At 60.0% G+C, this 222,337-nt stretch carries 224 protein-coding genes and 3 tRNA genes (2 of these 227 cut by a window edge); 142 read left to right on the plus strand and 85 right to left on the minus strand.

Annotated elements, in window-relative coordinates; translation table 11 throughout:
- Positions 1–648 carry the 5' portion of a 5-aminolevulinate synthase gene (gene hemA / locus ACIQWS_RS02540; RefSeq protein WP_346306995.1) on the minus strand. Its footprint begins 630 nt before the window's first position, so 648 of the gene's 1,278 nt are visible here — the first part of the coding sequence; the start codon lies at positions 646–648; the stop codon falls past the left edge of the window.
- Between the two features lie 304 nt (positions 649–952).
- Between hemA and galE the strand changes: the two genes are divergently transcribed.
- Both galE and ACIQWS_RS02550 read left to right on the plus strand, forming a co-directional pair.
- Positions 953–1,945, plus strand: coding sequence for a UDP-glucose 4-epimerase GalE (gene galE / locus ACIQWS_RS02545; RefSeq protein WP_223611841.1), 993 nt, complete (start codon positions 953–955; stop codon positions 1,943–1,945).
- Positions 1,946–2,125: 180 nt separating this feature from the next.
- Positions 2,126–2,311, plus strand: a complete 186-nt coding sequence (locus ACIQWS_RS02550; RefSeq protein WP_346306993.1) for a hypothetical protein — start codon at positions 2,126–2,128, stop codon at positions 2,309–2,311.
- A 101-nt stretch (positions 2,312–2,412) separates the two neighbouring features.
- Here ACIQWS_RS02550 and ACIQWS_RS02555 read toward each other — a convergent pair whose 3' ends face one another.
- Positions 2,413–3,030 (minus strand): FMN-dependent NADH-azoreductase, encoded by a 618-nt coding sequence (locus ACIQWS_RS02555; protein ID WP_346306992.1) that lies wholly within the window; start codon positions 3,028–3,030, stop codon positions 2,413–2,415.
- A 114-nt stretch (positions 3,031–3,144) separates the two neighbouring features.
- Between ACIQWS_RS02555 and ACIQWS_RS02560 the strand changes: the two genes are divergently transcribed.
- A complete protein-coding gene (locus ACIQWS_RS02560; protein ID WP_403169916.1) occupies positions 3,145–4,050 on the plus strand; it encodes a LysR family transcriptional regulator in 906 nt (301 codons plus the stop codon).
- Between the two features lie 20 nt (positions 4,051–4,070).
- Here the strand turns inward: ACIQWS_RS02560 and ACIQWS_RS02565 are convergent, their stop codons facing one another.
- Positions 4,071–4,427, minus strand: coding sequence for a DUF4260 domain-containing protein (locus ACIQWS_RS02565; protein WP_346306990.1), 357 nt, complete (start codon positions 4,425–4,427; stop codon positions 4,071–4,073).
- Between the two features lie 220 nt (positions 4,428–4,647).
- Here ACIQWS_RS02565 and ACIQWS_RS02570 point away from each other — a divergent pair, with 220 nt between their 5' ends.
- Together ACIQWS_RS02570 and ACIQWS_RS02575 are read left to right on the plus strand one after the other, a co-directional pair.
- Positions 4,648–5,349: a polysaccharide deacetylase family protein gene (locus tag ACIQWS_RS02570; protein ID WP_403169919.1), complete on the plus strand. Its 702-nt coding sequence runs from the start codon at positions 4,648–4,650 to the stop codon at positions 5,347–5,349.
- Between the two features lie 14 nt (positions 5,350–5,363).
- Positions 5,364–6,350, plus strand: coding sequence for a glycosyltransferase (locus tag ACIQWS_RS02575; RefSeq protein ID WP_403169922.1), 987 nt, complete (start codon positions 5,364–5,366; stop codon positions 6,348–6,350).
- Between the two features lie 86 nt (positions 6,351–6,436).
- Here the strand turns inward: ACIQWS_RS02575 and ACIQWS_RS02580 are convergent.
- Positions 6,437–6,511 (minus strand) — tRNA-Thr (locus ACIQWS_RS02580).
- A gap of 469 nt (positions 6,512–6,980) precedes the next feature.
- Here ACIQWS_RS02580 and murA point away from each other — a divergent pair.
- The 8 genes from murA to yacG all read left to right on the plus strand — a co-directional run bounded on the left by murA (position 6,981) and on the right by yacG (position 12,385).
- A complete protein-coding gene (gene murA, locus ACIQWS_RS02585; RefSeq protein ID WP_346305773.1) occupies positions 6,981–8,270 on the plus strand; it encodes a UDP-N-acetylglucosamine 1-carboxyvinyltransferase in 1,290 nt (429 codons plus the stop codon).
- Positions 8,271–8,405: 135 nt separating this feature from the next.
- Positions 8,406–8,843, plus strand: coding sequence for a DUF2948 family protein (locus ACIQWS_RS02590; RefSeq protein ID WP_403169926.1), 438 nt, complete (start codon positions 8,406–8,408; stop codon positions 8,841–8,843).
- Between the two features lie 21 nt (positions 8,844–8,864).
- Positions 8,865–10,157, plus strand: a complete 1,293-nt coding sequence (gene hisD, locus ACIQWS_RS02595; protein WP_403169929.1) for a histidinol dehydrogenase — start codon at positions 8,865–8,867, stop codon at positions 10,155–10,157.
- Positions 10,158–10,164: 7 nt separating this feature from the next.
- Positions 10,165–10,650, plus strand: coding sequence for a UPF0262 family protein (locus ACIQWS_RS02600; RefSeq protein WP_403169931.1), 486 nt, complete (start codon positions 10,165–10,167; stop codon positions 10,648–10,650).
- Positions 10,647–11,126, plus strand: coding sequence for a low molecular weight phosphatase family protein (locus tag ACIQWS_RS02605; protein ID WP_223611819.1), 480 nt, complete (start codon positions 10,647–10,649; stop codon positions 11,124–11,126). Before ACIQWS_RS02600 ends, ACIQWS_RS02605 begins: the two co-directional genes overlap by 4 nt.
- Before the next feature lie 136 nt (positions 11,127–11,262).
- Positions 11,263–11,481, plus strand: coding sequence for a translation initiation factor IF-1 (gene infA / locus ACIQWS_RS02610; protein ID WP_008122731.1), 219 nt, complete (start codon positions 11,263–11,265; stop codon positions 11,479–11,481).
- A 59-nt stretch (positions 11,482–11,540) separates the two neighbouring features.
- Positions 11,541–12,167: a Maf-like protein gene (locus ACIQWS_RS02615; protein ID WP_403169935.1), complete on the plus strand. Its 627-nt coding sequence runs from the start codon at positions 11,541–11,543 to the stop codon at positions 12,165–12,167.
- Positions 12,168–12,178: 11 nt separating this feature from the next.
- Positions 12,179–12,385 (plus strand): DNA gyrase inhibitor YacG, encoded by a 207-nt coding sequence (gene yacG / locus ACIQWS_RS02620; RefSeq protein ID WP_374042664.1) that lies wholly within the window; start codon positions 12,179–12,181, stop codon positions 12,383–12,385.
- A gap of 20 nt (positions 12,386–12,405) precedes the next feature.
- Here yacG and ACIQWS_RS02625 read toward each other — a convergent pair whose 3' ends face one another.
- Positions 12,406–13,491, minus strand: a complete 1,086-nt coding sequence (locus ACIQWS_RS02625; protein ID WP_403169937.1) for a Gfo/Idh/MocA family protein — start codon at positions 13,489–13,491, stop codon at positions 12,406–12,408.
- 191 nt (positions 13,492–13,682) lie between these two features.
- Between ACIQWS_RS02625 and ACIQWS_RS02630 the strand changes: the two genes are divergently transcribed.
- Positions 13,683–13,758, plus strand: a tRNA-Phe gene (locus ACIQWS_RS02630).
- 105 nt (positions 13,759–13,863) lie between these two features.
- Here ACIQWS_RS02630 and ACIQWS_RS02635 read toward each other — a convergent pair.
- Positions 13,864–14,967, minus strand: coding sequence for a glycosyltransferase domain-containing protein (locus tag ACIQWS_RS02635; protein WP_403169939.1), 1,104 nt, complete (start codon positions 14,965–14,967; stop codon positions 13,864–13,866).
- Positions 14,968–14,986: 19 nt separating this feature from the next.
- On the opposite strand from ACIQWS_RS02635, the gene ACIQWS_RS02640 reads away from it, so the two are divergent.
- Positions 14,987–15,832 (plus strand): MipA/OmpV family protein, encoded by an 846-nt coding sequence (locus tag ACIQWS_RS02640; protein WP_403169942.1) that lies wholly within the window; start codon positions 14,987–14,989, stop codon positions 15,830–15,832.
- A gap of 57 nt (positions 15,833–15,889) precedes the next feature.
- Here the strand turns inward: ACIQWS_RS02640 and ACIQWS_RS02645 are convergent, their stop codons facing one another.
- Complete coding sequence (locus ACIQWS_RS02645; protein WP_223611812.1) at positions 15,890–16,033, minus strand: DUF1127 domain-containing protein; 144 nt, start codon at positions 16,031–16,033, stop codon at positions 15,890–15,892.
- Between the two features lie 189 nt (positions 16,034–16,222).
- On the opposite strand from ACIQWS_RS02645, the gene ACIQWS_RS02650 reads away from it, so the two are divergent.
- The 7 genes from ACIQWS_RS02650 (at position 16,223) to ACIQWS_RS02680 (ending at position 22,109) form a co-directional block, all read left to right on the plus strand.
- Positions 16,223–17,524: an amidase gene (locus tag ACIQWS_RS02650; protein ID WP_403169946.1), complete on the plus strand. Its 1,302-nt coding sequence runs from the start codon at positions 16,223–16,225 to the stop codon at positions 17,522–17,524.
- Positions 17,525–17,677: 153 nt separating this feature from the next.
- Entirely contained in the window at positions 17,678–17,989 is a 312-nt protein-coding gene (locus ACIQWS_RS02655; RefSeq protein ID WP_403169949.1) for a Dabb family protein, read from the plus strand.
- 5 nt (positions 17,990–17,994) lie between these two features.
- Entirely contained in the window at positions 17,995–19,251 is a 1,257-nt protein-coding gene (locus ACIQWS_RS02660; RefSeq protein WP_403169951.1) for a glycerate kinase, read from the plus strand.
- Positions 19,252–19,387: 136 nt separating this feature from the next.
- The gene (locus tag ACIQWS_RS02665; RefSeq protein WP_223611805.1) at positions 19,388–19,606 is read left to right on the plus strand and encodes a hypothetical protein; all 219 of its coding nucleotides are present in this window, start codon (positions 19,388–19,390) and stop codon (positions 19,604–19,606) included.
- A 536-nt stretch (positions 19,607–20,142) separates the two neighbouring features.
- Entirely contained in the window at positions 20,143–20,418 is a 276-nt protein-coding gene (locus tag ACIQWS_RS02670; protein ID WP_403169954.1) for a hypothetical protein, read from the plus strand.
- A gap of 339 nt (positions 20,419–20,757) precedes the next feature.
- Positions 20,758–20,967, plus strand: coding sequence for a hypothetical protein (locus ACIQWS_RS02675; protein WP_403169956.1), 210 nt, complete (start codon positions 20,758–20,760; stop codon positions 20,965–20,967).
- A gap of 122 nt (positions 20,968–21,089) precedes the next feature.
- The gene (locus ACIQWS_RS02680; RefSeq protein WP_346306015.1) at positions 21,090–22,109 is read left to right on the plus strand and encodes an LLM class flavin-dependent oxidoreductase; all 1,020 of its coding nucleotides are present in this window, start codon (positions 21,090–21,092) and stop codon (positions 22,107–22,109) included.
- On the opposite strand, the gene ureG is transcribed toward ACIQWS_RS02680, so the two are convergent.
- The 4 genes from ureG to ureC are packed head-to-tail and all read right to left on the minus strand — an operon-like array spanning position 22,106 to position 25,603.
- Entirely contained in the window at positions 22,106–22,723 is a 618-nt protein-coding gene (gene ureG / locus ACIQWS_RS02685) for an urease accessory protein UreG (protein WP_403169958.1), read from the minus strand. The two genes, ACIQWS_RS02680 and ureG, sit on opposite strands and share 4 nt — an antisense overlap.
- The gene (locus ACIQWS_RS02690; RefSeq protein ID WP_403177398.1) at positions 22,720–23,409 is read right to left on the minus strand and encodes an urease accessory protein UreF; all 690 of its coding nucleotides are present in this window, start codon (positions 23,407–23,409) and stop codon (positions 22,720–22,722) included. The genes ureG and ACIQWS_RS02690 overlap by 4 nt, the downstream gene beginning before the upstream one ends.
- A complete protein-coding gene (ureE, locus tag ACIQWS_RS02695; RefSeq protein WP_346306017.1) occupies positions 23,381–23,878 on the minus strand; it encodes an urease accessory protein UreE in 498 nt (165 codons plus the stop codon). Before ureE ends, ACIQWS_RS02690 begins: the two co-directional genes overlap by 29 nt.
- A gap of 12 nt (positions 23,879–23,890) precedes the next feature.
- Positions 23,891–25,603 (minus strand): urease subunit alpha, encoded by a 1,713-nt coding sequence (gene ureC, locus ACIQWS_RS02700; protein WP_403169961.1) that lies wholly within the window; start codon positions 25,601–25,603, stop codon positions 23,891–23,893.
- Between the two features lie 187 nt (positions 25,604–25,790).
- On the opposite strand from ureC, the gene ACIQWS_RS02705 reads away from it, so the two are divergent.
- Positions 25,791–26,159 (plus strand): hypothetical protein, encoded by a 369-nt coding sequence (locus ACIQWS_RS02705; protein ID WP_403169964.1) that lies wholly within the window; start codon positions 25,791–25,793, stop codon positions 26,157–26,159.
- A gap of 32 nt (positions 26,160–26,191) precedes the next feature.
- On the opposite strand, the gene ACIQWS_RS02710 is transcribed toward ACIQWS_RS02705, so the two are convergent.
- Genes ACIQWS_RS02710 through proC form a run of 4 tightly spaced genes read right to left on the minus strand, consistent with a single transcriptional unit; the run spans position 26,192 to position 28,545 of the window.
- Positions 26,192–26,497, minus strand: coding sequence for an urease subunit beta (locus ACIQWS_RS02710; protein WP_346306020.1), 306 nt, complete (start codon positions 26,495–26,497; stop codon positions 26,192–26,194).
- A gap of 8 nt (positions 26,498–26,505) precedes the next feature.
- A complete protein-coding gene (locus ACIQWS_RS02715) occupies positions 26,506–26,808 on the minus strand; it encodes an urease subunit gamma (RefSeq protein ID WP_105736392.1) in 303 nt (100 codons plus the stop codon).
- Between the two features lie 50 nt (positions 26,809–26,858).
- Positions 26,859–27,692: an urease accessory protein UreD gene (locus ACIQWS_RS02720; RefSeq protein ID WP_403169967.1), complete on the minus strand. Its 834-nt coding sequence runs from the start codon at positions 27,690–27,692 to the stop codon at positions 26,859–26,861.
- A gap of 37 nt (positions 27,693–27,729) precedes the next feature.
- Entirely contained in the window at positions 27,730–28,545 is an 816-nt protein-coding gene (gene proC / locus ACIQWS_RS02725; protein WP_403169969.1) for a pyrroline-5-carboxylate reductase, read from the minus strand.
- Positions 28,546–28,800: 255 nt separating this feature from the next.
- Here proC and ACIQWS_RS02730 point away from each other — a divergent pair, with 255 nt between their 5' ends.
- Positions 28,801–30,915, plus strand: coding sequence for a GumC family protein (locus tag ACIQWS_RS02730; protein WP_403169972.1), 2,115 nt, complete (start codon positions 28,801–28,803; stop codon positions 30,913–30,915).
- An 8-nt stretch (positions 30,916–30,923) separates the two neighbouring features.
- Here the strand turns inward: ACIQWS_RS02730 and ACIQWS_RS02735 are convergent, their stop codons facing one another.
- A complete protein-coding gene (locus tag ACIQWS_RS02735) occupies positions 30,924–32,177 on the minus strand; it encodes a sarcosine oxidase subunit beta family protein (RefSeq protein WP_130268702.1) in 1,254 nt (417 codons plus the stop codon).
- 211 nt (positions 32,178–32,388) lie between these two features.
- On the opposite strand from ACIQWS_RS02735, the gene folD reads away from it, so the two are divergent.
- On the plus strand, positions 32,389–33,288 hold the full coding sequence (gene folD / locus ACIQWS_RS02740) for a bifunctional methylenetetrahydrofolate dehydrogenase/methenyltetrahydrofolate cyclohydrolase FolD (RefSeq protein ID WP_223611778.1): 900 nt from the start codon (positions 32,389–32,391) through the stop codon (positions 33,286–33,288).
- Positions 33,289–33,326: 38 nt separating this feature from the next.
- The gene (locus ACIQWS_RS02745; protein WP_403169976.1) at positions 33,327–34,289 is read left to right on the plus strand and encodes a GlxA family transcriptional regulator; all 963 of its coding nucleotides are present in this window, start codon (positions 33,327–33,329) and stop codon (positions 34,287–34,289) included.
- Here the strand turns inward: ACIQWS_RS02745 and edd are convergent, their stop codons facing one another.
- Genes edd through zwf form a run of 3 tightly spaced genes read right to left on the minus strand, consistent with a single transcriptional unit; the run spans position 34,290 to position 38,289 of the window.
- Positions 34,290–36,107: a phosphogluconate dehydratase gene (edd, locus tag ACIQWS_RS02750; protein WP_403169979.1), complete on the minus strand. Its 1,818-nt coding sequence runs from the start codon at positions 36,105–36,107 to the stop codon at positions 34,290–34,292. It abuts the gene before it with no gap.
- 11 nt (positions 36,108–36,118) lie between these two features.
- Positions 36,119–36,817, minus strand: coding sequence for a 6-phosphogluconolactonase (gene pgl, locus ACIQWS_RS02755; protein ID WP_403169981.1), 699 nt, complete (start codon positions 36,815–36,817; stop codon positions 36,119–36,121).
- 2 nt (positions 36,818–36,819) lie between these two features.
- Positions 36,820–38,289, minus strand: coding sequence for a glucose-6-phosphate dehydrogenase (gene zwf, locus ACIQWS_RS02760; RefSeq protein WP_223611772.1), 1,470 nt, complete (start codon positions 38,287–38,289; stop codon positions 36,820–36,822).
- A gap of 159 nt (positions 38,290–38,448) precedes the next feature.
- Here zwf and ACIQWS_RS02765 point away from each other — a divergent pair, with 159 nt between their 5' ends.
- The 3 genes from ACIQWS_RS02765 (at position 38,449) to ACIQWS_RS02775 (ending at position 41,709) form a co-directional block, all read left to right on the plus strand.
- Positions 38,449–39,924, plus strand: a complete 1,476-nt coding sequence (locus tag ACIQWS_RS02765) for an aldehyde dehydrogenase family protein (protein WP_346306967.1) — start codon at positions 38,449–38,451, stop codon at positions 39,922–39,924.
- Positions 39,925–39,978: 54 nt separating this feature from the next.
- Complete coding sequence (locus ACIQWS_RS02770) at positions 39,979–40,728, plus strand: SDR family oxidoreductase (RefSeq protein WP_346306968.1); 750 nt, start codon at positions 39,979–39,981, stop codon at positions 40,726–40,728.
- 135 nt (positions 40,729–40,863) lie between these two features.
- Positions 40,864–41,709 (plus strand): oxidoreductase, encoded by an 846-nt coding sequence (locus tag ACIQWS_RS02775; RefSeq protein ID WP_403169985.1) that lies wholly within the window; start codon positions 40,864–40,866, stop codon positions 41,707–41,709.
- Between the two features lie 44 nt (positions 41,710–41,753).
- On the opposite strand, the gene ACIQWS_RS02780 is transcribed toward ACIQWS_RS02775, so the two are convergent.
- Positions 41,754–43,358 carry an inorganic phosphate transporter gene (locus ACIQWS_RS02780; RefSeq protein ID WP_223611766.1) on the minus strand — a complete coding sequence of 535 codons (1,605 nt, stop codon included), beginning with the start codon at positions 43,356–43,358 and terminating at the stop codon, positions 41,754–41,756.
- A gap of 131 nt (positions 43,359–43,489) precedes the next feature.
- Between ACIQWS_RS02780 and ACIQWS_RS02785 the strand changes: the two genes are divergently transcribed.
- Positions 43,490–44,614, plus strand: a complete 1,125-nt coding sequence (locus ACIQWS_RS02785; protein WP_346306970.1) for a beta-ketoacyl-ACP synthase III — start codon at positions 43,490–43,492, stop codon at positions 44,612–44,614.
- Positions 44,615–44,747: 133 nt separating this feature from the next.
- On the plus strand, positions 44,748–45,368 hold the full coding sequence (locus ACIQWS_RS02790; RefSeq protein ID WP_403169988.1) for a YiiX/YebB-like N1pC/P60 family cysteine hydrolase: 621 nt from the start codon (positions 44,748–44,750) through the stop codon (positions 45,366–45,368).
- On the opposite strand, the gene ACIQWS_RS02795 is transcribed toward ACIQWS_RS02790, so the two are convergent.
- Complete coding sequence (locus ACIQWS_RS02795; protein WP_403177401.1) at positions 45,353–45,976, minus strand: TetR/AcrR family transcriptional regulator; 624 nt, start codon at positions 45,974–45,976, stop codon at positions 45,353–45,355. The two genes, ACIQWS_RS02790 and ACIQWS_RS02795, sit on opposite strands and share 16 nt — an antisense overlap.
- A gap of 91 nt (positions 45,977–46,067) precedes the next feature.
- Here ACIQWS_RS02795 and ACIQWS_RS02800 point away from each other — a divergent pair, with 91 nt between their 5' ends.
- Positions 46,068–46,859 carry a crotonase/enoyl-CoA hydratase family protein gene (locus tag ACIQWS_RS02800; RefSeq protein ID WP_403169991.1) on the plus strand — a complete coding sequence of 264 codons (792 nt, stop codon included), beginning with the start codon at positions 46,068–46,070 and terminating at the stop codon, positions 46,857–46,859.
- A 2-nt stretch (positions 46,860–46,861) separates the two neighbouring features.
- On the opposite strand, the gene ACIQWS_RS02805 is transcribed toward ACIQWS_RS02800, so the two are convergent.
- The 6 genes from ACIQWS_RS02805 to aceA form a co-directional block, all read right to left on the minus strand.
- Positions 46,862–48,148: an NAD(P)/FAD-dependent oxidoreductase gene (locus ACIQWS_RS02805; RefSeq protein ID WP_403169993.1), complete on the minus strand. Its 1,287-nt coding sequence runs from the start codon at positions 48,146–48,148 to the stop codon at positions 46,862–46,864.
- Between the two features lie 176 nt (positions 48,149–48,324).
- Complete coding sequence (locus ACIQWS_RS02810; protein ID WP_105736357.1) at positions 48,325–49,758, minus strand: glutamine synthetase family protein; 1,434 nt, start codon at positions 49,756–49,758, stop codon at positions 48,325–48,327.
- A gap of 155 nt (positions 49,759–49,913) precedes the next feature.
- Positions 49,914–50,207: an addiction module antidote protein gene (locus ACIQWS_RS02815; protein WP_403169997.1), complete on the minus strand. Its 294-nt coding sequence runs from the start codon at positions 50,205–50,207 to the stop codon at positions 49,914–49,916.
- Positions 50,204–50,506 (minus strand): type II toxin-antitoxin system RelE/ParE family toxin, encoded by a 303-nt coding sequence (locus ACIQWS_RS02820; protein ID WP_346307600.1) that lies wholly within the window; start codon positions 50,504–50,506, stop codon positions 50,204–50,206. Before ACIQWS_RS02820 ends, ACIQWS_RS02815 begins: the two co-directional genes overlap by 4 nt.
- 149 nt (positions 50,507–50,655) lie before the next feature.
- Positions 50,656–50,889, minus strand: coding sequence for a hypothetical protein (locus tag ACIQWS_RS02825; protein WP_027230260.1), 234 nt, complete (start codon positions 50,887–50,889; stop codon positions 50,656–50,658).
- Between the two features lie 129 nt (positions 50,890–51,018).
- Positions 51,019–52,308: an isocitrate lyase gene (gene aceA, locus ACIQWS_RS02830; protein WP_403170000.1), complete on the minus strand. Its 1,290-nt coding sequence runs from the start codon at positions 52,306–52,308 to the stop codon at positions 51,019–51,021.
- A gap of 250 nt (positions 52,309–52,558) precedes the next feature.
- On the opposite strand from aceA, the gene ACIQWS_RS02835 reads away from it, so the two are divergent.
- The 6 genes from ACIQWS_RS02835 (at position 52,559) to ACIQWS_RS02860 (ending at position 59,237) form a co-directional block, all read left to right on the plus strand.
- Complete coding sequence (locus ACIQWS_RS02835; RefSeq protein ID WP_403170003.1) at positions 52,559–53,980, plus strand: short-chain fatty acyl-CoA regulator family protein; 1,422 nt, start codon at positions 52,559–52,561, stop codon at positions 53,978–53,980.
- 96 nt (positions 53,981–54,076) lie between these two features.
- Positions 54,077–55,024, plus strand: coding sequence for a DMT family transporter (locus ACIQWS_RS02840; protein WP_346307603.1), 948 nt, complete (start codon positions 54,077–54,079; stop codon positions 55,022–55,024).
- A gap of 167 nt (positions 55,025–55,191) precedes the next feature.
- Positions 55,192–56,283 carry a polyamine ABC transporter substrate-binding protein gene (locus ACIQWS_RS02845; protein ID WP_346307604.1) on the plus strand — a complete coding sequence of 364 codons (1,092 nt, stop codon included), beginning with the start codon at positions 55,192–55,194 and terminating at the stop codon, positions 56,281–56,283.
- 67 nt (positions 56,284–56,350) lie between these two features.
- On the plus strand, positions 56,351–57,496 hold the full coding sequence (locus ACIQWS_RS02850) for an ABC transporter ATP-binding protein (protein WP_403170006.1): 1,146 nt from the start codon (positions 56,351–56,353) through the stop codon (positions 57,494–57,496).
- A gap of 9 nt (positions 57,497–57,505) precedes the next feature.
- Positions 57,506–58,417 (plus strand): ABC transporter permease subunit, encoded by a 912-nt coding sequence (locus ACIQWS_RS02855; protein ID WP_288192018.1) that lies wholly within the window; start codon positions 57,506–57,508, stop codon positions 58,415–58,417.
- Position 58,418: 1 nt separating this feature from the next.
- Entirely contained in the window at positions 58,419–59,237 is an 819-nt protein-coding gene (locus tag ACIQWS_RS02860; protein ID WP_223611740.1) for an ABC transporter permease, read from the plus strand.
- 12 nt (positions 59,238–59,249) lie between these two features.
- On the opposite strand, the gene ACIQWS_RS02865 is transcribed toward ACIQWS_RS02860, so the two are convergent.
- Positions 59,250–61,193: an AsmA-like C-terminal region-containing protein gene (locus tag ACIQWS_RS02865; protein WP_403170009.1), complete on the minus strand. Its 1,944-nt coding sequence runs from the start codon at positions 61,191–61,193 to the stop codon at positions 59,250–59,252.
- 182 nt (positions 61,194–61,375) lie between these two features.
- Entirely contained in the window at positions 61,376–64,528 is a 3,153-nt protein-coding gene (locus ACIQWS_RS02870; protein ID WP_403170012.1) for a histidine kinase dimerization/phospho-acceptor domain-containing protein, read from the minus strand.
- 290 nt (positions 64,529–64,818) lie between these two features.
- Between ACIQWS_RS02870 and ACIQWS_RS02875 the strand changes: the two genes are divergently transcribed.
- Together ACIQWS_RS02875 and ACIQWS_RS02880 are read left to right on the plus strand one after the other, a co-directional pair.
- The gene (locus tag ACIQWS_RS02875; RefSeq protein ID WP_105736338.1) at positions 64,819–65,274 is read left to right on the plus strand and encodes a phasin; all 456 of its coding nucleotides are present in this window, start codon (positions 64,819–64,821) and stop codon (positions 65,272–65,274) included.
- Between the two features lie 224 nt (positions 65,275–65,498).
- Positions 65,499–65,575: transfer RNA gene (locus ACIQWS_RS02880), tRNA-His, on the plus strand.
- A 58-nt stretch (positions 65,576–65,633) separates the two neighbouring features.
- Here ACIQWS_RS02880 and ACIQWS_RS02885 read toward each other — a convergent pair.
- Positions 65,634–66,068: an acetyltransferase gene (locus tag ACIQWS_RS02885; RefSeq protein WP_403170016.1), complete on the minus strand. Its 435-nt coding sequence runs from the start codon at positions 66,066–66,068 to the stop codon at positions 65,634–65,636.
- A gap of 173 nt (positions 66,069–66,241) precedes the next feature.
- On the opposite strand from ACIQWS_RS02885, the gene ACIQWS_RS02890 reads away from it, so the two are divergent.
- From ACIQWS_RS02890 to ACIQWS_RS02900, 3 genes are read left to right on the plus strand one after another with little or no spacing between them, the layout of a single operon-like run.
- Positions 66,242–66,919 (plus strand): response regulator transcription factor, encoded by a 678-nt coding sequence (locus ACIQWS_RS02890; RefSeq protein WP_223612394.1) that lies wholly within the window; start codon positions 66,242–66,244, stop codon positions 66,917–66,919.
- A complete protein-coding gene (locus ACIQWS_RS02895) occupies positions 66,909–68,294 on the plus strand; it encodes a sensor histidine kinase (RefSeq protein ID WP_403170019.1) in 1,386 nt (461 codons plus the stop codon). The genes ACIQWS_RS02890 and ACIQWS_RS02895 overlap by 11 nt, the downstream gene beginning before the upstream one ends.
- Positions 68,291–69,394 (plus strand): ABC transporter substrate-binding protein, encoded by a 1,104-nt coding sequence (locus ACIQWS_RS02900; protein WP_403170022.1) that lies wholly within the window; start codon positions 68,291–68,293, stop codon positions 69,392–69,394. The genes ACIQWS_RS02895 and ACIQWS_RS02900 overlap by 4 nt, the downstream gene beginning before the upstream one ends.
- Before the next feature lies 1 nt (position 69,395).
- Here ACIQWS_RS02900 and xseA read toward each other — a convergent pair whose 3' ends face one another.
- Positions 69,396–70,979, minus strand: a complete 1,584-nt coding sequence (gene xseA / locus ACIQWS_RS02905; protein ID WP_403170025.1) for an exodeoxyribonuclease VII large subunit — start codon at positions 70,977–70,979, stop codon at positions 69,396–69,398.
- A gap of 83 nt (positions 70,980–71,062) precedes the next feature.
- Here xseA and ACIQWS_RS02910 point away from each other — a divergent pair, with 83 nt between their 5' ends.
- Positions 71,063–71,632, plus strand: coding sequence for a DUF2585 domain-containing protein (locus ACIQWS_RS02910; protein WP_403170028.1), 570 nt, complete (start codon positions 71,063–71,065; stop codon positions 71,630–71,632).
- Positions 71,633–71,636: 4 nt separating this feature from the next.
- Here ACIQWS_RS02910 and ACIQWS_RS02915 read toward each other — a convergent pair whose 3' ends face one another.
- Complete coding sequence (locus ACIQWS_RS02915) at positions 71,637–72,593, minus strand: LysR substrate-binding domain-containing protein (RefSeq protein ID WP_403170030.1); 957 nt, start codon at positions 72,591–72,593, stop codon at positions 71,637–71,639.
- Between the two features lie 206 nt (positions 72,594–72,799).
- Here ACIQWS_RS02915 and ACIQWS_RS02920 point away from each other — a divergent pair, with 206 nt between their 5' ends.
- Positions 72,800–73,087: a DUF1127 domain-containing protein gene (locus ACIQWS_RS02920; RefSeq protein ID WP_223611725.1), complete on the plus strand. Its 288-nt coding sequence runs from the start codon at positions 72,800–72,802 to the stop codon at positions 73,085–73,087.
- Between the two features lie 111 nt (positions 73,088–73,198).
- Here the strand turns inward: ACIQWS_RS02920 and ACIQWS_RS02925 are convergent, their stop codons facing one another.
- The 6 genes from ACIQWS_RS02925 to ACIQWS_RS02950 form a co-directional block, all read right to left on the minus strand.
- Entirely contained in the window at positions 73,199–74,158 is a 960-nt protein-coding gene (locus tag ACIQWS_RS02925) for a DUF937 domain-containing protein (protein WP_403170033.1), read from the minus strand.
- Positions 74,159–74,236: 78 nt separating this feature from the next.
- A complete protein-coding gene (locus tag ACIQWS_RS02930) occupies positions 74,237–75,175 on the minus strand; it encodes a phosphoribosylaminoimidazolesuccinocarboxamide synthase (protein ID WP_403170035.1) in 939 nt (312 codons plus the stop codon).
- A gap of 75 nt (positions 75,176–75,250) precedes the next feature.
- Entirely contained in the window at positions 75,251–75,994 is a 744-nt protein-coding gene (locus ACIQWS_RS02935) for an SDR family oxidoreductase (protein WP_403170038.1), read from the minus strand.
- A gap of 23 nt (positions 75,995–76,017) precedes the next feature.
- Positions 76,018–77,391 (minus strand): glutamate--cysteine ligase, encoded by a 1,374-nt coding sequence (locus tag ACIQWS_RS02940; protein WP_403170040.1) that lies wholly within the window; start codon positions 77,389–77,391, stop codon positions 76,018–76,020.
- Positions 77,392–77,497: 106 nt separating this feature from the next.
- Positions 77,498–78,232 carry a 16S rRNA (uracil(1498)-N(3))-methyltransferase gene (locus ACIQWS_RS02945; RefSeq protein WP_403170043.1) on the minus strand — a complete coding sequence of 245 codons (735 nt, stop codon included), beginning with the start codon at positions 78,230–78,232 and terminating at the stop codon, positions 77,498–77,500.
- A gap of 46 nt (positions 78,233–78,278) precedes the next feature.
- Complete coding sequence (locus ACIQWS_RS02950; RefSeq protein ID WP_223611716.1) at positions 78,279–78,716, minus strand: Lrp/AsnC family transcriptional regulator; 438 nt, start codon at positions 78,714–78,716, stop codon at positions 78,279–78,281.
- Positions 78,717–78,849: 133 nt separating this feature from the next.
- Here ACIQWS_RS02950 and ACIQWS_RS02955 point away from each other — a divergent pair, with 133 nt between their 5' ends.
- Both ACIQWS_RS02955 and ACIQWS_RS02960 read left to right on the plus strand, forming a co-directional pair.
- A complete protein-coding gene (locus ACIQWS_RS02955; RefSeq protein WP_403170047.1) occupies positions 78,850–79,749 on the plus strand; it encodes a DMT family transporter in 900 nt (299 codons plus the stop codon).
- A gap of 86 nt (positions 79,750–79,835) precedes the next feature.
- Positions 79,836–80,363 (plus strand): GNAT family N-acetyltransferase, encoded by a 528-nt coding sequence (locus ACIQWS_RS02960; RefSeq protein WP_403170050.1) that lies wholly within the window; start codon positions 79,836–79,838, stop codon positions 80,361–80,363.
- 15 nt (positions 80,364–80,378) lie between these two features.
- On the opposite strand, the gene ACIQWS_RS02965 is transcribed toward ACIQWS_RS02960, so the two are convergent.
- On the minus strand, positions 80,379–80,984 hold the full coding sequence (locus ACIQWS_RS02965; RefSeq protein WP_403170053.1) for a hypothetical protein: 606 nt from the start codon (positions 80,982–80,984) through the stop codon (positions 80,379–80,381).
- Positions 80,985–81,056: 72 nt separating this feature from the next.
- Here ACIQWS_RS02965 and ACIQWS_RS02970 point away from each other — a divergent pair, with 72 nt between their 5' ends.
- Positions 81,057–81,755, plus strand: a complete 699-nt coding sequence (locus ACIQWS_RS02970) for a type 1 glutamine amidotransferase (RefSeq protein ID WP_403170055.1) — start codon at positions 81,057–81,059, stop codon at positions 81,753–81,755.
- 174 nt (positions 81,756–81,929) lie between these two features.
- Positions 81,930–82,070 (plus strand): hypothetical protein, encoded by a 141-nt coding sequence (locus tag ACIQWS_RS02975; protein ID WP_165401767.1) that lies wholly within the window; start codon positions 81,930–81,932, stop codon positions 82,068–82,070.
- Positions 82,071–82,078: 8 nt separating this feature from the next.
- Here ACIQWS_RS02975 and ACIQWS_RS02980 read toward each other — a convergent pair whose 3' ends face one another.
- Both ACIQWS_RS02980 and ACIQWS_RS02985 read right to left on the minus strand, forming a co-directional pair.
- Complete coding sequence (locus ACIQWS_RS02980) at positions 82,079–82,816, minus strand: metallophosphoesterase (RefSeq protein WP_346307538.1); 738 nt, start codon at positions 82,814–82,816, stop codon at positions 82,079–82,081.
- Positions 82,813–83,595, minus strand: coding sequence for an FCD domain-containing protein (locus ACIQWS_RS02985; RefSeq protein WP_346307537.1), 783 nt, complete (start codon positions 83,593–83,595; stop codon positions 82,813–82,815). Before ACIQWS_RS02985 ends, ACIQWS_RS02980 begins: the two co-directional genes overlap by 4 nt.
- Positions 83,596–83,776: 181 nt before the next feature.
- Here ACIQWS_RS02985 and ACIQWS_RS02990 point away from each other — a divergent pair, with 181 nt between their 5' ends.
- Positions 83,777–85,084 carry a DUF3422 family protein gene (locus ACIQWS_RS02990; protein ID WP_403170059.1) on the plus strand — a complete coding sequence of 436 codons (1,308 nt, stop codon included), beginning with the start codon at positions 83,777–83,779 and terminating at the stop codon, positions 85,082–85,084.
- On the opposite strand, the gene ACIQWS_RS02995 is transcribed toward ACIQWS_RS02990, so the two are convergent.
- Together ACIQWS_RS02995 and tet are read right to left on the minus strand one after the other, a co-directional pair.
- The gene (locus ACIQWS_RS02995) at positions 85,085–85,984 is read right to left on the minus strand and encodes a LysR family transcriptional regulator (RefSeq protein WP_223611704.1); all 900 of its coding nucleotides are present in this window, start codon (positions 85,982–85,984) and stop codon (positions 85,085–85,087) included.
- A 32-nt stretch (positions 85,985–86,016) separates the two neighbouring features.
- Positions 86,017–87,216, minus strand: a complete 1,200-nt coding sequence (tet, locus tag ACIQWS_RS03000) for a Tet(A)/Tet(B)/Tet(C) family tetracycline efflux MFS transporter (RefSeq protein WP_346307535.1) — start codon at positions 87,214–87,216, stop codon at positions 86,017–86,019.
- A 68-nt stretch (positions 87,217–87,284) separates the two neighbouring features.
- Between tet and ACIQWS_RS03005 the strand changes: the two genes are divergently transcribed.
- The 4 genes from ACIQWS_RS03005 (at position 87,285) to glcF (ending at position 92,125) form a co-directional block, all read left to right on the plus strand.
- Positions 87,285–87,926: a TetR/AcrR family transcriptional regulator C-terminal domain-containing protein gene (locus ACIQWS_RS03005; protein ID WP_403170063.1), complete on the plus strand. Its 642-nt coding sequence runs from the start codon at positions 87,285–87,287 to the stop codon at positions 87,924–87,926.
- Positions 87,927–88,043: 117 nt separating this feature from the next.
- Positions 88,044–89,540 (plus strand): FAD-linked oxidase C-terminal domain-containing protein, encoded by a 1,497-nt coding sequence (locus ACIQWS_RS03010; RefSeq protein WP_346307533.1) that lies wholly within the window; start codon positions 88,044–88,046, stop codon positions 89,538–89,540.
- Positions 89,541–89,586: 46 nt separating this feature from the next.
- Complete coding sequence (gene glcE, locus ACIQWS_RS03015; RefSeq protein ID WP_346307532.1) at positions 89,587–90,798, plus strand: glycolate oxidase subunit GlcE; 1,212 nt, start codon at positions 89,587–89,589, stop codon at positions 90,796–90,798.
- Between the two features lies 1 nt (position 90,799).
- On the plus strand, positions 90,800–92,125 hold the full coding sequence (gene glcF, locus ACIQWS_RS03020; protein WP_403170066.1) for a glycolate oxidase subunit GlcF: 1,326 nt from the start codon (positions 90,800–90,802) through the stop codon (positions 92,123–92,125).
- 76 nt (positions 92,126–92,201) lie between these two features.
- Here glcF and ACIQWS_RS03025 read toward each other — a convergent pair whose 3' ends face one another.
- Positions 92,202–92,996: a L,D-transpeptidase gene (locus ACIQWS_RS03025; protein ID WP_403170069.1), complete on the minus strand. Its 795-nt coding sequence runs from the start codon at positions 92,994–92,996 to the stop codon at positions 92,202–92,204.
- Positions 92,997–93,191: 195 nt separating this feature from the next.
- Here ACIQWS_RS03025 and ACIQWS_RS03030 point away from each other — a divergent pair, with 195 nt between their 5' ends.
- The 6 genes from ACIQWS_RS03030 (at position 93,192) to msrA (ending at position 98,645) form a co-directional block, all read left to right on the plus strand.
- Positions 93,192–93,839 carry a DNA-3-methyladenine glycosylase I gene (locus tag ACIQWS_RS03030; RefSeq protein WP_403177408.1) on the plus strand — a complete coding sequence of 216 codons (648 nt, stop codon included), beginning with the start codon at positions 93,192–93,194 and terminating at the stop codon, positions 93,837–93,839.
- A gap of 143 nt (positions 93,840–93,982) precedes the next feature.
- Entirely contained in the window at positions 93,983–95,497 is a 1,515-nt protein-coding gene (gene hisS, locus ACIQWS_RS03035; protein ID WP_403170072.1) for a histidine--tRNA ligase, read from the plus strand.
- 6 nt (positions 95,498–95,503) lie between these two features.
- Positions 95,504–96,634 (plus strand): ATP phosphoribosyltransferase regulatory subunit, encoded by a 1,131-nt coding sequence (locus tag ACIQWS_RS03040; protein ID WP_403170075.1) that lies wholly within the window; start codon positions 95,504–95,506, stop codon positions 96,632–96,634.
- Entirely contained in the window at positions 96,631–97,329 is a 699-nt protein-coding gene (gene hisG / locus ACIQWS_RS03045; RefSeq protein WP_223611694.1) for an ATP phosphoribosyltransferase, read from the plus strand. The genes ACIQWS_RS03040 and hisG overlap by 4 nt, the downstream gene beginning before the upstream one ends.
- 112 nt (positions 97,330–97,441) lie before the next feature.
- On the plus strand, positions 97,442–97,936 hold the full coding sequence (gene msrB, locus ACIQWS_RS03050) for a peptide-methionine (R)-S-oxide reductase MsrB (protein WP_403170079.1): 495 nt from the start codon (positions 97,442–97,444) through the stop codon (positions 97,934–97,936).
- Positions 97,937–97,958: 22 nt separating this feature from the next.
- Positions 97,959–98,645 (plus strand): peptide-methionine (S)-S-oxide reductase MsrA, encoded by a 687-nt coding sequence (msrA, locus tag ACIQWS_RS03055; protein ID WP_223611692.1) that lies wholly within the window; start codon positions 97,959–97,961, stop codon positions 98,643–98,645.
- A 63-nt stretch (positions 98,646–98,708) separates the two neighbouring features.
- On the opposite strand, the gene ACIQWS_RS03060 is transcribed toward msrA, so the two are convergent.
- Both ACIQWS_RS03060 and fumC read right to left on the minus strand, forming a co-directional pair.
- On the minus strand, positions 98,709–99,116 hold the full coding sequence (locus ACIQWS_RS03060) for a DoxX family protein (protein WP_223611691.1): 408 nt from the start codon (positions 99,114–99,116) through the stop codon (positions 98,709–98,711).
- An 84-nt stretch (positions 99,117–99,200) separates the two neighbouring features.
- Complete coding sequence (gene fumC / locus ACIQWS_RS03065) at positions 99,201–100,616, minus strand: class II fumarate hydratase (RefSeq protein WP_403170082.1); 1,416 nt, start codon at positions 100,614–100,616, stop codon at positions 99,201–99,203.
- 159 nt (positions 100,617–100,775) lie between these two features.
- Here fumC and ACIQWS_RS03070 point away from each other — a divergent pair, with 159 nt between their 5' ends.
- The 3 genes from ACIQWS_RS03070 (at position 100,776) to ACIQWS_RS03080 (ending at position 102,393) form a co-directional block, all read left to right on the plus strand.
- Entirely contained in the window at positions 100,776–101,552 is a 777-nt protein-coding gene (locus ACIQWS_RS03070) for a helix-turn-helix domain-containing protein (protein ID WP_346307524.1), read from the plus strand.
- A gap of 69 nt (positions 101,553–101,621) precedes the next feature.
- Positions 101,622–102,029 (plus strand): SRPBCC family protein, encoded by a 408-nt coding sequence (locus ACIQWS_RS03075; protein ID WP_223611688.1) that lies wholly within the window; start codon positions 101,622–101,624, stop codon positions 102,027–102,029.
- Between the two features lie 10 nt (positions 102,030–102,039).
- Entirely contained in the window at positions 102,040–102,393 is a 354-nt protein-coding gene (locus tag ACIQWS_RS03080; protein ID WP_403170087.1) for a VOC family protein, read from the plus strand.
- A gap of 9 nt (positions 102,394–102,402) precedes the next feature.
- On the opposite strand, the gene ACIQWS_RS03085 is transcribed toward ACIQWS_RS03080, so the two are convergent.
- A complete protein-coding gene (locus tag ACIQWS_RS03085) occupies positions 102,403–103,083 on the minus strand; it encodes a glutathione S-transferase family protein (RefSeq protein WP_403170090.1) in 681 nt (226 codons plus the stop codon).
- Between the two features lie 71 nt (positions 103,084–103,154).
- A complete protein-coding gene (locus ACIQWS_RS03090; RefSeq protein WP_288191984.1) occupies positions 103,155–103,715 on the minus strand; it encodes an NADPH-dependent FMN reductase in 561 nt (186 codons plus the stop codon).
- A gap of 92 nt (positions 103,716–103,807) precedes the next feature.
- Here ACIQWS_RS03090 and ACIQWS_RS03095 point away from each other — a divergent pair, with 92 nt between their 5' ends.
- From ACIQWS_RS03095 to ACIQWS_RS03105, 3 genes are all read left to right on the plus strand, one after another.
- Positions 103,808–104,215, plus strand: a complete 408-nt coding sequence (locus ACIQWS_RS03095; RefSeq protein WP_403170093.1) for a winged helix-turn-helix transcriptional regulator — start codon at positions 103,808–103,810, stop codon at positions 104,213–104,215.
- A gap of 73 nt (positions 104,216–104,288) precedes the next feature.
- Positions 104,289–104,543 (plus strand): AbrB/MazE/SpoVT family DNA-binding domain-containing protein, encoded by a 255-nt coding sequence (locus tag ACIQWS_RS03100; protein WP_346307518.1) that lies wholly within the window; start codon positions 104,289–104,291, stop codon positions 104,541–104,543.
- Positions 104,540–104,941: a type II toxin-antitoxin system VapC family toxin gene (locus ACIQWS_RS03105; protein WP_403170096.1), complete on the plus strand. Its 402-nt coding sequence runs from the start codon at positions 104,540–104,542 to the stop codon at positions 104,939–104,941. The genes ACIQWS_RS03100 and ACIQWS_RS03105 overlap by 4 nt, the downstream gene beginning before the upstream one ends.
- Before the next feature lie 110 nt (positions 104,942–105,051).
- On the opposite strand, the gene groL is transcribed toward ACIQWS_RS03105, so the two are convergent.
- The 3 genes from groL to ACIQWS_RS03120 form a co-directional block, all read right to left on the minus strand.
- Positions 105,052–106,698: a chaperonin GroEL gene (gene groL / locus ACIQWS_RS03110; protein ID WP_105736257.1), complete on the minus strand. Its 1,647-nt coding sequence runs from the start codon at positions 106,696–106,698 to the stop codon at positions 105,052–105,054.
- Between the two features lie 65 nt (positions 106,699–106,763).
- On the minus strand, positions 106,764–107,060 hold the full coding sequence (gene groES / locus ACIQWS_RS03115; protein ID WP_105736255.1) for a co-chaperone GroES: 297 nt from the start codon (positions 107,058–107,060) through the stop codon (positions 106,764–106,766).
- A gap of 238 nt (positions 107,061–107,298) precedes the next feature.
- Complete coding sequence (locus ACIQWS_RS03120) at positions 107,299–107,673, minus strand: helix-turn-helix domain-containing protein (protein ID WP_346307516.1); 375 nt, start codon at positions 107,671–107,673, stop codon at positions 107,299–107,301.
- Positions 107,674–107,773: 100 nt separating this feature from the next.
- Between ACIQWS_RS03120 and ACIQWS_RS03125 the strand changes: the two genes are divergently transcribed.
- Positions 107,774–108,787: a zinc-binding alcohol dehydrogenase family protein gene (locus tag ACIQWS_RS03125; RefSeq protein WP_403170099.1), complete on the plus strand. Its 1,014-nt coding sequence runs from the start codon at positions 107,774–107,776 to the stop codon at positions 108,785–108,787.
- 44 nt (positions 108,788–108,831) lie between these two features.
- Here the strand turns inward: ACIQWS_RS03125 and ACIQWS_RS03130 are convergent, their stop codons facing one another.
- The 4 genes from ACIQWS_RS03130 to ACIQWS_RS03145 form a co-directional block, all read right to left on the minus strand.
- Positions 108,832–110,076, minus strand: coding sequence for an MFS transporter (locus tag ACIQWS_RS03130; protein WP_403170102.1), 1,245 nt, complete (start codon positions 110,074–110,076; stop codon positions 108,832–108,834).
- Positions 110,077–110,172: 96 nt separating this feature from the next.
- Entirely contained in the window at positions 110,173–110,469 is a 297-nt protein-coding gene (locus ACIQWS_RS03135) for an ArsR/SmtB family transcription factor (RefSeq protein WP_403170105.1), read from the minus strand.
- A gap of 5 nt (positions 110,470–110,474) precedes the next feature.
- Positions 110,475–111,470: a cation diffusion facilitator family transporter gene (locus ACIQWS_RS03140; protein WP_403170108.1), complete on the minus strand. Its 996-nt coding sequence runs from the start codon at positions 111,468–111,470 to the stop codon at positions 110,475–110,477.
- 134 nt (positions 111,471–111,604) lie between these two features.
- Complete coding sequence (locus ACIQWS_RS03145) at positions 111,605–112,309, minus strand: glutathione S-transferase family protein (RefSeq protein ID WP_403170111.1); 705 nt, start codon at positions 112,307–112,309, stop codon at positions 111,605–111,607.
- Positions 112,310–112,443: 134 nt separating this feature from the next.
- Between ACIQWS_RS03145 and ACIQWS_RS03150 the strand changes: the two genes are divergently transcribed.
- The 7 genes from ACIQWS_RS03150 (at position 112,444) to ACIQWS_RS03180 (ending at position 120,999) form a co-directional block, all read left to right on the plus strand.
- Positions 112,444–112,779: a helix-turn-helix domain-containing protein gene (locus ACIQWS_RS03150; protein WP_288192067.1), complete on the plus strand. Its 336-nt coding sequence runs from the start codon at positions 112,444–112,446 to the stop codon at positions 112,777–112,779.
- Positions 112,780–113,006: 227 nt separating this feature from the next.
- Positions 113,007–113,855 carry a TIGR01459 family HAD-type hydrolase gene (locus ACIQWS_RS03155; protein WP_403177413.1) on the plus strand — a complete coding sequence of 283 codons (849 nt, stop codon included), beginning with the start codon at positions 113,007–113,009 and terminating at the stop codon, positions 113,853–113,855.
- Between the two features lie 12 nt (positions 113,856–113,867).
- On the plus strand, positions 113,868–114,848 hold the full coding sequence (locus tag ACIQWS_RS03160) for a bifunctional riboflavin kinase/FAD synthetase (protein ID WP_403170115.1): 981 nt from the start codon (positions 113,868–113,870) through the stop codon (positions 114,846–114,848).
- A 104-nt stretch (positions 114,849–114,952) separates the two neighbouring features.
- Positions 114,953–115,801, plus strand: a complete 849-nt coding sequence (locus ACIQWS_RS03165) for a MipA/OmpV family protein (protein ID WP_346307509.1) — start codon at positions 114,953–114,955, stop codon at positions 115,799–115,801.
- 282 nt (positions 115,802–116,083) lie between these two features.
- Positions 116,084–119,002, plus strand: a complete 2,919-nt coding sequence (gene ileS, locus ACIQWS_RS03170; RefSeq protein WP_403170119.1) for an isoleucine--tRNA ligase — start codon at positions 116,084–116,086, stop codon at positions 119,000–119,002.
- Positions 119,003–119,193: 191 nt separating this feature from the next.
- Positions 119,194–119,868, plus strand: coding sequence for a hypothetical protein (locus tag ACIQWS_RS03175; protein WP_346307507.1), 675 nt, complete (start codon positions 119,194–119,196; stop codon positions 119,866–119,868).
- A gap of 144 nt (positions 119,869–120,012) precedes the next feature.
- Entirely contained in the window at positions 120,013–120,999 is a 987-nt protein-coding gene (locus ACIQWS_RS03180; RefSeq protein WP_403170121.1) for a DUF4105 domain-containing protein, read from the plus strand.
- Here the strand turns inward: ACIQWS_RS03180 and ACIQWS_RS03185 are convergent.
- The gene (locus ACIQWS_RS03185; protein ID WP_223612392.1) at positions 120,996–121,427 is read right to left on the minus strand and encodes a nucleoside deaminase; all 432 of its coding nucleotides are present in this window, start codon (positions 121,425–121,427) and stop codon (positions 120,996–120,998) included. The genes ACIQWS_RS03180 and ACIQWS_RS03185 overlap by 4 nt on opposite strands.
- Positions 121,428–121,535: 108 nt before the next feature.
- Between ACIQWS_RS03185 and ACIQWS_RS03190 the strand changes: the two genes are divergently transcribed.
- Genes ACIQWS_RS03190 through ACIQWS_RS03210 form a run of 5 tightly spaced genes read left to right on the plus strand, consistent with a single transcriptional unit; the run spans position 121,536 to position 127,723 of the window.
- Positions 121,536–123,395 carry a pseudouridine synthase gene (locus tag ACIQWS_RS03190; protein ID WP_346307505.1) on the plus strand — a complete coding sequence of 620 codons (1,860 nt, stop codon included), beginning with the start codon at positions 121,536–121,538 and terminating at the stop codon, positions 123,393–123,395.
- Between the two features lie 11 nt (positions 123,396–123,406).
- On the plus strand, positions 123,407–123,964 hold the full coding sequence (gene rsmD / locus ACIQWS_RS03195) for a 16S rRNA (guanine(966)-N(2))-methyltransferase RsmD (RefSeq protein ID WP_403177423.1): 558 nt from the start codon (positions 123,407–123,409) through the stop codon (positions 123,962–123,964).
- 56 nt (positions 123,965–124,020) lie between these two features.
- Positions 124,021–125,487 carry a M16 family metallopeptidase gene (locus tag ACIQWS_RS03200; RefSeq protein WP_403170124.1) on the plus strand — a complete coding sequence of 489 codons (1,467 nt, stop codon included), beginning with the start codon at positions 124,021–124,023 and terminating at the stop codon, positions 125,485–125,487.
- A complete protein-coding gene (locus ACIQWS_RS03205) occupies positions 125,484–126,803 on the plus strand; it encodes a pitrilysin family protein (RefSeq protein WP_346307503.1) in 1,320 nt (439 codons plus the stop codon). The genes ACIQWS_RS03200 and ACIQWS_RS03205 overlap by 4 nt, the downstream gene beginning before the upstream one ends.
- 17 nt (positions 126,804–126,820) lie before the next feature.
- Positions 126,821–127,723, plus strand: coding sequence for a patatin-like phospholipase family protein (locus tag ACIQWS_RS03210; protein ID WP_346307502.1), 903 nt, complete (start codon positions 126,821–126,823; stop codon positions 127,721–127,723).
- Between the two features lie 44 nt (positions 127,724–127,767).
- Here ACIQWS_RS03210 and ACIQWS_RS03215 read toward each other — a convergent pair whose 3' ends face one another.
- Positions 127,768–127,938, minus strand: coding sequence for a hypothetical protein (locus ACIQWS_RS03215; RefSeq protein ID WP_346307501.1), 171 nt, complete (start codon positions 127,936–127,938; stop codon positions 127,768–127,770).
- Positions 127,939–128,019: 81 nt separating this feature from the next.
- Positions 128,020–129,840, minus strand: a complete 1,821-nt coding sequence (locus ACIQWS_RS03220; protein WP_403170128.1) for a monovalent cation:proton antiporter-2 (CPA2) family protein — start codon at positions 129,838–129,840, stop codon at positions 128,020–128,022.
- Between the two features lie 143 nt (positions 129,841–129,983).
- Here ACIQWS_RS03220 and ACIQWS_RS03225 point away from each other — a divergent pair, with 143 nt between their 5' ends.
- From ACIQWS_RS03225 to lpxK, 6 genes are read left to right on the plus strand one after another with little or no spacing between them, the layout of a single operon-like run.
- On the plus strand, positions 129,984–131,327 hold the full coding sequence (locus tag ACIQWS_RS03225) for a TldD/PmbA family protein (protein WP_403170131.1): 1,344 nt from the start codon (positions 129,984–129,986) through the stop codon (positions 131,325–131,327).
- On the plus strand, positions 131,314–132,123 hold the full coding sequence (locus ACIQWS_RS03230; RefSeq protein WP_403170134.1) for a 3'(2'),5'-bisphosphate nucleotidase CysQ: 810 nt from the start codon (positions 131,314–131,316) through the stop codon (positions 132,121–132,123). Before ACIQWS_RS03225 ends, ACIQWS_RS03230 begins: the two co-directional genes overlap by 14 nt.
- Before the next feature lie 45 nt (positions 132,124–132,168).
- The gene (locus tag ACIQWS_RS03235) at positions 132,169–132,417 is read left to right on the plus strand and encodes a DUF4170 domain-containing protein (RefSeq protein ID WP_105736221.1); all 249 of its coding nucleotides are present in this window, start codon (positions 132,169–132,171) and stop codon (positions 132,415–132,417) included.
- 30 nt (positions 132,418–132,447) lie between these two features.
- Positions 132,448–133,221 (plus strand): lysophospholipid acyltransferase family protein, encoded by a 774-nt coding sequence (locus ACIQWS_RS03240; RefSeq protein WP_346307885.1) that lies wholly within the window; start codon positions 132,448–132,450, stop codon positions 133,219–133,221.
- On the plus strand, positions 133,218–134,540 hold the full coding sequence (gene waaA / locus ACIQWS_RS03245; protein WP_403170136.1) for a lipid IV(A) 3-deoxy-D-manno-octulosonic acid transferase: 1,323 nt from the start codon (positions 133,218–133,220) through the stop codon (positions 134,538–134,540). Before ACIQWS_RS03240 ends, waaA begins: the two co-directional genes overlap by 4 nt.
- The gene (gene lpxK / locus ACIQWS_RS03250) at positions 134,537–135,568 is read left to right on the plus strand and encodes a tetraacyldisaccharide 4'-kinase (protein WP_403170139.1); all 1,032 of its coding nucleotides are present in this window, start codon (positions 134,537–134,539) and stop codon (positions 135,566–135,568) included. Before waaA ends, lpxK begins: the two co-directional genes overlap by 4 nt.
- Here the strand turns inward: lpxK and ACIQWS_RS03255 are convergent.
- The 3 genes from ACIQWS_RS03255 to mutL all read right to left on the minus strand — a co-directional run bounded on the left by ACIQWS_RS03255 (position 135,563) and on the right by mutL (position 138,184).
- Entirely contained in the window at positions 135,563–136,018 is a 456-nt protein-coding gene (locus ACIQWS_RS03255) for a hypothetical protein (RefSeq protein ID WP_346307888.1), read from the minus strand. The two genes, lpxK and ACIQWS_RS03255, sit on opposite strands and share 6 nt — an antisense overlap.
- Before the next feature lie 3 nt (positions 136,019–136,021).
- Complete coding sequence (locus ACIQWS_RS03260; protein ID WP_403170141.1) at positions 136,022–136,258, minus strand: DUF2093 domain-containing protein; 237 nt, start codon at positions 136,256–136,258, stop codon at positions 136,022–136,024.
- Between the two features lie 66 nt (positions 136,259–136,324).
- Complete coding sequence (gene mutL, locus ACIQWS_RS03265; protein ID WP_403177427.1) at positions 136,325–138,184, minus strand: DNA mismatch repair endonuclease MutL; 1,860 nt, start codon at positions 138,182–138,184, stop codon at positions 136,325–136,327.
- Between the two features lie 140 nt (positions 138,185–138,324).
- Here mutL and ACIQWS_RS03270 point away from each other — a divergent pair, with 140 nt between their 5' ends.
- Positions 138,325–139,515 (plus strand): acyl-CoA dehydrogenase, encoded by a 1,191-nt coding sequence (locus tag ACIQWS_RS03270; RefSeq protein ID WP_403170143.1) that lies wholly within the window; start codon positions 138,325–138,327, stop codon positions 139,513–139,515.
- 2 nt (positions 139,516–139,517) lie between these two features.
- Complete coding sequence (locus ACIQWS_RS03275) at positions 139,518–140,369, plus strand: MBL fold metallo-hydrolase (protein WP_403170146.1); 852 nt, start codon at positions 139,518–139,520, stop codon at positions 140,367–140,369.
- 3 nt (positions 140,370–140,372) lie between these two features.
- On the opposite strand, the gene ACIQWS_RS03280 is transcribed toward ACIQWS_RS03275, so the two are convergent.
- Positions 140,373–141,659: an aminotransferase class I/II-fold pyridoxal phosphate-dependent enzyme gene (locus tag ACIQWS_RS03280; RefSeq protein WP_403170149.1), complete on the minus strand. Its 1,287-nt coding sequence runs from the start codon at positions 141,657–141,659 to the stop codon at positions 140,373–140,375.
- A gap of 81 nt (positions 141,660–141,740) precedes the next feature.
- Complete coding sequence (locus tag ACIQWS_RS03285; protein ID WP_223611647.1) at positions 141,741–142,079, minus strand: TIGR01244 family sulfur transferase; 339 nt, start codon at positions 142,077–142,079, stop codon at positions 141,741–141,743.
- A 347-nt stretch (positions 142,080–142,426) separates the two neighbouring features.
- Here ACIQWS_RS03285 and urtA point away from each other — a divergent pair, with 347 nt between their 5' ends.
- From urtA to ACIQWS_RS03345, 12 genes are all read left to right on the plus strand, one after another.
- Positions 142,427–143,731 (plus strand): urea ABC transporter substrate-binding protein, encoded by a 1,305-nt coding sequence (gene urtA, locus ACIQWS_RS03290; protein ID WP_223611646.1) that lies wholly within the window; start codon positions 142,427–142,429, stop codon positions 143,729–143,731.
- Between the two features lie 116 nt (positions 143,732–143,847).
- Positions 143,848–145,470 carry an urea ABC transporter permease subunit UrtB gene (urtB, locus tag ACIQWS_RS03295; protein ID WP_403170154.1) on the plus strand — a complete coding sequence of 541 codons (1,623 nt, stop codon included), beginning with the start codon at positions 143,848–143,850 and terminating at the stop codon, positions 145,468–145,470.
- A complete protein-coding gene (gene urtC / locus ACIQWS_RS03300; protein ID WP_403170157.1) occupies positions 145,467–146,654 on the plus strand; it encodes an urea ABC transporter permease subunit UrtC in 1,188 nt (395 codons plus the stop codon). The genes urtB and urtC overlap by 4 nt, the downstream gene beginning before the upstream one ends.
- Positions 146,655–146,659: 5 nt before the next feature.
- Positions 146,660–147,406, plus strand: a complete 747-nt coding sequence (gene urtD, locus ACIQWS_RS03305) for an urea ABC transporter ATP-binding protein UrtD (RefSeq protein WP_346306653.1) — start codon at positions 146,660–146,662, stop codon at positions 147,404–147,406.
- Positions 147,407–147,443: 37 nt separating this feature from the next.
- Positions 147,444–148,139 (plus strand): urea ABC transporter ATP-binding subunit UrtE, encoded by a 696-nt coding sequence (urtE, locus tag ACIQWS_RS03310; RefSeq protein WP_223611642.1) that lies wholly within the window; start codon positions 147,444–147,446, stop codon positions 148,137–148,139.
- Positions 148,140–148,204: 65 nt separating this feature from the next.
- The gene (locus ACIQWS_RS03315) at positions 148,205–149,101 is read left to right on the plus strand and encodes a LysR family transcriptional regulator (protein ID WP_223611641.1); all 897 of its coding nucleotides are present in this window, start codon (positions 148,205–148,207) and stop codon (positions 149,099–149,101) included.
- 102 nt (positions 149,102–149,203) lie between these two features.
- Positions 149,204–149,677: a formate dehydrogenase subunit gamma gene (locus ACIQWS_RS03320; protein ID WP_346306654.1), complete on the plus strand. Its 474-nt coding sequence runs from the start codon at positions 149,204–149,206 to the stop codon at positions 149,675–149,677.
- Complete coding sequence (locus tag ACIQWS_RS03325) at positions 149,674–151,230, plus strand: formate dehydrogenase beta subunit (protein ID WP_403170164.1); 1,557 nt, start codon at positions 149,674–149,676, stop codon at positions 151,228–151,230. Before ACIQWS_RS03320 ends, ACIQWS_RS03325 begins: the two co-directional genes overlap by 4 nt.
- Before the next feature lie 9 nt (positions 151,231–151,239).
- The gene (fdhF, locus tag ACIQWS_RS03330; RefSeq protein ID WP_403170167.1) at positions 151,240–154,119 is read left to right on the plus strand and encodes a formate dehydrogenase subunit alpha; all 2,880 of its coding nucleotides are present in this window, start codon (positions 151,240–151,242) and stop codon (positions 154,117–154,119) included.
- 2 nt (positions 154,120–154,121) lie between these two features.
- A complete protein-coding gene (gene fdhD, locus ACIQWS_RS03335) occupies positions 154,122–155,057 on the plus strand; it encodes a formate dehydrogenase accessory sulfurtransferase FdhD (protein WP_403170171.1) in 936 nt (311 codons plus the stop codon).
- Entirely contained in the window at positions 155,050–155,301 is a 252-nt protein-coding gene (locus tag ACIQWS_RS03340; RefSeq protein ID WP_403170174.1) for a formate dehydrogenase subunit delta, read from the plus strand. The genes fdhD and ACIQWS_RS03340 overlap by 8 nt, the downstream gene beginning before the upstream one ends.
- Before the next feature lie 168 nt (positions 155,302–155,469).
- A complete protein-coding gene (locus ACIQWS_RS03345) occupies positions 155,470–157,125 on the plus strand; it encodes an OFA family MFS transporter (protein WP_403170177.1) in 1,656 nt (551 codons plus the stop codon).
- 58 nt (positions 157,126–157,183) lie between these two features.
- Here ACIQWS_RS03345 and ACIQWS_RS03350 read toward each other — a convergent pair whose 3' ends face one another.
- Positions 157,184–157,375: a hypothetical protein gene (locus ACIQWS_RS03350; RefSeq protein WP_403170180.1), complete on the minus strand. Its 192-nt coding sequence runs from the start codon at positions 157,373–157,375 to the stop codon at positions 157,184–157,186.
- A gap of 108 nt (positions 157,376–157,483) precedes the next feature.
- Here ACIQWS_RS03350 and ACIQWS_RS03355 point away from each other — a divergent pair, with 108 nt between their 5' ends.
- The 3 genes from ACIQWS_RS03355 (at position 157,484) to pbpC (ending at position 166,023) form a co-directional block, all read left to right on the plus strand.
- A complete protein-coding gene (locus ACIQWS_RS03355) occupies positions 157,484–158,383 on the plus strand; it encodes a LysR substrate-binding domain-containing protein (RefSeq protein ID WP_346307330.1) in 900 nt (299 codons plus the stop codon).
- A 77-nt stretch (positions 158,384–158,460) separates the two neighbouring features.
- On the plus strand, positions 158,461–163,908 hold the full coding sequence (locus ACIQWS_RS03360) for an MG2 domain-containing protein (protein ID WP_403177432.1): 5,448 nt from the start codon (positions 158,461–158,463) through the stop codon (positions 163,906–163,908).
- A 30-nt stretch (positions 163,909–163,938) separates the two neighbouring features.
- Positions 163,939–166,023 (plus strand): penicillin-binding protein 1C, encoded by a 2,085-nt coding sequence (gene pbpC, locus ACIQWS_RS03365; RefSeq protein ID WP_403170185.1) that lies wholly within the window; start codon positions 163,939–163,941, stop codon positions 166,021–166,023.
- A 48-nt stretch (positions 166,024–166,071) separates the two neighbouring features.
- Here the strand turns inward: pbpC and ACIQWS_RS03370 are convergent, their stop codons facing one another.
- From ACIQWS_RS03370 to ACIQWS_RS03400, 7 genes are all read right to left on the minus strand, one after another.
- Positions 166,072–166,398 carry an RcnB family protein gene (locus tag ACIQWS_RS03370; protein WP_288194877.1) on the minus strand — a complete coding sequence of 109 codons (327 nt, stop codon included), beginning with the start codon at positions 166,396–166,398 and terminating at the stop codon, positions 166,072–166,074.
- Positions 166,399–166,599: 201 nt separating this feature from the next.
- Entirely contained in the window at positions 166,600–167,856 is a 1,257-nt protein-coding gene (locus tag ACIQWS_RS03375) for a D-amino acid dehydrogenase (RefSeq protein ID WP_403170189.1), read from the minus strand.
- A gap of 257 nt (positions 167,857–168,113) precedes the next feature.
- Complete coding sequence (locus ACIQWS_RS03380; RefSeq protein ID WP_091881096.1) at positions 168,114–168,323, minus strand: cold-shock protein; 210 nt, start codon at positions 168,321–168,323, stop codon at positions 168,114–168,116.
- A gap of 363 nt (positions 168,324–168,686) precedes the next feature.
- Positions 168,687–168,953 (minus strand): hypothetical protein, encoded by a 267-nt coding sequence (locus tag ACIQWS_RS03385; protein ID WP_223611629.1) that lies wholly within the window; start codon positions 168,951–168,953, stop codon positions 168,687–168,689.
- Positions 168,954–169,003: 50 nt separating this feature from the next.
- Positions 169,004–169,201: a hypothetical protein gene (locus ACIQWS_RS03390; RefSeq protein WP_346307327.1), complete on the minus strand. Its 198-nt coding sequence runs from the start codon at positions 169,199–169,201 to the stop codon at positions 169,004–169,006.
- Between the two features lie 219 nt (positions 169,202–169,420).
- Positions 169,421–169,561: a hypothetical protein gene (locus ACIQWS_RS03395; RefSeq protein WP_171974043.1), complete on the minus strand. Its 141-nt coding sequence runs from the start codon at positions 169,559–169,561 to the stop codon at positions 169,421–169,423.
- Between the two features lie 46 nt (positions 169,562–169,607).
- Entirely contained in the window at positions 169,608–169,874 is a 267-nt protein-coding gene (locus ACIQWS_RS03400; protein ID WP_271082529.1) for a hypothetical protein, read from the minus strand.
- 345 nt (positions 169,875–170,219) lie between these two features.
- On the opposite strand from ACIQWS_RS03400, the gene ACIQWS_RS03405 reads away from it, so the two are divergent.
- Positions 170,220–170,408, plus strand: coding sequence for a hypothetical protein (locus tag ACIQWS_RS03405; RefSeq protein ID WP_346307326.1), 189 nt, complete (start codon positions 170,220–170,222; stop codon positions 170,406–170,408).
- Between the two features lie 56 nt (positions 170,409–170,464).
- Here ACIQWS_RS03405 and ACIQWS_RS03410 read toward each other — a convergent pair whose 3' ends face one another.
- Positions 170,465–171,394 (minus strand): LysR family transcriptional regulator, encoded by a 930-nt coding sequence (locus ACIQWS_RS03410; protein WP_403170198.1) that lies wholly within the window; start codon positions 171,392–171,394, stop codon positions 170,465–170,467.
- Between the two features lie 119 nt (positions 171,395–171,513).
- On the opposite strand from ACIQWS_RS03410, the gene ACIQWS_RS03415 reads away from it, so the two are divergent.
- From ACIQWS_RS03415 to ACIQWS_RS03425, 3 genes are all read left to right on the plus strand, one after another.
- Entirely contained in the window at positions 171,514–172,113 is a 600-nt protein-coding gene (locus tag ACIQWS_RS03415; RefSeq protein WP_403170201.1) for an NADPH-dependent F420 reductase, read from the plus strand.
- A gap of 274 nt (positions 172,114–172,387) precedes the next feature.
- On the plus strand, positions 172,388–173,851 hold the full coding sequence (locus ACIQWS_RS03420; RefSeq protein WP_223611625.1) for a Ppx/GppA phosphatase family protein: 1,464 nt from the start codon (positions 172,388–172,390) through the stop codon (positions 173,849–173,851).
- Between the two features lie 20 nt (positions 173,852–173,871).
- Entirely contained in the window at positions 173,872–174,579 is a 708-nt protein-coding gene (locus ACIQWS_RS03425) for an RlmE family RNA methyltransferase (protein ID WP_346307323.1), read from the plus strand.
- A gap of 8 nt (positions 174,580–174,587) precedes the next feature.
- On the opposite strand, the gene ACIQWS_RS03430 is transcribed toward ACIQWS_RS03425, so the two are convergent.
- Positions 174,588–175,988: an MFS transporter gene (locus tag ACIQWS_RS03430; RefSeq protein ID WP_346307322.1), complete on the minus strand. Its 1,401-nt coding sequence runs from the start codon at positions 175,986–175,988 to the stop codon at positions 174,588–174,590.
- Between the two features lie 249 nt (positions 175,989–176,237).
- Here ACIQWS_RS03430 and ACIQWS_RS03435 point away from each other — a divergent pair, with 249 nt between their 5' ends.
- The gene (locus tag ACIQWS_RS03435; protein ID WP_403170210.1) at positions 176,238–177,221 is read left to right on the plus strand and encodes an MBL fold metallo-hydrolase; all 984 of its coding nucleotides are present in this window, start codon (positions 176,238–176,240) and stop codon (positions 177,219–177,221) included.
- Here ACIQWS_RS03435 and ACIQWS_RS03440 read toward each other — a convergent pair.
- Positions 177,206–178,525, minus strand: coding sequence for a chloride channel protein (locus ACIQWS_RS03440; RefSeq protein ID WP_403177436.1), 1,320 nt, complete (start codon positions 178,523–178,525; stop codon positions 177,206–177,208). The two genes, ACIQWS_RS03435 and ACIQWS_RS03440, sit on opposite strands and share 16 nt — an antisense overlap.
- Positions 178,526–178,703: 178 nt before the next feature.
- Here ACIQWS_RS03440 and ACIQWS_RS03445 point away from each other — a divergent pair, with 178 nt between their 5' ends.
- From ACIQWS_RS03445 to ACIQWS_RS03455, 3 genes are all read left to right on the plus strand, one after another.
- On the plus strand, positions 178,704–179,123 hold the full coding sequence (locus tag ACIQWS_RS03445; protein WP_403170213.1) for a lysozyme inhibitor LprI family protein: 420 nt from the start codon (positions 178,704–178,706) through the stop codon (positions 179,121–179,123).
- A 176-nt stretch (positions 179,124–179,299) separates the two neighbouring features.
- Positions 179,300–180,805 carry an IMP dehydrogenase gene (guaB, locus tag ACIQWS_RS03450; protein ID WP_223611621.1) on the plus strand — a complete coding sequence of 502 codons (1,506 nt, stop codon included), beginning with the start codon at positions 179,300–179,302 and terminating at the stop codon, positions 180,803–180,805.
- A gap of 16 nt (positions 180,806–180,821) precedes the next feature.
- A complete protein-coding gene (locus ACIQWS_RS03455) occupies positions 180,822–181,361 on the plus strand; it encodes a DinB family protein (protein WP_403170216.1) in 540 nt (179 codons plus the stop codon).
- 20 nt (positions 181,362–181,381) lie between these two features.
- Here the strand turns inward: ACIQWS_RS03455 and ACIQWS_RS03460 are convergent, their stop codons facing one another.
- On the minus strand, positions 181,382–182,440 hold the full coding sequence (locus tag ACIQWS_RS03460; protein ID WP_403170221.1) for an SDR family oxidoreductase: 1,059 nt from the start codon (positions 182,438–182,440) through the stop codon (positions 181,382–181,384).
- A 124-nt stretch (positions 182,441–182,564) separates the two neighbouring features.
- Between ACIQWS_RS03460 and ACIQWS_RS03465 the strand changes: the two genes are divergently transcribed.
- Both ACIQWS_RS03465 and ACIQWS_RS03470 read left to right on the plus strand, forming a co-directional pair.
- A complete protein-coding gene (locus ACIQWS_RS03465) occupies positions 182,565–183,446 on the plus strand; it encodes a LysR family transcriptional regulator (protein ID WP_403170224.1) in 882 nt (293 codons plus the stop codon).
- A gap of 55 nt (positions 183,447–183,501) precedes the next feature.
- Complete coding sequence (locus ACIQWS_RS03470) at positions 183,502–183,927, plus strand: MAPEG family protein (RefSeq protein ID WP_403170227.1); 426 nt, start codon at positions 183,502–183,504, stop codon at positions 183,925–183,927.
- Positions 183,928–183,961: 34 nt separating this feature from the next.
- On the opposite strand, the gene ACIQWS_RS03475 is transcribed toward ACIQWS_RS03470, so the two are convergent.
- Positions 183,962–184,891, minus strand: coding sequence for a LysR substrate-binding domain-containing protein (locus tag ACIQWS_RS03475; protein WP_403170229.1), 930 nt, complete (start codon positions 184,889–184,891; stop codon positions 183,962–183,964).
- A gap of 146 nt (positions 184,892–185,037) precedes the next feature.
- On the opposite strand from ACIQWS_RS03475, the gene katA reads away from it, so the two are divergent.
- From katA to ACIQWS_RS03515, 8 genes are all read left to right on the plus strand, one after another.
- A complete protein-coding gene (gene katA, locus ACIQWS_RS03480) occupies positions 185,038–186,534 on the plus strand; it encodes a catalase KatA (protein ID WP_403170232.1) in 1,497 nt (498 codons plus the stop codon).
- A 115-nt stretch (positions 186,535–186,649) separates the two neighbouring features.
- The gene (locus tag ACIQWS_RS03485; protein ID WP_403170234.1) at positions 186,650–187,939 is read left to right on the plus strand and encodes an RsmB/NOP family class I SAM-dependent RNA methyltransferase; all 1,290 of its coding nucleotides are present in this window, start codon (positions 186,650–186,652) and stop codon (positions 187,937–187,939) included.
- Positions 187,940–187,982: 43 nt separating this feature from the next.
- Positions 187,983–188,441, plus strand: coding sequence for a TspO/MBR family protein (locus ACIQWS_RS03490; protein ID WP_346307312.1), 459 nt, complete (start codon positions 187,983–187,985; stop codon positions 188,439–188,441).
- Position 188,442: 1 nt separating this feature from the next.
- Positions 188,443–189,087, plus strand: a complete 645-nt coding sequence (locus ACIQWS_RS03495) for a 5'-methylthioadenosine/S-adenosylhomocysteine nucleosidase (RefSeq protein WP_403170236.1) — start codon at positions 188,443–188,445, stop codon at positions 189,085–189,087.
- Positions 189,088–189,141: 54 nt separating this feature from the next.
- Entirely contained in the window at positions 189,142–189,402 is a 261-nt protein-coding gene (locus tag ACIQWS_RS03500; RefSeq protein ID WP_403170238.1) for a type II toxin-antitoxin system HicA family toxin, read from the plus strand.
- Positions 189,399–189,728 (plus strand): type II toxin-antitoxin system HicB family antitoxin, encoded by a 330-nt coding sequence (locus tag ACIQWS_RS03505; protein ID WP_403170241.1) that lies wholly within the window; start codon positions 189,399–189,401, stop codon positions 189,726–189,728. Before ACIQWS_RS03500 ends, ACIQWS_RS03505 begins: the two co-directional genes overlap by 4 nt.
- Positions 189,729–189,857: 129 nt before the next feature.
- Positions 189,858–191,420, plus strand: coding sequence for a glutamine-hydrolyzing GMP synthase (gene guaA, locus ACIQWS_RS03510; protein WP_288194770.1), 1,563 nt, complete (start codon positions 189,858–189,860; stop codon positions 191,418–191,420).
- Between the two features lie 85 nt (positions 191,421–191,505).
- Positions 191,506–191,859 (plus strand): hypothetical protein, encoded by a 354-nt coding sequence (locus ACIQWS_RS03515; protein WP_223611609.1) that lies wholly within the window; start codon positions 191,506–191,508, stop codon positions 191,857–191,859.
- Between the two features lie 4 nt (positions 191,860–191,863).
- Here the strand turns inward: ACIQWS_RS03515 and ACIQWS_RS03520 are convergent, their stop codons facing one another.
- A complete protein-coding gene (locus tag ACIQWS_RS03520) occupies positions 191,864–193,489 on the minus strand; it encodes an ATP-binding protein (RefSeq protein WP_403177441.1) in 1,626 nt (541 codons plus the stop codon).
- A gap of 220 nt (positions 193,490–193,709) precedes the next feature.
- Here ACIQWS_RS03520 and ACIQWS_RS03525 point away from each other — a divergent pair, with 220 nt between their 5' ends.
- Positions 193,710–194,372: a response regulator transcription factor gene (locus tag ACIQWS_RS03525; protein ID WP_346307309.1), complete on the plus strand. Its 663-nt coding sequence runs from the start codon at positions 193,710–193,712 to the stop codon at positions 194,370–194,372.
- Positions 194,373–194,394: 22 nt separating this feature from the next.
- On the opposite strand, the gene ACIQWS_RS03530 is transcribed toward ACIQWS_RS03525, so the two are convergent.
- Positions 194,395–195,012 carry a LysE family translocator gene (locus ACIQWS_RS03530; protein ID WP_403177445.1) on the minus strand — a complete coding sequence of 206 codons (618 nt, stop codon included), beginning with the start codon at positions 195,010–195,012 and terminating at the stop codon, positions 194,395–194,397.
- A gap of 345 nt (positions 195,013–195,357) precedes the next feature.
- On the opposite strand from ACIQWS_RS03530, the gene ACIQWS_RS03535 reads away from it, so the two are divergent.
- Complete coding sequence (locus tag ACIQWS_RS03535; RefSeq protein WP_403170246.1) at positions 195,358–198,117, plus strand: autotransporter domain-containing protein; 2,760 nt, start codon at positions 195,358–195,360, stop codon at positions 198,115–198,117.
- Here the strand turns inward: ACIQWS_RS03535 and ACIQWS_RS03540 are convergent.
- Positions 198,100–199,080: an AraC family transcriptional regulator gene (locus ACIQWS_RS03540; RefSeq protein ID WP_346307307.1), complete on the minus strand. Its 981-nt coding sequence runs from the start codon at positions 199,078–199,080 to the stop codon at positions 198,100–198,102. The two genes, ACIQWS_RS03535 and ACIQWS_RS03540, sit on opposite strands and share 18 nt — an antisense overlap.
- Before the next feature lie 123 nt (positions 199,081–199,203).
- Between ACIQWS_RS03540 and ACIQWS_RS03545 the strand changes: the two genes are divergently transcribed.
- Positions 199,204–200,097, plus strand: coding sequence for an SDR family oxidoreductase (locus tag ACIQWS_RS03545; RefSeq protein WP_346307306.1), 894 nt, complete (start codon positions 199,204–199,206; stop codon positions 200,095–200,097).
- A gap of 18 nt (positions 200,098–200,115) precedes the next feature.
- Here ACIQWS_RS03545 and ACIQWS_RS03550 read toward each other — a convergent pair whose 3' ends face one another.
- The gene (locus ACIQWS_RS03550) at positions 200,116–201,105 is read right to left on the minus strand and encodes a zinc-dependent alcohol dehydrogenase family protein (protein ID WP_403170251.1); all 990 of its coding nucleotides are present in this window, start codon (positions 201,103–201,105) and stop codon (positions 200,116–200,118) included.
- Between the two features lie 102 nt (positions 201,106–201,207).
- Here ACIQWS_RS03550 and ACIQWS_RS03555 point away from each other — a divergent pair, with 102 nt between their 5' ends.
- Entirely contained in the window at positions 201,208–202,107 is a 900-nt protein-coding gene (locus tag ACIQWS_RS03555; protein ID WP_403170254.1) for a LysR family transcriptional regulator, read from the plus strand.
- 9 nt (positions 202,108–202,116) lie between these two features.
- Here the strand turns inward: ACIQWS_RS03555 and ACIQWS_RS03560 are convergent, their stop codons facing one another.
- Positions 202,117–202,734: an NAD(P)H-dependent oxidoreductase gene (locus ACIQWS_RS03560; RefSeq protein WP_403170257.1), complete on the minus strand. Its 618-nt coding sequence runs from the start codon at positions 202,732–202,734 to the stop codon at positions 202,117–202,119.
- A 92-nt stretch (positions 202,735–202,826) separates the two neighbouring features.
- Here ACIQWS_RS03560 and ACIQWS_RS03565 point away from each other — a divergent pair, with 92 nt between their 5' ends.
- Both ACIQWS_RS03565 and ACIQWS_RS03570 read left to right on the plus strand, forming a co-directional pair.
- Positions 202,827–203,444, plus strand: a complete 618-nt coding sequence (locus ACIQWS_RS03565) for a TetR/AcrR family transcriptional regulator (RefSeq protein WP_403170259.1) — start codon at positions 202,827–202,829, stop codon at positions 203,442–203,444.
- A 93-nt stretch (positions 203,445–203,537) separates the two neighbouring features.
- Positions 203,538–204,128: a 2'-5' RNA ligase family protein gene (locus ACIQWS_RS03570; protein ID WP_403170261.1), complete on the plus strand. Its 591-nt coding sequence runs from the start codon at positions 203,538–203,540 to the stop codon at positions 204,126–204,128.
- 24 nt (positions 204,129–204,152) lie between these two features.
- Here ACIQWS_RS03570 and ACIQWS_RS03575 read toward each other — a convergent pair whose 3' ends face one another.
- Positions 204,153–205,100: a PLP-dependent cysteine synthase family protein gene (locus ACIQWS_RS03575; RefSeq protein ID WP_403170264.1), complete on the minus strand. Its 948-nt coding sequence runs from the start codon at positions 205,098–205,100 to the stop codon at positions 204,153–204,155.
- 105 nt (positions 205,101–205,205) lie between these two features.
- Between ACIQWS_RS03575 and ACIQWS_RS03580 the strand changes: the two genes are divergently transcribed.
- From ACIQWS_RS03580 to sbmA, 6 genes are all read left to right on the plus strand, one after another.
- Positions 205,206–205,628: a MarR family winged helix-turn-helix transcriptional regulator gene (locus tag ACIQWS_RS03580; protein ID WP_403170266.1), complete on the plus strand. Its 423-nt coding sequence runs from the start codon at positions 205,206–205,208 to the stop codon at positions 205,626–205,628.
- A 247-nt stretch (positions 205,629–205,875) separates the two neighbouring features.
- On the plus strand, positions 205,876–206,550 hold the full coding sequence (locus ACIQWS_RS03585; protein WP_403177449.1) for a response regulator transcription factor: 675 nt from the start codon (positions 205,876–205,878) through the stop codon (positions 206,548–206,550).
- Entirely contained in the window at positions 206,550–207,920 is a 1,371-nt protein-coding gene (locus ACIQWS_RS03590; RefSeq protein WP_403170269.1) for a sensor histidine kinase, read from the plus strand. Before ACIQWS_RS03585 ends, ACIQWS_RS03590 begins: the two co-directional genes overlap by 1 nt.
- A 134-nt stretch (positions 207,921–208,054) precedes the next feature.
- Positions 208,055–208,645: a class I SAM-dependent methyltransferase gene (locus ACIQWS_RS03595; protein WP_223611593.1), complete on the plus strand. Its 591-nt coding sequence runs from the start codon at positions 208,055–208,057 to the stop codon at positions 208,643–208,645.
- Positions 208,646–208,753: 108 nt separating this feature from the next.
- Positions 208,754–209,905 (plus strand): YbfB/YjiJ family MFS transporter, encoded by a 1,152-nt coding sequence (locus ACIQWS_RS03600; RefSeq protein WP_403170272.1) that lies wholly within the window; start codon positions 208,754–208,756, stop codon positions 209,903–209,905.
- Positions 209,906–210,012: 107 nt separating this feature from the next.
- Complete coding sequence (sbmA, locus tag ACIQWS_RS03605) at positions 210,013–211,263, plus strand: peptide antibiotic transporter SbmA (protein WP_346308343.1); 1,251 nt, start codon at positions 210,013–210,015, stop codon at positions 211,261–211,263.
- A 21-nt stretch (positions 211,264–211,284) separates the two neighbouring features.
- Here sbmA and ACIQWS_RS03610 read toward each other — a convergent pair whose 3' ends face one another.
- Positions 211,285–212,328 carry a polysaccharide deacetylase family protein gene (locus ACIQWS_RS03610; RefSeq protein WP_403170275.1) on the minus strand — a complete coding sequence of 348 codons (1,044 nt, stop codon included), beginning with the start codon at positions 212,326–212,328 and terminating at the stop codon, positions 211,285–211,287.
- Positions 212,329–212,475: 147 nt separating this feature from the next.
- Between ACIQWS_RS03610 and ACIQWS_RS03615 the strand changes: the two genes are divergently transcribed.
- The 9 genes from ACIQWS_RS03615 to ACIQWS_RS03655 all read left to right on the plus strand — a co-directional run bounded on the left by ACIQWS_RS03615 (position 212,476) and on the right by ACIQWS_RS03655 (position 220,051).
- Positions 212,476–213,057, plus strand: coding sequence for an NnrU family protein (locus tag ACIQWS_RS03615; protein ID WP_346308341.1), 582 nt, complete (start codon positions 212,476–212,478; stop codon positions 213,055–213,057).
- Positions 213,058–213,209: 152 nt separating this feature from the next.
- Complete coding sequence (locus ACIQWS_RS03620; protein WP_223611588.1) at positions 213,210–213,890, plus strand: tetratricopeptide repeat protein; 681 nt, start codon at positions 213,210–213,212, stop codon at positions 213,888–213,890.
- A 17-nt stretch (positions 213,891–213,907) separates the two neighbouring features.
- Positions 213,908–215,380 carry a ribosome biogenesis GTPase Der gene (gene der, locus ACIQWS_RS03625; RefSeq protein WP_403170282.1) on the plus strand — a complete coding sequence of 491 codons (1,473 nt, stop codon included), beginning with the start codon at positions 213,908–213,910 and terminating at the stop codon, positions 215,378–215,380.
- A 252-nt stretch (positions 215,381–215,632) separates the two neighbouring features.
- A complete protein-coding gene (locus ACIQWS_RS03630; protein WP_403170284.1) occupies positions 215,633–216,748 on the plus strand; it encodes a cell wall hydrolase in 1,116 nt (371 codons plus the stop codon).
- 594 nt (positions 216,749–217,342) lie between these two features.
- Positions 217,343–217,753, plus strand: a complete 411-nt coding sequence (locus tag ACIQWS_RS03635; RefSeq protein ID WP_223611585.1) for an AtpZ/AtpI family protein — start codon at positions 217,343–217,345, stop codon at positions 217,751–217,753.
- 35 nt (positions 217,754–217,788) lie between these two features.
- Positions 217,789–218,541, plus strand: a complete 753-nt coding sequence (locus tag ACIQWS_RS03640; protein ID WP_223611584.1) for a F0F1 ATP synthase subunit A — start codon at positions 217,789–217,791, stop codon at positions 218,539–218,541.
- A 71-nt stretch (positions 218,542–218,612) separates the two neighbouring features.
- Positions 218,613–218,840 (plus strand): F0F1 ATP synthase subunit C, encoded by a 228-nt coding sequence (locus tag ACIQWS_RS03645; RefSeq protein WP_008125314.1) that lies wholly within the window; start codon positions 218,613–218,615, stop codon positions 218,838–218,840.
- Between the two features lie 93 nt (positions 218,841–218,933).
- Positions 218,934–219,560: a F0F1 ATP synthase subunit B gene (locus ACIQWS_RS03650; RefSeq protein ID WP_223611583.1), complete on the plus strand. Its 627-nt coding sequence runs from the start codon at positions 218,934–218,936 to the stop codon at positions 219,558–219,560.
- Between the two features lie 11 nt (positions 219,561–219,571).
- Positions 219,572–220,051, plus strand: a complete 480-nt coding sequence (locus tag ACIQWS_RS03655) for a F0F1 ATP synthase subunit B (RefSeq protein ID WP_223611582.1) — start codon at positions 219,572–219,574, stop codon at positions 220,049–220,051.
- A gap of 68 nt (positions 220,052–220,119) precedes the next feature.
- Here the strand turns inward: ACIQWS_RS03655 and ACIQWS_RS03660 are convergent, their stop codons facing one another.
- Both ACIQWS_RS03660 and ACIQWS_RS03665 read right to left on the minus strand, forming a co-directional pair.
- Positions 220,120–220,779: a ribonuclease HII gene (locus ACIQWS_RS03660; protein WP_346308340.1), complete on the minus strand. Its 660-nt coding sequence runs from the start codon at positions 220,777–220,779 to the stop codon at positions 220,120–220,122.
- Between the two features lie 136 nt (positions 220,780–220,915).
- On the minus strand, positions 220,916–222,067 hold the full coding sequence (locus tag ACIQWS_RS03665) for a PA0069 family radical SAM protein (protein WP_403170290.1): 1,152 nt from the start codon (positions 222,065–222,067) through the stop codon (positions 220,916–220,918).
- Between the two features lie 148 nt (positions 222,068–222,215).
- On the opposite strand from ACIQWS_RS03665, the gene ACIQWS_RS03670 reads away from it, so the two are divergent.
- Positions 222,216–222,337: the beginning of a glycosyl transferase family 2 gene (locus ACIQWS_RS03670; protein ID WP_346308338.1), read on the plus strand. The gene runs 385 nt beyond the window's last position; 122 of the gene's 507 nt are visible here — the first part of the coding sequence; its start codon is at positions 222,216–222,218; its stop codon lies beyond the right edge, outside the window.

Below are 222,337 nucleotides of genomic sequence, written 5' to 3' on the forward strand. Positions count from 1 at the left end.
ATGAACCTCGTCGATATAGGTCATGGCATTGTACTTCTCGGCCAGATCGGCAATGGCCGCGATGGGGGCGATATCGCCGTCCATGGAGTACACCGATTCAAACACGATCAGCTTGGCGCGTTCCTTGCCGGCCGCCTTCAGCAGATCTTCGAGATGTGCCACATCGTTGTGGCGGAAAATTTTCTTTTCAGCGCCGGAGCGGCGCACGCCTTCGATCATCGAGGCATGATTCAACTCGTCGGAGAGGATCAGGCAATTGGGCAGAAGCCGCGCAATCGTCGATATCGATGCCTCGTTCGACACGAAGCCCGAGGTAAAGACCAGACCGGCTTCCTTGTTGTGAAGGTCGGCCAGCTCGTTTTCCAGCTCGACCAGCGGGTGATTGTTGCCGGAGATATTACGGGTGCCGCCTGCACCGGAGCCCATGCGGCTCGACGCATCGTGCATGGCCGCGATAACCGAGGGATGTTGACCCATTCCCAGATAATCGTTCGAGCACCATACGGTGATTTCACGTGTGGAATCGGCAGTACGCCAAAGCGCGCGCGGAAATCTCCCCACGATCCGTTCCAGATTAGCAAAGACCCGATAGCGCTTTTCAGCGTGCAATTGGTCGATCGCGTCTTCGAAAAACCGACGATAGTCCATGAACTGCTCCTGTATCCTGGACTTAGTAGCTTTTTTGCGGGCTAAAATCCATGACGGGAAGGTGGGCAATTTGCCACGCTTGGCAAATGGCTATTCTGCCAGCGGGCCCGGACACTATAACGTCGAAAGAGCGCCGGCGATATGGGGAACGCCGGAAACCCGTTCTGCCCGCTCCCGAGGAGGGATGGTCTGCGATTCTTTCGCCACGTTATTTTTATGATGTATCTTCAACGCTTTGCAGACCCGCCAAAATGCGGCAAGATACCGCAATAGAGCTGTTGGCGTGGTTCAGGGGGGATGGCAGATGACAGTACTCATAACCGGGGGTGCGGGCTATATCGGCAGTCACATGGTCTGGGAATTGCTCGATTCCGGTGAATCCGTCGTGGTCATCGATCGCCTCTCCACCGGGTTTGAATGGGCGGTCCCTGCGGAGGCCAAGCTCATCATTGGCGACATTGCCGACCAGCATCTCGTGCGCGACACGATCGAACGCAATTATGTCGATGCGGTCATCCATTTCGCCGGTTCCGTCGTGGTGCCCGATTCCGTTCGGGATCCGCTGGCCTACTACGAAAACAACACCTCGAAATCCCGCACCTTGATTGAAGCGGTGGTCAAGTCCAACGTGAAGAACTTCATCTTTTCGTCAACGGCCGCTGTGTACGGCGATGGGGGATTGGAGCCCGTTACCGAAGAGACGCCGCTGCTGCCGCAATCGCCCTATGGCGTTTCCAAGCTGATGACGGAATGGATGTTGCGCGACACGGCGGCGGCGCATGATTTCCGGTATACGGCGCTGCGCTATTTCAATGTGGCCGGGGCCGATCCGAAGGGCCGTTCCGGCCAGTCGACACGCGGCGCGACTCATCTGATCAAGGTTGCCTGTGAAACGGCATTGGGGAAGCGGCCTTACATGGAAATTTACGGTCACGACTTTCCGACGCCGGATGGCACCTGCGTGCGTGACTATATTCACGTCAGTGACCTCGTCGCCGCCCATCGGCTGGCATTGGACCGGCTTCGCACCGGGGCCAGCAGCATCGTCGCCAATTGCGGCTATGGCCGGGGTTATTCGGTGCGTGACGTGATTGAAAGCGTCGAGCGCGTTCATGGGAGACCGATTGACGCGCGCCTGACGGATCGGCGGGCGGGCGATGCCGCATCCGTTGTGGCCAACAGCGCACGGGCGCGAAAGGACCTGGGCTGGGAACCCGGTTTTGACAATCTTGATGTGATCGTCGAAACGGCACTGGCGTGGGAAAAGGGTCTTGCCAGCCGCAATTCAGGGCGCTGACTGTCCTGTTTGCGCAGCGCCGCTGCGCGGGATGCCGTTACTTTCGGTCGTTGAATCGGCCATGCGGCGGAGAGACACATTGTTTTAACGTGCGTCATCCTAGAAAAGGGGAACCTTCTTCGCTGGGAAGGTGTTTAGTTCAGGACCTTGAAGACCACGAAGTAGAGTTGGAGTAATGCGATGGACGGCGCCAATCGGACCAACGAAAAACAGCTATCCAAGATTATGCGACGACAAATTTCCCAGTCGTCCTATCGGACCGCTATACGCGCTGCCGGTATCTACAAGGTTGATGATACCGTGCCGGAGAGCCTGCTCGACCAGCTCCGCCGCCTGGACGAAGCCGAATACAAGCAGGCAAAATAGACAGCCCAACGGTACATGGGCATCTCTCGATTAAAATCAGCATCACTGCCAAAGCGGATCAAAGAGGTGGACGCGAATCCACCTCCCGAGAGATCGCTGCGTCAGGCAGCCAGAGCCAGATGGCTGGTCTGTTCCTGAGCCGTGGCGATTGCCTTGGCTTCGGCTTCCGGTCCCATGCCAACGCCTTCGATGCGAATGACTTCGACGTCGGTCATGCCGAGGAAGCCGAGCACGGATTTGAGGTAAGGTGTCGCATGATCCAATGCGGATGCCGGGCCAGCGGAGTAAATTCCGCCGGATGCGATCACCAGATAGACCTTCTTGCCGGTGACAAGACCTTTGGGACCATCTTCACCGTAGCTGAAGGTTTTGCCGGCGCGGGCGATATGGTCGATCCATGATTTCAGCGTTGAAGAAATGCTGAAATTGATGAATCCCGTCGAGATGACGATGCTGTCGGCGGCAAAGAGTTCGTCGACGGCCTGATCCGAAACGGAGACAACCCGCTGCTGTTCGGCGGTGCGTGCCTCCACGGGGGTGTAAATGCCGGCCGTGTAGTCGGCATCAATGTGCGGCAGCGGGTGGCTGGCAAGGTCGCGTGTGACGACGGTGCTGCCCGGTGTTGCCTGCTGCAGCTTACGCGCAAACTCCGTGGCGACCTGGGTCGAGTGGGAAGCCGCGCCGCGTGGGCTCGAGGTAATGAGAAGTATGGACGACATGGTTTTGGTACCTTCCAAAAAGGACAATGAATTGATGTCCGTAATTTGGTGCTCGACATCCATTTAGAAAACTGGGAAAATATCTATCAAACCCATCTATGGATTAGATAGATCATGCAGCCAAATCCAACTCTCGATCAGCTCCAGGTCTTCCTTGCGGTTGCCGATACCGGCAGTTTTTCCGCCGCTGCGCGCCATCTCAACCGGTCTCAGTCGGTTATCAGCTATACGATTGCCAATCTGGAATCGCAGCTGGAGCTGCAGCTGTTTTCCCGCGGCGGAACCCGCGAACCGCGCCTGACGGAGGCGGGTGTCGCCATGCTGCAAGACGCCCGGCGAATGGCATCGGCGCTGCAGGGACTGCGGGCGCGTGCCGAGGGTCTCAAGGCGGGGCTGGAGGCGGAGATAGCGATTGTCGTCGATGTGTCCGTGCCGTCGCCGGTGCTCATATCCGTGCTGAAAGCCTTCCAGGAACAATTCCCGACCGTGAGCCTTCGGCTGCATGTCGGCGCGCTCGGCATGGTATGGGATCTCGTGCAAAAGCGGCAGGCGGATATCGGCATCGGCGGGCCGCCGGTTCAGACCAGCGATGATCTCACGACGATCCGGGTTGGCGAGATGACCATGACACCCGCTGCCGCGCCGGATCATCCCCTGGCCCTGTACAAGGGGCCGGTGCCGCTCTCCTTCATCCGCGATCACGTCCAGCTTGTGGTGACGGACCTTTCCGAACAGACCAAGGGCCGGAACTTTGGCGTTTTCGCATATCGGACGTGGCGGCTGACCGATGTGGGTATCAAGCATGAGCTGATGGTCGCCGGATTGGGCTGGGGCGGCCTGCCCAAGTGGATGATAAAGGACGACGTTGCCGAAGGCCGGTTGGTGGAACTCGACCTTGAACCCTATCCGGAGAGCCACTACTCGCTCTTTGCCCTCCACATGGCCGACCATCCCCTTGGACCCGCCGCAAAATGGTGGGTCGAGCGATTCGCGCGGGAAATGGCCGCATGCGCTTATTGACCGGGGAGAAACCCGGAAAATCAGCTGTTCTTGCCGATGCGCCCGAGATGCGTGTCCTGAAATGCGCTGAAGAATTTCAGGCCGTATCCAAGCGCCCGATCGATGGCGATGTGAAAAATCCAGATCAGGCCGATCGACAGGGCAAGCTTGGAGCCCGACCACCAGCCTAGGGCAAACAGGATGATCGGCACGACGTAGAGATGCGCCGCATTGTAGCATATCGCGCCGATTTTCGGGCTCTTGAGATAGCCGAGCATAGCGATGTCGGGAACAAGCAGCAGGACGATGAACAGCCACCAGCTTGAGCCGAACAGGGCATAACCGGCGATGGCAAGTATCGCCACCATTGTTGCTTCAGCGCGCAGCAGGATGGACATGATGAGCAAAAACTCCGTTGCAGGACGTCAATCTATAGGCCGAATCTTGCCCACGGCAATCCATGCGTCATGTTGAAAATGTTATGTACAGATTCGGAGACAAGCATGCTCGCGGGCGCTAGAATTGGCGGTGCAGCTGTTTCTCGTATATTCGATGGATACCGTCATATGTCATGTCTGAAGTTTCAACCCGGTCCATTTTCATTTGAGTTCGCATAAAATGCCCATACCCATCCTGATGTACCATCAGATCGACAAACCGGCAGGGCGCGGCAGTCCGTTCCGCTATCTGACCGTCGATCCGGCCAACTTCCATCGCCAGATGAAATGGCTCAAACGCATGGGATATGCCGGATTGTCGATGCGGGATTTGCAGCCCTACCTGGCGGGCCAAAAGACCGGCAAGGTGGTGGGTATCACCTTTGACGACGGATTCCGCAACGTCATGACGCATGCGCTGCCGGTGCTGGATGCGCTTGGCTTTACCGCCACGAATTATTTTGTCAGCCGGCAGATCGGCGGCTCCAACATATGGGATGCCGATGTCGGCGTTCCCCATTCCCCCTGCATGTCCCGCGCGGAAATGCTGGAATGGGCGGCGTTGGGGCATGAAGTCGGCGCGCACACGCTCGATCATGTGCACTTGACCGAGGTCAGCCCTGACGAGGCGCGGCGTCAGATTGCCGATGTGCGCCACGAACTGGAAGACATGCTGGGCAGCACGGTGGATGCCTTTTGCTATCCCTACGGCGATTTTTCCGGGGAGGTCAGGCAAATGGTTGAGGAGGCGGGATATACCACCGCAACCACCACCCAGCGCGGCCGGGCGACACCGCAGCATGACATGCTGCTCCTGCCCCGTAAGATCGTTCGCCGGACGGATGGCTGGCTGAACGTCCTGCGCAAATCCGTTACCGGTTGATGATGGGAAATCCTGTGTCCGCAGAAACGGTGAGGGAACGCAGCATCTGCGTCGGGACCATCACCCGCAATCGGCCGCTGATGCTGAAAAACCTCTTCGAATCCTATGCACGGATGCAGGTTCCGGCGGGTACCAGCATCCGTTTTGTCGTGGTCGAGAACAATGACCAGCCAACCCTTTCCGACGTGGTGGAAACGTTCCGGAAACGGCTGCCGCAGTCCACCGTTCAGTACGAAGTTGAGCCGCGTCTCGGCATTGCCTTTGCCCGCAATCGGGTTCTGGACTGTGCGCTCGATGCCGGCGATGACCTTTTGACCTTTGCCGACGATGACGAAACCGTCGAACCGGACTGGCTCGTCCAACTGCTTGCCGAGCGTGATGCCTGTGATTTTGATATCGTCGGGTCCCCGGTTCGGCTCGCGCCGCATGGTCCGGGTGTGACGGTGTGGCAGAAAATGATCTGGTCCGGCATGGACCGCGCCAACCGGAACAGCGAAGCAAAGTACCTGCGCCGGCGCAATGCCGGACAGGGCGACCGGATACGGATTGCCACCGGCAGCTGGATGGGAGATCTGGCATTCTTCCGCCGGACCGGCGTGCGTTTCGACAATGCGCTTGCGCTGGCTGGCGGCGAGGATTGGCGCTTGTGGGCAGATGCGCGCAGGCTGGGTGCCAAGACAGGCTGGACCCCGGCAGCCGTCGCCTATGAAACCGTACCGCAGGACCGGCTGACCTTCGCCTATCAATACCGGCGCAGCCGGGACATCAGCATCATTGAAATGCGCACCAAGCTTAACAAGCACAGGGCCGCAACGCTCCTGCGTTTGCCCGGCTCACTCATTGGCCGCTTGCTGTCGCTTTGTCTCTACCTGATCGCCGTGCCGTTCACGCGGGGAAGAACACTGGTCAAGGCGGCGTCGCGCCTGGGCAGTATCGTCGGCGTCCTGCGGGCATGCATGGGCAGCGAATCAGCCCACTACAAGCGCGTCAGCGGAACATGACCCCTGGTCAGCGATCAGGCGGTATCGTCAAAATGATCTGTGGATAACGTTCGCACACGGGATGTTCGTCTGATCATCGAAAAAACTGGTGCTGCGAGAGAGGATTGAACTCTCGACCTCTCCATTACCAATGGAGTGCTCTACCACTGAGCTACCGCAGCTGATTTGCGAACGCGGCGGACTTCTGCCATATCATTGCTCAAATCGCAAGCAAGCAATTGTAATCTCTTGGGCAAAATATCAGTATTTGCCAAAAGCCCTGTATTTACGTGGATAAATGCCGCGTTGGGGCGCACGGATTTTGAAAGATAACTTATGACATCGCCGTCTTCGAAAAACCCGAATTCCGAGCAAACAAGCCGTGAGAAGCGGCTTTCAGAACAATTGCGGGCGAATCTGGCGCGGCGAAAACAGCAAATACGTTCCCGGCGCTCCGGGGCTGCAGATGATCGGGACGAGGGAATCACCGCTGCAGAACAGACATCCTCCGATACCCCGTCTTCGGAATCTTGACTGGTCGCGTCGCGATCGAAGCATTTCTTGAACCATTCTCTGCGATGGTTTAGATCAACCGGCTCTGCAAAGGGTCTCAACGACAGGACGGGTCTATCCCCGCGAAAGTGACACATTATGGATCGTATCAAGATTGTTGGCGGTAATAAGCTCAATGGCATCATCCCGATTTCCGGTGCCAAGAATGCGGCCCTGCCATTGATGATCGCGTCTCTGCTGACGGATGATACGCTGACGCTCGAAAACGTGCCGCATCTGGCCGATGTGGAGCAGTTGATCCGCATTCTCGGCAATCATGGCGTCGATTACTCGGTCAATGGCCGCCGCGAACGCCAGGACGGCGCCTATTCCCGCACGATCCACTTCACTGCCCGCAATATTGTCGATACCACCGCCCCCTACGAACTCGTGTCCAAGATGCGCGCGAGTTTCTGGGTCATTGGGCCGCTTCTGGCGCGCATGGGTGTTGCAACCGTATCGCTGCCGGGCGGCTGCGCCATCGGCACGCGTCCGGTGGACCTGTTCATCGACGGTCTTCGCGCGCTCGGCGCCGACATCGAGATCGAGAACGGCTATGTCAAGGCCAGCGCCAAGGGCGGCCTCGTCGGCACGCGCTTCACCTTCCCGAAAGTATCGGTCGGCGCCACCCATGTGCTGATGATGGCCGCGACCCTGGCAAAGGGCGAAACCGTCATCGAGAACGCCGCACAGGAACCCGAAGTCGTCAACCTCGCCGATTGCCTCAATGCCATGGGTGCCCGCGTCAGCGGTGCAGGTACGCCCACCATCACCATCGAGGGCGTGACAAGCCTCTCCGGTGCGCGCGTTCGCGTCATTCCGGACCGTATCGAGACCGGCACCTACGCCATGGCCGTTGCCATGACCGGCGGTGACGTGATCCTCGAAGGCGCCGATGCCAGCCTCCTCAGCGCGGCACTGGAGACACTCGGACAGGCCGGCGCGGAAATTTCCGAAACAAATTCCGGTCTGCGTGTTGTGCGCAACGGCCATGGCATCATGCCGGTCGATGTGACAACCCAGCCGTTCCCGGGTTTCCCGACCGATCTGCAGGCACAGTTCATGGGCCTGATGACCAAGGCCAAGGGCACATCCCACATCACCGAAACCATTTTCGAGAACCGCTTCATGCACGTGCAGGAACTGGCGCGCCTTGGCGCCAAAATCTCGCTTTCGGGGCAAACGGCCAAGATCGAAGGCGTGGAACGTTTGAAGGGCGCGCCGGTCATGGCGACGGATTTGCGTGCATCGGTTTCGCTGGTTATTGCCGGTCTGGCCGCCGAAGGCGAAACGACGGTTAACCGCGTTTATCACCTTGATCGCGGCTTCGAGCGTCTGGAAGAAAAACTGTCCCGTTGCGGTGCGGTTGTCGAGCGTATTAGCGACTGATTCCCGGCTGTTTTTTCTGCTGGCGCACTTTCTCCGCGCAGCAGAATTCCATTTGCCTGAACTTTCCTCTAACAGGGAAGGGAGCATGGCGTGTTTTGCGCGCCATGGTCCTGAAAAGTTATGCAAAGGGTAGACATGGACACTCTCAAACTCATCGCGCTTGATGAGGAAGATCTGCAAATCCTTTCTGCGCATCTGCAGGATTCGGTGCTGAAAATAGCCGATATCGATTATCTGCCGGCCGAAAGCCGTCTGGTGCTGGCTGTCAACCGGTTTGTCTGGGAATTGGCCGCCGATGGCAAACGCCACCGCAGTTTTGAACGCCGGCGCACGGCGCTGCATTTCGCCCGGGTGAAAAGCCTCAAGGCAACCGGCATCGACCGTCGTTTCAAGGACGACGTGCTTTCCCTGCTGGCGATCCGCTTCATCGTTGGCGATGCGCCTTCAGGCGTGATCGAGCTGACATTTGCTGCCAACAGGGCGTTGCGGCTCGAGGTGGAAGCCATCGAGGGCCAGCTGACCGATCTCGGACCCGCATGGGAAACCGATTTCAAGCCGGAACACGAAGCCTGACGGGCAAGAGGAGCAGTTATTGTGGTTTTGGTGTTGAGGCAGTCCGATCCCGATTTTGAATCCCGGTTTTCCGCGTTTCTTCTGACCAAGCGCGAAGTGTCGGAGGATGTGGATCGCGTGGTTGCCGATATTATTCATCGGGTTCGCACCGAAGGCGATGCGGCGCTTATCGAGTATTCGCAGCGTTTTGACCGTATCGACCTTGTGCAGCATGGCATTGCCATCACACCAGCCGAAATCGATGCGGCGATGGCGGCAGCGCCGCTGGAAACCGTCGAGGCGCTCAAGCTCGCCCGCAACCGCATTCATTCCCACCATCAGCGGCAGATGCCGCAGGACGACCGCTACACCGATGCACTGGGTGTGGAACTCGGGTCGCGCTGGACGGCGGTGGAATCGGTTGGGCTTTACGTGCCGGGCGGCACGGCCAGTTATCCGAGTTCGGTCCTCATGAACGCTGTCCCGGCCCAGGTTGCCGGCGTCGAGCGCATCGTCATGGTTGTGCCGTCTCCGGACGGAAAGCTCAATCCGCTGGTTCTCGTGGCCGCACGCCTTGCCGGCGTTTCCGAGATTTACCGGGTGGGCGGTGCACAGGCAATCGCCGCGCTGGCCTATGGCACGCAAACCATAGCACCGGTGTCGAAGATTGTTGGTCCGGGCAATGCCTATGTGGCCGCTGCCAAGCGCCGCGTTTTCGGCACAGTCGGTATCGATATGATCGCAGGTCCGTCGGAGGTTCTCATTCTGGCCGACAGCGACAACGACCCGGACTGGATCGCTGCCGATCTTCTGGCCCAGGCCGAGCACGATACGGCGTCGCAGTCGATCCTGATCACCGACGACGAGGCATTCGGCAATGCTGTTATCGCCGCCGTCGAGCGCCAACTGGCAAGACTGCCCCGGACGGAAACCGCAAGCGCCAGCTGGCGCGATTATGGCGCGGTCATTCAGGTTCAGGATTTGCAGTCTGCACTGCCGCTGGTCAACCGTATCGCAGCCGAGCATCTGGAAATCGCGACCGCTGATCCGGAAGCCCTGCTGGCGGGCGTGCGTAACGCCGGGGCTATTTTCCTTGGCCGCTATACGCCCGAGGTGATCGGCGACTATGTCGGCGGCTCCAACCATGTCCTGCCGACAGCGCGGTCGGCCCGGTTCTCTTCCGGCCTTTCGGTGCTTGACTATGTCAAGCGAACGTCCATCCTGAAGCTGGGTGTGGAACAGTTGCGCGCTCTGGGGCCGGCGGCGATAGAACTCGCGCGCGCCGAAGGTCTTGATGCGCACGGCAATTCCGTCGCCATCCGGTTGAACCTATAGGGTGACAATGACAGCAACGGGCAATACCGATGCGCGATTGATCGATGTGGAGCTGGACGAGACCATCGGCCGCTCCACGCCCGATGTCGAGCATGAGCGCGCCGTTGCCATCTTTGATCTCATTGAGGAAAACAGCTTCCGTCCTGTCAATGACGATGGGATGGGCCCCTATCGCCTGAGACTGTCACTGATCGAGTCGCGTCTCGTCTTTGCCATTTCGCGCGAGGCCGGCGATGATGTGGTCACCCATATTCTGTCGCTGACGCCATTGCGCAAGGTGGTGAAGGATTACTTCATGATCTGCGAGAGCTATTACGAGGCCATCCGCTCATCCAGTCCCAGCAAGATCGAAGCCATCGATATGGGGAGGCGGGGGCTGCACAATGAAGGATCGCAAGCGCTGATGGATCGCCTGAACGGCAAGATCGAGGTGGATTTCGATACCGCCCGCCGCCTCTTTACCCTGGTGTGTGTGCTGCATTGGCGGGGATGAGCGGACCAGTGGGCGCCGAACCCGACAAGCTCCCGGACGGGCAGGAGCCTGCCAAACGGAGCATGCCCGGTGCGGTGCTGTTCATCTGCGGCATGAACTCCATCCGTTCGCCCATTGCCGAAACGCTGGCCCGCAGCCTGCTGCCGCCCCGGGTCTATGTTGCCTCGGCCGGTGTCGAAAAAGGCGAACCGGACCCATTCGTCGATGCCGTGCTGGAAGAACTCGGGTTGAAGCGCATTTCCCTGCATCCGCGCACCTTCGAAGAGCTTGAGGACGACTATTTCGACCTGATCATCACGCTGTCGCCCAAGGCCCATCACATGGCGCTGGAGCTGACGCGAACGACATCGGTCCATGTGGAATATTGGCCTACACCCGATCCGACGCTGGTGCGCGGGCGCCGTGACCAGATCATGGAGGCCTACCGCGACGTGCGCGACAACCTCAAACACCATATTCAAGCGCGTTTCGGCTAGGCAATTCGAACCTTTGTCAGCCCGTGCACAATTGCATTGAACTCCCTTGTTCACAAATGCCGCGCAATACTATAGGTTCCGCCCAAAATTGCGGTCGAGTGTGACCGCAAATTCCTTTCTGGAGATAGAACTACGCATGGCGAAAGAAGAAGTACTAGAGTTTCCCGGTCTCGTGACGGAGCTGCTGCCCAACGCGATGTTCCGGGTCAAGCTTGAAAACGATCATGAAATCATTGCTCACACGGCCGGCCGTATGCGCAAGAACCGCATCCGCGTTCTGGCGGGTGACAAGGTCCTTGTCGAGATGACCCCATACGATCTGACCAAGGGTCGCATTACCTACCGCTTCAAATAACAGTCCTCCCGGCTTCGGCCTGACTTGTCCGCAGGACACGAATTTCCAGGAATGCGTTCATGAGCGATCAACACAAACTGGTTCTGGCATCCGGCTCGCCGCGCCGTCTGGCGCTACTGGGTCAGATCGGCCTGGAGCCCGATCGCCTGTTGCCCGCCGACGTGGACGAAACGCCTTTGCGTGCCGAGCACCCGCGTTCGCTCGCACGCCGTCTGTCGCGCCTCAAGGCCGAAAAGGTGGCAGACGAGTTGAAAGGTGACGCGGACCTTGGCAAGTCCTACATCATCGCTGCCGATACCGTAGTGGCGGTTGGCCGCCGCATTCTGCCCAAGGCTGAAATTCTCGACGACGCAACCAGTTGCCTGCGCCTTTTGTCCGGCCGTTCGCACCGCGTTTTCACCGGTCTTTGCCTTGTCACGCCGAAGGGCAAGATCCGTCAGGATCTGATCGAAACCCGGGTGCGCTTCAAGCGTCTTTCGCGCGAGGAGCTGGAGAGCTATCTTGCATCGGGTGAATGGCGCGGAAAAGCCGGTGGCTACGCCATTCAGGGACTTGCGGGCGGTTTTGTGGTCAAGCTTGTCGGCTCCTACAGCAATGTGGTCGGCCTGCCGCTTTACGAGACAGCCGGTCTCCTGCATGGCGAGGGTTATCCCGTCTATGCCAACTGGCAATCATCGGCACACTAGGTCTTGGACTGATGGACGAAAACAACAGCGCGGCGAAGGTAACGCCATTGCGGCCGACACGGCCATGCCCGGAATGCAAACGGCCGTCACAGCGGGAGCACTATCCCTTCTGCTCGAGCCGCTGCCGCAACGTCGATCTCAATCGCTGGCTGACGGGTGCCTATGTTCTTCCGGCGGTTGAAAGCGCCGACGACAGCGAAGACGACACCGAACGCTGAACGCACCGCCGTGAAACGTTTCAGAGCTTGATCACACGCGGTGTGGCGGGCTGTGCCAGCACGATATTGATCGCACGCAACACATGGATGCTGTCGCTCAGGGGCATGGTCCTTGCGCTTGTTTCACCCTTGCGCATGGCGTCCATCACCGCCATGGCTTCAAACTGCCGGCCATTGCCTTCAAACGGATAGTCTTCGCTCCTGCGCCCGGGGACCGGCAGGCGATCAAGCAGCCTGCCAAGCAGGCCTCCCGACCGTTTCAGCGGGCCGAAGGGTGTCGCGACCAGGAAGGGCCGGTACATCGTCAGCCGCTGCGCCTTGTCAAACGGGGCATCCAGCCGCAGCGTGCCCTGCGTTCCCTCGATGACGCAATGATTCGCGCCGTTGCGATCAAAACCGCAGGACAGGATCGCGTCGGCCCCATCATAGTGCAGCGCTATTTCCGAGCTCATATCCACGCCATTCGGCGCGGCATGCCACAGGCCGGATACTTTTTGCGGCTGGCCGAGAAAATGCATCGCCAGGGAGACGCCGTGGATGCCGAGATCCAGCGTAGCACCGCCGCCGAGGGACCGATTGAACAGCCGGTTTTCCGGGGTGTAGTCCTCGGCATGGGCGAGTTCCGCGGTGATTCGGCGAATCGTTCCGATCTCGCCCGCATCGATTTTCGCTTTGGCCGCCACGACAGCCGGCAGGAAGCGGGTCTCCATGGCTTCCATGGCAAAGACCTTGATCCGGGCTGCTTCGCGCTGGATGACCGAGGCTTCCGTGTGGGATGGCGCAATGGGCTTTTCCGTGAGGATGGCCTTGCCGGAGCGCACGGCCTTCAGGGCCTGCGCCAGATGGATGGAATTGGGTGTGGCGATATAGACGGCATCGACCGCCGGGTCCGCCAGCAGGGAATCAAGATCGCCATAGGCACACTTGCTGCCAAATGCATCGCGAAACTGTTCGGCATCGGCGAGCGAGCGGGAATGATTGGCGGCGATGAAGGCCTGCGGAACAAACGCAAGATCGGCGGCAAATCGCTGAGCGATCTCGCCGCTGCCGATGATTCCCCAGCCAAAAGCACTGCTCCTGGCAGCTTTGTCCCCCGTTTCATCCATGAAATGCGAATCCTGTCTCTTTGGATAATAAACAACGCATCAATGCATGCTGTTTGCAAGAGGCAGAAAAACGGCAAAAAATTCGTCAGTTGATGCTGGACAGGGGGATTTTTAGTGTTATAACCCACCCGCTTCTGACGGAAAATCAACGCTGTCAGAAAGGCTTGCCGGATAACGGAAATGCCTGAAGTGCCCAGATAGCTCAGTTGGTAGAGCAGCGGATTGAAAATCCGCGTGTCCGTGGTTCGAATCCGCGTCTGGGCACCACTTCTTTCTCAATAAGACCAATAGTTTGCTTGATAGCCACGGCGGATATCCGCCGCTTTCATATTGCGTCGTGGTGCAGCAGGCATCAGGGCCATAGAATGGCAATCACTTATACGATCGGCCTTCGCTTATGCCGTAATGCAAGTAATGTTCACGCGGATTTACCGCGGCAGCAGCGACGTCCTGATTGAGTTCCAGATACCTGTTATCTTCGAAGTCTCGCGGCAGCCTTTGGCTGTTCAAAACAGTTGGCCATTCCATCATTTCGTTTTCGTGCGGCGATCCGAGGATTGGCGATACCTGCAAGCCATGACGCCATTGTATGAAATTGAAGGAGAGCTGGTCGCGTTTCGAGAACTTCAGCACTTCCTCATACCACGCATTCATTGCGGCAACGACCCGCCGCTCATTGTGCTTGCGCAGCAGCAGCGTTCCGACATTCAAACCATTGGTCTGCGGATAACCTAGCTCTCGATAGCGTGCCATTTGCTGCTCGACGATGGATTTTCTGTCATATCCGATATCAACGACAACCCTGGCCTCCTCGTAGGCACAATCTCTCTCAGGATGAACAAACGCCTGCATCATATCTTTCGAGGCCGCAAACTCGTCGAATATGGTCGAGACCGGCTTCTTCAGTTTCACCGTATTGTCGAGATAGAGACTGTATTTGTGGTTGGGGAAATACAGATGCGGTCGAATCTTATAGCCTTTGGATGTCCGGTGCGGATCGAGCGATGAGGCGGGCACGTAAATAACCCGCCAAAAATCTGAGGACAGTTTCGGGTCATCTGTGAAGCAGACGAAATCTGTATTCTCTGGCCGGTCGTACTCAAAGTCTGCGAAACGTTCGGAATACCCAAAAAGGCAAGTATAGACAACGCGCCGCTTATTTTCACGTCGAACTGCACGGAGAAATACTATTCGAAGCTTCGAGAGTGACACCATAATCGTCACTAAATCAGCGGTTGTAAAAAGGCAATACACTCGCAGGCCCGCCGCAGCGATTGCGTCGTTTGCGGGAAGGGCGCGTGTCCCTGTGGATTGTCTCTGGTTTAAAATTGATTCACTGCGTATATCGATTTTTCTGTCGTTTCCGTTCAGAAGGTGACTTATATCATTCAAGCGCCTATTTTCTCTGATGAGAATGGCGCTGGCATTGGCCAGGGAAATGAATTTTGCTGGTGGGGCAATCCTGGATGATTGCAAATCGGGACAACCGTTTGAGATGATGTATCGGAGTATAAGGCAATTTGCCGCCGCACTGGCGTGCGCTGGTCTTGTGACCGCCACCGCCCACAGTGCCTTTGCGGCAGATTCTGACCCGATTGCCAGCGACGGCAAACCCGTCAATCCGGCGCGCTGGATCGTGACGGTTGGCGCCAGCGTCGAATATGGCAGCAAGTTTGAAGGTGCACGCGCCAACGGCTTCGGTTTCATGCCGTCCTTCGATATCCGGCGTGGCGATGAGCCCGAGGGCATGAGTGCGCCCGACGACAATATCGACTATACGCTGCTGACCCTCGGCGGGCTGGAGATCGGCCCTGTCATCGGTTTCCGGTCCGGTCGTTCCCATTCGGATGATCGGGGCTTTGTCGGCCTGCGCCATGTGTCATGGACCGTGGATGGCGGCGTGTTCGCGCAGTTCTGGCCGATCCAGGATCGTTTGCGCGTGCGCGCCGAGGTGAGGCAGGCTTTCAATAATTCCGAGGGGCTCGTCGCCGATCTCTCGGCTGACGTATTCCAGCGCTATAATAAATTTCTGTTCTCTGTCGGGCCCCGCCTGTCGCTTGCCGACAGCACCTATATGCGCAACACCTTCGGTGTGACGGAAGAGGAATCGCACAACAACCACCGCGTCGAGCCGTACACGCCCGGTGGCGGGGTCAAATCATACGGGGTTGTCGCCGCCACCACCTACTCATTCTCCGATGCGTGGAGTGTGCAGGTGTTCGGCCGGTATGACCGGCTGGCGGGCGATGCGGAGGATAGTCCGATTGTGCCGAAACTCGGGTCCAAGGACCAGAAGGCAATCGGCGTGACCTGGAATTACTCGTTCGGCGTCGGTCACTGAAGCAGGCCGATAACGGCCTGCTCGATTAAGTCCATATAAATGCAGCTGTTGAAAGGCTCAGTCGCAGGCCTGCCACGCGACGCGGCGGATGTCCGAGCGGGCGATTCCCAGATCGGCGAGATTGCGATCTGTGCACAATCTCAATTCATACAGGTTCTGACGATACTGGCGCCACTTTTGGATATGGTTGCGAAGGCTCATTTGGTATTCCCCTTATTTTTGACCAACCTCCCGGGGAAAATAGTGCGACGCGTCCGGCCACATGAAAATTGCCAATGTTGCATGGCAGCAATGAGCATGCTGCATAGCAATATAACCGGCAATCCGAACCTCCTTTTGAATTTTCAGCAGGCGGCGTTATAGACAATGCAGTTCATGTGGGAGGGGAGGATGCCTTTGTCTCAATCGGCCGGATCTGTGCGTGATAAACTGGAGCAAAGCCTTGCAGCCATCGCTGCTGCAGACGGGCATGCCTTCGTCAAGCTCTATGCCGCCACCGCCCGTGCGGAGGCGGACGCCTCGGACCGGCGGATGCGCGAGGGGACCAGCCTTGGCGGCCTCGATGGTCGGATCGTTTCGATCAAGGATCTGTTCGATGTGGCTGGCGAACCGACGCTCGCTGGCTCGCGCATGCGCCAGCGTGCGCCTGCCCCGGTCAAGGATGCGGTGATCGTCGAGCGTTTGCGGCGCTCCGGTGCTGTCATTGTCGGCAAGACCATCATGACCGAGTTTGCCTTCACTGCCGTTGGCCTCAATCCGCACTATCCCATCGCCGGAAATGCCTGCGACAGCCGCCGCATTGCTGGCGGATCGTCGACCGGCGCCGGGGTTTCTGTCGCCGATGGCACGAGTGAGATTTCCATAGGGTCGGACACGGGCGGGTCCATCCGCATTCCCGCGGCGCTGAATGGTGTTGCCGGTTTCAAGCCCACGGCAAAGCGCATTCCCCTGCAGGGTGCTTTTCCCTTGGCGCCAAGTCTTGACTCCGTTGGTCCCTTGGCGCGCTCGGTCGCCGATTGCGCCGTGGCGGATGCGGTGATGGCGGGCGAGGCCCCGGATGTCCCTGAACCCCTGTCCCTTACCGGCCTGCGCGTCGGCCTGCCGCAGGGGGAGGTTCTCTCCGCAATGGAACCGGTTATCGCTCGGGCATTCGAGGAAAGCCTGCAGCGATGCGAAAAAGCCGGAGCGATCCTGGTGGAATGCACGCTGGATGAACTGGTCGATGAAATGGCTGAGGCGACGTCGGTCGGCTCCATTGCCGGGATCGAAGGCAGCCGGGTCCATGCGGACTGGCTGAATGAGACCGGGCTTGATGTGGATCAGCGCGTTCAAAAGCCGCTGCTGCGCCGCCTGGGCGTTTCGGAAGCCGACTACATCGGCGTGATGCAAAAGCGGCAGGCGCTGGTGCGAAAAATGGACCGGTATATTGCCGCCTATGATCTCCTGGCTCTGCCGACGGTGCCGATGACGGCTCCGCTGATCGCTGACGTAAGCGAGAACGAGGAATTCTACAAACGCACGGAAGGCCTCTTGTTGCGCAACCCGCAGATTGCCAACCAGTTCGATTTGACCGCGATCAGCATTCCCATGCCGGGCCTGGCATTGCCCGGAGGGCTGATGCTGTTTGCCCGGCATGGCGCGGATCGTCGCCTGTTGTCGATGGCCATGTCGGTGGAACGATTGTTCGGTTAGGTTCAGTCCAGAGAAATTTGCGCAGGAGGCGGAAATAGCGCTCGCAATTTTCGGCAATCCCGTCAGGATACGCGTCGATTGATCCGAGATAATGCCAGGCCTTGCTGTTTCACCGCACAATCGGGCCGCCAACAACCAGTGAAAGTCTCTTCCGTGATACGCCATTGTGTTTTTATTCGTTTTCGCGGTGAAGTCGCCGCCGCTACCCGCCAGGACATATACAACGATCTTGCAAAGCTTTGTGGAAAACTGCCCGGCGTCCTGTCCTTTCATGCCGGTGCCAATGTCAGTCCGGAAACCGGCATGGACAAAGGCTTCAGCGAAGGCTTCATCATCGATTTCGCCGATGCGGATGCGCGTGACACCTACCTTGACGACGCCGGGCACAGGGCTATCGGCGGGCGCATTGTTGCCGCCGCTGCCGACGGCGTTCAGGGTGTTTTTGTCTTTGATCTGGATATGTGACGCGCATGCAGGATAAGGAATTTTTCAAAAAGCTGTTTGAAGCCGCCGTCGCCGCCGCTGATCCGCAGCGCACAATTGCCGCGCATCTGCCGGAAAAGCCCAAGGGCCGGACCATTGTGATTGGTGCGGGCAAGGGATCGGCGCAGATGGCAAGCGCCTTTGAAAAGGCCTGGGATGGCCCGCTGGAAGGCGTGGTGGTCACCCGTTACGGCTTTGGGGTTGCGTGCGAGCGCATCGAAATCATCGAAGCGTCGCATCCCGTGCCGGATGCGGCGGGTCTTGTTGCCTCGAAGCGGCTGCTCGAAACCGTTTCGGGCCTGACCAGCGATGATCTGGTGGTCGCGCTGATCTCAGGCGGCGGGTCGGCCTTGCTGCCATCGCCGCCGGAAGGCATGACCCTCGATGACGAGATCGCTGTCAACAGGGCGCTGCTCGCTTCGGGCGCGCCGATTTCCGCGATGAACGCCGTGCGCAAACATCTCTCCACGATCAAGGGTGGAAGGTTGGCTGCCGCCGCCTATCCCGCCCGCGTCTTTTCATTGATCGTGTCCGATATACCCGGCGACAATCCGGCGTTTGTTGCATCAGGTCCGACCGTTGCCGACGCCATAACCCGCGAGGATGCCCTGCGGATCGTCGAGCGCTACAGTCTCGCTCTGCCAGCGGCAGCCCTGAAACACCTGCAGTCGGCAGCAGCCGACGCGCCCAAGCCGTCAGATGCGGTATTCGCGTCGCATGAGCACCGGGTCATTGCCTCCGCTGCCGTTTCGCTGGAAGCGTCGGCCGATGCCGCCCGTTCACTTGGCGTGGAGGCGGTCGTGTTGTCCGATGCCATTGAAGGCGAGGCGCGCGAGGTGGCGCACATGCATTCGGCGCTGGCCAAGCAGGTGCTGGCCAAAAATCAGCCGTTTGTCAAACCCGTGGTCCTGCTTTCCGGCGGTGAAACCACGGTGACCGTGCGGGGAAAAGGCAAGGGCGGCCGCAACAGCGAGTTCCTGCTGTCCCTGGCGCTCGATATCGACGGATATGACGGTATCAGCGCCTTTGCGGCGGACACCGACGGGATCGATGGCTCGGAGGACAATGCCGGGGCCTTTGCCGACAGCGGCAGCATCGCGCGGCTTTTGGCGAAAGGGCTCGACGCATCCGCCTTTCTCAACGGCAATGATGCCTGGTCGGCGTTCAATGCCATCGGCGATCTCTTCGTCCCGGGACCAACCGGCACCAATGTCAATGACCTCAGGGCGATCCTCATTCGCTAGGGAACGCCTGCCCGGTTTTCAAGGACCGGGCCCGCGCTTTATTTGACGCTCGATGGCTTGGATTGGGTGGTCAAGCGGGCGCGATTGTCCTAAGTGTCGCTTGGGCGGCTCTTTCATGCAAACAAAGGAATGTCGAATGCGCATTGCATTACCCTTGGCTGTCTTGTCTCTTCTGGCCCTTGCGGCCTGCAGCACAAGCACGAGTACCAGCACGAGCAACAGTCCGAAAGCAGCAGCGGATGCCCTGTCGCCGGCGAAGGACACGCATTTTGTTCCGCCTCCCAAGTCCCTGACCCAGAAGGCCGTTCCGTCAAAAGTTCCCGAGACACCGGGCGCGCAGAACGCGGTGCAGTAAAACCTGGATACACCTGCAAAGACTTGAATGTTTTTCAAAACACCGGCCCGCGAGATCAAACTCCGGCCGGTGTTTTCGTCTGGCGTGTTGCTTGAGGGAAGTGTGGGAAGCCCTGAAACAACAAAACCCACCGCGGGAGGAGGTGCGGTGGGTTTCGTTGGTTATGGAAGGCCTTCTGGGAGGAGAAGAGGCCAACCGTTTCGACAGAGCCGGGAGGAGGTGACGCTGTCGAAAATTCCTGATCCAACAATAACTCCATTGATGTGATTTAATACAGATAATATTGCATAGCAGCAATGCGCCTGGTGCAATGCAGCAAAGAAGCGTTCAATTATCACCTGGCCATCACGCCGAGTTGAGCGCGCGAACGGAACTTTCGGGCATCCTGATTCGTTAATGCTTCGTAAAGAGGCCGATGATGAAAGCATCGGACCTCCGCAATCGAGGCCGAGAAGATGCGTAAAATATCTGCGTCAGTCCTTATGGTAGCAATGATAGCGTCGGCATTCTCAATCCAGCCGGCAGGAGCCTTCAGCATGAAGGGGCAGGCCGCAGCGCCGTCCGAGGCCAATGAGATCTACAACAAAAAGTTTGAGCGGGCCGCCTTGCTGGAAGCCAAAGCCTATATTTGCGGAACCGACAGTGCGGCAAGTTTTGCCGCGATGAAAGCCGGAATGGCCGAAACCGGATTGCCGGAAGATATCGCCGTCGAAGTGGTTTCAGACCTTGCTTCCGGCCTGATCGACAAGGCAGTGAAGTCGGGATCAAAAGAAATATGCGGAAAACCACGAGTGCAAATTTCCCGGCTCTGACCGATAAATTTGGGGCCGGAAAAAATAAATGAATGCATTCATGATGTTGTTCGTAAGTAATTACAATTTTATGTAAATTTAAATCAAGGTAAGAAGCTATTTCTAAAAGTTGTGATCATTGCAGGGCTTTTCAAGCGGTGAATTTTGCTAATAATACCGTGAGAAAACTTTCAATATAAACTGCAAGAACAATTAACTACTGAGGAAAATATCCATCAATTGTGCCGTAGAGTTTGTTGATCGTGCGGTCTGCAACGTGGATTTTTATCTGCAATAGTGTGAATGCTTCAAAGAAAAGAAAAAATGGTAGTGCCGCTGGTGGGATCTGGAGAGAATAGCATGAACAAAAGAGTTCAGACGCTGAAAGTATTGAAAACAGAACTCTCGAAACTGTGCGCTATTGCCGATGGTGAAGGCTTTGAAATGATCGCCTATTTCATTGAAACGGCTATCCGTGAGTCCGATGAGCAATTGTCCCAGGAAACACGTGCGCTTGTTGGAATGGAATTGCGTGCCGACGCTGCCGGTCTGCGGGTCCTGAAGAACTGAATACTGGTCCAATTCAGGGTGCTGGGATTCATTATCTTCCGTTGAACATGGCTTCAAATTTTGTGAATCATGAATCGGTTGGCGCGCATTGTGTGCGATGATTGCGCGCCTATATGAAGGCAATGACCCCACTTTCCGTCCTCGACCTTTCACCGGTTCCCGTTGGCAGCACGCCAGGGCAATCCCTCCGCAATTCGCTGGATCTGGCCCAGCATGCCGAACGCCTTGGCTACAACCGATTGTGGCTTGCCGAGCATCACAACATGCGCGGCATTGCGAGTGCGGCGACAGCCGTCGTCATCGCGCATGTGGCTGCCGGCACGTCGACCATTCGCCTCGGCGCCGGCGGTATCATGCTGCCGAACCATGCGCCGCTGATGGTCGCCGAGGCTTTCGGCACGCTCGCGGCGCTGCACCCCGGCCGCATTGATCTCGGCGTTGGCCGCGCGCCCGGCACAGATCAGATCACCGCCCATGCCCTGCGCCGTAATCTTGAGCAGGACATCAACGGTTTTCCGCAGGATGTGGTGGAACTGATGGGCTATTTCCGCGAACCGGAACCCGGCCAGAAAGTCCAGGCCGTACCGGGTGCGGGCCTCGATGTTCCGGTCTGGATTTTGGGTTCGAGCCTGTTTGGCGCCCAGCTGGCGGCAGCCCTCGGGCTGCCCTATGCCTTCGCCTCGCATTTTGCCCCGGCCGAGATGGAACGGGCAGTGGAGATTTACCGTGCGCGTTTCGAACCGTCCGAACATCTGGAAAAGCCCTATGTGATGCTGGGGCTGAACGTTTTTGCAGCGGCAACGGATGATGAAGCACACTTGTTGAAAAGCTCGCAGCAGCAGGCATTCGTCAATCTGCGTACGGGCATGCCGGGGCCCTTGCCCGCGCCTGTCGAAGGCTATGAGGAAACACTCGACCTGCACGCGCGGGCGATTTTGCGCCAGTCGCTGTCGTGCACGGTCGCTGGCTCACCGTTGACCGTCAAGGCGGGTGTCGAAGAGTTCATCCGGCGCACAGGCGCCGATGAAATCATGGCGACGGGCCACATATTCGATCACAAGGCGCGGATTCGGTCCTATGAAATTCTCGCCGAGGTCATGATCGCAGGGCAGCAGGCCGAGCCTGCACGGGCCAGCGGCTAAGGCCGCAGACCCCCTGCGGTCTCAATGAATGCGATGACCTCGTCAAGCCCGTTGCGCCGCAGCATGTCGGTGAAAACATAGGGCTTGACCCCGCGCTGCAGCTTCGTGTCGGCATCCATGACATCAAGATCGGCACCGACATAGGGTGCCAGATCCTTTTTGTTGATGATCAGGAGGTCGGAGCGGGTGATGCCGGGGCCGCCCTTGCGCGGTATTTTTTCGCCCTGGCAGACCGAGATGACATAGATCGTCAGATCGGCGAGATCGGGCGAGAATGTTGCGGCCAGATTGTCGCCGCCGGATTCGATGAAGACGATATCGAGGTCCGGATGGCGCTTGTTCATCTCGGCAATCGCCTGCAGATTGATCGTGGCATCTTCTCGAATAGCCGTGTGCGGGCAGCCGCCGGTCTCCACACCCATGATCCGGTCTTCGGGCAGGGCCTGCAGGCGGCTGAGGATCAGTGCATCTTCCTTGGTATAGATGTCATTGGTCACGACGGCGACGGAGTAGCGGTCGCGCATCGCTTTGCACAACATTTCGGTGACTGTGGTCTTGCCGGAGCCAACGGGGCCGCCAATCCCGACGCGAAGCGGTCCATTCTGTGAGATCATGAGCGGAAAACCCTCGAATATTGTGTTTCATGCTGCATCGCCATGATGTCCGACAGGATCGCTGCCGATCCCAAATCATCGAGGCTTGAGGCGGCGGCGCGTTGCGCAACCGCCAGGATCGGCTGTTCCAGTGCCGCCATCAGCGCGACTCCGTGGCTTTGGCCAAGCGGAACAAGCCGCACCGCACCCTGAATAAGGTTGGAAATGACCGCATGCAGAAAGGCGGCCAGCCCTGGCTGCAGCGCCACGCCATTGCCGGCAGCGGCAATGGCAACCGCAACGGGGTAGGGCATTTCGCTGCTCGTGCCCGATTGGTCTGCACCCCAGTGCGCGATGGCTTGCAGGAAAGCGCTGCCTTGCAGCATGGTTTCCATGTGCCGTTCCCTTGATCCGGCCATGGCCTCGCCGAGGGTTGCAATGGGCTGGCAATCCCCGCCCGCCTGCGCCTCATGCCAGCTGGCGGTAAACAGCACGGCGTCGTTCCAGACGGAGCCGTGATGCAGGAGGTCGATCAGCCAGGCATGCAGCGTATCCTTGTCGCGGATCAGTCCGTCATGGATCGCCCGTTCAATGCCATGGCTGTAGGAAAAGGCGCCAACGGGAAAGGCCGGGGACAGCCAGGTCATGAGCCGCAGCAGCGCGGTGTTTGCGGTAAAATCAGTCATGGGAATGATGGTGATGCCCATGATCATGATGCGCATGATCGTGGTGATCGTGACCATGGCCACTGTGATAGGCGCCGCGCAGCGGATGGAATGGGGCGACAATCTCGGTTACCTTGGCTCCAAGACCTTCCAGCATGGCCTTGATCACATGGTCGCGCAGGATAACGATGCGGTCTTCTTCCAGCTGTGCCGGCAAATGGCGGTTGCCCAGATGCCAGGCCAGTTCCGACAGGTGCTGCCGGTTGCGCGGCGTCACTTCGTAGAGGACTTCCTCGGCGGCGATAATCTCCGCCATCCTTCCATCGTCGAGGACAAGGACGTCGCCATGGGTGAAGGCGATTGGATCGGGCAGGTCGATCAGGATCTGCTCGCCCCGTTGCAGGGTTAGGACCTTGCGGCGCAGATGCCTCTCGTCATGCGCCAGGACGATATGGTCGAAGGGCGTGCCGCTGTAGTGACCGGCATGCGCATGGCCTGTGACGCGTTTCATGGTTCATTCTCCTCAGAACAGGAAATAGCGCTGCGCCATGGGCAGCACTGTCGCCGGTTCGCATGTCAGAAGTTCGCCGTCGGCGCGCACTTCATAGGTTTCAGGGTCAACTTCCACGTGCGGCGTGGCGTCATTATGGATCATCGATGCCTTTGAAATGCCGCCACGGGTGTTCTCGACGCCGATCAAGCGCTTGTCCGTTCCAAGCGACTGGCGCAGGCCTGCCTCAATCGATGCCTTGCTGACAAAGACAACGGAGGAATTGGAGACATTCTTGCCGAAGGTGCCGAACATGGGGCGGTAATGCACCGGCTGCGGCGTCGGGATGGATGCATTGGGGTCGCCCATCGGAGCGGCGGCGATGGAGCCGCCCAGCAGCACCATGTCGGGTTTGACGCCGAAGAAGGCCGGGTTCCACAGAACGAGATCAGCACGCTTGCCCACCTCGATCGATCCGATATGCCGGGACACACCCTGCGCAATCGCCGGATTGATCGTGTATTTGGCAATATAACGTTTCACGCGGAAATTATCGTTGTCGCCGGTTTCCTGCGGCAGACTGCCGCGCTGACGCTTCATCTTGTCGGCGGTCTGCCATGTGCGGATCAGAACTTCGCCGACGCGGCCCATGGCCTGGCTGTCCGACGAGATGATCGAAAAGGCGCCGATATCGTGCAGGATATCTTCGGCCGCAATGGTTTCCTTGCGGATGCGGCTTTCGGCGAACGCCACGTCTTCGGGGATCGACGACGACAGGTGATGGCAGACCATCAGCATGTCGAGATGTTCGGCAATGGTGTTCTTCGTGTAAGGCCGTGTCGGATTCGTCGACGAGGGAATGACATTGGGCAGGCCGCAGATCTTGATGATGTCAGGCGCATGCCCGCCGCCTGCGCCTTCCGTGTGAAAAGCATGGATCGTACGCCCCTTGAACGCGGCAACCGTATCCTCGACAAACCCGCTCTCGTTGAGCGTGTCCGTATGGATCATCACCTGAATGTCGAACCGGTCGGCAACAGTGAGGCAATTGTCGATGGCGGCCGGCGTGGTGCCCCAATCCTCATGCAGTTTCAGCGAGCAGGCGCCGCCGAGGATCATCTCCTCCAGCGCTTTCGGCTGCGAGGCATTGCCCTTGCCCGATAGTCCGAGGTTCATCGGAATGGAATCGAAGGCCTGGATCATCCGTGCCAGATGCCATGGGCCCGGCGTGCAGGTGGTCGCCAGCGTGCCGTGTGCCGGGCCGGTACCGCCGCCGAACATGGTGGTCACGCCCGACATCAGCGCTTCGTCGATCTGCTGCGGGCAGATGAAGTGGATATGCGCGTCCATGCCGCCGGCCGTGAGAATCTTGCCTTCCCCGGCGATGATTTCCGTGCCCGGACCGATGATGATGGTAACGCCCGGCTGCGTGTCGGGATTACCGGCCTTGCCGATGGCGGCAATCAGCCCGTCCTTGAGCCCGACATCCGCCTTGTAGATGCCGGTATGGTCGACGATCAGGGCATTGGTGATGACAGTGTCGACGGCGCCGTCAGCCCGGGCAACCTGGCTCTGTCCCATGCCGTCGCGAATGACCTTGCCGCCGCCGAATTTCACCTCTTCGCCATGGATGGTGAAATCCTTTTCCACTTCAATGAACAGCTCCGTGTCGGCAAGGCGCACCTTGTCGCCGGTTGTCGGGCCGAACATGCGGGCATAGGCGGAGTGGGAGATTTTAGCGGGCATGATGGTTCCCTCCTGGGCTGTAGGTCTGGCACGGTACGCGCACGGCGGTGGGAAACCGGAGCCACATTCCGGCCACGATATCGCCCCGGAATGACCCGATAACTGACCGCTTGAGATCGAATTCCGCAGGTGAACTGCGCCCGTCGTCAAAAGATGATCGTTCGCCAATCACGTGAAAGGAAAAACGATGCGAAAGATGATGATCCTGGCCATGTGTGCCGCTTTCCCGCTCGCCACGTCCGCCGCCTATGCGCAGACTGCGGCACCAGCCACGCCGCAACCGGCCAGCAAGGCCCCGGCGCAATCCGGAACGGTGCCGGTCACGACGATCAACATTGTTGATATCAACGAATTGCCGGAGAGCACAAAAACCCAGGTCAACGATGCCGTGGCCAAGCGCTCCGACAAGGACATGCAGCAGCTGCGCACCTCGATCGATGCATCGCCGCAAGTCTCCGCAGCCCTGAAGGAAAAGGGCCTGACGTCGGCGGCGGTGGTTGTCGCGAGCCTCGATGCCAAGGGCCTTTTGACCCTTGTCACCAAAAAGCCGAGCTGACCGCGCGACAGAGCATTGGGGAAGCTGGTAGGTCAAAGCTTTCCCATGATCTTTTGCTGGAACCCGTAGACGGTCCTGTTTCCGCCAAGCGGCACGAGCGTCACGTCGCGCTCCTGTCCCGGCTCGAACCGCACCGCGGTTCCCGCCGCGATATCCAGCCGCATGCCGCGTGCCTGAGCACGGTCGAATATCAGCGCATTGTTGGTTTCGAAGAAATGATAGTGCGAGCCGACCTGCACGGGACGATCGCCGGTGTTTGCAACCTTTAGTGTTACAGTGGTTGCGCCGGCGTTCAGTTCGATCTCGCCTGCGGAAGGAATGATTTCACCCGGGATCATGGTGTCTCCTAACGGATCGGTTCGTGAACGGTGACGAGCTTGGTGCCGTCGGGGAACGTGGCTTCCACCTGAATGTCGTGGATCATCTCGGGGATGCCTTCCATCACCTGGGCACGGGTGATGACGTGGGCCCCGGCTTCCATAAGTTCGGCAACCGAGCGGCCGTCGCGCGCGCCCTCCACGACAAAATCCGTAATGAGCGCAATGGCTTCCGGATGATTGAGCTTGACGCCGCGTTCAAGGCGGCGGCGGGCGACCATTGCCGCCATGGCAATCAGGAGCTTGTCTTTTTCACGGAGTGTCAGGTTCATTTTGTCCTCTTGGCCATCCCATGTTTGTTCCGTGCACCGCGGCCCAGGTCCTAGATTGACCAGACTTTAGGCACGCCTGCCTTTTGATTCAGCAGTTCGATCAGCGGTATCAGCCGTTTCCGCAGGGAATAGGCATCCCCATCCACCAGCCTCGCAAGAAGCTTGCCAGACCAGGCGGAAGCGCCGCCTTTTTCACCGATTATTTTTCGCGCCGGCTCCAGATGCCGCTCCGCATCATGGTCGAGCAGCAGGATGGTGGCCATTGTCCGCATTCCGCCGAGCAGGGCAGGCCGGGCAAGCATGGCTGCCGTATCGGGACCAATCGCAAAGTCTTCGGCGTGAACCAGCCTGTCCTGCAGGTAGATGCGCCAACGGTCGCGGAAGGTACAGGTCTGGACGTCCTCGCCCATCGCCTTGCGGCCGAACACCACCGGCTCGATGATCAGCGCGCGGCCCGTTCCGGCCAGCCGCGCCGTCAGCGTTCGCTTCAGAGCCGAGCGCTCGAACAGGATCGTCTCCTGCGGCAGCCAGGCGAGACTGGCGTTCTCGCCAACCGACAGCGTGGTTTCCACCTGGGCAACAGAAAACGAGGCTTTGTAGATACGCTCGCAAGCCTGCGTGGTGATCTGCGCATGGCAGTCATTGCCCGCATCGAACTGCCAGTGCATGTCGTCGCCGCCGGTGAGGCCGCCGGATGTGTTGATCATCACGGCTTCCAGCGCCGCATCGTCCCGGTCCGGCAGCCGGATTTTCGCGCAGCCTTCCTGATAGAGCGTCGCAATGCGCGTACGCCCGTTGACGGGTTTCACAGCCAGCCGGGCGTGCCCGTAGGCGCGCTGCGGCCTGGTTTCTGGTATCAGGTCAAGGCACGGGTGAACGTTCATACCGCAAGGCTAGCGCAGCCCAGCGGGGTGGGAAAGCTCAAACTTTCCCAAGTTCGATGGCGCGCTGGTGCGCCGCATGCACGGCCTCGGTCAGAAGGTTCTTCAGCCGGTCCTCGCCCATCAGCACCTTCAGCGCCGCAGCGGTGGTGCCGTTGGGGCTGGTCACCTGTTCGCGCAGCGTCGTCGGGGTGTCGGCACTGGCCGCAGCCAGCGCACCGGCACCATAAACGGTCTGCATGGCGAGAAGACCGGCGATCTCCCGCGTCAGTCCGGCGGCCACACCGGCCTCGGTCAGGCCTTCGATGAAATGGAACACATAGGCCGGCCCGGAACCCGAAACGGCCGTCACCGCATCGATCAGGCTTTCATCGTCAACGGAGGCGACGGCACCGCTGGTTTTCAGCAGCCTATCGACAAATGCCGCATCGTCGTCACCGACATGGGAATTGCGGAAGGTGACGATCATGCCCTTGCCGATTGCCGCCGGGGTGTTGGGGATCGTGCGAATGATCGCGGTCTTGTCGCCCAGATGCTTCTCGAAAAAGTTTACCGTAATGCCGGCAGCCACGCTCACGAATGTCGCGTGCCCGGCAAAGCGCCGGTAGGCGGGCAGGACGTCGCCCATCACCTGCGGCTTGACCGCAACAAGGATCACCCGCGGCTGAAGACTGGCGGCAAGCGATGCGGCGCCCGCGACGGCGTTGACCCCGAGTGTCGCTGCCCGATCCCGCAAGGCATCGGTCGGCTCGACGACATGGACCTGTCCCGGCTGCAATATGCCGGCATCCAGCCAGCCCTTGAGCATGGCGAAACCCATATTGCCGCAACCAACCAGAACCACGCTGTCAACCATTTGTCTTCTCCCAAATCATGTGGCCGCACTTTGATCCGGTCCTAAGCGCCGGGTCAACTGGGCAACCCTGCGGCCGGTGCACCGATCATTGAAATAATGGGAGACACCGCGCCGCCGCAGGGCATCTTCGGATAAATTCCCCGGTGTTTCACCAATGATTAACGATTTATTTCCCATAGAACTTTAGGTTGGGTTAACCGTAAGCCATGCTTCGGGGGTAAGGTATTGAACGGTTCTTATGGAGTGCGGACAGGAATGGGTGATCGGGACAACGGGATAGACAAGCGGCCACGACGCTCGCTGCTCTCGTTTGCCAGCCAGCCGGAAACGGCGGGCAGCGCGCCCGCACGCGTGGCGCCTGCAACACCCCCGCAAGCACCCCGCCGCGAAGACGATCTGGAACATTATCAGCGGATGCGGGCGCTGCGTCTGGCGGCCAGCAGCGAAATCACGCAGCTCCCCGCGCCGGCGCCCGATAATGCCCTCACGGATGAAGAGGCCGAGCAGATCGCCATCGATCGCATGCGTGCCGACATGGCGGCCATCAAGGCCGAACTCAACCGCCGGATCGACGATAACGCATCCGCCGCGCCGGTTTCGGCGACGGTTGCTGTTGATGCACCCGTTGCACCGGCGACAAGCCCCGTTGAGCCCGTTGCGGACAATCATGTCGCGATGAAACGGTTCATCGAGCCGTCCAACGCCCTCAATCGCGTCGTTAATTCCAAAAAACTGATTATCGCGACGACCCTGATCGGCACTTTGCTTGGTGCCGGCTATGCGATGACAATGCCGAAGCTCTACCCGTCAACCGCCGAACTGCTGGTCGACCCGAGCAACATCCCGTTGAGCGGGACGGCGCCTGTGCCCGGTCAGCTGCCGACCGAGGCATCCCTGGCCATTGCAGAGAGCCAATTGCGCGCCATCCGCTCGAACCGCGTGCTTTCCCAGGTGATCGACCGGACGGGTCTCGCCAAAGATCCGGAATTCAATGGCAATCTGAAGGACAAGGGCTGGCTTGCTGCCGTTCGCGAGCTTTTCTCGACCGACAGCACACCGGACACAGCGTCACGGGAAGCATTGCTCGTGCGCAATCTCTCCGACAATCTCACCGTGGAGCGGAGCGCGCAGAATTTTGTCTTCAATATCACCGTCAAATCCAGCGATCCGCAGAAATCCGCGCGCCTTGCCAATACTCTGTCCGATGTCTTCATCGAGGAGCAGCGCAATCCGTCACCGGGTGCGGCAGCAGCGGCCCCGCTTGCCGGGCGGCTGAATGAGCTGCGCAGTGCTGCGGAAGATGCCGAGAACGCGGCGCAGAAATTCAGGATCGACAACAATCTCGCCGATGCCCAGGGCGGACCGGCCGACGATGTTGCAAAGGCGGGCGATGCGCTCGCCGCCGCCCGCGATCAGACAATAAAGCTCAACGCGCAGGCTGCCGCCATTCAAGGCGCGTCGGTGGACAGCGTTCTCGGCAACACGGTGCCGGATGCGTTGGGATCCGACGCGATTGCAGCGTTGCGTTCGCAATATTCGGTTCTCAAGCAGCAGGCCGATACGCTGGCGATCAAGCTTGGACCGCGCCATCCGCTGCTCATACAGGCGCGGTCTGAAGTCGAGGCAATCCGCAAGGACGTACGCAGCGAATTGAGCCGGATGGCGGCCTCGGCGCAGGCTGAACTCAAGCGTTCGGTGCAGCGGGAGCAGGATCTGGCAAACCAGCTTGCGCAGCTCAAATCGCGCACGGCCGGAACAAGCGGGGACATGAGCCGGCTGCGAGCACTGGAGCAGGATGCCGCAACAAAGCGCGCGGCCTATGATGCGTATGCGCAGCGCGGCCAGGCAAGCGCGCAAAACGCCGATATGAGCGGCACCAGTATCCGGGTTGTTTCGCCAGCGCAGCCATCCGCCGAGCCCGCAGGGCCGTCACGCGGTGTTCCCGTGATTGGCGGCATGCTGGCTGGTCTGCTTGCCGGACTGGGTGTCGCAATGCTGCGCGGGTGGGGTGCCCGCAACCGACATGAGCCTTCACCAGCCGGTGCCGGAAATGACGGTCCGTTTGATCCGCCGTCGGGCGGAAAGCGGACGGAACATGGTACGGACAACACGGTTGCAGCGCCCGCCGAGTCACGCCTGGGTGCTGCCATCAAGCAGGCCCAAACGCGCAATTCCGCTTCCGATGCGGCGGAAATGGCCGATGAAGATGCGGCATGGGCCGAGGATCAGGTCGCGGTTGCGCAGCTTCTCTACGAATATGCCGACATGCATTTCGCCCCGCGCCATCATGACAACTCCAACATCGAGGACATGCTCGCAGATATTGCCGAGATTCGCGATGTGTTGCGCCAGCGCGCCGCCGGAGACTAAAGCCGCGTTCAGTGCAGGCGCGGCGTCGGCCCCATGCCTTTATCGTCGATGACATAGCCCCTGTAGAACCGGTCAAGCGTGAACGGCGCCGACAACGGATGCGGCTCGTCCTTGGCGATGGTCCAGGCGAAGCATTTGCCGGAGATCGGCGTTGCCTTGAAGCCGCCATAACACCAGCCGGTGTTGAGATACATGCCCGGCAATGGACCGGTGGTGATGATGGGGGAGCCGTCCATGGACATGTCCATGATTCCGCCCCAGGAGCGCAGCAGCTTGACGCGGGCCAGCGCCGGCATGAGGGCGACGAACTCGCTCATCACATCTTCTACCACGGGCAGGTTGCCGCGCTGCGCATAGGAGTTGTAGCCGTCGATATCGCCGCCGAAAACCAACCCGCCCTTGTCCGACTGGCTGAAATAGAGATGGCCGCCGCCGAAGGTCGCAACCGTATCAACGACGGGCTTGAGCGCTTCCGAAACAAAGGCCTGCAGGACATGCGATTCCAGCGGCAGCCGATCGACACCTGCCCGGCGCATCAGCTCGCTGGTGTGTCCGGCGACGGCACAGGCGGTCTTTTTCGCATTGATCGGACCGCGTGTGGTCATGACGCCGGTGACCTTGTCGCCGTCCTTGATGAAGCTGGTGACTTCGCAATTCTCGATGATATCAACACCGAGCTGGTCGGCCGCACGGGCATAGGCCCACACCACCGCGTCGTGGCGCGCGGTTCCCGCGCTGCGCTGCATCAGGCCGCCAATGATCGGAAACCGCGCCGATGCACTGGTGTCGAGACCGGGAATGAGTTTTTCCAGCTGTTTGGGATTCATCAGTTCGCAATCGATGCCGTTGAGCCGCATCTGGTTGCCGCGTCTGACATAGACATCGAGTTGCGGGAGGTTGTGCGCAAGGTTGACCACGCCGCGCTGCGAGAACATCACATTGTAGTTGAGGTCGTGCGACATGGTTTCCCAGAGCTTCATGGATGCTTCGTAGAAGTGCTGGTTTTCCGTCAGGAGATAATTGGAGCGCACCGCCGTCGTGTTGCGGCCGATATTGCCGGAACCGAGCCAGCCCTTTTCCACGACAGCGATATTGCGGATGCCGTGTTCCTTGGCCAGGTAATAGGCGGTCGCCAGCCCGTGTCCGCCGCCGATGATCACCACATCATAGGCCGGCTTCGGATCGGGTTTGCGCCACGCAGGCTTCCAGTCCTTGTTGCCGTTGAGGGCGTTCTTGAGAAGGGAGAAAGCGGAATAGCGCATCGACGAATCCAGTTTGCGGGCGGAACAGTGTGATCATGCGTGGTTTTGGCGTATTCGCAAGCCCCAGAACCATCCTTGGGTCACATCATCGCATTGCCCTTATGGGCCGCTTTCGTTATTGCGTCAGTGAACGCCGTTCTGGCGGTATTGTATTGCCTAAGAATCCTCAGAATGACGTCCATTCCCGAAGCGCGATGCCCAGGAGCAGCACATGGCAGTGACGATTGATGGCAAGCAGATTGCCGAAGACGTGGTTTCAAAGGTCAAGGCGTCCGCCGCCGAGCTGATTGAGGTCACTGGCATCACGCCCGGTATTGCCGTGGTGATCGTCGGCGAGGACCCGGCCAGCCAGGTCTACGTCGCCTCGAAGGGACGCAAGGCCAAGGAGTGCGGCTTCCATTCCGTGCAGCACACCCTGCCGGAACAGACGAGCGAAGATGAACTGGTCAGGCTGGTGGAAACGCTCAATGCCGATCCGGCCATCCATGGCATTCTCGTGCAATTGCCTTTGCCCAAGCACATCGATTCCGGCCGCATCATCCAGACCATTTCGCCCGACAAGGATGTCGACGGCTTCCATTTCATCAATGTCGGCAAGCTGGGAACCGGTGAGCTCGACACCGCATTCGTCCCCTGCACGCCCGAGGGCTCGATGCTGCTGATCGACCGCATTCTCGGCCGTGATCTGTCCGGCCTCAATGCGGTGGTTGTTGGCCGTTCCAATATTGTCGGCAAGCCGATGTTCAACCTGCTGCTCGCACACAATGCCACGGTCACGATTGCCCACAGCAGGACGAAGGATCTGCCGGGCCTTTGCCGCAATGCCGATATTCTGGTGGCTGCCGTCGGCCGTCCGCAGATGATCAAGGCCGACTGGGTGAAGCCCGGCGCGACCGTCATCGATGTCGGTATCAATCGCATTCCGGCTCCCGAGCGGGGTGAAGGCAAGACGCGTCTTGTCGGCGATGTCGATTTTGCCGATGTGGCCCCCGTCGCCGGTGCATTGACGCCGGTTCCCGGTGGTGTCGGGCCGATGACGATTGCCATGCTGATGGCCAACACGCTGGTTGCCGCCCACCGCAGTGCCGGAAAAACGCCGCCCCGCTTCTAATTCATTGGTTTGCAACCGGATTGTCGTTAGAACAGCATATGCCCGAAGCCCTCAAGGTCAGTAGAACCTTCGCTTTTCTGCTTGTCGACAAATTCCCGATGTTCAGCCTTGCCGCTGCCATCGATACGATGCGCACGGCCAACCGGATGGCGGAAGAGCCATTCTACGGCTGGACCACCGTGTCCGCCACGGGTGCGCCGGTGACGGCATCGAACGGTCTGCAGATCAATGTGCAATATTCGCTGGCGGAGCTTCCCGCCGCCGATATTTTCTTCATCTGCGCCGGGCTGACCACGGAGTTTGAAGAAAAACCCAAGGTGATTGCAGCGCTGCGCAATCTCGGACGGCGCGGTGCGGCGCTGGGTGGGCTCAACATCGGCAGTTACATCCTCGCCGAAGCAGGGCAGCTTGAGGGGCATCGCTGCACGATCCATTGGGAAAACCGCGCTGGTTTTCAGGAGCGTTTTCCGCAGATCGAATGCACAGGCAATGTTTTCGAGATCGACCGCAAGCGCTATACCTGCGCGGGCGGGACGACCTCGATCGATCTGATGCTGGAGATCATCCGGCAGGATTTCGATCCCGGCCTTGCCAATGAAGTGGCCAATCAGTTCCATCATGAGCGCATCCGCTCGCAGACCGATCGCCAGCGCATCGGGCCCGAGCGGGACCTGACCGGAAAATCCGAAAAGCTGCGCAAGATCGTCGAGCTGATGGCCGACAATCTCGAACATCCGAAATCGGCGGTGCGGCTGGCCAAGGCTGTCGGCTTGTCCGTCCGGCAGGTGGAGCGCTTGTTCCTGCGCCATCTCAACATGACGCCGGGGCGCTATTACATGAGCCTGCGGCTGGAGCGGGCGCGCGAGCTGTTGCGCCAGACGCATTCGCCTATTCTCGACGTGGCGCTGGCAACGGGATTCACGTCCCATTCCTATTTTGCCCAGAGCTACCGGGCGCAGTTCGGGCGCTCACCCTCCGATGAGCGCCGCACCACCTATTGATCAGCCGAAAACCGAAGCGCCTTCGTCGGCGCGGCCCACGACATTGCGGAAGGCGGCGAACAGTTCGCGGCCCATGCCGTAGCTGTTATGGCTGAGGTCGACGACCGGTTCAGGACGGGCGGCGAGAACCTCAGGGTCTTCCAGCACGTCGAGCGTTCCGATTTCCGCGTCGAGCCGCATCATGTCGCCGTCGCGGATCTTGCCGATGATGCCACCACTCAAGGCTTCCGGCGTCACGTGGATTGCCGCGGGCACCTTGCCCGAGGCACCCGACATGCGCCCGTCCGTCACCAGCGCAACCATATGGCCGCGATCCTGCAGCACGCCGAGCGGCGGCGTAAGCTTGTGCAGTTCGGGCATGCCATTGGCCTTTGGACCCTGGAAGCGGACCACGGCGACAAAGTCACGGTCGAGCTTTCCGGCCTTGAAAGCGTCCTGCAGCGCCGCCTGGCTGTCGAACACGATGGCAGGCGCCTCGATGATGCGCCGTTCCGGCTTGACTGCCGATGTCTTGATGACGGCGGTGCCGAGATTGCCCTTCAGCATCTTCAGGCCGCCGGTTGCCTGGAACGGCTCCTTGACCGTGGACAGGACCTTCTTGTCGGCGCTTTCGCTTGGAATGGGATTGCGCTGCACCGTGCCGTTTTCACCGAGCTTGACCTCGATCGTATAGGCACGCAGGCCTTCGCCCCAGACGGTCTTGACGTCCTCGTGCAGCAGGCCCGCATCCAGCAATTCGCGGATGATGTAGCCCATGCCGCCGGCCGCATGGAAATGGTTCACATCGGCGAGGCCGTTCGGATAGACGCGGGCGAGCAGCGGCACCACGTCGGAAAGATCCGAAATATCCTGCCAGGTCAGCTTGATGCCCGCAGCCGCAGCCATGGCGACGAGGTGCATGGTGTGGTTGGTCGAACCGCCCGTGGCATGCAGCCCGATAACGCCGTTGACGATGGTTTTCTCGTCGATCATTTCGCCGACCGGCGTGTATTCATTGCCGAGCGCGGTGATGGCAAGGGCGCGCTTGGCGGCCTCGCGCGTCAATGCTTCGCGTAAGGGGGTACCCGGATTGATGAAGGACGAGCCCGGCGTGTGCAGCCCCATGATTTCCATGAGCATCTGGTTGGAATTGGCCGTGCCGTAGAAGGTGCAGGTTCCCGGTCCGTGGTAGGACTTGGATTCCGATTCCAGCAGTTTGTCGCGGCCGACCTTGCCTTCCGCATAGAGCTGGCGGGTTTTTGCCTTCTCATCATTGGGAAGGCCCGTGGTCATCGGACCAGCCGGGATGAACACGGCGGGCAGGTGACCGAATGTCAGCGCGCCGATGACGAGGCCCGGCACGATCTTGTCGCAGACGCCGAGATAAACAGCCGCATCGAACATGTCGTGCGACAGGCCAACGGCCGTCGCCATGGCAATGACATCGCGGGAAAACAGCGACAGGTCCATGCCCGGCTGTCCCTGGGTCACGCCATCGCACATGGCCGGCACGCCACCGGCAACCTGCGCCACGCCGCCCGCCTCGTGCACGGCCGCCTTTATCAGCTGCGGATAGGTTTCGAACGGCTGATGCGCCGACAGCATGTCGTTGTATGAGGTGATGATACCGATATTGGGCACAACATCGCCAGCCAGCGCGGCCTTGTCGGACGGTCCGCAGGCGGCAAAGCCGTGGGCGAGATTGGCGCAGGCCAATGCAGAGCGTTTAGGCTTGTGGGAAGCAGCCTCGCGCAGACGGTCGAGATAGACATCGCGGGTCGGGATCGACCTCTCACGGATGCGGTTGGTAATGCTTTTGACCCTTTGCAGGACGGTCATCGGTTTTCTCCTTATGGAGCCCAGAAAATCTCAAGATTGATGGGTGTGTGGCGCAGGACAGCGCGAATGGGCATGTCAGCGGTTGCCCCGTCGCCAAGCGCCTTGTCGAGAACGGCTTTTTTGCCGTCGCCTTCGATGTGCAGGACAACGAACCGGGAATGAACGATCACCGGCAGGGTGAGTGTCAGGCGCGGCTCACCGGCACCTTCCGCCTGCATCGGCAGGACGAGCGCCGGCTGCGTCATCGAAATCGCGTCGGCAAGGCGGTCTCCACCGGGGAAGAACGAGGCCGTATGACCATCGCCGCCCATGCCGAGAATGGTCACGTCGAAAGGCTGGCCCAGTGCGGCGATGGCGGTCGCCGCGGATTGAACCGCAGCGTCCGCATCCGCAGACGCATGATAAAGCCCGACGAAATTGGCCTTCGCTGCGGCATTCTGCAGAAGCAGCTCCGTCACCAGCTTCTGGTTGGAGCGATCATTGCTTGGCGGCACGAAACGTTCGTCCACCAGCGTGACGGTGATCCGGGTCCAGGGCAGGTCCTTGACCGACAGCGCCTTGAAAAAGCGGGCAGGGGTGGTTCCGCCCGATACGGCCAGAACCGCCTTGCCGCGCGCATCGCATGCGGCCTGCAGGTGTGCTGCAACACTGGTCGCCAGTGCTTCCGCAAGAGCGTTTCCATCGGCAAAACTGTTCAGTGTCTGCTGCATCATCATGTCTCGTGCCAGGTGCGTCCGTCGCGTTCAATCAAGGCGATGGCTGCGGATGGTCCCCATGTACCGGCGGTATAACCTGCTGCGGACTGGTCATTGTCGGTCCAGGCTTTCAGGATCGGATCGATCCAGCGCCATGCGGCAACAACTTCGTCGCGGCGCATGAACAGGGTCTGGTTGCCGCGCACCACATCCATCAGCAGGCGTTCGTAGGCATCGGGGCTGCGCACCTGGAACGATTCCGCAAAACTCATGTCGAGCGGAACGTGACGCAGGCGCATGCCGCCCGGACCCGGATCCTTGATCATCATCCACTGCTTCACGCCTTCGTCGGGCTGCAAGCGGATCACCAACTGATTGGCGACGACCCGGCCTGCGCTCTCGCCAAAGATCGAGTGCGGAATGGGCTTGAACGAAACGACGATTTCAGAGGCCCGCGTGGCAAGGCGTTTGCCGGTACGCAGGTAGAACGGAACGCCGGCCCAGCGCCAGTTGGCGATCTCGGCCTTGATGGCGACGAAGGTTTCCGTATTGCTCGTCGCGCCCAGTTCTTCCTGATAGCCCTTGACCGGGCCGCCGGCGGACGCGCCGGCGCGGTACTGGCCGCGCACGGTCAGCTCTTCGGCATTCTTGCCATCGATGCGGGCAAGCGAGCGCAGGACTTTCAGCTTCTCGTCGCGCACCGCATCGGCATCCATGGATGCGGGAGGCTCCATTGCAACAAGGCAGAGAAGCTGCAGCATGTGGTTCTGCACCATGTCGCGCAGTGCACCGGCCGTATCGTAGTAGCCGGCGCGGCCTTCAAGGCCGACTGCTTCCGCGACGGTGATCTGCACGTGGTCGATGTGCGCCGAGTTCCACAGCGGCTCGTACAGCGCATTGGCAAAGCGCAGCGCCATCAGGTTCTGCACCGTTTCCTTGCCGAGATAGTGATCGATGCGGAAAATCTGCTGTTCGTTGAAGACGCTGCCGATCGTGTCATTGAGCGCAATGGCGGATTTAAGATCGCGGCCGATCGGCTTTTCGACGATGATGCGGGTCTGATCGGTGATCAGCTCATATTTCTTCAAGCGGCTGGCAATGTCGCCGAACAGGCTCGGGCTGACCGCGAGGTAAAACGCCCTGATCTTCCTGTTCGCATCGCCAATCGCGCTCTTGAGATCGTCCCAGCCATTGTCCGATGTCGCATCGACGGCAACGTAGGACAGGCGCTGCAGGAATTGCTCCACCTGCTTCTTGTCGATCTCTTCCGGTTTGACATGTTCCTTGATCGCGGCTTCCGCAAACTTGCGGTAGTCGGCATCGGACATCGCCGAACGCGATGCGCCAATGATGCGCGTGGGCTCCGTCAACTGGCCGTCCCGCTGGCGCTGATAGAGCGCGGGGATCAGTTTGCGCTCGGCAAGATCGCCGCTGCCGCCGAAGACGATGCAGTCAAAAGGTTCAACCGGGATAATCTGGCTTGTCATAAGATTAAGTCTCGCTATGCCAAAAATAGGTGTTCCGCTAATGCAGGCCTGTATAATCTAATCGATTTAAAAAGGCCAGCACCGATCCGTCTTCTGCGTCAAAATGCATTCCCAAGACGGTTCAATTCCAATACCATCGGCGCAAAGCAGGAACCCGTCATGGATCAGAATCTCTCTCGAATTGTCGCACAGGATAAGAATTTCCTGAATATCATTAATGGCCGGCGGGTCGCCGCACTCTCGCAGGAAACGATCACTGTTTTGTGTCCGTCCGATGGTTTGCCCTTCGCCACCATCCCGGCGGGCAATGCCGATGATGTGGATCGCGCCGTGCGTGCAGCGCGGCAAGCCTTCGAACACGGATCCTGGAGCCGGATGCCGGCCTTCGAGCGTGGCCGCCTGCTGACACGGCTCGGCCAGCTCGTCGAAGAGCATGGCGACGAACTTGCAGCGCTTGAATCGCGCGATACCGGCAAGCCGGTCCGTCAGGGCAAGGCGGATGTCGCCGCGACCATGCGTTACTATGAATTCTATGGCGGTGCCGCCGACAAGATTCATGGCGATACCATTCCCTTTCTCGACGGTTTCACGGCGCTGACGCTGCGCGAGCCGCACGGTGTGGTTGCCGGCATCATTCCATGGAACTATCCGATGCAGATCATGGCGCGCGTGGTTGGTGCCGCGCTGGCGATGGGTAACACGCTGGTCATCAAACCGGCCGAGGATGCCTCGCTGTCCACCATCCGTATCGGCGAACTGGCCATTGAGGCAGGATTTCCCGATGGCGTTCTCAATGTCATCACCGGCTATGGCCGTGATGCAGGTGCCGCACTGTCATCGCATCCGGGCATCGATTACGTCACCTTCACCGGCTCACCCGTCACCGGGACCGCGATCCAGCAGGCCGCCGCCGCGAACAATCGCGGCGTCACCATGGAACTCGGCGGCAAGTCGCCGCAAATCCTGTTTGCCGATGCGGACGTGGAAAAGGCCCTGCCGGTTCTGGTCAATGCCATCATCCAGAACGGCGGTCAGACCTGCTCGGCAGGAAGCCGTATCCTGATCGAGCGTCCTCTCTATAATGACGTCGCTGCCGCCCTTGGCGAGCGCTTCAGCAAGCTTGTCGCCGCACCGCACGACATGGACCTTGACCTTGGCCCGATGGTGAACCCGGCGCAGAAGCGCAAGGTCGAGAACTTCATCACCTCCGCTGCCGAGTCCGGGATCGAGGTTGTCGCCCGCGGCTCCATTCATGTGGATGCGCCGCTGGAAGGCTATTACGTCGCCCCCGTGCTTTTCGGCGCTGTCGATCCCGCGTCGGTTCTGGCACAGGAAGAAGTGTTCGGGCCGGTATTGTCGCTTTTCGCATTCGATGACGAAGCCGACGCCATCAGGCTTGCCAACGGCACCGATTACGGTCTCGTCGCGGGTATCTGGACGCGGGACGGTGCCCGCCAGCACCGTGTCGCCAAGAAAGTTCGCGCCGGACAGGTTTTCGTCAACGCCTATGGCGCTGGCGGCGGCGTCGAACTGCCGTTTGGCGGTTTCAAGAAGTCCGGTCACGGGCGGGAAAAGGGCTTTGAAGCGCTCTTCGATATGTCCGCAACCAAAACGGTCGTGTTCCGCCACGACTGACCGGGCCGACATCCGGAACAATCCCATTCAAGATCAATAGCATGAGGAAATGACATGACCCGTTTGGCAGGCAAGACAGCGATCATCACCGGCGCAGCCGCCGGTTTCGGCGAGGGAATGGCGAAGCGCTTTGCCGAAGAGGGGGCCAATGTCGTCGTCGCCGACCTGAACCACAAGGGTGCGGAAACGGTTGCGGCCGCCATCGGAAAAAAGGCGATTGCCGTAGAGGTGGACGTCTCGCGCAAACACGATATCGATGCGATGGTTGCTGCCGCAATGGATGCATTCGGCCGCGTTGACATCATGATCAACAATGCCGGGTTCACGCACCGCAATGGTTCCATGCTGGAGGTGGATGAAAGCACCTTCGACCTGATCACGGCCGTGAATATGAAGGCGATTTATTATTCAACGCTTGCCGTGGTGCCGATCATGGAAATGCAGGGCGGCGGCTCCATCATCAACACGGCCTCGACGGCGGGCCTGCGCCCGCGTCCCGGCCTGACCTGGTACAATGCGTCCAAGGGCTGGGCGATCACCGCGACGAAATCCATGGCGGTTGAACTGGCACCGAAGAATATCCGGGTCAATTGCCTGTGCCCCGTGGCGGGCGATACCGGCATGCTCAGCCTGTTCATGGGCGAAGACACCCCGGAAAAGCGCGCGCAGTTCAAGGCTTCGATCCCGCTCGGCCGCCTGTCGACACCGCTGGATATCGCCAATGCGGCCCTTTGGCTCGCTTCCAGCGAGGCTGAGTTCATCACGGGTGTGGCGCTGGAAGTCGATGGCGGGCGCTGTATTTAGGCGGGATCAACTGATTTTGTCTTGAATCACGCCCGTATCGGCCTACATCCGGAGTGTCGTCCAATTTCCCCAATGGCTGTATTCGGCTGAACGTGATCCGATCAGCGGCGCGGCTCATCTTTCAAGGACATGATCATGACATCGAAACCTGTCTGGTTCATCACTGGCTGTTCAACCGGTTTTGGCCGCGAGCTGGCGCGCCATACGCTTGAGCTGGGTTATCCCACCATCATCACCGCACGTAATCCCGCACAGGTCGAAGATCTGGCGCGGGGCAATGAAGACAAGGCACTTGTCCTCAAACTCGACGTGACCAATGCGGACGATATTGCTGCTGCCGTCAAGGCGGCGGAAGCCCGCTTCGGCCGTATCGATGTGCTCGTCAACAATGCCGGTATCGGCTATTTCGGTTCGCTCGAAGAGAGCGACATCGATGAAGTGCGCAAGATGTTCGAAATCAACGTCTGGGGTCTCGTCAGCATGACCCGGGCCGTCCTGCCCGTCATGCGCAAGCAGCGGTCGGGGACCGTCGTCAATATTTCATCGATTGGCGGTCTCGTGGCCAATTCGGCCGTGAGCTTCTACAATGCCACCAAGTTCAGCGTCGAAGCGATTTCGGAAGCCCTGTCCAAGGAAGTCGCGCACCTTGGGATCAAGGTTCTGATCGTGGAACCCAGTGGTTTCCGCACGGACTGGGCCGGACGCTCGGCCAACGAGGCACCCACGACCATTGAGGATTATCGCGAGACGTCCGATCAGCGCATGCAGCAGATCAGGACATCCAGCGGCAATCAGCCGGGCGATCCGGTGCGGGCGGTCAAGGCAATCGTCCAGGCCGTGGAAGCGGATACGCCACCCCTGCGCCTGCTGCTTGGCAAGTTTGCACTCGCCGGAGCCCGCAGCAAGATTACCGAGCTGCAGCGGGATTTCGATGCCTGGGCCGAGGTAACCGAAGGCGCCGATGCGCCGAAGGGATCCTGATCAAGCGAAAATGGCCGGCATTGCCGGCCATTCTTCATTCTGGCCTAAATCAGCTGGCGCAGGATTACGAACAGCGTGAAGGACAGGGCAATCGACACCGGCAGTGTCAGCACCCAGGCCATCAGCAGGTTGCGCACCGTCGACATCTGCAGGCCCGAGCCATTTGCCACCATCGACCCCGCCACGCCTGACGAGAGAATGTGGGTCGTGCTGACCGGCAGGCCCAGCGTGTCGGCAGTGAAGATCGTGCCCATGGCAACCAGTTCGGCCGAAGCACCCTGCCCATAGGTGAGATGCGTCTTGCCGATCTTTTCACCGACGGTGACGACGATCCGCCGCCAGCCGACCATCGTGCCCAGACCGAGGGCCAACGCCACGGCAACCTTCACCCAGGTCGGGATGAACTTCGTCGCATTGTCGATGGCCTGGTGATAGGTCTTGATGGTGGCAAGGTCAGCAGGCTGCATCGGCAGCAGCTTGGCCTTGTCGATCAGCTTCAACGCTTCGCCGGTCAGATACATGTTGTTGCGGGTGTTGCTGACCATGCCGACCGGAACCGTCGACGCGGAGCCGTATGGCGATATGCTGGCATTGGTCTGGTCAATGAACTGGCGCAAGGCGACGGTGGTCTCATCGCTCCATGTCTTGTTGCGCACCGCATTGCTGACCACCGCATTGGCGTCGGTGACGGTGATGCCGGGCTTTTCATAGGAGCGCAGCGTTGTCGCGGCTGCGGTCGCGGCGGACTTGTAGGCTTCGAGATAATTGATATCCGGGGTGCGGTTGAGCGCGAAGGATGTCGGCACGACACCGATCAGGATAAGCATGATCAGGCCCATGCCCTTCTGGCCGTCATTGGAGCCATGGGCGAAGCTGACACCGGTGCAGGTGAAAATCAGCAGGCCGCGGATCCACAAAGGCGGAGGAGTCTGGCCTTTCGGTGCTTCATAGAGCGCTTTGTTTTTGATCAGGAGCCGCATCGCCAACAGCAGCAGGGCGGCCATGCCGAAGCCGACGAGCGGCGAAATCAGCAGCGACATGCCGACTTCCGTGGCCTTCGACCAGTCGACACCGCTGGTGGCAGTGCCTGTCGGCGCCAGGAACTGATTGGCGAGACCGACGCCGACGATCGAACCGATCAGCGTGTGCGAGCTGGAGGCGGGCAGGCCCAGATACCAGGTGCCAAGGTTCCACAGAATGGCGGCGGTCAACAGCGAAAACACCATGGCAAGACCGGCGCTCGAACCGACCTGCATGATCAGTTCCACCGGCAGAAGCGAGATGATGCCGAAGGCAACGGCACCGCTTGCGGTCATGACCCCAAGAAAATTGAAAATGCCCGACCAGATCACGGCGATCTCGGCGGGCAGCGAATTCGTATAGATCACCGTTGCAACGGCATTGGCAGTGTCGTGAAAACCGTTGACGAATTCAAAGCCCAGCGCCGTAACCAGTGCAAGCCCCAGAAGAATCCACGGCACGGCGACCGAGCTGGTCAAATCCTGGGTGAGTGAATATCCGACATAAAAAAGGCCGCCGATCAGGATGGCGACCACCGCATAATTAGGCCAATTGCCTAAATTGCTTGGTTTGTCGAGCGGGTGTTCGTCTTTCAACAGACGTGTGTCAGTCGCATTGCTTACCGTCATCAGGAAATCCCCAGTATTTGCTTCAAACACTAGGGGGAACGCTAAGGCCGGCGCGTGAACTCTTGATGACAACTTGCGCGAGGGCGTTTGAGCGTCTAACGCTTGAGACAGATAAAAACTATGGAAACGCCATGCATAAGGTTGTCATAAGCGGTACCGGTGTCTTTACGCCGGAACTCTCCATCAGCAATGCCGAACTCGTTGAAGCATTCAACAGCTATGCCGCGCGGCAGAATGAAATCCATGCGGATGAGATTGCGGCTGGCACACGCGCACCGATGACGATGTCCGCGGAAGACTTCATCGTCCGCGCATCGGGGATCGAGCGGCGCTATGTGCTCAACAAGTCGGGAATTCTCGATCCGGCGATCATGCATCCTGTCCTGCCGGAGCGCAGTGACGATGAACTGTCTGTCATGGCCGAAATGGCGGTCAAGGCAGCAACCGCGGCGCTGGCCAAGGCTGGCCGAACCGCTGCCGACGTGGACGCCGTGATCTGCGCCGCGTCCAATCACGAGCGCCCCTATCCGGCGATTGCCATCGAGGTGCAGGAAGCGCTGGGAATACAGGGCTTCGGCTTTGACATGAACGTTGCCTGTTCGTCGGCGACATTCGGCATCCAGGCGGCGGCCGACATGATCCGTTCGGGGTCGGCCCGTGCCATCCTCATGGTCAACCCGGAGATTTGCTCCGCCCATCTCGAATGGCGTGACCGCGACTGCCATTTCATTTTCGGCGATGTCTGCACCGCAGTGCTTCTGGAGCGCGACGACCTCGCAACCGCACCGGACCGGTTTGAGATCATCTCGACCCGCTGCCTGACCCAGTTCTCCAACAATATCCGCAACAATAACGGGTTCCTGCGCCGCACGCGCGAGGGCCACATGACCGACCGCCGCGACATGCTGTTCCGCCAGGAAGGCCGCAAGGTGTTCAAGCAGGTCGTGCCGATCGTTTCCGACCTGATCCTTACCCACCTTGCCGACGAGAATATCGCACCGGCGCATCTGTCGAGGCTCTGGCTGCATCAGGCCAACAAGGGCATGAACGATCTGATCGGTTCGAAGGTGCTGGGGCGTGAACCGGAAGCGGGGGAACAGCCGAATATCCTGCAGGACTATGCCAATACGTCTTCGGCAGGCTCAATCATCGCCTTCTCCCAATATTCCGACGACCTCGCACCGGGCAGTCTCGGCGTCATCTGCTCCTTCGGTGCCGGCTATTCCGTCGGCAGCGTGATTGTGAGGAAGGTGTAGCTTGGCGGCATCGGAGCCTGTCACCACGACGAAAACGTTGCGGCCCGATCCGTCGGAGTTCCAGTCCGGTGATTTTGTGTGGCCGAAGAAGCCGGGCGTCATCGTTCCCTATTCCGCGGCCTACGCGCCTGACATGCGGCAGGTTCCAACCGATTTTTACGACAGGCAAAAATTCGAGACTGAGAAGCGTGCTTACCTGGAGCATGTGGCGAAATCCGACCGGAATTTCACCGCATCGCAAGAAGATCGGTTCAATCGGCTGAGTTTTGAAGCGTTTGCCAAACAATATCAGGGGTCGCAAACCCTGAATGTGGAGTCATTGGGAACGGGATCGATCGTCTACGTCGGACATGTGGCTGTTCTTGAAATTTGGGATGGCAAGCCGTTTGTGATTGAAGCCGTTTCCAGCAGGGGCGTTGTCAGGCAACCCTATGAAAATTGGCTTGCTTCCCGTCCTGGGGAAGAGGTCTGGCATGGCCGTGTTGCGGACTTGCCGCAGGAACAATGCTCAAAAATACCAGCCGAAGCAAAAAAATATCTTGGCCGCCCCTATGAATTCTTCAATCTGGATTTGAATGACGATTCCGGCTTCTATTGTTCCAAGCTTGTCTGGCTGGCCATCTTCCGCAGCTTGCAATTTGCCATCGATGACGATCCGGAGAGCGAGAGATTTTTCTGGTTCTCTCCCAAGCAGTTGATGAACGCCAGGCGAGTCCAGCTTCTCTACAGTCCCGGAAGCTATTTGGACAACTGAGGCTTGTTTGAAAGCGAATATCGCTCGGCATCCCTGATTTCAGACAGGCGAACAAGTGCCGCCGCCGCTTTGCCCGCCGCCTCGACATAGCTGGCATCACGATGGACAAGCATGATGGAAAAGGCCCCGTCCATCAGCAGCACGATCTGCCGGGCGAGGGCTGGCGGCTCTTCCACTCCGGCTGTTGCCAGAACATCCGCCAGCCACGCCTCGAATTTCTTCTTGTGCGCGGAACCGATCTTGATGGCGGGGTGGCCGGGCATGTTGGCCAGTTCGGCAGCTGTCCGCAGAAAACCGCAGCCCTTCCATTTTTTGTGCCGCGCAGCCCTGGCCAGATGGGTGAAGATCGCTTCGACCTTGTCCGCAATCGTGCCGTCCGCCGCGTTGAACCACTTGGCAAACAGCGCAAGATTAGGCTGGTCGCGTGACTGGAGATAGGCGGCAACCAGATCGTCCTTGCTCTTGAAATGATAGTACAGCGTCCGCTTTGTGAGCTCCGCCGCTTCCGCAACGGCATCCACGCTGACCGCACGGATACCCTCCGCATAGAACAGGCGGCTGGCAGCATCGAGAATGCGGTCGCGGGTCGGGTCGGATGTCTTTGGCATGGCGATAAAGTATACTAACCAGTGAATATACACAATGCGCATGGAGCACTACATCTTCGGCCTTGATCCTTCCCAGTGAAAGGCAATATCGATGTCCGATCCCGTGCTCTTCGAAATCAAAGGCAATATCGCGTTCCTGACCCTGAACCGGCCGGAAAAGCTCAATGCCCTGAACTACGCCGCCAATGATCTGCTGCTGCAGCTTCTCGATCGCATCGAGGATGATCCCGGCATCCGCGCCGTCATCCTGACGGGTGCAGGTGACCGGGCATTTTCGGCGGGCGGAGACATTCACGAATTCTCGCAGAGCATAAGCGAGGGCGTCGATAGCGCCGTCAAGGCGTTCGTGCGGCGGGGGCAGGCGATGACCGCGCGGATGGAGGCGTTTCGCAAGCCCATCATTGCTGCCGTCAATGGCATTGCCTTCGGCGGCGGTTGCGAAATCACCGAGGCGGTGCATCTGGCCGTTGCGAGCGAGCGGGCGGTGTTTGCCAAGCCTGAAATCAACATCGGCATCCCGCCAACCTTTGGCGGTACGCAGCGCCTGCCGCGCCTTGCCGGACGCAAGCGCGCGCTGGAACTGCTGCTGACCGGCGATACGTTTTCAGCGGCGAGAGCCCTGGAACTCGGGCTGGTCAACAGGGTGGTTCCCCACGGCGACCTGCTTCCCGCAGCGCTCGAGCTTGCCGGCCGCATTCTGCGTCATTCCCCGGTGGTGGCTGCTGGCATCATCACCGCCGTCACACGCGGGTTGAACATGCCCATCGGCGAGGGGCTGCAGATGGAAAGCGAACAGTTTGCCCGTGTCGCACCATCCTATGATACAAGAGAGGGACTGAACGCGTGGATCGAGCGGCGATCGCCGATTTACAGAGGCAACTAAGTCTATATCCGGTCCATCAGGGCATACCAGCTGAGCGCGAGAAACAGCAGCGGCGCGCGGAAGGTGCGCCCGCCAGGAAATGCCGGTACTTTCAGCTCTTCCAGCAGTTTCAGGCGGTCGCGGTTGCCGGCGACGGTCTCGGCATAGAGCTTGCCGACATAGTTCGACAGCATCACGCCGTGACCGGAATAGCCGCCCGCCGAAATGACGTTGGGCATGACTTCGCGCACGAAAGGCTGCCGGGGCAGGGTGATGCCGACGGAGCCGCCCCAGGCCTGCGTGATTTCCACGTCGGCGAGTGCGGGATAAATCTCGGCGATCTGCCGGCGGATATGGGTGCTGATATCGAGCGGATTGTCTGCGGTATAGGCTTCCCGCCCGCCGAACAGCAGCCGCCCATCCTTGGAGCGGCGGAAATAGCGCACGACAAAGCGCGAGTCGTCGACACTTTCGCCGCCGGGCAGGACCGGACTGTCCTGGCCAAGCGGCACTGTGGCGCCGATGAACGAGCGGATCGGCATGACATGCGAAGCACTGACCGGTTCAAGGTTGCCGCCATAAGCATTGACCGCGATCAGGCATTTGGCGGCCGTCACATTGCCTTTGGCCGTTGCCACCGTCACCCGCCCGTTCTGCGAGGTGATGCCGGTAACCCGGGTACTCTCGTGAAGACGGGCTCCGGCCCGGGCCGCTGCTTGTGCTGTGCCAACCACAAGTTTCATCGGTTGGATATGGCCGGTGCCCGCATCGTAGACACCGCCGAGATAGCGCGTGGAGCCGAGGCGTTCCGCTGTCTCCGCAGCATCCATATAATGAATATGCGGATAGCCGAAACGGGTTGCCATCAGTTCGGCATGGGCGCGGTAATCTTTCAGATAGCGCTTCTTGTGCACAACGGACATTTGCCCCGGCACGAATTCGATGTCGATCTTGTGCGTGTCGGCGAACTGCAGAAGGTGCGCCTTCGCCTCTTCGGCAAGGTCGAACAGCGCCTTGGCGCGGGTAAAGCCATACTGTCCTTCCAGCTCCTCCGCCCAGGCGCGCTGCCCGGTGCCGAGCTGACCACCATTGCGCCCGGAGGCGCCGTCACCGAAACGGTAGGCCTCCAGCAGGACGACGTCGACGCCCGCCGAGGCGAGGTGAACGGCGGCAGAAAGGCCGGTAAAGCCGCCGCCCACGATGACAACGTCGGCGGTGCGCGAACCGTCCAGTGCCGGATACTCGGTGCGATCCGCAATGGTCGACTCATACCAGGAGACGCCGGGGGAAATCGGTGACTGATAGGGCATGTTATGAAGCAATCTTGTTTGCTGGTTTGCTGCACGACCATTGTGCGTGGTTCGACAAGCTCACCATGAGGGGAAGGTATTGGCTGCAATGCCGATTCTGCAATCCTCCATCTCCCTCATGGTGAGCTTGTCGAACCACGCACAGTGCTCCTGCAGCCAAAGAAACCTCACTCAAATCAGACGTTCAACAGCAGATATTCACGCTCCCATGGACTGATAACCTCCATGAAAGTCTCGAATTCTGCGCGTTTGATGGCTGCGTAGGTGATGGCAAAGGACTGTCCCAGCATGGCGGTCAGGTCCTTGTCCTGCTCGAACAATATGGTCGCCTCGATCAGCCCGCGCGGCAGTTCGATGAGGTTGTCATTGACCGTGGTCGACGCAGGTGCATCCGGCTCGATCCGGTTGTTCATGCCGAGCAGGCCGCAGGCGAGCGACGCCGCCAGGGCAAGATAGGGATTGGCGTCCGACGACGGAATGCGGTTTTCCACGCGCCGGGCATTGGGGTCCGAACGCGGCACGCGGAAGGCCGTCGTGCGGTTGTCATAGCCCCATTTGACATTGACCGGCGCAGAAGCCGCCGGTGTCAGCCGCCGGTATGAATTCACGTAAGGCGCGAACATGACCAGAGAGGCCGGAACATGCTTCTGCATGCCGCCGATGAAATGGCGGAAGGCCTCGCTTTCGCTGCCGTCGGGATTGGAAAACACGTTGCGGCCGGTCTTCTTGTCAACGATCGACTGGTGGATATGCATGGCTGATCCGGGCTGGCCCTGGATGGGCTTGGCCATGAAGGTTGCATACATATCGTGCTTCAGCGCCGCTTCGCGGATGGTACGCTTGAACAGGAACACCTGGTCCGCAAGCTCGACGGGATCGCCATGGCGCAGGTTGATTTCCAGCTGCGCCGCGCCTTCTTCATGGATCAGCGTGTCGATCTCCAGGCCCTGGCCCTCGGAGAAATGATAGATATCGTCGATCAGTTCGTCGAATTCGTTGACGCCGGCGATGGAATAGCCCTGGCCGCCGCCGATGGCGCGGCCGGACCGGCCGACAGGCGGGGTCAGCGGATAATCGGGATCGGGGTTCTTCTTGACGAGATAGAACTCGATCTCAGGCGCGACGACAGGCTTCAGGCCCTTCTTGTTGTAGGCGGCAACAACGCGCTTGAGCACGTTGCGCGGGGTGAATTCCACCGCGGCGCCATCCTTGTTCACGAGGTCGCAAATGACCTGTGCCGTAGGATCGCTCTCCCAGGGCACGACGGAAAGGGTCGACAAATCCGGCATCAGTTTGAGGTCGCCGTCGTCTTCCGGATAGGAGAAGCCATAGCCGTCTTCGGGATAGTCACCGGAAATCGTCGCCATGAACACCGCGGAAGGCAGCGCCAAGGATGTATTGGAGGTGAATTTCTTCGACGGCATCATCTTGCCACGGGCAACGCCCGCCTGATCGGGAGTGATGCATTCGATGTCTTCGATATCCCGCCAGGCCAGCCACTCGGAAGCTTCACGCCAGTTTTTTACGCCGCGTGTGGCTTTGACATAGGCGGGCGTGCGCCGCCGCGTTGAGGTCCGTGCGGGTTTCTTCTCAGGGGTTTCAGAAGGCATCAATCACCAGAATTTATTGCGGTTTTCGGATGATAGATCAAAACTCATCGCTATGGGAAGGCTGGCGCGAGAAAATTGTGGTCGTGTTTTTTGCCGTCAAAAACCAAAACCGTCCGCAATCGCTTGCGGACGGTGCAAAGGTACGAAGCTGAACTCTATGCGGCGTGTTTCGGCGTAACAGCAAGCTGCACACCCAGCGCCTTCAGGACGCCAAGCAAAGTGGTCAGTTTGGGATCGCCCTTGGCGCTCAACGTTTTGTACAAGGCTTCCCGCGTGACACCTGCTTCCTTGGCAATTTGTGTCATGCCTTTTGCGCGGGCAACGATTCCAAGGGCGTCGGCAATATAGCTTGCATCGCCAGTTTCAAATGCGTCGCTCAAGAGTTCGGCCTGTGACTCCGGCGTATCGAGATAGCGCGCCGGGTCGAAGGGGGTTGTCCTGATCGTCATTTTTCTTTCTCCAAATCCGCAGCGAGAGCTTTAGCCTTCCGGATGTCTTTCTGCTGGCTGCTTTTGTCGCCACCGCACAGAAGAATGATCAAGACCGTTCCATGCTGGACAAAATAAAGGCGATAGCCTGGGCCGTGGTGAAGACGAAGCTCGCTGACACCCTCGCCGACAGGCTGCACGTCTCCGCTGTGCCCATGCCGAAGACGCACAATCCTTTGCGCTATCATATGCCTGGCGTGCCTATCCTTCAGGCGATCCAGCCAATCCGCGAAGACCTGTGTTTGACGTATCTCAAGCATGTAATAATTAGATTACAAATGCGATGACGTCAATCAATCCAGACTTTCGGCTAATCCGCGTGCAAAAACCAAAACCGTCCGCAATCGCTTGCGGACGGTTCAGCGCGCCGTGCTGGTTCCAGACCGAAACCAGAGAAGGCCACGGTGAGCTATTGCCGGGTGACGACCACCGGGATCAGCAGGTCGCCCCAGTTGCCGTCGCCGCCGTGGTGGCGGGCGGAGCGGACCAGCTCCACGGACACGCCGGCATCCACTGCCTTCATGACGGATTGGTTGAGGCGATGCAGATCATTCGCGACCATGCGAATGACAGCCTGCTGGTCTGCATTCATGGCCGATGATTGCTCCTCGGCCCGTTCCTTCACGCGTGTCTGCGGTGCCATGATGATGCTCCTTGTTTCTGGCGTTGCAGTGGGCAGTCGCTGTGACTGCCCCGGGAACAATCGGAATGATTGTCCCGTATGGACCGGCGGCATGTAAGGGCCTCGCCGGCGGTCCGGATTGGGTGCCTGTTATTCGGCTGCCGGACGGAACTGTGCCGTCTCGGTCGATTCCTTCATGGCCGTCGTCGACGACTGACCGCCCGTGATGGCCAGCGAGACCGCATCGAAATAGCCCGTTCCAACCTCGCGCTGGTGCTTGGTGGCGGTGTAGCCGTTTACCTCGGCTGCGAATTCCGCTTCCTGCAACTCCGAATAGGCGGACATCTGACGTTCCTTGTAGCCGCGGGCCAGCTCGAACATGCCGAAGTTGAGCTGATGGAACCCGGCCAGCGTGATGAACTGGAACTTGTAGCCCATCGCACCCAGCTCGCGCTGGAACTTGGCAATCGTCGCTTCATCCAGATGCTTCTTCCAGTTGAACGAGGGCGAGCAGTTGTAGGCGAGCAGCTTGTCCGGATGTTGCTTGCGCACGCCTTCGGCAAAACGCTTGGCCTGTTCGAGATCCGGCTTCGACGTCTCGCACCAGATCAGGTCCGCATGCGGCGCATAGGCGATCGCCCGGGCGATGCAGGAGTCGAGACCGTTCTTGACCTGATAGAAGCCTTCCGTGGTCCGTCCGGCATCATAATCGACGAATGGGCGGTCGCGCTCGTCAATATCCGAGGTCAGAAGCTTTGCGGCTTCCGCATCCGTGCGGGCGATGACCAGTGTCGGCGTTCCCATGACGTCGGCAGCAAGCCGCGCGGCATTCAGGTTGCGGATGTGGGCAGCGGTCGGGATCAGAACCTTGCCGCCGAGATGGCCGCACTTCTTTTCCGATGCCAGCTGGTCCTCATAATGCACGCCTGCAGCACCGGCCTCGATGAAGGCCTTCATGATTTCGAAGGCATTGAGCGGGCCGCCGAAGCCGGCTTCCGCGTCGGCAACGATCGGTGCGAACCATGTATCGACTGACAGGCCCTTGCCTTCCGCAGTTTCGATCTGGTCGGCGCGCTGCAGCGTCTTGTTTATGCGTTTCGCAAGCTCCGGCGCAGCGTTTGCAGGGTACAGTGACTGGTCAGGATACATGGCGGAAGCGGTATTGGCGTCGGCTGCAACCTGCCAGCCGGAGAGATAAATCGCCTTAAGGCCCGCACGCACCATCTGCATCGCCTGGTTGCCCGACAGAGCGCCAAGGGCATTGACGAAGCCGTCTTCATGGATGAGCTGCCACAGTCGGTTGGCGCCGTTTTCAGCAAGAGTATATTTGATCTGAACCGAACCGCGCAGTTTTTTGACATCGTCAGGCGTATAGGGACGTTCAATACCATCGAACCGACCTCCCGGAGCATTGGGTACGAGATTGTAAAAATCAGTCATTATCTTTCTCCAGCTTCTGTTGACGCGATCGCAGACAGGTCGTTTGGGAGTTTCGATGGCTGCGTTCATGTGACTGAATTTACATTGCGGTGCAGTAATTCCAATAAATATCGTTATAATCGACGGATTTATTGAGTTAGCATGTGTTGTGTTTGACAAATATGGTTTGTAAATCTGTAAAAATTGTAATATTGGTTGATTGCCTGAAATTGTGTAAATTTTGTCAATATTGCTGACATAAGGGGTGGAAATGGCTGAAGGCAAGATATTCGCCGGTCCCCGCATCCGGCGCATCCGCAACGAGCAGGGGCTGACGCAGACGGCCATGGCCGAAGCGCTGGGCATTTCGCCGTCCTATCTCAATCTCATCGAGCGCAACCAGCGTCCGCTGACGGTGCAGCTGCTGTTGAAGCTGTCATCGACCTACAAGATCGAACTCGACACGCTGCAGGTCGAGACCGGCTCGTCCATGGCAGCACTGAAAGAAGTGTTTTCCGATCCCTTGCTCAATGGTGAATTGCCCGGGGACCAGGAACTGATCGAGATCGGCGATGCCGCACCCAATGCGGCGGCCGGTGTCATCAAGCTGTACCGTGCCTACCGGGAATCACTGGAGCGCCTGTCCGACCTCTCGGGAATGCTGGCAAAGGAAGGGCATGTGCCGTCGCTGTCGGCAACGCGTTTGCCGCTCAGCGAAGTGCGGGACGTGCTGGAGCGCAAGCCCAATCATTTTGCCCGCGTTGAAGGGGAGGTCGACAGCTTCATCCATCTGATCAAGCCGGGCGATGATCTCTCAGGCGCCTTGAAGGCATGGCTGAAAAGCGAGCATGGAATCACGGTGCGCGTCCTGCCGGTCGCGACCATGCCGAACTGGCGGCGGCGCTATGACCGCCATTCGCAGCGCCTGTTCATCTCGGAACGGCTGTCGCCATTCGATCAGCTGCGTGAACTGGCCATTGAGGCGGTGCTCATCCGCATGCAGGTGGTCATCGCGGCGGAGATCCAGGAGCTGAAGCTATCCTCCGACGAAGCGCGCCGCATCGCCCGGTTCGAACTTGCCCGTTATGCCGCTCAGGCCCTGATGATGCCGTATCAGGCATTCCAGACTGCTGCCCTGCGCGCCCGCTATGATGTCGACGTGCTGCGCTCGCGTTTCAATGTCTCCTTCGAGCAGGCGGCCAACCGGTTGACGACCCTGCAAAGACAGGGGGCTGCGGGCATTCCGTTCTTCATGCTGGAGGTGGATCATGCGGGCAATCGCTTCCGCCGGGCAGGCGCACAGGGCTATCCGCAGTCGCGCTTCGGCGGCGAGTGTCCAAAGCTGGCCGTGCATGCCGCCTTTGCCCAGCCGGGGCAGATTCTGGTGGAAGCCATCGAGATGCCGGGTGGCGCTGAGTTCATGACCATCGCCCGCACGCTTGAGGGGCCGCAAGGCAGCTTCAATGAACGCCCGCGACGCACGGCGATCCTGCTCGGCTGCGATATCGGTTTCGCCGATGAAACGGTCTATGGCGCTGCGCTCGGCGGCAGGAATATCGGTGCGACGCCGGTCGGCCCGGCCTGCCGTCTCTGCGAGCGCTCTGCCTGTCTTTCGCGTGCCGAGCCGCCGGTCACCCGGCCGCTGGGGCTGGATGAGATGGTGACGGGCCTGAGTGCCTTCGATTTTCAATGATGCCGCTGGATTTGCCGGCGAAAACGATGCAGAAAGCGACAATCTCCAGTCGTTTCCCAAACTCACCGCAGATTTGAAATTTGGCATTGTACCCGCATGAGTGTTTCGTCTGTCCCGCTGCCGCCGGTTGCTGCGCCCGATCCCGCCAAGAGCGCGTCGGAGACCGCGGTCGGCTGCCTGCTGGTTGCAGGCTCGGCAATCGCCTGGAGTACGGGCGGCGCTCTGACCCGCTTTCTCGAAACCACGGATAACTGGACCGTGGTGTTCTGGCGGTCCGTATTCGCCGGGCTTTTCCTTTTGTGTTTCATGCTGGTCCGCGATGGTCCGCACGGAACGTTGCGGCTGTTTCGCAACATGGGGCTGGCCGGGGTGGGCGTCGGCATCTGTTTTGCCATCGCGTCGTCCTGCTTCATCGTTGCCCTGTCCTACACGACGGTCGCCAATGTCCTGCTGCTCCAGGCGGCAGTGCCGCTGCTGGCAGCGCTGATTTCCTGGGTGCTCTTTCGCGAAAGGGTCAGCCTTGCAACCTGGGGTGCCATTGCCGTGGTGATTGCCGGCGTTGCCATCATGGTTTCCGATTCGCTGGATGGCGCGGTTTCTCCCATCGGCGACCTTCTCGCCTTGCTGATTGCCATCGCCTTTGCGTCCGCCACGGTGATCACGCGGCGCAAGGCGCATCTGCGCATGACGCCCGCGGTTTTTCTCGGCGTGGTGATGGCCGCCTGTGCGGCCTCGGTGATGAGCGGATCATTCTCGGCGAGCGTGCGGGATTTCGGTTTCCTGTTTGCTCTTGGGGCCGTCAATCTTGGTCTCGGCCTTGCCCTTTTCGTCAGTGGCGCCCGTCTTATTCCCTCGGCGCTCGCCGCATTGATCGGAACGCTCGAGCCTGTACTCGGGCCCGTCTGGGTCTGGCTTTTGCACAATGAAGTCCCGACGCAGCGCACCATCATTGGCGGCGGTATCATCCTTTGTGCATTGCTCTTTCATCTGGGCTGGGAATACCGGCGCCAGCGTGCGGCTTTGACACGAAAGCCACCAGCCTGACACCGTGCGCCAAAATGCGGCGATCAAAATTGCGTTGATCTGCAACTTTAGATGAGGGAGTTGCTGCAACCCTGTTGACGAAGTGATCGCAATCTAAAAAGGTAGGGGAAATTTGGGAACCCCTGGCACGGCTGAAAGATCAGGTGCCAGCAGCATGGAGGCATTTTATGGGTATCAAATCCATCCTTTTAACGGCCACTTTCGCCCTTGGGCTTGCCACGGCAGCCGGCGCGCAGGAACGCGTTGTCAATGTCTACAACTGGTCCGATTATATTGATGACAGCATCCTTGCTGACTTCACCAAGGAAACGGGCATCAAGGTTGTCTATGATACCTTCGACTCCAATGAAATCCTCGAAACCAAGCTGCTGGCAGGCGGAACCGGTTACGACGTCGTTGTTCCGACCGCATCCTTCCTGCAGCGCCAGATTGCCGCCGGTGTGTTCCAGAAGCTCGACAAGTCGAAGCTGCCGAACCTGAAGAACATGTGGGATGTGATCAACCAGCGCATCGAAAAATATGATCCGGGCAATCAGTACGCGGTCGACTACATGTGGGGCACCACGGGCCTTGGCTACAATGTCGACAAGATGAAGGAAATTCTCGGATCGGATGCGCGTCCAAACTGGGATATCCTGTTCAAACCCGAAATGGCGGCCAAGTTCAAGGATTGCGGTGTCCATGTGCTTGATTCTGCCTCGGATGTCCTGCCGTCCACGCTGGCCTATCTCGGCCTTGATCCGGACAGCAAGAATCCCGACGATCTTGCCAAGGGCGCGGACCTGTTGACAGCGGTTCGCCCGTCGATCCGCAAGTTCCATTCGTCGGAATATATCAATGCACTCGCTGCCGGCGATATCTGTCTGGCACTCGGCTATTCCGGCGATATCCTGCAGGCCAAGTCGCGTGCGGAAAAGGCCAATGCCGGCGTGAAGCTGGACTATGCCATTCCGTCGCAGGGTGCGCAGATGTGGTTTGACGTGATGGCCATCCCTGCCGATGCACCGCATGTGGCGGAAGCGCACGAGTTCATCAACTACATCATGCGTCCGGAAGTTGCGGCGAAAGCCTCGAACTTCGTGTCCTATGCCAATGGCAACAAGGCTTCGCAGGAATTCATCGACAAGGCCATTCTGGAAAATCCGTCGGTCTATCCGGATGCGGCCACATTGGCCAAGCTCTTTACCGTGACGCCTTATGACACGAAAACGCAGCGAACCGTCACGCGGCTCTGGACCAAAGTGGTAACAGGCCAGTAAATCTCGAGAAAACCCCGGCAGAAAATGCCGGGGTTTTTAACGTCAAGACCAAAATGCCGGGGCAATCATGAAATCACTGGGAAGCTTTCGCCGTAAATTCGCACCTTGGAATGATCCTGAAGCAAAACCCTATATTTCCTTCGAGAATGTAACCAAAAAGTTTGGTGACTTTACCGCTGTCGATGACTTGTCCCTGACGATCTACGATCGTGAATTCTTTGCCCTTCTCGGCGCATCCGGCTGCGGCAAGTCCACGCTCCTGCGCATGCTGGCCGGATTTGAAGAGCCGACCTCGGGCCGTATCCTGCTTGACGGTCAGGATATGCGCGGCATCCCGCCCTACAAGCGGCCTGTGAACATGATGTTCCAGTCCTATGCCCTGTTCCCGCACATGACGGTCGAGGGCAACATCGCTTTCGGTCTGAAGCAGGATGGCATGCCGAAGAATGAAATCGACGCGCGTGTTGCGGAAATGCTCAAGCTGGTCAAGCTCGAGCAGTTCGCCAAGCGCAAACCGCATCAGCTGTCCGGCGGCCAGCGTCAGCGCGTGGCGCTTGCCCGCTGCGTTGCCAAACGGCCAAAGGTCCTGCTGCTGGACGAACCGTTGGGGGCACTCGACAAGAAGCTGCGCGAAGAAACGCAGTTCGAGCTGATGGACCTGCAGATGAAGCTTGGCCTGACCTTCGTCGTCGTGACGCACGATCAGGAGGAAGCCATGACCATGGCCGATCGCATCGCCGTCATGGACAAGGGCAAAGTCAAGCAGGTGGCGACGCCTGCGGAAGTCTACGAAGCCCCGAATTCCAAGTTTGTGGCGGATTTCATCGGCAATGTGAACATGTTCGAAGGTACAGCCTCGACAGTGATGCCGGGTAAGGTCGATATCGATGTCCCGGCCGACAGGATCACCATTCGCACGGATGCAACGCGCGACTGCGCCGCCGGCCAGTCCGTCGGGTTTGCCATCCGCCCGGAGAAAATCCGCCTCAGCCGCAAGGAACCGGCAAACACTGCCGTCAACGCGGCGCATGGCGAACTCTATGATATCGCCTATTTCGGCGACATGACGGTTTTCCACGTCCGGCTTGAAAGTGGCCGGATCATCAAGGCAGCCAGTTTGAACGCGGTGCGCACGGTCGAAGACCCGCTTGGCTATGACGACAAGGTCTGGGTCAATTTCGATACCGACGCCGGCATCCTGTTGACGGCTTAGGGGGCTGCCATGCAAAAACTGATCGCGTCCGTTGTCAGCCGCCTCGTCATCAGCGTTCCCTATCTGTGGATGCTGATTTTCTTCCTCATCCCGTTCATCATCGTCTTCAAGATTTCACTCTCGCAAGTGACGATGGCGATACCGCCCTACACGCCGACGATTGATGTCTGGGCGGGCTGGCAGGGGCTGATCAACAGCGTGTCGCAGTTCTCCTGGGACAACTATACCTTCCTCGGCAGCGATCCGCTCTATGTCAAAGCCTATCTGTCCAGTGTGATCATTGCCGCCATTTCGACGTTCCTGACGCTGCTGGTGGGCTATCCCATCGCCTACGGCATGGCACGGGCGCCCGCCACCGTGCGGTCAACCCTGCTGATGCTGGTGATCCTGCCCTTCTGGACAAGCTTCCTCATCCGCGTCTATGCGTGGATCGGTATTCTCAAGCCTGAGGGGCTGCTCAACCAGTTTCTTATGTGGGCCAATGTCATCCACACGCCCCTGAACATTCTCAACACCAATACCGCGGTGCTGATCGGCATCGTCTATTCCTATCTGCCGTTTCTGGTGCTTCCGATTTATTCGACGCTGGAAAAGATGGATTACTCGCTGGTCGAGGCTGCGGAGGATCTTGGCTGCCCACCCATCACCGCCTTCTGGAAAATCACGTTCCCGCTGTCGCTGCCCGGCGTTGTCGCCGGATGCTTCCTTGTCTTCATTCCGGCCGTCGGCGAATTCGTTATTCCCGATCTTCTCGGCGGGTCGGAGACATTGATGATCGGCAAAACCCTGTGGAACGAGTTCTCCGCCAACCGTGACTGGCCGCTGTCTTCCGCGGTCGCCGTGGTTCTGCTGGCGCTGCTCGTCGTGCCCATCGTGCTGTTCCAGCGGTCGGAAGCCAAAGCCCAGGAAAGCGAGAAGTGACATGAACACCACCTGGTCCCGCTTCAATATCGTCTCGCTGGTCATCGGTTTCGCGTTCCTGTACCTGCCGATCGTGCTGCTGGTTGTCTTCTCGTTCAATGAATCCCGCCTCGTCACCGTCTGGGCCGGCTTCTCGACCAAATGGTATGTGTCGCTGTTCAACAACAAGAGCTTTATCGATGCGGCGTGGGTGACCATCCGCGTCGGGTTGATCTCGGCGACCTTCGCGACAATCCTCGGAACGCTCGGTGCCCTCGCGCTCACCCGCTATACCCGTTTCCGCGGGCGGATGCTGTTTTCAGCGATGATCTACGCGCCGCTGGTCATGCCCGAAGTCATTACCGGCCTGTCGCTGCTCCTGCTGTTCGTCGCCATTGGCTTTGACCGTGGCATCTGGACCGTCACGCTCGCCCACATCACATTCACCATGTGTTTCGTGGCCGTCGTGGTGCAGTCGCGCCTGGTCACGTTCGATCGCTCGCTCGAAGAGGCGGCCATGGATCTCGGGGCGACGCCGGTCACCACCTTCTTCAAGGTCACCCTGCCAGTGATCATGCCGGCGGTGGTATCCGGCTGGATGCTCGCCTTCACGCTGTCGCTCGATGATCTCGTGATTTCAAGCTTCACTTCGGGTCCTGGTGCCACCACCCTGCCGATGCGCATTTATTCGCAGGTGCGTCTCGGGGTGACGCCGGAGATCAATGCCGCCTGCACCATCCTGATTGCCGTCGTCGCGGTGGGGGTGGTGATCGCGTCGATTGCCAACAAGCGTCGCGAGGTGCAGAAGGCGCGTGACGAGCAGGCCGCTGCCCGTCACTAACCTCTCGATGCACTAATTCGCCGGTGCGATGATCGGCGAGATAAACGGATTGTCCCAGGAACCGCCGATAAAGAAGCGCGTGTGATTGAATACCGGCGCAGGCTTCTGCTCGGCGGGTGCGGCTTGCGCCGTCGCGTCGGCGGGCGCCGGAGCAGGGGCTGCTGTTGCCGCTGGCGCGGGTGCGGGTGCGGGTGCAGCAGCAGGAACAGGCACCGCATAGTCTCCCGTCAAGGCCAGGCTCTTGCCGATAAGGGTGACAATGCCGGCAAAGCTCAGCACGCCGGATTTCATCTGGACTTGCGCGGTCTCGAGGGCTGCCACGCCGTCCATGATATTGGCCTTGATCTCCATCCGGTCGAATGCCAGCCAGGCGTCGGTTTTTTCATTCAGGCTGAAAAACCGGTCCGTTTTGGCCCGGTTGAGCAGATTGTTGAAATCGATGCTTTTGATCTGCCCGGTGCCGAAGCGCATGCTGAGGGTGCCCTTGGCGTTCTCCATGGCCGATGACCACCGGGAGATCGGTCCCTTGAGAAGGAGGGATATCGTGCCTTTGCCGAGCTCGAACCGGTTGCCAAGCCCCAGCAGCGGAGCGATGGCCGCACTGTTCACATCCGTGCCGTTGAGACGCAGTTCACCCGTGGCGCCGCCATCGCCTTCTTCGGCCAGCTGGAAACTTGCGGCAATGGAGCCGTTGAAGGCTGCGGCCTCGCCGATGTCGAAAATGGCCCGGCCGTTGCGAACCTGCGCGGTTGCGGCAACATTCGTCAGATTGACCGAACCCGCCGTGGCCTTTTGCGTGGAGACGCGCAGGTCCACATTGGCCTGCTTGAGGAAGCGGGTATCGATAACCGCATTGGCGTTGGCCGACCCGTCGGGCAGCGGCATGAAGCCCGACAGCACGGAGCGGAGGTCAAGCGTCTCGAAGGCGAGCGTGCCGGTGATGCTTGGCGTTCCGTCGTTCAGGACGATTTCAATGCCGCCCTTTGCCGGATTGTTGTTCAGGGTTGCCGTCAAACCGTCGAGCTTCATGCGGTTGGCCGAGCCGGAAACCGTGGCGTCGAGGGCGAAGCTGCCAATCGGCGCGCCGGGAATGGATGGGGTCTTCGACCATTCCAGCGTCCGGCGCAGGGACGGGGAGGTCAGCGACAGGGTGCCCTGAAAGAACTGGTTCTTGGCAATATTGGCCGAGCCGTTGAAAGCAAGGGTGAGGGGCGTTGATGTCAGGTTCACCTGCAGCGGGCTGGTGCCGCCAGCCAGCAGCAGCAGCGCCTTGCTGGCGGAGCTGTCGATCTCGGTTTCCTCGCCATGCCAGATGGCATTGCCGCGGAAGCTGGCGACGCCCGAGGTCTGCGGCCATTCAAAAACGCCGCTGATGCTGGAAATCTGCTCTTCCGACCCGTTGAGCGGCCGCTTGAACGTCACCATCGCATCTTCAAGCCGGATACGTCCGAACGGCTGCGACGACACATTGCTCATATCCGGTTTTGCCGGATTGGCCTCGATGGCCGCCCGTGCCTCGCGCATGACGTCGCCGATGCGCCCATCGGTTTTTGCCAGGGATTCGCCGATCTGCGACAGGCTTTTGATCGGCTCGTCGATGACAAAACGCGGCCGGATAATGGTTGTCTCGGTGAATTCCGTCCGGCCCATCAGCGCGGAAAGCAGCGACAGGTCAACCTCGATGCGTTCCGCCTTCATAAAGGGCGTGCCTTCACTCTGCCAAGGATTGCGGATGGTCACGTCGGCAAGCGAGGCGGAAAAGACCGGAAAGAACGAAATTTGCGGCGTCTGCCGCGATTCGACACTGTAGCCGGTCCAGTTGCTGAGTTCCTGAATGAGCCGGGCACGGATGACATCCGTGCTGACGAGATAGGGAATAGCGGCGAGAAGTCCCGCGGCAACGAGAGCCAATGCGATGATTGTCGCGAATATGTTCCTCGGCCGGTACCAGGACATGAATATTCCGATGTCTGCTGTTCTTCCGGCTGCACGCCGGAAGGTTTTACGCTTCTCCATCTACGGTTTAGCGATGATGCGTTGCAATTCAAGGGCCAGAGATCGTCAGGCGCCAATTTGTTGCAGAGCGTTGCCATCGCATTGCGGACTGAATGAGGCGATGGGAAGCTGTCTTACAATTTTCAGTCGGCGAGGACGCGGGTCGACGGAAAACTGATTTCGACCATCGTGCCGCGCCCCGGCGCGGAATCGATGGCAAAGCTTGCGCGGTTTGCCTCGGCCATGGCCTTTGTTAATGGCAGCCCGAGACCCGTGCCGTCGGTGCGCGCATGTTTGGGCGTGGTGATCTGCTTGTAGGGGCGCAGCGCCTGTTCGACTTCCTGCCGCGTCATGCCGATACCGGTATCGCGCACCCGCAGAAGCACGTCGCCGCTGGGTTCGTAACTGGTCGAAACGATCACCTGTCCGCCCGGTCCGGTAAAACGCACGGCGTTCGACAGGAGGTTGAGGGCAATCTGGGTGATCGACCGCTGGTCGGCGACAATGTCGGGCAGGCGCGAGGTCAGGCTGGAGCGGATGATCACCCGTTCGCGGTTCGCCTGCGGCTGCATGATCGCCACCGCCTCGGTGAGAGCGTCGTTCAGCGAAACCGCCTGGAAGTCGAACTCCACCGCGCCCGCCTCGATCTTGGAAATGTCGAGGAGGTCATTGACCAGCGACAGAACGTGATTGCCGGAACGGCTGATATCGTGGAGATAGTCGCGATACCGCTCATTGCCGACAGGGCCGAATTTTTCGTCCGCCATCAACTCGGAAAAACCGATGATGGCATTGAGCGGCGTGCGGATTTCATGGCTGATCCGGGCGAGGAATTCGCTCTTCTGGCTGGAGGTGCGCTCTGCCTCGCGCTTGGCGCTGAGAAGTTCTTCCTCGGCCTGTTTCCAATGGGTGATATCCCGCAACACGACGCAAAAGCCCTTTGACGCATCGAGCTTGCCGATGGTCATGAACAGAGGGATGAACCGCCCCTTGCTTTCGCGGCCGATGACCTCGCGGCCGTCATTGAGAACGCTGGCGACCCCGTTGTCCGACAGGCTGCTGACATAGTCCATGGCCGTCCGCTGGCTCTCGATGGCAAAGAGCAGGGAGAACGCCTTGCCTTCCACGTCTTCCGGATTATAGCCAAACAGCGCCGCCGCCGAATGATTGACCGAACGGATGGCACCGGCGGAATCAAGCAGGATAACCCCATCCGTCGCGGTATCCAGAATCGCATTCAGCTCGTCGATGCGGGTTTGCAGGAGCTGCCGCTCGCTGTCGTCGAACCGCTGTTCCGGCGATTGCACCACGGGCGGCTGCGCCTCAGGCGACAAGGCCAGCAGCAGGGCGCGTTCGCCGTCCTCGTCCCAGCGCACGGCCTGAAGGTGCGCCTGGACGCGCCGGGTCGTGCCATCGCTCAGACGCAGGTTCACACCATCCGCTGTCTCGCTGTCGGCCTGTTCCGGATTTTCGGCAAAAAGTGCATTCAGGCCGCCTGCCGCGTTGATGCTTTCATGCGTTTCATAAAGCGTGGCGTCGAGCAGGGCCGTGTTGGCATAGAGAAGAATGCCATGGCGATGGATGAGGACCGGAAGAGGCAGGGCCGCGAGAACGGCGGTATCGACGCCTTGCCGGGCTTGTGTGCGGATATTCTCCGCAAAATCCGTCTGCGGTGCCGGATCGGCTGCAGTTGCCGCTGCCTCGTTGTCTGCCGGCACGGTGAAACCGGGGCCGACGACTTCCGCATCGGGAACAGGCGGCACGACGGGCGCGGGCACTGCCGGCTGTTCCGATGGCGCTTCGGCGTTGGTTAGGGCAGCCGCAGGGGCGGCTTCCTTCGGGTTGTCGGCCAGAACTTCGCGGCGCAGCCGTTCGGCGATTTCCCTGAAGGCATTGCGTTCCGCATCGTTCAGGCGCCCGTCATCGCGCGGAAGACGGTTGGTCTTCAACGGGATGACGTTGCCTTCTATCGCTTCGGTCCTGGCCTCGTCGCGGGCAGGCTCAACCGGTGCGGCGGGTGTGATGGCAATGGCGGGTTTTTCGCCATTGAATGCATCGACGGGAGGAACGGGCTTGGGCGCGAGCGCCTTGCCAATCGCCTCGGGATCGGTCGTAACATCACCCATGCGGGCAACGCCGAACCCGCGAAAGCCCATGAACACCCGTTCGCGCGAATAGATCGGCAGGGCCGCCAGTTCGATGGGCACGCGTAAATCGGTGCCTTCGATCGGCCACAGAACGGAGCGGCCCGACCATGTGTCGCGCCGTTCGAGAAGTTCGGCAATCTCGCCGCCGCTGTCGAGCCCGTAGACGTTGGCGACATCGCGGAAGGATTTTCCGATGACCGCCGCCGAGTTGGGGCCTACCGCGCCGACAAATTCGGGAGATATTTCGTCGAAATGCGCATCCGCATCCACCTTCCAGACAAAACGGACAGGGTTGTCCGAGGGCTTGTACTGAAAAGGCCCATCTTCGGGCGCCGCGTTCTCCGCCTGTTGCCCCGCTGGTTCAACGGCGGGGGTGCTGTGCGGCGGTTCCGTGGCTTCGACGCCGCTGTCCCGGACATCCTGGACAACGGTGACGGGCGGTTCGGGCTGCTTGTCCGCGGTTTTTACCGGTTGTTCTACGCTTGCATTGACGTCGCGGATGGCGAAGAGAAGATGCAGGGCAGGGCTGTCGGTCAGCCGCGCTATGCCGGCCGGCACAAAACCGTTGGCTGTCTGCACCGGGCGTTTCACCAGCCGGTTGCGTTCGAGCCGCACTTCGCGCACCAGATCGCCCAGCATCTTGTCGTTGAAGCCGATGCTGCGGAACTGCTCGGAGGCTGCCAAGACCGTGCCGGCGGCATCGATCATGGCCGCATGGGTGGTGCTGTCTCCAAAGCCCTTGATGGCCAGCGCGGCGATCTCCGCTTCGGATGTCAGTCGAGCCGTATTGGCGATGGACAGCAGGATGGCGGCTTCGCCGCGCGGCAGGGTCAGGTCGCTTGCCTGGAATGTCAGGATGCGGCTGGCCAAGCCGAAGGCCACACGCAATGACACCGTGCGGCCATGGCCGATGGCAGGGAAACCGTCGAGCGCCATGAGCTGACGTCTTGCCTGTACATTGAGCACGGAGCCGGCATCGAGAATATCGTCGATGGTCGCATAGCCAAGCGCGTTTGCACCCTGGCCATTCGCCCAGATGACATTCTCCAGATCCGGCGAAATCACCACAAGCGCATCGCCATTGGCAAAATGCTCGCGAATTTCATCCAGAACGGCAATATCGATGAATGGGTAAGTTCCAGACGTCATCGTTTGACCGGTGCACTCCACAATAAAGCATCCGCTGTCTGCGGATTGTCTTAATACTCTGTTAATAATCGTCTGGCGATCAATCGTCCACTCACAGTCCCTTACGTCACACGTCTTTCTCTTGGTTTAGTTAACTTGGAAGACGCTCCACAAAAATATTTGGATGAAAAATCAGACGTTTGATTGTGCGATGCGAAAGAAATGTTGCAATGCACAATAAATTGGGTTATATACGTGTCATGAATTCACAAGCAGTCGCATAGACCGGCTGCACATGGAAGGAACATATTATGAGCAAGACCACCAAACAGACTGCTGATGCGTTCTCGATCCCTGCCTTTGATGCGACCGCTGTAACCGATCAGGTTCGCGAATTCACCGAGAAGGGCGTTGCCCAGTCCAAGGAAGCCTATGCCAAGATCAAGGATCAGGCCGAAGCTGCCCAGAAGACACTCGAAAGCACGTTTGAAACTGCACAGTCGAACACTGCTGCTCTCTCCCTCAAGGCTCTGGCTGCGCTGCGCGCCAACACCGAAGCCAGCTTCGCTCATATCGAAGCCCTGATCGGTGTTAAGTCTTTCGGCGAAGTCATCGAACTGCAGAGCGCATTCGTTCGCAAGCAGGCTGAAGCCCTGACCGACCAGGCCAAGGAATTCCAGACAGTTGCAACCAAGGCTGTTGAAGAAATCTCCGCTCCGGTCAAGTCGGCTGTCGAGAAGGCAATCAAGGACGTCAAGGTCGCCTAATTTAACGGCCTTTGATGAAAAAATACTCCGGCGGCACTCCTCCTCCCGGCCGCTGGACAAGCAAGACCCGATAGTTCCTCCCGTATGGGTCTTGCATTAATGGAAAAGGCCGGTTCCTCCCCCGGCCTTTTCTTTTTTGTTGGTTTTTACCTTTCTGTTGCATCGGGTGCTTGCCAAAAGCATCAATCTTACGTATGTGACCCCTGTCGAAAAGAAGACGGTGCGCGGTCGTAGCTCAGTTGGTTAGAGCGCAGGATTGTGGCTCCTGAGGTCGGTGGTTCGAATCCACCCGTCCGTACCACTTCTTCCCAAAGCCTCCCCAATACCCCCAAAAATACAAAGCCGGATCAAACCGGTTCTCAGGCTGGCTGCTGCATGTGAATCAGCGGAAAAGGGCGGCCCGATCCATCGCGTTCCGAACGCCCGACGGCAACAAATCCATAATGTCTGTAAAAGCCGTGCGCGTCGGGATTCTGTTCGTTCACATCGACGCTGAGCCGGCCCTTGAGCGTTCGCGCGTGATCCAGGAGCTGCCGGCCGGTTCCTTGGCCATGCCGTGCCGGATCGACGAACAGCATCTCCACCTTGGCGCCCGTCAGGCCCATGAAGCCCAGGAGCTGGCCGGATGGCGACTGTGCCACCCACACTTCAAGTCCGGGAAGCGCCTCGTCGCGCACGAGCGGCAGGAAGAACTGGATGTCTGTTTCGGACAGGAAATGGTGCGTCGCCCGGACGGCGCTTTCCCAGATTGCCACGAGCGGCGGTATGTCGTCGGGCTGTATCGGTCGGATCATCATCATCTTCATTCTCTGCAAGACGTCGTCAAGGGGAGTTCGATATCGCCCCGGCGCCCGTTTGCCAAGCGGGTCCGGTTCGCCTGGCCCATGCGTCCGCTGCATTCAATCCCTGCATGGTAAAAGCATTCATCGTCAATTGATCCCGGCGGGCGTTCATGCCAATGAAAACCATGCGCATATTGCTGGTTGAGGATACGCATGATGTGGGGGAGGCTATCGCCAAGCGTTTCGAGGCGATCGGCCATGCTGTCGATTGGGAAACCGACGGCCGTGCCGCGGCGGAAATCATCGATTTCACTGAATATTCGCTGATCATCCTTGATGTCATGCTGCCGGGCATGGACGGCTTTGAGATTCTCAAGCGCTTGCGCCGATCCGGCAATGCCGTTCCCGTCCTCGTGTTGACGGCGCGTTCCGAGATCGAGGACCGCGTCGGCGCCCTCGATCTCGGTGCGGATGATTATCTCGTCAAGCCCTTCGATTTTCGCGAGCTTGAGGCGCGCGCCCGCGTGCTGATCCGGCGCCGCACCGGCGGCGAGGCGACCAATCTGATCAAATGCGGCGATATCGCCATCGACCGGGGCGCGCGGTCCGTCCATGTCGGCAAGCGCGAAGTCCAGTTGAAGCGGCGCGAGCTGACATTGCTTGAAGTCATGGCGGCGCGGCCCGGCCGTGTTTTCAGCAAGGACGAACTGCTCGACCAGATTTTCGGGTTCGACGAGGCCGCCAATGCCAATGCCATCGAGCTCTATGTCGGCCGGTTGCGCAAGAAACTGGAAGGCGCGCAGGCGCGCATCGTGACGGTGCGCGGGCTGGGCTATCAACTGGTGGCCGGCGATGCAGCATGAGCCGTCCCTCTTTGCCCGTCTGGCCCGGCGTATTTCGCTGGTTCTGGGTATCGGTGCGGCGATTCTCGTCAGCGCGGCCTGGTATTACGCGGAAACAGCGGCCGACAAGGCCTATGACCGGCTGCTTGTCGGCGCTGCCCTGCAAATGGCCGAGAGTCTTTCCGTTGAAAGAGGCGCGCTCAGCGCCCGTCTGCCCACATCGGCGTTTGAATTGCTCGGTCTTGCCGAACGCGACCGGATTTTCTACCGCGTCATCGATACCAACGGCAAAACAGTGACCGGCTATGATGATCTGCAAAGCCCGGCGCCGCCGGATGGCGCGCGCGACGCCGTCAGCATCAGCGAAGGTATCTACAAGGGCGAGGCGGTGCGCATAGCCCGCGCCACCCGCGTGCTGGCGGACCCGTCGGTGACGGGGCATGCCTATGTCGTCGTGGCGCAGACCAACGAGGCGCGCTCCGCCCTGACGCGGGAACTGACGCTGCGTGCCACCATCCTTGTCGTCGTCATGAGCTTTCTCGCCTTTGCCGGTGCCATGCTGGCCATCCGCTATGCCTTGCAACCCGTGGAACGCTTGGGGGCGGCCGTGCGCCGCCGTGACCCGCACGACCTGACGCCGGTTTCGGTCGGCGTTCCGCGCGAACTCGATCCGTTTGTCAGTTCCATCAATCATTTCATGGGCCGCCTGAATGAACGTGTTGACCTGCTGCAACGGTTCATCGCCGATGCCGCGCATCAGATCCGGACACCGCTGACGGCCCTGTCCGCGCAGATCGATCTTCTTGGGCATGACAAGCTGGACAAGACCGGACGGCAGCATTTCGAGCGGGTGCAGCAGCGCACCGGCGAGCTGGCGCGCCTGACCAACCAGTTGCTCAGCCACGCCATGGTCATCCACCGCGCCGACTCCATCCAGCTTGAGCCGATCAGCCTCGTCGATGTGGCCCGCCGTGCCTACCGCGCCGCCATTCCCATCACCGTGGACCCCGATATCGTCATCTCGTTCGAAGCGCCCGATGACCGCCCCTTTGTCCTCGGCGATGCGGTCAGCCTGCGCGAGGCTATTGTCAATGTCATCGACAATGCCCTGCGGCACGGAACAGATCAGCGGCTTGAGGTGCGGGTGCGCTCCGACGCGCTCGACGCCTATGTCGAGGTCGAGGATGACGGCCCGGGCATTCCGCCGGAGGGCTGGGAAAAAGCCACCCAGCGTTTCGCGACATCGAAATCGCACGAAGGCAGTTCCGGCCTTGGCTTCGCCATTGCCCAGGAAGTCGTCAATGCCCATGGCGGCACGCTGGGTTTTCGCGCACGGGATGAGAAGAGCTTCACGGTTATCCTGACATTGCCTTTGTACAAGGGGCCCGCGAAATGATGAAACGTTTCACGGCTACCCTGATTGCCGCAATCCTTGCCCTGACATCGCAGGTTCTGGCGGCAACGGACAATCATACACGATTTCCGGCGCTGCAGACGGAAACCGGCAAGCTGACGATCTATTCGACCACCGATCTGGCCGCTATGAAGCCGCTGATCGACGATTTTCAGCGCACCGCACCGGGCATATCGATTGATTACATCGAGTATCTCACCAATGAACTGCATGCGCTGGCCAGCGAAGCCTGCCGCAAGGACGAGCCGCTCGGGGACCTGCTCCTGTCGTCGTCAGTGGATCAGTTGCTGAAACTGGCCAATGATGGCTGTGCCGCGTCCCACACATCGCCGGAAACGCTGCGTGTGGCGGATTGGGCCAACTGGCGCGACGAGGTTTTTGGTTTCACCTATGAACCGGCCGTCTTCGTCTACAACACCCGCAAGGTCCCGCCGGCCGAGGTGCCGCGCACCCATGTGGAACTCGCCGACCTCCTGCGCGAACGTCTTGATTACTATCGCGGCCGTGTCGGCACCTACGATATCCGCCTCTCGGGCATTGGCTATTTGCTGGCCTTCAACGACGCCCGGCAGACGAACACCGTCTTCGGCCGCTTGCTGGAAAGCATGGCACGCGCTTCTGCGGTGGCGCGATGCTGCACCGGCGAAATTCTCGAGGAGGTAGCGAGCGGACGCCTCTATATCGGCTACAACATGCTGGGTTCCTATGCCTATGATGCGGCGCGAAGGTATCCGGATCTCAGGGTTGTCGTGCCGCGGGACTATACGCTGGTGCTCAGCCGCGGAGCGCTCATTCCCAAATCCGCAGAGCGCGGCGACCTTGGTGCGCAGTTCCTTGATTATCTCCTGTCGGAGCGCGGCCAGTCGATTGCGCGGAGCAATGCGTTCTATTTTTCCGAAACGGGCGGCCTGCCGCCGGATGTCGACGGGCCGCAGAACCTGAAGGAATCGGGAATTGCACAACCCATCCGCATCGGGCCAGGGCTGCTGGCAGTGCAGGATTGGGCGCAGAGACAGCGCTTCATCGAGGATTGGTCGCGCTCATTGATCGAGCTCAACAGCCCGGAATGGACACGGGAGTAAATTAAAAAAGCGAGCCTTGGTCCGTGCCGGGCGCGGCAGGCTTCTTTGCCGGAGCCGGGCGTTCCGGCTTTGGCCTGATCGGATTGGCTTCACCGTCCCCGGCCACGGCCTGAACCTCGCCATCCTGGAAGCGCAGCGTCAGATGATCGCCGCTGGCAATGGCAGCGGCGCGTTTTACAGGTGCGCCCGCCGTGTCGAGCACGATGGCAAAGCCGCGCTCGAGTACGCTCTCGTGCGAAAGCGTTTTCATCAGCCGTTCGAGTTCGCTGCCGCGTCGCTTGGCCCGGTCCAGCGTGATGCCGATGGCCTGATCCTGCCGCCGTTCCAGCTGGGTGAGCGATTGGCGCCCCCGCACGGCAAGGCGGGCAATCGGTTCAGGCGACAGACGCTGGGTATGACGGGCAAAGACGGCGCGCCGGTCACGCAGGAAGACGCTCAGGCTGCGCGGCAGGCGGTCGCCGAAAACAGTCACTTCCCGCTGCTTTTCGCGGAACCGCTGCTGCAGGACCCTCGGCGACAATTGCCGGGCGCGGCCATCGAAATGCGCACGCTTTTTCTGGGTGTTCGCCTGCAGGGCGCGGCCGAGCCGGGCGGCGGTTTCGTCGAAATGCCGCCGGGGCAGGGCAAGCAGCTGGTCGGCGGAGGGCAGGGCGCGCGACAGGGCGCGCTGGGCCTGACGGCGATTGTCGAGGTAACGCGACATGCCCGCCGCCAGCCGCGCGCCATAGGTGGCAACGCTCGCCTGCAGGTCAGCCCGCACGGGCACGGCCATCTCAGCCGCGCCGGTCGGTGTTGGAGCACGGACGTCAGCGGCAAGATCGATCAGCGTCCAATCGGTTTCGTGCCCGACGGCCGAAATGACCGGAATATCGGAGGCCGCAACGGCGCGCACGACGACTTCATCGTTGAAACCCCAGAGATCTTCCAGGCTGCCGCCGCCACGCGCCACGATCAGCACGTCGGGCCGGGGCAAGGCGCCGCCCGGCTGCAGGGTATTGAAACCATTGACGGCCGCTGCCACTTCCGCACCGGAGGTTTCGCCCTGCACGCGCACCGGCCAGACCAGCACGTGCAGCGGAAAGCGGTCGGTAATGCGGTGTATGATATCGCGGATAACAGCACCGGTCGGCGAGGTGACCACACCGATGACGCGCGGCATGAAGGGCAGCAATTGCTTGGCGGCCGGATCGAACAGGCCTTCGGCACCGAGCTTGCGCTTGCGTTCCTCCAGAAGCGCCATCAAAGCCCCGGCACCGGCCGGTTCCATCTGCTCGATCACAATCTGGTATTTCGACGAGCCGGGATAGGTGGTCAGCTTGCCTGTCGCGATGACTTCCATGCCCTCTTCGGGCTGGAATTTCAGCCGGCTCATGCTGCCGCGCCAGACGACGGCCTCGATACGGGCCTTGTCGTCCTTCAGGGAAAAATAGGCATGGCCCGAGGAATGGGGGCCGCGATAACCGGATATTTCGCCGCGCACGCGCACATGGCCGAACGTGTCCTCAACAGTGCGCTTTAGCGCTCCCGAGATTTCGGATACGGAATATTCGGCAACATTGGACGTCGATTCGGACTTTTCGGTCATTCCCTATTCCTAACGGGGTGATGAATGGCGTCAAGTCTTGGAGGCCTGTGTTGCAGGGCCGGGGGATGAAAAGGGGAATGCTCATGACGCAACGTCTCAGTCTGCGCCATTATCTGATGATCGGCACCGCGATGATCGCTCTGACCGCCATCATCCTGCTGTGGATGGGCCGCAATCCCATCTGCACCTGCGGAACCGTCAAGCTCTGGGTGGGCGAAGTCAACTCGTCCGACAATTCCCAGCATATTTCCGACTGGTATTCCCTGTCGCACATCATCCATGGTTTTCTGTTCTACGGCCTTTTGTGGCTGGTTGCGCGCAGCAAGCCGGTGGGCTTCCGCCTGCTCCTTGCCATTGTGGTCGAAGCCGCGTGGGAGATTTTCGAGAACACCGACATGGTCATCAATCGCTACCGCGAGGCGACCATTGCGCTCGGTTATACCGGGGACAGCGTGCTGAATTCGGTGTGCGATATCCTGTTCATGGTGATCGGCTTCTTCTTTGCATCGCGCGCGCCGCTCTGGCTGACGATCATTATCGCCATCGTCTTCGAATTGCTGGCGGGATATGTCATTCGCGACAATCTCACCCTCAATGTCTTGATGCTGGTCTATCCGCTCGATGCCATCAAGGCGTGGCAGGGCGGGCTATAACCGCCTACCAGCCCGGAACCAGCTCTGTCGAGCGCACCTGCCGCAGGCGCTGGTTGACCTGGTTCGGCGCGGCCGCCGGGGCCATGCTGACCGGGGTTGGCATCGACAAATTGTCGAGGCTTTCGACGATATGCTGCGCCAGCGCATCCACGATGGCGGAGGGCTTGGTGTGGCCGCGCATGATGCCGATGCCGAATTCCGGCAGGCGGCCAAAGCCGTCGGCTTCGCCGAGCACACGCATGCCGGGGCGCAGGGCGCATTCCGGCAGGATCGAGACCGCAAGGCCGGCAAGCACTGCCGCTGCCAGAACCGTCGCCGACCAGCTGGTGAACAGGATGCGATAGTCGTGATGCATGGTGTCGAGCACGTCGATTGCCGCGGCGCGCCAGATGCAGGTGGGTCGGCCGACGGCAAGCGGCAGCACCTTCTCCTCATGCACCGTATGGTGCGCCGAGGTGACCCAGAGCAACTGCTCGCTTCGCACCACTTCCGAACGGCGCATGTCGTCGCACTGCGTGACCAGCGCCAGATCGAGCTGCCCCTTGCGGATCATCTCATCGAGATTGACCGTGGGCTCGCACACCACGGAAAGCTCCACGCGGGGATTGGAGCGGGAAAAGCGCGCCATGATTTCCGGCAGGAAGCGGTCAGCATAATCATCCGGCGTGCCAATGCGGATATGACCCTGCAACTGCGTATCATCAAAGGCCGCAATGGTTTCACCGTTGAGCTGCATCATGCGCCGCGCATAGGCCAGCAGACGCTCGCCGTCTTCGGTCAGCTTGTTGGTGCGCCCGTCCCGTTCGAACAGGGCCTTGGAAACCCGCTCTTCCAGCCGGCGCATCTGCATGGAAACAGCCGACTGAGTCTTGTTGACCGCATCAGCCGCTCTGGTGAAGCTGCCGCTGTCGGCAATGGCGATAAATGTCTGCAATTGGTCAAGATCAAGAGGCGCACTCATGGCTTTGCTCCCGGACGGTTCAATCCATCATTATTATTGAACGTTTACATGAAAAACATTCGTTTGAATAATCAATTTTTGTGGATCATTCTACAGATGTTCAGGAGACGCCTGTGTTGAAACGATACCGGGCGTAATGCGTAGAAAATGGTTTCCACGCGATTCAACCCTTCTTGATCAGCGCCATTCAAAAAAGGAGTAGGGCGATGACGACGACAACGAGAACGACTGAAGTAAATGGATTGGTGCCCGCGATCACTTTCGCGCTGGCTCAGGCCTTTGGCTTTGTCACCCGAATGATCGTCGCCCGCCGCAATCGCAAAACGATTTTGAGCCTCGGTGAGTGGAACGATCAAATGCTGCATGACATCGGTGTCACACGCGGTGATCTGCATTCGGCCCTTGGCACGTCGCTGCTTGAAGATCCGAGCGAAAAACTGGGCGCATTGGCCGATGTACGGGCCCGTTTGCGCGCAGCACGCTCGATCAGCTGAGCATCGATTTTGACGGTTTAGCAGGCGTCCCATTCACACCGGAATCCCCTCCCGGTGCCCCGCCTGCCCACTGCCCGGCCTTCTGGCCGGGCTTTTTCTTTATGGGGCCGGCTATTTGTTGCGATCCATGCCGCGCAGATACTGGTCGAAAATGGATTCGACACCCTTCTGATACTGCTCGTTGGTTTTCCGGCCTGTTTCGAACATCTGGTCGAGGACATCCTTGAACGGATTGTTGGCAGCGGGCGGCTGGTCCGGCTGCCGGGGCTGAGGCTCCGGTGCCGTGCGCTGTTGTGCACCGCCGCCGAGCATATCGCCGAAGATTTTGCCGAGCGGATTGTCGCCGAACGGGTTCTGCGCGTTTCCCGACGGCTGCTGGCCTTGCGGCGTGGCGCCGGGAAACCCGCCGCGCGTCATCTGTTCGAGGATTTGGCCAAGCGGATTGTTGCCCCACGGATTGGCTTGGCCTTGCGGCTGCTGCGGCGTTCCGGCAGCGCCGCCGCCGAGCATGCTTTCCAGAATCTGGCCCCAGGGGTTGGCGGCGCCCGGCTGGTTGGGAGCGGTCTGGCCGCCGATGCCGCCGCTTTGCCGCATCATCTGCTCGATGAAATCGCCAATGACATTGCCACCGCCGAGCCCGGCCGCCGCAAACTGGCCCGTCGACTGCTTGTAGAGCCCGCCCATCGTCATCGATGCGAGCACGGGCAACATCTGCTGCAGCGTGCTGACGGCGATACCGGTCATCCGCGCGGCATGATCCGCGACGGCACGTGACAACTCCTTCGAGCCGAACAGATTGTTCAAAATGGCATTGCCGTCGGCAATGCCTGCCGGATTGAAGGCCGCCTGCGGATTATCAAAATAATTGACGTGCTGGCCCGACGACAGCGACTGGATGAAGGCGCCGACACCCATGGGATCGGCGGTATTGCGCTGCAAGCCCTGCGAGAAAGCGGGCATCAATGCCTCGATGGCAGCGATTGTCTGTTGTTGCGAGAGCTGAAACTGGCGGGACAATGCCTCCACGGCCTGCCCGCCCTGTCCCTTCAGAAACATGTCTACGAGATTCATGGCGCCGATCCTCCTTCGGGCTGATGCACGAGGGAAGAGTAGCCCTGTCGATAAGCAAAGTTCAATCTTTTTATCGGGTTAGAAGTACTGCGCCAGATTCTTGCGGATGCGTTCCAGCGGATCGACGGCGGGATCGCCGGGCGTGAATGTTGCACCGGTAATCGTTTCATAGGCCTGGATATAGACCTTGGTCGTCGCGTCGATCATATCCTGCGGAATCTCGGGGATATCATCCTTGTAGGGGTCGCAGCGCTCGACCACCCAGGTGCGGATGAAATCCTTGTCGAAACTGACCGGACGCTTGCCCGGCGCATAGCTGTCGGCAAACCAGTAGCGGCTGGAATCCGATGTGTGGATTTCGTCAGCCAGCACGATATTGCCATCCGCATCCGTGCCGAATTCGTACTTGGTATCGGCCAGGATGAGGCCGCGGCTGGCGGCGATTTCCTGTCCGCGCGCGAAAAGCTTGAACGCATAGGCGGAAATCGTATCCCACTGCTCCTGCGTCAGCAGCTTCTGGTCGAGTATTTCCCGGGCGGTCAGCGGCTCGTCGTGGCCGCCATCGAACGCCTTGGATGTCGGCGTGATGATCGGGGCGGGAAGCTTTTCATTGTCCTGCAGGCCGTCGGGGAAGGTCGTGCCATACATCTCCCGCTTGCCCGCCTTGTAGAGTGTCAGGATCGATGTGCCGGTGGTTCCGGCGAGATAGCCGCGTACGATGATTTCGACCGGCAGGATATCGAGGCGGCGGGCAACCACGACGTTCGGGTCGGGATAATCGAGCACATGGTTGGGACAGATATCCTTGGTCTGCTCGAACTGGTAACGCGCGGTCTGCGTCAGCACTTCGCCCTTCAGCGGAATGCAGGCAAGAATCCGGTCAAATGCGCTGATGCGGTCCGTGGCGATAATGATGCGCCGTCCATCCGCCAGATCATAATTCTCCCGGACCTTGCCGCGGTAGTAGTTCGGCAATTCGGGAATGAAGGCTTCAGTAAGCGCTTTGTGTGTGGGCATGGTGTGAAGAATCCGCGTCAGACAATCTGGCTTCCGCATAACACATAAGTCGGGGAACGGGAGTCAAATTCTGAGTTAGCGGCCGCCGGTGACATCGAGAAGCGCCCCGGTGACATAGGACGCGGCATCGCTGAGCAGCCAGACGATGGATTCGCCGACTTCGTCAGCCGTGCCCGGCCGCCCCAGCGGTGCCGTCACGCCGAGGCGCTGGGCCCGGTCCGGCTGGCCGCCGCTGGCATGAATGTCGGTTTCGATCAGACCGGGGCGGACGGCATTGACGCGGATGCCTTCGGCACCGACTTCCTTGGAAAGGCCGATGGTCAGCGTATCCATCGCCCCCTTTGATCCGGCGTAGTCGACATATTCCGACGGCCCGCCAAGACGAGCTGCGGCGGATGACAGGATGACGATTGATCCACCCTTGCCGCCGCGAGACCGCGCCATCCGGCGAACACCTTCGCGGGCACAGACATAGGCGCCGAGGATATTCACATCGAACATGCGCTTGAGACGTTCGGTATCGATATCCATCAGCTTGGATGCGGGCGCTACGATACCGGCATTGACGACAAGTCCGTCGAGCGGGCCGAGTTCCTCGGTCTGCCTGAACATGGCGATGACATCGGCCTCGTTGGCGACGTCACCCTGTATGGCTTTTGCCTTGCCGCCAGCCGCGACAATCGCCGCCACCACGTCATCCGCAGCGGTCTTGTTGCCGACGTAATTGACGCCGACCGACCATCCCTTTTGACCCGCAAGAATGGCCGCCGCGCGGCCAATACCACGGCTCGCGCCTGTTATCAGGATGGTCTTGCTCATCGCATGTCTCCCAAAGGGCGGAATTAGTAGGCATACTCCAGAAAAGCGGGTTCAACCGAGCCGCCCCAGACCGTGTTGTACTGGCTGAGCATCTGCTCGGCGGAGGTCGTGCCGCGCGCGACAACTTCCTCCAGCGATGCAAGATAATGCGTCTCGTCAAAGCCTTCGCTGTTGAGCAGCGCGCGGTTTTTCAGGCCAAGGCGCGAAATCGCCAGCACGTCGCGCGAAATGTCGTGCACCGAGCGGTTGCGCAGCGTGGCGCGCAGACCCTTTGCCGGCACCTCGTCGCGCAGGGCCTGCACTTCCGGGTAGGTCCAATCGCGGGTGAGGGCTTCCGCAGCATCCAGTGCCTCGGCGTCGTAGAGAATGCCGACCCAGAATGCCGGCAGCGCGCAGATACGCCGCCATGGGCCGCCATCGGCGCCGCGCATTTCAAGGAAGCGCTTCAGCCGCACTTCCGGGAACAGCGTTGAAAGGTGGTTCGTCCAGTCGCCCATGTTGGGCGTGGCGTCCGGAATGGCATCTTTCAGCGCGCCGTTCATGAACTGGCGGAACGTCACATGCGTGCAGTCGTGGTAACGGCCATGGCGCAGGACAAAATACATCGGCACGTCGAGTGCCCATTCCACATAATCGGCAAAGCCGAAATTTTCGTTGAAGATGAAGGGCAGCACACCGGAGCGGTTGTTGTCCGTATCGCGCCAGATATTGGAGCGCCAGGACAACAGGCCGTTTGGCTTGCCCTCGGTGAACGGCGACATGGCGAACAGCGCCGTGGCGATGGATTGCAGTTTCACCGAAACCTGCATCTTGCGGCGCATGTCGGTTTCCGAGGCGAAGTCGAGATTCACCTGGATGGTGCAGGTGCGGTACATCATGTTCAGCCCGTCCTTGCCGACCTTCGGCATATAGTTGGACATGATGTTGTAGCGGGATTTCGGCATGCGCGGCGTTTCGGCCAGGGACCATTTCGGACTGCCGCCAAGACCCAGGAAGCGGATGCCGAGCGGCTCGGCTATCTCGCGCACCTGCGCCAGATGCGCATTGGTTTCGCGGCAGGTCTGGTGGATGGTGGAGAGCGGTGCGCCCGACAGTTCGAACTGGCCGCCCGGCTCCAGCGAGATCGCGCCCTGTCCGGTCGGCTCGACGAGGCCGATAATATTGCCTTCGTCTATGATCGGTTCCCAGCCCAGTTTCGACTGCATGCCTTCCAGAATGGCGCGGATGCCACGCGGTCCGTCATAGGGAACCGGGCTGTTGTCTTCGGTATAGAACGGGAATTTTTCGTGCTCTGTGCCGATGCGCCATGCGGATTGCGGCTTGGAGCCCTGGGCGAGGTAGGTCGCCAGTTCTTCCGTGCCGGAAAGGGGCGTCTCGTCTGTTGTATCGCGCGCCATGGATGGTGCTTCCCCACTAGAATTTTGAACTTGCGGCGTGATTGGCTGTTTTCGGAAACGAGCGCAAGCAAATTTCGCTGATGCACTCATCAAGAGAATTTGTAACTCACCAATCGCCGATCGTCGCCTGAATAAGCGCGAGTGCGGCAACGGCGGCAGTGTCGGCGCGCAGGATACGTTGACCCAGCGGAATGGCGGTGACGAACGGCAGCTTGCGCAGGGTTTCGCGCTCCGCATCCGAGAACCCGCCTTCCGGCCCGATGAGAACGCCAAGCGGCCCGCGCGGCAGGCTTTGTAGCAGCGGCAGCGGGTTATGGGTATCATGACCTTCGTCGCAGAAGATCAGGCGCCGGTCCGGATCCCAGCCATCCAGCAGTTTCTCGAGCCTGACCGGCTCGCGCGTTTCCGGGATGGCCAGAACGCCGCATTGCTCCGCCGCTTCGATGGCATTGGCTTCGATCCGATCCATGCCGATTCTGGCGACCTGCGTGTGCTGGGTGATCACAGGTTGCAGAACCCCGGCGCCCATTTCGACGGCCTTTTGCACGAGGTAGTCGAGCCGTCCCTGTTTGAGCGGGGCAAAGCAGTAGATGAGATCGGGTGATTCCGGCTGCACCCGCGTCAATTCGAGCGGCTCCAGCGCCAGCTTCTTCCTGCTTTCAAAGTGCAGGGCAGCGCGCCATTCACCGTCCCGACCGTTGAAAACGAGGATTTCATCGCCGTCCTTCATCCGCAGCACATTGGCGAGATAGTTGACGGCTTCCGCCGGGGCGTCCGCCCGCCTGCCGGCCGCCAGATCCGCGGGAATATAAAGCCGTTGCATTCTGTAATTTGCGCGCATGGGAGATGGATGCCAGAGAGGGGATGGGGCGGTCAAGCAGGCGATGTCAGCCGAGAGGCGGCAGGCGCCGTTTCACCGGCGAGGATTTGACGATGGAGGTGTTGGTTTCGGCCTTTTCCGCCAGCCGGTCGAGCAGCGTATCCAGCTGTTCCATGGTGCGGAAATGCAGCTTGCCGACAAAGCAATCGTCGCCCGTCACCTTGTCGCATTCGGTGATTTCAGGCATCTCCTGGATCAGCCGCTCGACAATATGCAGCATGCCGGGCAGGGGCCTGACCCGCACAATGGCTGTCAGATTATAGCCGAGCGCCGCCGGGTCGATATCGACGGTGAAGGCGCGGATCACCTTCTTTTCCTCGAGCCGCCGCAACCTCTCGGACACGCTGGGAGACGAGAGCCCGACTTTCTGGCTCAGTTCCTTCAGCGAGATTCGCGCATCTTCGATCAGGATACCGAGGATGGTCTTGTCCATTTCATCGAGCATAACAACCTCGTAAGGCAGATCAGGCGTTTTGCCTGCATTAAACAGGTCAAGCGAACTTTACGCCTTTTTCCATATATATCAAATTGCCATTGCTCCGAATAGTCTCGTGGTGCGAGACGAAAGGACAGGTGGCATGGAACGGGATATGGCGAGAGGCAGCGTGGAAATGACCGCTGCGATGATGATTTCGGGTACGATCGGCTGGTTTGTGCTGATGTCCGGTCAGCCGGTCTTATCCGTCGTGTTCTGGCGCTGTGCCTTTGGTGCACTGACATTGCTCGGCGTTTGCGCCGCACTCGGTCTGCTGCGTCCGAATGTTATTTCTTTGAAGCTGTTCGGCCTTGCTGTTCTTGGCGGCATCGCCATTGTGCTCAACTGGGTGCTGCTCTTTGCCGCCTATTCCCGTGCGTCCATTGCCATCGCGACGACGGTCTACAATGTGCAGCCGTTCATGCTCGTTGTATTAGGCGCCCTGATCTTCAAGGAGAAGCTGACATTCACCAAGCTGTTCTGGCTGGCTGTCGCCTTTGCCGGGATGCTGCTGATCGTTCAGGCCAAGCCGGGCGGCAATTATACCGGAACGAACTACATGGCCGGTATCGGCCTGTCGCTGGGCGCCGCGTTTCTCTACGCCATCGCATCCATCGTGGCCAAGCGGCTGAAGGGCACGCCGCCGCATCTGATCGCGCTGATTCAGGTCTGTGTCGGCATCGTGCTGATGGCGCCGCTTGCTGATTTCAGTGTCATGCCCAATGGCGTTGGCCAATGGGGCAGCCTCGTGACAGTCGGTATCGTTCATACGGGGCTGATGTATATTCTGCTCTATAGTGCCATTCAGAAGCTGCCGACCCATCTCACGGGATCGCTGTCCTTCATCTATCCCATCGCTGCCATTCTGGTTGATTATTTTGCCTTCGGGCATCAGCTGCAACCGATACAGTTCCTGGGTTCCGCAGCCATTCTCGTCGCAGCGGCAGGCACCAGCCTTGGATGGAAGCTGGGCCGGTCGGTGCCGGCAAGTGTCAAAATCTGATCGCGGATACCACTTGATTGCCATGCCACATTTGTTCTATATGCATATAAAAAGCATATTATGTCTGACGTATAAAGAGCAGGAACATGGAACTCCGCGCACTGAAACGCAGCGAGATCGAACAGGTCTGGACCATCGATCGCCGCGAGATCATTGAAAACCTTTATACGTTGCGGGGCGGTAAGCTCGTCCTGCACGCGGAATATTTTGATGTCCCTGGCTGGGAGGAAGGCGAGGCGGAGAAATACACGCCCCTGCTGCAGGGAAGTTTCGATCGCGGTGGAAAATTCTTCGGCTTTTTCGACGGCGATACACTGGCGGGCGTTGGGGCCGTGGATACCATCTGGCGTGGCCCGGGGAAGGATCTCCTGCAGTTGAGTTTCCTCCATGTCGGCAATGACTATCGCGGCCGGCGCCTGGGTATGCAGCTCTTTGAGCATTGCAAGGATATTGCCAGGGAAATGGGCGCCAGAGGTCTGTACGTTTCTGCGATACCATCTGAAAACACGGTCAATTTCTACCGGCGTCTTGGTTGTGTCGTCACGGAAGCGCCTGACGCGGAGCTGGCGGCCCTGGAGCCGGACGACATCCAATTGGAATGCATTTTCAGATAGAATAATGCATATGAGTTATATCCCCAGAACGACCGGGATATAACCGGCGGCCAAAGCCCGCACCGTCGAGGGCGGTGTCAGCAGGCTGATATCCTTTGTGGGCGGCGGGCAGGCCATATAGCCATCCCACGACCAGAGATAGGTCTGGCCCCGATGCACCAGATAGGCATTGTCGCCGGAGGCGATCATGCTGCCGTCAGGCAGGTCCAGGATCGCCGTTGCAAGCGGGTGGAGTTTCTTGCCCCCGTTCCCCTCAAGGCGCTCCGCGTGCAGTACACGATCCATTTCCGGCGCCGATGGTTTGGTCGTGCCATCGGCCCATGCGGCCTGAAAAGCCTTCGCCCGTTGCCGCTGGCAATAGAAGCATGGGCGGTGTCCGGCGCTGAGCGCCGTCGCTTCATCGAGGAAGAACAGCTCGGTCCAGCTTTGCCGGGCCATAACGGCGCGCCGGACGTTCCTGAAGTCGCAGACGCAGATGATCCACGCTCTCGTCGACCAGCGCCGTTTCAGCAGGGTGCGGGTTGACGGGTCGTGGATGATGCCGCGATTGCCCATGAAGGTCCCGCGCTGGGGAACGGCGGTGATATCGCCGAAGGGTGTGACACGGTTTTGCAGGGGCATTTGATGGCTTCCGGCTGTGAGGGGTCCATGCTATCGCAGGATCATCGTCAATGCGATCATCAGGCAGGTAGAATGCGCGTTCTTGTCGTACAGAATTATCAGAATACCGGATTGGGACTGGTTGGACAGGCCTTGGCGGAGGCCGGTGCACAGATTGATCTCGTGCAGGCCCATACCGGTGAAGAGCTGCCTGCCGATGATGCGGGTTACGACGCACTGATCTCGCTCGGCGGCGATCAGAACGCCCTTGCCGATGAGCAGTTTCCCTATCTTCCCGCGCTTGCCCGGCTGATCCGCCGTTTTGGCGATGCGGACAAGGCGGTGCTTGGCATCTGCCTGGGCAGCCAGCTCGTCGCACGCGGTTACGATGCCGAAAACATTCTCGGGCGCCCGCAGGAATTCGGCTGGCATGCGGTCACGGCGACGGCCGAAGCGGCAGCCGATCCCGTGCTGTCCGCTGTTCCCCACACCTTTCCGATCTTCCATTGGCACAGGGATACATTTTCCCTGCCGGAAGGCGCCGTGCATCTCGCCTCGAGCGCGATGACCCGCAATCAGGCCTTCCGTATCGGGCGGGCGGTGTACGGCATCCAGTTCCACTTCGAGGCGGACACTGCACTGGTCGAGGAATGGCGGCATGTTTTTCACGACGAGATCATGAGGGACAACCCGGCCTGGCTTGAAAACTATCCGGCGCGGGTCGCGGAAAGTGGCGCTGCCGCCGATGCCGCGGGTCTTGCTTTGGCGCGCGCCTGGGTCGCACTGATCTAGCGGCGGGCGATTCAGTTGCATCTGTGCAACAGGCAAAATTTGAATCAAATTGCCCCGTCGGTATTCATGGGGAGCGTGGCTTTCGTTCACTTGCTGGAAAGAATTGTGCGCTGTAGTTGCCGGGCCGGTTAGCTGGCATGAAGCCAGGCCGTAGAGACTGATGGAAACGCCCGAATGACTATGAAAAGTGCCGCCCTTTTGACCGCAATGATGCTTGCATCGATCCTTTTCATGGGCGCCGAACTGGTATCTGTTGATGCCGGAGGCCGCACCGTATCGAGCGATGGCTACGGAATCAGCTCCGCCTCGCGTTAAGACTTGTTCTAGACAATCGCTTCCAGAAAAGACTTGCCTTCAGCGTCGATCTTGATGGCGCTGAGGCGCCCGCTGGCATAGGCGCCGGTATCGAGATTGACCCGGTTCTGCCGCACTTCCACATCGCTGGCCGGTGTATGGCCATGCACGACAACCTTGGAATGCAACCGGGGATCGTCGAGAAATTCCCAGCGAATCCAGATCAGATCTTCAGGATTTTGCCGGTCGAGATCAACGCCGGGTCTGATGCCGGCGTGACAGAAGAAAAAATCGCCCAGTGTCATCGAGCGCCGCAAGCCGCGCAGAAACTCCACGTGGGTTGCCGGCACGGCGCGCAGCAGGGCGGAGCGTCCCACCGATACCGAAGCCGGATCGTCAAAATCGATCGTCACGCCATAGGAGCGCGCCGTCTGTCTGCCGCCGTGCCGGGCGAAGATTCCGTTGATGTCGCCGGTGGCCAGAAAATCCAGAAATCCGATATCGTGATTGCCTGCCAGCGTCAGCATGCGGTGATTCTTCCTCTGGGCATTAACCAGATGGTCCAGCACCCCCCTGGAATCCGGGCCCCGATCCACATAGTCGCCAAGGTGCACCGCCACCCAGTCGAACGGCGGTGACTTGGCGTTTTCAGCCAGAATGCGCCGGTGCATCTCCTGCAACAGATCGAGGCGGCCATGCACGTCGCCGATGGCATAAACCCGCAGGCGGTCGGGACCGCGCGCATGCTTGAAGTCGACTGTCTTCATGGGCGGTCCAGCTCCCTCTGCCTGCGCCGCAGCCGCGACGTTTCCTGCCAGGCATTGCTGCGTGCCGCGTCCTTTTGTGCCTGCTCGATAAAGTCGATGTGCCTGTGCACCGCAGCCCGCGCCCCCTCGGGGTCTGACGCCATGATGGCATCGGCGATGGATGTGTGCTGTAGCAGCAGCTTTTCCCGGGCGCCGGGAAAACCGTAGATGATGGTACGATTGTAGAACACATCATCGGCGAGCAGCCGGTAGCACGACCGCAGCGTGTGCAGCAGAATGATGTTGTGGGCGCATTCCCCGATGGTGCTGTGCAGTTCGACATCCAGCTCGGCTTCCCTTTTGAAGTCATCGGTCTCGAAGGCGCGCTGCATCGCGTCAACGATCCCGCGCAAAAGCAGGCGGTCATCATCCGTTGCCCGGCGGGCGGCATAGTCCGCTGCGATGCTTTCAATCTCCCGGCGATATTCTAGATAGTCCGCCGCGGCCTTCGGATGGCTCGAGATCAGGTCCATGACCGGCTTGGAAAAGACCTCGCCGATGACATCGGCAACGAACGTTCCGCCACCGTGGCGCACGACAAGCAATCCCTTGGCCTCCAGCACTTTGAATGCGCTGCGCAGGATCGGGCGGGATACATCGAATTGTACGGCAAGGTCCCGTTCGCCGGGCAAACGGTCGCCCACGCGCAGAACACCCTCAAGGATCAATGTTTCGATCTGGCTGACGATGTCGTCGGCCGTTCGGGAAGAATGGATGCGGGCAAAGACCGGGCTGCTCATGTTGAAAGTCGTCCGCAGGAGTGATGTGTCGTGCCAGCGTATCGGCAAATCACGAAACTGGTCAATTCTTTGATCCAGTGGGCAAGCGTCGCATAGCCGCAGCCTTCCGGCGCAAAGGAGCATTGAAAGGGCCGGTCATTGCGTTCACCATCTTGTGAACAGTCTATACCAAGGGGCCGATATGAAGGGGAAAAGACTGAAAACCGCAGCGGCGTTTTCAAATTCCGCCACCAGTCCGGGCGTGATGGGCTTTCCGGGGCACGCGGAGCGTTCCGTGGCGCTGGGAGAAGTGCATGCGCGGCCCTATCCATTGATCGATACGCCGCGCATTCTTATCCAGCTTGCATTCATGACCGAGGGCGGTTCCACCGTCGATCATGCGGTTCTGGCGGAACTCAGCCGCAGCATAGGTGTAGCCTCTCCGGCGCGCGATGCCCGCCACCACATCATGCCCTGGGGCAATGGCACGCTGCGCTGGGAGCGGCACACGGAATTCTCGACCTATCTGTGGGAAGGCCCGCTGCCGCGCAACGGCCAGGCAGCACAGCATCCCTTCGGGGAAGGCTTCAATCCGCCCGGCACGGTGATCGACGGTGTGCGGCTGGAGATCATCCGCAAGGACGCGGGCGCCGCGGCTTTGATTGAGGCATTCGATCCGACAAGCCTCTGCTACAGCGATGTCGAGAACGGGCTTGCCTCCATCGTGACGGATTTCCGGCAGGACGGCGACGGAATGACCCGCATTCTCATCCTCGACGATGGCCTGTCGCCCGCCCGCGCCGGCGCCTTGTCGCAGCGTGTGATCGAAATCGAGACCTACCGTACGCTCGCCATGCTCGGACTGCCGCTGGCGCATTCCCTGTCGCCGCGCATCCGCCGCATCGAAGACCGCCTGGCTGGCCTGACGACGGAAATGCGCGCGCCGGATGCCGACAATCACAAACTGCTCGATGAGTTGACATCCCTTGCGGCGGAACTCGAAGCCGATGCGGCCTCGAGCCTCTACCGGTTCGGGGCAAGCCGGGCTTACAATGGCATCGTGCTGGAACGGCTGGCCGCGCTGCAGGAAGAGCCGGTGACCGGTTATGAAACCTGGGCAGCGTTCATCCAGCGGCGCATGGCACCGGCCATGCGCACATGTCATTCCGTCAGCGGAAGACAGGAAAACCTGTCGGAAAAGCTGTCGCGTGCCGCCACGCTGCTGCGCACGTCGGTTGATGTGGAACTGGAACGGCAGAATCGCGATCTCCTGAGCTCGATGGACCGGCGCGCGCAACTGCAATTGCGCCTGCAACGGACGGTGGAAGGCCTGTCGGTGGCCGCGATTTCCTACTATGTCGTTGGTCTGTTCTATTATCTTGCCAAGGGTGCCGAGGCTTATATGCCGGAACTGCACTCGTCGGTTGTCACTGCCGCCTTTGTGCCCATAGCGATCATTGCCATGTGGTTTCTGGTGAAATCGATCCGCAAATCCCACAATGATGACTGATCAGACCCGGTCCCATGGCGCCACGGGGCCGTAAAGGCCCGCGAGATAGTCGATGAACACCCGCACCTTTGCCGGGAGAAACTGCCGCGAGGGATAAATCGCGTAAATCGCGATATTATGCGAAGCAGCATAGTCGGTTAGCACGCGCACCAGCTGGCCGGCGGCAAGTTCCGGCCCGATATCCCAAGTGGAGCGCAAGGCTATGCCAAGCCCGCCAAGCACCGCGGCGCGCACCACCTCGCTGGAATTGGTCAGGATCGGCCCGGTCGGGCGCAGGGATACGCTGCCATCCGGTCCGTTCAACCGCCAGGGGTCGCCGTTGTGGGCGGCGAGGCAGATGTGGTTGTCAAGATCGGCAATGGAGCGCGGGGCTCCGTGTTCTGCGATGTAGCGCGGCGACGCGACAAGATACCGTTGCACCGGCGCAAGTTTGCGCGCGACCAGGCTGGAATCGGACAGTTCGGCAATGCGGATGGCCAGATCATAGCCTTCCCCGACGATATCGACGAATTCATCCGTCAGCACGAGATTGATGGACAGATCGGGATTGGCCCGCATGAAGGGTTCGAGATGCGGCGCAATATGCATGCGCCCGAAGGTGGTCGGCGCCGAGACTTTCAGCAGGCCATGCGCCTGTTCGGAACGGCGCGATACGAAAGCTTCCGCTTCCTCGACGCCCGACAGGATCGCCAGGACCCGCTCGTAATAGCCTTGCCCGGTTTCCGTCAGGGCAATCTGCCGGGTGGTGCGCTGCAGAAGGCGCGTGCCCAGTCGCTCCTCAAGCCGCCGCAGCCGCTTGGAAATGACGGCGGGCGATACGCCGAGCTCCCGTCCTGCCGCCGACATGCTGCCGGATGAAACCACGCGCGCAAAAATTTCCATGTCATTCAGATGATCCATCGGCGCACTCTTTCCGCGGGATCAGCACAAGGTCAAGCCCCTGAAGGGCCTGTCGCCCGGCGATAGGCGATGGCGCGCAGCAGCGGAACGCAGGGAATGTACAGCATCGCACCGGAAATCCAGACAAGGCCGCTCCAGTCGGTCCGTGTGGCGGCGTAGATGGCGGAAAACGCCACCGGCCCGATGATGCCGGTCAGGCTTGTTGCGCTGGCAAGGATGCCCTGAACTTCGCCGAGCCTGGTTTCATCCACCTGCCGCGTGATGATCGACTGGAGCGCGGGGCTGGCAATGCCGCCCATGGACAGGAAGACAAGGATCGGCAGGACCATCCAGCTCCCGCTCGCAAAGGCCATCAGCACATAGCCGATGCCATCCATGCCCATTCCGAGGATCAGCGTGCGCCTTTCGCCGAGCTTTTCAGTGATGGGACCGGTAAGCAGCCCCTGGACGAGCGCGTGGCACAGGCCGAATGCGGCAAGTGAGAGACCGACAGTCGAAACGCTCCAGGCGAACCGGTCCTGCGTGTAGATGATCCACAGCGCTGCGGGGACCTGACCGACGAGCTGCATCAGGGTGAACACGACAATGAGCGGCGTCAGGCTTTTGATGCCGGTCGCCCAGCGGAAACCGCCGAGCGGATTGAAGTTTTGGATCGCAAGTGGCGTTTTCACACCTTTGCCGGTTTCAGGCAGGAAGAAGAGTGCGAGCAGGAAGTTGACGCCGTTGAGCGCCATCGCCAGCAGAAACGGGTAGTGGATGCCGAATCCTCCAGCAATGCCGCCGAGCAGGGGACCGGCGATGAAACCGAGGCCGAAGCAGGCGCCGATCATGCCGAAGCGCTGTGCGCGGCCGTCTTCCGGGGTGATATCCGCGACGGCAGCGCTTGCGACGGACATGGTTGCGCCGGTGACACCCGAAATGACACGGCCGATATAGAGCAGCGGCAGCACCATGGCCGACGCCATGACCAGATAATCCAGCGTCGCCCCGGCCAGGGAGACAAGGATCACCGGCCGCCGGCCGAAACGGTCGCTCAGCGCCCCCAGAAGCGGCGCGCACAGAAACTGCATCAGCGCATACAGAGCAAGGAGAACGCCGTAATGCGCGGCAACGTTGTCCGCATGCGTCAGCCCCGTCAGCAATTCCGGCAGGACCGGCATGATCATGCCCACGCCGACAGCATCAAGGGTAACGGTCGTCAGAATCACGATCAGGGATTTGTCGAAAGTCATGGATAACTCTTATTTATCTTTGATAAGTAACTGGACGCATATCACTTATCGGTGATAAATTGTCAAGCATGGCAAAACGAAGTGATATCAAATTGCAGCGCGAGGCGGTCATACGAGCCGCTCTGGATCTGCTCGGCGAAACCGGGGTCGATGGCCTGACCACAAGACGCATTGCGGCGGCTCTGGGTGTCCAGCAGCCGGCATTGTACTGGCATTTCAAGGACAAGGCTGCTTTGCTCGATGCGCTGGCCGAGACCATCCTGATGGAAAACCACAGCCGCTCCCTGCCGCTGCCGGATGAAGACTGGCGGCATTTCCTGATCGAGAATGCGCGCAGCTTCCGGCGTGCCCTGCTCGCCTACCGCGACGGGGCCAGGGTCCATGCCGGGTCGCGTCCCAGTCCGGCGTTCTATCCCGCTGCGGAAGCGCAGCTCGGTTTCATGGTTGCCGCGGGATTTGATATTGTGGCGGCCGGGTACATCCTGCAGGCGGCCGGGCATTATGTCGTCGGTTCGGTGCTCGAACAGCAGGCCGCCATGGCAGCAAACGGACGGCTGGACCAGGGGACAGGGGCCGATCTGGCATCGGAAATAGGCGCGCAGTTTCCGCTGCTCGGTCAAGCCTTCGGGAAGCTCGACAATGTCTCGCCGGATGAAGGTTTTGAATTCGGGCTTGTCGCGCTCGTTGCGGGCTTTGAAAGTCTGCTGTGAGACGCGTCACTTTGGCTGTGTGCCACCTCCGTTCAACAGTTTAGACTGTTTACAAACTCGAATGGACACTGGTAAACATAATTTACCAGTTGAAGGAGTTTGCTGGGAGGAGGTTTCATGTCCGGATTGGTGATGCCGAAGGCCGATGCGGCGACCATGTCGCGCCGCAAGGAGATCGTTGCTGCCTTGCAGGCCATCGTTCCGGGTGAAGGCGTTGTCGACGTTACCAACGAAATGCGGGCGTTCGAATCCGATGCACTGACCGCCTATCGCCAGCTTCCGCTCGTCGTCGTGCTGCCGCAGACCGTGCGGCAGGTTTCGCAAATCCTGAAATATTGCCACGACAACACTGTGAAGGTCGTGCCGCGCGGGTCGGGAACATCGCTGTCCGGCGGCGCCCTGCCGCTCGAAGACGCGGTGCTGCTGGTCATGTCGCGTTTCAACCGCATCCTTGAAATCGATTATCCGAACCGTGTCGCTGTCGTGCAGCCGGGCGTGACCAATCTCGGCATCACCAAGGCGGTGGAGCACGAAGGTTTCTATTACGCGCCGGACCCCTCATCGCAGATCGCCTGTTCGATCGGCGGCAATGTCGCGGAAAATTCCGGTGGCGTGCATTGCCTGAAATACGGGCTCACGGCCAACAATGTCCTCGGGCTGGAGATGGTTCTGATTAGCGGCGAGGTCGTGCGGCTTGGCGGCAAGCATCTCGATTCGGAAGGCTATGACCTGCTCGGCCTGATGACCGGCTCGGAAGGGCTGCTCGGCGTGGTGACGGAAGTCACCGTCCGCATCCTGCAAAAGCCCGCAACGGCGCGGGCCTTGATGGTCGGTTTCCCCTCAAGCGAAACCGCCGGGCAATGCGTTGCCGATATCATCGCTGCGGGCATCATTCCGGGGGGCATGGAAATGATGGATCGTCCGGCGATCCACGCCGCCGAGGATTTCGTCCATGCGGGCTACCCGCTTGATGTGGAAGCTCTGCTGATCATCGAACTCGACGGGCCGGCGGTGGAGGTCAACCACCTGATCGACATGGTCGAGCAAATCGCCCGCACGAACGGCGCTTCCTCCTGCATCATATCGCAGAGTGAAGAGGAGAGGATGGCGTTCTGGGCAGGCCGCAAGGCGGCGTTTCCGGCCGTCGGGCGCATTTCACCGGATTACCTCTGCATGGACGGCACGATCCCGCGCAAGGAACTGCCGCAGGTTCTGGCGGGCATGCGCGCGCTTTCGGAAAAATACGGGCTGCGCGTCGCCAATGTCTTTCACGCGGGAGACGGCAATCTGCATCCGCTCATTCTTTACGATGCCAATATTCCCGATGAACTGCGCAAGGCCGAAGATTTTGGCGCCGATATCCTGCGGCTGTGCGTCAAGGTGGGCGGCGTTCTCACCGGTGAACATGGCGTGGGTGTCGAGAAACGTGAGCTGATGCCGGAAATGTTCAACGAGATCGATCTCAACCAGCAGATCCGCGTGAAATGCGCCTTCGACGACAAGCACCTGCTCAACCCTGGAAAGGTTTTTCCGCAGTTGCATCGCTGTGCCGAATTGGGGCGGATGCATGTGCATCGCGGCCAGGTGCCCTTTCCCGATATTCCGAGATTCTGATCGATGCTGTTGAAGATATACACGTTTGAGACCATGGCGCGCTGACATGACCATATTGACCCCTTCAACCGAGACCGAAATTGTCGAGGCGGTGCAATGGGCATTGTCCGAGGGCGCGCCGGTGGAAGTCTGCGGCCATGGGTCGAAGCGCGGGCTTGGCCGTCCGCTGCAGACCGAGCACACGATTGCCCTGTCGAACCATTCCGGCGTGACGCTCTATGAACCGGATGAACTGGTATTGAGCGCCAGGGCGGGAACACCCATCGCCGAGCTGGAAGCCCTGCTTGCCTCCAAGGGCCAGGCCTTTCAGTTCGAGCCCATGGATTACGGACCCTTGCTGGGACAGGCGGCGGGGCAGGGCAGTCTTGGCGGCGTCCTTGCCACCAATCTGTGCGGTCCGCGCCGGTTGAAAGCGGGATCCGCCCGCGATCACGTGCTGGGCGTGCGCGTCGTCTCGGGGCGCGGCGAACTGTTCAAATCAGGCGGCCGGGTGGTCAAGAACGTGACCGGCTATGATCTGTCCAAGGGCATGGCCAATTCCTGGGGCACCCTTGGCATTGCAACGGAAATCACCTTCAAGGTTTTGCCTGCGCCGGAGACGGAGACGACACTGGTCGTTCGCGGCCTGATGGATGACGAGGCCGCACGGGCCATGGCCATCGCCATGGGGTCGAGCGGCGAGGTGGCGTCTGCCGCGCATTTGCCGGTGAACATTTGCGGACGGATTATCGACGGCGTTCTGAAAGGCGAGTCTTCGACGCTGCTCCGGCTGGAGGGCTTTGCCCCCTCCGTTGCCGACCGTGTGGCGATGCTGCGGGGCCTGCTGTCGTCCGCCGGTGCCATCGAGGAAATTTCCGGGGAGATATCACGCAAGCTCTGGCAGGAAGTGCGCGATGTCATTCCGTTCGCCGATGGAACCGAGCGGCCGGTCTGGCGCGTGTCCATGGCACCGATGGAGGCCCACAAGCTGGTAGCATCCATGCGCATGGGCGCTGCGGCCGACGCCTATTATGACTGGCAGGGCGGACTCATCTGGATGCGGCTCGACGGAGAGCCCGAAGCGGAGGCAGTCCGGGCGCTCATCCGCAAATATGGCGGCGGCCATGCCACGCTGGTGCGCGCGCCCGACGCGGTCCGCGCGGCCACCCCCGTCTTCGAACCGCAGCCCGCAGCTCTGGCGGCCCTGTCGAAGCGGCTGAAACAGCAGTTTGACCCGGACGGTATCCTCAATCCCGGCCGCATGGTTGCAGGAGTGTAGCATGCAGACCAACTTCACCCCGCAGCAGTTGCTTGACCCCGGTGTTGCCGAATCCGAAAAGATCCTGCGCAAATGCGTTCATTGCGGGTTCTGCACCGCCACATGCCCGACCTATGTCACGCTGGGCAATGAACTCGACAGCCCGCGCGGCCGCATCTATCTCATCAAGGACATGCTGGAAAATGGCCGACCTGCCGATGAGCAGATCGTCAAGCATGTCGACCGCTGCCTGTCCTGCCTTGCCTGCATGACAACCTGCCCGTCGGGCGTGAACTACATGCATCTGGTCGATCATGCCCGTGCCCACATCGAAAAAACCTATAAACGCCCCGTGATGAACCGTTTCATCCGGGCGCTGCTGGCTTTTGTTCTGCCGCATCCCCAGCGCTTCCGCCTGTCATTGACGGCGGCAAAATTCGGCCGTCCCTTAGCGCCGCTGTTCCGGTCCGTCCCGGCACTGAAACCGGTTGCAGCCATGCTTGAACTCGCGCCGAAATCCGTTCCGGCAAAGTCACGCTTTGCCGAACCGGGCCTGCACAAGCCGGCGCGGGAAAAGCGGGGCCGTGTCGCCATTCTGACAGGCTGCGCCCAGCCGGTGCTGAAGCCCGGCATCAACGAGGCGACGATCCGTCTTTTGACCCGCCTCGGCGTTGAAGTCGTCGTGCCGAAAGGCGAGGGCTGCTGCGGCTCGCTCGTCCATCATATGGGCCGCGACGAGGCTGCGCTGGATGATGCCCGCCGCAATGTCGATGTCTGGACGCGTGAGTTGAACGGTGGTGGGCTCGACGCCATCATCGTCACGGCTTCGGGCTGCGGCACGACGATCAAGGATTACGGCCATATGCTGCGGCTCGATCCGGACTACCGTGACAAGGCGGCTGTCATCTCGGGGCTTGCCAGGGATATCACCGAATATCTGACGACCCTCGATCTGCCCGCACCGTCGCAACCGGCGGATCTCGTCGTCGCCTATCACTCCGCCTGTTCCATGCAGCATGGCCAGAAGCTGACACGGCAGCCGAAGGATTTGCTGACGGCGGCCGGTTTCACGGTCCGCGAGCCAGCCGAGGGGCATCTTTGCTGCGGGTCCGCCGGGACCTACAACATCATGCAGGCGGAGATTGCCCGCACGCTGCGCGAGCGCAAGGTGAAAAACATCGAGGCGACCGGGGCCAGTGTCATTGCGACAGGCAATATCGGCTGCATCACCCAGATTGCCAGCGCTGCGAAACTGCCCATCGTCCATACGGTCGAATTGCTGGACTGGGTTTACGGCGGCCCGCGGCCCGAAGGCGTGCCTGCGCCTGTCATGCGCGCTGCCGAGTAGGCAAAAGAAAGGCGGTGGCTCCATTGGAACCACCGCCCAGTTTCGGCACCGCCCCCGGTGCCGTCCCCACTAACTCTCACATCACAACGACTTTTGTGCCGACTTTGACGCGTTCGTAGAGATCCGTGACATCCTCATTGCGCATGCGGATACATCCGCTGGAGACGGCGTGGCCGATCGTCCAGGGCGCGTTGGTGCCGTGAATGCGATACAATGTATTGCCAAGATAAAGCGCGCGGGCGCCGAGCGGGTTGGCCGGGCCGCCTTCCATGTGAACCGGGAGAATCTTGCCCTTTTCTCTCTCGCGCTCGATCATTGATGCGGGCGGGCGCCAGTCCGGCCATTCCGCCTTGCGGGTGATGTTGTTGGTGCCGTTCCAGCCAAAGCCTTCCTTGCCGACGCCAACGCCATAGCGGCGGGCCTGGCCATCGGCTTCGACGAGAAAGAGGAACCGCTGGGACGTATCGATGACGATGGTGCCGGGTGCCTGCGGGCCACTATAGGCAACGGTCTGCGGCAGGAATTTCGGGTCCATGGCGCGCTTTTTGGGCTGCGCATCCGCGCCGGATTCTGCCGGGCGGCGGAATGACACTTCGCGCACGGCGGGGTTGGCCGCCTCTTCGGTCCGGGCGGGACGGCGTGCCTCGCGGCGATGCAGGCTTGTGCCGCGAGCCGGCGGGTCGCTGAGGACAACGCGGTCGCGCATATTGGCCGAGGTGCCAACGGGGCGTTCCCGCAGTTGCATGACCCACGGAGCGGACAGATCGGGGCTCATCACCACCGGCGGCCGGGTCGCGTAGCGCTCGCTGGCATGGGCGTGGACTGTAAAGGCGGTCAGGCAGGAGGTGACAAGCAGCAATGCGGTCTTCATCGGGCAATTCTCTTGGCAATCAACGCTCCTGACAGGATTTGTCAGGTTTCGGATTGAGTTTGCGCGCGTGGCGGTAGAAAAAAGTGAACGAGGATCAATAAAAAGCGATTCTTTCCGGAAACTATTTGTTGTGGTTACCGGATGGTTTCGGTCACTGGTTAATGCCAGATGAACATGTTCCGGAAGGACGGGCAGATGACGGAAGAAGCGCCGGTAAAGACGGGTTTGATGACGGGTGAGGATGGGCAAACCAGATGTTCCTGGCCCGGAGCGCTGCCGGAATATATCCACTACCACGATCACGAGTGGGGACGTCCTGTCACGGACGACCGCCGCCTGTTTGAAAAGATATGCCTGGAAGGCTTTCAATCCGGCCTGTCATGGCTGACCATCCTGCGCAAGCGCGAAAACTTCCGCGAGGCGTTCGACGGTTTCGATTTCGAGCGCATCGCCCGCTATGGCGAGAAGGATATCGAGCGGCTGCTGGCCAATGCCGGGATCATCCGCCATCGCGGCAAGATCACCTCGACCATCAACAATGCCCGGCGTGTCCTTGAACTCCTTGAGGAGAAAGGTTCGCTTGCCGCCTATTTCTGGAGCTTTGAACCGCCTGTTGAGGAGCGACCCAGACTTGTCGACTATGGCACGCTGATGGCCAATCCGACGACACCGGCGTCGGTGCGCCTCTCCAAGGATTTGAAGAAACGCGGCTTCAGCTTTGTCGGCCCCACCACCATGTATGCGCATATGCAGGCCATGGGGCTGGTGAACGACCATGTCGAAGGCTGCAAGTGCCGGGCGGAGATCGAAAAAATCCGCGCCAATTTCAAGCGTCCTGTCTGATCCACCTGTAGTAAACTGAAAACGGCATGCGGGCTTGCTTTGCTGCGGCAATTGCGAGCCGGTAATTCCTTGCCCTCCATGCCCTGATCGGTTAGAGCAAACTCCAATTCAAAGTTGATACTTCAAGGCATCGGATCAAAATCATGACAACGAAGGCAGACAGGTTGAAGGCGCGGCTGCCGCGCGGTTTTGTGGATCGGGTTCCCGATGATCTGCGTGCTGCCGACGCGATGATGGCCGACATCCGCAAGGTCTACGACCTCTATGGTTTCGAGCCTGTGGAAACACCGCTCGTCGAATATACCGATGCGCTCGGCAAGTTCCTGCCCGACCAGGATCGGCCCAACGAGGGCGTGTTTTCCTTCCAGGACGATGACGAACAGTGGCTGTCGCTGCGCTACGATCTGACGGCGCCTTTGGCGCGCTTTGTGGCCGAGAATTTCGAGAGCCTGCCAAAGCCCTACCGCAGCTATCGTGCAGGCTGGGTGTTCCGCAACGAGAAGCCGGGTCCCGGCCGTTTCCGCCAGTTCATGCAGTTCGATGCCGATACGGTCGGCGCGCCCTCCGTCTCGGCGGATGCGGAAATGTGCATGATGATGGCCGACGTGATGGAAGCTGTCGGCATCAAGCGCGGCGATTACGTCATCCGCGTCAACAACCGCAAGGTTCTGGACGGCGTGCTGGAGTCCATCGGGCTGGGCGGCGACGACAAGATGAGCCAGCGTCTGGTCGTGCTGCGTGCTATCGACAAGCTCGACAAGTTCGGCGTCGATGGCGTGCGTCTCTTGCTCGGTAAAGGCCGTCTCGACGAAAGCGGCGACTTCACCAAGGGCGCGGGCCTCGACGAGGCGGCGATCGCCAAGGTGCTGGCATTTACCTCAGCCGGTGGAGCCAATGGCAGTGAGACCATTGCCAATCTGGAAGCCGTTGTCGCCGGAAACGACAAGGGTGTCGAAGGCGTTGCCGAACTGGCCACCATCGAGGCTCTGTCCTCGGCTGCCGGTTATGGCGCGCGCATCCGCATCGATCCGTCCGTGGTGCGCGGCCTTGAATATTACACCGGCCCGGTCTTTGAAGCCGAACTAACCTTTGATGTCACCAACGAGAAGGGCGAAAAGGTCGTTTTCGGCTCCGTTGGCGGCGGCGGCCGTTATGACGGTCTGGTGTCGCGCTTCCGCGGCGAGCCCACGCCGGCAACGGGCTTTTCCATCGGTGTATCGCGTCTGATGACGGCGCTGAAGAACCTTGGCAAGCTCGACACGTCGGATAATGTCGGGCCGGTGGTCGTGCTGGTCATGGACCGCGATACGGCAAGCCTCGGCCGCTACCAGAAGATGGTTTCGGACCTGCGGCAGGCGGGCATTCGTGCTGAAATGTATCTCGGCGGTTCCGGCATGAAGCCGCAGATGAAGTATGCCGATCGGCGCGGTGCACCCTGTGTGATCATTCAGGGTTCGCAGGAACGCGACAATGGCGAAGTGCAGATCAAGGACCTGATCGAAGGTGCGCGTCTTTCGGCCGAGATCGAGGACAATACCGTGTGGCGTGAAGGCCGTCAGGCGCAGATCACCGCCAGGGAAAGCGATCTCGTCGCGGAAGTGCGCAAGATTCTCGAAGCCCAGGCTGAGGATCGCGCCAACGCCCTGAAGGCTGGCTGATCTGCTATGACCGGTTCCCGCGCTCCTGTCTTTGCCCCTGACCTTGCCACGCTGATTTCTGCGCGGGATGCGGAGCTTGTGGATATTCCGGTCATTCAACCAGCTGACCAGTTTCTGGATATGGCGGGCGAAGATTTGCGCCGCCGGATTTTCCTCACCGAGAACGAGAACGGCCAGAGCCTGTGCCTGCGCCCGGAATTCACCATTCCGGTCTGCCGCAACCATATTGAGCTCAATGCCGCGACGCCCAAGCGTTATGCCTATCTGGGGGAAGTGTTCCGCCAGCGGCGCGAGGGCGGCAACGAGTTCTTTCAGGCCGGGATCGAGGATCTGGGCGATGCCAACCGCGCCCGTGCGGATGCCCGTTCGCTGGCCGATGCCATTGCCTCCATCCGGCTTGTCGCGCCGAAAGCCGAACTTGAAACGCTGCTCGGCGATCAGGCGATTTTCGAAGCGGTTCTCGCGGCACTGGGCCTGCCACGCGGCTGGCAGAAAAAGCTGGCGCGCGCCTTTGGCAATCCGGGGCAACTGAAAAGCCTGCTCGCCGATCTCTCGTCCAGCCAGAAGAACGGTTCTCTGCCCGGCCGTCTCACTGCGCTGGTAGCGGACGGTGACGAGACCGGACTTGCCGCCGCGCTGGAACAGGACATGCAGGTGGCGGGTATTTCGCCGGGTGCAGGGCGCAGTCCGCAGGAAATTGCGCGCCGCCTGATCGAAAAAGCCAATCTGGCTTCGGTCAAGCTGCCGGCACAGGCCTTTGCTGCGCTCGAAACATTTCTCGCCATCCGGGTGCCGCTGCAGGCTGCTTCGTCTCACCTGCGCACTTTCTCGCGCGCCAATGAGTTCGATCTCGGACCGGCGCTCGATCAGTTCGAGGCCCGGGTTGTCGCCGTGCGCGAAGCGGGGATCGAGCAGGAAAATATCGTTTATGACGCAGCCTTTGGCCGTCCGCTCGATTACTACACCGGGCTTGTCTACGAGACTCGCGCGCTCGCCAGTCCTGATCTTGGCGCCATTGTCGGCGGCGGGCGTTATGACCGGCTTTTGACCATGCTTGGCGCCGTCGATTCCATTCCCGGCGTCGGTTTTTCGATCTGGCTGGACAGGCTGGAGAAAATTGCCGGAGATGCGCGATGACCATTACCCTTGCGCTTCCCTCCAAGGGCCGCCTCAAGGAACAGGCCCTTGAGGTCCTTGAAAAAGCCGGGCTGAAAGTCATCCTGCCCAAGGATCAGCGCAACTATCGCGCGCAGGTCGAGGGTGACAGCAGGATCGACATCCTGTTTCTGTCGGCCTCGGAAATCGCCCGCGAGCTTGGCTATGGCAGCGTTGATCTCGGGGTAACCGGCGAGGACCTCATCCGCGAGAGCCTGTCGGCAGCCGACGAGCGCGTGCAGATCGAAGCGCGGCTTGGCTTCGGCCATGCGGATGTGGTCGTGGCCGTGCCCGAGGTCTGGTACGACGTGTCGACGATGGCTGACCTTGACGATGTGGCTGCCGAGTACCGCCAGCGTCACGGCCGGCGTTTGCGGATCGCCACCAAATACTGGCGCCTGACCCAGCAGTTTTTCTCGCAGATGCACGGTATCCAGGTCTACCGCATCGTTGAAAGCCTTGGCGCCACCGAGGGCGCTCCGGCATCCGGTTCTGCGGATATCATCGTCGATATCACCTCGACGGGTTCGACCCTGCAGGCCAATCACCTGAAGGTTCTGGAAGACGGCATCATCCTCAAATCCGAGGCGTGCCTCGTTTCCTCGCGCCGCAGTGCCGATCCGACGGCGGTTGCGGCTCTGGCGCAACGCATACAGGCGGCGATAGCGCGCGGCTAAGCATCAACTATCCGTGATATCACGTGGCTTTGTAACTTTTACGGCCGCTCATACGTATTTCCCAACGAGATGACTGATATGTTTCGGTCATCCTGTTCAGGGAGACTTTGTCATGATGACACGCCGATCGCTTTTTGGCGGAGCTGTTCTGGGGCTTGGAGCGCTGATTGCCGCGCGCTTTTCCCCCCAGCCCAAAGCCTATGCAGCCGGTACTTTTGAAGTCGAGCATACGGATGCCGAATGGAAGAAGCTGCTCACCTCAGACCAATATGACGTGCTGCGCAAGGAAGGCACGGAGCGCCCGTTCACCAGCCCGCTCAACCATGAAAAGCGCAAGGGGACATTTGCCTGCGCCGGGTGTGATCTGGCTCTCTTCGATTCCGACACCAAATTTGACAGCGGCACCGGCTGGCCGAGTTTCTGGGCGCCGATCAAGGGTGCTGTCACGGAAGTGTCGGACAGTTCCTTCGGCATGACACGCACCGCCGTCAACTGCCACCGCTGCGGCGGCCATCTGGGCCATGTCTTTGACGACGGGCCGCAGCCGACAGGTCTGCGCTATTGCATGAACGGCGTCGCCCTTACCTTCAAACCAGCCGCCGCCTGATATCCGGGAAAGGATTATCGATATGAAATTGCGTCAAATTCTGCTCGCTTCCTGCCTCATCTTCACGCCGGTCACTGCCTTTGCCGAAAGCATCACCATGGTTCCGCCACCCGCCATGGACCAGACGGCAACCGCAAAGACGGAAACGATCGTTCTCGCCGGCGGCTGCTTCTGGGGCGTGCAGGGTGTCTACCAGCACCTGAAGGGTGTAACCAATGCCGTGTCCGGCTATTCCGGCGGCAAAAAGGAAACCGCGAGCTACGAGATCGTCAGTTCCGGCAACACCGGCCATGCGGAATCCGTCGAGGTGACGTTCGATCCCAAGGTGGTCAGCCTCGGCAAGATCCTGCAGGTCTATTTCTCCGTGGTGCACAATCCGACAGAGTTGAACCGGCAGGGCCCGGATTCGGGAACGCAGTATCGCTCGGCGATTTTCACCACAAATGAGGATCAGGCGAAGATTGCCAGCGCCTATATCGCCCAATTGGACAAGGCAAAGGCCTATTCGGGACCGATCGTCACCAAGATTTCCGCGCTGGACAAGTTCTATCCCGCGGAGGGCTATCATCAGGATTACGCGACGCTGCATCCTTCGCAGCCCTATATCGCCTATTATGATCTGCCGAAGATCGAGGGCCTCAGCAAACTCTTCCCGCAGGACTACCGGGACAAACCTGTTCTGGTCAGCGAGGCGAAAGCGTCAAACTGACGGGAAACCGGGACAATAAAAAGGCCGCGTTAAGCGGCCTTTTTCATGCAACATGGATCGATTTCAGCGAAGCTTGGCATCGACCGAAAGCGTGCCTGCACCATGCTGGGCCAGAACGAAGAAGCCGCCGGCGATTGCAAGGTTCTTGAAGAACTGGATGCTTTCGAACGGTGCCCAGTGACCGACATAGGCGGCGCCGAGCGTAAAGAGGCCGAGAAGAATGGCTGCATAGCGCGTCTGGAAGCCGAAGAGAACGGCAAGGCCGCCCACGAGTTCGACGAGACCGACGATAGCGGCTGTTACCGTTGGCAGCGGCAGGCTCTTGGCTGCAAAATATTCAGCCGTACCGGCCAGGTTGGTCAGCTTGCCATATCCCGCCGGGATGAACAAAAGAGTCAGCAGAATGCGGCTGATCAGCGTGACGATGGCATTGCTGGACGTTGTTGAGTTGGCAAGTGCGTTGTCTGACATGGGATCGTTCTCCAGAGTTTGTCGTGACAACCGAATACCTAAATTCGATTGTCAAACAAAGCCACTATTTTCTCGACGCATTGTTCACAATGAAATGATTTTCTCTTCTGATTCCGGTGCGATCATGCGTTCTGGACGAACGAGACGGTCGTAATCCTCGGCCGAAACGTGGCCGCTGGCCAGTGCTTCCTCGCGCAAGGTCGTGCCATTCTTGTGGGCGGTCTTGGCGATTTTGGCTGCATTGTCGTAGCCGATGGCGGGCGCAAGCGCCGTGACCAGCATCAGGGAACGCTCGAGCAGGTCCTTGATGCGCACTTCGTCCGCTTCGATGCCCTCGACGCAATTGTCGGCGAAGGACACCATCGAATCGGCAAGCAGGCGGATCGACTGCAGGACGTTGAGCGCAATGACCGGCTTGAACACGTTGAGCTCGAAATGGCCCTGGCTGGCTGCAACCGTGACTGTCGTCTGGTTGCCGAATACCTGTGCCGCGACCATCGTCAGCGCTTCCGCCTGCGTCGGGTTGACCTTGCCCGGCATGATCGACGAGCCCGGTTCGTTTTCCGGCAGCTTCAGTTCACCGAGGCCGGAGCGGGGCCCTGAACCCAAAAAGCGGATGTCGTTGGCGATCTTGAAGAGATCGGTGGCAAGCGCGTTCAGGCTGCCGTGGAAGTTGGCGAGCGCGCCGTGGCTGGCAAGCGCTTCGAACTTGTTCGGTGCAGTCCTGAAGCTGAGACCGGTGATATCCGACACCGCTTCGGCAAAGCCGGTATCGAAACCAACAGGGGCATTCAGGCCGGTGCCGACGGCGGTGCCGCCCTGCGCCAGCAGGAACACATCGGCAAGGCTCTGTTCGATGCGCTTGCGGGCATATTCCAAAGCGGCGCGATAGCCGGAGAATTCCTGGCCGAGCGTGACTGGTGTCGCATCCTGCGTATGCGTGCGGCCGATCTTGATGATGTCGGCAAAGGCCTTTTCCTTCTTCGCCAGGGCGGCGGTCAGATGGTCAAGGGCAGGATAGAGCCGCTTGGTCGCCTCGACGGCAGTGGCGATATGGATGGCGGTCGGGAACGTATCGTTCGACGACTGGCTCATGTTGACGTGATCGTTCGGATGAACCGGCTTCTTCGAGCCCTTTTCCCCGCCGAGCATCTCGATGGCGCGGTTGGAGATGACTTCATTGGCGTTCATGTTCGACTGGGTGCCGGAACCGGTCTGCCAGACGACGAGCGGAAAATGATCGTCCAGCTTGCCTTCGATGACTTCTTCCGCCGCAACGGTGATGGCGCGGCCGGTCACGTCGTCGAGCTTGCCGAGCACCATGTTGGTCTCTGCGGCAGCACGCTTGACGATGCCAAGGGCGCGGACGAGCGGGATCGGCATTCTTTCGCCGCCGATCTTGAAATTATGCAGCGAGCGCTCGGTTTGCGCGCCCCAGTATTTGTCCGCGGCGACTTCGATGGGACCAAACGTATCTGTTTCGGTGCGGGTATTGCTCATCGTGCTTTCTATCCTGTTGGAAGTTGCCGGAAGAACTACTGCTAACCTCCGCGCGAGGCAAGGTTTGCCAGGAGAATGTTGTTCTGGAAATCGTTCGGCAATGGGATAAAATCGATTATACGGCGTTCTGCGCAAACGAAAATTTCGGCAAGGTTACCCATGAATTCACCCCAGGAGACGCCTGTTCTTGCCAATTGCTCGGGACAGTATCGTGAGTCGGTGCCCCAGGCGGCGCTGAGGCCGCATTTTCTCTGTGTCTGGAGCCATGTAAGCCCGCATGCCTGGGGAAAGCCGGTGACCGTTGTCCCCGATGGTTGCGTCGATATTCTGTGGTCGCAAGGCCGTTTGAGTGTCGCTGGTCCCGATATCGCACCCCATGTGGTTGATCCCGGCATAACGAGCGTTGTCGGCATGCGTTTCGCGCCCGGCGCGGCCGCAAAATGGCTCGGCCTACCCATGTCCGAACTCGTGGGATTGCGTGTTGATCTCGGCGAATTGTGGGGTGCAAAAGCCGAAGCGCTTGTGGACACACTGAGCCCGGCGCAATCGGAGACAGAGGCAATGCAACGGCTGGAATCGGCTATTGCCGCAATGGCGGGTTCGATGGATCGGCCCGATGAGGTCATGTCCCATACCTTTTCGGCACTCGGCCGGGTGGGCGAAGGGTCGCACGTATCCCGGCTCGCAAGGCTTCTCGATATGAGCGAACGCACGTTGCGGCGGCACTGCCGGACACATTTCGGCTATGGTCCAAAGATGCTCGAACGCATCCTGCGCTTCCAGCATTTCCTCCGGTTGGCACAGTGTACGCCGGAAAGCCGCCTTGGCATGCTGGCATTTGAGGCGGATTATGCCGATCAGGCGCATTTGAGCCGGGAGGTAAAAGCGCTGGCGGGCATATCGCCCGGCGATGTCTTGCAGCAGATGGCGGCCTGATTGGCCGTTTTGTTCAAGACAGGCCGGGGCGATAAGCGATAGGTAACATGCAAATGGGGAGGACAGGCCGTGGTGACGCGTGACTCGCGAACTCTACAGGTTTCCATCGAACGGGATTGGCATGCGGTCTACGACTTCGCGTCCAATCCGGAGAATGTGCCGAAATGGGCATCCGGGCTGGCATCCGGTTTGCAAAAGCTCGGGGATGAGTGGCTTGCGGACGGGCCGGTCGGGAAACTGCGCATCCGCTTCGCCCCGTTGAATGCTTATGGGGTTCTGGATCATTGGGTTATGACGGAGACCGGCGAGGAGGTCTATGTGCCGTTGCGCGTGATCCCGAACAATGATGGCTGCGAGGTCAGTTTCACGCTGTTCCGCATGCCTGACATGAGCGAGGGGAAGTTTGCGGAAGACGCCGCATGGGTTTTGAGAGATTTGACGGCATTGAAAGCCGTTTTGGAAACGCAGCAGATATGAAGGACGGATGATGGCTCAATCGGGCAGGGACAAACGGATCGACTATATCGAATTCAACGTCAGCGATATCGGCCGCATGCGCGCATTCTATGGCGAGGCGTTCGGCTGGACATTCAAGGATTACGGTCCGGAGTATTGCGAATTTTCCGATGGCAATCTCACGGGCGGCTTTGCTGCCGGCGGTGACGTGCGAACCGGCGGCCCGCTGGTCATTCTGTTCGCCGATGACCTTGCCGATGCCCAGAAACGTGTCGAAAGCGCCGGTGGGAAAATCGTCAAGCCTGTTTTTGATTTCCCGGGCGGGCGGCGCTTTCACTTCGCCGACCCGGATGGCTATGAACTCGCGGTCTGGTCCGACAAATAGGCGGACCGTTCAGGCGGCAAGTTTCAGCATGTGCGCGTCGTAGCGCTCCATGAACTGGCGCAACAGCTGCGGATATTCCGGCGTGACCGCCGCCTTGACGCTCGGACGCTCCGACAGGGCCTGGCGCCACGCCCGGACCTTCGGGTAAGCGGCAAACACGCCATGTTCCGTGAGTGTGTCGAAGGTGTCGAAATAGCGGAAAACGGGTGCGAACACCGCATCGACAAGGCTGAATGTCTTGCCGGCAAAGAACGGCCCGTCGCCGAGAACCTCTTCGAGGCGGGCAAACTTGGCTTTCAGTGTCGCAAGCTTGTCGTTGAACAGCGTGGCATCGCCTGTGGTTTCAAGTGACCAGATATCCGAAAGGATGGTCGAGCCGAATTCCATCCAGCCACGATGGCGGGCACGCTCGAGGGCATTGTCCGGGTGCAGGCGCGGTTCACCCTCGGTCTCTTCGATATATTCGGCAATGACCGAGCTTTCGAACAGGACAGCCTCGGAGCCATCGTCCTGTTCCACCTTCAGCAGCGGGACCTTGCCCAGCGGCGATATCTTGAGGAACCAGTCCGGCTTGGCATTGAGATCAATGTAAATCTTCTCGAAGGGCACGCCTTTTTCCGCCAGTGCAATCGCTGCGCGCTGCACGTAGGGGCAAAGGAGATGGCTGATCAGGGTCAGTTTCTTGGTCATGGCGGGTCTCCCTATTCGTGATGGCTGAACAAGCAAAAAGGGCGGCCGTCGAAACGGCCGCCCTTTGGAATTTATGCGGAGCGCGCTGCCTTCAAGGCCTTGCCCCACCAGACGAGCTGATCGAGCTGGTTGGTGGCTGCCTCATTCAGATGGGCATAATCGCCAAGCGTCTTTTCGCCCTTGACCACGCTCAGATATTCCGGGAACGAGATGTGGATACCTGTCTTGACCGAGGCTGCACTCATCTCGACGAAAATCCCGCGCAGGTGCTCGATGGCCCGTGCGCCGCCGACACCGCCATAACCGACGAAACCGACCGGCTTGTGGATGAAGTCGCCAAGATCGATCGCGTTCTTCAGCACGCCCGTTGGTGCGTGGTTGTATTCGGCGACCGTAATGACATAGGCATCGAATTCACGCAGCTTCTTCTTCCAGCGTTCCGCCGTCTCGCTCTGTTCCGTGGTTGCGCGCTCTTCACCGAAAAACGCCATCGGATAGTCGATGAGATCAAGGATTTCGACCTCGACATCGTCGCGTTTGCCCGCAACGTCGGCGATCCATTTCGCCGGGAACTCGGCAAAGCGGCCAATGCGCGTGCTGCCAACGATGATGCCGATCTTCAGTTTCGTCATATTCAGAATTCCTCAGGTTTTTTGCTGTGGTAACTATTGGTTACTGGCGCTATATAAGTGACTGTTGAAAATACCCGCAAGGAGGCACTTTTTTGAAACCGAAGCACTTCCAAGTAACCTCTGCCTGTACGGCGGTGAATCACATTCTGGCCCGTGTCGGTGACAAATGGACCGTGCTGGTTATCAACTATCTGGGTAATGGTTCAATGCGCTTTAACGAGTTGAAGCGAACCATCAACGGGATTTCGCAGAAGATGCTGACCAGCACGTTGCGCGGGCTTGAGCGTGACGGCTTCGTCACCCGGACCGTCTATCCGACCATTCCGCCGCGTGTGGATTACGAGCTGACCGATCTTGGCCGCGAGCTGCTGGTGCCGGTGCGCGGGCTGGCAGATTTTGCCATTCAAAACGAGCAACGTATCGCCAATGCGCGGGCACGGTTCGACAACGCCACCGGCGTGGCTGACATCGCCGCCTCATTCGCGGAAGCGGCGGAGTAACGCGTTCACCATCATCCTTGAAAGTAAGGTAAAAATGCCTTACTTTGTTGCGGGTTAAACAGGTGGCGATGTGATGAGCGTACTGACAGTGACGGCAAAGGGCCAGGTTACTCTTCGAAAAGATGTCCTTCAGCATCTGGGTGTGCAGCCCGGCGATAAAATCGTGGCGGAGCTTCTGCCCAATGGAAAAGTTGAGGTTCATGCCGCCAAGCGGTCTGGTTCCATCGAGAATTTTATCGGACTTCTAAGCCGCCCGGATCAAAAACCGCTCAGCGTCGAAGAGATTAATGAGATCATTGCTGACGGATGGACTGGTCTCAAAAAATGAAGGCCACGCTTGATACCAACGTTCTCCTCAGGGCCGTTGTCCAAGACGATCCGGTCCAGTCCGTCACCGCCGCCAACCTCCTCAGAGACGTTGAATTGGTGGCCGTCAGCACGACATCCCTGTGTGAATTCTGCTGGGTGCTCGCCAGAGGCTATAAGTTTGATCGAAGCGATATTGCGCGAGCCGTGCGTGCATTGACCGAAAGTGAAAATGTGGCCTTCACCAAAGCTGCCGTCGAGGCCGGCCTTGCGGTGCTCGACGCGGGTGGCGACTTTGCCGATGGCGTGATCGCCTTCGAAGGGCAGCGATTGGGCGGTGAAGTATTCGTCACTTTCGATAAAACTGCTGCCACTCTCGTTGGAGCAAGTGGTGTGTCGGTAAAGCTCCTATCGGCTTAACAGGCTGTATCCGAGCGATAATCCTCTTCGATAGAACCCTGCTTAAAACACAGACAACAAAAAAGGCGGGCCAAGGCCCGCCTTTTCCGTATGCGATTGGCGTGGACTGATTAGAAGTCCATACCGCCCATGCCGCCCATTCCGCCGCCTGGCATCTGGGGAGCGCCGCCATTGTCCTTCTTCGGAGCTTCGGCGATCATGGCTTCTGTCGTAACAAGAAGACCGGCAACCGATGCTGCATCCTGCAGAGCCGTACGAACAACCTTGACCGGGTCGACGATGCCCATGACGATCAGATCGCCATATTCACCATTGGCCGCATTGTAGCCGTAGGTTTCCTTCTTGCTCTCAAGGATCTTGCCGACAACGATGGAAGCTTCGTCACCTGCGTTCGTTGCGATCTGGCGAGCCGGAGCCTGCAGCGCACGACGAACGATGTTGATGCCAGCGTCCTGATCGGAGTTTGCACCCTTGAGTGTCAGGTTTGCCGAAGCGCGGAGCAGGGCAACGCCACCGCCAGGAACGATGCCTTCTTCAACAGCAGCACGTGTTGCGTTGAGAGCGTCGTCGACGCGGTCCTTCTTTTCCTTCACTTCAACTTCCGTTGCACCGCCAACGCGGATAACGGCAACACCGCCAGCGAGCTTGGCAAGACGTTCCTGCAGCTTCTCACGGTCGTAGTCCGAAGTGGTTTCGTCGATCTGCTGCTTGATCTGGCCGACGCGGGCGTTGATTTCGCCCTTCTTGCCATGACCGTCAACGATCGTGGTGTTTTCCTTGGTGATCGACACCTTCTTGGCGCGGCCGAGCATGTCGAGCGTAACGCTTTCGAGCTTGATGCCGAGATCTTCGGAAATAACCTGACCACCGGTGAGGATCGCGATGTCTTCCAGCATGGCCTTGCGGCGATCGCCGAAGCCAGGAGCCTTGACGGCAGCAATCTTCAGGCCGCCGCGCAGCTTGTTGACGACGAGCGTTGCAAGAGCTTCGCCTTCGACGTCTTCGGAGATGATGACGAGCGGCTTGGAAGTCTGGACGACAGCTTCGAGAACCGGCAGGAGAGCCTGGAGGTTCGAGAGCTTCTTTTCGTGCAGAAGGATGTAGGCGTCTTCGAGGTCAGCAACCATCTTTTCAGGGTTGGTGACGAAGTATGGGCTGAGGTAGCCGCGGTCGAACTGCATGCCTTCAACGACTTCGAGTTCGGTGTCAGCGGTCTTGGCTTCTTCGACGGTGATAACACCCTCGTTGCCGACCTTCTGCATTGCCTTGGCAATCATTTCACCGATTTCAGTCTCGCCATTGGCAGAGATCGTGCCAACCTGCGCGACTTCTTCCGAAGTCTTGATCTTCTTGGCGCTCTTGCCGAGCTGCTTGACGACTTCTGCAACAGCAAGATCGATGCCGCGCTTCAGGTCCATCGGGTTCATGCCGGCAGCAACAGCCTTGCCGCCTTCCTGAACGATTGCCTGGGCCAGAACAGTCGCAGTCGTGGTGCCGTCACCGGCAATGTCGTTCGTCTTCGAAGCGACTTCACGGACCATCTGTGCGCCCATGTTTTCGAACTTGTCTTCAAGTTCGATTTCCTTGGCAACGGTTACGCCGTCCTTGGTGATGCGCGGAGCGCCGAAGGACTTGTCGATAACGACGTTGCGGCCTTTCGGGCCGAGCGTTACCTTGACAGCGTCCGCAAGGATATTGACACCGCGCAGCATGCGCTCACGCGCGTCGCGGCCGAATTTTACTTCTTTGGCAGCCATTTTATCTCTCCTGGGATTGAACCCGGTTTGATCCAAATTCGTTGATTAAAGGGAAAACCGGCTGATTAGCCGAGGATGCCCAGAATGTCGGATTCTTTCATGATCAGCAGATCTTCGCCGCCGATCTTGACTTCCGTGCCCGACCACTTGCCGAACAGGACATGATCGCCTGCCTTGACATCGAGCGGGATGAGCTTGCCGGCTTCGTCACGAGCGCCGGTACCGACGGAGACGATTTCGCCTTCCTGTGGCTTTTCCTTGGCAGTATCCGGAATGATGATGCCGCCTGCAGTCTTTGCTTCGGATTCGATACGGCGTACGACGACGCGATCGTGAAGCGGGCGGAACTTGGTCTTGGCCATGGTTAGAACCCTTGATGTTGGTGTCAAAACGGTGAAGCGAACGAGTGATCGTCCGCGTTATTAGCACTCACAAGTGACGAGTGCTAACTGGGCTCGGAAATAGTGGGCAGCCATGGAAGAGTCAAGGGAGAGGTTTGCCGAATTTCGGCGAAAGACTGAAAAGCAATGCACGCTGGCGCGTCTTCAGTCATGCAAAATCATCCCATGCAATTGTGAACCAATGATGACGCGTCTGCGTTTATGCGGCCTGCGACCGCACCGTTGCAGCCTTTGCCGCTTCGGAGCGCAGATGGGTATCTCCCCAGACCTTGAGGGCCGATATGATCGGCTCCAGACTGCGGCCGTGCTCCGTCAGGGAGTATTCCACCTTGGGTGGTACCTGTGCATAGACCTTGCGTGTGATGAAGCCGTCGGCCTCCAGCTCGCGCAACTGGTTGGTCAGCATGCGCTGGGTAACGCTGTTCAGGTGACGGCGGATTTCGTTGAAGCGCAGCGTACCGGACATCAGGTGAAAAAGGATCATGCCCTTCCATTTGCCGCCGATGAGATTGAGCGTTCCTTCCACCGGACAACCCGGTGCACAATCAAAATTCGTATGGCGGATGCGCGGCATCACGGTATCCTTTATGACACTATATGCAATTTATGTGCATTCTTGCACTGTTCGAACATAGCGCGCATTTGAACAGCGTCAACTTATCTGGAGAATGCTTATGCGCGCCATCGTCTATTATGAACCGCAGCCGATCACTGCGGAAACCTCACTCGTCGATATCAATCTGCCCAAGCCCGAAGCGCAGGGGCGCGACCTTTTGGTCGAAGTGAAAGCCATATCGGTCAATCCCGTCGATACGAAAATCCGCGCCGGTGCAAAGCCGGAAGCGGGCCAGCCAAGAGTTCTCGGCTGGGATGCGGCCGGTATCGTTACTGCGGTGGGGCCGGATGTCCGGCACTTCAAGGTTGGCGACGAGGTGTTCTATGCGGGAGCGGTGGATCGCCCTGGAACCAATGCCGAATATCATCTTGTGGATGAGCGCATCGTTGGCACGAAGCCGAAGTCCCTCGATTTCAGCGCCGCCGCCGCCCTGCCGCTGACGTCGATCACCGCATGGGAAATGCTGTTTCACCGGCTCCACATCGACATACCGGTGGTTGGCGCAGCCAACGCCATTCTGATTATCGGCGGTGCCGGTGGGGTCGGTTCGATTGCCGTGCAGCTTGCGCGCAAACTGACCAACCTGACGGTGATCGCCACGGCCTCGCGCCCGGAAACCCGCCAATGGGTGGAGGAGCTGGGCGCACACCATGTCATCGATCATTCAAAGCCGCTCGCCGCGCAGGTGGAAGCGCTCGGTCTGGGCACCCCCGCCTTTGTCTTTGCGACGACAAACTCCGATACGCATCGCACGGAGATTGCGGCACTGATTGCACCGCAGGGCCGGTTCGGCCTGATCGATGATCCGAAAAGCTACGATATCATGCCGTTCAAATGGAAAAGTGTTTCCATCCACTGGGAGGTGATGTTCACCCGCTCGCGTTATGACACTGTCGATATCGAGGAGCAGCACAAGCTGCTCAACCGGGTGGCGGAACTCGTGGATGCCGGCACGCTGCGCACCACCCTTGCCGACGATCTCGGCACGATTTCAGCCGCCAATCTGAAGAAAGCCCATGCGCTTATTGAAAGCGGCCGTGCCCGCGGCAAGATTGTCCTGACCGGCTTTTAAACAACTGCAGCGGGCAGGGCGTCCATGCTCTGCCCGCTATCGCGTTATCGCGCAAACCGCAGCCAGCCGATGATGGTCACCGCAAGATAGGTGCCGCCGCAGATGAGGAGGAGATCGACGGGGCTGACGCGGCTGCTCATCATCGGGGCAACCAGCATGCCGACGAGCATGCCGACATGGGAGGTCACGATATAGATGCGTGTGGCCGGTGCGATATCGGCTGACGGCAGCAGGGTCTGGCGCAGGGTTGCAAAGGCGACGTCCTTGAAGGGGCCACCGAAACCCGACACTCCCGAAGCAATGACAAAGCCGACGAGACGCCAGTGCACAGGTATCGGTGCGGCGGCGGCCAAAGCCATCAGCAGGATGCCTGTGCCGGTTGTACATACGCCGAGATAGATCATCCGCGCCGGATGTTCCGGCATGGGACGATTGCCGACAACGAGATTGGCGATGAGATTGCTCACTCCGAATGCCGCGATCACCAGACCGTAGAGCCCGAAACCAGTTGTCAGCGACGCATCGAACTGGCTGGAAATGATCAGGGGAACGGCGAGGAAGAAGGCCACATACCATGCGCCGCCAATGAAGGCATTGCTGTCGAGCAGGAAGCCGAGCAGCGGTTGCCTGTGCATGGCGCGATAGCCGTAGGACAGGCTGGCGAGCGGGTGTTTTTTCTGCTGGCTCACGGGCGGCGCGACCGGTGTCGAAGACAAAGGCAATGCCATGATCGCTGCCGCTGAAAGCAGGAAGCTCAGGGCATTGGCGGTGAAGAAATGAATGGGGGCTATGATCGCGCCAGCCAATGCAATCAGTCCGGGGCCAAGCAATCGCGCCAGCCTGTTCGTCGCATCGAGCAACGCATTGGTGCCGGCCAGCAGGCTCGGCTCATTGGCGATCAGCTGCGGCAGAATGGTCTGCAGCGCCGGCAGGAACAGGGCTTCCCCGGTGGCAAGAACCGCGACGGCCAAGGCAAGCACCCAGGCGTCCGGTTGTCCTTCGATCATCCAGAAGAGAACCACGAGCACCAGCACGGCGCAGCGGCAAAGGTCGGCGCCGATCATCGTGCGGCGGCGGTCCCAGCGATCCGACATGGCGCCACCCAGGAACAGGACGGCAAGGATGATCGCCGATTTGACCGCAGCGATGTAACCGGCGGCCGGGCCGAATATATCAACGGCAATCCAGCTCAGCGCGACCGTATAGAGCTGGTCGCCGATGGCCGACAAGGCAAGGCCAGACCAGAGCAAACCGATGGAGCGCCGGCGGAGCAGTGTGATGAATTGCATGGGGCGAAAACAGGCTTGTGGTGGATCAATGCCACAAGGTTATTGCAAAATCTTTGCAGTGAATATGACAACCTTGACGGTTTATGTCAGGAGCCTTCAGCCGTCCTCGCGCACGTGGTGGGCCATATCCATCAGCATGCCGCTGACGTGTTGGTCGGAAAGCGCATAGAAGATTTGCCGGGCACGCCGGTCGCCGCGCACCAGGCGGGCGCTGCGCAACAGACGCAAGTGATGGCTGACCAGCGATTGCGACAGGTGCAGGCTTTCCGCGATATCGCCGACGGATCGCGGCGCATCGAGGCAATAGAACAGAATGCGCAGGCGGGTCGGATCGCCGAGGAGTTTGAAGGTTTCAGCCAGGCTTGCGGTATCGGATTCCGTTGGCATCGTCATGGCCGTCAATGCTTGTGTCCCGCGTGGCTGTGATCATGGCCGGCGTGATTGCCGTCCGTCTCGTGATCTCCCGAGGCGGAGGCGGGCTGTAGCCCGATTTCGCCTTCGTCATGCGGCATATCCGGCCAATCGATGGCGATGGTGGCATGCTGGATGTCGAAGCGTTTGGCGAGCTCCGTCTCGACGGTCTTCACAAGATGGCGCGGGTCGGTTCCGTCCTTTGGCTGGACATGCAGCGTGGCAAGCGCCTTGCCTGACGTGATCAGCCAGACATGCACGTGCCTGACGGCAGCAAGCCCTGCAACTGCTCCCATGAGATAGGTCTGGATTTCCTCCGGTTTGGCATTTTCAGGCGCACCTTCCAACAGGATGTGCAGCGCGTTGCGCAGCAGGGCCCAGGCGCTGCGCAGGATCAGCACGGAAACCAGGATGGAGAGAATCGGATCGATGGGCGTCCAGCCGGTAAAATAGATGACGATGGCTGCGCTGATGGCGCCGACTGAGCCGAGAAGGTCGCCCATGACGTGCAGGACGGCGCCCTTGATGTTCACATGTTCCTTGTCGCCACGGGTCAGGATCCAGAACACCAGTATGTTGATGAGCAGCCCGACGACGGCCACGAGGAACATGGGCCCCGCCAGAATTTCACCGGGTGAGCGGAAGCGGTTGATCGCTTCGATGGCGATCCAGACGACAATGGCAAAGAGCGCGATGGCATTGATGAGGCCGGCAATAACCTCGAAGCGCAGATAGCCATAGGTGCGGCTTTGATCCGCCGCGCGCTGGCCAAAGCGGAACGCGGCATAGGACAGGGCAAGCGCACCGGCATCGGTCAGCATGTGTCCCGCATCGGCAATCAGCGCCAGCGAACCGGACATGACGCCGCCGATCACCTCGATGATCATGTAGGAGAACGTGATGACGAAGGCGATCAGCACCTTGCGCTGATTGTCATTGGTTATTTTGGGGCCATGGTCGTGCCCTGCGTGCGACTGCGACATTGTTCCGGCTCGTCCCGTTGATGACATACGACATATAAATACATGTTCATATATTGTATGTCAATTGCAGCGAGTCCGAACGGTGGTTTGTTCGATCCGCCGGAAGGCCTCCCGGCGGATCGCCATCGGTGCGATCAGGCGGCCAGCCGCGTTCCAGCCTCATCCAATGTGATGTGGCCGAGAAACTGGCCGCTGGTGACAGCCGGGGTTTCGTCCTCGATGGCGTGGGCAAAAATCACGGCCTTGTCGGCTTCCAGCTTCTGCAGATAGGCATGAAGGTCGGGATACTCCGTTTTGAGGTCGAAGAGACCGAGATCCTCGCCCCAGCGGGCGATGCCGATCATGTAGGCGTCGGCAATCGTCCTGTTGGCGCCGACAAGCCAATCCCGCCCCTGCAGATGGGATTGCAGATAGGCGTAGCCGGAGGCGGCTTTCTCCCGCGCCAGGTCGCGCAGTATTTTGATCGCCGGATCGCCCTCTTTCAGCTTGTAGGCGGTCCAGGCCGACGAAAAGGCCGAGTGAAAGCTAGTGTGCAGATAGGCCAGCATCTGGTTAAGCCTGTCATGCGCCTCGGTGCCCTGAGCAAACCCCAGTTGCTTCCCGAGATCGCGTGCGGCGATGTTGTGGAGAATGGCAAAGCTTTCGCGCAGGCTGCTGCCGTTTTCCAGAAGCAGCGTCGGTGTCTGGTGCATGCTGTTGACACGGCCGTAGATAGCGCTCTTCGACTTGGCCAGCATGTCGACGCGGGCAAGGCGATAGGGTTGGCCGAGCCATTCCAGCGCGACGATTGAACCGAACGAGCAGCCATGCGGCACGCCATAAAACAATACGGGTTCCATTTTCATTTCCTCATTTTTTGAATGTCATACCGCGGTGAAAATGAAGATGGCGATATCGGTCACTATTGTAAAGAAGGCACAAAAATGTCATGTTGGTACAAATTTTATACCAACAATCAGATGGAATGGTCGTCATGAAAGATCTGGTTTCCAAATGCCCCGTCGAAAATGCCATGCTGGTGCTGGGCGGGCGCTGGCGCATCCTGCTCATCTACTATCTGCTGGAGGGAACGAAGCGTTTCAGCGAACTGCGCCGTGACATGCCGAAAATTTCGCAGCGCATGCTCACCCTTGACCTGCGCGCACTCGAAGAGGCCGGCTACGTGACCCGCACGATCATTCCGCAGGTTCCGGTGCGTGTCGAATACAGCCTGACGGAGGAGGGGTGGCGCCTCAAGACGCTGGTCGATGTGCTCGGTGAATGCGGTGACCGGCTGGCCAGCCGCGGCTACGTCAAGGCTGCAGCGTGATTACCAGGGGTGCGTGGTTCGACAAGCTCACCATGAGGGAAGTTTGTGGGCTGCAATCAAACCACCTCCCTCATGGTGAGCTTGTCGAACCACGCACGATTGTTCTGCCACATTCCAGATGAGCTGAAGAGCCAGAAGCGACAATCACAGGTGACACGATTGCCGCTATCGGCTAAGCGATGCCATCTTATTCGCTCCGGCAATCTGAAAGGATCGGCATGACCGACATGGTACATTTGCAGCGTCTCGATGCGCTCAGAGACCGTTATGATGTTCTCCTGTGTGATGTCTGGGGTGTTCTGCACAATGGTATTGATTCCTTCGCGGCCGCATCCAATGCGTTGCAGCAGGCGCGGGAAGCCGGGCAGACGGTGATCCTGATCACCAATGCGCCGCGGCCATTTGCCGGTGTGGCCCAGCAGATCAAGATGCTCGGTGTACCCGACGCCGCCTATGACCGCATCGTCACATCGGGCGATGTCACGCGCGACCTGATCCGCAACGCGCCGCGCCGCGTGTTTCATCTGGGGCCGGAACGCGATGAAACCTTGTATGAAGGGCTTGATGTCGAGCTCACCGAAGAGCGTGAAGCGGATGTCGTGGTCTGCACCGGCTTTTTCGATGATGATGCCGAAGGTCCGGACGACTATGCCGACATGCTCACGCGCTTTCGCTCGCGCAACCTGCCGTTCATCTGCGCCAATCCCGACATCGTCGTCGAGCGCGGCGACCGGCTGATCTGGTGTGCAGGTGCCCTCGCGCGCGATTATGGCCAGTTGGGCGGGCGCACGCTCATTGCCGGAAAGCCGCATCGCCCCATTTACGAAGCGGCCATTGCCGCGGCGGAGGCCGTGCGCGGCGGGCCTGTCGACCTTGCGCGCGTGCTCGCCATTGGTGACGGCATGCTGACGGATGTGAAGGGCGCCGATCTCTTCGGAATCGATGTGCTCTATATATCCGGCGGCATTCACGCCGGCGATTATGTGAGAGGCGGCATATTTGATCTGGAAAAGCTGCTCGGCTTTCTCAAGAAGCATGGCAGCAATCCAGTTGCCACCATGCCGGCTCTCGCCTGAGGTACACGCACCATGCCGATTCTACGCCTGACCGACCCTTCGCATCTGCCGCAGCATCTGAAGGGCGCCGTGGTGGCGATCGGTAATTTTGACGGTGTGCATCGCGGCCATCAGGCTGTTCTGGGGCGGGCGCTTGATGCCGCCCACACCGCCGGAAAGCCTTCGCTGGTTCTCACCTTCGAGCCGCATCCGCGCAGCGTCTTCATGCCGGATCAGCCGGTCGACCGGCTGACGCCCGCAGCGGAAAAAGCCTCCATCCTGGAAGCGCTCGGTTTCGATGCGGTGGTGGAATGCCATTTCACCCGGGACTTCTCACAGCTTACGGCCGATGTGTTCGTGGACGAGATTCTCGTTGCCGGTCTTGGAGCGAGCCGCATCGTGGCGGGGTTTGACTTCCACTTCGGCAAGGGACGCCAGGGCGGTCCGGCCTTTCTCATGGATGCCGGGGAAAAGCGCGGCTTTCAGGTCACGCTCGTCGATGCGTTCCGCGACGAGGGCGGGCAGGCCATTTCATCCAGCCGCATCCGCGAACTTCTGGGTGCGGGCGACATTGTCGAAGCGTCGGGCCTCCTGGGGTACCGCCACCGGATTCGCGCGGAAGTGGTGCATGGCAAGCAGCTTGGCCGCACGATCGGCTTTCCCACGGCCAATATGGTGCTGCCACCCGAGACGCATCTGCAGGAAGGCATTTATGCCGTGCGTTTTCGCCGTGCGGACGGCACGCTCCACGACGGTGTGGCCAGCTTTGGCCGCAGGCCGACCGTGGATACCGATGGCGCGCCGCTGCTCGAAACCTATGTCTTCGATTTCACCGGCAATCTCTACGACGAAATCTGTGCGGTTTCGTTCTTCGGCTATTTGCGCGGCGAGGAAAAGTTCGACGGGCTTGAGCCGATGATGCAGCAGATCAGGCGCGACGAGGAAGAAGCGCGTGCTCTGTTGCAGGGGGTGAAACCGTTATCCGCTCTGGACGACACGATTAATTTTCGATGAAACGGTAAATTGTTTACCATAAGAATAAATCCAATTTTATCTATCCTTCGCTAGCGTCATTCTCAAATCTGCCGCCCTCCCAGGCGAAATTTTGGAGTGATTTCATGCATGTTCGTCTCGTCGCCGCTCTTTCGGGCGCCCTTATACTTGCCGGTGCCGTCCCGGGCTCTGCCGATGATTATTATTACGAAGGCCAGCAGAACCAGACGGCGGCTGCGCCTCGCCAGCATTGGTGGTCGGGTGACTGGTACCTGACTCTCGGTGCCAAAGGCTTCATCGCCCCGCGCTATGAAGGCGCCAAAGACTATCTTCTGCGGGCCGCGCCGGTTATCTCGCTGGGCCGTGCCGGAGCCGCCGCCCGTTTCAGCTCCCTCAATGACAATGCGTCGATCGGCTTGATCGATACAGGCGTGTTCCGCACCGGTATCACCGGCAAGCTGATCACCGGCCGCGACAGCGGCGACGCGAATCTCAAGGGCGTGCATGATGTCGATTGGGGTGTCGAAGTGGGCGGCTTCGCCGAATTCTATCCGACGGACAATATTCGCGGCCGTGTCGAGGTGCGTCGCGGTATCGGTTCGCATGACGGCGTCGTTGCCGACTTTGCCGTCGATGCCTTCAAGGACCTGACGCCGACTGTGCGCGTTTCGGCCGGGCCGCGCGCCACCGTAGCGTCGCGGGATTACTTCAAGCAGTATTACGGGGTGAACCCGACGGAAGCGGCTGCATCCGGCCTGTCGACCTACCGTCCCGATGGCGGCGGTCTGAAATCGCTTGGTCTCGGCGGTCAGATCACCTGGAAGGCGACGGACAAGATCGAAACCAGTGCCTATGCGGAGTATAGCCGCCTGATGGGACCGGCGGCCGATTCCAGCATCGTCAAGGAGCGCGGGTCGGCCAATCAGGCGACCTTCGGCCTGCAGGCAACCTACCGTTTCGACTTCGCGCTTTGATCGATATATCGGGCTGACGCGAAGTTTATTGCGTCAGCCCCTTTATTCTGGAAGCAGTGATTGCTAAAAGCGCGCTCATGAAAACTGTTTCCTGGACCCTTGCACAGTCCATACCGCTTCAGACACCACGAATTACTGGCCCGGCCTTCCGGTTTGCCTGAAGCCTAGGCTTGCGGGTGCGGAAGGTCCGGGTTTTCCGGATGCGCCATCGCGCTCTTTTTTGATTTTCGTCACATCTTTGCCTGCTGCGATCACGCGCGGGCCTGTTCACAAGCTGGAAAAATGACCGACACCGCCAACCCACTCGACTATTCGAAAACACTTTATCTGCCGCAGACCGATTTTCCGATGCGCGCCGGCCTGCCCGCCAAGGAGCCGGAATTCGTCAAGCGCTGGGGTGAGATGAATCTCTACAGGAAATTGCGCGAAGACGGGAAGGGGCGCCCGCTCTACGTGCTGCATGACGGTCCTCCCTATGCCAATGGCAATATCCATATCGGCCATGCGCTGAACAAGATCCTTAAGGACGTCATCACCCGCTCGTTCCAGATGCGCGGTTTCGATTCCAATTATGTTCCCGGCTGGGATTGCCACGGCCTGCCGATCGAATGGAAGATCGAGGAACAGTACCGCGCCAAGGGCAAGGACAAGGACGACGTGCCGATCAACGAATTCCGCAAGGAGTGCCGTGAGTTCGCCGCCAATTGGATCAAGATCCAGTCCGCCGAATTCAAGCGCCTCGGCATCGAGGGCGATTTCGACAATCCCTACACGACGATGGCTTTCCATGCGGAAAGCCGCATCGCCGGGGAATTGCTGAAATTCGCCATGTCGGGCCAGCTCTATCGCGGTTCGAAGCCGGTGATGTGGTCGGTGGTCGAGCGCACGGCGCTGGCGGAAGCCGAGGTCGAGTATCAGGACTATGAAAGCGACACCATCTGGGTGAAATTCCCGGTCGCAGATGGCGCGGGCGATCTTGGCGCGGCGCATGTGGTGATCTGGACCACGACACCATGGACCATCCCGGGAAACCGTGCGGTCAGCTATTCCCCGCGTATTGCCTATGGGCTTTACGAGGTCGAAACCGCAGAAAATGATTTTGGACCCCGACCGGGCGAAAGGCTGATCTTCGCCGATGCGCTTGCGGAGGAATCCGCGGCCAAGGCCAAGCTGACCTTCAAGCGGATCAAGACCGTTTCGGCCGACGAGTTTGCCGCCATGACCCTGGCGCATCCTTTCAAGGGGCTGGGCGGCGGTTATGAATTTGTGGTTCCGCTGGTTGCCGGTGATCACGTCACCGACGATGCCGGTACCGGTTTCGTGCACACTGCTCCAAGCCACGGCCGCGAGGACTTTGACGCCTGGACTGCTGCTGCGCGTGAACTCGAGGCGAAGGGTATTTCTCCGGCTATCCCGTTCACCGTTGATGATGCCGGTTTCTATACCAAGGACGCTCCGGGTTTTGGGCCGGACCGCGACGGCGGCGCCGCGCGCGTCATCGACGACAACGGCAAGAAGGGCGATGCCAACAAGGCCGTCATCGAGGAGCTTATCGCGCGCAGTGCGCTGTTTGCCCGCGGCCGGCTGAAGCACTCGTATCCGCATTCATGGCGTTCGAAGAAGCCGGTGATCTTCCGCAACACGCCGCAATGGTTTGTCTATATGGACAAGGATCTGGGCGATCTGACCACATTGCGTTCGCGCGCCCTGGCGGCGATCGACGAGACCCGTTTCGTACCCGCCGGCGGCCAGAACCGGCTGCGTGCCATGATCGAAGACCGTCCCGACTGGGTCCTGTCGCGTCAGCGCGCCTGGGGTGTGCCGATCTGCGTGTTTGCCGATGAGAATGGCAACGTGCTCAAGGACGATGCGGTCAATGCCCGCATTCTCGAAGCATTCGAGCAGGAAGGCGCCGATGCCTGGTTTGCCGAAGGCGCGCGCGAGCGTTTTCTTGGCGAAAAGGCAAACGAGCCGTGGGTGCAGGTGCGCGACATTCTCGATGTCTGGTTTGACTCCGGCTCGACCCATGTCTTCACGCTGGAAGATCGTCCTGACCTGAAATGGCCTGCCGATGTCTATCTGGAAGGCTCCGACCAGCATCGCGGCTGGTTCCACTCGTCGCTGCTGGAAAGCTGCGGTACCCGTGGACGTGCGCCCTACAACACCCTCGTCACCCATGGTTTCACCATGGATGAGGAGGGGCGCAAAATGTCGAAGTCGCTCGGCAATACGGTCACGCCGCAGGATGTGATCAAGGATTCCGGCGCCGATATCCTGCGCCTGTGGGTCATGACCACGGATTATTGGGAAGACCAGCGTCTGGGCAAGAACATCATCCAGACGAACATCGATTCCTATCGCAAGCTGCGCAACACCATCCGTTGGATGCTTGGCACCCTGGCCCACGATGCCGGGGATGAAATCGCCTATGCTGATATGCCGGAACTTGAAAAGCTGATGCTGCACCGTCTCGCCGAGCTCGATGAGGTGGTCCGCTCGAGCTATGATGCCTTCGAATTCAAGCGCATCACGCGTTCCCTCATCGATTTCATGAACGTCGAATTGTCGGCGTTCTACTTCGATATCCGCAAGGATGCGCTGTATTGCGATGCGCCGTCCAGCATCAAGCGCCGTGCGTCCCTGCAGGTTGTACGTCACCTGTTCGACCGTCTGGTAACCTGGCTTGCGCCCATGCTGCCGTTCACCACGGAGGAAGCCTGGCTCGACCAGTATCCCGCCGCCGTCTCGGTTCATCTCGAGCAGTTCCGCGCGACGCCGTCCGAATGGAAGAACGAAGCTCTCGCCGAGAAGTGGCGCAAGGTGCGCGATGTCCGGCGGGCCGTCACAGGCGCGCTGGAGCTGGAGCGGGCGGACAAGCGCATCGGTTCGTCGCTTGAGGCTGCGCCGGTGGTCTTTGTCACCGATCCGGAATTGTTCGCTGCCGTTTCTGATCTCGATATGGCTGAAATCTGCATCACCAGCGCCATCACGATCAGGAACGAAGCAGCTCCGGCCGGGGCCTTCATTGCCGAGGACGTGAAGGGCGTGGCGGTCGTTCCGGAGCGCGCATCGGGTACAAAATGTGCCCGTTCATGGCGTTATACCCATGATGTCGGATCTGATCCGGCCTATCCGGATGTGTCGGCCCGCGATGCGGCGGCACTGCATGAACTGGCAAAACTCGGCAAACTCGCCATTTAAGTGTATAAATGCGGATCATTCTCTGGATGATCCGCATTTTGCTTAACAATAGGTTGCTTCGGCTTGCTTATTGGGACAGGCCTCATGTAAAAGGCTTGCCATTGAGTTGCCTGATTTAACAGGCAGGGCATTGATCAAGCATATTGACTCGGCGGAGTCGGCAATATGAGCTTGAGGCGAAAGTGGCGAGTATGGATTTGAACGGACGTATTACGGTTCTTGGTGCAATGCTGGCGTCCTTGACGCTGGCCGGGTGCATGTCGTCACCAACCTATGGCACCAACAAGACATCTGGCAGCCAGTTGCTGGACGACGTTTCCAATATCGCTTCGTTCAGTCCCAAGAAAAAAGACCCGATAACCTATAATCCGCGCCCGGATCTCGTTCGCCCTGTCGCTGGCAAGCCAGGCCAATTGCCGGCGCCACAGGAAAATGCCGTCGCCGCGAACGCTGCGAAGTGGCCGGAATCACCGGAACAGCGGCGCAAGCGTTTGCGTGATGACGCTACGGCCAATCAGAACAATCCCAACTATGTGCCGCAAATCGAAAATGACACGCCGCCCGCAACAAGGGCTGTCGATAATGGCGAGCACGGCGTCTACAACGACAGAAACCCGCCGCCCTCTGGCGTGAGCACGGCAAGCAAGCAGTCTGCGGAATTCCGCGCTCGCCGCCTTGCTTCGACCGCCGGTTCGGCGACCACGCGGCGTTATCTGAGCGAGCCGCCGCTGGCCTATCGCGCCCCGGCACCGACGGCCGCTGCCGATGAGCTTGGCGAAGACGAAGCCAAGAAGGAACGCGACCGCAAGGCCGCTGCCCGCAAGGACAAGGGCTTCAGCTTCAAGAACCTCATTCCCTGGAATTGATGCCACCGGAATTTGAACCGCTGCATGACACGTGAAAGGCTCCTTCAGGGAGCCTTTCTTTTTGGGACGTCAGAAAGCGTCTTGCCTTTGCCTTGATGTACCGGGACTATTGCGTCACAGCTTGTCAGTTGAGGGCCACCGATCTTGCGTCTTTTGCGTCTTCCCGGATTGATTATTCTCATTCTCCTGACAGCCTTCGGTTTTTTCTGGGGCGGATTTGCGCTCTGGTATCAACTTCCTCTCGACCTGCCCGGTGTGACGGGCGGTGTGATTGTCTGGGTCCTGATCGGGCTTGTGGTTCTTTGGCTCGAGGTAACGGGGCGGGTGCGGCGCGCCCTGATTGTGCTCATTCCGGTCATGGCAGCCCTCCTGTTCTGGTGGAGCACCATAACCCCGTCGCTCAATCGCATCTGGGCGGATGATGTGGCGCAGACCGTCACGGGAACACTGGTCGGCAATCATGTGACGCTGGCCAATGTCCGCAATTTCGAATGGCGCAGCCAGACGGACTACACGCCGCGCTGGGAAGTCCGGTCCTATGATCTGGAAAATCTGGCTTCGGTTGATGTGTTTCTGTCGTACTGGTCGAGCCCGGCCATTGCGCATACGCTGGTGAGTTTCGGTTTCAACAATGGTGATCAGGTGGTTTTCTCGGCCGAGATCCGCAAGAAGCGGCACGAGCAGTTCTCGGAAATCGGCGGCTTTTTCAAACAGTTCGAGCTGGCGATGATCGCCGCCGACGAGCGTGACATCATCCGGCTGCGCAGCAATATCCGCAAGGAGGATGTGTATCGGTATCGGGTCAACCTGACGCCGGAAATGCGGCAGGCGCTGTTTCTCTCCTACCTCGATACCGGCAACCGGTTGTCCAAGCAGGCGCAATTCTACAATACGGTGACGGCCAATTGCACAACGGTGATCTTTGACATGATCCGGGCAATCACCCCCGGTGTGCCGCTGGACTACCGCGTCATCCTCTCCGGTTACCTGCCCGGTTATCTCTATGATCTCGGCGCCATTGACCGGAACAAGCCGCTTGAAGCGGAGATCGAGGCGGCTTCGATCAACCAGCGCGCCATGGATGCCGACAAGGCGGAAGACTTTACCACCCGGATACGCGCCGACAATTAGAGCCTTTTTGCGCGGAAGAATTCCTTGAGGATGGTTTCAGCTTCCTGCTCGCGGAAGCCGGAATAGACCTCCGGCGCGTGATGGCAGGTGGGCTGGGCAAAAAATCGCGCACCGTTTTCCACTCCGCCGCCTTTGATGTCCTGCGCTCCGTAGTACAATCGCCGGATACGGGCGAAGGAAATGGCGGCAGCGCACATCGTGCACGGCTCGAGCGTGACATAGAGATCGCAACCCGTCAGACGCTCATCGTTCAGCGCTTCGCAGCCCTGCCGGATGACCAGAATCTCCGCATGGGCGGTGGGATCGTTGCGTTCCCGGGTGCGGTTTCCGGCCTGGGCCAGAACCACGCCGTCCTTCACCAGAACGGCACCGACGGGCACTTCGCCGCGTTTTGCCGCTGCCTTCGCCTCGGCCAGGGCAAGGTCCATGGGTCCCATAGGATCAGTTTTTTGGTTCACGCTGCACTCATGGTCCAGAATTTACTCGCAAGCTGCCGTCATAGCTGGTAGTTAGCCCCGCTGAAAGGCAAACATTCCATGACCAGTTCAAATGATGACGGAAAGGGCGGTAAACGTCCCTTTGAAAAGCGCAGCTTCGACAAGAAGGGCGCCGATGGCGGCCGCGGTGGCCGTCCGGCTCCGCGCAAGTTCGATGACGGAGCGCGGGATCCCGCGACGCGCGGTCCGCGCAGATCATCGCATGAGGAAGCGCCGGTCGACGACAGCGAGCGCATTGCCAAGCGCCTTGCCCGCGCAGGGATAGCCTCGCGCCGCGAAGCCGAGACAATGATTGCTGCAGGCCGTATCTCGGTCAATGGCAAGGTGCTCGCCAGCCCCGCGATCAATGTCAAGCGCGAAGACCGCATCGAAGTCGACGGCAAGCCGTTGCCGCAGAAAGAACGCACGCGCCTGTGGCTTTACCACAAGCCGGCCGGTCTGGTGACAACCAACCGCGATCCGGAAGGACGCCAGACGGTTTTCGAATCCCTGCCGAAGGATATGCCGCGTGTCCTTTCCGTCGGACGCCTGGATATCAATACCGAAGGTCTTCTGCTGCTGACCAATGATGGCGGCCTGTCGCGTGCGCTTGAATTGCCGTCCACCGGCTGGCTGCGCCGCTACCGCGTGCGTGCCCATGGCAGCGTGACCCAGGAAAAGCTCGATACGCTGAAAGACGGCATTGCCGTCGAAGGCGTGTTCTATGGCGCGATCGAAGCCACCCTTGAACGCGAGCAGGGTTCGAACGTGTGGATCATGATGGGCTTGCGCGAGGGCAAGAACCGCGAAGTCAAGAATGTGCTCGGTGCGCTTGGCCTGTCCGTCAATCGCCTGATCCGCATTTCCTATGGCCCGTTCCAGCTTGGTGATCTGCCCGAGGGTTCGGTGCGGGAGATGAACGGCCGCACCCTGCGTGACCAGCTTGGTGAGCGCCTGATCGAAGAATCCGGTGCCGATTTCGAGGCGCCGATCATCAATGTCTTTTCCAACGATGCGGTGAAGGGCGAAGCGGTACAGCAGCCGGCTGCCGATCGTCCGGCACGCCGTTCCTCCGAATGGATATCGAGTGCACCGGTGGCGAAAAGCCGTGGCCCGCGCAAGTCCAAGGACGAAAGGCGCGAAGAAGGCCTGTCGCGCCTGACGACCGATCGCAGCGAACGGCCAGGAGCCTCGCGCGATGCACGCGGCGGCCGCGATGAACGTCCGGCCCGTGCACCGCGTGCGGACGACCGCAAGCCGCGCGATGCCGCTGGCCCCAAGGGTGCGCGCGGCGCAAAGGCTGAAGAGGCCGCGCCTCCACGTGCCCGTTCGGCCAATGTCTGGATGGCGCCGGGTGCACGCCCGGTTGGCAAACCCAAGGCAAAGACCGGCGAACCGCGTGGCGAGCGCCGCCATTCCGATGCACCGCGCACGGAACGGCCGCGCCGTTTCGAGGAAGGTTCCGCGCGTCCTGCGGGTGACCGGCCGCAGCGTGAACGTCCTGCCGGTGCCTATGCGGGCGGCGACAAGCCGCGCAGCTATTCCCCGCGTCCGCCCCGCGGCGATGACGAGCGGGCCGAGCGTCCGAAGCGTTCCTTCGGATCGGATCGGCCGGAAGGTTCTCGCGATGGCCCGCGTCCACCGCGCCCGCCACGGGTGGGCAAGCGCGAACGCGCCGAACTGAAGGAGCGGGAAGCCGCCGGCGGCAAACCGTCTTTCCAGTCCGAGCGCCCCAATCGCGCCGAACGTCCATATGGCACCAGCGGTCGCCCAACCCGGCAGGATGGCCGCTCCGGTGACCGGCCCTATGGCGGACCGAAAGGCGCGGCACCGCGTGGTGCGCCGTCGGGTGCTCCCAAAGGTCCGCGCGGCGGTTCCGGCGGCGGCGCAGGCCGTCCGCCACGCAAGCCCAAGCCATAGGCGTGGACTTGATGCGGATTGTCGGCGGCAAATTTCGCGGGCGGGCATTGGCGACGCCGAATACCAATGCCATCCGGCCGACGACGGATCGGACGCGGGAAAGCCTGTTCAACATTCTGGTGCACAATTATCCCGAAAAGTTTGAAGCGACCCGCGTGCTGGATCTTTTCGCCGGAACAGGCGCCCTGGGGCTTGAAGCCATATCGCGGGGCGCGCGCTATGGCGTCTTCATTGAGGAGTCGACGGAAGGGCGCGGCCTGATCCGCACCAATGTCGAAGCCTTCGGTTTGCTGGGCAACACCAAGATTTTCCGCCGCGATGCCGCCAAACTCGGCGATGCCGGCACGATCGAGCCGTTCGATCTCGTTTTTGCCGACCCGCCCTATGGCAAGGGCCTGGGCGAACTCGCCTTCAAATCCGCTCTTGAAGGCGGCTGGCTCAATCCCGACACACTTCTCGTGCTTGAAGAAGAGGCCGAAGCCGTGATCAACCTGGATTCGCGATTCTCGGTGGCCGAAGAACGCCACTACGGCGGAACAATCATACGATTTGTCACGTTGAGCGGCTAAGCAAACGACCGGACCGGAAAACTTCCGGCTTTGAACAGAATTGCGAAGGAAGATTGATGTCGCAAATAGTGAGCCGTACCATTGCGGCATTGGTTTTGGCCGGAACAGTATCGACCGCCGGTTTCATTCTTCCCGCACACGCCCAGACGATGGCGCAGCTCACCGCGGAGGTCCAAAAGGCCGATAGTGCCGGTGTCTCGTCCTTCCGTTTGGACAATGGTCTCGAAGTGGTAGTGATACCCGACCATCGCGCGCCGGTCGTCACCCATATGCTCTGGTATCATGTCGGATCGGCCGACGAAGATCCGGGCAAGTCGGGCATTGCGCATTTCTTCGAACATCTGATGTTCAAGGCCACCAAGACCTATCCGGCCGGTGAATTCTCCCGCAAGGTGGCTGAAATCGGCGGGCGTGAGAATGCGTTCACCTCCTATGATTACACCGCCTTCTTCCAGCAAGTGTCGCCGCAGGCGCTTGAAATGGTCATGACCTATGAGGCGGACCGCATGGAAAACCTCATCCTGAACGAGGATGTGGTGAAGACCGAGCGCGACGTGGTGCTCGAAGAGCGCCGGTCGCGCACCGATACCAATCCCGCTGCCCTGTTGTCGGAAGAGGTCAACGCGACGCTCTATCAGAACCACCCCTACCGCTTCCCGGTTATCGGCTGGTTGCACGAGATGCAGCAGCTCAACCTCAAGGATGCGCTCGCCTTCTACGAAAAATTCTACACGCCAAACAATGCGACGCTGGTTGTCTCGGGCGATGTCGATGCAGCGGCGGTCAAGGCGCTGGCGGAAAAGACCTATGGCAAGGTGCCGCGCCGTTCGGAACCCGGCAAACGCATGCGGCCGCAGGAACCGGAACAGAACACCAAGCGCACCGTATCCCTTGCCGACCCGCGCGTATCGCAGCCAAGCTTCCAGAAAATATGGCTGGTGCCATCCTATAACAATGCCAAGCCCGGTGAAGCCGAGGCGCTTGATCTTCTGAGCGAAATCCTCGGCGGGTCCACGCGCAGTCGCGTCTATCAGGCGCTGGTCGTGCAGGATGGATTGGCCGCCAGCGCCGGCGTCTATTACCAGGGCGGCGCGCTCGATGACGGCACATTTGCCGTCTATGGTGCACCGCGCGGTTCAGCCTCCCTGCAGCAGGTGGAAGCCGGCGTGGATGCGCAGATTGCCCGCATCATCAAGGACGGCATTACATCAGATGAACTGGAGAAAGCCCGCAACCGCTTTCTGAAGAGCGTTATCTTTGCCCGCGACAGCCAGGCGGGCATGGCCCGCATCTATGGCTCGACGCTGTCGACCGGTCAGACGATCAAGGACATTCAGGAGTGGCCGGATCGCATCCAGGCGGTGAAGGTTCAGGATATTCAGGACGTGGCCAAGCGCTATCTCGTCGATTCGCGCTCGGTGACCAGTTACCTGATGCCGGAGAACGGCAAGCCTGACGAGAATATACCGTCGACGGGTGAGACCGCGCCGATGCAACCACAGACCGAGGGAGTCATCCAATGATCCGCCTGTTGACACCCGCTTTCAACCGGATGGCCGCCGCCTTGCTGCTGGTCATCCTCGCCGTGGCACCGGTCTATGCGGTGGAAATCAAGGAAGTCGTTTCTCCCAAGGGGATTCGTGCCTGGCTGGTGCAGGATGACTTCGTTCCGCTGATTGCCCTGCGGTTTTCCTTCGAGGGCGGTTCGGCGCAGAACCCCAAGGGCAAGGAAGGCCTCGCCAATCTGATGACCGGGCTTTTCGACGAGGGCGCCGGCGATCTCGATTCCGATGCATTTCAGGAAAAGCTCGACGATGTCGGCGCTGAAATGGCTTTCAATGCCGAGGATGACCGTATTTCCGGCGCCATGCGCATGCTTGCCGACAAGCGCGATGAAGCGGTCGATCTCTTGGCGCTTGCCGTCAATGAGCCACGCTTCGATCAGGCGCCGATCGACCGCATCCGCCAGCAGGTGGTTGCCAACATCAAGGCCGCCGAGCGCGATCCGAATACCATCGCCGGCCGCAAGTTCGCCGAAGCGCTGTATGGCGATCATCCCTATGGCCGCCAGTCGCAGGGCACCGAAGCCAGCCTGGCATCGATCACCCGCGATGATCTCGCCGCCTATCACAAGCGGGTCTTTGCCCGTGACCATCTCATTGTCGGCGTTGTCGGTGCAATCAGTCCGGAACAGCTGGGACCGCTGCTCGACAAGGTGTTTGGCGATCTGCCGGACAAAGCCCAGCTTGATCCGATTGGCGATGCCAAGCTGGCCTTGGGCAAGACAACCCGCGTCGATTATCCCCTGCCGCAGACATCCATTTCCATGGTCTATCCGGGCGTGCGGCGTCAGGATGCGGATTTCTTCCCGGCCTACATCATGAATCACATTCTGGGCGGCGGTACCTTCTCCTCGAGAATTTACAGCGAAGTGCGCGAGAAGCGCGGCCTTGCCTATTCCGCCGGTTCCGCCCTCATCAGCAGGGATCACATGGCAGCCCTGACCATATCCACGGCAACCCGCTCCGACAGGTCCGGGGAAACCCTGCAGATCCTCAAGGATGAGGTTGCCCGCATGGCCAAGGACGGTCCGACCGAGCAGGAATTGGTCGAGGCCAAGAAATATCTCGTCGGCTCCTATGCCATCAACAATCTGGATTCGTCATCGGCCGTCGCCAGCACGCTGATCGGCCTGCAGGATGAGCATCTGGGCCGCGACTATATCGACAAGCGCGCGGATCTGATCAATGCTGTGACATTGGATCAGGTGAAGGCAGCGGCGCGCAAACTGCTTGAAACCGATCCGGCCATTCTGATCATCGGGCCGCCCCAATCCTGATCAGCCGGGGATATGTCATGAGCGCACGCGATCTCGAAAGTGTTTCCGGTTCTGCGGGAACCAGCGTCGTCAGCTGTTCGCCAAGCTTTGCGGTTGCTTTTGGTGGCGGCGGGGCGAGGGGACTGGCGCATATCAATGTCATCGAGGCGCTGGACGAACTCGGCATCAGGCCGGTCGCCATTTCCGGTTCTTCCATCGGCGCCATCATGGGCGCGGGCATGGCAGCGGGCATGTCCGGCCGGGACATACGCGACTATGCGGTGGCAACATTGTCCCGGCGCGCCGAAATCGCGGCGCGGCTCTGGCGCCTGCGCCCGGCGACCTTTGGCGAAATGTTCGGCGGCGGCATCCGCTTCAGCCAGTTCAACATCGAAAAGCTGCTCAAGACCTTTCTGCCGGAACAGATACCCGATACGTTCGAGGAACTGCCCATTCCGCTCAGCGTCACCGCAACGGATTTTTACGGTCAACGGGAAATTCCCATCCATCAGGGTGATCTCTTCAACGCCATAGCCGCTTCCGCGGCCATCCCGGCGCTGTTCCGTCCGGTGCGCCGCGACGACCGTGTGCTGATCGACGGCGGGATCTACAATCCGGTGCCCTTCGATCATCTCAAGGACAAGGCTCAGTTCGTCATCGGTATCGATGTGGTCGGCGGCCCGGAAGGCGACGGCCGCAAGTTTCCGTCGTCGATTGACGCAATGTTCGGCGCAAGCCAGCTGATGATGCAGTCGATCATCGCCACGCGGTTGCGGACCGATCCGCCGGCAATTTTCCTGCGGCCCAGCGTTGCCCGGTTTGGCGTGCTGGATTTTCTGCGGGTCGAACAGGTGCTGAACGAGTCGATCGGTATCAAAGATGAATTGAAGCGCGCTGTTGATGCCGCCATTGCCTATACGGAACATGCCGAACAGGAATAGCGGCCTATAATCAAGAGGTGGCCTGTTCCGTTGGCCGTGTCCATTCACAAGAACGACAGGACCTCGAGATAGACGGCCCACCAGAAACCTATTCCGAACGCCGCCATGCCATACCACAGGAGTGCCATGGCGAGACGGTTGAGCTTTCCTGTCCGAAACCCGCGATATAGGGCGGGTTTTGGTTTGTCGGCGGCTGCAAGAGCGAATGTCACCATGATAAATGAGCCTGACTGAGTGTACGTTCGTCACCTTTTATCAGGATCACGGTTTCATCAGAATCCGTAGTCTTACCGACCTCACTCCGCCGGCTCGGGATCGGGAAGCATCTCTTCCGTATCGATACGCTTGGATTCCCGCGTTGGCTTGATCAGCGGTTCCGGGGTGACCGGGCGTGTCAGCAGCAGGTCATTGCCCGCCATCAAGCCTTCGGCGGCCTGGATGTGCAGCCGATCCTCGTCACGGCGGCGGATGTCCTCCATGATCTCGTAGGCCACATCTTCGCTGGTTCCGAGCTCTTCAAGTGTGCGGCGGCCGAACAGCAAGCCTGATTCAAAGGTCTCGCGCAATTCGTACTGCACGCCGCGGGCGCGCAGTTTCAGCGTGTGGCCCCGGTCATAGGACCGCACGAACAGCTTGATATCGGGATATTCCGACTGGATGAGCTCGACGATCCGGTCGGTGGTCTCCTTCTTGTGTGTGCAGATGGCAACGATTTTCGCCTGGCGGATACCGGCTGCCTCCAGCACTTCCTTGCGCGTGCCATCGCCGAAATAGATGCGGAAGCCGAATTTCGAGGCGGCGCGGATGCGGTCGGCCGAGGCATCGATCAGCGTGACGCTGGTGCCGCCCGCCAAAAGGATCTGCGCCGCGATCTGCCCGTAGCGGGAAAAGCCGATCATCAGTACGTCGGCACCGGCAGCACCGTCGAAATCCTCGTCGATCTGTTCTTCCGCATGGGCGTCGGCAAGGAAGCGGTTGCCAAGGGCGACCGACAGCGGCATCACGGCCATTGACAGCGTGACCACCGCGATCATCTCCGATGCCGTCGAGGTGCTGAGCAATCCGGCCGCCGCCGCCGTGGTGAACAGGACGAAGCCGAACTCACCGCCCTGCGGCAGGAAGAACGCGATGCGGGTCGCATCATTGTGATTGCATCGGAACAGCCGCGCGAGGATGTAGACGACAAGCGCCTTCACCGCCATGAACACGGGCACCGCAAGAAGAATCGCTTCCCAGTCGGCAAGGATGACCTTGAGGTCAATCGACAGCCCGACGGCCATGAAGAACAGGCCGAGGAAAATGCCGCGGAACGGTTCGATGTCCGCCTCCAGCTCGTGCCGGTAGGACGATTCGGCCAGAAGGACGCCGGCGATGAACGCGCCCATGGCCATGGACAGCCCGGCAAACTGCATCAGCAGCGCGGCGCCGAGCACGACGAACAGGGCGGCGGCAATCATCACTTCCCGTGCGCCGGTATTGGCGATGAACCGGAACAGCGGATTGAGGAGATAGCGGCCCACCGCAACGATGGCGCCGATGCAGACGATGGCGATGAGGAATTTACCAAGCGGATCCGCCTGATGCTGGGCGGAACCGGGTGCAAGCACGGGAATCATGGCCAGCAAGGGAACGATCGCCAGATCCTGGAACAATAGGATGGCGAAGGATGTCTGCCCGTGCGGCATATTGGTCTCGCCGCGCTCTTCCAGGATCTGCATGGCGAACGCCGTGGACGACAGGGCAAGGCCGAAGCCGATGACCAGAGCCGCCTGCCAGTTGACGAGATGGAAGGCGAGGATGAGCCCGGTCAATGCCGCACCGGAAACAATGACCTGCGCCGCGCCGAGGCCGAAAATCGCATGCCTCATGTTCCACAGGCGCGTGGGTTTCAACTCCAGGCCGATCACGAACAGCAGGAAAACCACGCCCAGTTCGGAAAAATGCAGGACCTGTTCGCCATCGGTGATGAGATTCGCCAGCGGCCCGATCAGCAGGCCCGCCGCGAGATAACCCAGCACCGTCCCAAGCCCGAGCCGTTTGAACAACGGGGCGGCAATGATCGCCCCAGCCAACAGAGCCAGAGCCTGAAAGTAGAGATTGCCGCTTTGTGAAAGCATGAGCCTGACCCAGTCTGTTGCGAATGTTACCAGTGTTTGCCTTGATAGACCCCAATTTGCACCATATAGGAGGCAGTGCATTGTCTGATCATTGGTCAGATATGTCCTTGCATCCTATCATGCAATCAACTCTAGGGATGAATATGATCGAGCCGGCCAATTCCCGCGAATTCGTTGACAATGCTGCTGCGCTTGTCGAAGCCGCCCGCCGGGCCGGAGCCGACGCCGCCGATGCGGTTGTCGTGCGTTCGCGGTCCACGGGGGTCAGCGTCAGGCTTGGCAAGGTCGAGGCGACCGAATCGTCGGAAAGTGACGATTTCTCCCTGCGCGTCTTTGTTGGCAGGAAAGTGGCAAGCATATCGGCAACCGCCGGTTCCGACCCGAAAATTCTGGCCGAGCGCGCCGTCGCCATGGCCAGGGTTTCGCCGGACGATGCGTTTGAAGGCCTGGCTGATCCAGCCAATCTGGTGCGCGATATCCGCGACCTCGATCTTTATGATCCGACGGTCGTTGCGGCAGCGCGGCTGACCGAGGACGCATTGGCCGCGGAGGCTGCTGCCCTTGAAGTTGACGGCGTTACCAATTCCGGCGGTGCGTCGGCTTCCGCCGGGCTCGGCGGCATGGTTCTGGTGACATCGGGCGGGTTCGTCGGCCATTACATGGGGTCGCGCTTTTCCCGTTCGGTCAGCGCCATCGCCGGCACGGGTACCGGGATGGAACGCGACTATGATTTTTCCTCGCGCCAGCATTTCGATGCGCTCGATGACCCCGCAGCCATCGGCCGTTCTGCCGCGGCGCGCGCCGTCAAACGCCTTGGCGCCCGGCAGGCCAAGACCGGCGTGGTCAATGTGGTTTACGACCCGCGCGTGGCACGCGGCATCGCGTCCCATCTTTCCAGCGCCATCAATGGCGCATCCGTTGCGCGCAAGACCAGTTTTCTGAAAGATCGCATGGGCCAGAAGATTCTCGCGGACAGCATCAATGTCACCGATGATCCGCTGCGCATCCGCGGCTCGTCCTCGCGGCCCTTCGACGGCGAAGGAATTGAAGGCGAAGCACTGACCATGGTCGAGAACGGTGTTTTGAAGCACTGGTTCCTGTCCACATCAACGGCTGCGGAATTGGGGCTGAGCACCAATGGCCGCGGTGTGCGGTCGGGGTCGACCGTTGTTCCGTCGTCCACCAATTTTGCCATTGAACCTGGGGATGAAACGCCGGAGGCCCTGATCCGCGCTGTCGGCAATGGCTTCTATGTCACGGAGCTTTTTGGTCAAGGCGTCGATATGATTACCGGGCAGTACAGCCGTGGCGCGTCCGGTTACTGGATTGAAAATGGCGAACTGGCCTATCCCGTCAGTGAAGTCACGCTTGCCTCCAACCTGAAGGATATGTTCCTGAACATGGTCGCGGCGAACGATATTGACCGTAACTTTGGCGTCGCCAGTCCGACACTCCTGATCGAAGGCATGACTCTTGCCGGCAAATGAAAAAAATCGCGATGATTTAGCCCTGATCCGGGAAGCGGCGGAAGGCGCCGGGCGTATCGCCCTGTCCTATTTCCGCCAGGACCCGCAGGTCTGGATGAAGACCGGCAATTCGCCGGTGAGCGAGGCAGATCTTGCGGCGGACAAGTATCTCAAGGACATGCTTCTGACGGCCCGGCCCGATTATGGCTGGATTTCCGAGGAAACCCTCGATGACCGCGCGGCGACAGCGCGCCGGCGCTTTTTCGTCGTCGATCCCATCGACGGTACGCGCGCTTTCATCGAAGGGTCGGATGTCTGGTGCGTCAGCGTGGCGGTTATCGAGGATGGCCGGCCGGTGGCCGGTGTGCTCGAATGTCCGGCACGCGGCGAGACGATCACAGCGCTTCCAGGGCAGGGGGCTGAACAGAACGGCACAGCCATTCATGTCAGCACCAGCGGCGTTCCGTTCAAGGTCGCGGGGCCCGGGCCATTCCTGAAGAAGCTGCCGGACCATTTCCAGCAATCCATGATTGCCGCGCCCTACATCGCCTCGCTGGCCTATCGCATTGCCATGGTTGCCCGGGGTGACATTGCCGGGACCTTCGTCCGGCCGAATTCCCATGACTGGGATCTGGCGGCGGCCGATCTCATTCTTGCGGAGGCGGGCGGTCACGTCCTGACGGCAACCGGCAAGCCGCTGACCTATGGCTTGCGCAACAATGAGACGGGCGATTATCGCCATGGCGCGCTTGTCGCGGCCAGCGGTTTATTGATGGACAACATGTTGGACGTTGTCGCCGAAACCGCCTTCGGTTAAACAGACTGAAAATTCAACGATTGATCACTGAACGGATGGGCGACCATGAGCGAAAATACAGCAGAACCGAAGCAGTTGCTTCACCTGGTTTTTGGCGGCGAGCTGAAGAAGCTCGGCGGTGTTGAATTCCGCGATCTGGAAAAGCTGGATATCGTCGGCATCTACCCGAATTTCGAAACGGCACAGCGCGCCTGGAAGTCCAAGGCCCAGCAGACCGTCGATAACGCACATATGCGCTATTTCATCGTGCACATGCACAAATTGCTCGATCCCGACACGGGCAAGGCAAGCTGACCGGTTCTCCGGTCACGCATTGACAACGGCATGATTGATAACAGCACAGCAACCGCCAAGGCGCCCCGCAAGAAGAACGGGGTGCTGAAACGGTTTTGGCGTTCCATCCGGGGCCCGCTGGCGAAGTCGCGTTTCGTCCGTTTCCTCGTGGTCTGGCTGATTACCCAGTTCTTCCGGCTGGTGAATGCCACCAACCCGCGTCTGCCCGGCTCGTCCGATCTGGAGGACATGAAGCGGGGCGGCGAGCCGTTCATTGCCGTGGCCTGGCATGGCCAGCATCTGATGGCGCCCTTTCTGATGCCGCGCGGCGTGCGCTTCGCCGCCATGTTCTCCAAGAGCAAGGATGCGGAACTCAACGCGCGGGTAGCCGAACGGTTCGGTGTCGAGATCATCCGCGGTTCCGGCGGGCGGGAGCCGACGAAAAGCATCGAAAAGGGTGGGGTAAGGGCATTGCTCGCCCTGAAAAAGGCATTGAAGGACGGTAAGACGGCGGCGATGATTGCTGATATTCCCCATGGAACACCCCGCGATTCCGGTCATGGGGTCATTCTCCTTGCCAAACTGTCGGGCCGCCCGATCATTCCCATCTGCTATATGACGTCGCGCAGGAAAATTCTCGAGAAGAGCTGGGATAAGACAACCATTCCCTTGCCATTCGGCAGGTCAGGGTTGATTGTCGGCGACCCTATCTTTGTCCCCGAGGATGCCGATGATGCAATGCTTGAAGCCAAGCGTGTCGAATTGACCGCCAGCCTGAACGCCAATACGGTACGGGTGCAGGCGCTTGTGGATGGCCGGGCATGAGCGAACGGTGGGCGCGCATTGTCCTGAGCACCTATCGCTGGGTGGGTGCCATGGTCTTTCCGGCTGTTGGCGCCTATGTCGCCTTCCGCGCCAGCAAGGGCAAGGAAGAACGCGGACGTCAGGGTGAGCGTTATGGCGTGGCCAGCGTTGCACGGCCGGCGGGACCGCTGGTGTGGGTCCATGCGGCGAGCGTCGGTGAAACCTCTGCCGTCACGCCGTTGGTCGAAACCATCGTCGACATGGGAATCAGCGTCGTTCTCACCACCGGGACCGTGACCTCCGCCAAGATGGTGCAGGAACGTCTGGGTGACCGGGTCATCCATCAATATGTGCCGCTCGACCTGAAGCCGGCGGTTGACCGGTTCCTCAGCCACTGGCAGCCCGATCTCGCCGTGATCTGCGAATCCGAGATCTGGCCGATGACCATTCTTGAACTGGGGCTGCGGCGGGTGCCGCAGGTTCTGGTCAATGGCCGCCTGTCTGACAAATCCTTTGCTGCCTGGCAGAAACGCCCGTCCATCGCCGAAGCACTGTTTGAAAATCTCGCCCATGTGGTGGCCCAGTCCGACATTGACGGCGAACGGTTCCGCGCGCTCGGGGCCCGTCCGGTCACGGTATCGGGCAATCTCAAAGTCGACACCGCAATCCCGCCGGTCGTGGAGTCGGAACTCGAGGCTCTGCAGCAGCAGATCGGCAAGCGCAAGACCTGGGCAGCGATTTCCACCCATCAGGGTGAGGAGGATGTCGTCGCGCAGGTTCATCACATGCTGAAGGTCAGGCATCGCGACCTCCTGACGATCATCGTGCCGCGTCACCCCGACCGCGCTCCGGCAATTGCCGAAGAAATCGAAAAGCTCGGCATGAAGGTGGCATTGCGCAGCCGCGGCGATGTCATCGCGCCGAATACCGACATCTATCTCGGCGATACGATCGGCGAGATGGGCCTGTATCTGCGGCTGACGGAAATCGCCTTTGTCGGGCGGTCGCTCATGGCTCAGGGCGGCCAGAATCCGCTGGAGCCTGCCATGTTGAAGACGGCAATCCTTTCGGGCCGCAATGTGCAGAATTTCCGCGATTCCTACCAGCGCCTGATCAAAAACGGGGCGGCCAAGCTCATTCGCGACAAGGACATGCTGGCTGGGGCCGTCAACTACCTCTTCAACAATCCCGCTGAACGCCAGGTGATGATTGATGCGGGAACGAAGACGGTTGAGGACATGCGCGGTTCGCTTGATCTGACCATGACCGCGCTCGAGCCCTTCATCCAGCCCCTGGTGCTGAAGGCGCGGTTGAGCGCGCGTGAAGGTGGCTGGAAATGACCAGCGAAGCGCCTCCTTTCTGGTGGGAAAAGCCGGATTGGCGCGCGCGGGCCCTCAGCCCTCTATCAAAGATTTACGGTATGGTTGCCGGACGGCGCATCCGCCGCGCCAAACCGCCTGCCGTTCCCATTCCCGTTCTGTGCATCGGTAATTTCACCGTCGGCGGCGCGGGCAAGACCCCGACGTCCATTGCCTTTGCTCAGGCCGCTGTTGCCGCTGGTCTCAAACCCGGCATTGTCTCGCGCGGTTATGGCGGCGCCTTCTCGGGACTGCACCGGGTCGATCCCGATCACGACAGCGCCCGGCATGTCGGCGATGAGCCCATGCTGCTCGCACGGCATGCGCCGGTGGTCGTATGCGCCGACCGCTTTGCCGGGGCCACTGCACTGCAGGCCGCGGGATGCGATTTCATCATCATGGATGACGGGTTCCAGAGTGCCCGCCTGCATTTCGACTATGCGCTCATGGTCGTCGATGCGGGGCGGGGTATCGGCAATGGCCATGTCATTCCCGGCGGCCCGCTGCGCGCGCCGCTGACGGATCAGCTGGTGCGCACCGATGCCCTGCTCAAGATCGGTGCGGCCAATGGTGCGGACCATCTTGTGAGGAACGCCGCACGTGCTGCCAAGCCGGTGTATGAAGCCATGCTCCGGCCCCAGGCGGCACTTGCGGTTGCGGGCAAGCCGCTGCTCGCCTTTGCCGGCATTGGCGATCCCGCGAAATTCTTTCGCACGCTGGAAGAAGCCGGTGGAACGATCACAGAGGCACGCCCCTTTCCGGATCACCATCCCTATACGGATGAGGAAATCGCCGATCTCCTCAAAAGCGCCGATGCGGACGGTTTGACCCTGATCACCACGGCGAAGGATCATGTTCGTCTGCTCGATGGCAGCGAAATCGCCAGGGCATTCGCCGCGAGAACGCAGGTTCTGGATGTGGAGCTGGTCTTTGCACACCCGCGAACCCTATCGCGCGTCATCAGTGAAACCCGGGAAAGGGCGCGCCTGCGGACGATCCGGCGCCTATAATCCGCGGCGGAAGTTGCGTATGCGTGGCGGCGTTTCACCCATGGATATATCCATGGAGCGGCCGGTCGTCTGGCTGTATTGCCGGTCATTGGAAAAGAGAATTCGCCCTGGCGTGCCGATCTGCACGGACAGGGCTACCTTTGGCGCCGATTTCGCCGCCGGTATTTCAATCTCGTAGGCAATGGGGAAATAGCCGCTGCGGCCCAGCGTGAAGCTTGTCTCGCCGATCACCGGCATGGGTTTCGAGTTGCCGTTGGTCGCATCATAGGCGGTGATGTAAACGACGGAGCTTGGTGAAAGCCGTGCCAGCGGCGAGCCGCGCAGATAGCCCTTGATCGTCTTGGTCGGTCCGCTATAGGCCGGTTCGCGTTTGGCGCCCATCGTGGTGCAGCCGCCGGCCAGAAGCGCGGTCGCGGCCAGGGCCAAAAGCGTGGACCGGCGATTGATCACCGGTCAGCCCTTGCTGCGCTGGCGCAGCGACGGGTTCATTTCAAGCTCGCGCTCAAGCGAAATCGTTGCATCCGCATAGGCTTCCTGGCGGGCAACGCTCCAGTACCGCAGTTCATCCAGCGCGATCTTTTCCGACGTCACGGCGCAGAGCACGTAGGAGCCCGGCGACAGGACCTGAAAGTCGCCGTCGAGGTAGCGTATCTTGGCTTCGCGCGAGCCGGGGCCTTCAAACCTGTTCATTGTCCGGTGGTTTCCAATTCTTTTCGTCAGCTCATTTAGGCGGCAGATGCCCCGCGGGTCAAGACGTCAGCGCCTGCCGAACAGCCGCTCGATATCCGCGAGCTTCAGTTCGATGTAGGTGGGCCGGCCGTGATTGCACGTGCCTGAGCCGGGCGTGTCTTCCATCTGGCGCAACAGTGCGTTCATCTCGTCCGGCTTCAGCCGCCGGCCGGAACGCACGGAGCCATGGCAGGCCATCGTGGCGGCAACATGATCGAGAATGGCCTTCAAACCGTCGGATGTATCGTGTTCGGCAATCTCGTCTGCAAGGTCGCGGATGAGCTGCTGCACGTCGATCTCGCCCAGCATGGACGGGGTTTCCCGCACGGCAACCGCACCGGGACCGAAGGCCTCCACACCCAGACCGAAGCGCAACAGGGTTTCCGCATGGGCCACCAGCCGTTCCACGTCCTCTTCCGGCAGATCGACGATCTCGGGAATGAGCAGCATCTGCGCGGGCAGGGGTCTGGAATGCAGTGCCGTTTTCAATGCCTCGTAGACAAGCCGCTCATGTGCTGCATGCTGGTCGACAATGATGAGACTGTCTTCCGTCTGGGAGACGATGTAGTTCGCATGTATCTGCGCGCGGGCAGCGCCGAGCGGCGCGGCCAGCAGGGCTTGCGGCACCTCTGCAGTGCTGGCCCGTGTATCGGTGGCCAGCACATCCGCTTCAGCCAGGAAGCTGCGTATCGGTTCCGAGAAACCATTGCTTGCATAGGACGGCGCCGGGTCCGGCGTGACGGGACGAAAGGCTGACTGCTGGGTTGTATAGTTCTGGTTGACCGATGGCGAACCCTGCCGGTGCTGTGCCGGCTGAGCCGGGCGCAAAGGCTCCGCTCCGCCGAGCCGGAAGGACTGCAGCATGGCTTCCGCCCCGCTGGTGGCGGCGCGAATGCCAGACTGGCCGAGCGCCTGGCGGATCGCACCGACGATCAGCCCGCGCACCAGGCCTGGATCGCGGAAGCGCACATCGGCCTTGGCCGGATGCACATTGACGTCGACCAGCGCCGGATCGAGGTTGAGGAACAGCACCACGACCGGGTGCCGATCGCGCGAGATCACATCCGCATAGGCGCCGCGGATGGCACCCCATATCTGCTTGTCGCGCACCGGCCGCCCGTTGACATAGGCAAACTGGTGCAGGCTGTTGCCGCGGTTGAAGGCCGGTATCCCGGCAAACCCGGTCAGGCGCACCCCGTCGCGCTCCGCATCGATGGCAAGCGCGTTCTCCGGGAATTCCCTGCCGAGAACCTGCGAAATCCGTTCCAGCATGCCAGCGGAGCCAATGCCCGTCGCCGCAAGCTCGAGCGGCGTGCGGTCGCTGCCCGCCAGGGAAAAGCGGATATGCGGGAAGGCAATGGCAACGCGCTTGACGATATCGCTGATAGCCGAGGCTTCGGCCCGGTCGGTCTTCATGAATTTCAGGCGTGCGGGTGTGGCAAAGAACAGGTCGCGCACCTCGGCAATCGTGCCGTTGTTCATCGCCGCCGGGCGCGGTCCGTCCATATGGCCGCCATGCACGCTGATCTCGAAACCGGAATCGGCCTGTGCCGTACGCGACTTGAGCGACAGCCGCGACACCGAGCCGATGGAGGGCAGGGCTTCGCCGCGAAAACCCAGCGCCCGGATGTCATGCACATCGTCCGTCAGCTTCGATGTGCAATGGCGCGAAACGGCCAGCGTCAGTTCATCCGAAGGGATGCCTGAACCATTGTCGGTGATGCGGATGAGGTTCTTGCCACCCCCCGCCGTCACCACTTCGATGCGGGTTGCCCCGGCATCGATGGCGTTTTCGACAAGCTCCTTCACCACGCTTGCGGGGCGTTCGATCACTTCACCCGCAGCGATCTGGTTGATGATGGTTTCGGTAAGCTGTTTGATGACCATACCATACATATAGGGGATTCGTCCGGCGACGGAAATTGTTCGCTGCCAAAGCGCACCGGAATATATTTTAAGCCAAAACTATCTGGCCATCGACGCGATTTTGGTGCTAGGTCTGGGAAAAGCATTATGGAGGAAATTACATGGCGCATTCCAAAGCTTCCTTTGTCTGGACGGATCCGTTTCTGCTGGAAGATCAGTTGACCGAAGACGAGCGGATGATCCGGGACAGTGCGCGCGCCTTCGCGCAGGGAGAGCTGGCACCGCGTATCGAAGAAGCCTATCTCGAAGAAAAGACCGATCCGGCACTTTTCCGCATGATGGGCGAGGCCGGGCTTCTGGGCGTCACCCTGCCGGAAGAGTATGGCACCGCCGGTGCGTCCTATGTCGCCTATGGTCTGGTGGCACGTGAAGTCGAGCGTGTCGACAGCGGCTATCGCTCGATGATGAGCGTGCAGTCCTCGCTGGTCATGTATCCCATCTATGCCTATGGCTCGGAAGAACAGCGCAAGAAATATCTGCCGAAGCTGGCTTCGGGCGAGTGGATCGGCTGCTTTGGCCTGACGGAGCCGGATGCCGGTTCCGATCCCGCCGGTATGAAGACACGCGCCGAAAAGGTTGCCGACGGGTACCGGATTTCCGGCTCGAAAATGTGGATTTCCAATTCACCCATCGCGGATGTCTTCGTGATCTGGGCCAAGTCCGATGCGCATCACGGCCAGATTCGCGGCTTCGTGCTCGAGAAGGGCATGAAGGGGCTTTCCGCTCCGAAGATCGGCGGCAAATTGTCATTGCGCGCGTCGATCACTGGCGAAGTCGTCATGGACGGCGTTGTCGTCGGCGAAGAACACCTTCTCCCCAATGTTTCAGGCCTCAAGGGGCCGTTCGGTTGCTTGAACCGTGCCCGTTACGGCATTTCCTGGGGCGTGATGGGGGCCGCGGAAGATTGCTGGCAGCGCACCGTGCAATATGGCCTCGACCGCAAGCAGTTCGGCAAGCCGCTGGCGGCTACCCAGCTGTTCCAGAAGAAATTTGCTGACATGCAGACGGAGATCGCGCTGGGCCTGCAGGCGAGCCTGCGGGTCGGGCGCCTGATGGATGAAGACCGGATGGCGCCGGAGATGATCAGTCTGGTCAAGCGCAACAATTGCGGCAAGGCGCTGGATATTGCCCGCGTTGCCCGTGACATGCATGGCGGCAACGGCATCCAGATCGGCTATCATGTGATGCGCCATGCGCAGAACCTTGAAACGGTCAACACCTATGAGGGCACGCACGATGTGCACGCGCTCATTCTCGGGCGCGCTCAGACCGGCATTCAGGCATTCTTCTAGGAATGGCTGACAAGCTCGTTCTGCTTGGAACCAAGGGTGGCCCGGCAATCCGTCCGGGCGGCCCGTCGCCGACGTCGTCATTGCTGGAGATATCAGGACGGCGGATCATCATCGACTGTGGTCTTGGTGTGACCCGGGCCTTGGTCAATGCGGATCTGTCACTCAAGGATCTGGATATGATCCTGATCACGCATCTGCATTCCGACCATGTGCTCGAACTCGGCCCGCTCATGCATACGGCGTGGACGTCGGGGCTGGCGCACAAAGTCACGGTCTACGGCCCGGCCGGAATTGAAGACTACTGGTCAGGCTTCCTGCAATCCATGCGCTACGATATCGATCTGCGCATTGAGGACGAGGGGCGGCCCGATCTGCGCGATCTTGTCGATCTGCAGGTCTACGCCGATGGTTTGGTCTGTCAGGACGCCAGCCTGACGATCACCGCTTTGCGTGTGGATCACCCGCCGGTTGTCGATTGTTTTGCGCTAAAGATCGAAGCGGCAGGCAAATCCATCGTCTTTTCGGCGGATACCGCCTATTTTCCGCCGCTGGCCGGTTTTGCCCGGGAGAGCGATCTTCTCGTGCATGAAGCGATGCTGCCGGAAGGGGTGGACCGTCTCGTCACGCGGACGGGCAACGGCGCACGCCTCAAAGAACATCTTCTTGCCAGCCATACGCTGGTTGAAGATGCCGCGCGGATCGCAGTGGCCGCTGAGGTGAAGCATCTTGTGCTGCATCACCTCATTCCGGCCGACGATCCGCAATTCGGCGAAGCCGACTGGGTAAAAGCTCTGGATGGCAAGTGGGATGGCCGTTTGACCATCGGCCGCGACGGCCTGGTCATCCCGCTTTAGACATCAGCCATTCCGGGCCGAATGCAGCTTTTCCAGTGCCGCCAGCAGAATGCACAGCGCGATACCCTGCGAGGCTAGTTCCACTTCCTGCAGGGAAGGGAATGTCGGCGCCAGCCGCAATGTGCGGTCGTGCGGGTCCTTGCCGTGCGGTGAGGTCGATCCTGCCGGCGTCAAGGTCACGCCTGCCTGCTTGGCCAGTTCGACCACATGCTTGGCCGTGCCTTCCATCGCATCGACGCAGATGAAATAGCCGCCCTGCGGTTTCGACCATTCGGCGACACCCGTGCCGGCGAGGCGCTTTTCCAATGCATTGCTGACCATGTCGAATTTCGGCGCGATCAGGGCGCGATGCGCCGCCATATGCTTGCGTATGCCGTCCTCATTCTTGAGGAACCGCACATGCCGCAGCTGGTTCAGCTTGTCCGGTCCGATTGTCCGCTTGCTGGCGCTGGCAAGGTACCAGCGCACATTGGCCGGAGACGAGGCGAAGAAGGCAAGGCCGGCACCTGCCAGCGTTACCTTGGACGTCGAGGCGAAGACAAAGGCCCGGTCGGGATGTCCGGCCTTTTCGCACAGATCGAGAATATCCGGGATCTGATGCTCGGTTTCCGTGAGATGATGCACCGCATAGGCATTGTCCCAGAACAGGCGGAAATCCGGAGCACCGGTTTTCATCGCGGCAAGGCGTTCGATCACCGCGTCGGAATAGGTCTCGCCCGACGGGTTCGAGTATTTCGGCACGCACCACATGCCCTTGACGCTCGGATCGGCAGCGAGTTTCTCGACCATGTCCATGTCAGGCCCATCGCCCTTGAGCGGTACGGGCAGCATGCGGATGCCGTATTCCTCCAAAATGGAGAAATGCCGGTCATAGCCGGGCACCGGGCAGATGAAAGCCGGGGCTTCCGTCTTCTGCCAGGGTTCGGTGCCGCCGGGAACGCCCTTGACCCAGGCCCAGAGCAGGCAGTCGTGCATGAGTGCCAGACTGGAATTGTCACCGACAACGATCCGATCCGGCGACGTGCCGAGCGTCGGCGCGAACAGCGTGCGCACTTCCGCCAGTCCCTGCAGATTGCCGTAATTGCGGGCATCTTCACCGGCTTCGCTGAAGTGATCGCCGTTGCCGGGCAGGGTCAGCATGCCGTTGGCGAGCGCCAATTGCTCGGGGCTCGGTTTGCCGCGGGTCATGTCGATTTTCAGTCCACGGGCACGGAAGGCCTCGTATTCTTTCAAAGTCTTTTGGCGCAGGGCGGCGAAATCGTCACTGTTCAGATCGGCAATACGGCTCATGGGAAGGTCAGCTCTGTTGTCTATAGGCTTGGGGAGGTCAACGGTAAGACGGCTGCTGGGTCCGCAGCCGTCCTTGCATGGTCAGCCTTTTTGCTGCTGAACGATGCCGTAAATATTGGTCGAACGGGCGCCGGAGCGGCAATAGGCCAGCACCGGGCCTTCCGCTTCTTCGAGTGCGGCGGCCATTGCATCCACATCGTCCTGGGTCAATTGGCCTGAAACCACGGGGACGTAGTAGATCGGGATGCCTGCCTTTTCGGCGACCTTGGCAATTTCGGCGAATTCCGGCTGATCCGGCGATTCACCATCGGGGCGGTTGCAGATCAGGGTCTGGTAACCTGCCGCAGCAATATCGCGTACATCGTCGGGTGAAATCTGCCCGGTCACGGCAAAGCCTTCGTCAATCTGACGGATATCCATTTTCTTTCCTTGAGAATGTGATTGGTGGCAGCACCATACATCAAACGCCGACCAATGCCACATCAAAGCCGATTGATCGGAGCCGCAAATTGCGAACATTGCTCCATAAATAGGCATATACGACTAATTGATAATAATATAGGCATTTGATTGCCGAAACGGTGCTGGCCGCACCGTTGTTTCCGCCGCTGCGGTCTTCATAATATTCAAGGCCTGTGGCGCTTGACCGTTGTAATCTCGGGCTAATCCAAAGATTTCACACGAGCATGACGCTGCAATCCGCAGTTGGCACGGTCGTTGCATAGTATTCCCTCGGTACAAACAACCATAAAGAGGGGTTTACCTGAATGTTCAGTCTAACAGCCAGATTTATTGGAACCTTGGCGGCCGCCGCCGTGGGAGCGACACTGACCCTTGCACCGGCAAAGGCAGCCGAGGACACAATCAAGGTCGGTATTCTGCATTCGTTGTCCGGTACGATGGCGATTTCCGAAACCACGCTCAAGGATACGATGCTCTTCCTCATCGACGAGCAGAACAAGAAGGGCGGGGTTCTCGGCAAGAAGCTTGAAGCCGTCGTTGTCGATCCGGCATCGGATTGGCCGTTGTTTGCAGAAAAGGCCCGTCAGTTGATCGAACAGGACAAGGTTGCGGCGGTTTTCGGCTGCTGGACATCGTCCTCGCGCAAATCCGTGCTTCCGGTATTCGAAGAACTGAATTCGCTGCTGTTCTACCCGGTTCAGTATGAAGGCGAGGAAAGCTCGCGCAACGTTTTCTACACGGGTGCTGCGCCGAACCAGCAGGCTATTCCCGCCGTGGATTATCTCGCCAAACAGGAAGGTGTGGAGCGCTGGGTTCTCGCGGGTACCGACTATGTCTATCCGCAGACCACCAACAAGATCCTGAAGGCCTACCTCAACGCCAAGGGCGTGAAGGATGAGGACATCATGATCAACTACACGCCGTTCGGTCATTCCGACTGGCAGACGATCGTGTCCGACATCAAGAAGTTCGGCTCCGCCGGCAAGAAGACCGCCGTTGTTTCCACCATCAATGGCGATGCCAATGTGCCGTTCTACAAGGAACTCGCCAACCAGGGCATCAAGGCCGAAGACATTCCCGTTGTCGCCTTCTCGGTGGGCGAGGAAGAGCTCGCCGGTCTCGACACCAAGCCGCTGGTCGGCCATCTCGCCGCCTGGAACTACTTCGAATCCGTCGATTCCGACGCCAATGCCGACTTCATCAAGAAATGGCATGCCTATATCAAGAACGACAAGCGCGTGACCAACGATCCGATGGAAGCAACGTTCATCGGTTTCAACATGTGGGTGAAGGCCGTCGAAGCCGCCGGCACCACGAAGTCGGATGCGGTCATCGACTCGATCGTCGGCGTTTCCGTCCCGAATCTGTCGGGTGGTTACGCGGCGATGATGCCGAACCATCACATCACCAAGCCTGTCCTCATCGGCGAAGTGCAGGCCGATGGCCAGTTCGACATCGTCTACAGGACGCCGGGCCTCGTCGTCGGCGATGAATGGTCCGACTATCTGCCAGGCTCGAAGGACCTGATCTCCGATTGGCGCAAGCCCATGTCGTGCGGTAATTTCAACGTTGTCACCGGCAAGTGCGGCGGTGCGACCAAGACCAACTAAGCGCTAAAATCAGGCTCCGGCTTCGGGTCGGGGGCGACAACGCCGAAGCCAACTCCATCCCCGTCTCATGGCGGGGATGGAGTCCCTCCCAGGAATTTTAAATGTGGGATTGTTGAATGTCATTGAGCCGCTTCCTGTCCATCATCGCGATACTCGGGCTTTGCCTGTTTCCTGCGGCCGCCGGTGCGCAAGCCATGGACGCCGCCGAACTCAAATCGCTGGTGCGGGCGCTGGCCGGTGATAATTTCGACGAGACGAGCAAGGCCGTTTCAGAACTTGCCAAAAGCGGTACGCCGCGCGCCGCTGCCATTCTCAACGCATTGAGTGCCGGCGATCTCTATGTTTCGAAGGCTGACAAAGCGGTGTTTATCGGTACGCGCGACGGCGCGGATTATGCCGCAACCGATCCGCTGAGCGGTGCAAAACTGCCGCCCGTTCCGCGCAATACGGCTGAGAAGATCAAGGTCAACAACCGGCTGCGCCGCGATATCGCCGCTGCCATCGGCGGCCTGACACTGATGAGCACCGACGCGGCGGAGCGCCGGTCCGCTGCCGAAGCAATCCTGAAGAATCGCGATCCTGAATCCATTCCGCTGCTGGACCAGGCGCTGTCCGCGGAGAAGGATGCGGGGATCAAGGTGCTGATGCAGCGCGCCAAGGCTGCTGCTGTTCTCAATTCCAGCGCGGCAGACGATGTGAAGATCGTCGCCATCGCCGCCATCAAATCCGGGAACGGGCGCGAGGCGCTCGGTTTGTTGACGCCGCTGGCCGGTGTTCCGGGACCGGTCGGTGAAGCCGCCAGTGCCGCCATATCCAGCATCAACGCAGAACTCGAAATCTGGAACGGTATCCAGAATATCATCTACGGCCTCTCGCTTGGTTCGGTTCTGCTGCTCGCAGCCATCGGCCTTGCGATCACGTTCGGTGTCATGGGTGTCATCAACATGGCCCATGGCGAAATGGTGATGATCGGCGCCTACACAACCTTCGTGGTGCAGCAGATCATCCGCACATCCATGCCGGGGCTGTTCGAATATTCGCTTCTGTTTGCCTTGCCTGCAGCCTTTCTCGTCTCCGGCGCCATCGGTGTCGTCATTGAGCGCGGGATCATCCGCTTTCTCTATGGCAGGCCGCTGGAGACCCTGCTCGCCACCTGGGGCATATCGCTGGTGCTGCAGCAGGCGACGCGGTCGTGGTTCGGTGCCTCGAATGTTCAGGTCAGCAGCCCGTCATGGATGTCGGGCTCCTTTGATGTCGGCATGCTGACGCTGACATGGTCGCGCCTCTGGATCATCGTGTTCGCCCTGTCGGTCTTTGCCGTGCTGCAGCTGGTGCTGAAGAAAACCATGCTCGGCCTGCGCATGCGGGCGGTCACGCAGAACCGGCGCATGGCATCCTCCATGGGCATCCGCACGCCATGGGTCGACGCGCTCACCTTCGGTCTTGGTTCCGGCATTGCCGGCATTGCCGGTGTTGCGCTCAGCCAGATCGACAATGTCAGTCCCAATCTGGGTCAAGGCTATATCATCGACAGTTTCATGGTCGTGGTCTTCGGTGGTGTCGGCAATCTCTGGGGAACGCTGGTCGGCGCCATGTCGCTCGGCATTGCCAACAAGTTTCTCGAGCCCTTTGCCGGGGCCGTCCTTGGCAAGATTCTCGTGCTGGTCCTCATTATCCTGTTCATTCAGAAGCGTCCGCGCGGTCTCTTCGCACTCAAGGGAAGGGCCATCGAGGCATGATCACCCAATGGTTTTTCAGACATGGCGACCGGCGCAGCCTGATTGCGATCATCATTCTGGTGGCGGTTGCCTGTCTCGTGCCCGTCCTCAATCTGCTGGTGCCGGACACCTCGCCCCTGCATATCCCGACCTATCTGGTTTCGCTGCTCGGCAAATACCTGACCTATGCGCTGCTCGCCGTGGCACTTGATCTGGTCTGGGGTTTCTGCGGCATTCTTTCGCTTGGCCACGGCGCCTTCTTTGCCCTCGGCGGCTATGCCATGGGCATGTATCTGATGCGCCAGATCGGCCCGCGCGGTGTCTATGCCGATCCGGTCCTGCCGGATTTCATGGTGTTCCTCAACTGGAAGGAACTGCCGTGGTTCTGGTACGGTTTCGACAATTTCTGGTTCGCGGCCCTGATGGTCGTGCTGGTGCCGGGGCTGCTGGCCTTCGGCTTCGGCTGGCTGGCCTTCCGCTCGCGTGTGACGGGTGTCTACCTCTCCATCATCACCCAGGCCCTGACCTATGCGCTGCTGCTCGCCTTTTTCCGCAACGACATGGGCTTTGGCGGCAATAATGGCCTCACGGATTTCAAGGATATTCTCGGCTTCAATGTGCAGGCGGGAACGACCCGTTCAGCGCTGTTCGCAGCAACCGCCCTGTTTCTGGCGCTGGCCGTTCTTGTGTCCAGTTTCATTATTCGCTCGAAGCTCGGCAAAGTGCTGGTCGGTGTGCGCGACGCGGAAAGCCGCATGCGCTTCCTCGGCTATCGCGTTGACCGGTACAAGCTGTTCGTCTGGACGGTCTCTGCCATGATGGCCGGCATTGCCGGTGCGCTCTATGTGCCGCAGGTGGGCATTATCAACCCGTCCGAGTTCGAACCCGCCAATTCCATCGAAGCGGTCATCTGGGTGGCGGTCGGCGGGCGCGGCACGATCATCGGTCCGATCATTGGCGCGATCCTCGTCAATTTCGGCAAGACCTACTTTACCGCGGCATTTCCGGAGATTTGGCTGTTTGCCCTCGGTGCGCTGTTCATCCTCGTCACGCTGTTCCTGCCCAAGGGCATTCTCGGTCTCTATGGCTCGTGGCAAGCCCGCAGAGCCAGCCATACGGCACGCAAAAACGAGGAGGTGTTGCGGCCGGTGGTGAAACAGAGCGGCAAGCTCGCCCCGGCACTTGAACCCCAGGCTGCGGAGTAGCTCCCATGAAGGCCAAGGACACATTGCTTTATCTCGACGGCGTTTCGGTTTCCTTTGATGGATTCCGTGCCATCAACAACCTTTCGCTCGTGCTTCAGTCGGGAGAGATGCGGGCCATCATCGGTCCGAATGGCGCGGGGAAAACCACCATGATGGATATCATCACCGGCAAGACCAAGCCGGATAGCGGCGATGTCTATTTCAACGGCACGGTCGACCTGACTGGCTATGACGAAGCCGACATTGCCATGCTCGGCATCGGCCGTAAGTTCCAGAAGCCGACGGTCTTCGAAAGCCACACGGTTGAGGACAATCTGGTGCTGGCCCTGTCCGGGCCGCGCTCGGCCCTGTCAGCGCTGTTTCATCGCCAGAGCAGGGATGAAGCCGACCGTATCCACGAAATCCTCTACACGATCCGGCTGTTTGAAAAGCGCCACTGGCTGGCGGCCAGTCTTTCGCACGGCCAGAAGCAATGGCTGGAGATCGGGATGCTGCTCGCGCAGGACCCGAAATTGCTGCTGGTGGATGAGCCGGTCGCCGGGATGACCGACGCGGAAACCGCAGAGACGGCGAAACTCCTGCGCGACATCGCCCGCACCCGCTCGGTGATCGTGGTGGAGCATGACATGCATTTCGTGCGCGAGCTCGGCGTGAAGGTCACCTGCCTGCACGAGGGCTCGGTGCTGGCCGAGGGCTCGCTCGATCACGTCAGCAATGATCCGCGTGTCATCGAGGTCTATCTCGGGCGATGAGGTGGTGTGTGGCACGTCAATGGGAAGGAATTTTCTAATGCTTACGGTTGAAAATGCTTCCCTTCACTATGGCGCAGCGCAAGCGTTGCGCGGCATATCGCTTGAGGTGAAGCCGCAATCCATCACCTGCGTCCTTGGCCGCAATGGTGTTGGCAAGACAAGCATGCTCCGGGCAATTGTCGGTCAGCACCCGCTATCGTCGGGGTCGATCAGCTTCGATGGTGCACCGCTCGGCAGGAAGCCGCCCTACGACCGGGCGCGGGCCGGCATTGCTTTCGTGCCGCAGGGGCGCGAGATCTTTCCGCTGCTCACCGTGCGTGAAAATCTGGCGACGGGCTTTGCCGCCGCCAGACGCGGCAACCGCAATGTGCCGCCGGAGGTCTTCGAGCTGTTCCCCGTGCTCAAGACCATGCTGGGCCGGCGCGGCGGCGACCTGTCTGGCGGCCAGCAGCAGCAGCTCGCCATCGGCCGTGCGCTGGTCACGCGCCCGCGGCTGCTTGTTCTGGATGAGCCGACCGAAGGCATCCAGCCGTCGATCATCAAGGATATCGGCCGCGCCATCCGGTTTCTGCGCGATCAGACCGGTCTCGCCATCCTTCTCGTCGAACAATATCTCGATTTCTGCCGCGAGCTGGCAGACCATGTCTACATCATGGATCGCGGTGAGATCGTCCATTCTGGCGATGCGGCAAGCCTCGACAGGCCGGAGGTGCGCAAGTTCCTGACGGTCTGAATGGACCATGGCTCTTGCTGTCGGCGGGTAATCATCGATAGAGTCTTGTCGGAGGACGGATTTCGATGATCGACAAGCTGGAATTTTTTATCGCTCTGGCGCGCAACCAGCATTTTGGCCGCGCGGCGGAGGAATGCGGCGTCACGCAGCCAACCCTGTCGGCCGCGATCCGCCAGCTTGAAGATACGTTGGGTGTCGTCCTCGTTCAGCGCGGCTCACGCTACAAGGGATTGACGCCGGAGGGCCAACGCGTACTCGAATGGGCGCGGCGCATTGTCGGCGATACGCGGACGATGCGCGAGGAAATCCGCGCTGCACGCTATGGTCTGTCCGGGCATGTGAAGATAGCGGCAATCCCCACGGCGCTTGCCATGGTTTCGCGCCTGACGACGCCATTTCGCGAAAAACACCCCGATGTGACCTTTTCGGTGACCTCGCGCACCTCGCTGGAAGTCCTGACGCTACTCAGCAATTTCGAGATCGATGCGGGAATCAGCTATCTCGACAATGAGCCGCTCGGGCGGGTGACTTCGGTTCCGCTCTATTCGGAACGCTACCAGTTGATCACCTCGACAGGCAGTACCTATTCGGATCGCGAATTTGTGACCTGGGCGGAGGTTGGTCAGTTGCCGCTCTGCCTGCTCACCCAGGACATGCAGAACCGCCGGATCATCAACAAACACCTGCACGAAGCGGGGGTGGACGTGCACCCCACGCTGGAATCCAATTCGATGATTGTGCTGTTCTCGCACATACGGACCGGCAAGTGGGCGAGCATCATGCCGCTCAACCTTGCGGAAACACTGGGTTTTTCCGAACCGATCCGCGCTATTCCCATTGTCGAGCCCGATGCACGCCATCTTGTCGGGCTGGTGGCGGCGGACCGCGAACCGCATACACCGCTGGTGTCCGCCCTGCTGCATGAGGCCCGGGCGCTTGCCATCGAACTCAATATGGTTTGATAGAAATCTTCTATCGACCAACGGGACTGGTATATTGATTAGTTGCGTCGTTTTTGATCTGTTCTAGGCTACGAGGAGCATTTAGGGAGGGCGCTGCACGAAATGCAGACCGCAAGTACCGATATCGCTGGGAGAGCGATAGACATTATCAATCAGTTGAAGGGCCAAGAAGGTCCGCTCCTTCCGATTCTGCACGAGTTGCAGGGCGAGTTCGGCTATGTGCCGCAGGAGACTTTGCCGCTGATTGCCCAGGCGCTGAACATATCGCGCGCCGAGGTGCATGGTGTTGTCACATTCTATCATGATTACCGCGATCATCCGGCGGGCCGGCATGTGCTGAAACTGTGCCGTGCTGAGGCCTGCCAGTCGATGGGCGGCGATGCCATGGCCCGAAAAGCCCGCGAACTGCTCGGCATCGACTGGCATGGAACAACCTCCGACGGTGCGGTGACGCTCGAACCGGTCTATTGCCTTGGCCTTTGCGCCTGTGCGCCCGCCGCGATGCTGGACGGCGAGGTCATTGGCCGCCTGGATGACGAAAAACTCGAAGAAATAGCGACGGGAGTGCGGCTATGACGGTCACATTCTTTGTCCCGCGCGATTCCGGCGCGCTTGCCCTCGGCGCCGAAAAGGTTGCCCGGACACTGCAGGATGAGATTGTTGCCCGCAATCTCGATGCGCGCATCGTTCGCAACGGGTCGCGCGGCCTGTATTGGCTCGAACCGATGGTCGAGGTGGAAACACCGTCGGGCCGCGTGGCTTACGGCCCGGTCAAACCTTCCGACCTGGCTTCGCTTCTCGATACGGGCATGGCCGAAGGCCGCACCCATCCGCTCTGGCTTGGCCTGACCGAGCACTTGCCGTTCCTGGCAAAACAGACCCGCCTGACCTTTGCCCGTTGCGGCATAACCGATCCTGTCTCGCTCGATGATTACCGCGCCCATGACGGCTTGAAGGGACTGGAGAAAGCCCTTGCCCTTTCGCCGCTTGAAATCGTCACCCAGGTGACGGAATCCGGTCTGCGCGGGCGCGGCGGTGCCGGTTTCCCCACCGGCATCAAGTGGAAGACCGTCCTCGATGCGGCGGGCGATCGCAAATACATCGTGTGCAATGCCGATGAGGGCGACAGCGGCACCTTTGCCGATCGCATGATCATGGAAGGCGATCCCTTCGTTCTGATCGAAGGCATGACCATTGCCGGTATCGCCGTCGGTGCCACCAAGGGTTACATCTATACCCGCTCCGAATATCCGCATGCGATTGCCGTGATGAACGAGGCGCTTGATGTCGCCCGCAAGGCCGGCGTGCTCGGCGCTTCGGTGCTGGGGTCTGCCCATGCTTTCGACATCGAAGTGCGTGTTGGCGCCGGTGCCTATGTCTGCGGCGAGGAAACGGCGCTGCTGGAAAGCCTCGAGGGCCGCCGCGGCATCGTGCGCGCCAAGCCGCCTCTGCCTGCGCACAAGGGGCTTTTTGGCAAGCCGACGGTCATCAACAACGTGATATCGCTTGCCTCCGTGCCGGTCATTCTCGACAAGGGCGCGGCATTCTACAAGGATTTCGGCATGGGGCGCTCGCGCGGCACCATTCCGCTGCAGATCGCCGGTAACGTTCGGTATGGCGGGCTTTTCGAAACCGCCTTCGGCCTGACACTCGGCGAAATCGTCGATGATATCGGCGGCGGTACTGCAACAGGCCGTCCGGTCAAGGCGGTGCAGATCGGCGGTCCGCTCGGCGCCTATTTCCCGCGTGAACTCTTCGACACGCCCTTCGACTACGAGGCTTTCGCCGCCAGGGACGGGCTCATTGGCCATGCCGGACTCGTTGTCTTCGATGACAGCGTCGACATGCTGAAACAGGCCCGTTTCGCCATGGAATTCTGCGCTGTCGAGTCCTGCGGCAAGTGCACGCCCTGCCGTATCGGCTCGACCCGCGGTGTCGAGGTCGTCGATCGCATCGCTGCCAATATCGAGCCGGAAAAGCAGATCGCGGTTCTCACCGACCTCTGCAACACGATGAAGTTTGGTTCGCTCTGCGCGCTGGGCGGTTTCACGCCCTATCCGGTGATGAGCGCGCTGACGCATTTTCCTGAAGATTTTCGTCCTGCGCCCGTCGCGCAAGCGGCGGAATAGGAGCCCAAAATGTCCCTGATCCACGAAATCGATTTCGGCACGCCAGCCTCCAAATCTGAAAAGATGATCACCCTGACCATCGACGGCAACGAGATCACGGTACCCGAGGGCACCTCGATCATGCGCGCCTCGATGGAAGCGGGCATCAAGGTCCCGAAACTCTGCGCGACCGACATGGTCGATGCCTTCGGTTCCTGCCGTCTTTGCCTGATCGAGATCGAGGGGCGCAACGGCACGCCTGCCTCCTGCACAACCCCGGCGATGGAAGGTCTTGTCGTTCACACCCAGACCCAGCGCCTGAAGGACATCCGCAAGGGTGTGATGGAACTTTATATTTCCGATCATCCGCTGGACTGCCTGACCTGCGCCGCCAATGGCGATTGCGAACTGCAGGACATGGCCGGTGCGGTCGGCTTGCGCGATGTACGTTATGGCTATCACGGCGACAACCACGTCTTTGCCAAGGCGGACAATGTCGCCAATGATCGCTGGCTGCCCAAGGACGAATCCAATCCCTACTTCACCTACGACCCGTCGAAATGCATTGTCTGCTCGCGCTGCGTGCGGGCCTGCGAGGAAGTGCAGGGCACGTTTGCGCTGACCATCGAAGGGCGGGGTTTTTCCAGCCGCGTTTCGCCCGGCATGCACGAACATTTCATCGACAGCGAGTGCGTTTCCTGCGGTGCCTGCGTGCAGGCTTGCCCGACCGCAACACTGACGGAAAAGTCGGTTATCCAGATCGGCCAGCCGGAACATTCCAAGGTAACCACCTGCGCCTATTGCGGCGTCGGTTGTTCGTTCAAGGCAGAAATGCGCGGCGAGGAACTGGTGCGCATGGTTCCCTACAAGGATGGCAAGGCCAATCGCGGCCATTCCTGCGTCAAGGGCCGGTTTGCCTATGGCTACTCGACCCACAAGGATCGCATCCTCAACCCGATGATCCGCGAGAAGATTTCCGATCCGTGGCGCGAAGTCTCCTGGGATGAAGCCTTCAAGTACGTTGCCAATGAATTCCGCCGCATCCAGTACCAGTATGGCCGCAACTCCGTCGGCGGCATCACCTCGTCGCGTTGCACCAACGAGGAAACCTACCTCGTGCAGAAGCTGGTTCGTGCCGGTTTCGGCAACAACAATGTCGATACCTGCGCCCGCGTCTGCCATTCGCCGACCGGTTACGGCCTGAACAAGACATTCGGCACATCCGCCGGCACGCAGGATTTCGACAGCGTCGAACACACGGATGTGGTTATCGTCATCGGTGCCAATCCGACCGATGGTCATCCGGTCTTTGCCTCGCGCCTGAAGAAGCGCCTGCGCAAGGGCGCCAAGCTCATCGTCATCGACCCGCGCCGCATCGACCTCGTGCGCTCGCCCCATGTGGCGGCGTCGTACCACCTGCCGCTGCGCCCCGGCACCAATGTGGCCGTGGTCACCTCGCTGTCCCACGTTATTGTCACGGAAGGCCTGTTCGACGAAAAATTCATCCGCGAGCGCTGCGACTGGGATGAGTTCCAGGATTGGGCTGCCTTTGTATCCGCACCAGAACACAGCCCCGAAGCGATCGAACAACTGACCGGTGTGCCGCCGCAGACGCTGCGTGAAGCCGCCCGGCTGTTCGCGACCGGCGGCAATGGCGCCATCTATTATGGCCTCGGCGTGACCGAGCACAGCCAGGGATCGACAACGGTCATGGCCATAGCCAACCTGGCCATGGCCACTGGCAATATCGGCCGCAAGGGCGTTGGCGTGAACCCGCTGCGCGGCCAGAACAATGTGCAGGGTTCCTGCGACATGGGTTCGTTCCCGCACGAGCTTCCCGGCTACCGCCATGTCTCCGGTGAAGCCACCCGCGATATTTTCGACAAGCTGTGGGGCGTCAAATTGCAGGACGAGCCGGGCCTGCGTATCCCCAACATGCTGGATGCAGCCGTCGATGGCACGTTCAAGGGCATCTACATCCAGGGTGAGGACATTCTCCAGTCCGACCCCGATACAAAGCATGTGGCCGCCGGTCTTGCCGCCATGGAATGCGTCGTGGTCCATGATCTCTTTCTCAACGAGACCGCCAACTACGCCCATGTGTTCCTGCCGGGCTCGACTTTCCTCGAAAAGGACGGCACCTTCACCAATGCCGAGCGCCGCATCAACCGCGTGCGCAAGGTCATGAGCCCGAAGAACGGTTTTGCCGACTGGGAAGTTACCCAGAAACTGGCGCAGACCATGGGCCTCAACTGGAATTATACGCACCCGTCGCAGATCATGGATGAAGTTGCCCTGACGACGCCCAGCTTTGCCGGCGTGTCCTATGACCTCCTGGAAAAGGAGGGCTCCGTTCAGTGGCCGTGCAATGAAAAGGCGCCGCTGGGCACACCGATCATGCACATCGAGAGTTTTGCCCGCGGCAAGGGCAAGTTCGTCCGCACGGAGTACGTGGCAACCGACGAAAAGACCGGGCCGCGCTTCCCGCTTCTCCTCACCACCGGACGTATTCTGTCCCAGTATAATGTCGGTGCGCAGACCCGCCGCACGGACAACGTGGTCTGGCACGAGGAGGACCGGCTGGAGATTCATTCGCACGACGCCGAACAGCGCGGTATCCGCGATGGCGACTGGGTGAAGATATCAAGCCGCTCCGGTGAGACCACGCTGCGTGCGCTGATTACCGACCGGGTTTCGCCGGGTGTGGTCTATACGACCTTCCACCACCCGACGACGCAGGCCAATGTCATCACCACGGATTTCACCGACTGGGCAACCAATTGCCCGGAATACAAGGTGACGGCGGTTCAGGTGGGGGCTTCCAACGGGCCGAGTGACTGGCAGGTCAAATATGACGAACAGGCCCGCCAGAGCCGGCGCATCGCCCAGACACTCGACGCGGCGGAATAGATATGGCCGGGCGCCCCACACGGTTGCAGGTCCCGCGCATCACCCGCCGCCGCAAGGGCGAGGGCGATGTCTACGCGACCGGCAGCCGCATGGTGCCCGAGGAAACGCCCGTCGCATTCAGCTACAACGGCACCACCCATGCGGTGATGATGGCAAGCCCGGCCGACATGGAGGATTTCGCCGTCGGCTTCAGCCTGTCGGAGGGCATTATTGCCCGGCTCGACGAAATCAGCGAAATCGCCATTGAAGATCATGGCGAGGGCATCGATATCCAGCTGCGCCTCGCCGATGCGCCCGGACAGGAACTCACCGACCGCCGCCGCCGCATGGCGGGACCCGTTGGCTGCGGGCTGTGCGGTATCGAGTCCATCGAACAGGCGTTGAAGCCGGTGGCCTCAGTCGATGCAACGCGCCTGCAACTGACGCCGGGCGATCTGGCGCAGGCGGTGCGGCTGCTGTCGCCGCTGCAGCCGCTGCACAATGAAACCGGTGCGGTGCATGCGGCCGGATTTTATGTTCCCGGCCAGGGTATCGTGGCCGCGCGCGAGGATGTCGGCCGCCACAACGCCCTCGACAAGCTTGCCGGTGCCCTGTGCCGAACCGGCATCGACGGTGCATCGGGCGCCGTCGTGATCACCAGCCGCGTCTCCATCGAAATGGTGCAGAAGGCGGCGATCATCGGCGCTTCCGTCCTGATTGCCGTATCCGCGCCGACGGCCTTGGCTGTGCGCACCGCACAGGCGGCGGGCATGACGCTTGTTGCGCTGGTACGCGGCGACGAATTCGATGTCTTCACGCGTGCCGAACGTATTCCGATCGCTGTAAATGCAGTGGCGAGTGCAACCGATGACACCGCTGCGTCCGGAAAATCCAATCTGGATCAGGCCTCGCCCACCCTTGTGCAAAGTCCAACTGTTCGATTGGTGCAATATGGATAATGAGAATCATCGGCAGTCAACCGCCGACAAGCTGGTCTATATGGCCAACCAGATCGCCACCTTCTTTCACACCCAGCCCAAGGATGAGGCGGTAGAGGGTGTGGCCGGCCACATCAACAATTTCTGGGAGCCGCGCATGCGTACCCAGCTCTTTGCCATCCTGGAAAAGGATGACAATGGCCTTGACCCGCTTGTGGTCGAGGCAGCGTCCCATATCCGCAAGCCGGCTCTCGCCTCGGCTTGAACGTTGCAAGGGCGGCATTTTGGGCCGCCCGACCTGCGTTGCCTCTTGATGACCAGAAGGCCGGAGAACACCCGAACAAGAAGACGATCAGGCCGAACCGGAACCGGCCGATAAACTGAAATACTAAAACATGAATCACCGCCATAAGGGCTTGGAGGAGGAATTCACATGTCAGCAACCGACAGGGCAGAGCCGCGGATTTATGAAAACCCGGGTATTCTCGACCGGGAACGCATCGTTGCCAAAGCGGGTTTCAACCGCTGGCTGGTGCCGCCCGCAGCGCTTGCCATTCACCTTTGTATCGGCATGGCCTACGGGTTCAGCGTGTTCTGGCTGCCGCTGTCGCGCGCCATCGGTGTCGAGCAATCGGTCGCCTGTGCGGATCTCAACCTTCTGACAGCGCTTTTCACCACGAGCTGCGATTGGCGCGTCAGCGATCTCGGCTGGATCTACACGCTGTTTTTCGTGCTTCTTGGCTGTTCGGCCGCCATCTGGGGCGGCTGGCTTGAACGCGTCGGGCCACGCAAGGCTGGCGTGGTCTCGGCCGTGTGCTGGTGCGGGGGCATGGTGCTGGCGGCCATTGGCGTCATCACGCACCAGCTCTGGCTGATGTGGGTCGGTGCCGGCGTCATCGGCGGTATCGGCCTCGGGCTCGGTTACATCTCTCCGGTGTCCACGCTGATCAAATGGTTTCCCGACCGGCGCGGCATGGCGACCGGCATGGCCATCATGGGCTTTGGTGGCGGTGCCATGATTGGGGCGCCACTGGCCAACCTTCTGATGAATCATTTCAAGGCACCGGATACTGTCGGCGTCTGGCAGACCTTTCTGGTCATGGCCGCCGGCTATTTCGTGTTCATGATGTGCGGCGCCTTCGGTTACCGCATTCCGCCGGCCGGCTGGCGTCCGGAAGGCTGGACACCGCCGACGGATGCCAAGGCGATGATCACCACGCGGCACGTGCATCTGCGCGATGCCCACAAGACAAAACAGTTCTGGCTGATCTGGGCCGTGCTCTGCCTCAACGTGTCCGCCGGTATCGGCGTCATCGGCATGGCTTCGCCCATGCTGCAGGAAATCTTTGCGGGCAAGCTCATCGGCCTGCCCGACGTCAGCTTCACCCAGCTGGATGCGGGCCAGAAAACCGCCATCGCTTCGATTGCCGCAGGCTTTGCCGGCCTGATTTCCCTGTTCAACATCGGTGGGCGGTTCTTCTGGGCCTCTCTCTCCGACCGGATCGGCCGCAAGGCCACCTATTTCACCTTCTTTGCGCTTGGCATCGTGCTCTATGCGCTGGCGCCGACCGCCGCCCATATGGGCAGCCAGGCGCTGTTCGTCGCGATTTTCTGCGTGATCCTGTCCATGTATGGCGGCGGCTTTGCCACGGTCCCGGCCTATCTCGCCGATATTTTCGGGACGCAGTTCGTCGGCGCCATCCATGGCCGGCTGCTGACGGCCTGGGCAACGGCGGGCATCGTCGGGCCTGTCGTGGTCAATTACATCCGTGAGTTCCAGATCAATGCGGGCGTGCCGCGCGATCAGGTCTATGACCGCACCATGTATATTCTCGCGGGTATGCTGGCGCTGGGCTTTATCGCCAACTTTTTTATCCGCCCGCTTGCATCGAAATGGTTCATGTCCGACGCCGAGGTTGCTGCCCTGCAGGCCAAGACCAAGACGGCGGATGCCGGCGCCACCGGCTCGTTCGGCATCGGCCATGGCGGGCTCGATGCGAAGGCGGCGCTCGCCTGGGCCGCGGTGGGTATTCCCATTCTCTGGGGTGTCTGGGTGACCGTGCAGCAGGCGGTCGTTCTGTTCCGATAACAGCGTTCAGATAGGTCAAGGCAGGCTCCGTTCGCGGGGCCTGTTTTTTGATTCCCGTTCAGCAACTGCGCAGGCCGCATCGATCGAAGGGCAGGTCGGCCAGTTCATCGAGGCCCATGGCTTGCAGCGCCGGATGAGAGAGCGGATCACGGCGCCAGTGATCCAGCGCATCGTGATCGACGGGACTGCTGTCCTCGCTGGGCGGAACGAGAGTCTCTGCAAACCATTTTATTAGCCAGAAAATCTTCATCACACAGCTCCCATGAATCGAGGAATGTGCTATTTTGATCCCGTTCTCTGCGGTCAGCAATCAAGAATGGCGATATCCTGATGTAGAAAAACTGGATGAAGAATTTGCATGATGAAGAATTTGAATAGAGTTCACATCAACGGATTGCGCGCTGTCGAGGCAATCGGGCGGCTGGGGTCATTGCCGAAAGCCGCCGCCGAGCTTGGTGTTTCGGTCAGTGCGGTCAGCCAGCAATTGATCCGCACGGAAGCACAGATCGGCCATGCGGTGTTCGACAGGACCCGGGCGGGACTGGTCCCGACCTTCTTCGGCAAGGCCTTCATCGCACGGCTCGAAGAGGGCTTTCAGCACCTGTCGCGCGCCGTGGCGCTGGCGGACGATGTCGAGCAGACCCTGCTTCTCTCCGTCGCTCCGACCTTCGCGTCAAAATGGCTGGTGCCGCGACTGGGACGGCTGCGGGCGGCGCATCCCGAGATGAAGATCCGCATCGATCCTTCGCCTGGGGTGCTCGACCTGAAGAGTTCCGACATCGATCTCGCGATCCGTCTTGGCAGCGGCGAGTGGCGAGATGGCACGCCGGAATGCCTGCTGCCGCAAAGGATGTTCCCGGTCTGCACGCGCGGCTTTGCCGAACGCCTGACCGGACCGGCGGATATTTTCCGCCAACCGATCATCTGTTACGAAAACCCCATGTTCAGCTGGGACGAATGGCAGGCCGCTGCCGGGCTCGATGGCCCGCTCGCCTTTGATGGCCCGACATTCTCCGATCCATGGCTGGCGGTCGAAGCAACGATCAGCGGGCAAGGCATCATGCTGGCCTGGGAGCTCTTCGTCGAAGACGCGCTGGCAGACGGCCGGCTGGTCGCACCCTTTCCGCTGCGCGTGCCCTCCAATATCGCCTATTGGCTGGTTTCGCCGAAAAACCGCAAGCCGACCCAGCAAATGCAGCATTTCCAGGCGTGGATCCGTTCGGAAATCGCCGAAGACAACCGCGCGCCCACCGCATGATCTGTTGACAAGTTATACTGAAGTTTGAACAGTGCGGCTCACCACCATACGGGTTGCGTTGGGAGGACTTCATGTCTATGCGCGCGGTTATCGGCTTTTCGGTTTTTCTTCTCTCAGCTTTGGTTTCAGGGGCACCTGCCGGTGCCGCCGAAACGAATCGCGACATTGTCACGACCAAGGATGGGGACTATTTCGGTTTTGATCTGCGCACCGAACAGGACGTGACCCTCGACCAGTGCGAGGCGGTCTGTCTGGCCGAGACGAGCTGCAAGGCCTTCACCTACAATCCCAAGGTGAAATGGTGCTTCATGAAGTCCGACTTCAATGAACTGCACAGTTTTCCCGGCGCCATCGCCGGCAAGGTGGTTGAAACGACGAGCGAGCCGGATATCGGCGCCCCGCCAAGACTGGCATTCCTGTCCGACCAGCTTGTGCAGGATGCGCGCCAGGTCAAGGCACGTCTTGCCCTGACGGACGAGCAGAAGGGGCAGGGCGCCGCCAGCCTGAAGGAAACGGCCCGCGCACAGCTTGCCGCCGGCAATATCGAAAATGCGCTGAATGCCTTCAAGGGAGCGCTGGCGGTTTCGCCGGAGGATGCGGATCTGTGGGTGGAGACCGCCCGCGCGGCCAACCGCGCCGACAAGAACACTTATGTTGCCGGCCAGGCGGCGCTGGCCGCCTATAATGGCTATCTCCTGACGCGCACGACCCAGAGCCGGGCCGATGCCCTCGCGGTGCTGGCAACCGCCTTGCAGAATGCCCAGAACTATCGCGCCGCGCTCAACGCCTACAAGGCGAGCCTTGCGCTTGTCGATGCGAAGACCGTCAATGCCGCCTATCTCGATCTGAAGGCCCGCCAGGGATTCCGTATCGTCAATCACACCATCGACGCGGATAGCGCCGCGCCGCGCGCCTGCGTGCAGTTCTCCGAGCCTTTGGTCAAAATGGGTACGGACTATGCGCCGTTCGTGACGCTGGACGGCGTCGCCCCCAAGGCGGTCGAAGCCAAAGGTAGTGAGATTTGCGTGGAAGGCCTGACCCACGGCCAGCGCTACAAGCTGGCGCTACGTGCCGGCCTGCCGTCCTCGGTCGGCGAAGCGCTGGAAGGTCAGGTTGATCTTGATATCTACGTCAAGGACCGCTCGGCCGTCGTGCGCTTTACCGGCGACAGTTTCGTGCTGCCCAGCACCGCGCGCCGTGGCATCCCGATTGTCTCGGTCAATACCACTAGCGCCAACCTGAAGCTGTACCGCATTGGCGACCGCGGCATCGCCTCGCTGCTCACCAGCTCGCAGTTCCTCACCCAGATTGATAGCTACAACGCCCAGAAACTGCAGGATGAGTCCGGCGAACTGGTCTGGCAGGGGGCGATCGATATCCAGTCCGACCTCAACAAGGATGTCGTCACCAGTTTCCCGGTTGACGAGGCTTTGCCGAAACGCAAGCCGGGCGTCTATGTGCTGACCGCCGTTTCCACCGATGCCCACAGCAATGAATGGGATTCGCAGGCGACCCAGTGGTTCGTCGTTTCCGATATCGGGCTCTCCACCTATACCGGTACCGATGGGCTCAACGTTTTTGCCCGGTCGCTCGCAACCGCCCAGCCATTGATCGGCGTGGAACTGCAGCTCCTGGCCAAGAACAATGAAATTCTCGGCACCGCGATCACTGATACGGACGGGCGTGCGACATTTACCGCCGGATTGCTGCGCGGCACTGCCGCCATGACACCGGCTGTCATCACCGCCAAGAACGGCGACGCGGACTATGTCTTTCTTGATATGACGCGGGCCGGTTTTGACCTGTCCGACCGGGGTGTGACCGGCCGCACGGCTCCCGGCGCAATCGATGTGCTCGCCTGGACGGAGCGCGGCATCTACCGTGCCGGTGAAACCGTGCATGCATCGGCCCTTGCCCGCGATATCGGTGCCAAGGCGATCGAGAATCTGCCGCTGACCTTTGTATTCCGCCGCCCGGATGGGGTCGAAGACCGCCGCATGGTCAGTGATGGCGCAGCCCTTGGCGGCCATACGCTCGATCTGGCCTTGCAGGCGAATGCCATGCGCGGCACCTGGAACATGCAGATCTATACCGACCCGAAGGGTTCGCCCATCGCTGAAAAGTCCTTCATGGTCGAAGATTTTGTTCCCGACCGGGTCGAGTTCGACCTGACGAGCGAGGCAAAGGCCATCACCGTGGGCACGCCCACGCCGGTCAGTGTCGATGGCCGCTTCCTCTATGGTGCGCCGGCGGCAGGTCTCACGCTGGAGGGCGAGGTCAGCCTCAAACCGACGCACGAGGATGCCAATTTCAAAGGCTATCGCTTTGGTCTGGCCGACGAACAGGGCAACCAGGACACGCGCATTCCGCTTGAGGATTTGCAGGCGCTCGATGAGAACGGCAAGACAACCTTCGATGTGACGCTGAACGAAGTCCCGTCAACAACCCAATTGCTCAACGCCAATATCGTCGTGCGCATGCAGGAGGCGGGCGGCCGGGCCATTGAACGCAATTTGACGTTGCCGGTGAAATCACAGGGCGCGAAGATTGGCATCAAGCCCGAATTCGACGGCGATCTGGCCGAAAATGCCATCGGCAAATTCCATGTGATCGGCGTTGACAACAACGGCCAGAAACAGGCCATGAGCGGCTTGAGCTGGAAACTTGTTGCCGTCGAGCGCAATTACCAGTGGTACCGGGATGGCAGTTCGTGGAAATATGAGCCCATCATTTCAACCAAGCTGGTTGCCAATGGCACGGTCGATGCAACCGCCGATGGTGCGGAGATTTCCGTTCCCGTGACCTGGGGCCGCTTCCGCCTGGAGGTTGAAACGGCAGAGGTGGAGGGCCCGACGTCCAGCGTGGAATTCGACGCCGGCTATTACGTTGCCGCCACCTCGACCGAAACCCCTGACGGGTTGGAGATCGCCCTTGACAAGCAGAACTATGCGCCGGGCGATACGGCAAAGCTAAAAGTATCGCCGCGTTTTGCCGGCGAGCTTCTGGTGACGGTCGGTGCCGAGAGCCTGGTAGCGACGAAGCGTCAGAGCATTCCCGCTGAAGGCGGCGAGGTGGAAATTCCGGTCACCGCGGACTGGGGCGCCGGTGCCTATGTCACCGCAACGCTCTACCGTCCCGGCAATGACCGGGACAGTCACATGCCGATGCGCGCCATTGGCGTGAAGTGGTTGGGGGTCAATCCGGGGGACCGCAATCTCGCGGTGAAGCTGGATACGCCCGAGAAAACATTGCCGCGCCAGCCGCTGAACATTCCGGTTCAGGTGACCGGCGCAGGCGTTGGCGATACGGCCTATGTCACGGTTGCCGCCGTCGATGTCGGTATCCTCAATCTCACGCGTTACGAGGCGCCCAATCCCGACGGCTGGTATTTTGGCCAGCGGCAGCTGGGTCTGGAAATCCGTGATCTCTATGGCCGTCTGATCGATGGCTCGCAGGGTGCTGCCGGCCGTCTGCGCACCGGCGGCGATGGCGCACAGATGCCATTGCAGGGCAGTCCGCCCACGGAAAAGCTCGTTGCCTTCTTCTCCGGTCCGGTCAAGCTTGACGCGGGGGGCAAGGCCAATGTGAGCTTCGACATCCCGCAGTTCAACGGGACGGCGCGGGTCATGGCGGTTGCCTGGTCCAAGGCCGGTGTCGGCCATGCCAGCAAGGATGTCATCATTCGCGATCCCGTCGTGGTAACGGCAAGCCTGCCGAAATTCCTGGCGCCCGGAGACAAGACGGCGCTGCGGCTTGATATCGCCAATACGGATGCCCCGGCAGGCGACTACCAGTTGCAGGTGACGAGCAATCAGGCCGTCGGCGTCGAGCAGCAGGCAGCCGCACAGACCGTCAAGCTGACGGCGGGCGGAAAGTTCAATCTGACACTGCCGCTCAAGGGCCAGCAGACGGGTGACGGCGTTGTCTCAGTCAAATTGTCAAACGCGGCGGGTATTTCGCTGGAGCAATCGCTGAACATTCCGGTCCGCCCGGCGTCGCTGCCGATCACAGTGCGCAATCCCATCAAGATCGCACCGAACAGCACGCTGAAGATCGATCGCGAATTGCTGGCGAGCAGCCTGCTGCAGGGCGCATCGGTCAGCCTCAACGTGTCGCGGTCATCGGCCTTCGATATACCGGCCTTGCTCATGACGCTCGACCGTTATCCCTATGGTTGTGCGGAGCAGACGACAAGCCGCGCCATGCCGCTGCTATATCTCAGCGAGTTGGCCAAGCAATCGGGCCTTGCCGACGATGGCGATGTGCAGAAGCGCGTGCAGGAGGCAATCTTCCGTGTCCTGTCCTATCAGTCCTCTTCCGGCAGTTTCGGCCTGTGGGGTCCGGGTTCGGGTGATCTCTGGCTTGATGCCTATGTCACGGACTTCCTGACCCGCGCACGCGAGCAGAAATACGACGTGCCGGAAAAGGCGCTCGTCCAGGCGTTGGAAAACCTGCAGAATTCGCTGAGCTATGACGTGAATGTCAAGGATCAGGGCAATCAGATCGCCTATGCGCTCTATGTTCTCGCCCGCAACCGCAAGGCTGCCGTCAGCGATCTGCGTTACTACGCCGATACGAAACTGTCGGAATTCCCGACGCCATTGTCGCGCGCCCATCTGGCGGCGGCCCTGGCGCTTTACGGGGATGCGCAGCGGTCGCAGAGCATCTTTACTAATTCGCTGCAGATGTCGACCAAGGCCACCAATGTCAGCCTTGTGCGCTCGGATTATGGCTCGTCCCTGCGCGACGATGCGGCGGTTCTGGCGCTCGCAGCGGAAAGCCGTCCCGTGCCGGCCATCATTCCGCAGCTGTCGCAGATCGTTGCCAAGGAATGGGAGCGCAAGATCTATACCAGCACGCAGGAACAGACCTGGATGCTGCTGGCTGCCCGCGCCATCCAGGGCGGTGACAACGATCTGAAGCTTGCCATCAATGGCGTGGCGCACACGGGCGGCTATGCCGCGCGGATGACCGGCGACGAGCTGATCGCCCAGCCGGTCAGCATCACCAACGGATCGACCGAGGCCGTTTCGGCTGTCGTGACAACCGTTGCCGCGCCGGCCCAGCCTTTGCCCGCTGGCGGCGATGGCTTCAACATCCAGCGGACCTACTACACGCTCGACGGATCGGAAGCCAATGTCAGCGAAGCCAAGCAGAACGAGCGCTATGTCGTTGTCCTCAAGGTCACCGAGAACAACAACTGGCCGTCGCGGGTGCTGATCACCGATCTTCTGCCCGCCGGTTTCGAGATCGACAATCCCGGCCTCGTCAACAGTGCGCAACTGTCGAATTTCGACTGGATCGGCGAAGTGGAAGCCGCCCATACGGAATTCCGCAGCGACCGCTTTGTTGCCGCCTTTGATCGCAATACCGGCGACAACAGGGAAATCACCCTGGCCTATGTGGTCCGGGCTGTGACGCCGGGCACCTACGATCATCCGGCAGCCAGCGTTGAGGACATGTATCGTCCGCAATTCTCCGCACGCACGGCCACGGGCCGGATGGAGGTTGTGGCGGCACAGTAAACAAACCTAGGTTCAAGACCGGTTGATCCGATGATCACGTGGCGCACATTCTGTATCGGCATCTCCGCCAATCTGGTGGTGGCGACGGCGCTGGCCTTCGGCCTTGATCTTGCCGACAAAAAGTTTCCGCCGCCGCTGGAAAAGGCGGTGGAAGTCTCGCCGGAAGTGGTCGATGCCAATGGCCAGTTGCTGCGTGCCTTCGCCACGTCGGAGGGGCGCTGGCGCCTGCGGACGACGGCCGCCGATGTCGATCCGCAGTTCATTCGCATGCTTGTCGCCTACGAGGATCAGCGCTTCTGGCAGCATCGCGGTGTCGACCCGCGGGCCGTGGCTCGCGCCGCACTGCAACTGGTCCGCAACGGCCGCATCGTTTCCGGCGGTTCGACCCTGTCCATGCAATTGGCGCGACTGATCGAACCGCGGGAAGGGCGCTCGCTCAGCGCGAAATTTGCCCAGCTGGTGCGGGCGCTGCAGATCGAACGGCGTCTGACCAAGGCGCAGATTCTCGATCTCTATCTCACGCACGCACCCTATGGCGGCAATCTCGAAGGTATCCGTGCCGCCAGCCTCGCCTATTTCGGCAAGGAGCCGCGCCGCCTGACCGTATCCGAATCCGCCTTGCTTGTGGCGTTGCCGCAATTGCCGGAAAAGCGCCGTCCCGACCGCAATCTCGCGGCTGCCGAGACAGCGCGCGAGCGGGTTCTGGACCGCATGGCCGTTGCCAAAGTGGTGGGTGAGGGTGAGGCCGAACGTGCCGGGCTGGTACCCATTCCTGCCCGCCGCCTGCAGCTTCCAGCCTACGCCGCGCATCTGGCGGAAGCCGCCTTGCGCCGGGAGCCGCAGGTCAACCGGCACCAGACCACGCTGCGCCGCCCGATTCAGCAGGGCCTTGAAGCCGTTGCCAAGACTGCGGCGGCCAAGCTTGGCCCCAAAGTATCGATCGCTATGGTGATGGCCGATGCCCGCACCGGTGAAATCGTCGGCGAAGTGGGCTCTGCCGATTATTTCGATGCCAGCCGCTCCGGCTGGATTGATATGACGCGGGTGATGCGTTCGCCCGGATCAACGCTGAAACCCTTTATCTACGGCCTGGCCTTCGAGGACGGGCTCGTTTCGCAGGAGACGATCATCGAGGACCGTCCAGCGGACTTCTTCGGTTACCGGCCGCGCAATTTCGACATGAGCTATCAGGGCGATGTCAGCATCAGGCAGGCGCTGCAATTGTCGCTGAATGTGCCTGCCGTCCGCCTGCTTGACGCGGTGGGCCCGACGCGGCTGCTGGTCCGCTTCCGCCGGGCGGAGGTGAGACCCGTGCTTCCCGCCAATGAAGCGCCGGGTCTGGCGATCGGTCTCGGCGGTGTCGGTATTACACTGAAAGATCTGGTGCAGCTCTACGCTGCGCTGGCCAATCGCGGCAGGCCGGTGCTGCTGGGGGATGGCATTCAGGGCAAACCGCAGCCCATCGAAGCCGAACCGTTGCTGGAGCCGGTGGCCGCATGGCATGTTGCCGATATCCTGTCGGGTGTCATGCCGCCGCTGGGCGCGGCGCAACGCGGCATCGCCTACAAGACGGGCACGAGCTACGGCTACCGCGATGCGTGGTCGGTCGGTTTCGATGGCAATTACGTGCTTGGCGTCTGGGTCGGCCGTCCGGATAATGGCGCTGTGCCGGGTATCACCGGTTTCGGCACGGCGGCGCCGATCCTGTTCGAGGGGTTTGTCAAATCCGGCGTGCCGGTCACGCCGCTGCCGCGCGCGCCAGGCGGTGCGGTGCGCATCGCGCAGGCACAACTGCCGATCAGCCAGCGCCGCTTCACCCGGACATCGAACGGTCTGCTCTCCGCAACGACGCGCGAACCAGCACCGCAGATCGTCTATCCGCCGGAAGGCGCGCGGATCGAGCTCGGCGCGAAGACCGGCGGCGCCCTGTCACCCCTCGCGCTGAAACTGCAGGGGGGGCGGGCGCCGTTTCGTTGGCTGGCCAATGGCAAGCCTTTGCCCGATATGTCGCGCCGTCGTGACAATCAGTGGGTGCCCGATGGAGCGGGTTATTCGACCTTGACGGTCATCGATTCTGCCGGCCGTGCCGCCAGTGTCCGGATCTTTGTCGACTAGAAACAAAAAAAGCGGCGCCGAAGCGCCGCTCTGGTTTGACCGGGATCGTTACCGGCCCTGGATCATCGATGCGATGATGCCGGATGCAATGCTGACCATGACGTAGTCATTGTTGACGCGCACCCAATGATAACCGCGCGGCGGTGTCTTCAGGTGATAGCGATGATAGTCGCGCACCACGTTGCGGCGGTAGTTGCTGGGCAGCTTGTGGCCGCGCACCCAGCGCGTCTTCTTCACGACGGTGCGTTCGTTGACGACCCGCTTCTTGACCATCCGGTCCTGCTGCTGATGGCCATAGCCTTGCTGCTGCTGCGCAAAGGCTGCAGGTGTTGCAATCAGGGAAATGGCAAGGGCTGCCAGGGCGATCTTTTTCATGTTGGTTCCTCGTTCATTGCAGGGTTCATGATCAAACACCATGCTGTTTTACGAGGGGCGAGATGAACCAAAACTGAACGTCAACCTAAACAATTTGTAATGTTTTAAATGGCTTAGCTGGCGCATGGATGGTGTCGTGGATTGGTTGCCCTCCGCCCGCGGGCAGCACGCACGGGGCGGAAGGCACCTGCTTCACAAAGCTCAGGCGTAGCGGCCGATGCCGAGTTCCGATGCGTCGACATCCGGCGTTTTGCCGGAAACAATGTCAGCCAGTACCCGGCCGGAACCGCACGACATGGTCCAGCCAAGGGTGCCGTGGCCGGTGTTGAGGTAGAGGTTCTGGTATCTGGTGCCGCCACCGATAATGGGCGGGCCGTCCGGAGTCATCGGGCGCAGGCCGGTCCAGAAGGTTGCCTTCGACAGATCGCCGCCGCCGGGGAAGAGATCGCCGACCGAATGCTGCAATGTGGCTTTGCGCGCATCGCGCAAGGTCAGGTCGTAACCGGAGATTTCCGCGGTGCCGCCGACGCGGATGCGGTCGCCGAGCCGGGTGATTGCCACCTTGTAGGTTTCGTCCATCACGGTGGATTCCGGCGCGCAACTGGCATCGGCGATGGGGACGGTGATGGAATAGCCCTTGATGGGGTAGACCGGCACCGGTACGCCGATGCGGCGCAGCAGAAATGGTGAGTAACTGCCGAACGCAACCACATAGGCATCCGCCGTCAGTTCTTCCGTCTCCGTCGACACGCTGGCAATGCGATTGCCGCTGGTGTTGATCGAGGTAACAGTGGTGTTGTAGCGGAAGGTCACACCCTTCTCGGCTGCAAGGGCCGCCAGCTTCTCCGTGAAGATCTTGCAATCGCCGGTTTCGTCGCCGGGAAGACGCAGACCGCCGACGAATTTCTCCCGCACATTGGCAAGGGCCGGCTCGGCGGCGATGCAGCCTGCGGGATCAAGGAGTTCATAGGGCACGCCGAACTGCTTGAGCACCTCGATATCGCCGCCCGTGCCGTCATACTGGCTCTGCTTGCGGAAGAGCTGCAGGGTGCCCTGGCTGCGCTCGTCATAGGCAATTCCGGTTTCCGAACGCAAATCACGCAGCGAGTCGCGGCTGTACTCAGCGATGGGGACCATGCGGATCTTGTTGCGGGCGTAGCGCGCCGACGTGCAGTTGCGCAGCATCCGCACCAGCCACAGCGCCATATAGGGGTCGAATTTCGGCCGCACGACGAGCGGACCGAAATGCATTAGCATCCATTTGATGGCTTTGAGGGGAACGCCGGGACCCGCCCATGGCGAGGAATAGCCGGGCGAGATTTCACCGGCATTGGCAAAACTCGTCTCCAGAGCCGGACCGGGCTGCCGGTCGACCACCACCACCTCGTGGCCCGCCTGGGCGAGATACCAGGCTGACGTGACGCCGACGACGCCACTTCCAAGGACGAGAACTTTCATAAGCGGAACGCTCCTTCAAACAACGCGAGATATGCCAGCCATTTCCGATGCCGGCGCAAGAGTGACTCGCACTCTGGGATGCCGCGGAAATTCTTTCCAGAGTTTTCTTGGGGAATGCGCTGAAATGTCTTGGTTTTTTGGAGTGCGCGCCTGAATTCAAGGCAAAATAAAAGGCCGGGTAAACCCGACCTTCTCAAATTCATCTCTGCTGTCAGTGCCAGTACATCCGTGGTCAAAGACGCGAAGAGGAATTATTTTTAGCCAGCCTGAAGCTGGTCAGCAGTCATCTTGCCGGACTTGTTGTCACGAACCAGCTCGAAGCTGATCTTCTGACCATCATTGAGGCTGCGCATACCAGCGCGCTCAACTGCGGAGATGTGAACGAACACGTCTGCCGAACCATCGTCTGGCTGAATGAAGCCGAATCCTTTTGTGGAATTAAACCACTTTACTGTTCCAGTGCTCATAATGAACCCTTTCAAGGAATATGTTTTGGTCACCTACCATGCGACTGCACGATAGTTTTAGCTCGATTTTTGAAGAAGGATCGTTGAGAGCGCTTTGGCGCAATAAAACTAATAACAAACTACCAAATACCGATGGGTCATACATAGTGACTGTGAGACATTCCGTCAATGCTGCGCCAGAAAAAATAATTTAATTATAAAAACTTAGCGGAATTCGACTAATGATTCTGATGTTTTTATTGAACAATATTTCGCCAATACCAGCGATCATTTAATAAAGCGCAAGCATTTCCCGATGCGGATAAACGGGTTCGCACGCGGCCGCAAGGCCTCGTCAAAGTCGGGCATGATAAGTATGGGGCGCTATTTGCCCTTGGTGGCGAGCGTCACCTTCGCCTTGGCCCTTGCCGGCTTCTTGGCTGGCTTCAAGGCGTTCTCAGCTTCTTCTTCCGCTTCCTTGGCCAGACGCAATGCCTTCAGGCGCGCGGTCTTGCTTTCCCACTTTGCGGTCTCGTCATTGATAATGGCGGATGCAGCTGCGGTTGTGGCCAGGCTTTTCTGTTCCGAAGGACTGAGAACCCGCTTCGGGCGGACACCAACTTCAGGCAATTGTTTTGGACTGTGTTTCATCGTGTCTCGCATTTTTGAGCCACAATCATCGCACGCGGCGGTTCACAAGTCTATCGTGCATTCCGATTCTGTCCCGGCGTCCAGCCCCGCGCAAAGCCATAGGACATGGCCAGGGAGGCATATTCAATCTCCCGCAACAGGAACTCACGCTCGGCCAGAAGTGCCGCTATTGTCGCCCGGACATCACCCTGATGATAAGCCAATGCCTCGTCAATTTCGTCGTCCGGCTGTTTCAATATCGCATTCATTGGATTCTCCTTCGCAATCCAGAATGGCACAATCCGGTCCACGTGAAAAGAAATTTGTTCCTGTTTTGTTCTAATTTTACTCTTGACGCGTGTTTCGGGTTGCATTGCTGGAAGAAGGGGGAGCGACCGCAGGGACAGGGGTATCCATGTGTGGTGCGGCGCCATCATCGGGATGGCGCCGCACCTGAACAATCGGGTGCTGGCGTGCCGGGCATGCCCTTAGCTTTTGGGCTTGCCCTTGCTGGCGACTTCCGTCTGTTTGCCGATCGAACTTGCAAACGGAACAGCGGTCTTTACCTCGACCTTGTCCTTCTTTGGTTTGCGTACTTCGCGGTTGCTGCGTTGTTGACCTTTAGCCATGGTGGTTCTCCTTCAGGTTTCGGGTAGGGATCGGGGCGGGAAGTGATTAGCCGGGCCGGGACTGATCCTCGAGAAGCGCAGCTTCCAGATCGAAATGGTCGATCGGGAAAACCTGCCGGGTGCCAAGCTTCGACGACCGGGCCGGAACATGGATGTAGGTGGCCACGCGGCGATGCGCGGGGCGGGACAACCCGTCAATGAGTTCTTCATCCTGATCCACGTCGTAATCACCGGCGGGCAATGGCTTGTCCACACCCTTCAACACGAATGGTGCGTCGAAGTGGACGATGGAATGTGTTGTGCGCGTGAACATGCCAATCCTCCTTTGGAAGTGGCAAGCAGCGGAAGCTGGCCTGCTGTGTTCTCATCCCGGCGGGTGCCGGAGATCAGTCGTCATGCAACGTTCAAAAAACCGTCGTCATTTTGGAACGAGATTGGCGGGTCGAGAACCTCTGACGCTGCGAAGAGCCAAATCTGAAACGAGGATATCCAAAAGGCGATAGCAAAACAATCGTCATGATTTGCGGTTTATTTGCGGCCCTGTATCTCTGGTGGCGGAACGGTGATAGGGTGCGTCCACTTGCCAAAATGCTGCACATCCAACCGCTGGATCATCGGTCCACAGCGGCCCTATGGCATTTCCGTTGGAGGAAAAATCATGATGTTATTACGAGTGTTGAGCTTTCTGAAAGGCATGAGGATGCCGGTCACCCAAGCACCGGTTGCCAGTGTCAAACCAGCCAAGCCGATCCCGTCGGTCAAGAGCAAGACGCGGCGCGACATTGCAGACAGCGACGGTAAAATACGGCGTCAAAAGCACATGGTTGAATGCAACCGGTTGATCTGATCTGAAGCAGGGCGCGGCGCCGCTCGCCGGTGGCGCCGTTCTCAAGAGAGTTCTTTCTATCCCAGAACGCCCGCAAAGCTTTTCGTCAGCTTTCCTTGCCGGAACGCCTCGGCGATAAAATCAACGAATACCCGCGTTTTTGCGGGCAGCAGCCTGCGGCTGGCATAATAGATCGATACGGCCCCGGCGTCGGCATACCAGTCCGGCAAGAGGCGCACGAGCTCGCCATTTTCCAGGTGCGGCAGGGCAACGGGAGCTGAGAGGATGGTCACGCCCAGGCCGAGCAGAGCCCCCTGACGCATGGCCGCGGGGTCGTTGACCACAATCCTGTCCCGGATATGTGCCGGCATTTCCATGCCAGCGCTGTTGCGCATCATGCGCACCGGAATGCGCCCGGTGCGCTGCTGGCGCAGCACAATCCCGTCCATCGTCGCCAGCCCGGCCGGATCCGCTGGAAATGCGCGGCCCCGCATGTAGGCCGGGGACGCCACAGCGATGAGATGAAGGGTTGCAAGCGATCGGGACACGACACCGGGCAGAAGTTCGAAGCCGCCGCCGATGGCCGCATCGAAACCTTCCGCGATCAGGTCGACCTGCCGGTTCTCGAAATGCCATTCCGGCCGGATCAACGGAAAGCGCTCGAGAAAGGCTGGAAGCAGCGGCATGACAAACCCGATGCCGAGCGTCGGGCTCATGCTGACCTTGAGCACACCGGCGGGTTCGTCGCGATGCGCCGCAACATTGGCAATCGCCGCCTGCAGATCCTCGAGATTTGTGCGAACCGCCTGCAGGAAGCGCTCGCCTTCCTCCGTCAGGGCCAGATTTCGCGTGCTGCGATGAAACAGCCGCACGCCAAGATTGCGTTCAAGCATGGCCACGTTCCGGCTGACCGCCGCAGGCGTCAGTGACAGGCGCCGCGCCGCTGCCGAGAAACCTCCGGTTTCGGCGCTGCGCACGAACGACTCCAGATTTGCCAGGGTCTCCATATCCATACCTTCAACTGATGATTGAAAATATTTAAAGCCATTACCTGCTTTTCGTCAATGAATGGATGGCCCATTCTCAGGTCATGCAATTTCATGCATTCGCAAAAAGGAACAAGATCATGAGCATTGGTATTATCGGAGCCGGGCTGATCGGCACGGCTTTTGCGCGGGTATTGGCCCGGGCCGGCATCGAAGCAACCATTTCCAACAGCCGCGGACCGGACTCGTTGAAGGAACTGGTTGGTGAACTCGGGCCGTCCATCAAGGCCGGCACCGTGGAGCAGGCGGCAAGCGCGGATATTGTCGTGATTGCCGTCAACTGGTCGAAACTGCCGCAGGCTTTGGCCGGTCTGCCCGCCTGGAACGGCCGCATCGTCATCAACGCCAACAATGCCATCGAAGCCCCGTCCTTCAAGCCCGTTGATCTCAAGGGGCGCCTGCCGAGTGAGGTCGTCGGCGATCTCGTGCCGGGCGCAAAACTGGTGAAGGCGCTCAACCATCTGCCCGCAGCCTTGCTTGCGGGCGACCCCAAGGCCGAAGGCGGCCAGCGCGTGCTGTTCTATTCCGGCGACGATGCGGAGGCCAAGGCGAAGGTCGGCGCTCTGTTTGAAAAGCTTGGCTTTTTCCCGCTCGATCTGGGCAGCCTGGCGACAGGCGAGAAGATGGCGGGGTTCCCCGGCGGCCCGCTTGCCGTCCTTAATCTGGTGAAGTTCGGCTGACGACAAGCGAAGGGCCTGCCCCACGGGGCAGGCCCTTGCAGAATTATGCGGCCGCAAGGCGGCCTGCAGGCCCGCATCGGGCTGGGGCTCATTGCCGCCGATATCGGGTGCATGGAAATGCCCGGTTCCACCTCTCAACATGCTGTCCTGGCCGCCTAATTTGCCTCAGGCACTTTTATATTCGGCAAATGATGTTACATTGGCTTCAACGTTAATGAACAAGCGCCTTGCCTGCGTCCTCCAGAGGTTCGCGCGGCGCCCGAAGGATGAGATTTTGAAAGACCCCGAATCGGGCGCCCGCAAAGCGTCGAATGAAGGGGCGTCTGGCGGTCATACGGTGTCGAATGGCATCCCAGGTCCCGCCAAGAACGGACCCGGACCACAAGGGGATTCTGCGCGTCAACCGCAGGAGAGCCGGTCCGATTCCCAGGAAGGACGCTTCGAGAAAAACCCCAAGAAACGGGCACGCCGCCGTCGGCGCGGCAAGTCGAAACATGGCGCTGTTTCGGCGCAAAACCCTGTTGCCTCCGCCGCACCTGCGCATCCGGCGGGAGAAGCCGATGCCGCAGCGCCGGTCAAAACCGGCAAAAAGCGCCGCCCCAACCGCCACAGGCGCCGGGGGCGTTCCGGCGCAAAACAGCAGGAAACCGTTGTCGCGGCGACTGTGGAACAGAACAGTCCGGCCAAGCCATCCGAACCTGACAACCCGCGGCGCGAACCCAGATATGCCGGTGCTCCGCTCTATGCAGCGCTGGATCTGGGCACGAACAACTGCCGCCTGCTGGTGGCAACGCCGACGCGGCCGGGCCAGTTCCGTGTCATCGATGCGTTTTCGCGCATTGTCCGTCTGGGCGAGGGGCTCGGTGCAACCGGGCGCCTGAGCCCGAATGCCATGAGCCGAGCCATCGAGGCGCTGAAGATTTGCCGCGACAAGCTGGAAAACCACGATGTGCGGCGCGCCCGCCTCATCGCCACCGAGGCCTGCCGCCAGGCGGAAAACGGTGCGGAATTCCTGCATCAGGTCAAACACGAGACCGGCCTTGATCTGGAGATCATCAACCGCCAGACCGAGGCCCGCCTTGCTGTTTCCGGCTGCGGCACGCTGGTCGAGCGCGAAACCGATGCGGTTGTGCTGTTCGATATTGGCGGCGGTTCCTCCGAGATTGCCCTGATCGACCTGTCGGAGCGCCGTTCGCCGCGTCTGGCCGAGCATATCATTGCCTGGACATCGCTGCCTGTTGGCGTCGTCACGCTGGCGGAGCGTTTTGGCGGCCGCGATGTGACGACCGACAATTTCGCCGTCATGGTCAATCATGTGGCGGAACTCCTCAATGATTTCTCCGAGCGGCACAAGCTCGGCGATCTCGTCAACAGCCAGAATTTTCACCTGCTCGGCACATCAGGCACGGTGACGACGCTTGCCGGCATTCATCTTGGTCTCGACCGCTATGACCGGCGCCGCATCGATGGTATCTGGATGCAGAACGACGACGTGACCGAGATGACGAGCAGGCTCCTGTCGTGGAGTTTTGACGAACGGGTTGCCAATCCCTGCATCGGTGCCGACCGGGCGGATCTTGTTCTTGCCGGTTGCGCCATTCTGGATGCAATCCGCAATGTCTGGCCCAGCCAGAAGCTGCGTGTGGCTGATCGCGGCCTGCGCGAAGGTATTTTGACTGAACTCATGTCGCGCGATGGCGCGTGGCGCAATCGGTGGTTTCGCGCCAATGTCGCGTAAAAGAGGGGCGTACATTCCCAATGGCTAAGACAACAACAGGCGGGCGCGGCGGTACGGGTACGCGCGGCCTGCATACCAAGATCAAGAAGAAGGCGGGCACGATCAAGGAATCGTCGCGCCGCTGGCTGGAACGTCATATCAACGATCCCTATGTGCAGCGGTCAAAGGCCGACGGCTATCGGTCGCGCGCCGCTTACAAGCTGATCGAGATCGATGACCGCTACAAGATCTTGAAAAAGGGTCAGCGCATCATCGATCTGGGCGCCGCCCCCGGTGGCTGGAGCCAGATTGCTGCGGGGATTGTCGGCTCTCCAGAGGACGCGCCGACGGTTGTCGGCATCGATTATCTGCACATCGATCCCTTGCCGGGCGTAACGCTGCTCGAGATGGATTTCCTCGACGATGCCGCGCCGGACAAACTGATCGAAGCGCTGGGCGGCCAGCCGGATATCGTGTTGTCGGATATGGCCGCTCCCACCACGGGGCACCGCCGCACCGACCATATCCGCACGACGCATCTGTGCGAAGTGGCGGCGGACTTTGCGGTTTCCGTGCTGCGGCCGGGTGGTCACTTCCTGACCAAGACCTTCCAGGGCGGCACGGAAAACGAAGTGCTGACCCTGCTCAAGCAGCACTTCAAATCCGTGCATCACGTCAAGCCGCCGGCCTCGCGCGCCGAGTCGGTGGAGCTTTACCTGCTCGCCCGTGATTTCAAGGGCCGGTCTTAAACGACGGTCTATTCGGCAGGCGCTGGCTTCGCATCCGGGTAATGCCCGGATACTTCGGCGCCCGCATCCGGCTTCATCGGCATGAACGAGAAGAACGCCAGCGAGGATATGGCGGCCACCAGGAAGAATGCCGTGTGGAAATCCGAGAGCTGCAGCGGCCCGCCATGCAGATTGGTGGACACTTCCAGAATGCCGCCGGCAACCGCAACGCCCAGGGCAATGGATATCTGCTGGGCGACCGATGCGATCGGTGTTGCAAGGCTGGTCTGTTCATTCGGCACTTCCGCATAGGCAAGTGCATTGGCCCCGGTAAAGAACAGTGAACGGAAGAAGCCGCTGACCAGAAGCAGGCCAAGAATGAGCGCAGTCGGTGTTGCCGGCGTGAAGAAACCATTCATGGCAATGAAGCTTGCGGCAATCAGCGATCCATACATCAGCGCATTGCGGAAGCCCGTCTTGCGGAAGAACCATTTGGTCACGAATTTCATGCCGATGGCACCGGCAGCCGATATGAAGGTCATGAGGCCGGACTGGAACGGTGTCATGCCGAAGCCGATCTGGAACATCAGCGGCAGCAGGAACGGTGTCGCACCGACGCCGATGCGGAAAAGACTGCCGCCAAAAATCGAGGCACGGAACACCTGGTTCTTGAACAGGTCGAGCGCTAGCAGCGGTTCCGGCGTGCGCTTGGCATGGATGAGGTAGAGCACCGTCGAAACGATGCCGACGCCGAGCGTCGAGAACCCGACCCATGCGGGGAGCGCCGGCAGGCTGACCACGGAAAGTCCGAACACCACGCCGGATGCGGCAATACCGCTGAGGAAGAAGCCGGGCACATCGAGCTTGCGCTGGATCAGCGTTTCCACATCCGGCAGGTAACGTGTTGCGAACCAGATGCCAAGCAGGCCGATCGGCACGTTGATCAGGAAAATCCAGTGCCAGGTGAAATAGGTGGTGAGAAACCCGCCGATGGGCGGCCCGACCAGCGGCCCGACCAATGCGGGCACGGTCAACCAGGCCATGGCGCCGACAAGCTCGCTGCGCGGCGTCGAGCGCACCAGCACCAGCCGTCCAACCGGCGTCATCATGGCACCGCCGACACCCTGCACGAAGCGGGAGACCACGAAGGCCAGCAGCGAGTTGGAGGCTGCGCAGGCGATCGACCCAAGCACGAACACGACGATGGCCGCGCGGAACACATTTTTTGCGCCGAACCGGTCGGCCATCCAGCCGCTGACCGGGATGAACACGGCGAGCGAGACGAGATAGGCGGTCAGCGCGAGTTTCAGCGCGATGGGGCTCGTACCGATGTCGGCGGCAATCGCGGGCAGGGATGTCGATATGACGGTCGAGTCCATCTGTTCCATGAACAGGGCGACAGCGAGCACGAGCGGAACAATGCGATTCACAATGAATTCCAGTTCTCAATAAAGAGCTTCGTCAGCAATCGGGGTCCGTCGCGGGACTCACAATGAAAAGCAACCCTTGCTGGCGCTGCGATAGCACCAGTGTGGCGGGTGCTCAAGCACCGATCAATCAGATGTGATCCAGCACAATACGATTTTCCGCTATGCAAAAGGGAACGGCCCGGCAGCCATGACGTTGCCTGTGCACGATCTCAACCGCAGACCCCAAGACTGCCAGAAGGAGATGAATTCATGACGTCATACGAGATTTCCCGCCGCGACCTGTTTCTTGCGTCAAGCGCCATAGCCGGTGGGCTCGCCATATCGCAGGTCATGCCGGATGCTGCCGCCGCAGCGGTTCCGCTTTCGCCGGTGAAGTCGCCGGGCTTCAAGCGCTTCAAGCTGGGTGAATTTGAGGTCACCACGCTTCTCGATGGTCTGCGCCTCTCCGACGGCCCGTTTCCCACCTTCGGTGCCGATCAGTCGCAGGAGAAGGTGGCAGAACTGATGCGCGCCAACTTTCTGCCCGAAACGAAGTTCGTCAATGGTTTTGCCCCGGTGTTGATCAATACCGGTGCTGAACTGATCCTGTTCGACACGGGTTTTGGCGCTGCAGGACGCGACAACGGTTTCGGCCAGCTGGAAGCCAATATGAAAGCGGCGGGTTACACGCCCGATCAGGTGAGCGTCGTCGTCATCACCCATATGCATGGTGACCACATCGGCGGCCTGATGAACGGCGAGAAGCCTGCCTTTGCCAATGCGCGCTATATCGCGGGGCAGATCGAATATGATTTCTGGACCGATCCGGCCCGGGCGGGCACGCCGGCGGAAGCGGGTGCCAAGGGTGTTGCGGCCAAGGTGAAACCGCTGGCGGAAAAGACCACCTTCATCAAGGCGGGTGATGCGGTTGTGTCAGGGATTACCAGCGAAGCGGCTTACGGCCATACGCCCGGCCACATGATTTTCCACGTGGAATCCGCGGGCAAGCGTCTGGTGCTGACCGCCGATACCGCCAATCACTACGTCGCAGCCCTGCAGCATCCGGAATGGGAGGTGGCTTTCGATACGGACCGGGCCAAGGGCATCGAGACGCGCAAACGGGTGCTCGACATGATCGCCACCGACCGCGTGCCGTTCATCGGTTATCACATGCCGTTCCCGTCGGCTGGTTATCTCGACCGGCAGGGAAGCGGCTACCGTTTCGTACCGGTGACCTATCAGTTCGACGTCTGACCCTGTGCGGGCGTTGCCGATGCGGCTTCGGCGCGCTTGCGCCGGATCGCATCCGCAATGAACACCCGTGACAATGCGTGGTAGAGCGGTTCGTGCGAGATGATGCGTGCCGTGCCGTAACCGAGCATGGACGTGCACATCAGGGCAATGACGCTGTCATGGCTGCCGGTCATTTCCAGAATGATGACAAAAGCCGTCATCGGTGCCTGCACCACCCCGGCGAAATAGCCGGCCATGCCGAGCACGGCGGCGAGGCCGATATTGCTGCCGGTGAGCAGACCGATTGTACTGCCGAAGCTCGCGCCGATGGACAGCGAGGGCGCAAAAATGCCGCCGGGAATGCCGGAAACCATGGAAAGGAAACTGGCGAGCAGTTTCTCCAGAAAGAAATACCACGGCAGGGCATGGCCTTCCACGGCACTGCGCGCCTGTTCGTAGCCCGTGCCGAAGGTTGTACCGCCTGAAGCAACCCCGATCAGCGCCACGGCGAAACCGCACACAGCGGCGAGCAGCAGGGTACGGCGAAACGGATCGGGTGTCGTCCAGCGCTTGATCCTGCGCAATGCCTTGACGGCACCGGCACTGAAAAAGGCACCGAACGCACCGCCGCCAACACCGCACATGATCACCAGAAGCCAATCGGAAAAGCTGGTTGCAACGGCAACGGATGCACCGAAATAGGTGTAGTTGCCGACAAGTCCGATGGCCGCGAGGCCGGAGAGGATGACGGCGGTCAGAACAAGGCCGTTGGTGCGTGCCTCATAGGAGCGGCCCATTTCCTCGATGGCAAAGACGATGCCGGCGAGCGGCGTATTGAACGCCGCGGCAATACCGGCGGCGGAGCCTGCAAGGATGAGCCCGCGCGCCTGCGCCATGCCGCCCCAGCGCGCCACCTGCAGCATCAGCGACGCGCCGACCTGGACCGTTGGGCCTTCGCGGCCGATGGAGGCACCGGAAAACAGGCCGACAACGGTCAAAAGGATTTTGCCGAAAACCATGCGCAGGGAAAGCAGCCTGACGCGATCCTCGTGATCGTTGAGATGGCGGGCCGCGATGGCCTGCGGAATGCCGCTGCCCTGGGCATTGGGGAAGAAACTGTAGGCCATATAGGCGCAGAAGATGAAGCCGAGCGGCGTGATGATCAAGGGCAGGAATGTCGTCCAGCCGCTGGTTCCGATCACGCCATGAAACGTTTCCTGGGCAAGATCCGCCAGCTTGGCGAAGAGGACACTGATCACACCAATGGCAATCGCTCCCGCCCAGAACACCAGGCGCGGTCGCCAGACCCGGGTGTTGCCCCACATGGCACGCGACCGGCGCAGGAAGGAAACTTTTCGGTAAATCGGGCGCACCACATCTCCTGCGTTCAACCGTCCAAGGGGTCGTATGGTCCTAACATGGGGGAAAGCGATGGGCCAGTCTCAACAATTCACCCTTTTGCTGCCAAGATGCACAGGGCATTTTGCCACCAAGGAGGACGTCATGAAACGATTCTTTGCCATGCTTTGTGTCTCGCTGTCGCTCGGGGCGGTGTCGTCGGCGGTCGCCGCTTCATCCGAGGAAAAGGTCGATCCGATCGACAAGGCGGCAACGGAATGTCTCAACAGCCCGGCAGGACAGACGACCGCTGGAATGGTCGACTGCTCGCACAAGGCGTTCCTTGCCTATGACAAGCAACTGAATGCTGTCTACAAGAAGGTGCTGGCATCGGTCGATCCGGAATCAGCCAAGCAGATCCGCGACGCGCAGCGCAAATGGGTGGCGTGGCGCGAGGCCCAGATCAAGGCCGATAACGGCCCATGGCGCGCCGACCGGGGTTCCATTGCCAGCATGGATATCGAGGCGCTGAATGTGGACGCCGTGCGGGCGCGCATCAAGGAACTTCAATATTATGCGCAGTAAGGCCGGTTTCCATCCACCCCTAGAGGGGGATCATGTATTGCTGATTGGGGAATAAATACGTTTCCACCTTTCCAAACCGACATATCCATGTTACCAGCCCGTGCCAATTCACCGGAACATTACTGACTCGGCGCACCGCCATCGTGGTGCGCTTGTCGCATTTTAAGGAATTGGTTATGGCAAAAATTGTTGAATCCGCGACGGGCGCGCTGGCACTGACATTTGACGATGTCCTGCTTCAGCCGGGTCATTCCGAAGTCATGCCCGGCCAGACTGACATTCGCACCCGCATTGCTCCCGATATCGAACTGAACCTGCCGCTGCTCTCCGCTGCCATGGACACCGTTACCGAGTCGCGCCTTGCCATTGCCATGGCTCAGGCTGGTGGCATGGGCGTCATCCATCGCAATCTCACACCGGAACTGCAGGCCGAAGAGGTCCGGCAGGTCAAGAAGTTCGAATCCGGCATGGTCGTCAACCCGGTCACCATCGGCCCGGACGCAACGCTTGCCGATGCGCAGGCATTGATGCGCGCCCATGGCATTTCCGGCATTCCGGTGGTCGAGAACGCCGGCGAGGGCAGCCGCAAGCCGGGCCGTCTCGTTGGCATTCTGACCAACCGCGACGTGCGCTTCGCGTCCGATCCCAATCAGAAGATTTACGAGCTGATGACGCGTGAAAACCTCATCACCGTGCGTGAAAACAATGTCCAGCACGAGGAAGCTAAGCGCCTTCTGCACCAGCACCGCATCGAGAAGCTGCTGGTGGTGGACAGCAAGGGTCACTGTGTCGGTCTGATCACCGTCAAGGATATGGAAAAGTCGCAGCTGAACCCGAATGCGGCCAAGGACGCACAGGGACGCCTGCGGGTTGCCGCTGCATCCAGCGTCGGCGAAGACGGTTTCGAGCGCGCCGAACGGCTCATTGCCGCCGGTGTTGACGTGCTCGTCATCGATACCGCTCACGGCCATTCGCAGCGTGTCCTGGATGCGGTCACCCGCGCCAAGAAGATGTCGAACGCCGTGCGCATCATTGCTGGTAACGTTGCAACGGCTGCGGGCACGCAGGCGCTGATCGATGCGGGTGCCGATGCGGTCAAGGTCGGTATCGGACCGGGCTCCATCTGCACCACGCGTATCGTTGCCGGTGTCGGTGTGCCGCAGCTTTCAGCAATCATGTCGGCCGTGGAAGCCGCGCACAAGGCCGGTGTTCCGGTCATCGCCGATGGCGGCATCAAATATTCCGGCGATTTCGCCAAGGCGCTTGCGGCCGGTGCCGCTGCCGCCATGGCAGGTTCCGCCCTTGCCGGAACCGAGGAAAGCCCCGGCGAGGTCTATCTCTACCAGGGCCGTTCCTTCAAGGCCTATCGCGGCATGGGCTCGGTCGGCGCCATGGCCCGCGGTTCGGCTGATCGCTACTTCCAGGCGGAAGTCCGCGACGAGCTCAAGCTTGTGCCGGAAGGCATTGAAGGCCAGGTGGCCTACAAGGGGCCGGTGTCGGGCGTACTGCACCAGCTTGCCGGCGGTCTTCGTGCATCGATGGGCTATGTCGGTGCCAAGAACCTGGAAGAGTTCCGCGACAAGGCGACCTTTGTCCGCATCACCAATGCGGGCCTGCGGGAAAGTCACACCCACGACGTGACGATCACGCGCGAAAGCCCGAACTATCCCGGCGGCAACTGATCGGGGCGCGGAGGCCATGTCTGACAACACCCTCCGCGACCATTTTTCGGCCATGGCGCGCAACAGCGCCTGGTCGAACCATCGGCTGCTCGGCGCCTGTGCCGGGCTGACGGATGCCGAATTTGCGCAGGAGCGGATCAGTTTCTTCCCGTCGCTGCAGATGACGTTGAATCACAATCTCATTGTCGATCACATCTATCTGGCTGACATGGCCGGCGTCGGCCGCAAGAACATCAGCCTTGTCGGGGATATTCCCTTTCCAAAACTGGCTGATCTCAGAGCAGCGCAGGAGGCGTTCGACGCCGATCTGATCGCCTTTTGCGACAGTCTGAGTGCGCCGGATCTTGACCGGATCGTTATGATCGAATGGCATGACGGGCAGGTTTCACAGGAGCCGATCCGGCTTGTTCTGTCCCATCTGTTCGTGCACCAGATTCATCATCGCGGGCAGGCACATGCGATGCTGGCGGGAACAAAAGTGTCCCCGCCGCAGCTCGATGAGTTTTTCCTGAACTACGATAGTCCGCGCCGCAAGGGTGAACCTTTCGCGACTTGACCTCCCTCAAGGGGGGCAGTTCACGGAATAACCTTCCGCGCCCGCAGATCCCGGAAGACGTTCAGGAACATTTCTTCCGTATCGATATGGTCGTGGAAGCCGGCGCGCCGCAACTTGCTGCCGTCGGCGAAGAAATCGTAATTCCAGCCGAACACCGCATCGCCGAAACCCCATGAGGAAACATCCTTGTACGGGATGTCGGCAAGACCATGCTTGCGGACCATCATATCCCAGAGCGGTTCCTTGTCGGCCATCACCACGTTCAGGGACATGGGCAGGGGCGGGGCAACCTCCAGATCGAAAAACCTGGCAATTTTCGGCCACATCTCGCTCCAGCGGAAGAGATCGCCATTGTTGATGTTGTAGGCCTGATTACCGCTAGCCGGATTGGTGGCGATGAACACCGTCGCCCGCGCCAGCAGACCGGCATCGGTCATTTCAAGCAGGCTGTCATAGGCTCCGGGCTTTCCGGGAAAGCGCAGGGGAATGCCAAGTTCCTTGGACATCGAGGCATAGACGGCGATTACCGAGGCAAGGTTCATCGGGTTGCCCAGCGCGTATCCGATAACGACGGACGGGCGCAGCGCGGACCATGTCCAGCGTTTTCCCTTTTGTGCGGCTTCGAGAAAATCCTGCTGATCGATGTTGAATTCCGGCGGCATATGATTCGCATCGCTCTCGCGCGCCGGTGTCTTGAACGGGCCGAGATGCGCACCATAGACCTTGTATCCCTGCATGAGGCTGATGTGCCGGAGGCCGGGTGCGATGGGTTCGATGGCATTGACCACGTTGATCAGCATGGCAAGGTTCGGCGGCACCAGCTCGGCCCAGGTCGGACGGTCCTGATAGGCCGCATAAAAGATGTGGGTGACATCGGTGAGGTGCGCGAGCTTTGCCTTGGCATCCGCCGCATCGAGCAGATCGACGGCGATGTGGCTGAGCCTGCCATCCGCAATCCCGCCGCGCCGGGACAGGCCGACGATCTCCCAGTCACCCAATTCCTTGAGATATGCAATGAGGTTGCCGCCGATGATGCCATTGGCACCCACAATCACGGCCTTTTTCATGTCCTGCGTCATTTCAACAGCTCCATATGTGTTGGTGCCGTCAGCATCATCCATTTGCATAGGTTTGCGTAGTCTATCAATGGTGATATCATTCATAAGAAAATATTTTAGGTGATGCGTGGATCGCTTTGCGGCAATGAAGACGTTCGTACGCGTGGCGGAGCTTGGCTCGCTGTCGGCGGCGGCGCGGGAACTGGGGCTCACGCAACCGGCCGTCAGCCAGCAGATGGCGGCGCTGGAGCGTCATCTGAACATGCGGCTTCTGCATCGCTCGACACGTCAGCTGGCCCTGACCGACAGCGGCGAGGCCTATTATCAGCGGGCGCGGCATATCCTGCAGAGCGTCGACGAGGCGGAAGAGGCGGTGGCTGGCCTTGCCGCTTCGGTTCAAGGCAACCTTCGCGTGCATGCGCCTGTCGGGTTCGGCCAAATGCACCTGACGCCGGTGCTGATCGATTTTCAGCGCCAGCACCCGGATTTGACTGTCGAATTCATTCTCGATGACCGCTTTGCCGATCTGGTGGCCGAGGGTGTGGACGTTGCCATCCGTTTCGGCGCGCTGGCCTCCTCGGGGCTGGTGGCACGGAAACTGGCGACGTTCGAGCGCATTCTCGTGGCTTCGCCGGATTATCTCGCGCGCCATGGCAGCCCCCAGCTGCCGGAGGAACTGTCAGAGCATCGGCATGTCAGGTTCATCTGGTCGCCGCAGGGCGAGGCGGTGCCGCTGATCGGCCCGGAGGGGCCGATTGTCGTGCCGGTCAAATCGGGCTTTCTCGCCAACAACGCCTTTGTGCTCAATCAGGCTTTGTGTGCGGGTGTGGGCATTGGCGGGGCGCAGGTGCCGCTGGTCCAGCCGTTTCTCGACGACGGCACGCTGGTTCGCGTGCTGCCCGCTTACCGCTACGCCCCTATGGATATGCACGTGGTCTATGCCTCGGCAAAGTTTCTGCCGCGCAAGGTAAAGGCGTTTGTCGATCATCTCGCGGCTGGCTTGTCCGGAATTCCCGGGTTGAATTAACAGCTTGCGGAAAAAATGAACGTAGACGTAAGATGCGCTAACATTGGAGGACCCCATGTCGCAGACCGCAATTTTCTGGCCGATGATCGCACTGACCGCGTTGATCTATATCGTCTACGGCCTGGTATTCCTTCGCCGGATGGAGGCGGTCAAGAGCGGCCAGGCGTCGCCCCGCGATTTCAAGCTGCCGCTGAAGGAGCCGGAGGTCAGCGTCACGGCGATCCGCAACCTGATCAATCTTTATGAGCTGCCCGTCCTGTTCTACGCCGTCTGCATTTCGCTTTATGTGGTCAATGGCTCATCGTTTCTTGCCGTCATTGTTGCCTGGCTGTTTGTGGCTGCACGCGTCGCCCACACCGTCGTGCATGTGACGTCGAACCGTTTGAGGCTGCGCCAGCCGATCTTCACCATCGGCTATCTCTTGAACGGTATTCTCTGGGTGATTCTCGCGCTGCATCTGGCGATACCCGCAACGGCTTAGAAGCGGTGAAGGGATTGCGGGGAACGGTCAGGAACTAAGCCGCCAGATCGTCCAGCTCGTCGGCTGAGATCAGCAATCGCCTGCCGCACTCGACAATCGTAGCGGCAAGGGCATCGAAATCGTCGCGCCTTTCGCTTTGCCGGCGCCAGATCAGGCCGATCTCCCGCGAGGGTTCGGGATCGGCAAAGGCAAGGATGCGCACATTGTTTCGGCTGGCTTCCGTGCGCACGGCAATTTCCGGGATCAGCGTCAGGCCCATGCCATGGCTGACCATCTGCAGCAGGGTAGTCATGCTGGTGGCGCCATAATTGACCAGCTGCCGCTGCTTGACGCTGGTGCACACCGCCAGGGCCTGATCGCGCAGGCAGTGGCCTTCCTCGAGCAACAGCAGCCGTTCCAGCGCCACGCTCTCCTGGGTCATCGGCGAGGTGAGGATGTCGGTATCATTGCTCGACGTGGCAATCAGAAACCGGTCGCGGAACAGCGGTTTGGCGACAATGCCATCGCTGTCAATCGGCAAGGCGGCGATCAGCGCGTCGAGATCGCCGAGCCGCAGATCCTCCACCAGCTTTGACGTCACCGCCTCGCGCAACTCGATGGTCAGCTCCGGATAGGCTTCGCGCAGTTCCGGAATGAGAATGGGCAGGAGATAGGGCGCTATAGTCGGGATGATCCCCAGCCGCAGGCGGCCCTGCAGAATGCCGCGCCGCTGCGATGCCAGTTCTTCCAGCGATCGGATGCCGTTCAGGATGCCGCGAACCCGCGGCAAAAGCCGCTTGCCCATATCGGTCAGAACCACCGTGCGGCGCGTCCGCTCAAACAGGGGTGTTCCCAGCCGCTGCTCCATCTCCGCGATCTGCGCCGAAAGCGCCGGCTGCGAAATGCGCGCGAGTTCTGCCGCCTTGCGGAAATGCAAAGTGGTGGCGAGGATATCGAAATAGCGCATCTGTCGGACGGAAAACATGATAACCAAATCCTATCAATAATAATTCTAAATTCAATTGGAAACTATGATTGGAATAGTTCTATGGTCACCCCTGAGATCGCAGAGAGCCCGCGCGCCGTGCGATTCTGAAAATAGTGTCAAAAACGAAATTCAAGGAGAAGCCAATGGCTGACCGTCCGACGTTGACAACAACTGCCGGTGCACCGGTATCAGACAATCAGAATTCGAGGACCGCGGGCGAACGCGGTCCTGTTCTCCTGGACGACTATCAGCTGCTCGAAAAGCTTGCCCACCAGAACCGTGAACGTATCCCGGAACGTGTTGTTCACGCCAAGGGCTGGGGCGCATTCGGCACGCTGAAGATCACCGGCGATATCTCCCGCTACACCAAGGCCAAGGCTTTGCAGCCAGGCACCGAAACGCCGCTGCTGCTGCGTTTTTCCACGGTTGCCGGTGAACTTGGCGCCGCCGATGCCGAGCGCGACGTGCGCGGTTTCGCCCTCAAATTCTACACGAGCGAAGGCAACTGGGATCTGGTCGGCAACAATACGCCGGTGTTCTTCGTGCGCGATCCGCTGAAGTTCCCTGATTTCATTCACACGCAGAAGCGCCATCCACGCACCAACATGCGTTCGGCCACCGCTATGTGGGATTTCTGGTCGCTGTCGCCGGAAAGCTTGCACCAGGTCACCATCCTGATGTCGGATCGCGGCTTGCCGGTCGCGCCGATGTACATGAACGGTTACGGCTCGCACACCTATTCATTCTGGAATGACAATGGCGAGCGTTTCTGGGTAAAATTCCACTTCAAGACCCAACAGGGCCACAAGCATTACACCAATGCGGAAGCTGAAACCCTGATCGGCAAGTCGCGCGAAACCTACCAGGAAGAGCTGTTTGGCGGCATTGAACGCGGCGAATTCCCGAAATGGACCGTTCAGGTCCAGATCATGAGCGAAAGCGATGCGGAAAAGACTTCCTACAATCCGTTCGATCTGACCAAGGTCTGGCCGCATGCTGAATTCCCGCCGATCGAAATCGGCGTCATGGAACTCAACCGCAATGCCGACAATTATTTCGCCGAGATCGAGCAGGCTGCCTTCTCGCCGTCGAATGTCGTTCCCGGCATCGGTCATTCGCCGGACAAGATGCTGCAGGCACGTGTGTTCTCCTATGCGGATGCGCATCGCTACCGCCTTGGCACGCACTACGAAGCGCTGCCCGTCAACCAGCCGAAGTGCCCGGTCCATCACTACCACAAGGATGGCCAGATGAACTTCTTTGGCCAGAAGACCGGCAATGTCGATGCCTATTACGAGCCCAACAGCTTCTCGGGTGCTGTCGAGCAGCCGTCGGCAAAAGAGCCGCCGCTGGCCCTTTCCGGCAATGCCGATCGCTACAACCACCGCATCGGCAACGATGACTACGGTCAGGTGACGGCACTGTTCAACCTGTTCGACGCCGGTCAGCGCGCGCGCCTGTTCTCCAACATTGCTGCGGCAATGGGCGGTGTTCCCGGCGCCATCATCGAGCGCCAGCTTGCGCACTTCAAACGTGTTCATCCCGCGTATGAAGCCGGCGTGCGGGCTGCCCTCAAGGAAGCGCATGGCTATGAAGCCAACGCGATTTCCAACGAAGAAAAGCACGCCGCGGCCGAGTAATCGCTGCCTGCAACAACTTTGTTGTTCAATGTGAAAGCCGGAGCGTGATGCTCCGGCTTTCTTTTATTGGCTTTGCCATGTATGCGAGGCCGGTAGACAACAAGAAGGAATTCCCATGCGACTTGGCGGACGCCTGCAGGCGGCAATCGAAGTACTGGACGATATTGAGACCCGCAAACGCCCGGCTTCCGATGCGCTCAAGGATTGGGGACTGTCGCACCGCTTTGCCGGTGCGGGTGACCGCGCGGTCATCGGCAATATCGTTTATGATGCCTTGCGGCGGAAATTGTCGCTCGGCTGGCGCATGGACAGCAATGCGGCCCGTCATATTGCCTTTGGCGTGCTCTTGTCCGATGCCGAACTGGTTATCGATGAAATTAATGCCGCGCTGGATGGTGATAAGTTTGCGCCCGCGCCGCTCGAAGCCGACCGCATGGCCATCTGGCTGGAGCGTGACCTCGCAGCTGCGCCCGATCATGTGCGCGCCGACACGCCAGAATGGTGTGTGCCGCATTTCCAGGCGATTTTCGGCGATGCCTGGGTGGGTGAAGCCGCTGCCCTCAGCGACCGCCCGCCGGTCGATCTGCGCGTCAACACGCTGAAGGCCGATCGCGAAAAGGTGCTGAAGGAACTGGTTCGCGCCGGAGCCAGCGCCGCGCCGCTGCTGGAAACCGCCGTGCGGGTGCCGCCGCTGCGCGCCATGGGCCGTCATCCCAACGTGCAGGCGGAACCAGCCTTCCAGCGCGGCCTTTTCGAGGTGCAGGATCTCGGGTCGCAGATTGCCGCCAAACTCAGCGGTGCGAGGCCTGGCGAACAGGTGCTCGACTACTGCGCTGGAGCCGGCGGCAAGACGCTGGCGCTGGCGGCCCAGATGGGCAACAAGGGGCAAATTCACGCCTATGACGCGGAACGTGCCCGGCTTGCCCCCATTTTTGACCGGCTCAAACGGGCAGGGGTGCGCAATGCGCAGGCCCACGCCAATTCCAGTGAACTGATCCCGCTTGAAGGCCAGATGGATCTCGTTCTGGTCGATGCGCCCTGCACCGGTTCCGGCACCTGGCGGCGCAGGCCGGACGCGAAGTGGCGCCTCAGCGAGCAGCAGCTGGAACGGCGCGAGGTGGAACAGCGCGAGGTGCTTGACGCGGCCAAGGCCTATGTGAAACCGGGCGGGCGGCTGGTCTACATCACCTGCTCGCTGTTTGCGCCGGAAAACGGCCAACAGGTCGCTGCGTTCCTGGGGGCAAACCCTGATTATACCCCGGTCGATACCCGCCCGCTCTGGCAGGAGGCGGTCTCGGCGAGCGACGGTCTCGCGCCATTGTTCAAGGATGGCAATACGATCTTGTCGCCATTGTCGACGTCGACGGACGGCTTCTTCATTTCTGTTCTCAGACGCGAGAAATAACGGTACAACCATCCGCGACATTGTCCGCAGGAAAGGTTCTACCATGTCCCGGTCCGTAGGGTTTCTCTTGTTTCTCGTGTTGACTGTCGGTGGCGGGCTTGCCATCGGCTATATCACGCTGCCGGGCGAATGGTATGCCGGGCTGGTCAAGCCTTCATTCAACCCGCCGAACTGGATTTTTGCGCCGGTGTGGACGATCCTGTATGTCCTGATCGCAGTTGCCGGGTGGCGGGTGTGGGATCTCGATATGACCTCCGCCCAGCAATTCTGGTGGGCGCAGCTCATCCTGAATTTCCTGTGGTCTCCGACCTTTTTCGGCTTCCAGCAAATGGGATTTGCCTTGCTGGTCATCGCGCTTTTGCTGGTCTCGATCATCGCCTTCATCCGGGTGACATGGGAGCCCGATAGACCGTCGGCTGTCATGTTCGTCCCCTATCTCGTCTGGGTGGCGTTTGCCACACTGCTCAACGCATCGCTGTATCTGCTCAATCCGGTGTCCTGACATGAGTTTGCCCTATCAACTGGCCGCTATTGGCGGCAAACAGGTCCTGTTCGTCATGGCGGTCGATGCGGAGTATGGGGCGCATCTGCAGCGGCTGTTCCGGCCGCTGATGACCGGTGTGGGGCCGGTGGAGGCGGCGGTCAGCCTGGCGGCCAATCTGGCGGCGCTGGAACGGGATGGAATCGTACCGGACCTTGTTGTATCGCTGGGATCAGCCGGGTCGCGGACGCTGGAGCAGACCGAAGTCTATCAGGCGACAAGCGTCTCCTATCGCGACATGGACGCTTCGCCGCTTGGCTTCACCAAGGGGGCAACGCCGTTTCTCGATCTGCCGGTCACCGTGCCTTTGCCGCTGCGCATCCCGGGCGTGAAGGAAGCATCGCTTTCAACCGGCGCGAACATCGTCTCGGGCAGCGCCTATGACCGGATCGATGCGGATATGGTGGAGATGGAAACTTTTGCCATATTGCGCGCCTGCCAGCGTTTTGGCCTGCCGTTGATCGGGTTGCGCGGCATTTCCGATGGCGCTGCGGACCTGCGCCATGTCGGTGACTGGACCGAATATCTGCATGTAATCGACGAAAAACTGGCGCTGGCCGTGGAGGCCATGGGCCACGCGCTGGAGACCGGGGCGATCACGCTATAATTTTTTGACTTTCTTATCGACTATTTTATTGATACTGAAAAGTGATATCATTATATGGATCTCAGCCGGAAGCATCGGGCGACGCTTGCCGCCATTTTTGCCGAACCCGTCCGTGCAGGTATTGCTTGGCGGGATATTGAGGCGCTCATCCTCGCTTGTGGAGGCGAGATTACGGAAGGGCAGGGCTCACGGGTTCGTATCGCCCTGAATGGCATCCGCGCGGTGTTTCATCGACCGCATCCGCAAAAGGAAACGGATAAGGGCGCGGTGAAATCAGTGAGGCGCTTTCTGCTGGAAGCGGAGATAAGACCATGAGTACGATGCATTACAAGGGCTATGAAGCGGTTATCGAATACGATGAAGATGCTTCTCTTTTCCACGGCGAGGTTATCAATCTTCGCGACGTCCTTACCTTTCAGGGAACATCTGCGGCAGAGCTGAAGCAAGCGCTTGCCGGCTCCATCGAGGACTATCTGGCCTTTTGCGCCGAGCGCGGCGAGGAGCCGGAGAAGCCATTTTCCGGTCAGTTTGTCGTGCGTGCGGAACCGGTCCTGCACAAGGCCATTTCCAGCGCCGCGCGCCGCGCCGGGGTGAGTCTCAACAAATGGGTTGTCATGACGTTGGAGCGATCGTTGCGCTAGAGGTTCGAATGCGAACAAACACCACAACACAAAGATGATTCCTCTCAAATTGTGAACAAATGCAATTGGCATCCGTGTGTGGTGGAGTGACCCATTGCATCGACTCGGCAATTGCTTTAAAGGCCCGCCATGAACACACCCACTCATCCCGATACAGTCCTCATCGTCGATTTCGGCAGCCAGGTAACGCAGCTGATTGCACGCCGTGTGCGCGAAGCTGGCGCCTATTCCGAGATCGTTCCTTTCCAATCCGCTGACGAAGCATTCCGCCGCATCAAGCCGAAGGCGGTCATTCTGTCCGGCAGTCCGCATTCCACCGTGGATATCGGCAGCCCGCGTGCGCCGCAGGCTGTGTTTGAATCGGGCATCCCGGTTCTCGGCATCTGCTATGGCGAGCAGACCATGTGTGCGCAGCTTGGCGGCAAGGTCGAAAGCGGCCATCACCGCGAATTCGGCCGCGCTTTCCTCGACATTCAGGAAGAATGCGCCCTGTTTGACGGCATCTGGGCCAAGGGGACACGCCATCAGGTCTGGATGAGCCATGGCGACCGCGTCGTTTCCATTCCCGATGGTTTCAAGGTTGTCGGCACATCGACCGGTGCGCCGTTCGCTGCCATCGCCAACGAAGCCAAGAAATTCTATGCCGTACAGTTCCATCCGGAAGTCGTGCACACGCCCGACGGCGCCAAGCTCCTGCAGAATTTCGTGCATCGCATTGCCGGCATCAAGGGCGACTGGACCATGTCCGCCTATCGCGAACAGGCCGTCGCTGCGATCCGCAAGCAGGTTGGCGACAAGAAGGTGATTTGCGCCCTCTCGGGCGGCGTTGATTCCTCCGTTGCCGCCTTGCTCATCCATGAAGCGGTTGGCGAGCAGCTCACCTGCATTCTTGTCGACCACGGTCTGATGCGCAAGAACGAGGCAGCCGATGTGGTTGCCATGTTCCGCGAACATTACAACCTGCCACTCATCCTCGTGAACGCGCAGGATCGTTTCATCGACGCGTTGGAAGGCGAATCCGATCCGGAGAAGAAGCGCAAGACCATTGGCCGCCTGTTCATCGAAGTGTTCGAGGAAGAAGCCAAGAAACTTGGCGGCGCGGATTTCCTCGCACAGGGAACGCTCTATCCCGACGTGATCGAAAGCGTCTCCTTCACGGGCGGCCCTTCGGTGACGATCAAGTCGCACCACAATGTCGGCGGTCTGCCCGAGCGCATGAACATGCAACTTGTCGAACCGCTGCGTGAGCTGTTCAAGGATGAAGTACGCGTGCTGGGCAAGGAACTCGGACTGCCCGATTCCTTCATCGGCCGCCATCCGTTCCCCGGCCCCGGCCTTGCCATCCGCTGCCCCGGTGGCATCACCCGCGAGAAGCTGGAGATTTTGCGTGAGGCCGATGCGGTCTATCTCGACGAAATCCGCAAGGCGGGCCTTTACGATGTGATCTGGCAGGCCTTCGCCGTGCTTCTGCCGGTACAGACCGTCGGTGTCATGGGCGATGGCCGGACCTACGAATTCGTCTGCGCCCTGCGTGCCGTCACTTCCGTCGACGGCATGACAGCCGACTTCTACCACTACGACATGAGCTTCCTTGGCCAGGCGGCCACGCGGATCATCAACGAAGTCAAGGGCATCAACCGCGTCGTCTATGACGTCACGTCGAAGCCGCCAGGCACGATCGAGTGGGAGTGAGAAAAATTGACGGCCATCGTGTCCCTTTGGCGGGAGCGCGACGAAGCCGTGATTTAATCGTTCGGCGCCAGACGAAAGGGCAATCATGAACGACTCCGAACAGGACAGTGCAAACATAGCCAGGAATTTTGAGGCTATGGGCAATTTCATCGAGCATTTTGGTATCAACCGGGATCGGGGTGAGCGGTGCCGTTTCGACGCCGATGTCATCTTTCAAAGCGCGCGGCTGGCACATGAGCACACGCGGGTATATCTCAGCTTTCGCGACGACGATGTTTCGTCCGTGCGGTTTGCCGAGAAGGGCGAGCTCAATCCCGTCTTTGTCCATACGGAGTTCCGGGTCACCTCCTCGCATTTCCAGTTTGAAAACAATGAGCTGCAGATTACCGGTTCCTCGCCCAAAGTAGGCACGTACAAGGTCCGCATCATACCATCATAACTGATCAGGAAAGGCTCTGCGGCATGTTCCGGCGCACGGCTTTGTCGATAGCGGCCTGAAGAGCGTCGCCATCAACGGGTTTGTTGAGCATTTGCAGGCCGCTTTCGGCAATCTGTTTCAAGACGGACGGGGATGTATCGCCTGTCAGCAGGAACGCCGGAACCGTATAGGTCAGATGGTTGAACAGGTCGGCAATTGCCTCCAATCCGGTTGTTCCGGCCGCCAGTCTGTAATCGGCGATGATCAAATCCACCGGCGTCCGTTCCGGTGCCGAAGCGTGGAGCCGTATCACAGCCGCCGCAGACTTGTCCGCGTAAACCCTATGCCCCAGGACCGTCAGCAGTTGAGTGATGGCGTCGAGAACATCCGGTTCATCGTCGACCACCATGATGCAGAGAGAGCCGGAAAGTGCAGCCTGCCGCGCGGGGAGAGACGCCGGCGGGCGCAACGTCAGCGGAACAAGGATCGAGAACATCGAACCGCGGCCCTCCCGCGACACGAGCCTCAAGGGATGACCGAGCAATTGCGCCGTGCGGCGGACGATTGCCAGACCAAGGCCCAGCCCCTTGTCGCGATCCCGCGCCGGATTGTTCAACTGGTGGAATTCGTCGAACACCGTTTCCTGCTGGTCGGGAGGAATGCCGATACCGGTATCGAGCACCTGTATCTCGACATTTGAACCGCGCTTGCGGCAACCCAGGAGAATTTTCCCGTGGTCGGTGTAGTTGAATGCGTTGGTGAGAAGGTTTGCCAGGATACGCCGCAGCATCATCGGGTCGGTGTAGACCCAGAGATCGCGATCAACCAGACGCCATTCGAGGTTGCGCTCCCGCGCGGTTCCGCTGAATTCGTCATGCAGATCATCGAACAAGCGCGACAGTGAAACGGGTTCTTTTGCGCTTGTGACGATGCCGGCGTCCAGGCGCGACATGTCGAGCAATGCATTCAGCAAGCCGCTGAGGTTTCCCGTGATCGATTTTACCCGCTTCGCCAGCGTGCGTGCGTCTGCACCGCGGACGTCGCCCCGTTCGCCCAGCGTGGCCAGCGTCGAATTGAAAAGGCTGAGCGCGTGCAGGGGCTGGCGCAGGTCATGGCTTGCCGCCGCCAGAAAACGCGACTTGGCGCGATCGGCTGCCCGGGCCTTGTCCCGCTCTTCCTTCAATTGGGTAATGAGTGTCACGTTCTCGAAACGCAGCAGAACGGTCTCGACCATCGATTTGTACGACACGCGGCTGTAGTAAAGATTGACACCGGCAAGGCAAACAACAAACACCAGATAAACGTCATTGATTGCTGCTTCCGCCGTCAGCGCGCGGATTGCCATAGGCAACAGCATGGCAATCAGCGAACCCGCATAGGCCGGTGGAAATGCGGACAGTGATGGAATGGCGCCGCATACCAGGCCGGTGAGTACGATGGTGGTGAAAGCCTGCATTTGCGGCTCCGCCGATAAAAAACCGAACCAGCCAAGCAAACCCCACAATGCGCTCGATGCCCACGACAGGATCGTGAAACGCCAGGCCCAGGACGATAAAACCGTGCCGGATTGTTCCGCCTCGGATTTGGGGCGCCCGAAATAGCGTCTTGATGTCAGGACACGGGCGATTGTCAGACAGTAGATCGCCCCCACCCACGACAAAAGAAGCTCGCTTTGTACAAAATTCCGGAGAACATACAAAACCGGAAGAGGAATAATGAAGTTGGCAAATAATACTGCGTAAGATTGTCGGTATAAAAGATCGATAAGATGAGGCTGTAAATGTTGATCAATTCTCATTGCTGTTTTAACTCTGGCTCGGGAATGCGAGCATGATGCACGCCGTTGGTTTTTTAACAAGAAGGTACGCCTTATGCTCGAGTTTTCGCGGGTCATCCTTGCTGACGATCATGCTCTTGTGCGTGAAGGGCTCAAGCTCCTGCTTTCGACCATCGACGGCGTGACGGTTGCCGGCGAAGCGGCGGATGGCGACACGGTCGACCGCCTGCTCCGGGAAACGGCCGCCGATCTTCTCATTCTTGACCTTGGCATGCCGGGCGTGAACGGATTCCAGTTCATCAGGAACGTGCGTGCGGCCTGGCCCGAGCTGAAGATTTTGATTGTGACGGCAAATCTGGAACCGCGTTCTGTTCGCGCCGCCTTTGATGCCGGCGCGAACGGCTATTTGACGAAAAGCGGCGACGCGACAGAATTTCTGGCCGCCATCGAGGCCATGCGGTGCGGCGAACCCTATGTTGCCGAAGAAGTGCGCTTTGCCGTCGACCAGCACGGCAAGCAAGACGGCTTCCATGAGCCCAAACCTGCTATTGCGTCTCCCGTCGAACTGACGCGGCGCGAGCAGCAAATCCTGACCCTTATTCCTCACGGCATCTCCACACGTGATATTGCCGAGCGTCTGGGGATCAGTCCGCTCACGGCACGCAAACATCGCGAAAACCTCATGCGTAAACTCAATCTGCACAGTGGAGCCGAACTGACGGCCTATGCCATCCGTCTTGGACTGTCCGCCGGCTGAACGCCGGCAAGATCGTGTCCCGTCAGATGTTCTTGGTTGCCAATGTGACGCCCAGACCAATCAGAATGGATCCGCAGACCTTTGGAACAATCCATCCTGATCCGGCCTTCGTCATACGGCCAAGCGTGACCGAGGCAATGCCGACAGCCGCAACGTCCGCCGCTGAAAAGGCGAGATTGACGATCATGCCAAGCAGCAGAAACTGCAGCCAGACCGGAGCACTCAGATTGGCGTCGATAAACTGCGGCAGAAATGTCAGGAAGAATAATGCCGTCTTCGGGTTGAGGACCTCAACGACGACACTGTCGCGAAAAACACCGGGACCCGCGGAAACGGTGTCTTTGTGCCCGCCCTTTCCGCCCATGAACATGGTGATGCCCAGCCAGACGAGATAGGCGGCGCCAGCTAACTTGATCACCGTGTAAAGCAGTGGTGCGCTGTGAAGGAGTGCTGCCAAGCCCAGCGCCGTCGCGGCAATGTGCACGTAACAGCCGAGGTGAATACCGCAGGCAGCCTTCAGCCCGGCACTGGTTCCATGGGTCAGCGTCTGGGCGGTCATGTAGAGAATCGCTGGCCCCGGCATGCAGGCAAAGAGCAATGTTGCCAGGACAAACGGCATCAGTTGTTCGAGCGGCAACATCATTATTCCTCCAGCAGATGGGACCGCTCTCATTATCCGGAGCGACTTTGGGCGATTGCGACATGGATCGAACCAAGCGACGACATCATGCGGAGGGACAATTACGCCCGGAAATGCGCAGGGAACATACGGCACTCGTCGTACTTCGACAGCACGGGCGCCGGAACAGAACGACAGGGTTAACAGTCTGCAGCAGAAAGCGCGGGAAGCTTCGTCGTCCTCCGTATGGCACGAAATACGGCAAATGCCGTATGGCTGATTGAATCGTTGGACTATATCCCTCCAACAATTAGAAGTTGTGCTGTCGTTCCCAGGGGGGGCACGGTGGGGTTGGGGGAAACGACCATGAAACTTGCCAGCAAGTGCCGGCAGCACGTCGCCGTGTTGCTTTTAAGCGTATGCTTTTGCGGGACAGCGTTCGCGCAAACGGCAGGCGACCCCACCGATCCAGAGACGTGGCGGACACCGGAGTACAAGGCTCAGTTTTGGCTCGATTATATCTACGCGAATTATGCTTATGCCATGGGCGTGGACGGCAGCGGCGTCAAGGTTGGCGTTATCGATTCAGGCTTGGCCAGGGATCACCCCGAATTTGCCGGACGCTATGATGAGGGTATCACCGTCCAGCCCGACAAGCCCTGGTATATCGACTCTAACGCGGTCACGCACGGTTCTGCTGTCGCAGGTGTGATTGCCGCAAACAGGGATGGCAAGGGAATGCATGGTGTTGCCCCGGGGGCCACCATTGTTGCCGTCAATGTCGATGCCGGTGACGATATGGTCAAGGCAGATGCCGCCGTTGCTGGAATTTATGCTTTGGTTTCCCGTAACGTCCATATCATCAACAACAGCTACGGCTCAGAAGTGGCGATCACTGATTATCCGCCGGATGTCATCTCATCGGCGTACAAAGCCGAAATCGCCGCGTACAGGCACGCCGTGGCCAACGACACCTTGCTTATCTGGGGAACCGGCAACGACAGTCGCAGCCAGTCCTCCATTAACGCTGGGTTGCCCTATCTCATTCCGGAGCTGGAACGGGGTTGGCTGGCGGTGACCGGTTATGATTATGAATATGGCAATCAGTGCGGCGTTGCCAAAAACTGGTGTCTGACTGCGCCCGCTTATTCCGTCATTACCGTGGACGGACGAGGCGGGTATCAGGAGATCAACGGAACCTCCTTTGCGGCGCCGCACGTTGCCGGTGCCGCAGCCCTGGTCAAACAGATGTTCCCCTACATGACGATGGATCAGGTCAGGCAGGTCCTGCTTGGAACCGCCTTCGACATTGGCGCTCCCGGCGTCGATGATGCCTACGGATACGGACTTCTCGATGCCGGTCGTGCCGTGCTCGGGCCGGGGAAATTTGATTGGGGCGATTTCAACGTCAAATTTGACGGTGGTCAGAGCCGATGGTTCAACGACATTACCGGCGCAGGAGGCTTGGTCAAATCAGGCGATGGAACGCTGTTGATGTTTGGCGACAGCACCTATGCCGGAAAAACCCGGATTGATGGCGGTACTCTGGCGCTGGCAGGCAGTATCGCATCCGATACGCTGGTAGGCCGTGGCGGAGCCCTTTCCGGAGACGGCATCATTTACGGGAATGTCGACAATCAGGGCATCGTCTATGGCGGCTGGGGCGGCGCCGGCGGAACGCTGACAATTGATGGCAACTATCACCAATCCGCCGATGCCAGCATGCGGGTCAAGATCGGCGCAGCCGAGGGTACCAGCCGTGTCGACGTGACGGGCACGGCGCAGCTTGACGGTGGCACAGTTGATGCTTTCCTCAATCCGGGCACGTTTCGCGGTGATGCCCGATACACGATCCTTGCTTCGGGCGGGCTCACCGGAACGTTTAGCCGTGTGCAGGCTGACTACGCCTTCCTCGACCTGACACTCGGCTACGATGCCACCAATGTCTACCTGAACGTTTTGCGGAACAAGACGGCTTTTGCCGATATTGGCACGACAAAGAACCAGAGATCGGTGGGTGCCGGTGTGGAAAGTCTCGGCGGGCTGGTGCTGTCCGGCACTGCCGGGACAGGCAATCCCGCCGCATCCATCTACGACCTGATTATCGGGTCGAATGCCCACGATGCGCGGACAATATTCGACTCGCTCTCCGGTGAAATCCATTCGAGCGTCAAATCGGCACTGCTCGACGAAAGCCGGTTTGCCCGGGATGTCATCTCCGCGCGTCTGCGCGCGGCATCGGGGGCTGCTCCGTTTTCGTCGATGCCTCTTCTGGCCTACGGTCCGGGTGGTCAAATTCCCGCCGCACCCGATGCCTCCTCGGCGGTCTGGGGACAGGCCTACGGTTCATGGGGACACCTGTCGGGCAATGCGAATGCTGCGAAGCTCGAGCGCTCCTCGGGTGGATTCTATATGGGGGCTGACGGCGAATTCGGGCAGTCATGGCGTGCAGGCTTTGCCGGAGGATATGGCAGCAGTTCGCTTGACGCTCCGGCACGCGCGTCCTCGGCGTCCGTCGACAGCTATACGATCGCTGCCTATGCCAGTACGCAGATGGATGCGTTGGCCTTGCGTTTTGGCGCTGCCCACACGTGGCACACGGTGGAAACAAGCCGTTCCACGGCATTTGGTGCATCCGCTGCCGATTACGCCGCGAGAACGGTGCAGGTTTTCGGCGAGGCAGGCTATGCCTTCGATTACAATCGTGTGGCATTGGAGCCATTCGCAGGTCTCGCCTATGCAAACCTTCATACCGATGGCATCGGGGAAAGCGGGACTGCAGGGCTCAAATCCCACGGCGACGTTGATGACAACGTCTATGCAACGCTGGGCCTACGCGCCCGGACGGATATTCCCGTCGGTGACACGGCCAAGCTGGCGGCAAGGGGAATGCTCGGGTGGCAGCATGCCTTTGGCGACGTTGCTCCGGATACAACATTCGCCTTGGCCGGAGGGTCGCCGTTCCCAGTCGAAGGTTCGCCGATTGCGCGGGATGCTCTCATTGCTGAAGCCGGATTGGATTACGCGGTGACGAAGACTGTCACGCTGGGTGTTTCCTATACCGGCCAGATGTCGTCGGCGGTGCAGGCGCATGGGGTGCGCGGTGATCTAAGCTGGAGATTCTGAAAGGGCACGCCGCACGAGGGGCGATGCGAGGGGGCTCTCCGATGACAAGGCGGTCCTCCCGCTATGGCCGTATTGGCGCGGCGAACAGCCCATGACCCGCTTGAAGGCCGTGCTGAAGGCGCTTTCCGAGTCGTAACCGAGCGACAGGGCAATGGCGGACACGGGATCGCTTGAATTCTCCAGCCTGTCTCCCGCCACCAGCATCCGCCAGCGCGTCAGATATTCCATGGGGGACTTTCCGACGGTCTGCTTGAATTTGAGTGCAAAGGTTGAGCGCGACATGCCGGCCCGTTCCGCCAGTGTCTGCAACGTCCAGTGGCGCGCCGGATTCTCATGCATGGCGTTGATTGCAGCGCCCATCTGCCTGTCCGCCAGAGCAAACAGCCAGCCGACGCCGCCTTGCAATCCTCCGGCCAGATGCAATCGCAGCGCCTCGATCAGCATCATATGGGCGAGGTGCTGCACCAGGAGAAAGCCGCCGGGCTGCCGCTCGCGCAACTCCCGCATCATCAGTTCCACGGGCCAGCGCAGCACGGACTGATCCGCGTCTTTGCGGATGTGCACGATCGGCGGCAGCATTCCCAACAGCACGTTGGCATGGTTGCCGGTCAGGGCAAAACGGCTGCTGACAACAAAGCAATCGCCGCCGCCTTTATGCACGGCGATGCCGCCATTGCGCGCAGCGGAAAAAACCGTGACAGCCTCGACTGACGACAACGTCAGATCGCTGGCCAAGCGAAACGGCCGGCCGTACGGCAACAGGAAGCAGTCGCCCGTGCCGAGGTGCACGGCATCGGCAACGCCCTCCACGGACAGCCAGCATTGACCGGAAACCACGGCGCCGCATTTGATGCTGTCCCGGCTTTCCGGAAACTGGATCGACCATTCGCCCCCGGCATCGAAGCCGGCGGACATATAATTATGCGGTTTAAGCAGGGACAGGACGTCTGAGAGCGGGTCCATGGTCATTCCGGACGATTGCGAAGATAATGCAGACTTTACAGCATAGATCGTATTTCTCCAACCGCCTATCTTCTCCACAACGGCCGTGATTGCGGTCAATTCATTTTAAAATGGAGAAGTGGAATGCGTGTCTTCGTTACCGGTGCCACAGGCTTTGTCGGCTCTGCCGTCGTGGAGGAACTCGTCAAGGCGGGCCATCAGGTGCTTGGCCTTGTCCGCACGGACGCGGCGGCCAAATCGCTTGCCGCCCTCGGCGCGCAGGCGCATCGCGGCGATCTCGACGATCTGCCAAGCCTGCGCGATGGCGCCGCCGCCGCAGATGGAGTGATCCATACGGCGTTCAATCATGATTTCTCGAAATTCGCGCAGAACTGCGAGATGGACCGCCGCGCCATCGAGACGCTTGGCGCTGTCCTCAAAGGCTCGGATCGCCCCTTGCTTGTCACCACGGGAATGGCGCATTTGGGACGGGATCGCCCGGCGACGGAAGAAGACCTGCCCGACCCGGCTTCCGCGGCTGTGCCCCGCGTTTCGGAAGCAACCGCTGCGGCGCTGGCAGACGATGGCGTGCGCGCGTCAGTGGTCCGTCTTCCTGCGTCCGTTCATGGTGACGGCGACCATGGCTTCGTACCGCACCTCATCAACCTCGCGCGCGAAAAGGGCGTGTCAGCCTATGTCGGCGAAGGGCTCAACCGCTGGCCCGCGGTGCACCGGCTGGATGCGGCTTCCGTCTACAGGCTTGCCCTTGAACGGGGGACCGGCGGCGACCGTTATCACGCGGTTGCCGAGGAAGGCGTGCTGTTCAAGGACATCGCCACGCTGATCGGCCGCCGGCTGAACGTGCCTGTGGTGGCCAAGCCCCCCGAGGCGGCGGCCGAACATTTCGGCTGGTTCGCCACCTTTGCCGGTATGAATGCGCATGCCGTGAGCACGCGCACCCGCGAACTGTTGAACTGGCAGCCGAACCAGCCTGGGCTGATGTCCGATCTCGACCGGCTGCGCTATTTCGAAACATGAGGGAGCAGCCCTGTTCGCTCAAACCGTCACGACGATCTTGCCGAACTGCTCGTTCGATTCCAGAAAGCGATGCGCATCGACGATCTGGTCGAACGGGAAGGTTCTGGCGATGACCGGCTGCAGGGCACCGGATGCCAGCCCATCCAGGATGAAAGCCTTGGCCGCTTCCAGCCGTGCTGGGTCACCGATGATCTCGTGCACGAGATAGCCGCGCAGTGTCAGGGACTTGCTCAGGACGGTAAACAGCGGAAAGGGTGTCGGTTCCGGGCTCAAGCCGCCATATTCCACGAGGATGCCGCCCGGTGCCATGGCGGCGGTCAGCGGGCCGAATATCGGACCGCCGATGGGGTCGAGCACCACGCGCACATCGTCGGGCCCGGTGATGTCCTTTAGCCGCGTCTCCAGGTCTTCCTCGGCGGCGGCAATGACATGGGCGGCGCCGAAAGCCAGCAGCTCCTGTTTCTTGCCGGAGGTGCGCGTCACGGCAATGGCCGTCGCGCCAACCCTGTTGGCAATCTGGATCGCCGCAAGTCCCACGCTGCTTGAGGCCGCGGTGATGACGACGAAATCTCCCCGGTGCAGCTTGGCGATGTCGATCAGCGCGCCGTAAGCGGTCAGGTAAGGCATCCACAGCGCCGCCGCCTTTTCCCAGCTGAGCCATTGCGGGTGTTTGACAACCGATCCGGCGGGGAAGGTCACCAGCTCGCCATAGGCGGGCCAGCGCACCATCGATTTGGGCGGTATGACGCTGACCCTATCACCCGGCGCAAAGTTCTCGACGCCTTCGCCAACCGATTCGACGATGCCCGCTGCTTCAAGGCCAAGGCCGGACGGCAAAACCGGTGTCTCGATGTAGGTGCCGGTACGCAGAAGCGCTTCGGCGCGGTTCAGCCCCAGGGCCTTGACGCGGATTTGAACCTCGCCCGGGCCGGGCTGGGGAATCTCGACGTTCTCGATGCGCAATACCTCGGGACCGCCGAATTCATGGAAACGAACAACACGTGCCATAGTCATAACTCCAAACCATTTGAACTGAATAGGCTATGCCAGCAGGAGAAATGCGGATAAATGGCGCATAATGAAGTTCTGTAGAAACCAGGAGTTTCGAATATGGATCGCCTCGCCAGCATGGCCGTGTTTGTCAGGGCCGTTGATCTCGGCTCCTTTGCCGCGGCTGCGGACGCGCTTGGCCTGTCCGGCCCGATGGTCGGCAAACATGTCCGGTTTCTGGAAGAGCGGCTGGGCGTACGCCTGATCAACCGCACGACACGCCGCCAGAACCTGACCGATTTCGGGCGTGCCTATTATGAACGGTGCCGGGTGATACTGGCCGAAGCGGAGGCCGCGGATGCGCTCGCGGATGATCAGCTGTCCGAACCGCGCGGCCGCCTGCGCGTGACGATGCCCGCGCATTTCGGCCGGCACTGCGTCACCCCGGTATTGCTCGGGCTCGCCCGGCAATATCCCATGCTGGAACTTGACCTGTCGCTGAGCGACCGCTTCGTCGATCTCGCCGAGGACGAATATGACCTTGCCATCCGGACCGGCACTCCCGACGACAGGGGCGGCGTGATTGCGCGGCGGATCGCCCGCCAGCATATGGTTGTCTGCGCCGCGCCCGCCTATATCGCGAAGCATGGCGAACCACGGGTGGTTGACGACCTTGCCGGGCACCAGGCCATCATGTATCGCCGGTCGGGCCGCATCCGCCCATGGCTGTTCCCGCGCGGCGACCAGCCGCCGGCAGAGGCGATGCCGGTCAATCGCGTGCGGCTGGATGACCTCGACGCCATAGCCGACGCTGCCATGGCTGGCATGGGGCTGGCCTGGCTGCCGTCCTGGCTCATCCGCGACCGGATTGCCGCGGGAACACTTGTGCAATTGCTGCCGGATCAGCCGGATTTTCTCTACGACGCCTATGCGTTGTGGCTGCCGGTGCCGCATTTGCCGCTGCGGGTCCGCCTGGCCGTGGATGCACTCGCCGCCGCTTTGCCCCGGCTGATGGGGTGAACGGCGCCCTCAGGCTGCCTGCATCCCGCATTGCGGCGATGCTTCAAACAGCCTGCTGCCAATGGTTCGCGCCCTGTCGAGGTGTATGGCCGCATCCTGCGTTTCCGAATCGAGCAGCAGCTCCGACGTGACGACACCGGCACCGCAATAATCGAAGATGCCGTGATCGATCTGCGTCTTCATGGCGTCGAAGTAACCGCGCCGGGTATAGGTTCGCGCATCGGCGCCTCCGACGCCGATGAGATGCACCTTGAGGTGGCGGAGCTTCTTTTCCAGGCCGCCGTCCAGGCTGAAGTCGAAAGCCCAGCCATTGGAAAAGACGCGGTCGATCCATCCCTTGAGCAGTCCCGGCATCGACCACCAGTAAACGGGAAAGACCAGCACCACAGCATCGGCACGGTCGATCCGCGCCTGTTCGGCGGCAACATCAGCGGGTGGTGCCGCCCGGGTGCGGTGAACGGCGAGATCAGCAGCGGAGAAGCGCGGATCGAACCCTTCGGCCGCGATGTCGGCGATTTCGTGGGTGTTGCCGGGAGCTGACAGGGACAACCCCTCTGCGATCTGTGCGGCAATGCCGTGGGTGAGGGATGCGGGTTCGGGATGTGCGACAACGATGAGGGCGTGCATGACAAAACTCCTGTCAACGGATTGCAGATGGCGGGTTGATATTATATACTTTTAGTAGGTTATGACCTGCAAGTTACTTTTGGTATATAGTGATGTCAAGCATGCGAACGAAGAATGAAACGGCGGCTGTCCGTCCGCGCCGGCGGCTGACGCGGGAGGACCGCTTCCGCCAGCTCCTGGACGTCGCCTGGCGGATTGTCCGGGAGGAGGGGACAGAGGCCTTGACGCTCGGCTGGCTTGCCGAAAAGGCTGAGGTGACGAAGCCGGTGGTCTACGATCATTTCGGCACGCGCGCCGGTTTGCTGGCAGCGCTTTACCGGGATTTCGATGCCCGCCAGACAATGCTGATGGACGCGGCGCTCGCCGCGAGCAAACCGTTGCTGGCGGACCGGGCTGCGCTCATCGCCTCGTCCTATGTGGACTGCGTGCTTGTGCAGGGGCGCGAAATTCCCGGTGTGATCGCAGCCCTTGCCGGATCTCCCGAACTGGAGAAGATCAAGCGCGAATATAACGGCGTCTTCATTGAGAAGTGCCGGGTGATGCTCGCACCGTTTGCCGGAGCGGGGACCATTGCTTCGGCGGGCTTGTGGGCGATGCTCGGTGCCGCCGAAGTGCTGTCCTATGCCGCCGCAACGGGCGACATCACCGCTGCGCAGGCGGAGCGCGAACTCTTCGAAACCATCATTGCCATGGTTGCCAGGAACGGGTGACCAGACGAGCATTCGCAAAAATACTTGCGGATTGTTCTCTTTTTGTTCTAATGTGTCCGATCGGAAATGCGGTTGCATTTCGGGAGGCCGGCCATGCAGGGCGAATTGAATCTGGGCGATAACTGGCAAAACCGGCCGAAACGGCCTGCTTTGCAGGAGCGGCTTTTCTTCGGTATCATGCTCAATGCCGATGTGCAGGAGATTGTCGATGCCTGCAGGACCGGCTTGATCAAAGATCATCGTTTGACGCGAAAGAGCCTGATCGGGCTTTGCCGTTTTCATATTTCGCTGTACCATCTGGGGGATTACCCGCGTCTGCCCAGCCCTATCCTTTTCGCGGCCAAGCGGGCTGGAGCTGCCGTATCGATGCCGCCATTTGAAGTAACGCTCCATTCGGCGCGGAGTTTTGAAGGCGGAAAACCGGATCGCAAGCCGCTGGTGCTGATCGGCGAGGGCGAGGGGTTGACCCGGCTCCACACCATTCTCGGCGCGTGCCTCACGCGCAACGGGCTGCCGGGAAATCGCGGCGCATTCACCCCGCATTTGACGCTTCTCTACAATTCCCGAACGATCAGCGAACAGCCGATCGAGCCGATCCGCTTTGTCGTCAGGGATTTTGTCTTGATCCACAGCAAGCGGGGGCTCTCCGAATACGAGATACTGCAGCGCTGGACGCTGCATTGACGCGCTCCGTTGCGCTCCGCATTCCTATTTCCTGCTCAGATATTTCATGCCCGTATCACACATGACGGTGACGATGGTTGCACCTGGGGCAAGCGTATCGGCCAGCCGCAGCGCCGCAACCACATTGGCTCCGGTGGAGGTTCCGGCAAACAGTCCTTCTTCGCGGGCCAGCCGCTTGGCCATGGCGCTGGCTTCCTCCGTCGACACCTGTTCGATCCCATCGGCGATGTCGTCCTGCCAGAGCGGTACGACATAGCCCGCGCCAATCCCGTCAATTCTGTGCGCGCCGGTCTTGCCGCCGGACAGGACCGGCGATTCCGCCGGCTCCACCGCAACGATGCGGATCTGGTCATTGTACCGGCGCAAGGCCTCGCCGGTTCCCCGGAGGGAAGCCGCCGTGCCGACACTCTGCACAAAGCTGTCGATGCGTCGGTTTGTCTGGTCCCAGAGTTCGGCAGCCATGGCGTGATAGGCCGCCAGCTGATCCCGGTTGTTCATCTGGTCGGTCCAGAAACTGCCGGGGGTTTGCTGCGCGATGATACGCGCCGCCTCGATCATGTCGCGCGTCAGTTTCTCGGTCATGCGTCCGCTGTCGCTTGGCACGATGTGCAGTGTGGCGCCGAGAATTGCCATGTGGTCAAGTTTTTCCCGGGCAAAGGCGTCCGAGGTGACGATGTGCAGGGGATAGCCTTTGACAGCGCAGACGAGCGACAGGGAAACGCCGGTGCTGCCGCCGGTATATTCCACCACGGATCCGCTGGCGGCTAGCCGCCCATCCGCCTCCGCCGCCTCGATCATGGCAAGCGCCATACGGTCCTTCATGCTGCCGGTGGGGTTTTCGCTTTCAAGCTTCACGAGGATGCAGGCGCCGTTGGCGGGACGGATGGTCCGCAGGGCCAGTAGCGATGTGTTGCCGATGGTGTCAAGGATCGTTCGTTGCAAGGCGCGCATGGTCTCGATACTCCGCGTCAAACTGCACTATCCGGTTCGGGGGGCACGCAAAAACCGGTTTCCATGTAGATACATATTATGTATATGCATATATCTATGACCTTGGCAAAACAACCGAAAAGAACCTTGCGAACCGACGCCCGCGCGCTGGTTGAGAATTGCGCGGGCTGGAACAGCCGGCTGGCGGCGCGCCGCATCACGGCTTTTCTGGATCGCGAATTGGCGGATCTTGGCCTTAGCGCGGCGCAGCTTGGCCTGATGGCGCAGATTGCTGCCCTGACCGATGATACGCTGGGTGCGCTGGCTCAGCGCAGCGGCCTGGAGCAATCCACCCTGTCGCGCAACTTGCGCACGCTTGAGCGCGAACAGCTGATCGAAATCACCCTAGTGGAAACCGACCTGCGTCGCCGCGCGGTGTGGCTGACGGAAACAGGCGCGCGCCGTCTCGAAGCGGCAATACCCGTGTGGCGGGAAGCGCAGGCCAGGCTCGCGCAAGTCGTGCCGACGGATATTGTTCGCCAGCTGGCGGATCAAAGCGAGGCGCTCTGAGGCGGGAAAAGCCTGCCCGGCGCGCAGTTGCCCGGATGTTGCAGGGCGCAACCTTGGTGCAATGTGAGTGGCCTAATTGTGTTGCGGCGAATGAAGAGTGCGGGCAGGGCACAGCGATTGCGGCGTATGAAATGGGAACGGGCCTCGCCATGGCGGCCCGAACGGTACTATTTTGCCAAAGCAACGGCCGGTGTCCAAATTCCTTGTGTCGCCATGTTTTAACCCTGTGCATGACTGGTCCTGAATGGTGCGTATTTTGCTGGTGGAAGACGAGCCTGAAATGGCCGCTGCCCTTGGGGAGGCGCTCAAGAATTACGACATGGTCGTTGATCACGTGGGCTCGCTCGCCCACGCCGAGGAGGCCGTGTCGCTTAACGCCTATGCTGCCATTCTGCTGGACCGGCAGTTGCCGGACGGCGATGGTCTGACCATCGTGCCGCGTCTGCGGGAAAAAGGCGAGGGCGTTCCGGTCATCGTGCTGACGGCGCGCGGTGAATTGGCGGACCGTGTCACCGGTCTCGACAAGGGGGCGGACGATTATCTTGCCAAGCCCTTTGCCGTGGAAGAACTGCTGGCGCGGCTGCGCGCAGTGCTGCGCAGGCCCCTCAACATGCCCTCGGAACCCCTGAATGTCGGCAACCTGTCCTTTGACCTGATCAACCGCGAAGCCAGCATCGGCGCCAACCGGTTCGACCTGCCGCGCCGCGAACTTCTGGTGTTGGAAACGCTGCTGCGGCGCATGGGGCGCACGGTGCTGCGTTCGTCGCTGGAAGAAGCAGTCTACGGCATTGACGATGAAATCCAGTCGAACGCCCTCGACACCCATGTTTCCCGGCTGCGCCGCAAGCTGACGGAATCCGGCGCCGGCGTTGAAATTCACGCCATTCGCGGCGTCGGCTACCTGTTGAAGCGCCTCTCCTGATGGCGCAGGCAAGGCCGCATTCATTGAAATGGCGGCTCGTCAGCCGCCTTGTCGTTCTGCAGGCGGTCATGCTGACGCTGTTCGTGGTGCTGGTGCTCTGTGCGCTCTGGTACACCGGATTTCTCGGGTCGATCGATCCTGAAGATACGACGATCAACGCCGTGCGCGATTCCATCGGGCGCAGTGCCAATGGCGCTCTCGTCCTGCGCGAAACACCCGCACTGGCGCGCGAGCGGGCGACAAGCCCGAGTTTTTGGTTTGTGGCGCGCGACATGCAGGGACAGATCTTGTCGGAGGGCGAGGTCCCGCCGGAATATGCGCGCATCGGCGATGCCTTGAGCGCCGTGGGACAGGCGCGATTTGGCTGGAATCTCGGTGATCCGCCCCGTTCCAACGCCCGGTTCAAACGCGTGACGACCACCGCCGGCGTGGTCCAGATTCTTGCCGGACCCGGAAGTGTAGTCCCCTTCGGCTTCTATCTCTCGGCGCTCGGTACGGTTCTCGCAACCATCATCGTCCCGCTCATCCTTGTGATGGCGCTGGCGACGCTCGTGGTAACGCCATTTGTCGTGCGCAGGGCCCATAGGGGCCTGGGGCATGTGGCGAACCAGGCTGAAAAGATCAATATTGACGAGCGGGGAACGCGCTTACCGCTGGATGATGTGCCGCAGGAGGTCACGCCGCTGGTGACGGCTGTCAACAGCGCGCTCGGCCGTCTCGACGACGGTTATGAACGGCACAAACGGTTTCTGCTGGATGCAGCCCATGAATTGCGCACACCGATCGCCATCCTGCAGACCCGCCTGGAATCGCTCCCGGCCAGCCCGGCCAACGGGCGTCTGCTGGAGGATGTCGCCCGTCTTGCCATTCTCGCCGAACAATTGCTGGATCTGCAACGCCTGAGCCAGAACGGAATGCAATTTGCCGCCGTTGATCTTGTCGCCGTCGGACGGCGGGTGGCGGCCGATCTCGCGCCGCTTGCCATCGCGGCGGGTTATGCCATGTCGTTCGAACCCGAAATCGCGCGTGTTGCCGTGCGGGGCGATCAGGCGGCGCTGGAACGGGCCATGATCAACCTTGTGCAAAATGCCATCCAGCACGGCGGACGCAAGGGCACCATCACCATCCGGGTGAAGCCGGATGCGGCCGTCGTGGTGGAAGACGAGGGGGCGGGCGTGCCGCCCGATCAGCGCAGCGCCATCTTCGAGCCTTTCCGGCGCCTGCACGCCCGGGATCGCGGCGTCGGTCTGGGCCTCAACCTCGTCCAGGAAATCGTGCAATTGCATCGGGGGCAGGTTGTGGTAACAGAGGCATCTGGCGGCGGCGCCTGTTTCACCATGAAGTTTGCCGCCGCATCTATAATATCGTAACATTCAGTCAATAATTCAGTCCTGTTTAAGCCATTTTGCTGTGGGTATCGTTGCCGCAGAAGGTGCACGCAATCTTCCCTCAATATTGGCGCGCCATACAGGTGCTGCCTTAAGAACGTTGGAGCTTGATTTTTATGACGACGGGAAGTGTTTGGACTTTCGTGCGGGCACTGCTGACCGATCCGTTTCGCGTCAGTGCGATTGCCCCTTCGGGAGCGGCCCTTGCAAGATTGATCACCAGCGAAATCACCCCGGCCTCGGGTCCCGTGCTTGAATTGGGACCGGGTACCGGCGTGTTCACCGATGCGCTGCTTGCCCGTGGTGTTCGCCCCAAGGACCTCACCCTGATTGAATACGGTGCCGAATTTGCGCGGCTTTTGCAGGCGCGCTTTCCCGGCATGCGCATCCTGCAGATGGACGCGGCCCAGCTCGACCTGCACGAGTTCTTCGACATTCAGCCCGCCGGTGCCGTTGTCAGCGGCCTGCCGCTTCTCAGCATGACGCAGGAAAAGGTGGCGGCAATTCTCGGCGGCGCATTCAGCAATCTGCGGCCGGAAGGCGCCTATTACCAGTTCACCTACGGCTTCCGCTGCCCGGTGCCAAAACCGGTGCTGGATCAATTGCAGCTGGAGGCCGTCTGCATTGGCCGGGCATTCCGCAACCTGCCGCCTGCGGCGGTCTACAGGATCACCCGCAGGGGCGTCACCACACCTGTCGCCATCTGATCCCCGTCCGGCGCACAGGTGGTGGGTGACCCGAACGATCACCGATCGTCATCGGTCGATCAATTTTATTGTCTTGTCATGCTGCATCGCAGCGATAATGTCCGCGGCATGACCCCACCAGCCTCTTCTCCCGTTCGTTACGCCCTTGGCGGATTTGTCACGATGGCCGTCGCAATGGGTATCGGCCGTTTCATTTTCACGCCGATCCTGCCGGCCATGATGACCGATCTCGGCCTGTCGCCGGGTGATGCCGGAATCATCGCTTCAGCCAATTATGTCGGCTATCTCCTCGGTGCGATCATTGCGGGTTACGGCTGGGCGTCAGGCATAGAGCGCGCCGTGGTTCTGGCCTCCCTTGCCGCCAGTGCGGCACTGTGTCTCGCCATGAGCCTCAGCAACGGCATCATCGTCTTCTCGATCCTGCGGTTCCTGGCCGGCATGGCCAGCGCGTTCATGCTGGTGCTTGCTGCAACCATCGTCTTCAGTCATCTCGCTGCGGCCAACCGGCCGGGTTTGCAGGCACTGCATTTCGGCGGCGTCGGTGCCGGCATTGCACTCTCCTCCGTGCTGGTGGCGGCAAGCGCCGCAAGCGGCTACGGCTGGCGTCAGGATTGGGTCGGTGCGGCTATCCTCTCCATCCTCGGGCTGTTTGCCGTGCTGTGGCTGCTGCGCGAAGGGCCGGTTCGTGCCGGAACCCACATCAAGGAACCGCCGGTGCGCTGGACGCCTGCCTTCCTCAAGATCAACATTGCCTATGGCATTTTCGGCTTCGGCTACATCATCACCGCCACATTCATCATTGCCATCGTGCGCACCAGCCATGGCGGCGCGTCCATGGAAGCGCTGGTCTGGTTTGTCACCGGTGTGAGCGCGGCCCTGTCCGTCTGGTTGTGGGGGCCGCTGCTGCGCCAGGTCGGCCCGTTTGCCGTCGTGGCGCTCGGCATGCTGGTGCAGGCCGTGGGCGTGGCCGCCAGTGTGGTCCTGCCGCCTCCCGTGGGGCCACTTCTCGGAGGCGTGCTCCTGGGGTTGACCTTCATCGTGATCACCGCCGCCGGCTTTCAGGCGGGGCGGGCCATTCTGCCGCAGTCGCCGCGCCGGGTCATGGCCGTCATGACGGCGGCCTTCGGCATCGGCCAGATCATCGGGCCGCTCGTCGGCGGTTATCTCGCCAATATCACCGGCAATTTCACCATCGCGACCCTTGCTGCCGCCGCCAGCCTGTTCGTCGGGGCGGCCTTTGCGTTTCTTTCCAGACGGTGAATATTACAGCAATTTAATTGCTGCTGTACGACCTTTGCCCTATTCGTGGTGGTAGGCTCACTTCAAATCAACCCTGATTTGTGTGTTTATGCGAGGGTCCATCTGCCGTGTTTGTCTCATTTTTTCCCAAGCCGAAGTTGTTTTTCATCTCGGCGCTTCTGTGGGCCTTGGCCGCAGTTCTGCTCTGGTATGCCGGAGGTCAACAATTTGGTTCCTACGTGGGATTGGCTCCCGCTGACCCGGCGGTACCTCCCATCGTTGGCATCACGGTCTTTTTCACGAAGCCCTATCTTTGGGTCTATGTTTATTTTGCTGTATTCATTGGTATTTTTTATGCGTTCTGGGCGTGGTATTCGCCTCACCCGTGGCAGAATTGGTCAATTCTGGGGTCTGCTCTTATCCTGTTTTCGTCCTATTTTTCCGTCCAGGTCGATGTTGTCTTGAACAACTGGCGCGGCTCGTTCTTCGACATGGTTCAAAAGGCAATGGGCGGTAAAAATGTTGTTGCCGCCCCCGATCTTTATGCCGGTGTTATCACATTCGCAGTGATCGCCTGCGTGGCAATTGCGGTAGCGGTCGCAACGCTTTTCTTTACAAGCCACTACGTCTTCAGATGGCGAACGGCCATGAACAGCTACTATATGGAACATTGGGAAAGGCTTCGGCATATTGAGGGTGCCGCACAGCGCGTTCAGGAAGACACGATGCGTTTTGCATCGATTGTTGAAGGTCTGGGTATCACCTTCATACAGTCGGCCATGACACTGATAGCGTTCCTGCCCTTGCTCGCACAGCTCTCCAGCCATATCGTCGCCTTGCCAGTTGTCGGTGTCATACCGCATCCGCTGGTTTTCGCGGCCATTGCTTGGGCAATCTTCGGAACCGGCTTGCTCGCAATGGTCGGTGTAAAGCTTCCGGGTTTGCAGTTTCGCAATCAGAGAGTTGAAGCGGCCTACCGAAAGGAACTTGTTTATGGTGAAGATCATGGAGATCGTGCCCAGCCGCTTGCCGTAAAGGAGCTCTTTGCAAACGTCCGGAAGAATTACTTCCGCTTGTATTTCCACTACGTCTACTTCAACGTCTTCCGCTACGTCTATCTGCAGGCCGACAACGTCTTTGGCCTTTTCCTGCTTGTTCCGACATTGGCAGCCGGCACGATTACCCTGGGTATCTTCCAGCAGATCTTGTCAGCCTTCTCGAATGTGACGAACTCTTTCCAATTTCTGGTCAATTCGTGGACGACAGTCATCGAACTGCTTTCGATCCAGAAGCGCTTGAAAGCCTTCGAGGCTACATTGGAGGGCGAGCCTCTGCCATCCATCGATCAGCTTTATCTGGAAACAGGGACTGAACGCTAAGAATGCAGTGACGGGCGGCGGTCAGATGCCGCTGTCCGTTACCTTCCTCCGGTTGATCGCCGGAGCGACGGCGGACGGCGCTTCGGCGCCGGTCTGTTTGAGATAATCGCTATAGGTCGTGCAACGCACGTCAGGCTGCGTGCAGACGTCGGATGTGAAGCGTTCCAGCGCCCGCCAATAGGCGTCGCCGTTCATCAGCGTAAAATGGATGCCGATCTGGAAGGGAATGCGCTCACCCCTATACTGGCGGTCAAAGGCACCCTTGAACGCGTCATAGGCGCGGTTTTCAAATTCGTTGAGGTGATCCGCCCGCTCGAAGCCGCCGGAGTGGCGCACGAACATGTTGTAGTCCATCGCCACCACCGGGCGGTGTTCCGGGCCTTCGCTGATGGTGGGCAGCGCAAACTGATATAGCCCGCCCGCATGGATCGGCAGAGCCGGACCCTTGGAAACGCTGCTGGCGTCAAAGGCGTACCCCATGTCTTTCAATGCCGACAGCAGGGCAGGGCTGGCGGAGAGATATGGAGCCCGGAAGCCGCGCACTTCCGTGTCGACAAAGGTTTTCCAACCCTCCGGCTCGGGATCGCTGCCATATTTTGCCCAGGCCGTGCGCAGCACCTGCTTGTAGGCGGTGAATTCCCTGATCCAGTCCGCCTTCGACCAGGTGCGTCCATCAAAGTGGCCGCAGGCGTGGCTGGCAATCTCATTGCCCTCATTGCGCGCCCGCCAGATATTGTCCAGCCGTTTGGCAATGTCATCCTTCGATGCGGCATAACCGATATTGGAGCGGCCATTGGATTCGCCGGGGGCCTGGTAGGATTTGCGGTCAGCGCGGTCGATCAGAAAGACACAGGAGAGAAAGTAGGTGAATTTGGCATTGGAGCGCTCGGCAAGCGCCCGGCTGCGCTCCCACAGGGCATTGCTGCCGGAATTGTCGAAGGAGATCAGCACATATTGCGGCTTGCTGCCAAGGGAACCGCGCAGTTGCGTGCCTTCGCTGGCAAAAGCGGGCATGCATGCCGTGAGGGCAAGGGACGCGGCAAGGGCACAAGAAATCAAACGCATAATGCTGATACGACGCTATCAATGGGAGGAGCGATTCTCGCTACAGGGGAATTGTGGCGATGATCGGACGCGTCGATCCACCGCAAGCACCTGTCTTGGAACTGTTCTGAAGCCGCTGTACTCTCCCGGCAAACGGGGGAACAGATCATGCTGGTGCTGATTCTGGGTATTGTTGTCTTTTTGGGAATTCACTCGGTTCGCATCGTTGCGCCGCAATGGCGTCTCGACAAGATCGCCGCATGGGGCGAGAACAAGTGGAAGGGTTTTTACTCCGTCATTTCCTTCCTGGGTTTGATACTTATCATCTGGGGATATGTGCTGGCGCGGCCTTATTCGCTGTTCATTTATGAGCCGCCGGTCTGGCTGAAGCACATCACTCTGCTTCTGATGCTGTTTTCGTTCATCTCGCTGATGATTTCGAATTTCAAGCCGGGAAAGCTGAAGCCCATTCTCAAGCATCCCACGCTGATTGCCGTCAAAATCTGGGCGCTGGCGCATCTCATGGCCAATGGCGATCTGGCCTCGCTCGTCCTGTTTCTGTCATTTCTGGCCTGGGCCGTGGTCGACCGCATTTCCATCAAGCGGCAGGAGCGGGCGGGCCTGATGCGCACGGTGATTGTGCCCGGACCGGTTTCCAACGATATCATGGCCATTGTTGCTGGTGTGGTGCTCTATGCCCTGTTTGTCTGGAAACTGCATGCCTGGCTGATTGGGGTATCACCAGTTTAAACCGTCGGCTCAGGGCTATTTTTCACTTGGCCCTTACATCCCGAGGATTTTCCGACTAAAAGCGCTCTAACTGTGTGCGCGGAGTGGCGAGGGCTGCTTCGCGCATCTGCAATTCATTTCATCGCAGGCCCCAAGGGCATCAATGAGGCACTATGACTGACGACGGCTTTTTCCGTGAGGTAAATGAGGAACTCCGCTCCGACAAGATGCGGGCGTTTTGGAAGCGCTTTGGCGGCCTGCTGATTGGCGCTGCCGTGGCCCTTGTCGTCGGCACGGGTGTTTTCGCCTTCTATGAATACTGGACCGAAAAGCAGGCGTCGAAGTCCGGCGACCAGTTTCTGGCTGCGCTCAATCTTGTCCGGGACGGCAAGAATGATGAAGCGTTGAAGACGCTGGGTGAACTGGAAAAGACCGGTTACGGCGCTTATCCCGTGCTGGCACGCATGCGCGCTGCCGGCGTGCAAGCGCAAAAGGGTGACCCGGCGGCCGCAGTGGCTGCGTTTGACGAAGTTGCGGCGGATGCCTCTGTTCCCCAATCCCTCCGGGATCTGGCAAAACTGCGCGCTGCCCTGCTGCTTCTCGACACGGGCTCCTACGACGATGTTGCCAAACGCGTCGAATCTCTTTCGTCCGACGGCAATCCGATGCGCCATTCCGCGCGTGAGGCCCTTGGCCTTGCCGCATGGAAAGCTGGTCGCGGCGGTGATGCGGAAAAGCTGTTCAAGCAGATTTCCGATGATCAGGCCGCTCCCGCCAATATCCGCCAGTTTGCCGACACGATGCTCGACATGCTTCGCAGCACTGGCGCAGCACCCGCTGCTGCTGCCGGTTAACACAGGAATTTGAGTCTTTGAGTTTCACCCTCGCCATTATCGGCCGTCCGAATGTCGGTAAGTCCACCCTCTTCAACCGGCTTGTCGGCCGCAAGATCGCTTTGGTGGATGATCTGCCGGGCGTTACGCGCGACCGCCGTGTCCATGCCGCCAAACTCTACGATCTGAAGTTCGATGTCATCGATACCGCAGGTCTCGAGGAGGTCCCCAGCGATTCGCTGGAAGGCCGCATGCGTGCCCAGACGGAACTGGCCATCGGGGAGGCTGATCTCATCCTGTTCCTTGTCGATGCCAAGGCCGGTATCACGCCCACCGACGTAACCTTCGCCGACCTCGTCCGCCGTTCCGGCAAGCCGGTTATTCTGGTTGCCAACAAGGCCGAGGCGCGCGGTGCCGAATCCGGCATGTACGATTCCTATCAGCTGGGACTCGGCGAACCTTGCCCTATTTCGGCCGAGCACGGGCAGGGCTTTCCTGATCTGCGCGACGCGATCGTCGAAATACTGGGAGAAGAGCGCGTTTTCCCGGATGAGTACGAGACGAAAGATCCCGAGAGCGACGCGGTCGCCGTCACCATTCCCGCCGTTGCCGGGCCGAAGGACGATCTGATCGGCGACGACATCGACGATCCGGATGCCGAAGACATCCCGGCCTATGATTCCAGCAAGCCGCTCCGCATCGCCATCGTCGGGCGCCCGAATGCCGGTAAATCGACGCTGGTCAACACGATGCTCGGTGAGGATCGGCTGCTGACGGGACCGGAAGCGGGGATCACGCGCGATTCCATTTCTGTCGACTGGGAGTGGAACGGCCGCAAGATCAAGCTGTTCGACACCGCAGGGCTGCGCCGCAAATCCCGTGTTCAGGGTAAGCTCGAAAAATTGTCCGTGGGCGATGCACTGCGGGCCATTCGGTTTGCCGAGGTCGTCATTATCGTGCTTGATGCGACGATCCCCTTTGAAAAGCAGGATTTGCAGATCGCCGATCTGATCATCCGCGAGGGCCGCGCGCCGATCATCGCCTTCAACAAATGGGATCTGGTCGAAAACCGCCAGATGGTGCTGGCCGATCTGCGCGAAAAGACCGAACGGCTGCTGCCGCAGATTCGCGGTATCCGTGCCGTCCCGATCTCGGGTGAACGCAACCAGGGCATCGACAAGCTGATGGCCGCCGTTGCCACCACGGACGAGGTATGGAACCGCCGTATTTCCACCGGTCGCCTGAACCGCTGGATGGAAGGTGTGACAACGCATCACCCGCCGCCTGCCGTCGCCGGCCGCCGCCTCAAAATCAAATACATCACGCAGGTCAAAACCCGCCCGCCGGGCTTTGTCATCTCCTGCTCGCGGCCGGAAGCGTTCCCGACCTCCTATGTACGCTATCTGACAAACGGACTGCGCGAGACGTTCGATATGCCGGGTGTTCCGTTGCGGCTGGTCCTGCGCACGTCGGACAATCCGTTTGCCGGACGGGCAAAAAAGAAGCGCTAAGACATCGCTCTACTACAAATCCTGCCGCCCTCGTGTTTTTGCACGGGGGCGGTTTGCATTTGCATGGGGCCGTGAAACCAACCGGCTACGCTCTTTTGCGAGGGCTGTTAACTCTCCATCAAGGTTAATGCTTCATTTTTGCAACCAGTATTGTTCGGTTGTGAGTGGGGTATCGGCGTGCGTTTCTCTGAGTTTTCTAGGGCGTTGAAGCCCCTGCGAAAGAATCGGACAAACAGGAATTTTATCGGTCCGGTGATTATCGGCACGGCCATCTATCTGTTCTCGCCCACGATCGTCGCCTATCAGGATATGGCCAGCATGCTGTCGGGTGCCGAATCCAGCAAGGGCCGCTGGACGGCGTATCTGGAAAAGTCCCCCGCCGGCTCCATCCAGAAAGCCAACATGTCCCTTGTCGATGACAAGGCCATCACATCGAGTGTTCCCGCCAGCGGCATCGACGTGCCGGGCATCGGCCCGATCGTTGTCAACGGCACCGGGAAATCACCCGGCGCGACACCCGATGAAGATCGCATCAACCGGGCCGAGAAGCAGGGCCGCATCGTCACCATCAGCAAGAAGGCGCCGCCCAAGGCGTTCAGTGCAGGTTCCATCCTCCAGCGATCGAGCATGCTGATCCGCCCGACCCATGGCGTTGAAGTCGAAATGGCTTTTGCCAAGCCGAAGATCGCCGGCAAGGAAATCCAGATCGCCCTGGCATTTCATAATCGCGCACCAGCCAAGGCCGATCCGCAGGTCTCGCCCATGCTGGCCAGCCTGATCACCAACAACACGCCGGATGTCCTGGCATTGGGTTATGCGCCGGCTGAGCCTGATTACGCGAAAACCTCGCCTTTCGACAACATTCTCAATGAGCCGAAACAGCCCGGGCGATTTGTCCCGCAGCTGGGAGCCGGCGATCATGCCTGGCTGGCATCGCCGCTGCCGCCGGTCGTTTTCACCAAGGAAGAACAGAAATGCCTGGCGACGGGCATTTACTTTGAGGCGAGAAGCGAAAGCCTGAAGGGACAGGCCGCCGTTGCGCAGGTCATTCTCAACCGCGTCCGCAACCCTGCCTATCCGAAGACCATTTGCGGGGTCGTCTACCAGAACGACGACTGGATCAACCGCTGTCAGTTCTCGTTCGCCTGTGAAGGACGCAAGCTGGTCGTGACGGAGCCGAAATACTGGAAAATGGCGCAGGAAATCGCGATGGCTGTTACGTCAGGGCGCATCTTCCTGCCGGAGGTCGGCTCGGCCACCCACTATCACGCCGTCTATGTCCGGCCCAACTGGGCGCACACCATGAAACGCGTCGACAAGATCGGCCAGCACGTTTTCTACCGCACCTATGGCGGTGGTTGGATTTGATGGCTCTTGGAAGCTGAGCGAAAACTGCTATATTGTTCTTGGAGTGAGGGACAGGCTTTCGCCCGCCCCTCCTTCCTGATTATGTGAATTGAACCCGGATTGTCAGCGACCAACTGGTCCGGGTTCTTTTCAATATCAGGGTGATGCTAAGTGGCAGTTTCCACACAGATCACCTCCAAGTTTGAGAGCAAGGCCATTGCTGTGGTCGGGAGGCCCATCGTCCCGATACACCGGTTGGCTCGGTGCTTTCTGCTTCACTCTCAAAACGTCACGAGCGTTATTTATTGTTTGGTTCGCTTTCTGCCGCAAGAAACGCTGGGTTGCGCCGGGGGCGGAATCGGCGATTGAAAAGTTGCATTGCCCCAGCCCTCAAGCGCCCTCGAATGGGGGTGTCGTCCACAGGATTCGCGCGTGATTTTTGCCCTCAGAGGTGAGACATAAAGTCATATTTACCTAAGGTATTGAAATTTCCCGCGAAAATTACCCTTGAGACTCCTGCTTCTGCGCCTTGACTAGCGCGGATCGTAACAATATGTTGCGCGCGACTTCGAAGCGGGGGTGAAGCCTCGCATTCAGCGTGTAAAGGACATGCCATTGGCCACGGGAAACAAGCCCGATCAGTCAGGTTCTGTCGGTAATACGCCGGATGCCGGAAAGCCGCTGACTTCGGATGAACTGGAAAGTCGCCGCCGCGATCTGGAAGCAAAACTGGCTTCAAAGGGCGTAGGCGGGAAGACCGGTTCGAAAGACGAGGGGACGGGGACCGCCTCCGGTGTCGCGCAGGCCATGAAACTGTCGAGCGAATTTATCGCCGGCGTTCTGGTTGGTGCGGGGTTGGGCTGGTTAGCTGACCGATTTTTGGGCACTTCACCCTGGGGGCTGATCATTCTGCTCCTTCTGGGTTTTTGTGCCGGAACGCTGAACATCCTGCGCTCCGCGGGACGTGTGGCGGAGAACCGCGGATTTGAGCTCGACAAGAGTGATGACCGCGAGAAACCGGAATAAGCCTGCGGGCATGGAACGATATAGACGAGGTTAGCGTGGCCAACGATCCGATCCATCAATTCCAGATTGCACGATGGATTCCCATTGATGTCGGTGGAATTGACCTGTCCTTCACCAATTCGTCCGCCTTCATGGTGGCGACGGTTGCGGTTGCTTCGGCGTTTCTCTACCTGACTTCTTCCAATCGTGGCCTTATCCCGACCCGTTTGCAGTCGGTTTCCGAGATGGCCTATGAGTTCGTGGCTTCAACGCTGCGTGATTCGGCCGGAACCTCGGGAATGAAATTCTTCCCGTTTGTCTTCTCGCTCTTCATGTTCGTGCTTGTCGCGAATATGCTCGGCATGTTCCCCTATTTCTATACGATTACCAGCCAGATCATCGTGACATTCGCGCTTGCGATCCTCGTGATCGGTACGGTCCTCGTTTATGGTTTCGCCAAGCACGGCTTCAAATTCCTTGGTGTTTTTGTGCCGTCCGGTGTTCCGGCGCCGCTGCTGCTTCTCGTGGTGCCAATTGAAATCATTTCTTTCCTTTCCCGCCCGATCAGCCTTTCAGTTCGTCTTTTCGCCAACATGCTTGCTGGCCACATCACGCTGAAAGTGTTTGCTGGTTTCGTGGTGTCGCTGAGTGCGCTCGGAGCTGCCGGTATTGGCGGCGCGATTCTGCCGCTCGCCATGACGGTCGCTTTGACCGGTCTCGAATTCCTGGTGGCTTTCCTGCAGGCCTACGTCTTCACCGTGCTGACATGCATGTACCTGAATGACGCAGTGCATCCTGGCGGTCACTGAGAACGAACTTCGCCGGCGGGGCTCCGCCAAACGCAATCGATCAATAACTATTCTATCCAAAGGAGTTTAACATGGATCCCGTAGCAGCAAAGTACATCGGTGCAGGTCTCGCCTGCTTTGGTATGGCCGGAACGGCCCTCGGCCTTGGCAACATTTTCGGCAGCTACCTCTCCGGTGCATTGCGCAACCCATCCGCAGCTGATGGCCAGTTCGGCCGTCTGGTATTCGGCTTCGCCGTTACTGAAGCTCTGGGCATCTTCTCGCTGCTCATCGCTCTTCTGCTTCTGTTCGCTGTTTAATCAGCAAGCAATTCATACTGGCTGCGCTCTGCGCGGCCAGTATAATATTTAAAGTCAGCAGATCGGGAAATGCCCGAACCAAGGGGACAACATATGTTTGTGTCTTCGGCTCATGCCGCATCCACAACCGCTCAGACCGAGACACCTGCGCATGCCGACACGGCTGCAACGGGTGGCGCGTCTGATGCCCATGCCACTGCGACCCACTCCGAAACGGGTGTGGCGCATAAAGGTGTTTTCCCGCCTTTCGACTCCAGCCATTTTGCTTCGCAGCTGCTCTGGCTGGCACTGACATTTGCATTTTTCTACCTGTTCCTGTCGCGTGTGGTTCTGCCACGTATCGGCGGCATCATCGAGACCCGCCGCGATCGCATCGCAACCGATCTCGATCAGGCTGCCCGCATGAAGCAGGAATCGGATGAGGCGCTCGCCGCCTATGAGCAGGAACTTGCCGAAGCCAAGAAAAAGGCCGGCAGCATTGCTCAGACCGCCCGTGATGAATCCAAGGCCAAGGCAGACGCTGAAACAGCGGAAATCTCTGCTGCCCTGGAAAAGAAGCTGGCTGAAGCCGAGGCAAGCATTGCGTCCATCAAGGACAAGGCAATGGCTGGCGTCGGTGCCATCGCCGAGGAAACGGCGGCGGAAATCGTCAAGAAGATCATCGGTGGAACTGTCGATACGGCAAGTGTTTCCGCTGCGGTCAAAGCCGTGCGCGGTTAAGGAGAAGCATGATGGACGCAACATTTTGGGCCCTGATTGCGCTGGTTATCTTCCTGGCGCTGATGGTTTACCTCAAGGTTCCGGGCGTTGTCGGCAAGTCGCTTGACGGCCGCGCTGAGCGTATCCGCGACGAGCTGGAAGAAGCCCGCCGCCTGCGCGAGGAAGCGCAGTCGCTGCTGGCCGAGTATCAGCGCAAGCGCAAGGAAGCCGAAAAGGAAGCTGGCGAGATCGTTGCCGCAGCGCAGCGCGAAGCCCATGCGATCATTGAGGAAACCAAGCAGAAGACGGAAGAGTACGTTGCGCGCCGCAACAAGCTTGCCGAGCAGAAGATCGCCCAGGCCGAGACCGAGGCCGTCAACGACGTTCGCGCTTCCGCAGTCGATATCGCTGTTGCCGCTGCTGGCCGTATCCTCAAGGACAAGGTTGACGCCAAGACATCGGCCGACCTGTTCAAATCTTCCTTGAGCGAAGTGAAGACCCGCCTGAACTGATTGAGGGCAAATGGAATTTGAGAAAGCCGCCGCAAGGCGGCTTTTTCTTTTGGGTGCGTGGCCCCGCCCTAAACGTCCCGGTTCTTCAGCGGTGCGAAACTGAAGCGGTGCAGGCCAACCACTGGTCCGTGGGTTAGCATCGCGCTGCGATGAAACGCTGTTCCGTAGCCCGCATGGGTCTCAAGTCCATAGGCCGGGTAGTGGCGGCCGGCCTGCGCCATCATCCGGTCGCGGCTGACCTTGGCGAGAATGGAGGCCGCGGCAATGGAGACTGAACGCTGGTCGCCCTTGATCATCGCCGTGCCGGGGCAGGGAAGGCCGCGCGGCACATCCCGCCCGTCGATGAGCGCGTGGCCCGGCAGGATGGAAAGGCCGCAGGTGGCGCGGCGCATGGCCTCCAGCGCGGCTTTCAGAATATCTGTCGCATCGATTGCCGGCGCGGCGACACTGGCAATACCCGACGCCAGCGCTGTCTGCAAAATGATATCGAACAATTCCGCGCGCTTCCTGGCGGTCAGGCGTTTTGAATCGTCAAGACCATCGGGAATCCGCTCGGGATCAAGGATAACCGCTGCGGCGACAACAGGGCCTGCCAGTGGCCCGCGACCGGCTTCGTCGATCCCCACGACAAAAGGCACGCCATCGCGCATGAGCCGGCGCTCCGTCGCAAAATCGGGTTTGCCGGTATCGAGAGGAAGAAGCAGAGAATCAGAACGCAATCGGGCCATGTTGCGGCGAGACTCGCATTCGTTCTGATTCTCTGCAAGGCCCCGATGCGGATGGGGTAGGCATCGGGACTTCCGTCAGCGGGATGGGGGGCGCCCGACGGATTTTCAGAAACAGGTCGGAGACCCGTTTGATTGGTTAAAACAGCGACAACTGTTCGCTGCCGGCGGTTGGTACGAACAGGTCGGTGCGCAGACGGCGCTTGGCGAGATTGATGCCGAGGCGCTTGGCGGCGATTTCGAACCGGCGTCCGATCTGCCAGGCATAGGGACCGTCGCCGCGCATGCGCTTGCCCCATTCCGCATCGTAATCCTTGCCGCCGCGCATGGAGCGCACGAGGGAAAGAACATGGCGATACCGGTCCGGGTAGTTGCGCAGCAGCCATTCCTTGAAGATGGGACTGACCTCGAGTGGCAGGCGCAGGAGCACGTAGCCGGCTTCGCGCGCGCCCATGGCATACACGCTGTCAAGCACGCGCTCGATCTCGTGATCATTCAGACCCGGAATGATCGGGGCCACCAGGGTTCCCGTCGGAATGCCCGCGTCGGAGAGTGCACGCAGCGCTTGCAGCCGCCGCGTCGGGGTTGAGGCCCTCGGTTCCATCGTCCGGGCAAGCTTGCCGTCCAGCGTCGTGACGGAAAGGCAGACCTTGGCAAGACCCTTCTCGGCCATACGGGCGAGAATATCGATATCACGCATGATCAGCGCCGATTTGGTGACGATGCCGACAGGGTGCTGATGCTCTTCGAGCACCTGCAGAATCTCGCGCATGATGCGCCATTTCTTCTCGATCGGCTGATAGGGATCCGTATTGGTGCCGATAGCGATGGTCTTGGCGGTATAACCCGGTTTGGACAGTTCGCGGTCGAGCATCCTGGCAGCATCGGGCTTGGCAAACAGCTTCGATTCAAAATCGAGACCGGCTGACAGGCCCATATAGCTGTGGGTGGGGCGGGCGAAGCAATAGATGCAGCCATGCTCGCAACCGCGATAGGGATTGATGGAACGGTCGAATCCGACATCCGGCGAGTCATTGCGTGTAATGATCGTGCGCGGCTTCTCGATCTGCACCTCGGTCTTGAAGGCGGGCAAGTCCTCGATTGTCTCCCAGCCATCGTCAAAGACATGGCGCGTTTCCGGCTCGAAACGCCCGGATGGGTTCATGCCTGCGCCGCGTCCACGCCGGCGTCCATGGTCGATCCGCAACCCGGCTTCGTCGACCAGCACATTGGCATGTTCGGCCCGGCCTTGCCCGAAAGCGGCCTTGTCCGCCTGTACCATGATGTTCATTGACATTCTCCTTGAGACCGGAGCGAGACTGAGTCGCTCATACCGTCGCAACATGAATGTATTCCTAGCAAATTATGAGAACAAAGCAAGAACAATCTGCTGAAAAAGGATGATGGAAATTTCAATAATAATACTATAACTGAAATGAATGATTTCCGTCCTGATCGAAACCCGCAATGCCGATGAACCCTTGGCCAGAACGCTCGGCGGACTGGTGGGCGGAGCTGTCGAAGGTGTGTTGAGTGATGTCATCGTCATCGATCACGGCTC

The sequence above is a fragment of the Phyllobacterium sp. NPDC097923 genome, from assembly GCF_044760925.1.
GTDB classification, from domain to species: domain Bacteria; phylum Pseudomonadota; class Alphaproteobacteria; order Rhizobiales; family Rhizobiaceae; genus Phyllobacterium; species Phyllobacterium calauticae.

What these genes read in the sequence shown, in the direction of transcription:
- galE (WP_223611841.1), top strand. Translation starts at nt 953, where the DNA reads ATGACAGTACTCATAACCGGGGGTGCGGGCTATATCGGCAGTCACATG.
- ACIQWS_RS02550 (WP_346306993.1), top strand. Translation starts at nt 2,126, where the DNA reads ATGGACGGCGCCAATCGGACCAACGAAAAACAGCTATCCAAGATTATG.
- ACIQWS_RS02555 (WP_346306992.1), bottom strand. Translation starts at nt 3,030, where the DNA reads ATGTCGTCCATACTTCTCATTACCTCGAGCCCACGCGGCGCGGCTTCC.
- ACIQWS_RS02560 (WP_403169916.1), top strand. Translation starts at nt 3,145, where the DNA reads ATGCAGCCAAATCCAACTCTCGATCAGCTCCAGGTCTTCCTTGCGGTT.
- ACIQWS_RS02565 (WP_346306990.1), bottom strand. Translation starts at nt 4,427, where the DNA reads ATGTCCATCCTGCTGCGCGCTGAAGCAACAATGGTGGCGATACTTGCC.
- ACIQWS_RS02570 (WP_403169919.1), top strand. Translation starts at nt 4,648, where the DNA reads ATGCCCATACCCATCCTGATGTACCATCAGATCGACAAACCGGCAGGG.
- murA (WP_346305773.1), top strand. Translation starts at nt 6,981, where the DNA reads ATGGATCGTATCAAGATTGTTGGCGGTAATAAGCTCAATGGCATCATC.
- ACIQWS_RS02590 (WP_403169926.1), top strand. Translation starts at nt 8,406, where the DNA reads ATGGACACTCTCAAACTCATCGCGCTTGATGAGGAAGATCTGCAAATC.
- ACIQWS_RS02600 (WP_403169931.1), top strand. Translation starts at nt 10,165, where the DNA reads ATGACAGCAACGGGCAATACCGATGCGCGATTGATCGATGTGGAGCTG.
- ACIQWS_RS02605 (WP_223611819.1), top strand. Translation starts at nt 10,647, where the DNA reads ATGAGCGGACCAGTGGGCGCCGAACCCGACAAGCTCCCGGACGGGCAG.
- infA (WP_008122731.1), top strand. Translation starts at nt 11,263, where the DNA reads ATGGCGAAAGAAGAAGTACTAGAGTTTCCCGGTCTCGTGACGGAGCTG.
- ACIQWS_RS02615 (WP_403169935.1), top strand. Translation starts at nt 11,541, where the DNA reads ATGAGCGATCAACACAAACTGGTTCTGGCATCCGGCTCGCCGCGCCGT.
- yacG (WP_374042664.1), top strand. Translation starts at nt 12,179, where the DNA reads ATGGACGAAAACAACAGCGCGGCGAAGGTAACGCCATTGCGGCCGACA.
- ACIQWS_RS02625 (WP_403169937.1), bottom strand. Translation starts at nt 13,491, where the DNA reads ATGGATGAAACGGGGGACAAAGCTGCCAGGAGCAGTGCTTTTGGCTGG.
- ACIQWS_RS02640 (WP_403169942.1), top strand. Translation starts at nt 14,987, where the DNA reads ATGATGTATCGGAGTATAAGGCAATTTGCCGCCGCACTGGCGTGCGCT.
- ACIQWS_RS02645 (WP_223611812.1), bottom strand. Translation starts at nt 16,033, where the DNA reads ATGAGCCTTCGCAACCATATCCAAAAGTGGCGCCAGTATCGTCAGAAC.
- ACIQWS_RS02650 (WP_403169946.1), top strand. Translation starts at nt 16,223, where the DNA reads ATGCCTTTGTCTCAATCGGCCGGATCTGTGCGTGATAAACTGGAGCAA.
- ACIQWS_RS02660 (WP_403169951.1), top strand. Translation starts at nt 17,995, where the DNA reads ATGCAGGATAAGGAATTTTTCAAAAAGCTGTTTGAAGCCGCCGTCGCC.
- ACIQWS_RS02665 (WP_223611805.1), top strand. Translation starts at nt 19,388, where the DNA reads ATGCGCATTGCATTACCCTTGGCTGTCTTGTCTCTTCTGGCCCTTGCG.
- ACIQWS_RS02670 (WP_403169954.1), top strand. Translation starts at nt 20,143, where the DNA reads ATGAAGGGGCAGGCCGCAGCGCCGTCCGAGGCCAATGAGATCTACAAC.
- ACIQWS_RS02675 (WP_403169956.1), top strand. Translation starts at nt 20,758, where the DNA reads ATGAACAAAAGAGTTCAGACGCTGAAAGTATTGAAAACAGAACTCTCG.
- ACIQWS_RS02680 (WP_346306015.1), top strand. Translation starts at nt 21,090, where the DNA reads ATGACCCCACTTTCCGTCCTCGACCTTTCACCGGTTCCCGTTGGCAGC.
- ureG (WP_403169958.1), bottom strand. Translation starts at nt 22,723, where the DNA reads ATGATCTCACAGAATGGACCGCTTCGCGTCGGGATTGGCGGCCCCGTT.
- ACIQWS_RS02690 (WP_403177398.1), bottom strand. Translation starts at nt 23,409, where the DNA reads ATGGGCATCACCATCATTCCCATGACTGATTTTACCGCAAACACCGCG.
- ureE (WP_346306017.1), bottom strand. Translation starts at nt 23,878, where the DNA reads ATGAAACGCGTCACAGGCCATGCGCATGCCGGTCACTACAGCGGCACG.
- ureC (WP_403169961.1), bottom strand. Translation starts at nt 25,603, where the DNA reads ATGCCCGCTAAAATCTCCCACTCCGCCTATGCCCGCATGTTCGGCCCG.
- ACIQWS_RS02705 (WP_403169964.1), top strand. Translation starts at nt 25,791, where the DNA reads ATGCGAAAGATGATGATCCTGGCCATGTGTGCCGCTTTCCCGCTCGCC.
- ACIQWS_RS02710 (WP_346306020.1), bottom strand. Translation starts at nt 26,497, where the DNA reads ATGATCCCGGGTGAAATCATTCCTTCCGCAGGCGAGATCGAACTGAAC.
- ACIQWS_RS02715 (WP_105736392.1), bottom strand. Translation starts at nt 26,808, where the DNA reads ATGAACCTGACACTCCGTGAAAAAGACAAGCTCCTGATTGCCATGGCG.
- ACIQWS_RS02720 (WP_403169967.1), bottom strand. Translation starts at nt 27,692, where the DNA reads ATGAACGTTCACCCGTGCCTTGACCTGATACCAGAAACCAGGCCGCAG.
- proC (WP_403169969.1), bottom strand. Translation starts at nt 28,545, where the DNA reads ATGGTTGACAGCGTGGTTCTGGTTGGTTGCGGCAATATGGGTTTCGCC.
- ACIQWS_RS02730 (WP_403169972.1), top strand. Translation starts at nt 28,801, where the DNA reads ATGGGTGATCGGGACAACGGGATAGACAAGCGGCCACGACGCTCGCTG.
- ACIQWS_RS02735 (WP_130268702.1), bottom strand. Translation starts at nt 32,177, where the DNA reads ATGCGCTATTCCGCTTTCTCCCTTCTCAAGAACGCCCTCAACGGCAAC.
- folD (WP_223611778.1), top strand. Translation starts at nt 32,389, where the DNA reads ATGGCAGTGACGATTGATGGCAAGCAGATTGCCGAAGACGTGGTTTCA.
- ACIQWS_RS02745 (WP_403169976.1), top strand. Translation starts at nt 33,327, where the DNA reads ATGCCCGAAGCCCTCAAGGTCAGTAGAACCTTCGCTTTTCTGCTTGTC.
- edd (WP_403169979.1), bottom strand. Translation starts at nt 36,107, where the DNA reads ATGACCGTCCTGCAAAGGGTCAAAAGCATTACCAACCGCATCCGTGAG.
- pgl (WP_403169981.1), bottom strand. Translation starts at nt 36,817, where the DNA reads ATGCAGCAGACACTGAACAGTTTTGCCGATGGAAACGCTCTTGCGGAA.
- zwf (WP_223611772.1), bottom strand. Translation starts at nt 38,289, where the DNA reads ATGACAAGCCAGATTATCCCGGTTGAACCTTTTGACTGCATCGTCTTC.
- ACIQWS_RS02765 (WP_346306967.1), top strand. Translation starts at nt 38,449, where the DNA reads ATGGATCAGAATCTCTCTCGAATTGTCGCACAGGATAAGAATTTCCTG.
- ACIQWS_RS02770 (WP_346306968.1), top strand. Translation starts at nt 39,979, where the DNA reads ATGACCCGTTTGGCAGGCAAGACAGCGATCATCACCGGCGCAGCCGCC.
- ACIQWS_RS02775 (WP_403169985.1), top strand. Translation starts at nt 40,864, where the DNA reads ATGACATCGAAACCTGTCTGGTTCATCACTGGCTGTTCAACCGGTTTT.
- ACIQWS_RS02780 (WP_223611766.1), bottom strand. Translation starts at nt 43,358, where the DNA reads ATGACGGTAAGCAATGCGACTGACACACGTCTGTTGAAAGACGAACAC.
- ACIQWS_RS02785 (WP_346306970.1), top strand. Translation starts at nt 43,490, where the DNA reads ATGCATAAGGTTGTCATAAGCGGTACCGGTGTCTTTACGCCGGAACTC.
- ACIQWS_RS02790 (WP_403169988.1), top strand. Translation starts at nt 44,748, where the DNA reads ATGCGGCAGGTTCCAACCGATTTTTACGACAGGCAAAAATTCGAGACT.
- ACIQWS_RS02795 (WP_403177401.1), bottom strand. Translation starts at nt 45,976, where the DNA reads ATGCCAAAGACATCCGACCCGACCCGCGACCGCATTCTCGATGCTGCC.
- ACIQWS_RS02800 (WP_403169991.1), top strand. Translation starts at nt 46,068, where the DNA reads ATGTCCGATCCCGTGCTCTTCGAAATCAAAGGCAATATCGCGTTCCTG.
- ACIQWS_RS02805 (WP_403169993.1), bottom strand. Translation starts at nt 48,148, where the DNA reads ATGCCCTATCAGTCACCGATTTCCCCCGGCGTCTCCTGGTATGAGTCG.
- ACIQWS_RS02810 (WP_105736357.1), bottom strand. Translation starts at nt 49,758, where the DNA reads ATGCCTTCTGAAACCCCTGAGAAGAAACCCGCACGGACCTCAACGCGG.
- ACIQWS_RS02815 (WP_403169997.1), bottom strand. Translation starts at nt 50,207, where the DNA reads ATGACGATCAGGACAACCCCCTTCGACCCGGCGCGCTATCTCGATACG.
- ACIQWS_RS02820 (WP_346307600.1), bottom strand. Translation starts at nt 50,506, where the DNA reads ATGCTTGAGATACGTCAAACACAGGTCTTCGCGGATTGGCTGGATCGC.
- ACIQWS_RS02825 (WP_027230260.1), bottom strand. Translation starts at nt 50,889, where the DNA reads ATGGCACCGCAGACACGCGTGAAGGAACGGGCCGAGGAGCAATCATCG.
- aceA (WP_403170000.1), bottom strand. Translation starts at nt 52,308, where the DNA reads ATGACTGATTTTTACAATCTCGTACCCAATGCTCCGGGAGGTCGGTTC.
- ACIQWS_RS02835 (WP_403170003.1), top strand. Translation starts at nt 52,559, where the DNA reads ATGGCTGAAGGCAAGATATTCGCCGGTCCCCGCATCCGGCGCATCCGC.
- ACIQWS_RS02840 (WP_346307603.1), top strand. Translation starts at nt 54,077, where the DNA reads ATGAGTGTTTCGTCTGTCCCGCTGCCGCCGGTTGCTGCGCCCGATCCC.
- ACIQWS_RS02845 (WP_346307604.1), top strand. Translation starts at nt 55,192, where the DNA reads ATGGGTATCAAATCCATCCTTTTAACGGCCACTTTCGCCCTTGGGCTT.
- ACIQWS_RS02850 (WP_403170006.1), top strand. Translation starts at nt 56,351, where the DNA reads ATGAAATCACTGGGAAGCTTTCGCCGTAAATTCGCACCTTGGAATGAT.
- ACIQWS_RS02855 (WP_288192018.1), top strand. Translation starts at nt 57,506, where the DNA reads ATGCAAAAACTGATCGCGTCCGTTGTCAGCCGCCTCGTCATCAGCGTT.
- ACIQWS_RS02860 (WP_223611740.1), top strand. Translation starts at nt 58,419, where the DNA reads ATGAACACCACCTGGTCCCGCTTCAATATCGTCTCGCTGGTCATCGGT.
- ACIQWS_RS02865 (WP_403170009.1), bottom strand. Translation starts at nt 61,193, where the DNA reads ATGTCCTGGTACCGGCCGAGGAACATATTCGCGACAATCATCGCATTG.
- ACIQWS_RS02870 (WP_403170012.1), bottom strand. Translation starts at nt 64,528, where the DNA reads ATGACGTCTGGAACTTACCCATTCATCGATATTGCCGTTCTGGATGAA.
- ACIQWS_RS02875 (WP_105736338.1), top strand. Translation starts at nt 64,819, where the DNA reads ATGAGCAAGACCACCAAACAGACTGCTGATGCGTTCTCGATCCCTGCC.
- ACIQWS_RS02885 (WP_403170016.1), bottom strand. Translation starts at nt 66,068, where the DNA reads ATGATCCGACCGATACAGCCCGACGACATACCGCCGCTCGTGGCAATC.
- ACIQWS_RS02890 (WP_223612394.1), top strand. Translation starts at nt 66,242, where the DNA reads ATGCGCATATTGCTGGTTGAGGATACGCATGATGTGGGGGAGGCTATC.
- ACIQWS_RS02895 (WP_403170019.1), top strand. Translation starts at nt 66,909, where the DNA reads ATGCAGCATGAGCCGTCCCTCTTTGCCCGTCTGGCCCGGCGTATTTCG.
- ACIQWS_RS02900 (WP_403170022.1), top strand. Translation starts at nt 68,291, where the DNA reads ATGATGAAACGTTTCACGGCTACCCTGATTGCCGCAATCCTTGCCCTG.
- xseA (WP_403170025.1), bottom strand. Translation starts at nt 70,979, where the DNA reads ATGACCGAAAAGTCCGAATCGACGTCCAATGTTGCCGAATATTCCGTA.
- ACIQWS_RS02910 (WP_403170028.1), top strand. Translation starts at nt 71,063, where the DNA reads ATGACGCAACGTCTCAGTCTGCGCCATTATCTGATGATCGGCACCGCG.
- ACIQWS_RS02915 (WP_403170030.1), bottom strand. Translation starts at nt 72,593, where the DNA reads ATGAGTGCGCCTCTTGATCTTGACCAATTGCAGACATTTATCGCCATT.
- ACIQWS_RS02920 (WP_223611725.1), top strand. Translation starts at nt 72,800, where the DNA reads ATGACGACGACAACGAGAACGACTGAAGTAAATGGATTGGTGCCCGCG.
- ACIQWS_RS02925 (WP_403170033.1), bottom strand. Translation starts at nt 74,158, where the DNA reads ATGAATCTCGTAGACATGTTTCTGAAGGGACAGGGCGGGCAGGCCGTG.
- ACIQWS_RS02930 (WP_403170035.1), bottom strand. Translation starts at nt 75,175, where the DNA reads ATGCCCACACACAAAGCGCTTACTGAAGCCTTCATTCCCGAATTGCCG.
- ACIQWS_RS02935 (WP_403170038.1), bottom strand. Translation starts at nt 75,994, where the DNA reads ATGAGCAAGACCATCCTGATAACAGGCGCGAGCCGTGGTATTGGCCGC.
- ACIQWS_RS02940 (WP_403170040.1), bottom strand. Translation starts at nt 77,391, where the DNA reads ATGGCGCGCGATACAACAGACGAGACGCCCCTTTCCGGCACGGAAGAA.
- ACIQWS_RS02945 (WP_403170043.1), bottom strand. Translation starts at nt 78,232, where the DNA reads ATGCGCGCAAATTACAGAATGCAACGGCTTTATATTCCCGCGGATCTG.
- ACIQWS_RS02950 (WP_223611716.1), bottom strand. Translation starts at nt 78,716, where the DNA reads ATGCTCGATGAAATGGACAAGACCATCCTCGGTATCCTGATCGAAGAT.
- ACIQWS_RS02955 (WP_403170047.1), top strand. Translation starts at nt 78,850, where the DNA reads ATGGAACGGGATATGGCGAGAGGCAGCGTGGAAATGACCGCTGCGATG.
- ACIQWS_RS02960 (WP_403170050.1), top strand. Translation starts at nt 79,836, where the DNA reads ATGGAACTCCGCGCACTGAAACGCAGCGAGATCGAACAGGTCTGGACC.
- ACIQWS_RS02965 (WP_403170053.1), bottom strand. Translation starts at nt 80,984, where the DNA reads ATGCCCCTGCAAAACCGTGTCACACCCTTCGGCGATATCACCGCCGTT.
- ACIQWS_RS02970 (WP_403170055.1), top strand. Translation starts at nt 81,057, where the DNA reads ATGCGCGTTCTTGTCGTACAGAATTATCAGAATACCGGATTGGGACTG.
- ACIQWS_RS02975 (WP_165401767.1), top strand. Translation starts at nt 81,930, where the DNA reads ATGACTATGAAAAGTGCCGCCCTTTTGACCGCAATGATGCTTGCATCG.
- ACIQWS_RS02980 (WP_346307538.1), bottom strand. Translation starts at nt 82,816, where the DNA reads ATGAAGACAGTCGACTTCAAGCATGCGCGCGGTCCCGACCGCCTGCGG.
- ACIQWS_RS02985 (WP_346307537.1), bottom strand. Translation starts at nt 83,595, where the DNA reads ATGAGCAGCCCGGTCTTTGCCCGCATCCATTCTTCCCGAACGGCCGAC.
- ACIQWS_RS02990 (WP_403170059.1), top strand. Translation starts at nt 83,777, where the DNA reads ATGAAGGGGAAAAGACTGAAAACCGCAGCGGCGTTTTCAAATTCCGCC.
- ACIQWS_RS02995 (WP_223611704.1), bottom strand. Translation starts at nt 85,984, where the DNA reads ATGGATCATCTGAATGACATGGAAATTTTTGCGCGCGTGGTTTCATCC.
- tet (WP_346307535.1), bottom strand. Translation starts at nt 87,216, where the DNA reads ATGACTTTCGACAAATCCCTGATCGTGATTCTGACGACCGTTACCCTT.
- ACIQWS_RS03005 (WP_403170063.1), top strand. Translation starts at nt 87,285, where the DNA reads ATGGCAAAACGAAGTGATATCAAATTGCAGCGCGAGGCGGTCATACGA.
- ACIQWS_RS03010 (WP_346307533.1), top strand. Translation starts at nt 88,044, where the DNA reads ATGTCCGGATTGGTGATGCCGAAGGCCGATGCGGCGACCATGTCGCGC.
- glcE (WP_346307532.1), top strand. Translation starts at nt 89,587, where the DNA reads ATGACCATATTGACCCCTTCAACCGAGACCGAAATTGTCGAGGCGGTG.
- glcF (WP_403170066.1), top strand. Translation starts at nt 90,800, where the DNA reads ATGCAGACCAACTTCACCCCGCAGCAGTTGCTTGACCCCGGTGTTGCC.
- ACIQWS_RS03025 (WP_403170069.1), bottom strand. Translation starts at nt 92,996, where the DNA reads ATGAAGACCGCATTGCTGCTTGTCACCTCCTGCCTGACCGCCTTTACA.
- ACIQWS_RS03030 (WP_403177408.1), top strand. Translation starts at nt 93,192, where the DNA reads ATGACGGAAGAAGCGCCGGTAAAGACGGGTTTGATGACGGGTGAGGAT.
- hisS (WP_403170072.1), top strand. Translation starts at nt 93,983, where the DNA reads ATGACAACGAAGGCAGACAGGTTGAAGGCGCGGCTGCCGCGCGGTTTT.
- ACIQWS_RS03040 (WP_403170075.1), top strand. Translation starts at nt 95,504, where the DNA reads ATGACCGGTTCCCGCGCTCCTGTCTTTGCCCCTGACCTTGCCACGCTG.
- hisG (WP_223611694.1), top strand. Translation starts at nt 96,631, where the DNA reads ATGACCATTACCCTTGCGCTTCCCTCCAAGGGCCGCCTCAAGGAACAG.
- msrB (WP_403170079.1), top strand. Translation starts at nt 97,442, where the DNA reads ATGATGACACGCCGATCGCTTTTTGGCGGAGCTGTTCTGGGGCTTGGA.
- msrA (WP_223611692.1), top strand. Translation starts at nt 97,959, where the DNA reads ATGAAATTGCGTCAAATTCTGCTCGCTTCCTGCCTCATCTTCACGCCG.
- ACIQWS_RS03060 (WP_223611691.1), bottom strand. Translation starts at nt 99,116, where the DNA reads ATGTCAGACAACGCACTTGCCAACTCAACAACGTCCAGCAATGCCATC.
- fumC (WP_403170082.1), bottom strand. Translation starts at nt 100,616, where the DNA reads ATGAGCAATACCCGCACCGAAACAGATACGTTTGGTCCCATCGAAGTC.
- ACIQWS_RS03070 (WP_346307524.1), top strand. Translation starts at nt 100,776, where the DNA reads ATGAATTCACCCCAGGAGACGCCTGTTCTTGCCAATTGCTCGGGACAG.
- ACIQWS_RS03080 (WP_403170087.1), top strand. Translation starts at nt 102,040, where the DNA reads ATGGCTCAATCGGGCAGGGACAAACGGATCGACTATATCGAATTCAAC.
- ACIQWS_RS03085 (WP_403170090.1), bottom strand. Translation starts at nt 103,083, where the DNA reads ATGACCAAGAAACTGACCCTGATCAGCCATCTCCTTTGCCCCTACGTG.
- ACIQWS_RS03090 (WP_288191984.1), bottom strand. Translation starts at nt 103,715, where the DNA reads ATGACGAAACTGAAGATCGGCATCATCGTTGGCAGCACGCGCATTGGC.
- ACIQWS_RS03100 (WP_346307518.1), top strand. Translation starts at nt 104,289, where the DNA reads ATGAGCGTACTGACAGTGACGGCAAAGGGCCAGGTTACTCTTCGAAAA.
- ACIQWS_RS03105 (WP_403170096.1), top strand. Translation starts at nt 104,540, where the DNA reads ATGAAGGCCACGCTTGATACCAACGTTCTCCTCAGGGCCGTTGTCCAA.
- groL (WP_105736257.1), bottom strand. Translation starts at nt 106,698, where the DNA reads ATGGCTGCCAAAGAAGTAAAATTCGGCCGCGACGCGCGTGAGCGCATG.
- groES (WP_105736255.1), bottom strand. Translation starts at nt 107,060, where the DNA reads ATGGCCAAGACCAAGTTCCGCCCGCTTCACGATCGCGTCGTCGTACGC.
- ACIQWS_RS03120 (WP_346307516.1), bottom strand. Translation starts at nt 107,673, where the DNA reads ATGCCGCGCATCCGCCATACGAATTTTGATTGTGCACCGGGTTGTCCG.
- ACIQWS_RS03125 (WP_403170099.1), top strand. Translation starts at nt 107,774, where the DNA reads ATGCGCGCCATCGTCTATTATGAACCGCAGCCGATCACTGCGGAAACC.
- ACIQWS_RS03130 (WP_403170102.1), bottom strand. Translation starts at nt 110,076, where the DNA reads ATGCAATTCATCACACTGCTCCGCCGGCGCTCCATCGGTTTGCTCTGG.
- ACIQWS_RS03135 (WP_403170105.1), bottom strand. Translation starts at nt 110,469, where the DNA reads ATGACGATGCCAACGGAATCCGATACCGCAAGCCTGGCTGAAACCTTC.
- ACIQWS_RS03140 (WP_403170108.1), bottom strand. Translation starts at nt 111,470, where the DNA reads ATGTCGCAGTCGCACGCAGGGCACGACCATGGCCCCAAAATAACCAAT.
- ACIQWS_RS03145 (WP_403170111.1), bottom strand. Translation starts at nt 112,309, where the DNA reads ATGGAACCCGTATTGTTTTATGGCGTGCCGCATGGCTGCTCGTTCGGT.
- ACIQWS_RS03150 (WP_288192067.1), top strand. Translation starts at nt 112,444, where the DNA reads ATGAAAGATCTGGTTTCCAAATGCCCCGTCGAAAATGCCATGCTGGTG.
- ACIQWS_RS03155 (WP_403177413.1), top strand. Translation starts at nt 113,007, where the DNA reads ATGGTACATTTGCAGCGTCTCGATGCGCTCAGAGACCGTTATGATGTT.
- ACIQWS_RS03160 (WP_403170115.1), top strand. Translation starts at nt 113,868, where the DNA reads ATGCCGATTCTACGCCTGACCGACCCTTCGCATCTGCCGCAGCATCTG.
- ACIQWS_RS03165 (WP_346307509.1), top strand. Translation starts at nt 114,953, where the DNA reads ATGCATGTTCGTCTCGTCGCCGCTCTTTCGGGCGCCCTTATACTTGCC.
- ileS (WP_403170119.1), top strand. Translation starts at nt 116,084, where the DNA reads ATGACCGACACCGCCAACCCACTCGACTATTCGAAAACACTTTATCTG.
- ACIQWS_RS03175 (WP_346307507.1), top strand. Translation starts at nt 119,194, where the DNA reads ATGGATTTGAACGGACGTATTACGGTTCTTGGTGCAATGCTGGCGTCC.
- ACIQWS_RS03185 (WP_223612392.1), bottom strand. Translation starts at nt 121,427, where the DNA reads ATGGACCTTGCCCTGGCCGAGGCGAAGGCAGCGGCAAAACGCGGCGAA.
- ACIQWS_RS03190 (WP_346307505.1), top strand. Translation starts at nt 121,536, where the DNA reads ATGACCAGTTCAAATGATGACGGAAAGGGCGGTAAACGTCCCTTTGAA.
- rsmD (WP_403177423.1), top strand. Translation starts at nt 123,407, where the DNA reads ATGCGGATTGTCGGCGGCAAATTTCGCGGGCGGGCATTGGCGACGCCG.
- ACIQWS_RS03200 (WP_403170124.1), top strand. Translation starts at nt 124,021, where the DNA reads ATGTCGCAAATAGTGAGCCGTACCATTGCGGCATTGGTTTTGGCCGGA.
- ACIQWS_RS03205 (WP_346307503.1), top strand. Translation starts at nt 125,484, where the DNA reads ATGATCCGCCTGTTGACACCCGCTTTCAACCGGATGGCCGCCGCCTTG.
- ACIQWS_RS03210 (WP_346307502.1), top strand. Translation starts at nt 126,821, where the DNA reads ATGAGCGCACGCGATCTCGAAAGTGTTTCCGGTTCTGCGGGAACCAGC.
- ACIQWS_RS03215 (WP_346307501.1), bottom strand. Translation starts at nt 127,938, where the DNA reads ATGGTGACATTCGCTCTTGCAGCCGCCGACAAACCAAAACCCGCCCTA.
- ACIQWS_RS03220 (WP_403170128.1), bottom strand. Translation starts at nt 129,840, where the DNA reads ATGCTTTCACAAAGCGGCAATCTCTACTTTCAGGCTCTGGCTCTGTTG.
- ACIQWS_RS03225 (WP_403170131.1), top strand. Translation starts at nt 129,984, where the DNA reads ATGATCGAGCCGGCCAATTCCCGCGAATTCGTTGACAATGCTGCTGCG.
- ACIQWS_RS03235 (WP_105736221.1), top strand. Translation starts at nt 132,169, where the DNA reads ATGAGCGAAAATACAGCAGAACCGAAGCAGTTGCTTCACCTGGTTTTT.
- ACIQWS_RS03240 (WP_346307885.1), top strand. Translation starts at nt 132,448, where the DNA reads ATGATTGATAACAGCACAGCAACCGCCAAGGCGCCCCGCAAGAAGAAC.
- waaA (WP_403170136.1), top strand. Translation starts at nt 133,218, where the DNA reads ATGAGCGAACGGTGGGCGCGCATTGTCCTGAGCACCTATCGCTGGGTG.
- lpxK (WP_403170139.1), top strand. Translation starts at nt 134,537, where the DNA reads ATGACCAGCGAAGCGCCTCCTTTCTGGTGGGAAAAGCCGGATTGGCGC.
- ACIQWS_RS03260 (WP_403170141.1), bottom strand. Translation starts at nt 136,258, where the DNA reads ATGAACAGGTTTGAAGGCCCCGGCTCGCGCGAAGCCAAGATACGCTAC.
- mutL (WP_403177427.1), bottom strand. Translation starts at nt 138,184, where the DNA reads ATGGTCATCAAACAGCTTACCGAAACCATCATCAACCAGATCGCTGCG.
- ACIQWS_RS03270 (WP_403170143.1), top strand. Translation starts at nt 138,325, where the DNA reads ATGGCGCATTCCAAAGCTTCCTTTGTCTGGACGGATCCGTTTCTGCTG.
- ACIQWS_RS03275 (WP_403170146.1), top strand. Translation starts at nt 139,518, where the DNA reads ATGGCTGACAAGCTCGTTCTGCTTGGAACCAAGGGTGGCCCGGCAATC.
- ACIQWS_RS03280 (WP_403170149.1), bottom strand. Translation starts at nt 141,659, where the DNA reads ATGAGCCGTATTGCCGATCTGAACAGTGACGATTTCGCCGCCCTGCGC.
- ACIQWS_RS03285 (WP_223611647.1), bottom strand. Translation starts at nt 142,079, where the DNA reads ATGGATATCCGTCAGATTGACGAAGGCTTTGCCGTGACCGGGCAGATT.
- urtA (WP_223611646.1), top strand. Translation starts at nt 142,427, where the DNA reads ATGTTCAGTCTAACAGCCAGATTTATTGGAACCTTGGCGGCCGCCGCC.
- urtB (WP_403170154.1), top strand. Translation starts at nt 143,848, where the DNA reads ATGTCATTGAGCCGCTTCCTGTCCATCATCGCGATACTCGGGCTTTGC.
- urtC (WP_403170157.1), top strand. Translation starts at nt 145,467, where the DNA reads ATGATCACCCAATGGTTTTTCAGACATGGCGACCGGCGCAGCCTGATT.
- urtD (WP_346306653.1), top strand. Translation starts at nt 146,660, where the DNA reads ATGAAGGCCAAGGACACATTGCTTTATCTCGACGGCGTTTCGGTTTCC.
- urtE (WP_223611642.1), top strand. Translation starts at nt 147,444, where the DNA reads ATGCTTACGGTTGAAAATGCTTCCCTTCACTATGGCGCAGCGCAAGCG.
- ACIQWS_RS03315 (WP_223611641.1), top strand. Translation starts at nt 148,205, where the DNA reads ATGATCGACAAGCTGGAATTTTTTATCGCTCTGGCGCGCAACCAGCAT.
- ACIQWS_RS03320 (WP_346306654.1), top strand. Translation starts at nt 149,204, where the DNA reads ATGCAGACCGCAAGTACCGATATCGCTGGGAGAGCGATAGACATTATC.
- ACIQWS_RS03325 (WP_403170164.1), top strand. Translation starts at nt 149,674, where the DNA reads ATGACGGTCACATTCTTTGTCCCGCGCGATTCCGGCGCGCTTGCCCTC.
- fdhF (WP_403170167.1), top strand. Translation starts at nt 151,240, where the DNA reads ATGTCCCTGATCCACGAAATCGATTTCGGCACGCCAGCCTCCAAATCT.
- fdhD (WP_403170171.1), top strand. Translation starts at nt 154,122, where the DNA reads ATGGCCGGGCGCCCCACACGGTTGCAGGTCCCGCGCATCACCCGCCGC.
- ACIQWS_RS03340 (WP_403170174.1), top strand. Translation starts at nt 155,050, where the DNA reads ATGGATAATGAGAATCATCGGCAGTCAACCGCCGACAAGCTGGTCTAT.
- ACIQWS_RS03345 (WP_403170177.1), top strand. Translation starts at nt 155,470, where the DNA reads ATGTCAGCAACCGACAGGGCAGAGCCGCGGATTTATGAAAACCCGGGT.
- ACIQWS_RS03350 (WP_403170180.1), bottom strand. Translation starts at nt 157,375, where the DNA reads ATGAAGATTTTCTGGCTAATAAAATGGTTTGCAGAGACTCTCGTTCCG.
- ACIQWS_RS03355 (WP_346307330.1), top strand. Translation starts at nt 157,484, where the DNA reads ATGATGAAGAATTTGAATAGAGTTCACATCAACGGATTGCGCGCTGTC.
- ACIQWS_RS03360 (WP_403177432.1), top strand. Translation starts at nt 158,461, where the DNA reads ATGCGCGCGGTTATCGGCTTTTCGGTTTTTCTTCTCTCAGCTTTGGTT.
- pbpC (WP_403170185.1), top strand. Translation starts at nt 163,939, where the DNA reads ATGATCACGTGGCGCACATTCTGTATCGGCATCTCCGCCAATCTGGTG.
- ACIQWS_RS03370 (WP_288194877.1), bottom strand. Translation starts at nt 166,398, where the DNA reads ATGAAAAAGATCGCCCTGGCAGCCCTTGCCATTTCCCTGATTGCAACA.
- ACIQWS_RS03375 (WP_403170189.1), bottom strand. Translation starts at nt 167,856, where the DNA reads ATGAAAGTTCTCGTCCTTGGAAGTGGCGTCGTCGGCGTCACGTCAGCC.
- ACIQWS_RS03380 (WP_091881096.1), bottom strand. Translation starts at nt 168,323, where the DNA reads ATGAGCACTGGAACAGTAAAGTGGTTTAATTCCACAAAAGGATTCGGC.
- ACIQWS_RS03385 (WP_223611629.1), bottom strand. Translation starts at nt 168,953, where the DNA reads ATGAAACACAGTCCAAAACAATTGCCTGAAGTTGGTGTCCGCCCGAAG.
- ACIQWS_RS03390 (WP_346307327.1), bottom strand. Translation starts at nt 169,201, where the DNA reads ATGAATGCGATATTGAAACAGCCGGACGACGAAATTGACGAGGCATTG.
- ACIQWS_RS03395 (WP_171974043.1), bottom strand. Translation starts at nt 169,561, where the DNA reads ATGGCTAAAGGTCAACAACGCAGCAACCGCGAAGTACGCAAACCAAAG.
- ACIQWS_RS03400 (WP_271082529.1), bottom strand. Translation starts at nt 169,874, where the DNA reads ATGTTCACGCGCACAACACATTCCATCGTCCACTTCGACGCACCATTC.
- ACIQWS_RS03405 (WP_346307326.1), top strand. Translation starts at nt 170,220, where the DNA reads ATGATGTTATTACGAGTGTTGAGCTTTCTGAAAGGCATGAGGATGCCG.
- ACIQWS_RS03410 (WP_403170198.1), bottom strand. Translation starts at nt 171,394, where the DNA reads ATGGAGACCCTGGCAAATCTGGAGTCGTTCGTGCGCAGCGCCGAAACC.
- ACIQWS_RS03415 (WP_403170201.1), top strand. Translation starts at nt 171,514, where the DNA reads ATGAGCATTGGTATTATCGGAGCCGGGCTGATCGGCACGGCTTTTGCG.
- ACIQWS_RS03425 (WP_346307323.1), top strand. Translation starts at nt 173,872, where the DNA reads ATGGCTAAGACAACAACAGGCGGGCGCGGCGGTACGGGTACGCGCGGC.
- ACIQWS_RS03435 (WP_403170210.1), top strand. Translation starts at nt 176,238, where the DNA reads ATGACGTCATACGAGATTTCCCGCCGCGACCTGTTTCTTGCGTCAAGC.
- ACIQWS_RS03440 (WP_403177436.1), bottom strand. Translation starts at nt 178,525, where the DNA reads ATGTGGGGCAACACCCGGGTCTGGCGACCGCGCCTGGTGTTCTGGGCG.
- ACIQWS_RS03445 (WP_403170213.1), top strand. Translation starts at nt 178,704, where the DNA reads ATGAAACGATTCTTTGCCATGCTTTGTGTCTCGCTGTCGCTCGGGGCG.
- guaB (WP_223611621.1), top strand. Translation starts at nt 179,300, where the DNA reads ATGGCAAAAATTGTTGAATCCGCGACGGGCGCGCTGGCACTGACATTT.
- ACIQWS_RS03455 (WP_403170216.1), top strand. Translation starts at nt 180,822, where the DNA reads ATGTCTGACAACACCCTCCGCGACCATTTTTCGGCCATGGCGCGCAAC.
- ACIQWS_RS03460 (WP_403170221.1), bottom strand. Translation starts at nt 182,440, where the DNA reads ATGACGCAGGACATGAAAAAGGCCGTGATTGTGGGTGCCAATGGCATC.
- ACIQWS_RS03465 (WP_403170224.1), top strand. Translation starts at nt 182,565, where the DNA reads ATGAAGACGTTCGTACGCGTGGCGGAGCTTGGCTCGCTGTCGGCGGCG.
- ACIQWS_RS03470 (WP_403170227.1), top strand. Translation starts at nt 183,502, where the DNA reads ATGTCGCAGACCGCAATTTTCTGGCCGATGATCGCACTGACCGCGTTG.
- ACIQWS_RS03475 (WP_403170229.1), bottom strand. Translation starts at nt 184,891, where the DNA reads ATGTTTTCCGTCCGACAGATGCGCTATTTCGATATCCTCGCCACCACT.
- katA (WP_403170232.1), top strand. Translation starts at nt 185,038, where the DNA reads ATGGCTGACCGTCCGACGTTGACAACAACTGCCGGTGCACCGGTATCA.
- ACIQWS_RS03485 (WP_403170234.1), top strand. Translation starts at nt 186,650, where the DNA reads ATGCGACTTGGCGGACGCCTGCAGGCGGCAATCGAAGTACTGGACGAT.
- ACIQWS_RS03490 (WP_346307312.1), top strand. Translation starts at nt 187,983, where the DNA reads ATGTCCCGGTCCGTAGGGTTTCTCTTGTTTCTCGTGTTGACTGTCGGT.
- ACIQWS_RS03495 (WP_403170236.1), top strand. Translation starts at nt 188,443, where the DNA reads ATGAGTTTGCCCTATCAACTGGCCGCTATTGGCGGCAAACAGGTCCTG.
- ACIQWS_RS03500 (WP_403170238.1), top strand. Translation starts at nt 189,142, where the DNA reads ATGGATCTCAGCCGGAAGCATCGGGCGACGCTTGCCGCCATTTTTGCC.
- ACIQWS_RS03505 (WP_403170241.1), top strand. Translation starts at nt 189,399, where the DNA reads ATGAGTACGATGCATTACAAGGGCTATGAAGCGGTTATCGAATACGAT.
- guaA (WP_288194770.1), top strand. Translation starts at nt 189,858, where the DNA reads ATGAACACACCCACTCATCCCGATACAGTCCTCATCGTCGATTTCGGC.
- ACIQWS_RS03515 (WP_223611609.1), top strand. Translation starts at nt 191,506, where the DNA reads ATGAACGACTCCGAACAGGACAGTGCAAACATAGCCAGGAATTTTGAG.
- ACIQWS_RS03525 (WP_346307309.1), top strand. Translation starts at nt 193,710, where the DNA reads ATGCTCGAGTTTTCGCGGGTCATCCTTGCTGACGATCATGCTCTTGTG.
- ACIQWS_RS03530 (WP_403177445.1), bottom strand. Translation starts at nt 195,012, where the DNA reads ATGTTGCCGCTCGAACAACTGATGCCGTTTGTCCTGGCAACATTGCTC.
- ACIQWS_RS03535 (WP_403170246.1), top strand. Translation starts at nt 195,358, where the DNA reads ATGAAACTTGCCAGCAAGTGCCGGCAGCACGTCGCCGTGTTGCTTTTA.
- ACIQWS_RS03540 (WP_346307307.1), bottom strand. Translation starts at nt 199,080, where the DNA reads ATGGACCCGCTCTCAGACGTCCTGTCCCTGCTTAAACCGCATAATTAT.
- ACIQWS_RS03545 (WP_346307306.1), top strand. Translation starts at nt 199,204, where the DNA reads ATGCGTGTCTTCGTTACCGGTGCCACAGGCTTTGTCGGCTCTGCCGTC.
- ACIQWS_RS03550 (WP_403170251.1), bottom strand. Translation starts at nt 201,105, where the DNA reads ATGGCACGTGTTGTTCGTTTCCATGAATTCGGCGGTCCCGAGGTATTG.
- ACIQWS_RS03555 (WP_403170254.1), top strand. Translation starts at nt 201,208, where the DNA reads ATGGATCGCCTCGCCAGCATGGCCGTGTTTGTCAGGGCCGTTGATCTC.
- ACIQWS_RS03560 (WP_403170257.1), bottom strand. Translation starts at nt 202,734, where the DNA reads ATGCACGCCCTCATCGTTGTCGCACATCCCGAACCCGCATCCCTCACC.
- ACIQWS_RS03565 (WP_403170259.1), top strand. Translation starts at nt 202,827, where the DNA reads ATGTCAAGCATGCGAACGAAGAATGAAACGGCGGCTGTCCGTCCGCGC.
- ACIQWS_RS03570 (WP_403170261.1), top strand. Translation starts at nt 203,538, where the DNA reads ATGCAGGGCGAATTGAATCTGGGCGATAACTGGCAAAACCGGCCGAAA.
- ACIQWS_RS03590 (WP_403170269.1), top strand. Translation starts at nt 206,550, where the DNA reads ATGGCGCAGGCAAGGCCGCATTCATTGAAATGGCGGCTCGTCAGCCGC.
- ACIQWS_RS03595 (WP_223611593.1), top strand. Translation starts at nt 208,055, where the DNA reads ATGACGACGGGAAGTGTTTGGACTTTCGTGCGGGCACTGCTGACCGAT.
- ACIQWS_RS03600 (WP_403170272.1), top strand. Translation starts at nt 208,754, where the DNA reads ATGACCCCACCAGCCTCTTCTCCCGTTCGTTACGCCCTTGGCGGATTT.
- ACIQWS_RS03610 (WP_403170275.1), bottom strand. Translation starts at nt 212,328, where the DNA reads ATGCGTTTGATTTCTTGTGCCCTTGCCGCGTCCCTTGCCCTCACGGCA.
- ACIQWS_RS03615 (WP_346308341.1), top strand. Translation starts at nt 212,476, where the DNA reads ATGCTGGTGCTGATTCTGGGTATTGTTGTCTTTTTGGGAATTCACTCG.
- ACIQWS_RS03620 (WP_223611588.1), top strand. Translation starts at nt 213,210, where the DNA reads ATGACTGACGACGGCTTTTTCCGTGAGGTAAATGAGGAACTCCGCTCC.
- ACIQWS_RS03645 (WP_008125314.1), top strand. Translation starts at nt 218,613, where the DNA reads ATGGATCCCGTAGCAGCAAAGTACATCGGTGCAGGTCTCGCCTGCTTT.
- ACIQWS_RS03650 (WP_223611583.1), top strand. Translation starts at nt 218,934, where the DNA reads ATGTTTGTGTCTTCGGCTCATGCCGCATCCACAACCGCTCAGACCGAG.
- ACIQWS_RS03655 (WP_223611582.1), top strand. Translation starts at nt 219,572, where the DNA reads ATGGACGCAACATTTTGGGCCCTGATTGCGCTGGTTATCTTCCTGGCG.
- ACIQWS_RS03660 (WP_346308340.1), bottom strand. Translation starts at nt 220,779, where the DNA reads ATGGCCCGATTGCGTTCTGATTCTCTGCTTCTTCCTCTCGATACCGGC.
- ACIQWS_RS03665 (WP_403170290.1), bottom strand. Translation starts at nt 222,067, where the DNA reads ATGAACATCATGGTACAGGCGGACAAGGCCGCTTTCGGGCAAGGCCGG.